Here is a 230,686-nt window from a genome sequence, read left to right on the forward strand (position 1 = left end):
CTTTCTTCATTGAAAAAGGAAGCTTGTACACTCCGTCTTTTAGCTGAACTGTCTCTTGATTCGTTCCGCCGTTCGTTGTGTCTGGTACTGGTTTATTTGGTTTTGGTGTTTCTGGTGTAGCCGGTGTTTCTTCCTCTATTTGACCGTCCTTCAGTGGAACGATGCTTTTTGAATCAAATTGAAAACGAATATCGTACGTTTGATCATAGTGAGCGGCTGCTACCACAATGTGTACTTTTCCGTTAACTGCTTTTTTCAGATCAGACACTTCAAATGAAACCACTCTTGTGTTCTTTGCTTGATCTGTGCTCACGTTTTTCACTTCTTGATAAGAACCGTTTTTCTCTATTTTCAAAGAATCAACTGACGTATGATCCTTCACCGTAAAGGAAACGGTTTGCGTTCCATTTTTAACGGTTAACGATGCTGGATGTGAGAAGTATTGGCTCATCCGAGATGCCTCATCCTCATCGCCCTTCAGCACACTGTAGTTGATACGATACACACCATCTTTTAATTGGTTCTGCGTCGAATCAACTGGTGTTGTGCCGTTTTGATCATCTGGCTTTGTTTCGCTGTCGCCTGGCGTCGTGCCACTTTGATCATCCGGCTTTGTTTCGCTGTCGCCTGGCGTCGTGCCGCTTTGATCATCCGGCTTTGTTTCGCTGTCGCCTGGCGTCGTACCGTTTTGATCATCAGGTGTTGTTTCGCTGTCGCCTGGCGTCGTACCGTTTTGATCATCAGGTGTTGTTTCACTATCGTCTGGCTTCGCAGGCGTGACAAGTGTGAGACTGCTCTCGTCGAAAGCGAGCTGTACGTCATACGCCTCATCATAAATAAAGCCGCCTAAGTCCCAGTAAATTTTGACCCAGCCATTTAATTTGGCTGATACATCGGCTACATCAAATTTGATCACACGCGTATTCGCTGTCTCATCTTCACTGACCGTTTCAGTGGTGACGAGAGAGCCATTTTGTTCGACCTTGAAATCTGTGATTTCTTTGCTTTGCTTCAGCGTAAGATAGGCAGTCGTCTTACCATTTTCGATGACGAGCTTAGCTGGCTTTTCTGTATACGTATCCATCATGGATGCTTCAGTGCTGCCATTTTTTAAAATGGTGAATCCGGCCGTATATTCACCATCAACCAATGATGCCGCCTGAGCCGTTCCTTGAGGCAGCTGAAACGCAGTCAACAAACTGAATAAAACGAGCAGAATAGCTGTCTGTAGATGAAAAAGACGTTTCAAAAGATGACACTTCCTTCCGTTAATGCTTGATGATCCACTTTCTCGCTAAAAACCCGCCTGAACATAAGACAAGTACAAGGAGCCATCCCATCTGGCTTGTATCACCAGTTTGAGGATTTTCTTCTTGTTTTGTTTTGGTGGATGAATCAGTTGTTTTGGTTGTTTCTTTTGATGTTTCTTGATGTTTTGCTGCACCTGCTGTTTCTTTTGAACTGTCAGAAGAAAGTGACTTGATGCTGCTTTCGTCGAATTTCAGCTGGATGGTATAGTCGTGATCATAATCAGCGGATTTGACTGTGACATGGATTTTAGACTTGATTGGTTTAGACAAACTCTGTGCTTGGAATTGGACAAGCCTTGTATTGGCTTTCTTATTCGTTGATAGAACCGTCGTATCGACATAGCCACCATTTCCCGGCACTTTAAATTCCGTTACCCAGCTGCTGTTTTTAATGGTCATTTGCACAGTCAGCTTGCCATTTTTCACGATCACTTTTGCCGGCTTCAGCCAGTAATCATTTGCCATCGAAACGGCAGTCCCTTCGGCCTTCATCACAGTGTAATTGACGGAGTATGTACCATCATTTAATGAGGCAGCCTGTGCATTTGAAAAAGGCAGTATAAGTGCCAGCAATAATGCAGCCATGAAGGCTGGCATCCTAATCCATTTTTTCATCAAACGAATTTCCTCCCTTTTTATTGAACAGTTGCTGCATCAAACTTGACGCGAATGTCGTAATTGCCTGTATATCCAATGACCGGTACAGTCACACTCACTTTAGCTGGTACAACATCTGTCAGGCTGTTGACATTGAACTCTACCGTTCTCTTATTGGCAGCTGTGTTTGTACTGATCACCTTCGCATCTTTGTAAACACCTTGATCCAATGTTTTAAAGCTTGTAATCCAAGAGCTGTTCGTTAACGTGACTTGCGCTTTGATTTTTCCATCCTTCACAACAAGCTTAGCTGGTTTTTCAAAATACGTATTTGCTGTTGACGTTGAATCACTGTCTGCTTTCCATACCACATATTGTGCTGAATATTGACCATCTGCTAAGCCTGCTGCTGAGGCAGAGCTAACCGGGGCTAGAGCAAACAATAGGACAAAGCTAAAGAATAATAAGACGTGTGATGCTGAACGAAGTGATTTCATATATATCCTCCTAATTGATATTGATAATTATTCTCAATAGATAATAAAAAAAATAACCTTTATCAGCGTATGAATCACACTCATAAATGATTATGATAATCATTATCAATTGAGTTTAAAAAATAAATCTTTGCTTTCGACAAGTCAAAGATGTCTGCTGCTACATGATGTAGTGATACACGGTTTAGGTAATCTGTCCCATTCATGATACCATGGCATAACCTCCCCATTCCATTACAGGGAAAAGAACCCTCTTCTCCTTGATATTATATGATGAATGAATTTATTGTCAACATCATTTTTCATACTATTGACTTAGATTTCTGGAAAATCACAAAAAAAAAATCGATCAGGAGCACTGATCGAAATCGATTAAGAAGGGACATGTTCACCCTTTTCACTATTTTTTCGCTCTAAAGACCAAGCATACATTTCCCGTATGACTGGTTCAATTTTCTTTCCTTGTTCTGTTAGTTCATATTCAATCCGCACGGGAATGTCGGGATAAACTTTTTTCTCAACAAGGCCTTCAGCTTCTAAATCTTTCAGCCTTTCTGATAATAACCGTCCGCTGATGTTCATTTCATTTTCAAGCTGACAAAAACGTTTTGGCCCTGTCAAAAGCTGATTGATGATCAGAATCACCCACTTCTTCCCTAAAATCTCCATGGCATCTGTAATTGGGCAGCCATCTACTTGAGCCATACTTTACTCCCTCCTGCTTTTCTCTACTTTTTTTCATTATAACATAATTAATTACTTGAAATAAGTCACTAACTATTATATAGTTTAGTTACTAAAAGTAACAAGGTGATCATTTTTATCAATTTTCAATAAACCATTGAACATGCAGATGCATATAACATGAAGGAGATGACCGAGCTTTGAATACAATAGAGCAGGTAAGATTAGGTGTAACAGAATTACATGTGTCCAGCTTTGAGCGTTCTTTGCCTTTTTATACAGACATTTTAGGTTTTACTTTATTAGAACAGACGGATTCTACTGTCACGCTTGGCAGCAACGCAAAGGAACCAATCCTTGTGCTGAAAGAAGATGTGCAGCTGAAAGAGAAGCCGGATCATGAGCCAGGACTTTATCATTTTGCGGTTTTATTACCTACCAGAAAAAACCTGGGCACATGGCTGGCGCATGTGATCAAAAAAGGCTATCCTTTAATTGGAGCGAGCGATCACTTTTTCAGTGAAGCCATTTATTTAAGTGATCCAGATGGCATCGGCGTTGAGATTTATGCTGATCGTCCTCAGGACATATGGGTAGGTGAGCATGGAGAGCTGAAAGGTGGCGGAAATGCTCCGCTTGATGGAGATGGTCTCCTGCAAGAAGCCGCTGATTCCACCTGGGATGGACTCCCGGCTGGTACAGTCATGGGACACTTGCATTTCCATCTCAACCCAGAAGAAGCCGATTCCTTTTATGTGAACACGCTCGGTTTCCATATCCGAATGGCTCCCCCAGCCAGCTTATTCGTTGCTGGTGGCGTCTATCATCATCACCTTGCCTTTAATGCATGGGGACGCGGGAGAAAAGGAGCCATTGATCCACGTTTTTCAGGAATTAGAAGCTATACACTGGTTTTCCCAAAAGAAAGCGATAGAACGTCCGTCGTCGAACGTCTGACAAAAGCAGGCGTTCACATGAACACGACAGGAAAAAGTAACGAATTTATTGATCCATTTGGCGTTCTCGTTCGTTTACAGATTGAAGAAACAGACAAAAAAGAAGGTGCAGAATATGGACAAACACACAGAGGTTAAAACAGCCATTTTAAAAGATAAAATCAAACGAGTACAGCAAGAAGACGGATTTATATATATCACTGGACCTATTAAACTGCCAGTGAATTTAGACGGTAGAACGGTCATGTTTAACTGGTATTCATGGTTAAAAGACGATGGGAAAGAACCATTATCAGATGAAGCTTTAATCGAAAGCCTTTCCTCCCGTGAACTTGCAGATCACCAGCAATCAAGTGTCCTTGTTTACGGAGATTTCGAACATGCTGATGAAGCGCTGATCCGCATGCATTCCATCTGCCACACCGGCGATATTTTCGGAAGCAAACGCTGCGATTGCGGGTTCCAATTGAAACAGTCTATGCGGATGATTGAGGACAATGGAGCAGGCGCACTGTTTTATTTAGCCAACCATGAAGGACGCGGGATCGGTCTTTTCAGTAAAGCCATGGCCTACATCTTGCAAGAAAACGGCTACGATACAGTAGAAGCAAACGAAGCACTAGGCTTTGAAGATGATACACGTCAATATGAAGAAGCGATTGCTGTTCTTCAAACGTTGCGTACAAAGCCAGTCAGACTTATTACCAATAATCCGAAAAAGACGGATGCTATCAGCCATGCAGGCCTTTCTCTTTCTGGACGGATTCCACTTTGGGGTGATGTCTCTGAGTTCAATGAAAAATACTTGCAGACAAAAATTAACCGCTCAGGCCATATGAAGGCGGATCAAGAGGTGCGTACGATTGCCACATCATGAGCGATATATGAAACTAGCACTTGAAAATGCCGAAGCAATGAAAGGTCAGACATCTCCCAATCCGCTTGTCGGGGCTGTGATTGTGCGAGAAAATGAAATTGTTGGGGTCGGGGCGCATATGAAGGCCGGCGAACCACATGCAGAAATTCATGCACTTAAAATGGCTGGAGACAAGGCAAAAGGTGCCACGATCTATGTGACACTAGAGCCTTGTTCCCACCATGGCCGCACAGGCCCATGCGCTGAAGCACTTGTGAAAGCTGGCGTAGAAAAAGTCGTCGTTGCTGCACTGGATCCGAACCCGCTTGTTGCCGGGCGTGGGATTGCCATTTTACAAGATGCAGGCATTCAAGTCATCACAGGCGTCATGGAGCAGGAATCCATTCTCATGAATGAAGTGTTCAACCACTTTATTACGAAAAAAACGCCTTTCGTGACACTCAAAGCAGGCATTACGTTAGACGGAAAAATTGCATCTGCTACGTCTGACAGCAAGTGGATTACATCAGAGACGTCCCGTTATGATGCACATCACATTCGCAGTATCAACGATGCCATCTTGGTCGGTGCGCAAACCGTCATTCACGACGATCCTTCATTAACAGCACGCATTCCAAACGGTCATCATCCAATTCGAATTGTCTTAGACTCTAAGCTGTCTATCCCGCTGACGGCAAAGGTGGTCACAGATCAAATGGCGCCAACATGGATCTTTACAACAAAACAAGCCGATGAAGAAAAACGAGCCGCTTTAGAAGCAGCTGGCGTCAGCGTCATCATGACGGATAGCGATATCCGGGTGCCCTTACAAGAAGTACTTCAAGTGCTCGGAGAAAGAAATATCTCCTCCCTGATGATTGAAGGCGGCGGACAAATCAATGCCTCATTTTTAGAACAGCAGCTGGTCGATAAACTCGTCATCTACATGGCGCCCAAGCTCATTGGCGGACGACTCTCTCCTTCTTTTTTCGGAGGCGAAGGCATACGCCTCATGAGTGATGCAATTGAACTCGATCAACTCACTCTTGAACCACTCGGAAAAGATATAAAGATAACGGGTTATCCTGTTTATCAATAAACAACAAAGCTTGTAGATTGAGTCTGCAAGCTTTTTTCTCATCATTGAATTTGAGGTGATTAAATTGAACATCAAAGGAATAAACCATTTATTATTTTCTGTTTCTGATTTAGAGACATCTATTGATTTTTACACAAAGGTCTTTAATGCCAAATTGTTAACAAAGGGCAGAACGACAGCTTACTTTGATTTGAACGGCCTGTGGCTTGCCCTCAATGTAGAAAAAGACATTCCTCGTCAAGACATCCATCACTCTTACACACACATCGCTTTTTCTATTGATGAGGAGGATGTAGATCCAATGCATAACAAACTAAAAGATTTGAACGTCAACATCTTACCAAGCCGGCCAAGAGACGAAAGAGATCAGAAGTCGATTTATTTCACAGACCCTGATGGACATAAATTTGAATTTCATACAGGAACCTTGAAAGATCGATTGGATTATTACAAACTAGAGAAAACACATATGGAGTTTTATGAATGAAACGCAAAGAAAAACAGAGAGGAAACAACAAGGTGCTATTCGTCATTAAATAGGAAAGATGGTAAAATATACATAGAAACGTGTTGCAAACGATAGTCCTCCCCCCTTCCATACTAAAGGTGTTTTTATGCCTAGAAAGGAGGGGTCAGTTTGAGAACAAAACTTGTGCGTTCACGCGTTGAGAGACGCAAAAACAAAAAGAAAAAAGCTTGTACCTGTAAGTACAAGCTTTGGTTCCTTATCTTAAATTCAATCCGAACTCTAGTCCAGTTCATCATATGGATTTTAGATAAGAGAACGTTCTGAATGAACCCTTAAGATGATAATGAAAAATAAAGCGGCACCTTCATTACCCCTAGTCAAGGTAATGCTGGTTCTATCTCGTTTCTGTTTTTTGGAGGGCTGCTTTATTTTTTCATATTATTTCAGTTTATTCCTCACATTTTAAATTTATACATAGAAAAAGCACACGGTAGTCAGCCGAGTGCCCAAATTAAATTTCTTTTCAGTTGTATGGTGAACGTTCAAGAAATTCACCTTGAAGCTCTCGTGCTTCAGTTTGAAAACTAGTTCAACTTAGTCCGAGTTGAACAAAAAACTTGTGCAACAATATGTTACCATAAGTAACAATTTGTTACCATAGTTAAGCTTATTTTTTAATCTTACTTATTCATTTCAAATGCAGAATTTTCATTATTTCAAATAAATTATACAGCTTTTTGTTATGCAATGAATCAAATAAACTGAACAACACTCAAAATAACTTTCAAGTATAATAACCTGTACTTTTCTTCTAAGCCCTCCTACTTTCTATTGGCAACTGTAAGACCTTATTTAGTTAAATAAAAAAGAATCAGTATATAAAAACTGATTCTTTCTGCATACATTTATCTCAAACAAATCGTATTTAATCCACGAAACGTGTCGTAAAATGTTTCATGTGAAACATCTGTGATCTAATATTGATCAATTTCCCTCTATCAGTCTGCCAAAGCTTTCGGGTGAAAGTCCCGGTGAAATGCGCAGGCGGTGTAAGGACATCATACCTTGTTCTTTCTTCGCATGTCCTGGTTCAGTGGTTACAGCCATTTCATATCCTGCTTCCTTCGCCAACTTCAGCGTGTCTTCGTTATAGCGACCGACCGGATAGCTGACCATGATCGTTTGTTGAGAAAACCGCTGGTCAAAGAATACCTTCGATCCTTTTAATTCTTCTTCCTGCTGCTTCTGTGTTAAACGATTGAGTTCTAAATGATGAATGGTGTGACTCTCTATTGAAATACCATGCGCCACCATATCATCCATTTGGGCATCGGTTAAATGATGCGGACGGCCGATGGACTGCTCGATCATAAAAATCGTGGCTTTCATTCCATATTCCTTTAAAATCGGAAATGCCTTTGTGTAGTTATCCGTGTATCCATCGTCAAATGTGATAAGAACATACTTTTCACTTGGTGTCGAATTGGTCGAGAGAACTTGATATGCCTCTTTCGGCGACAGCGTGACATAGCCGTTGTCTTTCAGCCATTTCATATGAGCTGCAAATTCGCTCTTTGGCACACGTAAAGAATTACCACTAGAAATGCTGTGATACATCAAGATTGGAAGCGCAACGGGTTCCTTTTGCTGAATCCAGTTTTGTTTGTCTATCTCTGCCGCTTCAATTTGCTGCGTTTCTGTTGTTTCTTTCGTTTGTCCTTGACCCTTTACCTCTTTGATGGCTTGCTGGTTTCCTTCTGTTTGCTGTTTCGTACCCATACAGCCCGAAATGAGCAGCATGACTAAACCAACTGCAAGCCACATACATGTTTTTTTCATTCACCAATCCTGCTTTCTCTTTATCTACCGAATGATTATAACAGAAATTGGTTAATAACTGATATCTATTTTGACAGGGTATACATTTTTTTACACATTTCGATCATTTCAATGGCAAGCAGATGGATGGTCTCTGTTGTGAGCATTTGGTCTTCTGCATGTATGAGCAGTAAAGAAAAGGGAAGCTGTTCCCCTGCCGCCTCTTTTTGTATCAGTGACAAGTGCAGGTCATGGATGCTTCGAAACGCTTCCTCCCCTTTTTCAATCAACTGCTGCGCTGCTTCAAAGTCATCCGCTCTTGCTAGACGAATGGCTTCTACATAATGGCTTCGTGCCTCACCTGCATGGGCAATGATTTGAAAGGCTGCTCCCTGCATTTCCTCTAATACCGTCATCTGCTTCTCCTCCGATTGCTCAAGATTCATTTGCTAGTTTCAGTGCATGTTCTAGAATTTTTTCTCCATTCGCTGTTCCATATAATCTTACATTTACCACATCGACAGGTATATGATAAGGTGCCGCTGTTTTTTCTGCTGCCTTTCTCATAAAGCTAACTTGCGGCCCTAGCAAAATGACCTTTACATCGTCCCCATGCTCTTCTAATTCGTCCGCAATGGCCCCTTCAGGTATCGCATAAATTTCATAATCCAGCCCTTTTCCTTCTGCGGCTGCCTTCATTTTAGATACCACAATCGACGTTGACATTCCTGCTGCACAAGCGAGAATGATTCGCTTCATATCCCATCACTCCTATTGATAAATAAAATCTGGTTCATCCCTTAATTTCCTCGTTTGGATTAATGTCTTGTACCAGTATCCTGACGCTTTCATCTGACGATTCCGTTCATTCTCCAGCTGGATCTCTACTAATCCGTAGCGATTCTTGAATGCATTCATCGGTGAGACATTATCCGTAAAAGCCCACAGCATATATCCCTTGCAGTTTGAACCTTCTTTTTTCGCTTGAAGGGCTTTTTTCAAATGCTGACTGATAAATGAAATTCGGTACTGATCATCAATGATGCCGTCTTCGTTTTTAAACCGTTCTTCCTGCTCGACCCCCATACCGTTTTCAGCCACAAACCACTCGATATTCCCGTATTCCTCTTTTATTCTCATACCCATATCATAGACAATATTCGGATAGATTTCCCAACCTCTGAATGGATTCATTTTTCTCCCTGGGAGCTCAAATAGATCGTAATAATAAGATGGATGAAACGGTGTATTTTCGTTCCAAGCCTTGCTAGGTGCCTTAACGCGATGCGGATAGTATAAATTAAGACCGACCACATCGACTGTATGATCTTTAATGATCTGAAGCTCTTCTTCCGTTGCATCGAAAAGAATGTCATGCTTTTTCAATACATCAAGCAGTTCTTCTGGATACTCGCCTTTAATGGAGGGATCTAAGAACATGCGATTAAAAAACAAGTCATACATGCGGGCAGCTTCTTGATCATGCGAGGCAGTCGATCTCGCATACGTCACTTCTGGATTGAGAATGACCCCGATTTTTGCACCGGCTGATTCCTTCAAGCCCATTTCCTGAAACAGCTTCACCACTTTTGATGTCGCCAAGGCTTTATGATAGTTCCACTGCATCCATTTCTTCGTATTTTGCTCGAAAGGATAACGAATAGCATCTAGATACACACGAGTCTGAACAACAATTGGTTCATTAAAGGTAAACCAATGTTTGACCCGGTCTCCATAGCGTTCAAACACCTTTTCTGCATAGAGAACAAACAGCTCGACAACATGTTTAGATGACCAGCCGCCGTACTTTTCAAGCAAAACGGCAGGAAGCTCATAATGCTCTAAGCAAAACATTGGCTCTACACCTGCTTCAAGTAATTCATTGATGAAATCATCAATATAACGAGCATAGGTCTCATCTACAATTCCATTCTCGTAATCGATGAGAAACCTCGACCAATTGATCGATGTCCGGTAATGAGATAACCCAATTTCCTTCATAAGGGCTACATCTTCAGGATAGCGCTCGTAAAAATTCGTTGCTCCTGCTGGTCCGTATCCTTCGTGCCATACGTGATACCCCTCCTTATACCAAAGGTCTATATACGAATCCTGATGCGGTTTCTTCCCTTTCCAACCCTCCGTCTGCCAAGCAGAAGCCGCAGCACCTAGAATAAAGTCATTGGGTATGTCGATTTTGTTCATGTTGCCACCTGACCTTTCTTCGTGTGAATTTGAAGTCCTTCCCACATCCCTTGTAAATACATAGCTCCAAGTGCTCGGTCGTATAATCCATAGCCAGGTCTGCCCGTCTCACCAAAGATCATTCGTCCATGATCTGGCCGGACATAGCCAGCAAATCCTTCCTTAAACAATGCGTTCACAATCGCTCCCATATCGAGGCTACCTGCTGACGACAGGTGTGCCGACTCTTCAAAATCACCGTTTTCATACAAATTGACATTGCGTAAATGAGCAAAGTGTATACGCCCTTTTTTGGCATACTTTCTCGCAAGTGAAGGAACATCATTTTTCGCATTACAGCCTAGGGAACCGGAACAAAAGGTCAGTCCATGCTGTGAGCGTTCATCGAGCTGAAGGATACGATCTATTTGTTCTTCACAGCTGACAATGCGGGGCAGACCAAATATGTTCCAAGGAGGGTCATCTGGATGCAGTGCCATGTTCATGTTCTCTTCCGCTGCAACTGGAAGGATATTTCCCAAGAAATAGTCTAGGTTCTCAAACAACCCTTCCTCCCCCAATGCCCTGTATGCAGCCATCAACTTTCTCATTTCTTCCTGCGTATAAGACGTATCCCACCCTGGTAAGGAAAGTCGATCTTTTTCTATATCCATCTGTTCAAGCTGATGCTGAAAATAAACAAGAGTCGTCGATTGATCAGCTAGTGGGAAATCGAGCTGTGTTCGTGTCCAATCAAGGACTGGCATGAAGTTATAACAAATGACCTTCACACCATGCCTTGCTAATCTCCGGATATTTTCTTGATAATGCTCGATATAAGCATCCCGGCTAGGCTTTCCCAGCTTAATATCTTCATGGACCGGGAGACTTTCTACGACTTCAAAAGCAAGATCGTGACGTTCGATTTCCGCTTTTAAATGAGCAATACTTTCCTCCGGCCACAGATCACCAGCCGGCACATCATAGACTGCACTGACAATCCCTTTCATGCCGGGAATTTGCCGAATATATGAAAGGGAGACAGGATCTTCTTTGCCATACCATCTAAATTGCATGTTCATTCATGAGCCCTCCTTCTATTCTGAATCAGGTGCTGCTTCTGGCTTCCGGTTGGATAAGAGAACAAAAGGTAAATAGATGAAAACAGCGACAACAATACAGATAAGCTGTGTGATGACAGCCCCCATACTGCCAGCGGTAGACAGCCAAGCATTCACAATCGGAGGTGTCGTCCACGGCACCATCACCACCGCTTTCCCCGCAAAACCTGTAGCGGTTGCGATATAACCAATCGTACCTGTCACGAGTGGTGTAACGATAAACGGAATTGCCATCACAGGGTTCAACATGACAGGTAATCCGAAAATAACTGGTTCATTGATGTTAAACAGTCCAGGTCCTGATGAAAGCTTGGCAATGCTCCGCATCTCTTCTCTTCTTCCTGCTATAAAAATGGCGATCAACAGACCAATCGTCACACCCGAACCACCAATGCTCATATACACATCCCAAAATGGCATCGTGATAATATTTGGAATCTCTTTGCCCTCTTGAAATGCTGTCATATTCACTGCAATTGATCCTAATAACAGCGGCTCGCGAATCGGTTTAATCATTTGGTTGCCATGAATACCGATCACCCAGAAAAATTGAGCCACAAACATTAACGTTAAAATACCAGGCAGTCCCTGCACAACACTTTCAAGCGGACGCTGCACGACGTTATACACCGCTTCATGCAAATAAATGCCTGTCACACGATGAAACGCAAACCCGAATGAACTAATGATTGTAATCGTAATAATTGATGGGAAAAGTGAAGAAAAAGACGTCGCCACATTTGATGGAACAGAATCTGGCATCTTAATTTGCAGCCACTTCACCTCGGTAAGCTTACAAAAGATCTCTACAGAGACGATGGCAATGATCATACCCAAAAATAAGCTTTTTGGATCGGAGAATTGCCTCGCCAGCACATCGACAACCTCACGCATTGATCCATCGACTTCAAGAAGAAGTGTCGTCGGAATAACGGATATAAATGAAATCAATGCCATTAATCCTGGGAACAATGATTTGTGTCCATTGATTTTCCCGAGCTCAATCCCGATAAGGAACACAGCCCCGATCGTTAAAAAGTTCAGCGTGGCATAATTGATTGCCTTCATAATTGGCTGAAGCTCTGCTAAAAACCTGAATATCTCAAAATGGGCAAGCCCCGTTTCCGGGCTCATGATCATATTTGCGACCAGTACAGCAAATGCCCCTGTAATGATGATTGGCATTAATGTGACAAATGCTTGCTTAATCGCCATAATATATTTCTGATTTGTAATACGATAAGCGACATGTCCCATGACGTCAGCCGCTCTCTCTTTATAGCTCATGATCCGTCTCCCCCTTTACAAAAACTCGTGATCATCCTCCTTTTTGATGTTATTTTAAAAGCGCTTTCATTAACATCTAATCTTTTTCCTCACAGATGCGGAAATGGGTGTCCTTTTTTTTCATCTGGCTGTTCCAACACGTGCAGCGCCACCGTCAGTTCTTCAAATGAAGCAGCTTTGATGATTTGCTCCACCACTTCCTTCTGCTCTGTCAAACGCACAAGAAATTGATAAAGTGACTGCAATTCTTTCTGATACGTCTTCTGTATACTTAACAAACAGACGACCTGTACCCGATCGTCGCCCCACAACACTGGTTTTCTCAACGTACAGATCGCACAAAACGTATCATCTGTTGCCGGTTTGATTGGGTGAGGGATTGCGACCAAATGACCGAACGACGTAGGTGACACTTCCTCTCTTTCCAGTAATAGCTGTTCAAAATCATCCGGGATTCGGTTTTGTTCTTGCAATACATTCACGAAAAATTGAAGAACCTCTTCCCTTGTTTGTAGATCTTGCTGAAAAAAAGTCATCTTCGGACTGATATATCGCAAGACACCCATTTCTTGTGACCCCTGCACAAATCGTTTCAGCCTCGACATATCGTCTTCACTGAGGATCGTATGTACATCAATCACTGGCACAGGTAGTGTGTTCTGAAGCGGGATGGTACTAATGATCAAATCGATACTTCTCAAGTCATACGACAAAAGGTCACTGACACTTGCAGTACCAGCAATCTCTAGCCTTTCGCTAAAGGCGGCCTTCAGCTTATGGAGAAGAAGCTGACTGCTCGCGACACCCGTTGCGCACACAATCAAGCATTTTTTTCTCACAGTCTGAGTTTTTGTCCGCTCTATGGCAGCACCAATATGCAGCGCCAAATATCCGATTTCATCTTCATGAATCTCTACATTCTCTTTTTCCTTCAGCCATCTTCCCATATAGACACCTGCTTCAAAAGCAATCGGATAATGCCTTTTTATGTCTGATAAATAGGGGTTACGGATGTTCATATCATATCGGAACCGATGAATCGCTGATCTCAGGTGAAGACTTAGTCCCACAATCAATTCCTTGTCTGTCTGAATATCAAGTGACATGTGCTCTTCGACATAACCAAGTAATTGATGAGTTAAACGGAAATGCTCTTCATCAAGCATGTGAAATAGCGTGTGTCCCGTTTCTCCATACGCCATCATTTTTGCCCCCATTAAATGAATCGCAATATAGGCCATTTCAGATAATGGAAAATCTATACCGAGTACGTGACGCATATCTTCTGCCATTTGCCTCGCCACTTGAAAAGCGGGCTGTGTTTGAATATCTTTGAGTTCTCCTTCCGGCATCATCACCAATTTTTTCTCTTCAATTCGTTTGCACGCAATGGCGATATGTGTCACTAAGTTGCTTAAACCGATCTCTGAGACATGAAGGCCGCTTGCCTTTGTACGTGAACGCACCATATCTTGAATCAATTGATACGTTTCTTCAGGTAAAAGGGCAGGGTTCGGATGCTCTTGCTGAAACACATGCTCAGCTAGACAATACCTTAATTTCATTTCATCTCCACTCAGCCTCAGTCCATATTTAGGTCGGTGTGCAACAGAAAGTCCATGTAAAGAAAATAGATGCTTGACTGCTTTCAGGTCATTTTTCACAGTAGATTCACTCACAAATAATTCCTCGGCCAATTCATCTAATTTCATATAGTCTTCGGACAATAAAAGCCTTCTCAATAAATAAGAGATACGATCCTCCGGCTGATTTGGAATAACTTGATTCTTTTTTTCATTTCTTTCTCTCATTGAGTTTTTCAAAAAAGTACGAAATGCTCCATAATCTTCGACAGTCAATGTATACCCTGCTCCACGTTTCATATGAAGTGTTGCCCCATGTACTTCTAATATTGATTTAAGCGCTTTCATATCTGTTCGAACTGTTCGTGATGTGACGCCTATCAGGCGTGCAATTTCTTCACCTGTCAGCTCCTGCTCTGCCTGCATTAACCGCCTCAACAGCTCCTCCTGACGTAGAGATAACATAGACTCCCCTCCCTTGGTCAATTACTTTTGCCTATCATCATAAACGAAAATAGAACTCTTTGCCCAGTTTTTCTTTCCGACCGGGAACTTTGTTATGGCTCAAACGTATGAATATGAAACAAGAGGAGGGATACATCATGTTTGTTATCATCATCATACTAGCTTCTTTAGGCGCCATTACCGCCCACATGTTTACACCAAAAGATAAGCGTTCATCTTCTAAGCATTCTGCACATCACAGTTCAACAACCAGTAACTATACTGATTCGTATACACATCACGCTTCTGATGCCTCCTGCGGTGGTGATTCAGGTGGTAGCGGCGGATGTGACTAAACCAAAAAAAACAGCCGCTTGTTCAGCCGGCTGTTTCGTTTATTTTATTAAAGAGCTTTCCAGCCCCGTTCAATTAAATGTTTGACATCCTTTGCAAAATCCTCGCCTTTTTCCATCACATCTTGGGCTCTTCCTGCAAAATTACTAGCGACAGCGAGTTCCATTTTTTTTAACTCAAAGTGCATAATTTTTTGGTCTATCTCCGTAATATAGGTTTCATACTCATTGTTCACAATGTCGTGCAGCACGTGATAGGCTTCTTTCCGATGACGGTGAAAGTCCGTTCCTCTCTCACCTTTCCATGACGAATCTAGAGCAGGCTTCTTGATTTCCTTTATGTCAGACTGCGCAAGATCTTGTTCTGTTCGAATATTACTTTTGGCTGTCTTTAACCGAGAGATCATTTCGTCAAATTCTGCACGTTTGTTTTCAATCCCCATATGCAGATGGTGCAGCATCTCGGATAAATTCATGTCATCCACCTCTATTAGACCTCATAAGAAAGCACGGCGTCAGCGTTTTTGAAACCGGGCAGATCATCTGCTTTTTCCAGTCCTGACATTTCTATCGTTCGCTTTCATTAAGTATAGTATAAGGTGAAAAGCCTTAGGCTTAAATAGGGAAAAGGTGTCCTTTTAACATGGTGTTTGGAAGAAAAACGGAATAATCTAAGGTCATAAATCCCGAATTATATATGAGTCTTTACGACTATATTTTACATCGTACTCAGCTACGCTATCAATAAAACGATTGGGGCTTATGATTTTGCCGCAATCGCTTCATCCTGTTCTTTTAGCGTCTTCACATTTGAGCGTGTATCCTGAACGTTTTTGATTAAGGCTTCTTTAAAGCTTGAGACCATTTCGCCCACCTCTGCTTCACGTGCCGTCCATTTGGTTACAAATTCAAGGCTGTTTTCACCAGCTTTATCTGCTGCTTTTTTCATTGTTAAAGCTTCAACTGCTTGGGAGACTTCATCTAGTTTATCCATCACTGTTTGGTAGTTTAACTTAATTTGTCCCATTATGATATCCTCCAGATTGGTTCAGCATGAAGCTCGCTTACAAGCTGCTCCATGCTTTTGAGATCAAGCGTTTTGCGTCTTCTACTGCGTCTTCTCCTTTTTCAGCCAAACGTGCGGCATCTCCAGCTAAAGAGCTGGCAAAGGATAAGGCAGCCTGCTCTGCTTCTAGTGTACTGATTTTGAATTCGATTCGGCTCACGTAGCGTGGATATTTATCGCTTACGATCGTTTGCAACGCATCATGCGCTTCATTTCGTTCTGATTTGAAATCTTGGCTCCGCTCACCTTTCCAAGAGGCCCCAAGCTTTGGCTGCTTGATTTGTTTTAGGTCTGTTTCTGCGGCATCTTGTTCACGTTCAATCTTACTTTTTGCCTTTTTGAGTCGAGCAATTTTCTCTTCGATCTCTGCCTTTTTATTTGAAATGCCACCGTTAAGGGCAGACAGCATATCCGATAAGCTCATATGGGTTCCTCCTCCTGTCAAAAATAAAAACGCTGCTTAGAGTCCCTCTAAACGAGCGTAATGGTGAATCGCACTTTTTCCAATATTGTTATTATAAGGTTCAAAGACTCATGTTTGAATAGGGATTTGTGCCCTTTTTATGGTATAAATATGCTTTCAATCTGCTTCACACCACACCTTAAGCCCTCTTTTATAGGGGGTCAAAATACACAACCACCCTTCTGGAAACACACATAGTCTTACGGTCCTAGGACAAACAAAAGCCGCCCGGGGGAGGGGCGGCTTTTGCAGTGGCTTATGATGCCGATTCTTCTGAGTCTTGTTGATTTTTCACGTACCAAATGAATTTCCCTGTATATCCGTAGATGATGGCAAGACCAATGGCAACAAAGCTCAGCCACATAAATGGTAAATAAGAGAATGTCGAGACGCCTAGAATCCCTGCCATGTAAATTCCGTTATCTGACCATGGAACCATACCAGACGTAAGTGTTCCACCAACCTCAGAGTTTCTAGATAACACACGTCTGTCTAATTTTAATTTGTCATAGCTTTTTTCCATGATTTTTGGTGTAAGAATTAATGAGACATACATTGCACAACCAAAGATATTCGCAAAGAATGCTACTACAAGTGTAGACAGTGTCACATTTCCTGCATTGTGCAATTTTTTCTCGAATGTTGCGACGATCACTTTTAACACGCCTAAGTATTCAAGAACTCCACCAAAACCAAGTCCAAGAATAATGACCACTAGAGATCCTAACATATTGACAATACCGCCACGGTTCAACAGTGTATTTAAGAAATCTACATCTGAATTAATAGAGAAGCCGTTATAAGCTGTACCAAGCGCATCAGCTGGGTTCATTCCTTGGAATGCCATCGCCCAGACTGCCCCAAGCAGTGCACCAATTGCGATAACAGGCATTGACGGTTTTTTCAATACAAGTAATAGGACAACAATGACTGCCGGAATGATCATCCAAATATTAATCGTGAATGTATCCTGCAATGCTTGTTTCAAAAACTCTACTTTATCTTGATCAATATTTCTTCCACCATACATAAATCCAGTAATTGTAAACATAATAGCCGTAATAACAAAGGCCGGTATGGATAAAACCATCATGGCTCTTACATGCGCCAGCACGTCCACTTTTGAAAGAGAGGAAGCGAGCACAGTACTATCAGATAGAGGAGATAATTTATCACCAAAATAAGCGCCAGATAAAACAGCCCCAGCTACGATCGGTAATGGGATACCCAATCCTTCACCAATCGCAATCATCGCAATACCTGCTGTTCCAACTGTACCCCAAGACGTACCAGTAGCAACAGACATAATAGAACAGATAATCAATGTAGCTAATAAGAAGATATTAGGATGAATAAATTCCAGTCCGTAATAAATTAACGTGGGTACAACACCGCCAGCAATCCATGTACCAACAAGTGCACCTACTGCAATTAAGATTAAAACAGCCTCTAATCCATTTGATATCCCTTTTGTAATCGCATTTTGAAGGTCTTTGTACGAATGCCCTAAACGAATTCCTAATGCAATAACCATAAACCATGAGATGAACAATGCTAGCTGAATATCTAATTTGAAGTAAAGAGTGAATGATAAAACAATTGCTAAAAATAAGCCAAGTACAGACACGACTTCTAAAATAGACGGTAGACGTGGTGTTTTCATTTTGTTTCCTCCCTTTGTGCGTGCGTTAAGCGTTTTCAAAATATTGTGAAAAAAGTGTGTCAATTCGAAAGAAAGTGAATTGCCTGTTTTTCTCTTTTTCACAGGCAATTCAACATATTAATAAAATAAAATTTTTGATATTATCATCGCTCTAGGAGCTCTGCACCCGCAATGCCAGGCTTTGTCATCTCGTAAGGATTCAAAATAATATCAAGTTCTTCTTCTGTTAACACATCATTTTGCAGGCAAAGATCTCTGATCGATTGTCCTGTTAAAATGGCTTCCCTTGCGATTCTAGCCGCAGCTTCATAGCCTAAGTGAGGGTTTACCGCTGTAATGACACCTGCACTTTTTTCGACATATTCTTTCAAACGTTTTTCATTTGCTTCGATGTCCGCTAAACAGTGATCTGTGAATGAGCGGAATCCGTTATTCATTATACTAATAGATTGAAGCAAGTTAAAGACCAGAACAGGCTCCATCACATTTAACTCAAGCTGGCCTGCTTCAGAAGCAAGACAGATGGTGTGGTCGTTCCCAATGACCTGGAATGCGATTTGGTTAATGAGCTCTGCCATGACTGGATTGACTTTTCCAGGCATAATGGATGATCCCGGCTGACGGGCTGGCAATGCAATCTCAGCAAGACCTGCACGTGGGCCAGATGCCATTAAGCGAAGGTCATTCGCAATTTTAGACATGTTCATCATGCATACTTTTAAGGCAGCAGATACTTCTGTGTATGCATCTGTATTTTGCGTCGCATCGACGAGGTGCTCTGCGCCTACTAATGGCAGTCCAGAAATATCAGCAAGCTTTTTCACTACGATTTCGATGTAGCGAGGATCTGCATTGAGGCCTGTTCCAACAGCGGTCGCACCCATATTCACTTCATATAAATGCTGTTTTGATTGGTTGATTCGTTTAATATCACGACTGAGCACACGGCTGTATGCTTCAAACTCTTGTCCTAAACGGATCGGAACAGCATCTTGTAAATGAGTACGCCCCATTTTGATCACATGATCGAATTCTTTTGCTTTCTTTCGAAATACGTCATGCATGGCCTGCATCGTCTCAAGTAAAATGTCTAACTGCTTGAGCACTGCAATATGGATCGCCGTTGGGAACGAATCATTTGTCGATTGTGACATGTTCACATGTGTGTTTGGACTTAAATGAATGTATTCGCCCTTTTGATGTCCCATGATCTCGAGGGCTCTGTTTCCAATGACCTCATTGGCATTCATATTCATAGACGTTCCTGCGCCGCCTTGAATCGGGTCTACGATGAAATATTCATGGAATTTGCCTTCAATGACTTCATCTGAAGCTTGAACGATCGCATTTCCAATTCCTTCATATAAACGTCCGACTTCCATGTTGGCTTGAGCTGCTGCTTTTTTGACAATGGCAAATGCTCGAATGAGTTCCTCATGCATGCGATATCCTGTAATCGGAAAATTCTCTTTTGCACGAAGCGTTTGAACACCATAATACACGTCTGCGGGAATTTCTTTTTCACCTAGAAAATCCTTCTCGTAACGATAAGTTGCTTGAACCATCTCGTATGACCTGCTTTCTATAGAATAGTTAAATCACTAAATCTTCTGCGATTGGCGTTTCCATAATCTTTTTCACTTCTCGTGGATCTGTTGTTTTACCTAATGCCCACATGAGCTTTGGCACGATGGCTTCTGTGTTCATGTTTCTTGAACGAGCAACCAGTTCTTGATTGATTTTACGTCCTACTTCATACACACTCATGTCTTCTCCTTCTTCGAGACACTGAGTGGTGATCACAACAGAAATGCCTTCTTCCAGCAATTCGTTGATTTTTTCTAAAAGGTTTCTTCCTTCGAAAGGAATTCCGCCGCTGCCGTAGCTTTCAATGACGACCCCTTTGTACAAACCTTTGATTGAATCTAAAAACTCAGGCTTCAGTCCTGGATGCAGTTTTAATAAACAAACGTCTGTGTTCAAGGATGCATCTAATTTAAGCGGTTTCATTGATGATCTTTTTACTTTGCTATTGTATTCAATTTGATGATTTTCAATCGATGCAATATATGGGTAGTTAATACTTTCAAATGCATCGTAGCTTTTCGTTCTTAGTTTGATTGCGCGAGTTCCTTGAATGACTCTGCCATCAAATACGACGTATACGCCGCCAACACCGTCACATGCAAAACGAATCGCATCTGTAATGTTTTTCTTCGCATCTGTTTTCTTAAACGTAATCGGAATTTGTGACCCTGTAATGACAATTGGCTTATCAGGATTTTGCAGCATATACGATAGTGCTGCTGATGTATAGGCCATTGTGTCTGTTCCATGCGTGACGACAAATCCGTCATATTGGTCATAATTTTCATAAATGGCTGTTGCGATATCAACCCAGTATTCAGGCTGCATATTGGTACTATCTATACTCATTAGGGACTTTGTGTCCATTGTGTAGTCTGCATTAATTTCGTTTAAATAGCTTAAAAGGTCCTCAGCTTTAACACCTGGAGCTAAACCATTTTCACTCTCTACAGATGCAATCGTCCCACCAGTGGTTAAAAGCAATAATTTCTTCAACAGGTCCACCTCTTTCAGTAAAATTACTTCGTTTGTCACACATATTATAAGCCAGCTTGTGCTATTCTATAATATACGCTTTACGCGTACCTTCATTGCCATTATAGTCACATAACGCGAATTAATCAAGAAATTATTACGCATAACGCGTACACTCTTTGTCAAAATATGATATACTGTTGTTGTATATAAAGGAGCGTTCATGTATGATACTCGATCGTTTAACCACCCTTAGAAAAAAGAAAAAATGGTCTCTCCAGCATACGGCAGATCGCCTAGGTATCGCCAAAAGCACCTATGCCGGTTACGAATCTGGGTACCGACGACCTTCGCTTGAAGCAGTGAAACTGCTGGCTGATTTGTATGATACGTCCATTGATTTTTTACTTGGTAGAACGGACGAGCCAGAGATACAACGCAAAATCTCTGATATCAAAGTTGAACTGACGGAAGCAAAAGAAGGAACCATCCATGTAGACGGCGTTCCACTAACAGATGAAGAAATTAAACAGCTTGTTGCCTTTATTCGGGCGAAAAACACTCTGAAAGTATAAACAACACAAAAAAGAGAGGTCCCTGTCATAGAGGTACCTCTCTTTTTCTGCTTACGACAGCTCACTTAATTCCTCTAACCGCCGCTTCGCTTCTTCTTTATTAAAGGAACTATAATAGCGATAATTCTCATCATCTAAGATGCGGTAATGCTGGCTTAGTACATTCTGCTGAAGACGAAACGTACCTTTTTTCACAGACGTCCGCCACCAAACCTTTCCGCCAATCGTACGTTCAACAGATAAATGCAATTCATCGTGTGCGACGACTTCCAAAATCTCAAGCGGATCATCCCCAAGTGTCCCTTTTAAAATGTCACTATCCCTGAATAATGCACATACGGCCGCAGATTGCGTCCAGTTGAGGCGAAGACGATTCTTTTCTACCTGCTGCAAATGCCGTTTGGATAGCCCAAGCACCTCAGCCATGCGGTCCTGTGTATAGTTTTTTTCTTTTCGAATTCGTGCCATTTGTTCTGTGACGAGGTCGATTACCATTTCTTTGTCCATCTCTCATCACCTCTTGATTGTTCAGTCTTTACTGACATCATACACGATTTCTTAAAAAAAGTGGCGTCTCACCTCATGGAATGATGGCGAAAACATCTATTGATTCTACTTTTCACCATGACCATGCTGCTGTTTCCAATTTTCTTGGGCAGTCTCATGTAAATATGGATAAATGTTTTGTTTCACCGTTTGCTCAAATACTTCTTCATCTAAAATACTGTACGCCGGAATCTTGATCAATTTCCCATCCATTTTCCGAATGAGCACATCCATGAACAGAAATCCCCTGATACTGTAACGATGCCTGCGCATATCTATAGATTGAATGTCTTGAAAAGGGATTGTTTGTTGCCGGTATAAAACAGCACCATTCTCTCCACGCTGAATGCGAAAAATCACATTTCCCTTCTTCGTAAAAGCCGGAAGAATCATCAAAAAAGAGATCCACCCATAGACAATGCCTAATAATCCGCCTAAAAATAAAAACAACGTATAATTCGATTCAAATGTAAGAGCTTCTGAAAATAACCAAATACCGATGATGCCAAATCCGCCCGTTGCTAAGAATGCCCATACTCTTAGAAAGGGTCTGCTCCTCACTTCTATTACTTCACTTGGATTCAAGCGTCATTCTCCTTTTCTCCATTAGAATATAGAACGTAATCCGTCTCTATGAGCCGTTTCTATCCGAAATTCATTTTCCTTCATGCCCGACACTAGCCAAGAATGCTTCTGCCCCGGAATAACAAATATCATAGACTCTACATCCGGCGTATTATTTTTATCATAAGTGACCTTCATCAAAGAATCCATTTTTCCTTTTCTAACCCTTACATCAGAAGCAAATGCCCGCACAAGCTCTTGGTTCTCTGCTTTATTTAGAAAAGAAGGGCAATCCTCATTCCCTTGACTGGCTTGTTCTAACAGCAGTTCAAATTCTTCCGCCTGCAAATTGATGACTGGTGTGAGGTGTTCACTCATGTGTATGTTCAAAAAGGTTGTCACTTGCTCCACAGTCTGCTGATCGTCTTTTAGTTTGTGAATCTGATGCACTTGTTGATCATAAAGCGTATGGTGTGAATACACACCTGCCTGAGTCGTATGAAAGGACGTACTGACCTCTTCATCTAATGCACCAAACCTTGAAGCTTTCACGGTATGTGATGCATCGTTCATGGCTTGAATGAAATGTCGGTATTTTTCTTTATAACGGTATTGTCTATTTCGAAATTCCAGCACGTCTTTTGCCAGCAAAGAGCGGCATGCAATTTCAAATAAAAATCCAAGACGTTCATCCTCTACATCTGGATAATAGGCTTCCTTTAAAGACATCCCTTGCTCAAAATAGCCTTCACTGTAAAAACTAAAGATGAGTTCCTCGATACTTAGACTTAGCTGATCCAACTTGATCTCTCCTTATCCAAAAGAAAATGCGCCCTTCAAGAAATCACCTGCACCTTTCAACAGCGAATCTGCGGTTTCTTTTGTTTTTTCTATTCCTTTATGTATCACCTGATTTGCTTGATCAATGGTGTCATTGACTGCTTTAACACCTTGACCTACCAGTTCAAATGCTTTTTTTCCTTTATCGACAACCGCATGAATTGGGTCTTTTAATTTCACTGCGACCTGTTCTGCAAAACCAGAAGTAAGCTTGGCGACTTTTTCACCAATAAAGCCACCTACTGCTGATCCTATCGCACCGCCAACCACTGTTCCAATCGGTCCTGCAAAGCTTCCAAGAGCGCCGCCCACAACAGCACCTGCAACAGATCCGCCTGCAATAAAGACCGTATTATTCACTGCATTTCCAACAGCCTTTGCATTTTCACGCTTGAGAACTTCTGGCTGATCCCCAAATTCCGCATAGTTCTCCGCAATTTTCAGACCGCAGCCAACCGTTTCTGTTGCACCCGTGACGACCGTTGCAATGATGGCATTTCCTTTCGCAAACCTTGCACCATTTTTCAGAACAGACTTGATGCCAGCTGTGTCCTTCCAATTGATACTTCCTTTTGTGAAATCACGTACACTGTTCGTGAACGCAACTGTATCGCTAGGATAAAATTTCGTAAATTTCTTATGGACCAGGTCAGCCATCGACCAATTGGATCGTTTTAATAATTCTTTTTTACTCAGCCAAATCCTTGCCAGCCGGTCAAATCTCGTACCTTCTACCCGTCCGGTCACATCAAGAAGGAGCTTTGAATGCTGCGCAGCATATCGGCCATTTTCTTTAATAAAAGTCGTCATTCCAAGCCCATAGTATTTTGCCTGCATCATCACAATACCAGCTAGGCTCGTGAGTGTACCATATTGATCATACAGACTGTACATTTTCCTTAAAATATCATCAGCTTCGACCATTTTATCCGTTGCATGACGAATGGCAATGTCGTCACTGCTCAATTTGCTCATTAAGGCTTGTCCAGAACCCCATGCATCTCCTACTCCAGAAAAACAGCTTCGATAACGGGGATCACAGCCTAGGATGAGGCCATCCAGTTCACTATGTAAATCGTGGTGCTTTGTTTCGATGGCCGAAAGCTCTCCTACAAAATCATTCGCCAGCCCTGTCAACTGATCTGGATCTACTACAATGTCACGCGCCATCACATCATCTCCCTTCTCGGTTTCTTTCTCTCCGTTCTTCTCGCCTTTTTCGCTCAAGCTCTTCCATTCTGGCGATTTCAGCTTTACGTTCCTCGATTTTGACAGCAGCATCCCGCAGTTCCTGACTTGTTTCAAGCAAGTCCTTTTCAAATTGATCATAGCGTACCGCTGTTTCCTCAAAGCTTTGATCAAATTTATCTCTTGCTTCCCCTTGCCAGCCTGATCCAACTGCCTTCAGCCGATTCTCAAGCAGCTGCTTCGACTGCCGAATGCCATCAGCGGCTTCCTGGAACTTTTGAGCGAGTGCAAGTGTTTGACTAGAATCCAACTTTCGCACCCCTTTCTCCCAAATTAACGTACAAATGGATGATTTTATATGTCCTCATTATAAATAAAAAGACACCCAAAAAAATCACCCTAAAGAACCATTCAGCACATCGCAAAATAAAAGTAGGTCTTTTTCCTCTCTAATTGTCAGAGAAAGCCTTTCTTGTTATGAAGCGCATTCAAGACATGATAAAATGAACATATTCTACAAAAGGAGTGACGTATTGATGAAAGAGGAAATGATCCAGCGATTCACAAGTTATGTAAAAGTGGATACACAGTCTGATGCAGACATAGAGAGCTGCCCATCCACTGAAGGACAGCTGAACTTAGCAAGGCAGCTTGTTGAAGAGATGAAATCCATCGGCATTCAAGAAGTGACAATGGATGAAAACGGTTATGTCATGGGCACGATCCCATCTAACACAGACAAAGAAGTGCCAACCATTGGCTTCCTGGCTCATATCGACACAGCCACTGACTTCACTGGCAAGAACGTGAAACCGCAGATTCATGAGAACTATCAAGGCGGGGACATCACGTTAAACGAAGATCTACATATCGTATTATCTCCAGCACAGTTTCCAAATTTACAAAAATACCAAGGACATACGCTCATCACGACTGATGGCACGACCCTGCTTGGTGCAGATAACAAAGCTGGTATCGCAGAAATTATGACCGCCATGCATTACCTAATTGAGCATCCAGAAATCAAGCATGGAAAAATTCGTGTCGCCTTCACACCAGATGAAGAGATCGGCAGAGGACCTCACAAATTCGATGTTGATGCCTTTGGCGCTTCTTATGCTTATACGATTGACGGCGGCCCGCTAGGAGAGCTTCAATATGAAAGCTTCAACGCCGCAGGTGCAAAAGTATCAATTAAAGGAAACAACGTCCATCCAGGGACAGCAAAAGACAAAATGGTCAGTGCTGCAAAGATCGGCATGCTCTTTCACAACAAACTTCCTTCAGATGAATCTCCAGAATACACAGAAGGATACGAAGGCTTTTTCCATCTCACAAGATTTGTAGGAGAAGTAGAAGAAGCAGAGCTGCAATATATTATTCGTGATTTTGATAAAGAGAAATTCAACAAGCGCAAAGCACTATTTGAAAAAATCGCAAACGACTTAAAAGCAGTCTACGGCGAAAACAGCATCACCCTTAGCATTCAGGATCAATATTACAATATGAGAGAAAAAATTGAGCCAGTCAAACATATCGTAGACATCGCTCATGAAGCCATGGAAAACCGCTCAGTGACACCTGTCATTGAACCAATCCGCGGCGGTACAGATGGCTCACAGCTTTCATATAAAGGACTTCCAACGCCAAACATCTTTACTGGCGGGGAAAACTTCCATGGTAAATATGAATTCATCTCTGTAGAGAACATGCTGAAAGCGTCAGAAGTGATCGTGGAAATTGCACGTTTATTTGAAGAAAAAGCATAAACATGTTTACAACCGTTCCTGTTCGGGAACGGTTTTTTAATAAAAGTTTACAATTTTCTGAAACTTTTATGACACTTAATCGTACTAATAGAGACAACCCCAGAAAAATTCTTCTTGACGAGTGAAATAACTGGAAATATAATAGTTAAAAACAACCAGTATTTTAGACCTAAAAAAGCAGCCAGAATAAACCTTTAGAACTAAACGCTATTTGCTAACTATTTTCAGTTATAAACATCACTCACCCTGTCTACACTTAAAGAATAGGATGAATTGGAGGAATGTCATATGATGATTTTATTGATTATCGCTTCACTTTGCTGCTACTTACTATTCTCTTTCAAAAAAGATAACCGCACCCAAAAACGAAAAAGCGCAGAGCTTTCGGAGTTTGAAATCTTTCGTATGCGCCGCCACTACAACGGCAAACGCCGTCACCCACTAAACGATGCACCCAAACAAGTATAAATGTAAAAAGAAGAGCCTCATCACCAGGGGCTCTTTTTATGTATAAAAAAACGACCAAATTCATGGCCGTTTCTCTTGTTTATTTATACACCTTCGCAGGTACTTGAATCATAGGAATTCCTACATAGTACGGTGAAATTTCATATGGCTGGAAGACAACAGCGATTCCCTTTTTCGTGAAGTAGTACTGCGTGTCGTAGCCGATTTGAATATCGCTTTTTTTCAGATTCGCATAGAATTTACTTTTATTCTTCTTTGTGTAGTTATAGATATAATCTCTTACTTTTGTACGCTTTTTCTTTGTTTTTACCACATCTGTAAAGTACAGTTGCTTTGTTTTTTTCTTTGTTAACACATAGTTCATGCTCGTAACCATCGTATCCCCGTGCGCTCCACCGTTATACATGTAATCATAGTTTAAGATACTCAGTTTCTTACCATTGTTAAATTTCGTTTCATACGTTCTCTCATACGTGACCTTCCCGTAGCCTTCCTTTTTCGCTTCGTCCTTTAAGAACAAGTACGTAGAATAAGAGAATGCAATATCTTCTTTTAAATCACGATTGATGGTTTTCATATGCGCTTTACTAAGGTTTTTCACCTGTGCATATTTAAACGTTTTTTTCTTTTTATAATAGTGTGTACTTACTTTTGCTTTTTTCACTTGTTTGGCATCCGCAGATCCAACTGGCGCAAACAACGAAACAATCAGCGAAAAAATGAGCAGGCTGATCGTTAGGCCTTTTTTCATTGTCATAGTAAAAACCCCCATTTTTGTCTATTACCAATTGAGTATACCATGACAAAAGAACCAAAAGAAGTGTTTTCTTCCATATTATTCTTTATTTTTCATGTGAGGTTTGTTTACCGTTTTCATAAGTTCCTGTATGCTTAAGATAGAATGTTAGATGAAGTGTGGTGTTTATCATAGAAGAGAATATTTTTAGTCATATCCGGACAACATTTCATAGTTTGTCCCCTACCCAGAAAAAGATTGCCAATTACATTTTACAAAACCCTCAGAAAGTTGTGCTTCATTCGATTAGTGCACTCGCTGCTGAATGCAACACAAGTGAAACGACGATCTTTCGTTTTCTGCGAAAAATTGGCTATGAGTCCTATCAAGTGTTTCGTGTCCATGTCGCGCAGGATATTGCGACCAATACGCCTCAATCCATATACGGTGAGATCGAAGCATCTGATAGTGTCGCAGATATTAAACATAAGGTCATAGAGTTAACAACCAACTCTATTCAGGATATGAAACATATTTTAGAAGACCAAGCTGTGACACAATTTATTGAGCAAATGAAACAGGCACATAAAACCGTCTTCTTTGGAGCAGGTGCCTCCAGTTTTATTGCCGGAGATGCCTATCATAAGTTTCTCCAGCTTGGCTTTGAAGTGAGTCTATGCAGCGATCCTCATATGATGAATATGATTGCAACACATGCAACAGAACATGATTTTATCGTCGCGATCTCACATTCAGGGGAAAGTAGAGAAATCCTTGATGCCGTGCAATTTGCAAAGGAAAAAGGTGCAACGGTCGCCTCGATCACGAGCTATCCGAAATCAGAGCTCGCCAAGAAATCCGACTTTCATCTGCTCAGTTCATCGAGAGAAACAACCTATCGTTCTGACTCAATGATTTCTCGTATTAATCAGCTTGTGATTATTGATGTTTTGTATGTCGCAGCTGTTTTAGAATTAGGATCAAATGCGATCGACAACGTCAAACGTTCTCGATTAGCTGTAGCTAAAAATAAAACATAATCGACAATAGACCGGAGCTGTTTCCGGTCTTTTTTTTGTGACTTTTCTCATATTTTCCGTTGACACATTCCTATTTCGTCATGTACATTAAATGAACAATAGTTTATTTCCTACTATTAAATTAGAAAGATAGTATATATACTAACAAAAAGAAAAGAAAGCGCTTTTTGTAAGGGGTTTCTAAATAGGAGGCGGACAAAATGGCAAAGCAAATTGGATTCATTGGATTAGGCATTATGGGGAAACCTATGGCACTCAATCTATTAAAAGCCGGTCATACTGTGACTGTTTTCGATATTCATACAGAAGCTGTTCTAGCATTAAAAGAAGTGGGTGCAAATGCCGCTGCATCAGCTGCTGAGGCAGCATCTGTAAGCGATATCATCATCACGATGCTTCCAAAAGGTGAGCATGTAGAAGCAGTCGTAGCAGGTGAACAAGGCATATTGGCTACAGCAAAACCTGGCACGATCATTATAGATATGAGCTCTATTTCACCTGTTACTTCTAGAGCATTAGCGGCACTGGCAAAACAGCATCAGGTCGAATTTATCGATGCTCCTGTCAGTGGCGGAGAGCCAAAGGCGATAGACGGGACACTTGCGATTATGGCGGGCGGAGAAGAAGAGATCTTTGAACAAGTAAAGGATGTCCTCTATGCCATGGGCACAGATGTCGTATTAGTTGGATCAAATGGAAGCGGGACAACCGCTAAGCTTGCGAATCAAATCATCGTCAACTTAAATATCGCTGCCATGTCCGAGGCACTCGTCCTTGCCGCTAAGTCTGGCATTGCGATTGATAAAATGTATGAAGCCATCCGAGGTGGACTGGCAGGAAGTGCTGTACTCGATGCGAAGGTTCCTCTCATTTTAGAACGAAACTTTGAGCCTGGCGGACGTATTGACATCAACTTAAAGGATTTAACCAATGTCATGGAAACTGCCCACGATATCGGCGTCCCTCTCCCGCTTTCTAGTCAGCTGCTGGAAATCTTCCACGCCCTCAAAGCGGACGGAAAGTCTGGACTTGATCACGGCGGAATCGTTCAATATTACGAAAAAATGGCTCATGTTGAAGTGAAGAAAGGATGAGGTTCTATGAAACAAAGCATTGAGATACTAAATGCCATTCCGAAAGCGGATTCAGACCGCATTCAATCAGCATACGAACAAGCACTAAACCATTTTCACCATAAAGTGATTGTATTAGACGATGACCCAACAGGCATTCAAACCGTGCACGGCGTCTCTGTTTTCACCGATTGGTCAGAGAAAAGCATTGAGGCTGGTTTTCTTGAAGACAGCCGTATGTTCTTTATCTTAACCAACTCTCGCAGTATGACAGAGAAAGAAACGGCGGTTCTTCATGAAACGATCGCATCAACGATTGTGAAAACGGCTGAACGGCTTGATCAAGATTTCATCATTGTCAGCCGGGGGGATTCCACCCTGCGTGGACATTTCCCACTGGAGACTGAAATTCTCAGAACGACCATTGAACAGCAAAGCTCCCGCCAATTTGACGGCGAAATTCTTCTTCCCTTTTTTAAAGAAGGCGGCCGCTTTACGATTGGCAATATTCACTACGTACAGGAAGGTCACAAATTAATTCCTGCTGGTGACACAGAATTTGCATTGGATCGTACATTCGGATTTCAATCTTCTCACCTCGGAGAATGGATCGAAGAGAAATCAAACGGATCGTTCACTAAGGAAAACACTACTTATATTTCTTTAGAAGATATCCGGGCTTTACGTATTGAACAAATAAAGGATCAGCTGATGACCGTGAAGGATTTTCAAAAAGTGGTTGTGAATGCAGTGGACTATGACGATGTCAAAGTCTTTGTCGTTGCCCTCATAGAGGCTATCAAAGCAGGTCAGCACTTTCTATTTAGAAGTGCGGCAGCTCTCACAAAAGTGCTTGGCGGTGTTGAGGATCAAGCACTATTAACTAGACAAGACTTAATACAGGAAGAAAGCAGGCACGGTGGCCTCATCATGGTCGGTTCCCATGTCAAAAAAACAACCGAACAATTGCAAGCGCTGCAGCAAAATGAAGACATCGCATTTATTGAATTTGATACACACCTCGTGTTAGAACCTGAAGCATTTCAAGAGGAAATGGACCGCGTGATTCAACAAACTGAAAGGCTTTTAACAACCGGGCAATCGGTTGCTGTTTATACAAGGAGAGAACGGCTTGATCTTGGGGACGATCGTCAAGAGGAAGAATTGAAGCTGTCTGTTCAGATTAGTGATGCTGTGACAAGCATTGTTCAGCGCCTCTCCATTCGCCCTAAGTACCTCATTGCCAAAGGTGGAATCACCTCAAGTGATATTGGCACAAGAGGACTCAGTGTCAAACGTGCGACTGTCGCAGGTCAAATCAGACCAGGTATTCCCGTTTGGCAAACAGGAGAAGAAAGTAAATTCCCATTCATGTCTTATGTGATTTTCCCGGGAAATGTTGGCTCAAAGGATACGTTAAAAGAAGCAGTAGACATACTTGAAGGATAAAGCAGAGGGAGCGTTCACGCTCCCTTATGCAGCACAAAGGAGGAAAGATCATGTCGTTAGTTTTTATCGGACTTGGCGTTTTGTTATTACTTTTACTCATGGTTGTCTTTAAGTTAAACGCTTTCATTTCGTTGATTATTGTCTCTTTAATCGTTGCCGTTTTAGAAGGCATGTCACCACTTGAAGCGATTGCTTCAGTCGAAAAAGGGCTTGGAAGTACACTCGGCCATCTGGCGTTGGTTCTTGGCTTTGGAGCGATGCTTGGTAAATTGATGGCTGATTCTGGCGGTGCTCAGCGTATTGCCATGACACTCATCGACCGCTTTGGTATCGGGAAAATTCAATGGGCAACGATGCTGACTGGATTTGTTATCGGAATTGCTCTATTTTATGAAACCGGATTCATTATTCTTATTCCATTAGTCTTTACCATTGCTCAAGCCGCAAGACTCCCTGTGTTGTATGTGGGAATGCCGCTCGTCGCTGCACTCATTACAACACATGGCTTTCTCCCTCCTCACCCAGGGCCGACAGCCATTGCCAATGTATTTCAAGCCAACATGGGACAAACCTTATTGGTTGGAATTATTTTAGCCATTCCTGCTGTTTTAGTAGGCGGACTTCTGTTTACGAAACTATTTAAGAAAGATCAACTGCATGCACACATTCCAAAGGACTTGTTTAATCCAAAGGAATTTACAGAAGAGGAAATGCCAAGCTTCGGCATTAGTATTTTCACCGCTATTTTACCTGTATTGCTCATGACATTCAGAGCATGTTTAGAAATTTTCTTCCCGTCCTCTCCACTGCTACCGGCGGCTGAGTTTTTAGGTGAGCCGGCGATTGCCCTATTAATCTCTGTGCTGCTTGCCATCTACACATTTGGTCTTGGCAGAGGAAAGAGCATGCAGGACGTCATGAAGTCGATTACGGATTCAATTGGCTCCATTGCGATGATTCTATTGATCATTGCAGGCGGCGGCGCCTTTAAACAGGTGCTCATTGACAGCGGTGTTGATCAATACATTGCAGGGATTATGCAAGGAAGCACACTGTCTCCTCTGCTCCTCACTTGGCTGATTGCAGCTGTCCTTCGTGTCTCTTTAGGGTCAGCAACTGTCGCGGGTCTCACAGCAGCTGGCATTTCTGCACCGCTAATTGGTTTGACGGGAGTTAGCCCCGAACTAATGGTGATTGCAACAGGCGCCGGCAGTATAACATTCTCTCATGTGAATGATGCAGGTTTCTGGATTTACAAAGAATACTTTAATTTGTCGATGGCTCAAACTTTTAAAACGTGGACATTGATGGTGACTGTTCTATCACTTGTTGGATTAGCCGGTGTTCTCGTCGCTGATTTGTTTATGTAGGAAAATAAATAGGAAAAACCATTGACTTTTTCTCGAAAAGATTGAATAATTGTGTTTATTAAGAAAATTGAATCAAAGGTAACCTTATTAAGAGTGGTGGAGGGACTGGCCCTGTGAAACCCGGCAACCGCTGTTCCTAGGAACAGAATGGTGCTAATTCCTTAAGCAAGCTGATGCTTGTTTGAAGATAAGGCAGAGATCTCACAGTATATGATGCTCTTCCTTATCCAAGGAAGAGCTTTTTTATTTGATTTATAACCTGAAGAAAGAAGGGATTCAGCATGACACAAGTACAAACCATTGGTAAGAAAACAACAAAGCCGCCATTTCGCGCAGATCAAGTAGGGAGTTTACTTCGTTCTGAACGAATCAAAGAAGCCCGTAAGCAAAAGGCAGACGGTACACTGACAGGAGAACAGCTCAGACAAATTGAAAACGAAGAAATCACTCGTATTGTAGAGAAGCAAAAAGAAATTGGATTAGAGGTTGTCACAGATGGAGAATTCAGACGTGCATGGTGGCATTTTGACTTTCTAGAAGGGCTTGATGGGGTCGAAGGATTTGAAGCAGACCAAGGCATTCAATTCCACAATACGACGACAAAAGCGAGAGGCATCAAAGTAACAGGTAAGATTGATTTTACTGATCATCCAATGCTGGAGGATTATCGCTTCCTTCACAGCATCGCGGGTGATCATACGGCTAAAATGACGATTCCAAGTCCGAATATGCTCTTTTTCCGTGGAAAGCTTGAAGAAGGTGTGTACGACAGCTTAGATGATTTTCACCGTGACGTGGCACAAGCTTATAAAAAAGCCATCCGTGCTTTTTATGATGCAGGCTGCCGCTATTTGCAGCTAGATGATACAGCTTGGGCTGTGTTCTTTTCTGAAAAAGGACATGAACAAATCAAAGCTTTTGGCCGCGAGGAAGATGAACTGCGTGAATCGTTTGCGAAAACAATCAATGAAGCGGTTGCCGATCGACCAGAGGATTTGGTGATCACTATGCACATTTGCCGTGGTAATTTTAAATCAACTTGGGCAGCCGAAGGTGGTTATGAGGCAGCGGCAGAAACGATTTTTGCGGGTCTCGATTTGGATGGTCTCTTCTTAGAATTCGACGATGACCGTTCTGGCGGATTTGAACCCCTGCGTTATGTGAAGAATCCAAACCTTCAAATCGTACTAGGTCTTGTCACTTCAAAGTATGGGGAACTTGAACCCGTTGAACAGATCAAAAGACGAATCGAGGAAGCAGCTCAATATGTGGACATCAACCAAATCTGTTTGAGCCCACAATGCGGATTCGCCTCAACAGAGGAAGGCAATTTGTTAACAGAAGAGCAACAATGGGAAAAGCTGCGTCATGTGATTGAGATTGCGGATCAAGTGTGGACATCATAGGCCACTCACAATAAAAAGAGACAAACCGTTTCATCAGCGGTTTGTCTCTCTTTTTTATGCGTCTAAATGCTTTCCATTTGTCGCAATCACTTGTTTATACCAATCAAAGCTTTTCTTTTTCTTTCGATCTAATGTACCGTTGCCTTCATTGTCGCGGTCGACATAAATGAAGCCGTAGCGTTTTTTCATTTCAGCTGTTGATGCACTGACAAGATCAATTGGGCCCCAGCTTGTATAGCCGATCAGATCAACGCCGTCTGCGATCGCTTCTCTTGCCTCAAGCAAATGACTTCTGAGGTAATCAATTCGGTAATCGTCTTGAATGGAGCCGTCTTCTTCTACTTGATCCACAGCACCCAATCCATTTTCCACGATAAACAATGGTTTTTGGTAGCGGTCATATAGTTGGTTTAGTGTTGTACGAAGTCCTTTTGGATCAATTTGCCAGCCCCAATCACTTGCTTCTAGATAAGGGTTTTTCACGCCTTCAAATAGGTTACCACCAGTAACTTGTCCAAGAACCTCTGGATCTGTACTTGTCACAAAACTCATATAATAACTGAAGCCAATATAGTCGACTGTATGGTTTCTTAGAATGTCTTCGTCACCGTCTTGGAATTCAATGTTGATGTTATTTTCCAGGAAATAACGTTTCATGTATCCAGGGTAATAGCCTCTTGACTGTACATCTGAGAAGAACAATGTTTTACGATCTTGATCAATCGCAGCAAACATATCTTCAGGTCTTGAGCTGTACGGATATGTGGTCATCGCTGCAATCATACAACCTATTTTCGCATCTGGAATGATTTCGTGTCCTGCTTTAACAGCTAGAGCACTTGCAACAAACTGATGATGCGCTGCTTGATATTGAATGCTCTTCTCGTCTTCGCCTTCTTCAAATACAAGGCCACCCCCTGTGAAAGGAGCATGTAACACAACGTTGATTTCATTAAAAGTCATCCAATATTTCACTTTATCTTTAAAGCGAGTGAACAATGTTTTAGCATATGTTTCATAAAGACCCACAAGCTTACGGTTTCTCCATCCGCCATAGTTTTTCACAAGTGCAAGCGGCATTTCATAGTGAGAGATCGTGACAACTGGCTCAATTCCATGCTTATGCAGTTCATCAAATACTTTTTCATAGAAAGCGAGGCCTGCTTCATTCGGTTCCGCATCGTCGCCATTTGGGAAAATACGTGGCCAAGAAATGGATAGTCTAAAGCACTTGAATCCCATTTCTGCAAACAGGGCAATATCTTCTTTGTAGCGATGATAGAAGTCGATCGCATCATGATATAAGTTAAGGTCTTTCATTGATTCATCGAATGGGTGCATAATACCATGTGGTGATACATCCGCTGTCGATAAGCCTTTTCCATCTTTGTTATAAGCGCCTTCAATTTGGTTGGCGGCTACTGCGCCGCCCCATAAGAAACCTTTAGGAAATGTTTTTTCTAAATTCGTCATGTTGAATGCCCTCCTCATTTTCTTCTACACTGACTGTAAGCAATGTCTCTTTTACTGTAATCGCCCCATCTGTTTTCGCATCAACTTGTGCAAAATCATTTGTGTTGGTGACGATAATTGGCGTTGTTACATCATAGCCATCTTGCTGAATGCCCTTGATATCAAATTCAACTAGCAGATCTCCTGCTTGAACGAGATCACCTGACTGCACATGACTTGTAAAATGTTTACCGCCAAGTTTTACTGTATCAATCCCCACATGGATGAGAAGTTCTGTGCCTTGATCACTCTTTAAACCAATGGCATGTTTTGTTTGGAAAATGGTTTCAACCCTGCCATTGAAAGGTGCTACTACACGTCCAACTGTTGGGACAATGGCTGTTCCTTTACCCATGATTTCATTAGAGAATGTTGCATCATTTACTTGATTGAGCGGCTTTAGTTGACCTTCAAGCGGGCTTTGTACCACTTCATTTTGAAGCGCTACTGTGTCTTTCTTTTCTTCTGGTTTGTCTGCTTTTGTATCATCTTTCACTGGTACATCTTTGAATCCTAGAACAAGTGTCATGATGGTTGCTACAACAAAGCCGATCACTAATCCAATGATGGAGTAAACAAATGTCGGTCCAATGAACGTTGGGAGACCTGGAAGACCTGCTGATCCAGATATCACATATGACTTTACTTTGAAGATGGACATGAACACGCCGCCTGCTGCTGCACCAATGAGGGCTGCAAGGAACGGTTTTTTCAATCGCATGTTCACACCATACATAGCAGGTTCAGTAATACCCATTAATGCAGTGATACTTGTAGACATCGCCAATGATTTGAATGTTTTGTTTTTTGATCTTAAGAAGACACCGAATGCTGCGCCTGCTTGTGCCATATTCGCTACAAACATCATTGGAAGAATGAAGTCAAAACCGTTTAATGTAATGTTGTTGATCATGATTGGAAGTAGTGCATAGTGCATGCCCGTAATGATCAATGGTGACATAAAGCCACCGATTAAGAGTCCGGCCAAAATACCTGCATGTTTGAACAATAAATCAATTCCACCTGAAAGGCCATTTCCGATAATCCCACCAAGCGGTCCAACCGCGATGAGCATAACTGGTACCACGACAAGAAGTGTAACTGTTGGAACAAGAATGATTTTTAGTGATTTCGGACTGTATTTTTCTGCGAATCTTTCCACATATGAGCCGAGCCAGATAGTGAGTAGAATTGGAATCACCGATGAAGAGTACACAACGGCAACCACTGGCAAGCCTAGAAATTCTGTATTTCCTGCACCTAATAAAGCAGTGAGCTGCGGGTGCAGTGCGGCTGCTGCAATGGCAGCAGCGATATACTGATTTGTGCCAATTTTTTTGGCTACGCTTACAGCGAGCAGAATCGGTAAGAAGTAAAAGGCTCCGTCTCCGATAGCTGTTAAAATCGCATATGTGCTGCTTTTATCTGAGATCCATTGGAACGTCAGCATTAATGCCAAGATTCCTTTGATCATACCAGCTCCAGCGATGGCTGGAAGAATCGGTGTGAAGACACCAGAGATAAAATCGAAAAGCTTTGAAATCACATTTTGTTTTGATGCTTCTTCTGAATCGCCTGACTTTACATCTGTTGATAACCCAGAATCAGCAATCATTGCTTGATAGACGTTTGATACGTCGTTGCCAATAATGACATGGTATTGACCGCCGCTTTGATTCACGCCCATGACGCCGTCTGTTGATTGCAGCTTCTCTTTATCCGCTTTGCTTTCATCGTATAGGTTAAAGCGGAGTCTTGTCATACAGTGCGTGACATGCTTAACATTCTTTTCACCGCCGACAAGCTCTAGAACTTCTTTTGCTGTTTGTTTGTGGTTCATTGTGTTACCCTCCAATCGTTGATTTCATCTTGATATAGAAAAAACCTAAACATCCATTAATGCCCGAAAAATAGCGATTCAGACATTAATCGATATTTAGGTTTTGCCTGCTTAACCAGTAACAATCCTTCATAGCGATTGATCGTTATTCAATTTTATAAGCCTTTAGATACAAAAAAACCTAAATCATGCCTTATCAAAGATAGGGACAATGATTTAGGTTTTGCCTGCTTGACCAGTAACAATCCTAAAAGATTGTGGGTTATTGAGTTTATAGTTATAAATTAGCATGTTAATTTTGATATGTCAACGCTTTCTTTTTGATTTATTTTCTTTTTATGACTCGATCGATGTGCAAAGTTAAGTATAACATCTCATCTTCTATGAGACTTCGGTTGTATTCTTTTTGAACATAGTCATTAATTTTCTCCGCACATTGAAAAGCGGCTGTATTTTTTTCCTTTACCACTTCATACAGAAACTCATTTTGATTTTCCATTTGTGTTTCGTTAAACAGACGCTGTCCAAAAAACTTCAAATGCGTGACAAAACGGAAATAATTTAATGATTCTTCGTCCAAATCAATTTGGAAATGATACTTTACGATGTTCAAAATATCTTGAATCAGTTTTGTAATTTGAATGACATTCGGCATTTCCTCATTCAGTTCTGCATTGACAATATGCATCGCAATAAAGCCTGCTTCATCCTCGGGCAGGTGGATGTTGAGCTTGTCCTGTATGATCCGAATCGCTTCTACACCACACATGAATTCCTCTTTGTACAGCCGTTTGATTTCCCAAAGCAAGGCATTTTTTATGTCCATTCCTTTTTGATGACGTTCAATAGCAAAGGTAATATGATCCGTTAATGTGACATAGATGCTGTCATTTAAATTTTTGTTAAGGGTCGTTCTCGCGTGATCGATAATTGCCTCACACACTTGCATATACTCGATCGGAATATCATAAAGCAGGGTTTTGAATTTTTCTGATATATCTTTATTTTGAATGGAAAATACTTTTTCGATACGTTCTTCGTCAATCGGGTCTCCGCTTTTCTTTTGAAACGCAATCCCTCTACCCATAATGACCAGCTCATGCTGCTCGTCATCATACGCACTGACCACATTATTGTTGATTACTTTCGAAATGATCAATTGATCCCCCCCAGTACATTCCGCTTTTTCGAGCATTTCATTGTTGATTGATATGTCATTTTATTATTATTTTCAAAAAAGAGGACTTTAAGATGATTTTACATTTTTTTTTGATACGGTCAACTAGAAAGAATGACATATTACCTCTCAGAAATGACGATTTAGGGGCAAAAAGGCTAAAAATAGACAAAAAACACTCTTCAAAAAGAGTGTTTTTTACAAAATTAGGAGCAATCCCAGTTATAGACGACATTTTCGAAATGTTTTCGTTTGAGATCTTCTGGTTTGATAAAAAAGTTGGCAATGCCGCAATCTCCCCATAACATGTCCACTTCATCATCTGAGTCAATTTGCAATAATAGCACACTATGTTCTTGGTCTACATAGGTACGCGGGTCTTCTTGTGTAAAACCTGGGTATCCGCCTACTTTGTGGCCAAAGCCACTTGCTGTCTCATAAAATTCATCTAGTAAAGTATCTGCTTCATCACCATCAATACCAACAGCATCTTCGAATAGATCCCAGCTTCGCTTTCCTGTGACTTTTTCAAAGCGGAAATCTTCTACACTGATCGTTTCGCTTGATAATTCACCTGTAATCGCGCCTTCCTTCGTAACTGGAAAATAAAAATCGTCAGGAATTTTCACGAATGAAAAATCAGTCAATAAGTCTTCTTCAGCTAAGAAAGGTTCCTCAATAAATTTGATCCGAAAATCTTTTTGCTCTGTTTTATGGTCAATATTCATCCCATAAAGATCATCATGTACAGAAATAAAAACTTGCAAAAGTCCTGTTTCTGGGTAATCTTTCAACTTTGGCAGCTGGCCGAAATTGATTTGTGCCAGCAGCTTCATAGGATGGCCTTCTCCATCAACGGGATATTCGTCGTTTTTTGGGAAATAAGGATCACCTGATATTTTGCTGTCATATGGTCCTGTTTTTCCTTGTTTTATCTGTAATTGAATCAGTGGTTTTTCAGTTTGATCTAACAATGGACGGTAAGGCGCAAGTACTTCTTGCAGCTTTGCTGATTGTGTCAAGATGGGCTTCCTCCTTATGTATAGGTCTAATGATCAAAACAGGTCTCTCTTTTTCTATCATACAGAAGTGTAACTTCCCTGTCAGTGAAAAACCGGTCAATATCATGACAAAAAACTCACTCCAACACGTTAAAAAACCTCCGATACGGCTGGAGGTTTTGTGATTCGTTTATTTATTTCACTTGATAATTCACTAAGTCTGTTGCCAATGTTTTCATCGTTTCGTTCGTTTCGTGCAGCCCCTCAATAATTTTTGTGAAAGTGCCAACGAGTTCTGCTTGATGTTCAGATGAAGCCACGATTTGTGCTATTTCTTCTTCCATTCCTTTGATAGAGCCTTGCACATCTTTTAGCGCTGTTTCAATATCAGTCGTTGCTTGCTTCGCGTGAGTAGACAGCTTTCTCACTTCCGTAGCAACCACCCCAAAGCCTGCACCTGCTTCACCGACTCTTGCAGCCTCAATGGATGCATTGAGTCCAAGTAAGTTCGTTTGATCAGAGATACCTTTGATGAGATTAGACACTTGATTGATTTTAGAGGAATTTTCGACAGTGGTTTTTGTATTTTGTAGAATTTGTTCACTTGTCGCTTGTAGTTCCTCTGAATGTGCAGCCACTTGCTGTACCATCGCGACCAGTTTTTCGGAAGCATCGTTACTTTCCGTCATAATGTGTTCTAATCGTTGTTGATTCGTTTGGTCATATGCTACACAGAAGGCAGCGATTACTTGACCATTGTCATCTTTAATCGGGACGGCGACGATGTCCATAGGAATTCCGTACACCTCTTTAGGAATCTGGATAAATGATGGCTCTCTCCCATTTTTCAACATCGAAAAGTTTTGGAACCCGGGAGCTACAACGTCCCCTGCTTTAAACCCTAAGTCAATGTTCCCGTGCTGCTGATAATAAAGAACCTTCTCTTTCCCTAATACAGAAAAGGTTAGCTGCTCTCTCATAGCTAGTCCAACGATTGGTAAAGCGTCTATTATGTTATCAATTCTCTGTGACATTCGCTCACGTTCATCCTCTCTTTTTCTCAGTACACTCTCTTTATCGGTTCTTTATATGATCTATTACAGCCTGCAATGTGTACTAATATCAACCAAATGACCTAAGACATATAAAACAGCCACATTCTATCAAGAGAATGTGGCTGTTTTTAAAAAAAGAACATGCATATCAACACACTGATGACGATGAAAAAAAGATACATGCAGTCGATCCATGAAGTGCTGATGACATGATAATATGTTCTCTCCCTCGTCCCTGTGAAGCCTCTTGCTTCCATCGCAATGGCTAGTCGTTCAGATTTCCGTACGCCTTGCGTGAAAAGGGGGAGTGCATAACGTATAAAGGCTTTCCAGCTGTTTTTTTGCTTGTAACCTCTAATTTTATGTGCAGCCTTCATTTGCTTCAATTCACTTTGAAACAACGGGATAAACCGGAAGCCTGCCAGCATCCCATATGCCCATTTGGGTGACATTCGGCATTGATGGATTAAGCTCATCATAAAGGCCGTCAAATCAGTTGTTGATGTAAAAAGGAGACCAAATGTCACAAAGCCAAGCATTCTAAAAGAAATGGTCAGCCCATTTCTTAAACTCTCCTCTGTGATATGAAACCATGCCCACTTCCAAACTGTATGATCTCCCTTGCCAAAGGCCGCCATCATCCAAAACACGAGAATGAAAAAGAGCAGATAAGGTACAAGTCTGGTGATGAGGTATTTCAAATTCCAGCCGCCTAGGACAAGTCCAATTCCTAGTGCAAACAGCCAGATGATGAACGTCGTTTTAGGATCAGAAATCGCCATCAGACAGCACATCGCAAGGAGATGGGCGAGTAATTTCATGACTGGATTTATAGTGGATAGAAAGGAGTGATTACTTTGCAATCGTCATCACTTCCTTTCTTTCAGCCATATAGCGATAATGTAACGGCACTCTCAGCTCACAGGAAGTGACAAGTTCCTGATGAGAAAATAAATCAAAAGGCGTACCATCATAAACATGCTCCCCTTGATGAAAAACAAGCACTTGATCAGCGCACTCATCAACGAGTTCCATATCATGTGTGACCATGATAATAGTGGTGCCTTGTCGTTGACGTTCTTTTAAACGCCGGATTAACTCCCTCGCCGTTTTCTCATCCTGCCCGAAGGTCGGCTCATCTAAAATGAGTACATCCTGATCAAAAAGAAGCATCGTGGCAACACTTAATCTTCTTTTTTGTCCTAAACTTAAGGTGAAAGGATGCACGTCTCTATGCTTCTCTAGGCCGAACTCTGCCAATAGCTGATTCGTTTTTTCTTGCACCACAGGCTCTGGCCAATTTCGCTGTCTCCCACCAAATGCGATTTCATCAAACACTGTGTCCTGAATAAATTGAAGTTCTGGATTTTGAAATACAAAGCCGGCTTTTTCATATAATGTTCGGTCAGACCACTTTTTCAGGTGTTTTCCTTTTAAAAAAATGTGACCTTTCTTTATTGGTTCTAAACGGATGACATGTTTAAGAAACGTACTTTTTCCGCTGCCATTTTCACCGATGATCGCAACCCAATCTCCTGCTTTTATATTAAGGTGCAGGTCATCTATAATGCTTTTTTTCCCGTAGCTTAATTGTAGATGATCTGTGCGAATAATGACCTCTCGATCTGTTGATGACAATTTCTCATGACGTTCTTTTCTCGCCTCAAAGGTTTGCAAGAGTGTTTGACTCAGTGGATGAAACGAATCTTGTACGATAGTGGACCATTTCTCGGGAAATATTTTCGGACGCCAAATGCCGGCTTCTTTCATTTCTCCCTCAAATGTGTTCATCACGTCTTTTGGCGTTCCATCTGCTATGATACGGCCTTGATGATCTAATAAGATCACCCGATCCATCCACTCGATGACACCGTCTAACACATGCTCCACAAAAATCATCGTCTGATTCTGTTCAGCTGAAAGCTGCTGAAGTAATTGAAATATCTCCATTCTTCCTGCTGGATCAAGCTGTGCAGTCGGTTCATCAAAGAACAGGACATCTGGCTCTAATGCTAGTAAACAAGCAAGCGCCAACCGCTGTTTCATTCCGCCTGATAAGGTATGAATATCTGTATTTGGGTCGACATCTAGCTGTACTTTTTTCATGAGATGCTGAATGATATTATCCATTTGTTCACGAGGGACAGATCGATTCTCTAAGCTAAACGCAATTTCTTCATTGACTCGGTGCATACAAAACTGCGAATCTGGGTCTTGAAACATGACACCAGTATGCCTTTGCCGCATCACTTCTCCCTGTACTTCAGCTTCCATATGCTCTGGAATAATGCCAGCAAGCACAGAAATCAGCGTAGATTTCCCGCTTCCACTTGGTCCTAATATCAGCACCTTTTCCCCCTTTTGAATAGAAAGAGATACTTGATGAAGAACGGGATTCGGCTGTTCATAAAAACGGACAGTGAGATTACTGCACGCGAGAAATGAATCCATGCTGGTCACCCTTACTTCGTTTTTCTTTCATGATGGCATATTGATTCAGCACACCCGTTTTAGATAAGGCATCCACCACCACTTTTGCTAAGCAACCACCGAGTAACATCCCGCTGATGACTTGAGTGACAAGTGTCATGAGTAACACTTGAGGCGTGTAATAGCCGAATCCATTGGCAATGAGGCTATATGCCATTGCCCCTACTGCTGCAAAGGCACCAGACAACATGAGTGTCCACATGCGATATCGCTTATAGCCAAATAGAGCGAAGGCGATTTCTGCTCCAAGTCCTTGGCATACACCAATCAAAAGCGCAGAAAGACCGAAGTGGCTGCCTGTCAGTAATTCCACGGCGGCGGCAGCTGTTTCTGCGATGAGGGCAGCTCCTGGCTTTTGGATAATGTAAGCAACGATTGGACTGGCAATGACCCAAATTCCGAACATGATGTTGCCTCCTGCTGGACCGACAAGGGCTGTAATCGGTAAATAAAGCGTCGACCACCCTAAATAGATAACTCCGCATGCCACTGATAAAATGACAGCGAGAACGACTTCTTTCATCTTCCATGTCATGAAGAATGCACCTCCATTTGGACAGGCCACTCTTCGACAGTAAAGGCCATGTCCCAGAATTTATACTCAAGCTGACAGCTTAAGATGAAGTGCTGTTTCATTTTCTCCTTTTCCTTCTCACTTGCTCCTTCCGCCCACTGATCAAGCCGTTTGCAAAGCTCCACTGTAACAGAGTCCGTTAACCCGCCATAAAACGTGATCCACTCATAGAATGGATGGGCAGGATCGGGCTCTACATCTCTGAGCATTCGTTTGCCTATTTCCCAATAGGTCCAAGGGCAAGGGAGCAAAACCGCAATGATTTCTCCTAGCGTCCCTTCCTCGGCGACTTGCAGCATGTGATGAATATAGTGATGAGCACTTGGCGCCAAAGATGCACCTTGCAGTTCATCATAAGCTACACCTGCCACCCGGCAAAGGTTTTGATGAGGATGTGTCTCACTATCAAGGACAAAAGCCATTTGTTGATGGAAAAAGGTAATGTCCTCTCTGTCTGTACATCTGCTAATGGCTGCCGCATAAATTTTAATAAAGGCATTTAAATATTCTGCATCCTGTTTGACATAATGAATGATCTGTTCCTTTTCGAGTTCTCCTGCTGCAAGTCCTCTCACAAACGGATGCTGATAAATCGCTTCAAATAATGGTTCTGCTTCTTGCCTTAATTGCGTTGAAAATGTCATAAAAAAAGCCTCCTCTTTTTCAGTTGAATAAATGAAAAAGCCACCCCAAATGGAGCGGCCTTCTTATCGATTCAATCATGAATAAGACAAGGTCCTGCTCCACTTCCCTCCGCTAGTACAAACTAGATCAGGTTCAAAGGGTCCAAGATTTTCTCTTGTCTCAGTCATACATGACTCCCCTAGTGGACTTTTGTCATTTAATTATCTTTACTCTACACATGTGGCGATTTGATGTCAACCGCCGATCTTAATTCAATGTATTGATCGTTGGCAGCTTCTCGATCCCTGCTGCATAGTAGAAATTAAGGACACTGAAGAAATCAATTGGCTTTCCTGTCTTTATATCAACAGCCAAAATATGATCGCCATAATTGGTCAGATCATCAATGTCTAAACGCCTTGGCGTTGTCTTTCCGAGAGTATCAACAAAGCTGCTATGGTAGTACTGCCCACTAGCAAACGATGATTCATGATACATAAATAATGTCTCCACATCTAAGTAGACAAGAATGGCCTCAGAGGAACTCGCGTATGGAGCAGAGTACGATACTGGTGCCGAAATACTTTTCACTTTTACACTGTCAACAGAATGCGTTCTCTGTTGATATTTTCCATCATATGAGAAATAAAATACACGCTCCCATTTATAATCGGCGGTCTTAGATTGTTTGTTATACACTTTTGTACCATTTGCGAAAACATCCCCATTGGCATACGCAGCAACAAAGTATTGCAATGTTGATGACAGGGATTCAGCACCTGTGAAATTTGGTGGGTTTTTTGCGTTCACCTGTAATGTATATGAGTCTCCAAAGTTTCCACCGCTAGTAATACCAAACGCATAATCCCCCGCTGGTAAATTGCTTAACGCAAGCAGACTGCCTGCCGGTTGAATCAGATCCGTTGGATAAGCTTGTCCTTCTTCATAATCAATAACAAATAACTGAACGAAATAATCAGCATTTGGAGAGGTAATCCGGCTGATGAGCGCCTGAGGAGACGATGTACTTAAGAACCATAAATCAACTGGATCTTCCTCGTTTAAAACTGCCGATTGATTAATGGCTAGTCCATCAATAGAGCGAACGGCAGACGTACGCATCTTTCCATCTGCAGCCGCTTTTCGTTTAATACTTATTCCCTTTTTCTTATCTACTTTAAATGATTTTTTTACTTCCTTCTGTTGAACCGCAGTCCCTTTATCCTGCTTTTCAAACGACTCTTGCACTTGCTGAATGGCTTTTTCAGTCAGTGGCGATACTTTTCCACTTGATTTTGGTGCATCTTCTGCTTTGATTGCTGGTGAAAATAAACCTGTTGTGACCAATAAAATAGACAGTAAGGCGGCGGTGATTTTGACATAAAATGCTCTCACAGGAACATCCCCTTTTCCCTAATTTGGGTTTTTTACCCTGTGATTATTTTACCATTTTTCTAATACTTGTTTTGGACTTTTTTAGGAAATTTTTATAACAAAAAACCAGCCGTATGAGTCACGACTGGTTTATTTGATGATTTATGCAATGGTTTTGACAAATAAGCGTGCTGTTTCTGCACTTGATCCTGGATTTTGTCCAGTAATGATTTGTCCGTCTACAACAGCGAATGGCGCAAATGCATCGCCTTTTTCAAATGCTGCCCCTTGCTCGCGAAGTTTTGTTTCCAATAAAAATGGAACTTTAGATGTCAGCTGAACAGCATCCTCTTCCTCATTTGTGAATCCTGTTATTTTCTTGCCGTCGATAAATGATTTTCCATCACGATCCTTCACATCAACAAAGGCAGAAACGCCATGGCAAACTGCCCCAACGGCTCCATTTTTGTCTGAAATCGCTAAGATCGCATCGGCAACCAGTTGATTGGACGCAAAGTCGATCATTGGCCCATGTCCTCCAGCAAAGAAAATGCCATCATACTCAGCTGGGTTTACATCTGTCAGTGCCTTTGTGTCTTGAAGTAATTCATACACATCTTGATATTGTGCTGGAACTCCTTCAGGAATTGAATTTTTATCGATCGGTACTGTTCCACCTTTTATTGAAACGATTTGCACGTTTAGTCCATTTTCTTTAAAAATATGAAATGGCTCGGCCAATTCTTCTAGCCATAAGCCTGTTGGGTGTCCGTTCATTTCTGAGCTGCTTGTTGATACTAATAAAACGTTCTTGCTCAACTTGATCATCCTTTCTATTTATCATGTGGCTATTTTACATTTTGCACAATTAAATATCAAGCAATCAAACTTAGATACAACTCTTTATGTTATACCCGATTTTTTAAAAATTATAGCCTCACTTCAAATCTAATCATTCTGTCACATTCTATTGACAGGGAATTTCATGTAAAATTGTGATGAAATGATATAATATGAGAAACAATTGACAGACCTCTTGCGCTAGAGGGAATTTAAAAGGAGTGGAAAAAGAGATGAAAACCTATTCGATTGTGATGATTATCATCACGCTCTGTATCATATTGGCTGTCTTTTTAATGAATCTTACGGGCGTTATGTATGGAAAAATCATATTGGCTGTCGCTGTTGCCCTTTGTCTTACGTCCATTATTCGTTTGATGGGAATGCGTAAAAGATAAAAGCCGCCCTCTGGGGCGGCTTTACTGTGTAGACAAACCCTCGCATTCGGTGTCAGTCCTGCGCTTCGGTGCTCACCAATGTCAAATTCGCTCCGCTCCGATGCTCGTCCTTCCTAAACTGCAAAGGTTTTCTATCACGATGATAGGATTATATAGCCAGGATAAGTGCAATTAATGCAAGAAAAGCTGGTAACCCTTGTTTGATGATAATCGATTTATTAGACGTCACACCACCAAATACTGCTGCGATGAACACACAAAGAACGAAAAATAGCTGAATCATATATCCTACGGTATTCGAACCAAGAATGAGCCCCCAAATGAGTCCAGCAGCTAGAAAGCCATTGTATAGCCCTTGATTAGCAAACATCACTTTCACATTTGGATCCTTTTGTAAGTGTTCAGGCAGATTGAAAGATCTTTTCGCCATTTTTGATTCCATAAAAAACATTTCTAGTAACATGATGACAATGTGCTCTAAAGCGACAATTCCTACTAAAATCATTGCTAAAATATTCAATTTAGTGAATTCCTTTCTGATAGACGGTCTCGTATTTGTATTTTGTCCGTGTATAAATCAAAGTCTTGGATTAGCTCTAACGCCTCATGAAAACGACTTTGTGGAATGTCTTTCATTTTTCTTACACCAAATTCCTTTTTAATAAAAGCCATGATGGTATTAATATGAAGCTTACCGTGGCCATCATACTCTAAATGGCTGCAAAAAGTCTGCATCGTCCCTCGAATCACCTTTAATTGCTTGGCAGTGACACAACTCATTGGTAACGCTCATCCTTTCTTGGTTTTTTAACAACTAAAAAGAACATTGAATGAAAGAAAAACCTTCCAATCTCTATTATATAATGGTTTCATTCGGATATCAAAATAAAAAAGAACAAACATTCGATCAAAGACGAGTCATACGCTAAAAATCCATGTCTTAACGTATCAAAAAGCCGGATTCATGGATAGAATCCGGCTTTTTGTTTAGTTGCTTTTAGAAATTAATACCTTTCCAACAGAACGGTCCTTACTTTGTCCGACGACTTTAAAGGATAGGCCGTATGTTGGCACATCACGTCCTGCATCCGGGTTATTTGGATTCACATAGTTCTTTTTATCACTAAATGTACGCGTTGGGCGGATATAGCGATCCTCTAAGGTTAAGCCTGTTGTCGCTGTATAATCAATATTCAGCTTCGTGCTTGGATTCAAAGAGAATGCTGCATCATGTACTTGGAAACCTGTCGCTGCAATAGAGCCGTCACTCCATTTCAACACTTGTTGATCTGCATCTACGACTCCAAGGAAGCCGTTCCCTGGATGTTTTCCAACCCAGTTATCACTGTACGATTGATCGACGTACCACACGACCAAACCGTTATTATAGCTCATCAGACTTGCTCCTCGTTTGATATGCTTTAAGCCTTTATCGACATCAGCATAAGAGCGCCATTCTAGTAAATAATACTGAGCGGCATATTGTTTTCCATTAGATTGAGAGAATCCATTAAAAGTGAACGTGGACGTTCCTTCGGCATCATCTGACCACACTTTTGTTCCATCTGCTGTAATCTTTAGATCATCTACAAATAAACCTGGCAATGAATATCCTGCATCGGTTGTATAGCGGAATTGCAGATCGATCTTCTTCCCTGCATAAGCAGAAAGGTCAAAGGATGCATCTACCCATCCATCTGATTTTCCATCGATGCCATTGCCTTCATTCGCTCCTGCCTCATTTCGATCATTCGTAATATTACCAGCAATGGTTGTCCATTTGTCTGTCCCAGTTTCACGAACTTCTACATACGCATAGTCATAATCTTCTTCGATATCGTACCATGCTTTAAACGTAAGCTCGGCTTTGCTTCCCTTCGACAAATCAATCCCTGATGTCGTCATGGTAGCATTCAAATTGTCACCTGTTCCGCTGAAGTATGAATATTGCCCTTGTGCAGGCTGAGTGACCACAATCTCTTTATCTGGCAAATCGACTCGAACCGCATCATGGTTGGTTCCTTTTGTTGCTGCTTCATCGATTAAAACTGTTTTGCTTTTTGTTAATGTCTTACCATCAATGGTTTTTCCAGAAAGCCAATTGCCGCCATGCAGGTTTTGAAGCATTTCTTTTGCATATGGACTAAAACCTGTTGGTTCCGTACCAGGTACTTTACCTGCCCAGCTTCCGCTTGACATGATAGACCAATAAGAAACGGGCTCTCCTCTGCCTGTGTATTGTGTATCGTATTCATCAGGTAGACCAAGATCATGTCCAAATTCATGTGTGAACACGCCTGCTGCGCCATCTTCAGGCTCAATCGTATAATCTAGAGCGCCTAACTTTCCGCCTTGACCCACTTCTGATTCAGTGTTTGGAATCTCAAATACATCACCAAGTGACCAACGATGCGACCAAATCGCGTCAGAGCCAAGCTGTCCGCCGCCAGCTTCTTCACCTACGCCAGCGTGTACAACCATGAGGTGGTCAATGATACCGTCCGGCTCATTATAAACACCGTCCCCATCCATATCATAGCGGTCCCATTGATCATATTCACCAAGGTCAATGTTTGGATCCTTTGCCGCTGCTTCGAGGGCTTCTTTCACCAATTCGCGCGGTCTGCCGTCACTGCCTGATTCGTCTGGTACGTTCCCGCCATAATATGCTGCTTCATGCTTGGCTGTATACCATCCAGCTACTGTTCCACTAATCGTGTAGCTTCCACCAGACTGCTTTTCATAATATTGTTTCATAGATACTTTTCTTTTACCATCTGGACCGATGTAGCCATTTTTTCCGAAAAGCATATCTTGGTAATGCTGCTGATCGTACTTGTCATAGTACATATCAGTCTCTTCTTTTTTAATACTATTATGCTTATAATCTTTAAAATCTACTAATAATACCAAAACTTTATCATTACGGACGTCGCCTTTATATTTTTCCTTTTTCACCGGCTTTACTTGATTGCCTTCTTTTCCTTTATGCTTCTTTAACTTTTTCTTTTTGGCTAATTTATTATGTACATTTTGTTTGTATTCTTTTAGGAATTCAGGTTCTTCTGTTAAGGTACTTGCGCTTTGTTTCATCGCTGCTTCTTCTTTTTTCTTTAGGTAGTTTTTTAATGCTTTTTGGGTTTCTGCCTCATTGGCATTCTTTTTGATCTTTCCTTGTTTTTTCAAGGCTTTGATGAGGCGGTCTTCATTGACAACACTTGCGTCGAATGGAATACCTGAATAATGACCGCCATCTGAGGATGTTGACTTTTCTGAGGTGTGGGCAGATAGAGGGGTGCTGAAAGCTGTCAATGTGCCTAAACTGAGGACAGCTGTTAGTGCGATGCTCGTCCATTTCCCTTTTTTCATATTGGTTCCTCCCTAATTTGGTAATAAATAATATCTAATTCTAGCATATTCCAATATACTTAAGTCGAAAAACATTTTATTTTCAGAAACTTTGTGGAAAATGCACAATACGAGATTGAAATAGGTGGAACGAATTGTCGAAAATAAAAGAACCCTAGGCTATAAATGCCTAGGGTGTTTGTTGTTTTTCTATGAAAGCTGCTCTCCTTGATATGCAACAACATCAAGTGGAGCGGCTAAAAATTCTTTTGCCTTTGCGACGAAAGCTTGGAAATGTGCACTTGCATTATGGCTTTGAACCGCTGCTTCATCTTTCCACACTTCTACCATTAAAAAGGTGTTTTCTTTCTCTGTATCCTTGAAAAGCTTGTAGGACACATTGCCTTCTTCTTCCTGTGAAGCTTTCATTAAACCGTTGATTTCTTCTAGAAATACGTTTTCTTTCTCTGGATGAATGGTCATCCCTGCATGAATAATAATCATATGATCGTCTCCCTTTTTTTAAAAATTATTTCCACTCTGTGATGCGATCGATCGGTAAACGGTAAGAAGCATACCCTTCGTCAGCTGCTTTCCCAATGGATAGAAGCATAACTGGTACATAGCGCTCTTTATCCCAGCCGAATGTTTCAGCGATGACTTCTTTGTCATATCCGCCAATTGGGTTTGTATCATAGCCATGCGCACGAGCAGCAAGCATCAGCTGCATTGACACAAGTCCACCGTCAATTAAGATCGTTTCACGATTCACTTGCTCTGGAAGAGCTTCAAAATGTGCAGTTAATGCAGCAATTTGTCTTTCTTTTACTTCCTGCGGCATGTAGCCATTTTCTACTGCTTTTGAATAAATTTCTTCTAAGTATTCATTGTTTTTCATATCTGCAAACACAGCGATGACAGCTGATGATGTAGCTACTTGTGTTTGGTTGAATTTTGCGAGTGGTGCAAGCTTTTCTTTTCCTTCTGGGCTGTCAATGACCATGAAGCGCCAAGGCTGTGCATTCACTGATGATGGTGCTGTGGTTGCCTCTTCTAAAATCTCTGTCATTTCTTCTTTGCTAATTTTCACTGCTGGATCATAGTTACGAATGGAGCGGCGCCCTTTCATAATATCCATAAAATCGTTTGTTTTTAAAGTTGTAGCCATGTGTAACACTCCTTTAGGTTGTTTGAATCTTTTCGATGTTTTGTTGTATACGGATGAGCACATCAGTGAGAAGCTTTCGTTCTTCATCACTTACGTTTTCAAGCATTTCTGAGATAAATCGTTCTTTTTCTTTTTTAGAAGCTTCGATTCTTGTTCTGCCTTCATCTGTCAGACGAACAAGCGTGACGCGATTATCTTCCGGCTTTCTTCTGCGCGTGACCATTCCTTTTGTTTCTAACTGTTTTAAGTGACGCGTCACAGCCGCACTATCAATATTTACTTTTTTCTGTAAATCGGATTGGCTGATTTCGTCGGCTTGGAATAACAGTGATAGCAACTCCAGTCTTGATTGGCTGATGCCCGTGCATGCTTCGAACTTCACACCCATCATACGGTTCACACACTGCAAACGATATAATACCTCTGCTTCTTCAGAGCAAAATGCAGTCAATGCCATCCCCTCTTTTCTATTCAGATCAATTAGTTGATATATCAATCATTGACTCGTCAACTAATATACACCCATTGTTTCATGATTGCAAGAGGTTTGTTTCATAAAGTGAAATTTTTTATTTCAATCAAAAAAGACGAGCTTTTGCTCGTCTTAAGAACTTGGTGTTGTTGTTGGTCCCACATAGTAGCTGATAAATCCAATGATCATCAAGACAACAAAAATAAAGAGAATGAGTTTGAGCATTCTCATGGTTTATCCCCTCCCACTCATCTAACTTATCATATCTAGAAGAAGCGCTACCTAAAATTTACATAAAAAAAGACAAAAGCGATTCATCACTTTTGTCTTTTTCTCTTTATTCTGTAATCACTGTATGAATCAAAGTCGGAGCATCGGCATGGTCATCAATGCGGATATTGTCATAAATTTTCTCCATGACATTCGCAACATCTTCACGGTTTGCATGCAGCGTCACGAGAGATTCGCCTTTTTCTACACGATCGCCTACTTTTTTGTTTAGCATAATGCCAACAGATAGGTCGATATCGTCTTCTTTTGTTGCACGTCCTGCTCCAAGAATCATCGCTGCAACACCGATTTCGTCTGCGACGATTTCAGCGATCACACCTGATTCTTTTGCCGGCACTTCGATTTGATATGGTGCTTGCGGCAGTTTTTCCGGTTGATCTACAATCGAGCCGTCTCCACCTTGGTTTTCTAAAAACTCCTTGAATTTCTCAAGTGCTTTGCCGTTTTTCATGACTTCAATTAGCTTTTCTCTTGCTTCATCAAGTGTCTCTGCTTTTTTCGCAAGAACGACCATTTGACTTCCTAATGTGAGCACAAGCTCGTTTAAGTCTTCAGGGCCTTCGCCTTTAAGCGTGTCAATCGCCTCTTTCACTTCAAGGGAATTTCCAATCGCTAATCCTAGCGGCTGAGACATGTCTGAGATGACAGCCATCGTTTGTCTGCCAACATTATTTCCGATACGAACCATTGCTTTTGCAAGCTTCTCAGAGTCTTCAGGTGTTTTCATGAAAGCACCTGCACCTGTTTTCACATCTAATACGATTGCATCTGCGCCAGCAGCGATTTTCTTACTCATAATAGAGCTTGCAATGAGCGGAATTGAGTTAACAGTTCCTGTCACATCACGAAGGGCATACAGTTTTTTATCAGCAGGTGTCAGGTTGCCTGATTGTCCAATGACCGCTACTTTATGACGGTTCACCAGCTCGATGAACTCGTCTTTTGTAATTTCAACGTGGAAGCCTTTGACTGCCTCTAGCTTGTCGACTGTTCCACCCGTATGTCCAAGACCACGCCCAGACATTTTTGCAACAGGTACATCAAGTGCTGCAACAAGAGGAGCGAGTACAAGCGTTGTTGTATCGCCTACACCGCCTGTTGAATGCTTGTCTACTTTAATGCCGTCGATAGCAGACAGGTCAATTGTGTCCCCTGAGTTTGCCATAGCAAGTGTTAAATCTGCACGTTCTTGATCCGTCATATCTTGGAAGAAAATCGCCATCGCCAAGGCACTTGCTTGGTAGTCAGGAATTGTTCCGTCCGTATAACCTTTGACAAAGAAAGAAATTTCCTCTGAAGATAATTCTTTTCCGTCACGTTTTTTCGCAATGATATCTACCATTCTCATTGTTTTCACCATTCCTTCTTTAGTTTAGTAAATCAAACCGACAACGCCTGCTGTTAAGAAGCTGACGAGTGTTGCACCGAATAACAGCTTTAATCCAAAGCGTGCGACAACGTTTCCTTGTTTTTCATTTAAGCCTTTCACTGCTCCAGCAATGATACCGATAGACGAGAAGTTCGCAAATGACACAAGGAATACAGAAATGATCGCTTCTGTACGAGCAGTGAAATGAAGACCGTCGCCAGATAGAGCAAGCATCGCTACAAATTCGTTAGATACCATTTTGGTCGCCATAATACTTCCTGCTTGTACCGCTTCACTCCATGGTACACCAACAAGGAAAGCAAATGGTGCAAACACATATCCAAGTACATCTTGGAAAGAAACACCGATGACAGCTGTGAAAATGCCATTAATCATCGCAATTAATGCAACGAATCCAATCAACATCGCAGCCACAACAATGGCAACTTTGAAACCATCCATAATGTATTCGCCGAGCATTTCGAAGAAAGATTGTCTTTCTTCTTCTACGACTTCAAGCATGTCTTCGTCTTTCGACACTTCATATGGATTGATGATAGACGCAATAATAAATCCACCAAATAGGTTCAGCACAAGTGCTGTAACAACGTACTCAGGTTTAATCATTTGCATATACGCACCGACAATGGACATTGATACAGTCGACATCGCAGATGCACACAATGTATAAAGACGCTGTTGAGGTAATAATCCAAGCTGTTTCTTAATGGAAATGAACACTTCGGATTGACCTAAAATCGCTGACGCTACGGCGTTGTAAGATTCTAGTTTCCCCATTCCATTGACTTTACTAAGCAAATAGCCAATTCCGCGTACGATCAGCGGAAGGATACGCCAATGTTGCAGGATACCAATCAAGGCAGAAATGAAGACGATCGGCAGCAAGACATTGATAAAGAAAGTTGACGCATTATCATTCATTAAACCGCCAAATACGAAGTTGATCCCTTCACCAGCATAGCCTAGAAGCATTTGGAATCCTTTTGCAAAGCCACCGACTAGGAAGTTCCCAACACCTGTATTGAGCAGAATATAACCTAAAATAAATTGCAGTACAATCATGACAATGACTGGACGGAATTTCACTCGCTTTTTCCCGTTACTTGCCAGCCATGCAATGGCGAGAATCACCAGCAAACCGATAATACCAATGACGTATTTCATGTTTTTCCTCCTTGAATGAATTCGTTTACATTAATGTGCTTGTATAGAACAAACCCTATTTCGCAAACAAATTGCGGAAGAAAATCCCAGAAATGAGATCCTTCCGCATATGACTTTTTCATCATCTAATCAGTCATGAATGTTATCCTACCATAGGATCGTATGAATTAATAGTCTTTAGAAGGAGCTGATTGATCCCCTTTAATAATGGAAACGCCTGCACTGGCACCGATGCGGGTTGCGCCTGCAGCTGTCATCGCTTCTACGTCTTCTTTTGTTCTTACGCCGCCTGATGCTTTGACACCGATGTCAGGTCCAACTGTTTTACGCATTAATGCGATGTCCTCAGCTGTTGCACCGCCTGTACTAAATCCAGTCGATGTTTTGACGAAATCAGCGCCAGCTTTTACAGAAAGTTCACAAGCTCGTACTTTCTCTTCATCTGTGAGTAGACAAGTTTCAATGATGACTTTCACTAAGGCTTTGCCTTTTGCTGCGTCTACAACGGCACGAATATCTTGTTCAACTGCATCATATTCGCCATCTTTCAATGCCGCAATATTGATGACCATGTCCACTTCAGTTGCACCGTTTTCAATGGCATCCTTTGTTTCAAATGCTTTCACTGCTGTTGTGTTTGCACCTAACGGGAAACCGATAACTGTACATACATCAACGCCTGTTCCTTCTAGTTCTTTCGCCGCAAGAGATACCCAAGTTGGGTTCACACAAACGGAAGCAAATTGATATGTCTTTGCTTCTTCTAGTAACTGCATGATCGCAGCTTTAGATGTATCTGGTTTTAGTGCTGTATGATCAATGAGCTTTGCTATTGTCATGGTTCACACTTCCTTTTAATTATGATACTTTCATCATAAATGACTGTTGAACAATTGTAAACATAGTTATGAAATTTTGTTCATCTATTTTGTGACATTTAAAAGAGCTCTTGCTGTGTGCTGATCGATCATCAATACGTTCGCATATTTTCCTCTCAGCGCCCCATGGATAGAAGCAACCTTTCGATGTCCACCAGCAACAAGAATGGAGCGCTCTTTTGTTCTCAAATCATCAAGCTCCACCCCGATTGTGCGATTGTTAATCGCTTCACTGCAAATGCGTCCTTCTTGATCATAAAAACGCGAACAGATATCTCCAACACTGGATGTCTTGAGTAGCGCCTTTTCTTCTTCACGGAAATAACCGAGTCTAAACAAAAGCGCCTCATCTCTTACCGTCCCAACAGTAAACACAGCGATATTTGCCTGTTTGCCCATTTCAATAATGCGCTGGATATGTCTGTCCTGTTCGACCATCTCTTTAACGGTGGCACTATCGAACACAACAGGCAGCGGCAAATAGCGTGGTGCCGTTTGAAAAGCTGATGCAAACAGCTGGATCGTTTCCGCAGAATATGTATTCACATGTGAATGGCTGATTCCACCTTTCAGCTGAACAACTTCTACCCCTTTTACCTGTTTAGGTTGCATCTTTTGAGCAATTTGATACATCGTGGTGCCCCAGCTCACTCCAACGATATCGCCGTCTTTCACCGTATTCTGAAGATAATCTGCACCAAACCGGCTCAAGTAATCAGTAATCGTTGGATAATCGTCCTTTGGTGAAAATACCACATGAGCCTCGAGCAGATCATATTTTTCTTTCAGCAATGAGGACAGCTCATTTAAATCCTCAAATGGGTCCATCACTGTAATTTGGACGTACCCTTTTTCCTTCGCATACTGAAGCAGACGAGACACCGTTGGCCTCGACAGGTCAAGCTGCTTGGCGATTTCCTGCTGACTGTAATCAGATAAGTAATAGAGCCTTGCTGCTTCAATACTTAATTGCTGTTTCTCCCGATCCATTTGTACGCCTCCTTTTTTCCTCTATCATAACAAATTGTTCACTTCACCATGCACAAATGTTCATTTAAAGAAAATGGTGTAGGCTGCGTGAAAGGTCTCTTGCTTCTCTAAAGTTTGAATGCCGAATTTCTCCTTATACTGCCCATTCGTCCCTTCCATATCAGCGATCCCATACCAAGGCTCAATACAAACAAAAGGAGCCATTGTTCCCTTTTCTTGATCATATGGAGACCAAATACCAACGAACGGAAAACCACTGAGATCGACCTCAATGCCGTGACCTGCTTGAGAAATCAATGATACTTGATGAATATGACTAAAGATCATTGCATCGTTCTGAAAAAGTTCTGGGCGAAGTTGAATCGGCTCAAACTCAACACCTTTCTCCTTCTCTCTCACAAGTGAATCATGAAGTTCATATTGGACTGGATCATGTTCGGTGGAAGGTGCCAATGTAAGTGAATAATCAGCTGTCTGCTCGCCTTCAACAAGCGGGACATGAAATGCCGGATGCCCGCCAATTGAGAAATACATCGTGCCATCTCCTTCATGAACAATTTCCCAGGAAATCGTTAGTCCATTTTCCGACAGTGCATAACTGATGCGCGCTGTAAATTCATACGGATATTGTGACGTGTGACGGCCATTTGATTGATATTGAAAAACCACCTGATCTTTTGCTTCTTCAAATAGTTCAAAATCAACATCACGCAAAAATCCATGCTGCGAGAGTTGATACGTTTGATCGTCTATCTTGTATTGATCATCCTTCAACCGTCCGATAATCGGAAATAAGACGGGCGACACTCTGCCCCAATAAGCAGGGTCACCAGACCACATATATTGACGTCCACTTTCTTTATGAAGCACCTCTCTCACCTCGGCACCTCTCTCATTGATTTGAACCAATAACAGATCATTTTCAATCGTTCTCATTCAACACATCCCCTTTCCTTCTTCTTTTATTATGACAGGGATTTTCGGTTTGAGTATAAAAATAAGAATCCCTCAAGCCTTAGAAAGTTTCTTCATATAAAAAAATTTTAAAAAAGACAGAAATTCGCCAACAAAATGTAATGCTGATTCGTCTAATCTTATATAAAATAAAAGAATCGTTGTTCTTTTGGAGTGACAACAAAAAAGACGCGTTTGACATTGATGGGGGATTCTTTTTCATGAACAGCAAGGAAAACCGTTTACGTTACATATTAGGATTAGATGGGCTGAGAGCTGTTGCCGTATTGGCGGTCATTGCTTATCACTTACATATTGAACCCGCAAGCGGCGGGTTTCTTGGCGTTGATTTGTTTTTTGTGATTTCTGGTTACTTGATTACAACCATCTTGCTGCATAAGCAGGATTTGGGTTATCAAGAGCTTCTGCCTTTTTGGATGGGCCGCATCAGAAGGCTGCTTCCAGCTGCCTACGTCATGATTTTTTTAATCGTCAGCTGGTGCGCCATTGCTGGTTCAAATGCATTAATGTCCATTCGTGGCGATGCCTTATCGTCCTTTTTTTATGTGAGTAACTGGTGGTACATTTTTCATCAGCTCTCTTACTTTGACAGCTTCAATGCTGTATCTCCACTAAAAAATTTATGGTCTTTGGCGATTGAAGAGCAATTTTATCTCATTTGGCCGGTACTGTTGATTGCTGGACTGAAATGGGTGAAAAATAGATCCCATCTTCCTATGATCACCTTTGGTCTGGTACTTGTATCTGCGTTATGGATGGCCATTCTCTATTCACCGGATACTGACCCGAGCAGGATCTATTATGGAACAGACACACGTGCGTTTGCACTCCTCATCGGGTGCAGTCTTGCATTTGTCTGGCCCATGCACAGACTTTCCAGCAGAAAATTACTTCCTGTCGGCAGACGTATACTACATATAGCCGGATTCGGTTCGATGGTCATTTTCCTCTTATGTGTTTATGCAGTCGACGAATTTGACGGCTTTCTCTACCAAGGCGGTATGCTTTTATTCTGTCTGAATGCAGCGATCTTAATTGCGTGTGTCTGCCATCCTGCCAGTCTTATTGGGAAATGGCTGTCTTTTCAACCACTCGTTTGGCTCGGGAAGCGGTCTTATGGCATCTACCTATGGCATTATCCAATTATCGTGCTGACCACACCGGTCATTGAGATTGGACAGCCTTCTATGGGACGTGTCACATTGCAGCTCATCGCAATTCTACTCATATCAGAGGCTTCCTATCGTTTGATCGAACAGCCGATTCGTAAACTCGGGTTTAGACACTATTTTGCCTCTTGGTCGATTTGGAAAACAGGAATCAAGCAATGGTCTATGTCCAATAAAGTGTTTCTTGGGATTGCCGCAGTCCTTTTGATTTTATTTACCATTGGTATGTCTAGCTCGTCTCATACATCCCCGCATGCACAAGAAGTAACACAAATTAAGACAGCGCCCCAAAAGGCAGGCGGTCAGACAGAATCAAAAGTGAAGAAAAAGAAAGACAAACATGAGAAAAAAGCAGCGGATCAGAAGCAGTTTCGCCAAATTCTTGCTATTGGTGATTCCGTCATGCTAGACATAGCGCCGAATCTTGAAAAAGCATATGCACAAATCACCATCGATGCAAAGGTTGGCAGACAAATGAACGAAGCCGTCAACATCGCTCCTCAGTATGCTTCATTTAATCAATCTAATGCCGCTGTTATTATTGAGCTTGGCACAAATGGTTATTTTACAGAGGGGACTTTGACCTCATTCATTCAACATTTCTCGAAGGCTCATATTTTTCTTGTGAACACTCGCGTTCCAAGATCTTGGGAAAATGATGTGAATGCAGTCATTGAGCGTGTGGCCAATCAACATCACAATGTGAGCTTAGTCGATTGGCATTCAGCCGCTACCGGACAGCCGTCCTATTTTCAGCCAGATGGTGTTCACCTTTCCACAAAAGGCTCTGACACATTGACTCAGCTCATTAAAGCCAGTATCAAGAAAAAAGGAGATGTGTCCTCAGCATCATAAGAAAGCTAGCATCCTGTGAAGACATGTGTGCAGTTGCTCTGCGTATTTTGATAGAAGATTCAAAAAAAGACATGCTTTCCAATGATTGGAGGCATGTCTTTTTTTGTGATGGATGAGCACGGAGCTGCATTATGTTTTACTTTTAAAAGACCAAACGATGACAGGGATGAGAATTAACGATAAAATTTCTCCGCTTAAAGATAATGTAGCATAACTCGTATTCGCTACGACCATTCCTGAAAGGGCACCGCCAGAAGCACCTGCTAACGCAACAAAAACATCGAGTGTTCCTTGGGTTTTTGCCCGGGTTGATGGATCTGTAGAATCCACTATTTGAGCAGTACCACTAATTAAACCAAAGTTCCATCCCAATCCAAGTAAAGACAAAGCAATGATTAATAGAATCATTGAATCACTTGGTGCGAATGCTGCTAATAAACCAGCAAGTAACAATGTGATGCCCGACGCTATGCTCATAGCTGTTCGTCCTAGTTTATCTACAAGTACACCCGTGATAGGTGAAGGAAGATACATGGCCCCTATATGAAAACCAATTACAATGCCCACTTCGGCTAATCCATGACCATGATGCTGCATATGCACCGGTGTCATGGTCATGAGTGCAACCATGACAATTTGAGTTAAGATCATAACCGTGGCACCTACTGTAAGCCCTTTTTTATCTATTTTTTTATCAGCAGCATCTCGTTTATTTCCATGCCCATGTTCTGCTTTGTAAGCTGCTATTCTTCGGGCAATGTCTAACGGATCAGGACGCAGTAGAATAAAAAGGACAAGACCAGCTACAATTAGTGATGCTGCTGATAAAATAAAGGGACCAGCAAGTGCTGGAACACCAATTGATACTGCAAATTTACCCATCACTTCAACTAAATTCGGACCTGCTACTGCTCCAAATGTTGTCATGACCATTGTTGTACTAATTGCAGTTGCACGCTGTTTAGAATTCGCTAAGTCCGTCCCAGCATAACGCGCTTGTAAGTTTGTGGATGTTCCTGCGCCGTAAATGAAGAGCGATGCAAATAATAAAATGACACTATTCATCATAGCTGCCAGCACAACGCCAATTGCTCCGAGCCCTCCAGCAACAAAACCTGTCGATAAACCGATGCGTCGTCCATAACGTTGCGAAAGCTTTCCTACAATGAAAGCTGACCCAGCTGACCCCAAAGTAAATAAAGCGATTGGAACTCCTGCATACGCTTCAGTCCCAAGCATTTGTTGCGCTAAAAGAGCACCTACCGTAATTCCTGCGGCTATTCCAGCCCCTCCAAATATTTGCGATAGACTGACAACGAACAATACTCGTTTATATAATTTTTTCAATTTTTGGGGTGAATCTATATAATTCTTCACTACATCTTGTTCTGTATCTAGCACTTGTAAACACCCACTTGAGATTTATTTTCCAAATATAATCATTATGTCAGTTCAGTCTACAATCCTCGATTTGAATCTCTTTCACCTCTCGGCCATTTACATGGAGAGCAAGCTGTTGTTTTCGGATCATAGACACCTTGTTTTTAAATGGATCATGAATAAAGCGCCCACATGACTGACCTGTTCTTTTGAGCTGACGCGTATCTTTTGTCGTTTTCTTTTATACCGTTAAAAGGCTGGCTCTCAATGCTAATGTGTGTTTTTCCTTCGTTTTTTGATCCACCAACGCAAAATCACCATTCTCATACGCTAATGAAAATAATTCTTCGATATGAAAGACACCTGCCTGAAACTGCCTGCTCAATACATGCAGTGCCGCAGCACTTGCGACTTGAGCCGTTGCTTGAGACTCATCGCGACCTTTTATTCCAAGCGCTGCCTGATGAATTTCGTTACCCTTCATTCCTACCGCTTCCACTTTCACTGCATATTGATCTGTACCCATTTGAGCAGATTGAATCAGTGAAATGGCTCGTTCCTTGATTTTCGGCATCGTGAGAAGGGACGTCATTCCGAGTTTCCTTGTGAGAGCAAATGCACGTGTCGCTACGCCAGAATCAAAACAGAGCCTTGTTGTCACAGAAGGCACATGGAGCGTCGAAGGCAATGTTTGCTGGTCAGAGAAAGGGAACTGATAGGCTTGCCGCTTTCCAAGCGTTTTGCCAAAATCAATGCGTTTCCCTCCAGTAAAACTTTTGACTTTCTTTCGCTGATGATTCTTCGTCAGCTCATAATCCGTATGCACATGATCAAGCGTCCATTCAATAGCTGCTTTTCCATGCTGGTCACCTAGCCCAAGCATGATACTAATATCAATTTGCTCCACAGAGGTCAGAATAGATGCCGCCTTCGCTGCAAGCAAATTGGTGAGACCAGGTGCAAGACCTACGCTCAGCACAGCCGTTGCGTTCAATTGCTGCTGATGGACCTTTGCTAGCTTCTCAATATAGGCTCCTTTTGCCGAGATATCTAGATAATCAATGCCTGATCGTAAGCATGTTTCAGCAAATGACGTGTCATCTTGATCAAGACACATGATCACGAGTTTCGTTTCATCCATCCAGTCCGTATCCACTGGTTGTCTTACGTCTATCTGAAATGGACGTACACGCCCATTCGTTTGGCGTGAAAATTGTTCAGCCTTCTCATAACTTCGGCCAGCCGCAAAGACTTGCCCTGGATACACGTCACTTAATTGAAGACATATTTGCTGCCCCACATGTCCATAGCCGCCTATCACTATCACTTTTGACCTCATTTTCCAACCGCCTTTCTATTGCCTCTTTTACAAACAATCCCTTTGATCATGCCAGCTTGAAAATAAGGTCTGATGTCTTGAAATCCTGCTTCGGTTAATTGTGCTGTCATCTTTTCTTCAGACACGGGATATGTTGTGACACCCAGCCTTTCTCGGAAGGACGTAAACACTTCCTTTTCCAAGCCTTGACGCTTCATGAAGAGAGAAAGCATATGAAGCTCCTGCTGAAATGCAGGCGTTTCTGGGTCTCCTTGAATAAACGCCAGCACGAGCGGTGCCCCTGGCTGAAGCCGGCGGGCGATCTCCTGTAAAAAGGGCAGCTGATCTTTTACAAAATGAATGACAAGCAAACTTACTGCTGCATCGTACGACTTTTCAACCGGCACTTTGTCTAAGGCCATCTCATACCATGTGACGCGATCTTGCATATGAAGCTGTGCCACTCTGCGCTTGGCCATATCAAGCATGGTTGGAGATGGATCAACCCCTATGATATGCCAGTCTTTATTTCTTTGAAGCATGTTGATGATCTCTTCGCCCCCACCTGCTCCGACTGTTAACATGCGAGAAGCCGCTCCCATTAATTCGATTTCTACTCTATCCACTGTCAGCTCATGCAAAAGATGATAGCCCGGTACTTTATGTGCAATTGTCGCCGCATAGGATTCAGCAACAGGATCATGCCAATGTTGATTTACACTCATATGTCTTCTCCTCCAGTTTCCGCTTTGCTTCGTTTCCTTTACACTAACGGTATGTTATCTTCATTGTAAGAAGATAGATGAGAAAAAACGATCCCTAAAAGTGGGGATATTGAGGAGGAGATCAAATGAACAATCCAGCCGCTCATTTTCAGCAGCTGAGAAAAAACATTCGAGATGAACTTGCTGCTATCTGTGATTTTGATGCTGCCTGTATCACAACCATTGATCCAGCTACTCTCCTCTCGACGGGTTCTTTTACAGATGAACCGATTGAAGCCATACATAACGAGCTGTTTCAAAATGAATATTTAAAAAAAGATGTGCACCAGCATGAAGATCTAGCGAAAGGTCCTGTCCACGCTGCCAGTCTCGTCCAAAGCGGAGAATACACCAATAGTGGTCGATACCAGCACATTTTGTTACCTAACGGATGGGCAGATGAATTGCGGGCAGCCCTTGTGATTCAAGGTGAATGCTGGGGAATTGCCAGCCTTTATCGGAAAAAGGAGAAGGAACCTTTTCATGAACAAGACATACAAGCGGTTAGTCGCCAAACACCAGCACTAGCTGCCAAGCTGAGAGATGAACTTTTTAAAAGAAGAGAAACGGAAGAAGATGAAACGGCGGAACACCAAGGCTTCCTCATTCTTTCACACGATTACCATCTTCTTTATGGAAATGAAACCGGACTTCATTGGCTTCACACCTTCCAAACCTTTGAGCAAATTCATGACGGTGCCGTCATGCCCCGTCCGTTTAGAGCATTAGGTGCTAAGCTTTTATATGGCGGCGGTGACCAAACAGCGGTCAGCATCACCAGAATGCCGACAGGGCGTTTTCTCTCTCTTCAAGCATTTCGATTAGCACAGGCAGCCGGGCAGGAAGAGGCTGTCATGATTCATATTAAACGAGCTCAAACAAGTGACATCCTTCCTTATATAGCGAAAACATATCGGCTGACAGAAAGAGAAATGAACGTCCTTGACTGCTTAATCAAAGGACAATCCACAAAGGAAATTGCCAGTACGTTATTTATCTCGCCTCATACGGTGCATGACCATGTAAAGGCGATGCTCGAAAAAACAAATTTGAACAGCAGACGTATGCTCGTTTACTTTTTCTCACACATATAAAAAAGCGGCTACCTCATTGGTAGACCGCTCTTTCTTTATTTTCCGATGACTCGCTCATGCAGAACATGTGCGACTCCTGCTTCGTTATTGGATTTTGTCACAACATCCGCAACTGCTTTGACATCTTCAATGGCATTTCCCATCGCAACGCCACAGCCCGCAAATTCTAGCATCGACACGTCGTTCCCATTGTCACCAATCGCCATCACTTCTTCACGAGAAATCCCCAGTTCATGCGCTAGAAGCTTCACGGCATTCCCTTTGCTCACATCAGGATGAAGAATTTCTAGGAAGAAATCTGTGCTTTTTACCATCATGTACTGATCCTTCACTTCAGATGGAATGGCTTGTATCGTCTTTTCCAAACGTTCCGGCTGATCAATATACATCATCTTCGGAAGTCTCATGGATGGGTCTGCCTCTTCGACAGGTAAATACTTAAGCGGCAATTTCGTTAAGTACGATTCAAGTACCGTGTATTCACTAATATCCCGATTTGGTGTATATAGATGAGCTGAATCGAAATAATGCATAGGTGTATCCAGCTGACGGCTCAGTTCATATAAAGAAGTCAAATCATCATAGGATAAAGTTAATTCTGATACGACTTCATTTGTATGGCTGTTTTGTACAAGCGCTCCATTATAGGCGATGACATAATCCCCCTCTTGATCGAGCTGCAGCTCTTTTAAGTAGCGATGCACCCCGCCAATCGGCCGGCCTGTACATAAGACAATTTTAACGCCTTCTGCCTTCGCCTGTTGAATGGCTTCAAACACCTCATCCGGCACCATATGCTGATCATTTAATAACGTACCATCCATATCAATTGCGACTAATTTATACATTCACTGCTCCCCTTTTCTCAGCAAAACGTGCTGTCACTATTTTGAGTGACCATCTACATGATCACATGCTGTTCATCATACTATGTACCTATTTTAGCCTATCGTTTTTTTCTCACACTGTCTACTTGTTCATATCTGTAACAAAAAATCACTTCATCCTCATCTATTATAACCTATTCTATGAAATCCGCTGTGAATAGGACAGACCTGTCATTTTAACAGTATGAAAAGGAACAAATGTTCATCGGAGAACATTTTGAAACTAGCAAATCTAATTGTATGATGGATAGCAAAGAAAGGAGGTGCAGGGAATGATTACATTTACGAGAGGGAAATTGTCGAAAATGTCTGGTGTACATATTGAAACCATTCGTTTTTATGAAAATGAGGGTGTGCTCCCCGAGCCTAAGAGAGCACATAACGGCTATCGTTTATATGATAAAAAATATGTACTCATGCTATCCTTTATCACTGAAGCAAGAAAGCTAGATTTCTCACTCAAAGAAATTCGAGAAATTATCACGTCACTATTCGAGAAACAGTCGAAAACAGAAGCGGAACAGCTACTCGAACAAAAAGTAGAAGATATTCAAAAATCCATTCAAGAGTTAAAAAAGAGGAAGGCGGCCATTCAATTGTTAACAAAACAAACATTAGCTAACATTAGTTAATTGTAAGGGCTGCCAAAGATGTGCCGGTATTTTTTACTGGCACCCCTCTGCGACTAGCTGTTAAGTACACGTTGTATGAAAACATCAGGTATACTAGAGACAGCTTGACGTGACATCAATCGTATGGAAGGGGTTATGAATAGAATGAGAATAGCAACCATTGGAACAGGTGTGATTGTGGAAGGTTTCCTCCAGGCAATTGAACAGCTTGAAGGTGCTTCTTGCCACGCTGTCTATTCAAGAAAGGAAGCCACGGCAAAGAAACTCGCAGATCAATTTGGGGTGCAAACGACTTATACGGATTTAACCGCTATGTTAGAAGATCCCCACATAGAAGCGGTATATATCGCATCACCCAATCGTTTACATAGCGAGCATGCCACGGCTGCTTTGAAACACGGAAAACATGTGATTTGCGAAAAGCCTTTTACCTCTAATGTGAAAGAGCTAGAAGCCTTAATCGCTCTCGCAAAGGAAAAGCAGCTCTTCCTATTTGAAGCCATTACAACCGTTCATATGCCCAACTATCATTTAATCAAAAAACACCTTCATCAATTAGGCAGAATCAAACTCGTTCAATGCAACTATAGTCAATATTCAAGTAAATATAATCAACTGCTCGCCGGGGAAACGCCGAATGTCTTTAACCCAGAGTTTTCTGGCGGTGCCCTCATGGATATTAACATTTACAATGTTCATTTCATTATGAATCTATTTGGTTCACCGAAAGACGTTCGTTACCAGGCCAACCGCCATCCAAACGGCATCGACACATCTGGTGTTTTAACTTTTACTTACAATGATTTCATCGCCACAAGTGTTGGCAGCAAAGATACAAGCAGTATGAATTTCGCTTTGATTCAAGGGGAAAAAGGGTTCCTGCATGTGAAAAATGGTGCGAATGGCTGTGAGGAAGTGTTGCTGCATATAGGAGACCAAGTCACTTCACTCAATGCACAAACCAATTCAAACCGCCTGTTTTATGAAGCAGAAGCATTTCAGCATATCATTGAAACAGGAAATGTCGAAAAGTGTTATGAATGGCTTGATGACAGTCTTTCTGTCATGAAGGTTCTTGAAGCCGCTAGGAAAGACGCGGGTATTGTTTTCCCAGCGGATCATGCTTAAATAAAAAAACCGCCTTCTGATGAAAAGGCGGTTTTTTGTGACATTAGATACTCTTTGAATATGCCACCAGACGCTGAGACATATGATTCACTTCATCAACTGAAGCGTTCACTTGCTCTGTTAAAGCAGCCTGTGTTTGCGTAAGAGCTGTCATATTGGAGATATTTTCAAGAATTTGATCGATTTGTGTTTTCATTTCAGTTAAACTAGATTCGATATTTTCTGTCGCATTGGCACTATGAAGAGCTAGCTTACGCACTTCATCGGCAACAACTGAGAAACCGCGGCCCTGCTCGCCTGCTCTTGCCGCTTCAATTGCGGCATTCAAACCAAGCAGATTCGTTTGGTTTGCCACTTCTTTGATCAAGTCTGAAATGTTCTTCGTCTCATCTGCACTGTTTTTCGCCAGATTAGCAGCAGACGTTGACTGCTCTTGAGCGACAGCAAGCTCCTGTGCTTGGTTTGTCACAGAGCTGATGCCAGATACCATTTCACTAATAGAACTTGAAAGCTGCTCTACTTGAGAAGCCATTTCATTCGCTGTTTTTTCTTTATTTTTTTCTAACGTAATATCACGAATCGTTCCTGCGACACGTAAAGGGACACCCTTCTCATCACGAATGGTCTCACCGCCCGCATGATACCAGCGGTACTCGCCATTTTTACTCTGCAATCTATAATCAATGTCAAATGGTGTGCGGCCAGAATGGTCATTTAAGTGATCCGCAAAGGCCTGGAGAGCCGATTCTTTATCTTCAGGATGCAAACGATCACTCCAGCTGCTCAACACGTTCGGGAAATCCTTTTCATCTGTAAAACCAAGCGTTTTTCTAAACTGCGGAGACCACCAAAATTCATTGTTTGGATTGACAGGATCACCAGCCTCTACAACCATATCCCAAGGAGCTTCCACAAGCGCACGGTTGATCAAGTCATATCTTGTCACGAATGCTTGCAGCTCTTCTTCTTTCAATTTCTGATCATGAATATCAAAAAGAGCCCCTGCCACACGAAGAGGTACCCCATTTCGATCTCGAATCGTCGTTCCAGTTGCTTTGAACCAGCGATACTCGCCATTTTTCAACTTCAGACGATATTCGATATCATACGGTGTACGGCCAGAATGATCCAATAAATGCGTAGAGAATGCATTCAAAGTGTATTCCTGCTCATCTGGATGAATTCGAGATGCCCAGCTGTCTAAGACATTAGGAAAATCGTTTTCATTTTGAAAACCTAGCATTCTGCGAAAATCATCTGTCCATGTGAATTCGTTTTTTGGATTCACAGGATCTCCTGCTACAACCGTCATATCCCATAGACCCACTTGAATCGCTTTTGTCACTAAATTCATACGCATATGAATATCTTCTTGCGCTTCTTGCATCTTTTGTAACGCTTCATTTATTTGAGCCACAGCTTCTATTGTTTGACTAGAAGAGAATGCAGCAGTATCAATTCTGGCTGAAAAATCTCCCTTCTCAATTCGTTCAACTAATTGACTGCTTTCACTTAGAAGGGCCCCCGACGATGAATCACTTGCTTTTCTCATAAACATCTTCAATAACTCCTTTCATTCTTCCATACTTTTTTGAAATATTTTACAGTTATAAATAATTCTTTATTAGGACTTTAGTAATACAAAAGATATATCGACAAAAACTGAAAATTGTTTATGTCAGAATGAAGGCAAATGATCATTTTTTCACGAAGTTTCAGATTTTGGGGATGGGTCATGGAAAGGATTTATGGAAGAAAACGGCTCATTTGATAGAATCAACCGCCTATTTTGTCTGAAAAATCTCTTTTTTTATATTGACACTGACCGCTCGAAAAAAGAAAATGGAACATAAGCATTTTAAAAAAGGAGAACGTCATGAGCGCGAATCAGGAACAACACGAATTAAAAAAGCTTTTATCGCCGCGTCATATTCGCATGATTGCGATGGGCGGGGTCATTGGTACAGGAATCTTTAAAGGAAGTGCCGATACAATCGGCTTAGCAGGTCCTGGAGTCATCTTTTCCTATGTATTTGCTGGATTGCTTCTTCTCATTGTCATGGCGGCTTTAGCTGAAATGGCCATCGTCTATCCGGGGAATAACCTTCGCGACCTCATACAGATTGCGCTTGGTCAACGTTTTTCATTTGTTGTCGGATGGGTTTACTGTTTTATGTGGCTCACTGTATGTGTCATTGAAATCATTGCAGCGGGGAGTTTGCTTCAATATTGGATGCCAAACGTACCTTTATGGTCTTTATGTTTACTTTGCTCGCTCTTAGTCATCGGAATTAATTTAAATAATGTAAAATACTTTGGTGAAATTGAGTTTTGGTTCGCTGGAATGAAGATTTTCGTTATTATTGTGTTTATTATTCTCGGTGCTGCATTATTATTTGGAATCATTCCGAGCGAACAAAGCACGCCTGTTCTCACCAACTACCAAAACTTTGTCCCGAACGGATGGGGTGCTGTCTTTGCCTCATTATTAGTGGTGATCTTCTCGTATGGAGGCTCTGAATTGATCGGGCTGACCATTACAGAAACAAAGGATGCAGAAAAGGTATTACCTGGTGTTGTCAAAAGTATGATGTGGCGCATCATCTTGTTTTACACACTGCCGATTTTGATTATTTGCGGACTCATTCCTTGGAATCAAATCGATCCGAATAACAGTCCTTTTGTCCAAGTCTTTTCAGCAGCTGGCATGCAGGGTGCCTCTCACTTCATTAATTTCGTCTTAATTACAGCTGTTCTATCTGCCGCCAACTCTGGTATTTACGGCACGACGAGAATGATTCATTCTCTATCTAAATCAGACGGCGGTCCAAAAAAGCTGGCACAGGTCAACAAAAGAGGTGTACCTATTTTAAGTTTATGGGTGACCGTTCTGTTTCTTTTAATCGGAACATTCTTTGCTTACTTGTACCCAGATCAAATTTTCAGCTATATGCTGGCTATCCCTGGTTTTGCGGTTTCTCTTATTTGGATCAGCATCTGTCTGGCACATTTGAAACTGCGTCCAAGATATCCGCAGGAGCCGTATTTCAAAGTTTGGTTATTTCCGTATTTCACTTTATTTGCTGGTCTTGTACTCAGTGTCAGTTTTGTTCTGTTCCTATTCAGACCAGAGAACTTACCTAGCTCGATTATCAGTATCGGTTTCTTAGCAGCCGCCATCATTGCTTCATTCTTAATGAAAAAGAAAGCTTAGAAACGCAAGCAAAAACCCGCCTCAGTGGCGGGTATCAAATTGTTGACAAAGGGCTAAAATGAACTTGATTTTAGCCCTTTGTCTTCTTTTCAGCGTGATAGAAAACCTTTGCAGTCTAGGAAGGACGAGTACTGGCGCGGAGCGAATTTGACATTCGTGAGCACCAGCGCGCAGGACTGACACCGAATGCGAGGGTTTGTCTACACGCTGAAACCCGCCTCAGTGGCGGGTTTTTTCATGAGCAGCTGCTGCGACTTCGAAATCAACAGACGCTTTTGGGATGCCGTTGATGATGATGGTTAATGTATGAATGCCCTCATAGTGCTTTCTCGTTGTCATATTTTGAAACGACTGTGACCGGACAAATTCTCTATGCAGCGTCGATCCTGTTTCAAATTCTGTGATTTTAAATACCTTTTGATTGCGTGTACCACGAGCTTTCACGTAATCAACAGCATACTCTACGCGCAGCTTTAATGGCTTATCTGCCTGAAGAATAAAATGAAAGGTCAGCTTCTCTCCAATACGAACGGGGTCTTGCATCACCTTCAAATCCATTACTTGGATAGACGGATCATCTCCATAGCCAAATAAAGCCATGATATCTGGATCGCCTTTTTTCAATAACGTACGGGATGCATGTTTGACAATCCAGTTTGTATGTTCATTGGTTCCATACCAGCTTTTGACCATTTGCTTCATGAGGTCTGGCTGAATTGCAGAAATATCATTTAAATGATTCGCTACACTTTTTTGCACATACTTGGCCGAATCTGACTTCAAGTTTTCCAAAATGGGCAGCGTGACAGAAGGGTCCTTTTTCAGCGCAGGGACGGATAATCCCCACGGCAAACGAGGCCTGCATCCTTCACTAGCGAGACGGCGAATATGTTCATTTTGATCCTGTGACCACACAAGCATCTGCGCCAGCATTTTCTCTTGATCTTGTATGAGAAAAGGTCGAACGGCAAATTCAGCAGTGGAAAACGGTGTAAAGAATTCAAGTGTTTTGATCGAGATATCCCAATGGTCAACACCATATGTCTCGACGTAGTCTGGAAATACGAGCGCACTGAGCCCTGTAAAATGCGGTGCTGTCTGACGCAGTACATCGATTGCCTTCTCATAATCCTCAGGCAGACAAGCGTGCATCGATTCAGTCACTCTTCTCATTCGTCCTTTTAACTCCAGCTGCTCCCAATCCTCTTGAAACACGAGCTGCTGAAAGTGATCAGCATCAAATACAGTTGACGCTTGCGCAAGTTTTTCTGCTAAATGTTGAATAAATGGTTCATTATATACATGTTTTAAAGGTTCGATCATGTCCGCCTCCCATAGCTCAATATCATTATTTTATCCTAAATTGTCAAAAGCGGCATAACAACAAGCCAAAAACAGCCCAATCCCGAAGAATTGAGCTGTTGTGCCGTTATATAAACATATTAATGATCATAATAAATGCAATGGCGCTAACGGAAATGATGGTCTCCATAGCCGTCCATGTCAAGAACGTCTCTTTAATGGTCATACCAAAATACTCTTTGATCAGCCAAAAACCAGAATCATTGACATGAGACAAAATCAGTGAACCCGCTCCTGTTGCTAAAACAAGCAGCTCTCTGCTCACATCCGGCATGGATGCAGCGATTGGGGCTACAATTCCGGCCGCTGTCATCATGGATACTGTAGCAGATCCTGTTGCCACACGAATAACCGCAGCAATTAGCCAGCTAAGTAAAATCGGTGAGATTGGGGAGTGTTTGGCTAAATCAGCAATATAATCCCCAACACCTGAATCGATCAGTACATTATTGAACGCTCCGCCTGCACCAATCACAAGCAGAATGGAAGCGATCGGTCCCAAACATTCATTACTAAATGACAGCACTCGGTCACGGCTCATCCCTTGTATAAAGCCAAGGCTAAAGAAAGAATACACTGTTGCAATCAATAAAGCTGTTATGGGATCTCCAATGTACTTGAACATCTGATACCACATACTATCCTCTGGCAAAATAATATCCGCCAACGTGGCAAGCAGCATAAGAATGACCGGCACCAAAATGGTAAACATCGTATTCGCAAAACCAGGAAGCTTCCGATCAGCATGTCGTTCCGTGAATTGCTTTCTGAGCATCTCTGGAACTGGTTTATGTATTCGTTTTCCAATCCACTTACCATACAACGGTCCAGCAATAATAGCTGTTGGCAAACCGACGATGATTGAAAAGAAAATCGTTTTCCCCACGTTGGCATGATAGATGCCTACTGCTGCCATTGCAGCTGGATGAGGCGGGACTAGCCCATGCACAACAGACAAGCCTGCGATTAATGAAATCCCAATCGTCACGAGCGAAATGCCCGTTTCAATCGCAATGGTAAAGAGTAAGGGAATGAGAAGAACAAATCCGACCTGGAAAAAGACAGGTATCCCCACGATAAAGGCTACAAACATCATCGCCCAATGCACATTCTTCGTCCCAAAACGACTGATGAGTGTTTGAGCGATCCGCTCAGCGCCCCCTGACTCAGCCATCATTTTCCCAAGCATGGTCCCAAGCGCTAGCACAATCGCCAGTAACGATAACGTGTTCCCTAATCCCGTTTTAATCGATTGAATGATTTCCTGTAAATCCATTCCTGTAGCAAAACCTACTAGCATAGAGGTAATAATCAAACTCACAAACGGATTCAACTTAGCGACTGTAATGAGAATGAGTAAAAGGACAATCGCCGCAATCACAATGAATAAAAGCATGTTCTCCCACCTTTTCCCCGATGTTTAACGATTTTGTTTTAATTGCAACGCACTAATGACATCAAATTCATCCTTCAGTTTGTCATAGAGACGCTCATATAAATAAAATAGCTCTATGTATGTTTCGTTGTTCTCCATATTTGGTTCATGGCGAGCAGAAATACGAATCCATTCCTGTACTTCTTCTATCTCTTCCATATGACCTAAACTATGAAGTGCAAGGACAGCCGCCCCAAGTGCGGAAGCCTCGTAGCTTTCTGGAACGAGAACTTCTCTGCCCATCGTATCCGCCAAAATCTGCCTCCATAGCGGGGATCTCGCAAATCCACCAGAAGCCCGGACATCCTTCGCTGGACCTGTTAAATCTCTTAGTGCCACACCGATCGAGAAAACACTCATAATGACGCCTTCTAACACGGCTCTAATAAAGTGCTCGCGCTTATGCTGAAGACCAATCCCGAAGAACGTGCCTCTTGCGTTTGGATTCCAATAAGGTGCACGCTCACCTGTTAAAAATGGTAGAAACAGCAGTCCTTCTGAGCCAGCTGGAACCTTCTCTGCAATATCAATCATCAGATCGTAAGGGTCTACACCTAGACGCTTCGCTACCTCCACCTCTGACGACCCAAATTCATCCTTCAGCCATCTCAGCATAATCCCGCCGTTATTGGTCGGTCCTCCGACTACCCAGTGCTTGTCCGTCAATGCATAGCAAAATGTTCTTGATTGCTCATCTGTAATCGGCTGATCTACGACTGTACGTACTGCACCACTTGTCCCAATCGTGACTGCTACCTCACCTTTGCCAATCGCACCAACACCAAGATTCGCTAGGACACCGTCATTTGCACCCACAACAAATGGTGTATCTTCTTCAATGCCCATTCGCAGCGCAATTTCTGGCTGAAGCCCACGCAGCTGATGCGTCGTTGGAACAAGTTCAGACAGCTGATTCACCTGAATTCCTGCAATACGTAGTGCCTTCTCGTCCCATTGAAGCGTTTCCAATCGGAACAGTCCTGTTGCTGATGCGATTGAATAATCGACCACATACTGACCGAAGAAATGATAAAGAACATACTCTTTGATGGAAATGAATTTTGCTGCCTGATTGAAGACGTCAGGTGTCACTTCCTTGATCCATCGTATTTTTGAAAGCGGTGACATTGGATGGATCGGTGTTCCGGTTCTTTTATAAATTTGAAAGCCATCTAAGTCCGTTATGATTCGTTTCGCTTGTTCTGCACTTCTGTTATCAGCCCAAATGATACTGTTTGTTAATGCTTTTCCATTCTCATCCATGACGATTAACGAATGCATCGCCGTACTAATTCCCACACCTATGAGGTTTTTTGCATCAAATGCTGCTTTCGTCAATGCGCCTCTTACACTCGCAATCACAGCATCTAAAATATGTTCAGGGTTCTGCTCAACCCATGCTGGCTGGGGGTGAATGAGGTCATAAGGAACAGAATGTTTTGATATGACTTTCCCCTGTGGTCCAAATAGAACCGCCTTTGTACTTGTTGTTCCAATATCCAAACCAATTACCGCCTGGTTTCCCTTCATCTGTATCACGCCCAATCATTGATTTGAAATAAAGTGTCGTGGTGCCGGTGTACCTGATAAATCCCATTATAGGAATATTTTTTTCGACATTCAACGATCAAAAAGAAAATAATTTTTATTTAAAACCTTAGAATCGTTACCACAACAGCATTTTTCACTAATAGAAAAATTTATTTTTGAAACCATTACACTCTTTTTTGAGAAATGGTTTCTCTCATTTGCTTTAAGTTTGTTAATGTTTCCTGCTGCCTTAAATGTGCAAGCGCAAAATATAGCACATCAATCACAGTAAGCTGGGCAAGCCTAGCAGACATCGCTTCCGTTCGGAAAGCCGTTTCTTGCGTTGATGTATACAGCGTGACATCTGCAAGCTGACTCAATGGAGAACGCTGATAGCTTGTAATGCCAATGGTTTTCGCTCCTTTTTCCTTGGCTATTTTCATAGCATCCAGTAAATCCTTATTTCGACCAGAATGAGATATACCAAGCACTGTGCTCTTTTGATCAAGCAGACCTGCCGACATCGCTTGAAAGTGAGAATCTGTATGAACAATACAGTTGATGCCTGTTCTCATAAATTTGTGGAAAGCATCTGTGGCGATGAGGCCAGACCCACCACTTCCATAAAACTCTAAGCGCTCTGCCTCATGGATTAATTGTACAGCTTTTTCTACATCTTCTGGATTCAACAATTGAAAACTATCCTTTAATGCAGTGATGTTTGCCTGAAATACCTTTTGCATAAAAACGGCAGTATCATCGTCAAGACTCATCTCTTCATCTACATAATCAGGCTTCGTTTGGTCTATTTCCTGGGCAATAGCAATCTTCAAATCTTGATACCCCTCAAATCCAAGCCTTTTACAAAGACGAAAAATCGTTGCCTCTGAGCTCGCTGTCTTTTTGGCAAGCTCGACAATCGACAAATGGATGATGTCGCGGGGCTCACTTGTAATGTGCTCAGCAATTGCTTTCAGTTTTGGCGGCAATCCTCTGCTTGCTGCCCTTATCTTATCCATACTACTTAAACTGACAGAAGCCAATTGACTTCACTCCTTCCTCATTCATGTGAGCGCATACATTTCCTCATGTTCCCATCTTATAAAAAAGAAGCCTGTTTGCACAGACTTCTTTTTTAAGAATTCAAGACTTTGATCATTAAATCAAAAAACCCTTCAGCATCTACATCCATACACACTTGAAGATTGCGATCTTTTCCCCATTGATGCTGAAAATCACATATCATTTGACCATCGCAGAACTCACTCTTCGTCTCCACTTCTACATGAAAAGCCTGTGTATTCACAAGTTGTTTATCAATTGCAAGACTTACAGCAAGCGGATCATGCATGGCACATGCCCACACCCCATTCCGCTCAAAATAGCGCTGGCGGTAAATGCTTGTGCTCTCTCTGATATAACTGGCTAACGTTTCATTTTGAATGGCATTAATTCTCTCATCCGTTAACAAGACCTGTCTCGTGACATCCAGCCCTACTTGAGTCAATGAAGGGAAACCAGCCTCCAGCACCAATTTCGCCGCTTCTGGATCTGCATATGTATTAAATTCCGCAACCGGTGTGACATTTCCCTGTCCCTGCACGACACCCCCCATAAAAATGACTTCTTTCACATGATGAATCAGCTCAGGGCATTTTTTTACCGCAAGGGCTAAATTCGTTAACGGCCCTGTCAACACGAGCGTAACCTGCTTCGAATACTTCAGCACTTGGTCAATGATAAAATCAGGCGCAAAACCTTCATCTGCGGTCTTCTTAGGCCGGGCGTCCTTTAAAGCGCCGCCAATTCCATCCTCCCCATGCACCCGATGTTCATAATGAGGGGCTCTCAAAAGAGGCGTCGCTGCACCTTTGATGACAGGGATTTCCTCTGCCTCAACCAGCTCAAGCACTTTACACGTATTCAACGTAGCCGCTTCAACAGACACATTCCCGCACACCGTTGTGATCCCCAACATATCAAATCGCTTACTTTTCACTGCAAGCAAAATACCAATCGCATCATCAATTCCAGTGTCTACATCCAAGATCAATTTCTTTGTATTTGCCATGTTTGAAAACTCTCCCTTGTTTGTAAGTGTTGTTAGGGGAATGATAGCATATTATTTTTGAATTTGATTTAGGGGATCAATCAGCTTTGTCGACTTGTTATTTCTCTTTTTCTCCAATGTCTTTGAGATATTGTTCTCGTTCTTTTTTGGAGAGATTTTTTAAAAAATTCTCTTTTAATTCCGGTTCATCTTTATATTTTTCCCAGTCCCTAAAACGAATTGATAACTCGTATGAATAACTCATTGAACTGATTTCTTTTGTTCTATACTTTAATGAAGCGGAGAACTCGTACTTTTCTGGCTCACCATTTATATATCCTCTAATTACGATGTAGCCCATTGGATCAATAGTTACCCTCTTCTTAAACGTTATGGTCTTAATAAAGTGATGGATGTCTTCTTTGCGTAAACATTCTTCTATTTTAGGCTTCATTTTTTCTGCGAGCTCTTCTGCTTTTTCTTGATCGCTCTTTTCTTTTACCACATCATTTGATTTATTTTGCTTATTGTGCTGAGTGATTAACGAAGTCACTGAGACAATGATGATAACGACCAAAACAGATACAAGTTTTATTGTGTTTTTCATGTCTACCGTTGCCACCTTCTTAATAATGAAAAATAAAAAAGGTAATTTATTAACTTTTTGTTATTTATCCCCAATATCCTTGAGGTACTGTTCACGTTCTTTTTCAGAGAGTCGTTTAAGATAGTTTCCCTTTATTTCAGGCTCTTCTTTATATTTATCCCAGTTTTTAAAGCGATATGATAAATCCGGAGAATGACTCATCGAACCTATTTCATTAGATTTGTATATTAATGATGCAGAAAAATGATATTTTTCTGCATCGTTATTTATATATCCATCAACTGTGACATAACCCATAGGGCTTATAGATACATTTTTTTTAAATGTGATGGTTTTAATAAAATTGTGAATATCTTTTTCATGTAAATATTCTTCAATTTTTGGTTTCATTTTTTCTGCGAATTCTTCGGCCTTTTCTTGATCACTTTTCTCTTGCACTACTTCCTCTGAAAAACTCTGATGAATGTACTCTACAACAAACACAGTTACGGAGATGACGGCGACCACAATTATGATAGAAAATTTCATGATATTTTTCATAAAAAGCAAAACTCCTTGATGAACTTTAATCAGCTGACTATTGAATTTGACAAAATAAAAACAGGTAGGCTAGTACCTGTTTTACTCTTTTTCTCCAATGTCTCTCAGATACTGATCACGTTCCTCCTTAGTAAAACTTTTAAGGTAATTTTCTTTCACTTCCGGCTCATCTTTATATTCTTCCCAATCTATAAAGCGGTCTGATAAATCAGGGTCATAACTCATTGAACCGATTTTTTTAGCTCTATATTGTAAAGAAGCTGAGAAACCGTACTTTTCCGGTTCATCATTTACATAACCATCGATCGTAATATCTCCCATTGGGTTAATGGTCACATCTTTTTCAAACGTGATGGTTTTGATAAAGTTATGAATATCTCTTTTGTGTAAGTGCTCTTCAATCTTGGGTTTCATCTTCTCTGCAAACTCTTCTGCTAATTCTTGATCACTCTTTTCTCTTTCTTCCACGATATTTTTTCCTCCCGCACCGTTTGATTCTTTTTTCTTGTCAAATTCCAGAATAAGTAAAATCACTGAGATAACTATGACGAGAATTAGAACACATATAATTTTAATTGTATTTTTCATTTAAATAATATCCACCTTTTATTGATATAATAGAGATATTTTTTGTATAATAAGCGATAGATCTAAAATAGATATTTATACCACTATATAATATAATTACCAAGTATAAAGATCACAGGAGTGTTAATATTGACCATAAAGTCAACTCGATTTAAGCTTACTGACGAAGACTATAAAGAAATATCAACAAAATCTTATGCTATTAAAAACTATAAGAACTATAAAGAAATAGAAATTAGCAATGGTAGAAAAATGTATGTCATTGACTATAAAGAAACAGAAAAAGGACTTAACGCATTGACTCTCGTTTCAATGGATGACTATATTAGATCCGGTAAAGGAAAAGACCTCACCAAAATCAAAAACGCCGTCATCGCCTACCGCGGCTCAGAACCGATTGGCGCAGGCCAATATAAAGATACCATTAAAAAACATGGAAAAAAAGAGTCAGATGATCTTCTTTCTACCATTTTGACAAAGCTGCCTCCTTTTAGCCAGTCAGAGACGTCAAAGGAAGTGACGACGAAGATGACGACAGGGACAACGACCTATACAAATGAGGTTGTACAAGATTGGTTGATTTCAGATACGAAGTATTTGATTAAAAATATCCCTTTTGAACACGGTGCAGAGAATCAAATGGTGCAAGCGGACCGGTATGCGAAAGAGATCCATAAGAAAATGCCGAATGCGAAGATGTATGTGACAGGGCATTCACTTGGCGGGTCAAATGCTTCTTATGTTCTTGTCAAAAATGATTTTATTCAAGGTGGGGTCACCTTTGAGAATCCGAATATTTACCCAAATCTATCGGATGGTCTGCAAGCCAAAGCATTAAAAGGTGATTACCGTAGTAGATTAACAGAATATATCAATCTCAATGACGGGCTTTCTCTCTTAAATCGTCATACGACAGAAATCGGTCGTGTGAAAGTGATGTATGATGCCGCTTTACCTGAAGGCGTCGATTACACTGAGGACTCCTCAAAAGCCGTCCAATTTATGAAAAATCTCCTCAATCGGGCAATGAGTGTGAATCCTTCACTTGATGCGAATTTATTTCTTGAAGCCCTCGCCGGCAGCCATGGCTTAGACCGGTATTCCTTTTCGTCAGATGGCTCCGTTCAAACCATTGATGATATGTTGAGAAAAAACCCTTCTCTCGCTACCGCCATGTTACATCAATTGAGCCAATCAAATGTTCATCCGCAAAGTGTGGTAGCGATTTTAATCAAGTCGCATGTTCTCATGAACACAGGTCGTAAATTCTCGACATATGCCGAGCACCATATGCAGCAAATCATTCGTAAAATTGAGAAACTCGATGACAAAGTGGATCAATCGGTGGAACGCGTCCGTTCAAGATACAAACAAATTGTCGGTTTTGGTTCGTATGATCAGCTGACGGCTTCAGATGTGGATGCTGTCATTCGCCACTTAAAAACAGAGGGTCTTGAAAATGAGTTCTATTCAGTTAAAAAGTATGATGCAGCGATTGATCATGCGATGAATATGAAAAGGTGGCTGGACTCGGTATCAGATGATATGAGCCAGCTAGGAAAACAATACCACGATGCAGATACGGCCCTAGCCAAGAACATGGGTATTTCTTAAGGAGAACGATAAATGGAATTTTCAAAGAAACAACCAACAGATGCAGATCGTTTTTTGCAAAGAATGACAGATACGCATACATCAAGCTCCATCTTCTCAAAAACAAACTTTGACACGGAAGACATGACACCAGCAGAGCTGGCTGCTTTGAAAGCAAAGATCAAAGAAGAACAGAAAACAGCGCTGATCAGAGCCATCCGGCATCAGCTTCAAAATGAATTTGCAGAGGATCGTCAAGAAGCCAAAAAAATAGTAGATCTGATTGATGACCTTCTGATTAACGTGTACAAACATCAAAGGAACATCCAAACCCATATGTCAGGTGAAGCGATTGACGCCTTAATAGAAAAAATCGAACAAAGACTCACATTTTTTGAGCTGAAAGAGGATGTTCAATCCGCCATCGACTCGATCGGCATTTAAATGAACCTTCCATCCGGTGAATCTTTTCCCCGCCTCACTCGTATATACTAAAAGAGTGATTGATTTGAAAGGAGATCTGTTTGTGGGATATATTTTGTTATTTTCGGTTGTGATCGGTCTTGTCTTGACTCTTTTGCTCACACCACTCAGGTTGATCGTTAGAAAGAAAGGGACCGAACAACAGGTGCCGCTTATGTGGATTGCAGGACTTGCCCTGCTGTTCATCATCGGGATTTTCGGCTTCTACTACATCACCAATTTAGACCGCAACCCATCATCACTGTGGCTCATTGGACTTGTTGTGACAGCAGCAGGTGCCTTTTTATCAGTGGGATTGGAGCGGAAGATCAAGGGCGTTTTATTTCTCATATTATTGCTGCTCGGTGTTTATATGGCAACAGCTTTTCTATTTAATGCAAATGAGAAATTCGACGTTTCTAAGATGGATCAAAAAGTCGAAATCAAAGCGTTTGATGAGACAGAAACACCTGCGAGCGTACCACCGCAATTTGCTCGCAATAAGATGAAGAAATCGTTCGGACAGGTGCCAAACACGAGTTACTACGAGCTGGGCAGCTTGCAAATTCAGAAGGTCAATGGTGAGTATGTGTATATCGCACCCGTCGAGTTCTCCGATTTCTTTAAATGGATTCGTTCTGGTAGCACACCAGGTTACTTTACATTAAGTGCGACCGACTCATCTGCCAATCCAAAGTTTGTGAAAACCGAGATGGTCTATACGCCTTCTTCCTATTTCAATAAAGAAATTGAGCGGCATATCCGTCTTCAGTATCCAGACTTGATTTTCTATGGAGACACGCAGCTAGAGATCAATGATGATGGCAAGCCTTATTACATCCAAACATTTGGAGATTTCATCTCTGCACGAAACGGGTTTAAAGCTTCAGGTGTGGTTGTTGTGGATGCCAAAACGGGTGAAACGAAGAAATACGCCTTAGACAAAGTACCAGCCTTTATTGATGGCGCTGTGTCACCAGAGGCCGTCAGTCTGCAGAATAGTTACTTCGGCAACTATGTACATGGTTTCTGGAACAGCCTCTTTGGAAAATCAGATGTGAAGCTGCCTTCTGATGAGGGGACTGAAGCCAATGTAAGTCCGGTGTTTGATTCAAAAGGGGATATGTATTACTTCACAGATTTCACGAGTCCAAAAGAGGGCGTTGATTCCATGCTCGGGTATGCACTAACAAATGCCCGAACAGGAAAAGCCACGTATTATACGGGTAATCTTGAAGAATCCTACATGGATTCACAAGGAGCTTTGCAAATTATTGAGAAACGATTTATCGAGAAGAAATGGAAGGGCCGCATGCCGATTCTTTATAATTTCTATGGGGAAGCAAGCTGGCTTACACCTGTTCTCGATTCAAATGGGTTCCTGCAAAACTACTTTATTGTTTCGGCAGCCAATCCTGAAATCGCCGCATATGCTTCTACACCAAACGAAGCACTAAGAGCCTATAAAACAGCTCTTCAAAAAGGCGGTGGTACCGTCAATAGTTCATCAAAGCAAGAAAAGAAAGAGTCAACAGGTAAAGTGAAAAGGGTGTATAAGGAAAAGACCGGTGATTATACAACCGTCACCTTCTTACTAGACGATGGGAAAAACTACACGATGTCATCTGAAAAAGAGCCTCTTATTATTTATTTAAAAGAAGGCGATCAAGTCACCATGAAGTACACAGATACAGGTGAGATTTTCCTACCAGTCGATGAAATCAACATCAAAGGATTATAAAAAAAAGACGTTTCTCCTACTGCGGAGAAGCGTCTTTTCTCTCTTTTCTCAACAACTCAACAAGCAATTCTTTATTCTTATTCCCACCTGTCATCGGGGATTCGACATAGGAAAATGTCCGTTTAAAGTCCATTCCCCTCACAGAAATGACAGCCAATTCCCCGCCAATGCTGCCCCGCTGGAGCACATATTTAGATAAAACAGACAGCCCCATTCCATGAATGACAGCTTCTTTAATCGCTTGATTGCTGCTAAATGTCACAAAGGTTCGCGCTTTCAGTCCATTTGATTTCAGGACGTGCTGTAAGTATTCTCCTGTCCCAGATCCTTCTTCTCTTGTGATCCATGTTTCATTTTGCAATTGATCAATGGTGACATCCTTTTTCTTTGCAAACGGATGGTCTAATGGTGCAACGATATACAATTCATCCTCTAGAAACGTTTCCACAGAGAGTTCTTTGTCATTGGTTTGTCCTTCGATCAGTCCGATGTCGACATGGAATAAGCGAACATGTCTGGCAATCGCCTCTGTATTATCAATAACTACCTCAATATCAACATGCGGATAAAGCTGATGAAATTGTGCCAAAATTTGCGGCAGCACATACTCCCCAATGGTAAAACTCGCTCCAATCGTGAGCTTCCCTCGTGCCAGATGATGATGCTCATAAATATCCTGCTTCGCCTGTTCATATAAACGAATGATTTGTTTTGATCGATGGTACAGCATATCCCCAGTTGGCGTCACCGTTAATTGCTTTGGCGAACGATTGAGCAGAACAGTCTGAAATTCCTGCTCCAAGTTCTTAATGTGAAGACTGACACTCGGTTGAGAAATCCGTAGCTTCTGAGCTGCTTTTGTAAAGTTTTTCTCTTCTACCACTGTCACAAATGTCTTCAGTGCATCATAATACATCTGTCCCTCTCCTATCAGAAATCTTAATCCTACATCTTCAATACATATATCTTACTAATTCCTTTCCAACTCGTAAAGAACAGCCTAAACCAATCAATTTAATAAAAATATTTACTAATTTTTTTAAAGACTCTATACTGAAAGGAGATATTTTCTATAGGAGGTGCTGACTTGGCAGCTAAAATAAAGGACATTGCGGAAAAAGCCGGATTATCCATCGCCACCGTGTCTCGCGTACTGAACCAAGATCCCAATCTATCGGTTACGGATCAAACACGTGAGAGAGTATACGCGGCAGCAGAAGCTTTGTCCTATCAAAAAAAGACATTCAAACATTCACTAAAAAAAATTGCCTTTCTCTATTGGATGACCGAAAAAGAAGAGCTTGAAGATATTTATTTTAAATCCATTCGTCTAGGCATTGAGGAACTCACCAATACCAGAAGCTTAAATGTTACCGCTTACAACCCGTCTGATGGTCTTCAATCGATTGATCCTTCTACAGAAGGCATCATCGCCATCGGTCGATTTAAAAAAACTGAGCTTGATCAATTATATACGATCACAAAACACATCGTCTTTATTGATACATCACCAGATGAAGACCGCTTTGATTCTGTGAAACCAAACCTGAAACGAATTGTAGAAAAGATTATTGATTCTTTTATCGAAAAACAGCACACATCCATCGGATTTATTGGCGGGACAGATCTTGATCTCAATACAAATAGGCGTATTCCAGATATTCGTGAAACGACCTTCCGCCAGTACATGACAGCACACAACAAACTGGATGAACAATTGGTCTATATCGGTCACCACTTCTCTGTAGATGAAGGCTATTCATTGATGATGAAGGCGATCGACGAGCTCGGTGATCACCTGCCAACCGCTTTTTGTGTCGCAAGTGATCCTCTTGCGATAGGCTGTTTACAAGCATTAAATGAACGCGGTTTTTCTTTACCAAATCGAGTGAGTGTCTTTAGTATCAACGATATTCACGTCTCTCAATATGTGTCACCACCGCTCACGACTTATCACATCCATACCTCTTTACTTTGCGAGACAGCTGTCGATTTACTTTTAGAAAGACTTGTTGATGGCAGAACATTACCAAAAACCGTGCTGATTGCCTCAGATCCTGTCTTTCGGAAAAGCACGATATAAACAGCTGGAAGCCCTGCCGTATGTGGCGGGCTTCTTTTCTCTTTATTTCGGTAAAAAATTTTACTTAATAAATTTAATAAAATGTGTTTACTTTTTTTACTCAAGTTGATATTCTCACATTAAGAAAGCGTTTTCTTATCATCTGTGAAAAAAGAACGAGAGGGGATTACGAATGAAAAAGGGAAAATGGGCGACATTATCGGCAGTCGTTGGTACTGCTGTGCTGCTGCTGTCAGCATGCGGACCAGGAGATGACAATTCAAGCGGTACACAGCCGGCATCTACAGGTACAAAGACCTTGCTAGTGTGGGAGGATGTCAAAAAGTCGGATGGGATTCAAGACGCCGTCAAAGAATTTGAAAAACAAAACGACGTGAAAGTCAAAGTGGTCGAAAAAGCATATGCCGACCAAATTGAAGCGCTCCGTCTGGATGGCGCAGCCGGCACTGGTCCAGATGTCATCACCATGCCTCACGACCAAATTGGATCAGCTGTCACAGAGGGATTGTTACAAGAAATCAAACCAGATCAAAAAGTGATCAATTCCTTCACAGACGAATCGATTCAATCACAAACGGTAGATGGTAAGCTGTATGGCCTGCCAAAATCCGTTGAAACCACCGTGCTTTTCTATAACAAAGACCTTGTCAAAAAGGCACCCACGACACTCGATGGCTGGTATGACCTTTCGAAAAAGCTGACAAAGGACGGGAAATACGGTTTTGTTGCGAAGTGGGATGAAATTTACTACGCACAAAGTGTATTAGGCGGATCAGGGGGCTATATTTTCAAACAGAAAAACGATGGGTCTTATGACGTCAATGATATTGGTCTTAATAACGATGGTGCCATCGAAGGCGGAAAATACATTCAGACATTCTTTAGCGAAGGACTTTTCCCGAAAGGCATCATTGGTGAGCAAGGAATCAATGTCCTCAACTCCTTATTCACTGAGAAAAAGGCTGCGGCTGTGATTTCTGGTCCATGGTCATTTGGTCCTTATAAAGAAGCGGGTATCGACTATGGCGTGACGGAATTGCCAACACTCCCTAACGGAAAACATATGAGCTCGTTCTTAGGTGTAAAGAGCTACAACGTCTCCTCTTATTCTAAAAATAAAGAACTTGCCGAGAAATTTGTTGAGTTTATCACGAACGAAAAAAATTCAAAAAAGCGCTTTGAAGTAACAGAGGAAATTCCACCAGTGAAAAAGCTGATGAAAGACCCAGTCATTACTGAAAACGCTAATGCGGATGCTATTTCAAAGCAAACGAAATATGCCACACTGACACCGAACAATCCAGAGATGGCAGAGGTGTGGAAGCCGATTGACAGTGCATTAGGACTGATTGCGACCGGCCGTACCGATGTGAAAAAGGCATTTGATGACGCGGTCAAACAAATCGACTCGCAAATTAAAGCGAATCACTCCAAATAAACATCAAGCGCAGGTAGCTGTTCATCTATCATGCTGCCTGCACTTGATCTAATTTCATATGAAGTAGGTGTTAAACGTGACGGGTAACCTTGAACTAGACCGCACACACATAGTGGAATCAAAGACACACCGGAGACGGGCGCTAATGTTCTCTCTTATACCCGGGATGGGGCAAATATACAACAAACAGTATGGCAAAGGGGCACTCTTTTTCCTGTTTGGCGTTTCTTTTCTAGTAGTGTTTTATGATTTATTCAATATTGGCTTCTGGGGGCTGTTCACACTTGGTACGATGCTGCCTCGTGACAACTCTGTTTTCCTTTTAGCAAAAGGAATTATTGCACTTTTAACAGCTGGATTTGGCATCGGTTTTTATGTACTCATGATACGAGATGCATTTATGAACGGAAAGAAACGTGATCAAGGGGTTCCGCTTCATTCCATCCGTGCTCAATACCATCAGCTCATCGATCAAGGCTTTCCTTACTTAATGAGCACTCCTGCTTTCTTTTTACTTCTATTCTCTGTTGTCTTTCCTATTATGTTCAGCTTTGCGCTGGCCTTTACAAACTATGATTTATACCACTCGCCTCCTGCCAATCTCATTGATTGGGTAGGCATTAAAAACTTTCAAAATATCTTTTCAATCGATATTTGGAGAGACACATTCATTGATGTACTGGGCTGGACGGTCGTATGGACGTTGGCTGCATCGACCCTTCAATGTGCTGTCGGCATTTTTCTAGCGGTTCTGCTCAATCAAAAAGATTTAAAAGGAAAACGGTTTTTCAGAACGATTTTAATTCTGCCGTGGGCTGTTCCAGGATTTGTGACCATTTTGGTGTTTGCTGGATTGTTTAACGACACGTTTGGTGCGATCAACAATACCCTTTTTGCATCGATTGGAATTGATCCAAAACCATGGCTGACAGATCCATTTTGGAGCAAAATCGCTCTTATTGCGATGCAGACTTGGCTTGGTTTTCCTTTTGTGTTCATTATGACAACTGGCGTTTTGCAGGCCATTCCTGAAGATTTATACGAGGCTGCAACCATTGATGGGGCAAATTTCTTTCAGAAATTCCGTTCCATTACATTACCGCTTGTCCTCTATTCAATTGCACCAATATTAATCACGCAATATACGTTTAACTTTAACAACTTTAATATCATCTACTTATTTAATGGTGGGGGGCCGCCTGTTGCTGGATCCACAGCGGGGGGCACAGACATCTTAGTGTCTTGGATTTACAAACTGACGATGCAGTCTTCTCAATATGCACTTGCTGCAGCTGTTACGATCTTACTGTCAATCTTCGTCATTGCCATTGCACTTTGGCAGTTTAAGAGAACGAATTCATTCAAAGAGGAGGACATGATGTGATATGGGATCAAAACAAAATAAGCTCATTCGCCTGAGTATCACTTATTTCATCCTTTTCATTGCCTCCGTTTGTATTCTATATCCACTCCTTTGGACGATCGGCGCTTCCTTTAATCCCGGGAACAGCCTGATGAGCACAAGCATGTTTCCGAAGAATCCAACGTTCAGCCACTTTACAGAACTCTTCTTCGGTCAAGGAGCACTTTATGCAAAATGGTATTGGAACTCAATGAAAATCAGTATTGCAACTATGCTCTTAACGTTGATACTTGTCAGCTTTACAGGTTATGCCTTTTCTAGGTTCCGATTCAAAGGACGGAAAAATGGGCTGATGCTCTTTTTGCTACTGCAAATGATTCCTCAATTTTCAGCGCTAATTGCCATTTTTGTATTGGCACAAATGCTTGGACTCATTAACAGCCACCTTGCATTGATTTTGATTTATGCAGGCGGACAAATTCCAATGAATACGTATTTAATGAAAGGCTATCTTGATGCGATTCCAAAGGATCTCGATGAATCAGCCAGAATGGATGGCGCAGGGCATTTCCGGATTTTCATCCAAATTATTATGCCGCTTGCCAAGCCGATTTTAGCCGTTGTTGCCATCAACTCATTTACAGGACCGCTGGGTGATTTCATCATCTCCAGTGTCATTGTCCGCTCACCCGAAATGTATACGCTCCCAATCGGTCTATACAATCTTGTATCAGACAAAATGGGTGCCAGCTACACGACCTTTGCAGCCGGGGCTTTACTCATTGCGATTCCAGTTGCTTTATTGTTTCTTGTTTTACAAAAACAATTTGTATCCGGCCTCACACAAGGCGGGACAAAAGGATAAGGGGAGATTTGATGAAGAAATGGTTGCTTGTCACTGTTGTCGTTTTCTTTCTGATGGGGTTAGGTATTCTGCCTGAAGCAAAGGCTGATACGATTTCGGTGAAACCGATCAATGGATTGCAAGGTGATTTCATCAAAGGAGCCGATATCTCCATGCTCGCAGAAGTGGAGCGAAGCGGCGGCAAATACTACAACCAAAACTGGCAGCAGGTTGATCCGCTCAAGCTATTAAAAGAGAAAGGTGTCAACTATGTGCGCATCAGACTCTGGAACCATCCATACGACAACCAAGGCCGTGCCTATAACGGCGGGACAAACGATTTAAATACCGCCATTGCTCTCTCGAAACGTGCAAAAGCACAAAACATGAAAGTGCTGCTTGATTTTCACTACAGTGATTTCTGGACCGATCCCGGTAAACAGTTCAAACCGAAAGCTTGGACCAATCTCTCGCAAAGCGATTTAGAGAAAGCAGTTGGCACTTACACAAGCGATGTACTTAAAGCGATGAAAGCACAAAATGCCCTACCAAATATGGTGCAGGTCGGGAATGAATTGAATTCAGGTATGCTTTGGCCGAACGGAAAAAGCTGGGGTGAAGGCGGCGGTGAATTTGACCGACTCGCTGCTTTGCTAAAAGCGGGGACAAATGCTGTCCGCTCTGTCGATTCAAACATCAAAGTCATGCTTCACCTTGCACATGGAGGAGACAATGGCGCATCTCGCTGGTGGTTTGATGAAATCACCAAACGAGGCGTTTCGTTCGATACGATCGGTTTATCTTACTACCCGTATTGGGACGGCGGATTTAGCGGTCTTACTAACAATATGAATGATATTAGCGCCCGCTATAACAAAGATGTCATCGTGGTAGAAACCGCCTACGGCTTTACAACAGCAAATGGTGACAACCTCGATAACTCATTTAACCAAGATTCAGTCAATACGGCCGGTTATCCAGCATCACCACAAGGGCAGGCATCTTTTATACGAGATCTATCAGAAAAAATTTCACAAGTAAAAAACAATCGCGGGAAAGGGTTCTTTTATTGGGAGCCGCTTTGGATTCCAGCAAAAGGTGCTCCGTGGTCTAGTCAATACGGGCTCGTTTATATTCAAACAACCGGGACAGTCGGGAATGCTTGGGAAAATCAAGCCATGTTTGATTTCAACGGAAAAGCCCTGCCTTCTCTTGATGTATTTAAACAAATGACACCGTAATTAAACAGATAGGACGTGACAAAATGGGAAAGCGTTACCCACTCGTTCACCCAAATGTGAAAGGCTTTTTGCATGGTGGCGACTATAATCCTGATCAATGGCTCCATATGCCGGAGATCATTGACGAAGATTTTCGATTAATGAAGCTTGCACACTGTCAAACATTCTCTATCAATATTTTCGCTTGGAGCAAGCTCGAGCCAAAAGAAGGGGAATATGATTTTGCCTGGCTGGATGATATCATGGACCGCTTGGCAGCGCAGGGAGCTCACGCCATTCTCGCCACGCCAAGCGGAGCAAGACCTGCTTGGCTCTCGCAAACATATCCAGAAGTCTTACGCGTTGAAGCAAACCGCCAGCGCAACTTACACGGACTTCGCCATAATCATTGCTTCACCTCACCGGTTTATCGAGAAAAAACGAATACACTCAATCGTTTGCTCGCTGAACGCTACAAGGATCATCCAGCGCTGATCATGTGGCACATTTCAAATGAATACGGCGGTGAATGTCATTGTGATCTTTGCCAAGAAGCATTTAGAGACTATTTGAAAGACAAATACAACCATGACCTTGAAGCTTTGAATCAAGCATGGTGGACGGGATTTTGGAGCCACACCTTTACCGATTGGTCGCAAATCGAGTCACCAGCACCTCACGGGGAGCATATGATTCACGGCATGAACCTAGATTGGAAGCGTTTTGTCACAGCGCAAACGATCAATTTTTATCAAAATGAAATTGAACCGCTACGAGAATTAACACCTCATGTGCCAGTAACCACCAATTTTATGGGCGACTATCCGCATATGCGTCCATTCCTTGGACTGGATTATCATCAATTTGCAAAAGAAGTCGACGTGATCTCATGGGATAGCTATCCAGCATGGCATAGCGGCAGAGAAACCACTGCAGAATTAGCGTCAAACGTGGCCTTCGTTCACGATTTATATCGTTCATTAAAGGACGGTCAGCCGTTTCTCGTGATGGAAAGCACACCAAGCCTCGTGAACTGGCATGAAGTGAATAAGGTGAAGCATAAAGGAATGGCACACCTCTCTGCCATGCAGGCGATTGCCCACGGGTCCGACTCCGTCCTTTATTTCCAGTGGAGGCAAGGCCGAGGCGCCTCTGAAAAATTCCATGGCGCCGTTGTGGATCATTCAGGACATGAACACACGCGTGTGTTTCAAGAAGTCGCTGATTTAGGAAAACAGCTGGAGCAGCTTCAGCCGATTGCGGGTACGTCCGTTCAACCAGAAGTCGCCATCATATATGATTGGGAAAACCATTGGGCGATTGATGATGCGCAAGGCTTAAATAATACCAACAAACGCTATGTAGAGGCTTGTCAAACTCATTATCGAAGCTTCTGGAAAAAGGGCATCCCTGTTGATATTGTCGGGATGGAAAAGGATTTCTCATCCTATAAAGTGCTTGTGGGACCAATGCTTTACATGATCAAACCAGGTGTGGCAGAAAAGATCGAAGCATTTGTCAAAGAGGGTGGCATTTTTGTAGCAACGTACTGGAGCGGCATGGTCGATGAAAACGACCTCTGTTTCCTCGGTGGTTTCCCTGGCCCTCTCCGCCATGTACTTGGTATTTGGGCAGAGGAAATCAACACATTGATGCCAGATGAACACGTCTTAATGACCACAGGAAATGGACGCACTTATCATGTCGGCCAATATTGCGAATCCATTCACCCAGAATCAGCCTCTGTGTTAGGGCATTTTGAGAATGGCTGCTATGAAGGACAGCCCGCCCTTACTGTCCGCCCATTTGGCAAAGGGAAAGCATACTATATGGCTTCTGAAAATGAGCAGGCGTTTTATGATGATTTTTATGAAGATCTCATCGCAGGAATAGGGATAAAACCGATCCTATCCTCTTCGATTCCAGAGGGAGTCAGTGTCCAGAAACGAACAGATGGATCGCAGGACTTTGTGTTTATGATGAATTTTACAGATAGTAAAAAGGTAATTTTGTTAGAAGATCAAATCACTTATGAAGATGCATTCCACTCTTCAAATTTAACAGGAAAAATAATACTAGATGCCTATGAATATTTTATATTAAAAAGAAAACAAGAATGTCTTTAAAGACATTCTTGTTTTCTTTTTATGCAAGAACCAACCTTAAATTCAGCTTAAATTCAGCTTATAAACAAAATTCCAACTTGAAATAATATGGCAAAACATGATACATTATTTGTGAGAATTAGCAAAAAAACACTTTTTGAATCAAGGAGCATTTATGGATAATAAACACAACTTTATTACTCTAATACATCATTTCGTCTTTTCTCCTAAGAACTTTCTCTTAATCAAATACTCTAGTGAAAAAAATTATCGTCATTCTTGGTTTGTTTTCCTGGCTGTGTTAAGTCTGTTTTTAGGGTTTTATTTAGCTATTTTCCCCACAATCTCTACATTAATTAATCATTCTTTTAAAACAAATGGGATTGATTATACTGCTGATATGAGCATACTCATTATGATGATTACACTAGCATTAGGGATTGTTCAATTTACAGCAATGGTTCTTGTAAGCTTCTTTATAATACATATCATTGGGATATTATTTGGTGGTGTTGCTACTGCTAAAGAGTTTTTCCCAAGTTTTATTTATTCTATCATACCGGTTGCTATCAAATTTATAATTCTCATTATCTTTTCTTTCTTTTTAGGTAGTGATTTTGCATTTTCAGTTATTTATCCAAATTCTCAAAAGCCAATTGATATTATATTGAATATTATCATCGACCCCTTTTTTTGGTGGTCTACCATTCTAGGGTGTATTGCAATTAAAGAAATACACAAAATTTCCTATATAAAAACTGTCATAATCGTTTGTATAACAATGTCTTTAGGTATTATTTCTCTTTTTTCAACTAGCTTATTTTTGTAAACTGAAAGGAGGTGAATTCAAATATGAAAAATAGCAATCTTTTTAAAATTGCGAGTGTTACAAGTATAGTTTCTCTTTTTGCCATCGCTACTTTCCTTATGGGTTCTTCAGAAGGTATTGCAAGTTTAGCTTCTATTGATTTCAATTCAGGTAATCAATTTGCATTAGACCTTGCAACAAACTTAGGAATTAGTCGCAAGACCGCTTATGCTGCTATAGGTGTTATCATGACTACTGGCGATGTCCTAACAATACTTAGTCTATTAGCTGTTGTTTTGGGTGGAACTGGCCTTGTCACTGCTGCTATGGTAGCTACTGCGAAAAAATTGGCTACAAAACACGGCAAAAAATACGCTGCAGAATGGTAAAAACCAAAGTGAAGAAATTGAGGAGTATAATTATACTCCTCCTTCTTTTCGTCTAGGAGGAATATAATGCTCAACAAAAAAGTTTTTATGGCAAACTTTAAACTTACATATAGACGTACTTTAAACCGTTTGATTTACTTTTTCCCATCAAGCGAAAATTTACTAAAATCAAATAGACTTATTTTTGTTTTTACACCCTTTTTTTTAGTCTACCTTTTTATTCTATATAAGGCTTCAACTACTCTTTTTCCTAATGTACCAGTCCATATCTTATCATTAGGTACAAATTTTATTATTCTTTTTTTTGTTTTGAATATTTTAAAATCATCAACTGATATTTTACATCGATATGTATACCCTGAAGATTTCCTTCTTTTACATACTTTAAAGACAGATCCCAAAAAAGTTCTATTATCGAGATTTTTCACAACAATTTTTCTAAATGTTTTATTCAAATTAACAATAATAGTATTCCCTGTACTTTTTTTCATAAATTTTTATACAAGTAATAAATTATACCTTTTTTTATCATTTGTACCACTATTTATATTTATCTTTGGCCTTACATGCATTTACTCATTACTCACATATATCACTTATTCTAAATTTTTATACAAAATCTTGAATTCTAGGTTAATTAGTCTGTTATCTTTTATAGGAATTGCACTCTTATCTGCTCTTTCAACTACTTTTTTTGGTTGGATCGGACTTAACTACTTTTATGAAAAAGATCTTCTTGAAGCTATTGAAAATTTCATATCTGTATTTAGATTAGAGACGATATTAACAAACACATGGCTTCCTACTAACTGGTACCTACTTTCAACAAAAAGTGATATCTATTTATTTATCATATGTTCTTTAGGTTTAATTGCACTAGGATTTCTTTTACTCTCTATTTCCTATCTAATAGTTTTGAAAGTGTTGCTTATAAAGGAAGCAACACCTAATAATCTTTTGCCGAGAATAAAACCAATCAAATTACCTTTTTTAAATTATTTAATAAATTTCTTTCCCCGGCAAAATATCGCAATTTTAAAAAAGGATCTTACTGCTCTATTAAGAGCTAATTTTACTATCAAGAGACGCTTAGTGCTATCTGTAAATATGATTGCAATAGAATTAGGTGTATTGGTAGGAATTAGTTTAAATCAAAAGTGGTTTGACTTCTCGGAACTTTTTGTTATTTATCCAATTTTATTTGCCGTAACTTACAACACTTCTTTATTAGGAGAAGGCTTGCTTGGGATAACTTCAGCAGATGCAGAGCGCGAAAATCTATATATTTATAAGAATTCAGGCGCTTCTATCTTCAAGTTGATTGCAGGAAAATCAATACTGCATTTATCTATAATTCTTATTATAATGAATTCATTATTTTTAGTTATATTATTATTATTCAACTTAGATACTATGACTCAAATTATTTTGTATATCATGATTAATTCAATTAGTCTTATTATAGGTTCTGGCCAAGTGATAGGTACTTTCCTCTATCCTCGTTTAGACTGGGAAAATTTAGAGGATATTGGTTCGTCTGTTAAAGCCTCATTTTTTGAACATACTATTCTTGGGGTACTACTAGCATTTTACCTTCAATTGTATGGGGTCTCAGGTGCTCTCGTTACTTTTGAAATTATTGATAGGAGTATATTCTTTTTACTTATTGTGACTGGAACATGTCTATTTTTCATTGGAATTTCTCTATTTTATTATTTTTGGATTAAAAGAATAGGAACGAAACATTGGGAGATGAAAACATGAAAATTGAGAATCTATCTTTCAAATATAAAGATAAACAAATTTTAAAATCTATAAATTTAAAAATAGAGCAAGGTAAGGTATATGGATTACTAGGACCGAATGGTGCTGGAAAATCAACACTTTTAAAATGTATTCTCGGGATTATGAAACCATACGAAGGTAATATTACTATCAAGGAGAAAACTATATATTCTGAGAGATCTTCCTATCTTAAGTATATAGGTTATGTTCCTGATTCTCCTTTTATCTATCATTATTTAACCCCTAGAGAGTACCTGGAATTTATTGCTGACTTACAAGACGTACCCACTGAAATGAAGGATAATAGAATTGAAGTTTTGTTAGATCAATTTAACTTAAAACAAAATGAGAATGATATGATTTCTACATTTTCATTTGGTATGAAACATAAATTATCTGTTGCTGGAGCCATAATTCATGAACCTGAAGTTTTAATATTAGACGAACCATTAGGTGCGTTCGATCCTCCCACTACAAAGATGATGAAAAACTTTCTTAAACGTTATGCTGAACAAGGTAATACTGTGATCATGTCTACACACCTTGTTAATATCGCTCAACAACTATGTGATAGAGTTGGTATTTTAATTAACGGTGCTCTTGTTAAAGAATATGATCACCTTACAAACATTCAGCACTTTGAAGATTTAATTATAAAAGATATGGATACTTTACTAAAATGACAGGAATAATAATCAGAAATAAACGTATACTTTATATAGCAAGTATTTTATACATAGCAGGTATAGTTCTTGGGGTTATTTTTAACAATATTCTACCTAGTCTTAGTCCAGAAACTGTTGATGAAGTTACAGTTCTGGGATATTTCAAACATAACTTTGCTGCAAATTTATTTCTCATTTTCTCAATGTTTACATTTGGTATTTTGACATCTATCTTATTATTATTAAATGGATTTTTAGTAGGCTTATCCTCTTTACAAAGTATTACCGATCATGGTAACAATTTGTTATATATATTAACTGCTTTAATTCCTCATGGTATCTTTGAAATTCCTGCCATGATATTATCAGGTTCACTTGGTTTCAAATTGTTAGACTTTGTCTACTTAAAAATAAGAGGGCTACATTCCCCAAAGAAACATTTCTTTTCGGATATTTTATTTTTTACTATGGTGATATGTCTGTTGACATTACTTGCTGCTTTAACAGAAGCATTATTAACGCCCTTTTTACTAAAAAAAATTCAATAGGAGGTCCTTATGTTTATTAATAAAAAAAAGATAGATAAATTACTAGATGATCATTTAGAGGAAAACAAGGGAGATTCTAAAAACACAATTAATAGTTCTTTTATATTTGTATTTTATTTTTCAATACTCTTATCAATCTGTACTTTCTTTTTTGATTATAGATTTTTTTTAATCACTTTGTTTGGTCCAACCATTTTAGTGACTTTTATATCTCCTCCCCTACAATTTAATAAAGGAATTTATAGAGGTTGCTCTGCATTATATTTATTACTATTAATTATAGTGACATTTTTCTGGATCAAGTAAATTATCAACTGTTAATAAAAAACGTCCGAAACAGACGTTTTTTATTTTACCATTTTAAGTGGATTTTTTCTAAATTTTTTGACATGTTGAACACCGCGCCATGATTGGATTCACCATCCTTTTTTACCATTGTATAGGTATGAAAGCGGTTGCCTAATACTCATATTTTTGATACTCTTTTTTTCAATGCAGATGTGGGACTGCATTGGTATAAAAACAAACAAATGTAAACGGTTTATTGTAGGGGGAGGGGCTTATGTTAACGTTTGTTGGATTGTTGATTATTTTAACGATTGTTGTTTTGCTGATTTGGGGGAAAGCGAGTCCAATTGTCGCCATGGTCATGGTGCCTTTAATAGGGGCGCTCATCGCGGGGTTTGGTATCAATGACATTCAAACTTTCTTTGAACAAGGGATTATCAAAGTATTGCCAGTGGCGACCATGTTTATCTTCGCCATTTTATTTTTTGGCATTTTACAAGATACAGGGTTCTTTGAACCTGTAATTAAAGCATTAATCAAGCTGACAAAAGGAAATGTTGTCACAGTTGCGATGGGAACTGCCTTGATTGGGGTCATCGCACACTTAGACGGAGCAGGAGCTACCACCTTTTTATTAACTGTACCTGCACTGCTTCCGCTTTATAAAAAATTACATATGAGTCCTTATTTATTGCTTTTGTTAATCGGGACGAGTGCTGGATTAACCAATATGATTCCATGGGCTGGACCCACAGGACGGGCAGCAAGTGTTCTAAATATGGACCCATCTGAACTGTGGGTACCGCTTATTCCCATTCAGCTGATCGGGGTCGTGCTCGTATTAGGAATGGCATTCATTTTAGGAAAAAGAGAAGAAAAACGAATTCGGGTGAAAATCGCCGCAAATGAAGTAGCCGCTGTCCAATTAGAAGGCGCCGATTGGGATCGTGCCATTCAATCGATCAGCGAAACAGGCGATGCGTCTTTAAAGCGTTATCACTTAATGTGGGTCAACCTCATTCTATTTTTAGCTGTTGTTGTCCTTCTTGTGCTGAACGTGATTCCTGCTAGCTATATGTTTATGATTGGTCTTTCACTAGCACTTCTGATTAACTTTCCAAATGTGAATTTACAAATGGAGCGAATAAAGGCACATGCCCCAAGTGCACTAATGATGGCAGCTGTAATTTTCTCCGCAGGTTCTTTTTTAGGAATTCTTGAAGGAACGGGCATGCTAAAGGCGATTGCAGTGGACAGTATTCACATTTTGCCAGCTTTCTTACTGCCATTTTTACATATCATTGTGGGGATATTTGGGGTTCCTCTTGATATGCTGACAAGTACAGATGCCTATTATTATGCACTCTTGCCGATTGTCGAATCGATTACATCAGAGGTTGGTGTGTCAGGGACATCTGCAGCATACGCCATGATGATTGGAAATATCATCGGCACCTTTGTCAGCCCCCTTGCACCTGCTGTATGGCTTGCCATCGGTCTTGCAGGGGTCGATATGGGGAAACATATCCGCTACTCCTTCTTTTGGATGTGGGGGTTCAGTATCGTTTTACTCATCATCGCCAAACTGATTGGCATCATATAAAAAAGAAAGACATGCGCAAACCAGCGCATGTCTTTTTCATTGAATTATGAAGGATATTCACTCGTGTGAATGTCTGTTTTCGGTTTTCTAATCAGTGACATCAATCCAACGATTAGCAACAAGATCATCGGAACGAAAGCAAGACCAACAGTTCCAATTAAAAGAGTCACAGCTGAAACCAAGAAAAGAATACCAGAAAGCACGGCACGGCGGTCTGTTTTCAAGACAATCACACCAACAAGGGCTAAAACAGCCGCAATTGCGGAAACAACCATAAACTGAACGCCAAAGGCATGAACCGAAGCTTCAAGTGTTTCAACTGGCAAGGCGCTGCCTTCCTCTTGTAAAATTTCATTCATTTCTTCATAAAATGCTGGGTCCACAGAGAGCATCAATGCCCCAAAACCAACACCAATTACGTTGAGGACAATACTGATAATCCCCATAATTTTTTCACCTTTACGCTTAATCATTGATAGAAACCTCCTAAAAAGTTAAATTAACCTGTTTTTACTTCTCGCTTTTGGAAGACGATTAAAGCAACCGCCAAGAAGATGGCCCAATAAATGACTAGGACCGTTAGTGAGAAACCTAGGGACATGCCTTCGATATAAGTAGGTGTTTCTGCGAAATACTGTACAGGATCGTTGGCAAACAATAAGTATTTCGCCCAATCAAAGAAGAACATCAAAATGCTTGTGATGGATGCTCCGACAACATAGGCTAATACACTAATCGCTATGGAAATGGCCTCGCTTCTAAACACCGTTGAGATAGCAAAAGAAAGTGTCCCTAATACAACAAACATAGCACAATGCGCCAAATAATAAGAGACCATATTTGCAAACTGAGACCGTTCAATGACTTCACCATTTTGATAAGCCAAATACACATAATCATTGTTTAGTCCAAAGAATATCGCACCTAAGATAAAGGATAAGATAAATAGGACAGCGATTAGGAAAAGTGAATATAGTTGGACGGTAAAGTATTTAGACAAAAGAACCTTCAACCTGGATGGCGGACGAATCAGTAATAATTTAATTGTACCATGCTTATATTCAGCCGAGACAATTGTGGCTGCAATAATAATCACAAATACACCGACTAGCTGAAGCAAATTAGCATTTGTTTTCACATAAGTCCATGCATTTTTACCGAATTGATCGGCTGGAGGTAAATCATGTTTGATTCGATACTCATTGATCGCTATATCGGTTTCAAGGGATCTCTTATAAAATCTTATATTATCCTCTTTCAATTCTTGCTTCTTTGCTTTATTGATTTCTTGCAACTCAGTTTTCCAATCACCGGATGCTTGATCTCCGTCATTTGTCTTAACAGCAAAAATCAACGTCGCAATCATACCTAAAACAAGAAGCCCAACCATAATCCAAGTACCCACACGATAACTGATTTTCATCCACTCGTTTTGAATGAGGCGAATCATACGTCTGCCTCCTTTTTACCTGTTAAGCTTAAGAACTTATCTTCTAAGGTTTGTTTTTCTACTTTGATTTCGTACAAATGAATAGAAGCCTCGCTCAAATGACGAATCAATTGTGGCATTTTCTCTTCTAGGATGGAGAAGAATAAGTACTGCTCCTCTTCTCTAACTGTGATGCCTTCCTCGAATGCCTCAATGAGCTTTTGGGCTTCTACTAGCTCGCTTGATGCTACTTTCATTCGATAATTGACCAAATCATCCTGCTTCGTCTCCGCACGCTGATCCTCAATCGCAATCAGCTTTCCTTTTTGGATAATGGCGAAACGATCACACATCAATTCCATTTCTGACATGAGATGACTTGAAACAATGACAGCAAGCCCTTCTTCCTTTGCCAGCCTTCTCAAGTAATCTCGTATCATACGAATTCCCTCTGGATCTAGTCCATTGGTCGGCTCATCTAAGATTAGCAGTTTCGGTTTATGTATCAATGCCTGAGCAATCCCCAAACGCTGCTTCATTCCTAATGAAAACGTACGGACACGCTTATGTTTCACATGCTGCAAACTAACTAGTTCTAGCAGTTCATCAATTCGACCTTCATCCACTTTTCCATTCATTCTGGCAAAATGAACAAGGTTTTGTCTTGCCGTTAAATGATTATACATTTCTGGGTTTTCAATAATCGCACCGACATCTTGGATGGCATGCTGATATGAGGCTTGAATACTATGACCATTAATCAGAATGTCACCGGATGTAATGGGAGAAAGACCGACCATCATGCGAATGGTTGTCGTTTTTCCTGCGCCATTCGGCCCTAAGAAGCCAAAGACTTCGCCCGCTTGGACAGAGAAACTCAAGTCTTGAACAATCTTTTTCCCGCGAATATGCCTAGATACATTTTGCAGTTCTAAAACGTTCGTCACGTTACCTCTCCTTCTTTGTCTAAGTATCATCTATCATCTATTTCCTGATAAACACCATGATCCGTCAAAAATAGAAGAACACTTCCATATGGTACAGCAATGCCCAAAAGTTGTGAAGGGGATTAGGCAAAATTTAGAGAATCATCTGCCTTTTTTAAGGTAGGGTTAAGAAAAGCGTGAATTTTTATAAGAAAAGAGGCTTGATTTTTTAAAAAAAGAATCATTTTCAACAGGTACATATGTATGAAATGATGTTTAAGATTATACCTTTCACCTATAAATATCGAAATAAAAAAGAGGCTGATGGTCGACAGCCTCTTTTCATACATTATACTTTCTTCACAAACTCCGATTTTAACTTCATTGCGCCAAAACTAGGAATTTTACAATCAATGTTATGATCGCCTTCGACTAAACGAATCCCTTTGACCTTCGTCCCTATTTTTAAAACCGAAGAAGAACCTTTGACTTTTAAATCTTTAATCACAGTGACCGTGTCACCATCACTTAATAGATTTCCATTCGCATCTTTGACAACAAGCTGTTCCTCTGCCGCTTGTTCTTGTTCTAGCGACCACTCATGCGCACATTCTGGACAAATAAGCATGCTGCCATCCTCGTATGTATAGGTTGAACTGCACGATGGACAATTCGGTAGATTAGACATTTGTGTTTCCTCCAACTTTCTTTTTCATTTAGAACCATTTTACCACATTTCTATAGAAAGAAATGTGATAGAAAAGGAAACATTTTTCATCATTTACTTATCTCTTCCAAATGTCATGACGGCCGCAATATTCCGCGCTGTTCTCTCTACATGCACACTAGCATCATGCATGGCTTCAGCCAGAGTCGTGACGCCAGGGACAATACTAAAAAGTGCATCAATGCCATGATCATGTACGACTGCACTGTCTTTTGAGAGGGACCCAGCGATGCCAATCACAGGGAGTCGATATTGTTTCGCAGCTTTGGCTACACCGATCGGCGTTTTGCCGTAAATGGTCTGCTGATCAATCCGGCCTTCCCCTGTAATGACTAGGTCAGCGTCCTTTAGTACGTCAGCAAAATGTACGGCTTTCAGTACAATATCGATTCCCTTTTGCAGATCAGCCTGTAAAAAGCCTAATAAACTCGCGCCCATTCCTCCTGCCGCTCCTGCACCTGCCGCCTCACCAAAGGAGACATGAAAATGCTGCTTAGCCACTTGTGCAAAATGAGATAAATTCTTGTCCAACAGTTGAACCATTTCTGTATCTGCTCCCTTTTGAGGACCGAACACAGCAGACGCTCCTCTTTCACCCGTTAAAGGATTATCCACATCACACGCCACTTCCAGACGGACTGATCGCAATCTTGGATCCAGTCGAGATAGATCAATAGAAGCTAATTGATTCAGTGATCCACCGCCCGGCGTGAGGTCTTGGCCTGCTTTATCGAGAAAAGAAGCACCTAAACCTTGCATCATGCCAACGCCGCCATCATTTGTTGCGCTTCCGCCAAGCCCAATGATTAAATGCTTCGCTCCTTTATCCAGCGCTGCAAGCATTAATTCTCCTGTCCCTCTAGACGTCGTGAATAAGGGGTTCCGTTTTTCTGGCGGGACAAGATGTAATCCTGATGCTGCTGCCATCTCTATGACAGCTGTCTGACCATCTCCCAACATACCAAAAAAGGCATCCACAGGTTTGCCAAGCGGGCCCGTGACCACTTGCTGGACAATCTTCCCGCCTGTCGCATCCACTAACGATTGAACTGTGCCTTCTCCTCCATCTGCCATTGGGATTTTCATATATTCTGCGTGTGGCAAAATAGAACGAAATCCTCGTTCAATGGCACATGCTGTCTCATAAGCAGATAAACTTTCTTTAAATGAATCTGGTGCGATCACAATCTTCATCCAAAAACCCCTCGTTTCTCATTAAATCCTCAGCCGAACAGCTGGAAAATACCAAAGATAATGGTCGATACAACGGTTAATGTCAAACCAATTAACGATTCAAAGGGCATTAATTTCAACCGTTCTTTTATATCCATTTGAACACTTCCTGCCGTTGCATGGAAAAAGCTTCCGTGCGGCATATGGTCGAGCACAGTTGCGCCAGCGTGAATCATAGCTGCGCCTGAAAGGGCAGATACACCAAGACCAATAAGAGTTCCGCTAAATACACCACTTGCAACTGCCGTCCCTGCAGTTGTCGAAGCTGTGGCAGCCGACATAAAAATTCCAGACGTTGGTGCAAGCAAGTAAGGAGGTAATCCCGAAGCGTCAAGCGCCTGAATAAATACCTCTTTCATGGAAGAATTCGATACAATTCCAGCTAATGTACCTGTCCCTAGTAACATGATCGCTACACCTGACATTTTATGCAGCCCTGACATCGCATAATCATTGAGAAACTTCCCTTTTTTCATGAAAAGAGCGCCAACAATTCCTCCTATTGGTAAGGCAATCATTGGATCAATATTTATTTGAAACAATGGTCTCAAGGCTAACAAGAGAATGGTCACAAGCGGTCCTACAAGCGCTTGTAGAAAACCAGGCACTTGAACCTGGCCTTGGTCAGCTCCCTCTTCCAGAACAGGTGTCCCTTTATTCGCAAGCTTTTTGGCTAATACATATGTGACGGCTATCCCGAAAATAGCCGGTATGACACCTGCCGCCATCAGGGAAGTAAGCGGTACACCAAAGGCATCAGAGGCTGCAATGGCATTCGGATTCGGTGACATGATATTCCCCGCCTTCCCTCCTCCAATCATCGCAAGTAAAATCCCCGTTTTAGAAAGTTTTGCACGCTTGGCAATGGCAAGTGCGATTGGTGCTACTGTAATGACTGCTACATCTACAAAAACACCCACCGTTGTTAAAATCATTGTTGCAAGTGCGAGTGCTAAAAGTGCCCTCGCCTCTCCAAGCTTTTTGACGATGGCCTCCGCAATAGATAGCGCTGCTCCCGACTCAATTAAAACCCCTGCCAGTACACCTGCCGCCATGATTCGAAGGACAGCCGGAATCATGTCCTTTGCGCCTTCCATCATGACGTTCACGGTCTGCACAACATCTACACCGCCAACCAAACCGCCAATAAATGCACCTGCCAGCATGCCATAAGCAGGTGATACTTTTTTTAAAATGAGAACAATAGCGATCACAAGCGCAGTCAATGCGCCCAATGTACTTACTGTCACATCTCCACCCATTCTCCATCCCTCCTGATTGTCTTTTATTAATTGTAAGCGTTTACTCATTGGGATCGAGTTGTGAATCTAAATGAACTTCTTTTATTTATTACTTCATCCAGTTGTGCAAATGCACAATTAAGACAGTTGATGGTCCAATTGTGCTATGTACAGCTCCATCAACTGTTTCACATGACGAGGGTCTTTTCCGGTCAATGCCTGGATTTTATCTAAACGATATCGCAGTGTATTACGGTGAATAAATAGACGATCAACGATTCTTTGTAAATCCCCGCCCTCTTCAATGTAAACCTTTAACGTTTGAACGAGCTCCATTTCTTGTATCAGCGGATGATAAAAATCACTCCACCGTTTGCCCTCTTTGGCGGCTCTCGCTTTTATAAACAAGCTTTCAAGCTGATAAGATTCAAAGACATATATGCTTTCCTCTGGATGGAGCACCTTTCCTAACCGCAGGGCCTCTCTCGCATGCTGAAAGGACAACGGTAATTGACTCATGTCCTCAGCGACAGTTCCTACACCCACTAGCACTTGTCCATCAACTGCACCTGCCATTGTTTGTTGCAGCTGTTCGATCACATGCTTGAATTGATGGTCACATATCGGCTGTCTTAACAGGATCAATTCATGACGGAAGGTCATGCCTAGTAAATCATCCGCATTCTTATCGTATTGAATGGCATGCATCATTTTGTGTACAGTGTCCTCAGACGATGGAATCGGCTGAAAAACAATAGCCATTCGCCGCTTGTCTAAAACCATTCCAAGCCAGTCAGCACGGTGTTTCAGCTGGTGATCACCCATGTCAGACTCGGAGATGAGCTGATTCACAATTTCACTCTCTATTCGCTGCCGCCACTGGAAGCGTTCAAGCAGAAAAGATTGCTCTAATACGAGCTCAGCTGCCATTTTCACCAGCTCGGCATGATGACGAATGTCCTCTGGCTCACCCGTAATCCCAATGACACCAACTACTTGTTCCCGAAAGCAAATAGGCAGATTGATTCCAGGTCTCACGCCTTTTAAGCGGCGGGACGTCTCCTGATCAATCTCCACACTATCTCCGCTTGACAGCACTAAACGTGCTCCATCATGTTTTTGTCCAATCCTTTTTCGTTCACCAGACCCAATAATGACACCATCTGCATTCATGACATTGATGTTTTGATGTAAAATATGCATCGTACGTTCAACCATCTCTTGAGCCAATTCACTGGTTAAAAATTGCATTCAGCATCTCTCCTGAAGGGGTTTTCATTCAATGTATCATAGTGTCATTGCACAATAAATGCAAAGCTTAAAAAAACAGCCGTTGACAAAGATACGCCAAAAAGTGTTTAATCAAATCAAGGGACCGACCGACAGTCTAGTCAAAAGAAAGGATGACTTTATGAGAACCGTTAAACATCCTGAGGAACGCAAAAATGACATCTTGAATGCAGCAGAGAAGCTTTTTTCAACCAAAGGCTATCAGCAAACCACAATTATTGACATCCTCAAAGCCGTTGGCATTGCAAAAGGCACATTCTATTATTACTTTACTTCCAAAGAAGAAGTGATGGATGCAATCATTGACCGGATCATAAAAGCAGATATCATCGAGGCAAAGCGTATTGCCGCTGATCCAGATATCTCAGTGGTTGATAAATTATTTCGCATCATCATGGCACAATCTCCTAAACAGGGCAGCCATAAAGAAGGCATGATCGAACAATTTCATCAGCCTGCTAATGCAGAGATGCATCAAAAAAGCTTGATCAAAGCCATTACAGAGCTATCACCCGTTTTAGCAGAAGTCATTCAGCAAGGGGTAGAAGAAGGGATATTTCAAACGGATTATCCGCAAGAGACGGTCGAATTTCTTCTCGCTTCTGCACAGGTTATCTTTGATGAGGGACTTTTCCAATGGACCACAGCGGAAAGCATACAACGGGCGCTAGCATTTATCGCAATCCTTGAAGCCTCTTTACATGCAGAAAAGGGAAGTTTCTCCTTCCTTCTCCAACGTTTAACTGGAGAACCGGAAGACAATAATCAGTGATTGGTCACTTCAATACCAATCCTGCATACATTATAGACTGACGGTCGGTCTAAAAGGAGAGTGATTTTCATGTCGTTATCAGCCAAAAATGGCTCCACCCATTTTATTTATCTCGTTCTCGGGCAAATTATTTCCGTTTTCGGGTCTTCCTTGATTCGTTTTGTTCTATCTTTACACGTCTTGGATATGACACATCGTGTTGATTTATATGCTCTGCTTTTCGCTTTATCCAATATCCCGCTCCTCCTTTCGCCATTAGCAGGAGCAATGGCTGACCGGTTTAACAGAAGAAATTTGATGATTTTATTTGATGTTCTTACTGGCATTATGATTCTGGCTTTTTATTTCTGGTTATTTTCAGGTCATGATTCACTTTATATGATTGGAGCCGTCATGATTCTCCTTGGTGTCATGAGTACGTTTTATGCTCCTGCTGTGATGTCCAGTATTCCTCAGCTAGTGAAAGAAGAAAAATTAGAACAAGCGAATGGCATCGTGAATGGCGTGCAGGCCCTTTCAGGTGTTGTCGCTCCTATCATTGGCGGCGTTTTATACGGACTCATTGGGAGCCAGGTCATCATAGGCGCTAGCAGCATTGTATTTTTTCTATCAGCGTGCATGCTTTTACGGTTAAATATCTCTTTCTCACCTAGCCCACTCGCAGAACCGATGACCAAAGTACTCTTGAAAGATATGAAACAAGGATTTTCCTATATCGGAAGCCAGCCATTTTTAAAAAGAGCCATGCTGCTTGCAGCGTTGCTAAATTTCATCCTCACACCATTTTTTATCGTTGGAGGTCCCATTATTTTAAGGGTCACAATGAAAAGCAGTGACATCATGTATGGAATAGGAATGGGCATCATTGAGTTTGCCGTCATCGCAGGCGCCCTGCTAGTTGGGCTTGTAGCGAAACATTGGCGCATTCCTACTTTGTATCGCTGGCTGCTCGTCATCGCAGTCATTTTGCTACCTGTTGCTTTTTCAACATCCAAGGTGGCTCTTCAATTTGGGACATTTCCAGCCTATTTTCTCTTTTTAGCAGGGTGTCTCCCAATTGCCATGCTGCTCACCATGATTTCGATCGTTGTCATCTCACATGTGCAAAAGAAAACACCCAATGCTCAATTAGGAAAAGTCATGGCCAATCTGACAATGGTCTCTCAATGTGCTGCACCGCTCGGTCAAATGATGTACGGGTTCTTGTTCAACACTTTTTCCGCCAGCATGTATGTGACCGTGTTAATCGTCAGTGCCTTGATGTTTGCACTTGCCTTCCTTACAAAAAATATGCTTCGACATGAAGGAGAATCAGCCTCATGAGATTGACGTTTATCAAGAAAGACCTAACCCGCCACCGTCTCATTTCAATCGGCTTAACCCTTTGCATCATGATGACATCATTTTTAGCAACAAGCGCTGCGCAAATGACAGTCCAGTTGAATGGTTCCATTTCTGATTTACTCCAATCAGCCAAAGCACCAGACTTTGTCCAAATGCACGATGGGAGCTTAGATGAAAAAGCGGTCGATACATTTTCAAGTAAACAGTCGATGGTGAAGGCACATCAAATTGTTCCAATGATTCCGATCGAACATGTCAGCATCAAGTTCGGGCAGGAGCCTGCTCAAGCGGGTGTGATGGATCATTTATTTGTAAAGCAAAATCGCTATTTTGATTTCCTTTTAAACGAACGAAATGAAAAGCTCACTGTAAATAAAGGAGAAGTAGCAGTCCCTATTTATTTTCAACAAAAATACCACTTAAAGATTGGCGAAAGGTTACTCATTACAAAAGGCTCTCATCAATTCTCTTTTCAAATCAAAACGTTCTTACGAGATGCCCAAATGAATCCAAGTCTTGTCAGTTCAAAGAGATTTCTTCTGCATGATGCGGACTGGGCGGCACTGAATCAAGTGTTTCAAAAAAAGGAGTACTTAATTGAATTTTTATTGCATGATGCTGGTCAAGCAGATGTTTTTCAATCACTCTATCAATCATCTGAGCTGCCACAACAGGGGCCTGCTGTCACATTACCCCTGCTTCGCATGCTGAATGCCCTAACAGATGGTATGGTGATCGCCATTCTCCTTCTTGTCTGCTTTCTGCTCATTAGCATTTCTCTCCTCTCTCTTCGTCTCGCTATGACCGCCGCTATAGAAGAGGATGAACGTGAAATTGGAATCTTAAAAGTACTAGGAATCCCTTTATCAAAAATCAAACAATTATACGTTGGGAAATATGCTGTGCTTGCCTGTATAGGGTGTATAGCAGGATATTTAATGACGCTCATGTTTGGTGATTTGTTTACAGCCAATATTCAGCAATATATGGGGAATCGCCTCTCTTTTATTCATCAGGTGATCCCGCTTTTGGTGTCAATTTTGACGGCAATGATCGTCATCTCATTCAGCTATGCTGTCCTAAGGAGATTTGGACAAATATCAGCCGCTCAAGCCATTCAAGGTGGCATAAGCTCACCAAGCCATAAAAAACAAATTCCTATGCACCTCCAGAAAAACAGATTCCTCCCAGTGAATTTTTGGTTTGGTTTGAAAGATCTGTTCTCGCGAATAAAGATGTATTCAACAATTACTTGTATTATCGCGCTTTGTACATTTTTAATGTTGATGCCGATTCAGTTATGGTACACATTACAATCACCAGATTTCATCACATATCTTGGCTCTGGAAAAAGTGACCTTCGAATTGATATTCGGCAGGGAAATCATTTAGAGAAAAGTACAAATAAAATAGAGTCTATGATTAGCGAAGACCAAGACATTCAAACATCTGCCGTCTATGAAACAACTTCTCTACAAGCCAAAACAATGGAGAATACATTAGAAACGCTCTATTTAGAAACAGGTGATCTATCAGCATTCCCTCTCACCTATTTACAAGGAAGGGAACCGTTGAAGGAGGAAGAGATTGCTTTATCGGTGTTGAGTGCTGACTCACTTCAGAAAAAGATAGGCGAAAAAGTCACTCTCGCCACAAATGGACAGCAAGTTCAAAAAATGGTTACCGGCATTTATCAAGACGTCACCAACGGAGGGAAAACTGCTAAAGCATTATCTCAGCCTTTTCCTCAATCATCCCTTTGGAAAACCGTTCAAATACAATTAAAACAAGGAATAGATATGGCAGGAAAAAAAGCAGCACTTGAAACAAATATGTCTCCTGCAAAAGTGACAGATATGAAAGAATATGTGCATCAAACAATAGGAAGCACCGCATCTCTAGTAAAAGTGATTGCATTATTTTCAACCATCGCAGCTTTTGGAACAGCCAGCCTCATGTTAATGATGTTTCTGCACATGTTAAGGGCGAAAGATTTAAATCGTACTCACTTGTTAAGGACGATTGGTTTTTCTCAAAAAGATTTAACCTATCAATACTTAACAAGTTTTATCGTCGTTCTCTCTATTGGTGCCTTCATTGGAGCAATCGCTGTTCATACTATTGGTCCGGCGTTGATGAGTGCAGGCGGCGCATCATTAGGAGCATCCAGCCTTCAGTGGTTAGCCCCGAAATGGGTTTGGATCGTGTATCCTCTCCTGATGTTTATGGTGAATTTAACTGTCATCTCGTGGTTATTGAAGTCCTTTTTTTCTAGTAAAATCAGCCGTCATACACTTTCATAAGGAGATGTTTCACATGGAACAATTAATTGAAGCGAAACAATTGTCTTTACAAATTGATTCATTAAAAGGACAAAAACAGACCATTCTTAGAAATATTCACTTATCAATTAAACGTGGAGAATTTGTCACCATTATGGGACCTTCAGGGTGTGGAAAAACCTCTTTGCTTTATCAACTTAGCGGTATAGAGACATCCTCCAGAGGGGAAATCAAATATAAAGGTCAACTGCTATCAGAAATGACAGACAAACAGTTAACAGCTTTGCGCTTATCAGAGATGGGATTCGTCTTTCAACACAGCCACTTACTAAAAAACCTCAATCTATTTGATAACATAATTGCTGCAGCTTACTTAGCGAAGAAAATGCCGAGAAAAGAAGTCAATGAACGAGCAAAATATCTAATGGAGAAACTTGATATTGATCATTTAGCTGATAGATATTTATCAGAAGTATCAGGAGGACAGCTCCAAAGAGCCTCTATCTGTCGAGCTCTTATGAATGAACCAAACATTCTTTTTGCCGATGAGCCCACAGGTGCTCTTAATTCAAGCACCACAAAGGAAGTCATGGATATTTTTTCACAAATCAATTCTGAAGGAACAACTTTGCTTCTCGTCACCCATGATCCAAAAGTGGCCCTTTGCTCTGAAAGAATTTTGTTTATGAATGATGGTGAAATTTCGGCTCATTTAAATTTAGGAAAATACGATCGCTTCACCGCTGAGAAACGAGAGGCCTTGTTAAACAAGTGGTTACAAAACTTAGGGTTTTAATTGGTGTAAAACAGGCAGAAAGCTGCCTGTTTTATTTTTTCTTACACTCAAAGGAGTAATCCATAGTCAAACTATTTGTTTCTAGTATGATTTTGCCGTCTTCTTGTTGACAAGATTCTGTCAGCAACTCAATTTCTTTGCTATAAAAGTATCTCTTTGAGATATAAAGAGTGACTAAAACAAGTAAAAGCGTCGTAATCACAATTGTCATTTGCCAGTTTAACATTTGAAATCTTTTTTTCATTTCAACATCCTTTCTGAAAGGTCAACACTTGTCTCGGATTTTCACCTTTCTCAGTAACTACCAGTTTCTTTCCCAAAATCATCTAGCAACATCATAACTGATTTCCCCTTCTAGATCGACCTTTCATTGTTCTTCTCTCATAGCTAAAATAGATTTATTTCATATATTCGGATGGTATTTTCGACCATAAATTTAAAACTAATAGTATCTATCACGTTTTTAGACTTCCAAAAAAAGATTTTAGTCATTTGAATAAACAATCAATCATCGTTACAATATCGTACATCTCATGACATAAGGTCCTTTTTATTACCTCCTGTCAATCACCTCTCTGAAACGATTATATTTTACCAAAAATTGTGATATCGTTTTTTATTGAAACAGGCGAAAGGATGTTAAAGAGGTGAAATTTCCATGACGATCATTTCAGCTGAACAGGTGGGGAACCGTTTAAATGATTGGCGAATTGCCATTCGTAAGCATGATGTACACAATGCAAAGACAATCTACACAGAATTAAAGGAATTACTTCAAGAGATGGAAGAGAATCAGGAGGTCTTGACCTACTATTCATTGCTAGAAGGCAAGTTTAAGCTCATGTTATATGAACGAAGGGGTAAAAAACTGAATGAACCGACAGTGCTAGAATACCCTTCTAAAACAAACGACTTAATTGAATACTATTTTTACCTATATAAAGCCCTTTACGCTTCATATAACAGAGATTATGCATCAGCCATCGGACTGTTTAAAATTGCTGAGAAAAAACTACAAAACATTCCTGATGAAATAGAAGTAGCAGAATTCCATACGAAGGTCGCAAACCTATATATGATGCTTCGCCAAAGCCTGATTTCACTTCATTATATTCAGAATGCCATCGATATTTTCAAAGGTCATGATGGCTATGAAAGAAGACTGGCAGCAGCTTTTGTGATCGCAGCCACCAACTTCATGGATATTAGCGATTTCAAAAGAGCTGAGAATTACTACACAAAAGCATTACACATCTCAAATCAATTAAACGATCATTTTCTAGCATCACAGCTTTATCACAATATCAGTATTCTATATGCCGAAGCTGGAGAATCAAAAAAATGTATTGATGCCCTAGAAAAGGCTCTTAGTGATGATAACTACCTTTCATCTTGTTATTTCGAACACTCCATGTTTATGTTACTAAAAGAGCTGCTCTCCATTGATGAAAAGTCGCAAGCTCTCTATTATTTTGAATTAGTCAAACAAAAACAAGAAATAGACAGAAACCCCATCTATACAGCAAAAATGAATTTTCTCTATCACCTATATTTCACTGAAGACATATCCAAAAAAGCTCAAACCTGTTTCGATGACATCAGTATTCTGAAAGAATTAAAGGATGTTGAAGGTGCCCGTGAATTAAGTGCACTAGCTGCCAAACACTTTGAAGAGCTGGGTTCAATTCACCAAGCATATCTCTTTTTGAAGGATGCCTATCAATTGGAACACACTACACTTAACTGGAGGAATTATGATGAAAAAAGTGAGTTTACTCATTTTCGCTTTAGCCATCGTTGTTTTCGGACAAACGGTGTCTTACAATTCGTTAAATGATACAAATCTTAGCCCAACAGAACGACCTATCGGAACATAAACCGATACAATACAAATAACCACTTGCCTCATTACAAGGCAAGTGGTCCACATTTATTTTAGTTCTTGATAAGAAATGAGGCGGTGAATATGTACCGCCAGATACGTAAGTTCGTCATTTGGAATAACAATACTGTGCACCTGTTTAATATAATCTTTGATTTTGAAAGCCACATCCATCGCTTGAGGATACAAGTGTGCAATTTGTTCAAACAACTCATTTTCTTGATCTGATAATAATTTATTTGCGTAAAATCTTTCAACAAAGAATTTCACATGTGTAATAAATCGGCTGTAATGAATATTCTCTTGATCCATTTTCATATTCAACGTATAGCGGACGAGATTCACAATACTTCCGATCATCTTGGCATACTTCATGCCATCTTTGGAATCGGACTCTTCACCTAACGCATTAATTAAATGGAAGGCGATATTGGCCGCTTCTTCCTTTGGTAATTGTATGCCCAATGTATTGTTGACTAACTCAAGCGCATAATTACCTACTTCAAATTCTTCGGTATAGTAGTTTTTGATTTCCCAGTATACTCGATTTGTAATATTAATATTCTTCTTGTGCCGTTCTACTGCAAAATTCAAATGGTCCATCAAGGTAAAATAGACACCAGAATTCAGACTTGAGTTTAAGCGTTTTTCAGCATATTGAACAATATGCTGAGTTAAATCGATAAACTCTTGTGGCATTGAATCTAATAGTTGGAGAAATTCCTTCGCTCTCATGTTATCGACAGACATAAACACTTGATCTGCCTTCTTTTCTTCAATCATTTGACCTGGTTTTTGTCCATAACCAATCCCCCGGCCGAATAGAACCATCTCCTGTTGGTTCTGATCTTCAGCCAGAACCACACTCGAGTTTAAAACTTTTTTGATTTTAAACATCGTCATCACCTGTTTTCATGATTGTGGTTTTTCAATCAAGCGATTCACCATTTGTTTCAATGACCTTTTTGTACCAATAAAATGAGTCTTTACGAGAACGTTTTAATGTACCGTTTCCATCGTCATCTTGATCTACATGAATAAACCCGTATCGTTTTGACATCTGTGATGTACCTGCACTAATAATATCAATTGAGCCCCAGCTCGTATATCCGAAGAGGTCAACGCCTTCTTCCACCGCTTCTCTCATTTGGCGGAAATGCTCTTTGAAATAGTTAATACGATAATCATCGTGAATTGATCCATCACTTTCAACAACATCTTTTGCACCCATGCCGTTTTCTACAATGATCAGTGGTTTTTGATAACGATCATATAATTCTATTAAAGAAATTTTCAGACCAACCGGATCAATTTGCCATCCCCAATCAGTAGATGGAAGGTAAGGATTTTTAACTCCACGGATGGTATTTCCATCCGTTTTTTCTAATCCTTCATCAGCTGATTCAGTTAAAGACATATAGTAGCTGAACGAGATAAAATCTACTGTATTTTCTTTTAAAATAGAAAGATCATCTGATTCCATTTGGATATGAATGTTTTTTCTCTCAAGCATGCGCTTGATAAGCGGCGGGTATTCACCAAATACCTGAACATCTGCATAGAAATAGTTTTCTAAGTTTTGTTTCAATGCCCGCTCCACATCATTCGGATGACAAGTGTGCGGATACGTTGTTAATTTTGTCAGCATACACCCTACTTGACTGCCTGGTATGATGCGATGACAATCTGCTGTTACGAGTGCAGAGGCAATGAATTGATGATGGAGTGCTTGATAAACCGTCTCTTCCTCTTTCCCTTCTGGGCAGCGATCAGGAATAATTCCTGCTGTAATAAAAGAGTGGCGGTGAATACTATCTATTTCATTAAAGGTCAGCCAATATTTCACATCATGTTTATAGCGTTCAAAACATACATTGGCAAACTTAACAAAGAGATCAACGACTTTTCTTTCAACCCAGCCATTATATTTCACGCTCAGTGCTAACGGCATTTCATAGTGTGACAACGTCACAATCGGTTCTATGTTGTGTTTTTTCATTTCTGCAAATAAACGATCGTAAAATTGGAGTCCTTTTTCATTTGGTTCGTTCTCTTCTCCAGTTGGGAAGATACGGCTCCATGCAATAGAGATGCGAAGAGTTTTAAAACCCATTTCAGCAAATAGAGCCAAATCCTCTTTATAGTGATGATAGAAATCAACACCTCTGCGTTTTGGATACTTTTTATCATCTGGGTCTTTCATCGCTCGATCTATATTTTCAGAAGTAACAGCTAGATGCCCTTCATAATCTTCTACACTCAAATTAGACCTGTACATCGCAATATCAGCAACAGATGGGCCCTTTCCATCTACATTCCAAGCGCCTTCTGCTTGGTTGGCGGCAATGGCGCCGCCCCATAAAAATCCTTTTGGAAAACCTTTTATTGTCGTCATATGTTTAGCCTCCTAATTGGGTGATAACCATCAATGTATCTTGGCGATTGACCTCTTGTAATGGCTGTACCTTAATATCATATTGATCTGTATTCGTGATGACAGCAAGCGTAACTGGATCGTATCCTGCTTCCATGATTTTTTCTACATCAAATTCAATGAGTAAATCCCCTGCTTGTACACGATCTCCTGCCTGCACTTTTGGATAAAAATACTGTCCTTCCAACTGTACAGTATCAATGCCAATATGGAATAATACTTCAACCCCTTTGTCCGTTTTCATACCAAGTGCATGGTTTGTTTCGAACAGCAAGGTGACCTCACCATCTACTGGTGCATATAACGCTCCTTCTGAAGGAACAATGGCAATTCCGTCTCCCATGACCTTTGAAGAGAAAATATCATCTTTTACTTCAGATAGAGAGATCATTTGACCAATCACAGGGCTTTTGAAAGTTTCCCCTGCTCCAATTTGTTCAGCAAATGCTTCTTGATCATTTGTCTTTTCTTCTACTTTTTTATCCTTACCTAATACAAAAGCAGCGATAAAAGCAACAACGAAGGAAATGACAGCTCCAATGACAGCAAACATTAGATTTCGTGGAAGCTCATCTGATATAAACATCGACATACTTGCTAATCCAGGACCAACTAGTACAAAGGCTTGTATACCAACTAATCCAATGAAGATCCCGCCAACAAACGAACCAATCATGACACTTCCAAGTACGCGTTTATTTTGAAGTGTCACACCATACAAAGCAGGCTCTGTGATGCCAAAAAATGCTGAAATTCCTGCCGAAATGGCTGTTGATCTGAGTACCTTGTCTTTCGTGCGTAGTGCCACTGCGAAACAAGCTCCACTTTCCGCAATATTATGCGCAAGGGATGCTGGTAAATAAAGTGCTTCTTTCCCGAGGTTCCCCATCGTTGTCACTGCATAAGGGACCATTGCTTTGTGCATGCCTGATGCAACCATAAACGGGAGTACCGCTGCTAAAATTGCGACAGCTACCCAGCCTACTGTATTAAACATCGCAAGAATAACGGATGAAAACCCTTGTCCTGCTGTAAAACCAAGTGGTCCTAATAGCAGTAACGTAACTGGTACAGTAATGACTAATGACATCATTGGGACAAAGAAAATCCGAATTGGTTTTGGTGAAAATCGTGTGAAGAATTTTTCCATTTGAGCGTAAAGCAATACAGAAAGGATTGCGGGAAACACTTGATACGCATAAGCTATATTTTTCACGTCGAATGACATTAATTGCGCACCTTCAGTAAGCATGGCTGTCATGTTCGGAAGAAGGAGTGCACCCACTGCTGATAATGCGACCAGTGGGTTTACCTTTAGTTTATTTGCCGTTGTGACAGCGACTAGTAATGGCAGGAAGTATAGTGGTGCGTCACCCACCATGTTCAGTATTTGATAGGTTTGGCCTTTTGCATCCACCCAGCCTAATAAAGAGAAAAGGAGAAGAAATGATTTTAAAATCCCTCCGCCTGCGATAGCCGGAACAAGCGGCTGGAAGACACCCACAATGAAATCTAATAGAACTGTGCCTGCTTTTCTTTTTTCTTTTGGCTGATTGGATGGCACGCCTTGCCCAGACGAGCTGCCGCCCATTAAATTTGTTACCTGTTGATACACTTCAATCACGTCATTCCCAATGACCACTTGGCATTGTCCTGACATTCTAACTGCTATGACACCTGGTGTTTTTTCTAATGCTGGTACATCTGCTTTTTTCTGATCAATTAGTGTGAAGCGAAGTCTTGTTGAGCAGTGCTCAAGGTGCGCAATATTTTCTTTACCACCTACATGCTGCAAAACATCTTTGGCGACTTGTGTGTAATCCATTTTTTCTCCTCCTTTTCTCATACATGGGACCTATATTTCGGCAATAAAAAAAGGACCTAAAACGACAAATTAAAGAAATTCATCGTTTTTAGATCCTGCCTGCATGACCAGTCACATGTCTAATTTATTTATATTGGATTTGTTTTTAGTATATATTGATTATATGAAAGCGTCAACATTTATTTTTCTAAAAATAATTAAGGTCTATATACCTAAAATACTTTTCTCTATTTACTTAAAGCAACTCTTTTGTTCCTTCTATCATCAATCAACAAAATGTTTCTCCATAAAAAACCAGATAAGTTGATTCACTCATCTGGTTTAAGGTCACCTATTTTCTCTTTTCTTCTGCTTTCTTTTTAAATGCTTTCGCTTGTTTTTCATATTCCTTTTTCGTGACCGCTTTTAACTCTACTGAATCGCCTGTCATGATATATGGTCTAGGGAGTTTTTTAAATTCCTGATACGTGAAAGCTTTTATCTCTATAGTACCGTTAGTCTTTTTAATTGGCAGTTTGATTGATTTTGCATCTCGATCAGTCGAACCTATAATGACACCTCGTTCAATTATAGGATCATAGCTCATGTCTAAATAGTCTCCACCATCAGTTTCGCCCCCGACCTCTAATTTCATTTCTTTATAGGGCTTACACCCTTCTTCAGAAACAGTTGTTATTAGAAAAGAGCCGAGCCATCCATTCTCAATATGCATGCTTTCCACTTGTAAAAATAGTTGTTTGTCCTCTGCCGTATATAGAAAACCATATACCTTCGCCACTTTATCCCTGAAGTGTCTCATATTGTCATAAAATCTAGTTTCTGATGTATCAACTAGATGTTGATGTCGATCTTGAATTTTTTTGTGATACGAATCTAGCTTTTTTCGATTGATTGCTTTATATATCCTGCTTTTCTTATCACCTTGTTTTTTTACAGATAGGTCTTTCCCAGACATTTGAACTTCGTATATGATTGTTTCTTTGCCTTGTTTGACTCGAAATTCATAACCGTTTTCCTTTGAACTCCCGGACACTACATATTGTTTTTTATATATTTTGGGATCCCACCATATTTCTTCTATATACTTTTCATTCAAATGCCCCGTTACTTTGCCTTTATTCTCAGATATCTCAAACCAGCTCATTTTATCCTTCGTTTTATAAACAAATGCATAGGCATGATTCAATGAATTCTTTTGTGCGATTGCTTGATATGCTGTCCAGCCGCCTCCACCTAAGACGAGTACTGCCAGGATAGACACGACCCACATTTTCAATTTACTCATAGGTACCTCCACTAATATATGATTTAAAAAATCTTCATGATCCCTATTTATTCAACTAAATTCTGATCGTCCTGAAATGCCATTCACAACAATCATCTGTTCCAACACGATCTACTTTTGCAATTCTTTCGCCTTCTTTTTAAATGCTTCCGTTTGTTCTTGATATTCCTCTTTCGTGACCGCTTTAAATTCTATGATCCCGCCTGCCATTTTAAAAGGAAATTTAATGTATGTGGCGTCTCGGTCAGTTTCACCTAAAATAAAACCCTTTTCAATTGCAGGATAAGTACTCAAATCAAACATCATCCCATCTGAGACTCCACCGGCTGTATGTTTCGTTTCTTTATAAGGTTCACCACCATCTCCTGGAACCTTTCTCATTAGAAAAGAACCTGCCCATTCAGACTGCATATACATTCGTTTTACTTTTAGAAATAGTTGGTACGAACCATCCTCTGCCGTATACAGATAACCATAAGCGCCTGTTACTTTCTTAATGAAGTTTCGTACATAATCATGAAATCTATTTTCCGTGTCATCCATCAGTTTCTCATATCGAGTATGAATGTCCTGTTGAACAGCACGTAGGTTTTTTCGATCAACTGCTTTGTATGTGATGCTGTGCTTTTCACCTTGTTTTTTCACAGAAAGATCTTTTTCGGCAAGGTGAACTTCATATGTGACCGTTTCTTTCCCTTGCTTCACATAAAATTCGTAACCGTTTTCAATTGATTTCCCAGTTAATTGATATTTGTTGATAAATAGATTGGGATCATAATGCCTTTTCGGGTTTTCCTCTAAAATGGTTTCATTCAGATGACCTGTTACTTTTCCGTTTCTCTCCGTTACCTTGAACCAGTTCACACGATCATGAGTCTTATATGCAAAGGCGTAGGGATGATTCAATACACTCTTTTTTGCGATTGCTTGATAGGCTATCCAGCCGCCTCCACCAATCAGTAGTACCGCCAGAATAGTCATGATCCAGATTTTCGATTTACTCATATGTCCCCTCCAAACTATGATCGTTCAATCTATATGAAGGATTCCTCTCATTGATTAACAAATCAGTGATCTCTTCACCTCCTTTCTAGCATTTATTTTTTTCTCATACCTCTTGTATCTGCAGTTATACATCGTTTATTATATATCTAAATGATATATCTTTTAGATAGGTTTGTTGATCAATGAAAAAATACAATGATACGACGTATGCGATTTTGGGGATTTTAACGACAGATTGTAAGTCTGGGTATGAAGTGAAGCAATTAATTGATAGGAGCTTGCATCACTTTTGGAAAATTAGTTATGGACAAATTTATCCAGCTTTAAAGTTAATAGTCGAGGAAGGGCTTGCGAAGGTTTCACCCACTTCTACAACTGGGCGCTCAGACAAGCGGGAGTATCATCTGACTGAAAAAGGGCTGGACACGTTAAGGCAATGGCTGGCGCAGCCGCTCGATCAAGTACCATCAGAACGAAATGAAGTGTTATTAAAGTTATTTTTTGGTCAATATCTTTCGTTTGAGAAAAAATTGGTGCTTTTACAGGATTATGAGAGGCAGCTCCGTATCCGTTATGAGACATATGTTGCGATTGAACAAAACATTCAAGAGCTGTATCCAGATGAAGCTGATGCGAAGTATTGGCTGTATACGTTAGATTACGGAAAGAAAGTGGCGCAGGCTGGAATTGATTGGTGCGTGGAGACCTGTGAATCGATGAAGAAAGAAGGGTGAACAAATGAAAAAAAATATACGTGCTGGCAGGTATACAACAGACAATTCTGAGCCGATTGTTGTGTTCATTATCGGAATGAGAATCAATAAACGCTTTGCTGTCCATCAATGGCTGCCAGTATTTAAGGCGATGCCGGGGATGATCAAAGAACTTTATACACATCAAGAAGAACTTGGTTTTCTCGGGACAGAAAATTACTTCGGTTTACGCACTACCACCATGATCCAATATTGGAAATCAACAGAGGACCTCCTTGCCTACGCCAAGATGGAGAAGCATTTGACTGCTTGGAAAGGATTTAACCAAAGAGCACGAAATAATGACGCGGTCGGAATTTATCATGAAACGTATCAAATTCAAGCCGGCTCATATGAATCTATCTACGTGAACATGCCTTCATATGGATTGAGCCAAGCTAAAGCGCCCATCCTAATTGGAAAAGGGAAAGGAAAAGAAACCGCAAAAGAACGCCTTTCTACAACAAATTCCTAGAGCTGATTCTCTAGGAATTTCTTTTTGCAACCATCACAAAATGTTTTAATATGCGGGCAGTTAATCCCCAAATGGTGTAACGATTGTAATCATAAAACCACTCTTCAATCGAACGACTCCCCCAGCTGTATTTTTCACCATTCATGATTTTTTCATAAGGAAAGTCCTCTCCTGGTGTTGGCTGCACCGATACATGGTGTAAGTACGGTTCGTATTGGCTGAGCCATGATAGAGGCACAGTAAAGGTCTCCTCTACTTCTTCTTGATTAAAGGAATGTTTGACCTGCTGTTCATCAATGATCCCGACAAATGGATATACCACAAAGGATGGTGAGGCAATATAAGGGCTGAGCTGTCCTAAAACCTTGACGGATTCGGGCGGAATCCCTAGTTCTTCATATGTTTCCCGCAGTGCAGCTTCTTGTGCGGTTTCGCCGCCGTCGAGTTTGCCTCCTGGGAAGCTAATATCGCCAGGCTGTTTTCTCATCGTCAGTGATCGCACTTCAAATAAAACATGCCATTCCCCGTTTACTTGCACCAAAGGGACAAGGACTGCCGCTTTGAACGCTGTCTCTTCTCCGATAAATAGCGGCTGTGATTGATGTAAGTCACTTTTTAATTGATCAATGAACATGGGCATCACCTATTTTCTGTTTCTCTTTTCTTTAGCGTATCATTGATTCTCTTTTGAATAAAGGCGATCTTTCTGACAATTATTTTTATCATTTTGACAAATATACTTGTCAAAATGAATATAATACTTTACAATCAAGATAACATTTTGATCAGAGTTGAGGTGACAGAATGAAAAATCGGCTAAAAGAGCTGCGGGCACGTGATGGTTTAAACCAAACGGAGCTTGCGAAACTGGCAAAGGTTTCCCGCCAGACGATCAGCTTAATGGAACGAGATGAATTAATGCCGTCTCTCTTACTTGCTATGAGGCTTTCACGTATTTTTCAAGAACCCATTGAACATATTTTTCTATTCGAGGAGGATGAACTCACATGAAAACTGTATACAAAATGCTCTTAGGTGCTCTCCTTGGTTTTCTCGGTGCTTACTGTTTGCTGGCAGCCGAATTTGAGCTGACACTTCTGCAAGCTGCATTTGAAACGACCCTTGTCATCACTGGCTTGACAGTTCTATTCATCATTTATTGTTTTTCAGGCATTTCACGCATGAAGAAAAGAGTCTCTCTTTCAGTATCTGGTGATGAGGAGGATGAACTAGAGGTAAAACAGTACCGAACTTTTACTGATGTAACGTTAGCTAATACGGTGAGTACCATTTTATCGATTATTGCAATTGGTATTTCCATCGTAACTGAGCAGCCACTCTGGCTGATTCTCGCAAATGCTGCCTTATTTTTGATCACCGTCATTCTTTCTTATGCATCGATCTCTGTCCTAAAACTCGTCTATCCTAATCGTCATCTACCTAGTCCATCCGATAAAGATTATGGCAAAAAACTGCTCGCCATTTCTGATGAAGGCGAAAAGCATGTGATGCTCGATGGGCTTTTTCACACTTATCAAATGATGAATATTTTATTGACCGGTGCCATGTTTATTTTGATTGTCTATTCTCTTGGCGCCAATCACTCTCAACTCTTCTCCATCATCGTCATTGGACTTGTTCTAATCATTCTTAATGCATACTATATGTTGAAGATTAGAAATCGTTAAATAAGCAAAAGCACAGCCATTTAAAAAGGCTGTGCTTTTTTCGTTCATTATGCTGAACGGCGTTTCTTTCGTGCATAAATCAAAAATAGGAACCCAAACCATACGGGTGTCAATAACAGTGCTGGCCGTGTTGCATCAGCGAAAAGCATGATGACAAGAATGGCAGCAAAGAGCACAAGAACCGCTATATTCACAAAAGGTGTAAATGGCGCTTTAAAGGTAGACGCCTTATGCAGTTCAGGACGTGTCTTCTTATATTTCAGATGGCATATTAAAATAATACTCCATACCCAAATGAAACAAATGGCACTGATCGTTGTCACAATACCAAAGGCTTGTTCAGGAATCAGCTTGCTTAAAAGAGCCCCTACTGACACCACAATCGTCGACACAAACAGGGCATTACTTGGAACAGCATGCTTATTTAGACGGCCAAAAGATGCCGGTCCTTGTTTTTGATGACTGAGATTATACAAAATTCGGCTCGTTGAGAACATACCGCTATTACAAGCAGAAGCCGCAGATGTCAGGACGACAAAGTTGATGAGTCCCGCCGCTACTGGTATGCCAATGAGCCCAAAGGTTTTCACAAAAGGACTTTCTGATGCACTGAGTTCTGTCCATGGGTTGATGCATAGTAATACAAAAATCGCACCTACATAGAAAAATAGAATTCTTAATGGAATTTTATTAATCGCAGACGGGATATTTTTTTGCGGATTCGCTGTTTCTGCTGCTGACACACCGACAAGTTCCACGCCCACATACGCAAAAATCACCATCTGGAATGACAATAAGAAGCCTGTCACACCATTTGGAAATAATCCTCCGTGTGACCACAGATTCGTTACCGTCACGGGCCCTGCATCTGTTTGGAAACCAATGATTAACAGGACAATTCCAACGCCAATCAACAGTAATATCGTAATCACTTTAATAAGTGCAAACCAAAATTCCATTTCTCCAAAAAGCTTCACCGTTAATAAATTAAATCCTAGCAAAATCAATAAACAAATAATAGCAGGAATCCACTGCGGAATATCAAACCAGTACTGCACATACACCCCGACCGCAATAACATCCGCCATCGCTGTCATAATCCAGCAAAACCAATACGTCCATCCTGTCACAAAGGAAGCCCATGGTCCAAGATAATCCTCTGCTATATCCGTTAAAGACTGATAGCCCGCCTTAGATAAGAGCAATTCTCCAAGTGCCCTCATGACAAAAAAGATGGCCATTCCGACAATCAAGTACGCAAAAATGATCGATGGTCCTGCCAATTGAATGGCCTTTCCAGACCCTAAAAATAGCCCAGTTCCAATCGTTCCGCCAATGGCAATTAATTGAACATGACGGTTTGATAAATCTCGCTTTAACTCTTGTTGTGCCAATTTCAACACCCTCCTACGACACGATCCTATACTGAAATAATGAACTCTCAAAAAGTCCATAAAAAAAGAGATTGGATGCGCTCCAATCTCACGGTCATAAAAGAATAGCAAAATAGAGAAAAGCAATACACAGTATGATCCATGCATCACAAATACAATATTTCGTACTCTTCTGTCCTTTTGCCTGAGATTGTGAACCCTTCGGCGCCGCACATACATGCGGTCTCTCCAGAAGCTGCTCCTGCCATAGTGTGACCCACAGCAATCATAGCCTTCGATATTTACTTTAAATGTTGCTATTTCTGAATAATTTTATATTTTACGCCTCTAAAAGAAAGCTGTCAATGGTAATCTTTTAAGATGTTGTTTCCTCCTTATCTGAAGCTGATATGACATCACTTCATCAACACCCCTTGATTAAGGTATAATGAAACAAAGAATGTTCGGCTCGTTTGGTGGAGACATCCATCTTGATGATGAACCATAGTTAGGCAATCCAATGAAGTTGGTGAAGACAAATGAAAAAAATGAACAAACAGCGTGTGACATTACAAGAAGTCGCCCGGCATGCAGGTGTATCGACTTCAACGGCCTCACTCGTTGTTCGCAACAACCCTAGAATCTCTGAAGCCACCCGGAAAAAAGTGCTGCAATCTATGGAGGATTTGGGATACGTGTACGATCGCGTCGCTGCCAACATGCGGTCGAAAAGTTCAAATATTGTGGGTGTGATCGTCACGGATATTTCAAACACCTTTATTTCTGAATTTTTAATCGGTGTGCAAACCACACTTGAGTCACTTGGCTATACCGTTTTACTTGGGACAACCTTTGATAGTGTGGATAAGCAGGAGCGGCTCATTTCCACAATGGTAGAGCACCGAGTGGGTGGAATCATCTTAAATCCAGCATCGAAAAGTTCGACACGAACGGTGAAACAATTAAACAACATTCGCACGCCAAAAGTATTGGCAAATCGTGAATTAGCAGATGTCCATTGTGATTATGTCGGCGTTGATTATGAACAAGGCACTTGGATGGCGGTTCGTCATCTTCTTCAAAAAGGGCATCGCCGCATCGCTTTCTTAGGCGGAGTCAAATCCTCCTCGACTTGGATTGAACGGATGAAAGGGTTCAAAAGAGCCCATGATGATGAGGACAAGGCGATGGATGAATCTCTTATTATCGATATGGTGCCTACCCGTGAAGGCGGGAAAGAAGCCCTTGCCCAAGTGATTGACCTTCCCGAACCACCTACTGCTATTTTTTGCTTCAGTGATTTAGTGGCGTTTGGGGTGATTCAAGAATTGGCAGCGCGTGACATCAAGCCTGGTGAAGACATTGATGTAGTTGGGTTCGATAACATCCCTGAAGCGGAGATGTATCACCCGCCGCTCACCACAGTCTCATCTTTTCCACGATCCATTGGAGTCAAAGCAGCCAACCTTTTGTATCATAAAATGAACGAGCAGGATGAAGAACTGCAGCGATTGATATTAAAGCCTCAACTTCATATTCGAGAAACCTCGACATGATCATGAAAAGGAGAATTGCAAAGCGATTCTCCTTTTTTTATTGAGCAAGTCAACTATTTCTTTATTACATTTTTCTTTTTTTAAATCGCAAAGTCATAAACTTGACACATTTTAAACGCAGGAGTATATTTATCTCGTTGCTTCTTTTAGTATATCGTTATACCTTTTGTGAACATATCGTTATTTATGATATCAACTACAGTTAAAGATGGATCTTTTGATTCTGATCAAATCGAGGAAGTCCATCAACTTATGATAACTGTTATTATTTTTAATTATTTAGTAGAACGATGTACTTATTTGAAGAACAGATGAATATTCATTATTTTTTCATCAATCACACAAGGGGTGTTGTGATGGACTTAATATTATTTACGTTTAAGGAAATAACAAAGGGTAACAAGAATTTGGCCCGAACAGGGTTTCAAATATAGGAGTGGGAACATGAAAAATCCATACATTAAATCATCACTTGGCATGTACTTAAACTATTTCATGCTAGGCATGATCAATATTATTGTGGCATCAAACATGGAAAGCTTATCTGAACGCTACCATGTAGATATTCCAAAAATCAGCTTGCTTGTATCAGCAATCGGTATCGGTAAATTAATTGCTCTCTTTTTCTCTGGCCGGCTGGCAGACAGCTGGGGGCGAAAACCTGTCATTATTACAGGTAACTTTCTTTACTTATTATTCTTAATTGGGATTCCAACGACGACCAATTATACATTGGCTTTCATTTTTGCCATTTCCGCAGGGATTGCAAACTCATTGCTTGATTCAGGGACATATCCTGCTTTGACAGAGTCATTTCCTAAAAAAGCAAGTTCAGCTTCTGTATTAGTGAAGGCGTCTGTATCAATTGGTGCGACTGTTCTTCCATTTATCTTGGCATTCCTTATTGCACATGACATCTTCTGGGGCTTGGCATTCTTTGGTCTAGGACTTCTTTATTTACTTGTAGGCATTTACTTGATCTTTATGCCGTTCCCAAATCATAAGCAAACAGCTTCTCAAAACGATCTTCCCGTTCAAGAGCAAATGAAGGAAGAACCGAAAATGTTTGGTGAAGGTTTAGCTGTTGTACTTATGGGATTCACGTCTACTGCATTATTTGTCGTATGGCAAACTTGGCTTCCACAGCTCGGGTTGAAATTGATTGGGCTTGGCTCAGGACAAGCGACACAGCTTCTTTCTTATTTTAGTATTGGTGCACTCGTATCTGTTCTATTGCTTTCAATCGTATTAGATAAATTCATTTCACCAATTATGGTCGCTATTATTTACCCAATCGGGGCATTCCTTGCCATGCTTTCACTATTTCAAATCGAAACATACGGCATTGTCATTGTTAGTACCTTTTTCTTAGGATTATTTACAGCCGGCATTTTCCAGTTGGCGATGAGTATTATGATGAAATTATTCCCTACAAACAAAGCAACGGCTTCATCATATGTCAACATTGCGGCAAGCTCAGCGTTTATCCTTGTTCCGCTGATTACAAGCGGACTCGTTAGCACGTACGATATTAAAATGACTTTATTCTTCGATATGATCATTGCGGTCATCAGCGTATTGTTAGCAGTCTTTGTTTTACGACGCATGAAAAAATTGTTTAGATAATTAAAGGAGATGTCAATCATGACAAACATACATGAACGTAATATTGATGGAAAAACAAAATTAGTCGGTCTTCTTGCAACACCAATCGGGCACAGCCTGTCACCACGGATGCACAACCTTGGCTATACACTGACAGGAATCAACTATGCTTACCTTGCTTTTGAGGTAGGAAATGATGAACTAGAAGCAGCAGTAAACGGGATGAAAGCGATGGGTGCAGCTGGATTTAACGTATCCATGCCGAACAAAATGAAAGTGCTCGATTACTTAGATGAACTAGATGATTCTGCAAAATATACTCGCGCAAGCAACACAGTTGTGAACAAAGATGGCAAGCTGGTTGGCTACAACACAGATGGTCTTGGTTACGTAAGAAACTTAATTGAACATGGCGTTGAATTAGCTGGACAAAAGGTCACACTCGTTGGATCTGGCGGCGCTGCAACTCCGATTGCCATTCAGCTTGCACAATCAGGTATTCGTGAAATTAGTATTTTTGCTCGTAATGACCAATACTTTGTTCAAGCAGAAGAAAATGTAAATTACATCAACAACGAAATGAAATCATTCGGTGTCAAAGCAAACATTTTCCCACTTGAAGACAAAGACGCTTTCCGTCGTGAAGTAGCTGAAAGTGCGATCTTAGCAAACGGGACAAGCCTTGGTATGAAACCTTTAGATGAGCTCAGCATTATTGACGATACACTTGATGTATTACGCAAAGACTTAATCGTGACAGATGTCGTCTACAACCCGCAAAAAACAAAACTTCTTGCTCAAGCACAAGAAGCTGGTGCCAAAACGATTAACGGTCTTGGCATGATGCTATGGCAAGGTGCCCTTGCGTACAAACTCTTTACTGGCGAGGATATGCCGGTTGAACAAGTGAAACAAATTCTATTTGAAAATGACCGTTTCTAAACGAAACACAGAAAAAAGACGACCTCCGCTTTGGAAGTCGTCTTTTTTTATTCGTGTATCATAATCCGGCGATATCGATTGAGGATATACATCGCGCCGATGATCGCAACAACAGCGACACCCGCATCAAATATAAAGATTTGCAAAATCGTCGAGTGGGTTTCGATCAAACCAGTGACGACCGGAATCACAATGGCGGACACTCCGCCTGCTGTTGAGATAATTCCTGTCATCGTCCCTTTATTTTTCCAGAAGAACTCAGCCATTACGGTTAATGTCAGCTGAAAGACTCCCGCTGTTGAAAAGCCCAATACAAATGCATTGACGGTACCGATGACTGGAGACTTCACAACCAATAGCACACAGATAGAGGCTAATGTAATGATCGGATAGACAAGCAGCACGGTGACCGGACGGACAATGCGGCGCAAAAGAAATGCGAGCAATAAGACAGACAGCAAACCGCCCATGCTATAGTAACTAAGCAGCTTCACAGCACTGCCAGAAGCCATCCCCAAAATTTCCTCACCGTACGTAGGCAGCCAAATTTGCGGCAAGGCGTACAGACCATTTGATGTAAAACTGATCACAATCAGTGCGACCCCTTCTCTCCAAAACGTAGGCTCTGATGAGAAGCGTGGAAGTCCATCATGCTCCGTCACCTGAACTTGCTCCACCTTGCGATGATTCGGAAATGGCAATGTCCACAGCATTATCACATTCACTAAATAAATAAAAGCAGGTAAATAAAACGCAAATCCATAAAACAGATCATGCTCTGCTAAAAAGAAAATAGCGAGCGGCAGAATGGTCGCCCCAATCGAAATAAACGCCTTCACCATCACATTTGCAGATCCCGAGTTTTGAGGAAAGGCTTCCATTAAAGCCGGATACGTCCCTGCATCCATCGCCGAATTCGCCACCCCTGCCAAAATCGCAAACGCAAACGCGATTTGATAATTCGGAGACAATGGGATTCCAATGAGGAACACTGCCATCAGCACCCCCGAAACCAAAATGACCGGCTTTCGTCCAAAACGATCTGACAGTACACCCGATAGACCATACGTGAGCACCCTGCCAATACCGAGTGCAGATATCATATAACTAATCCCCGCACTATTTGTATCTAATTGTTTGATCAAAAATGGCATATTAGAAGCCAAAATAATATTGACCATACCTAATAAAAAATAATTGATATAAAGACTAGAAGCCGTTCTCAAATACGGATTCCTCATGCTGACACACCCCTCAACACATTGCAATGAAGTGACAAATAATGGTTACGCTTACAAGATTCATGCGTGAGGAGAAACAGCTTTGCAACCTTCACGTACTTGAAACATCTCATCATTTCATGCGGCTCACAGCTTACATGCCCTTCATTTATCAAGCATCTCTTCAAATTTTCACTAGCTCTTATTTTATATGAATGTGAAAGGTAATGATAGTGAATTGCTTAAATTTGAGGGAAATGGTTATAGAGAAAAATCCCTGTCATTTTTTGAAATGAAGCTTGATCTAAACTCACATTCCCCAAAAACTAAACTCATAAAAATATTCTGTACGCTCTATGCATAATCCAAAATGAAAATCCTCTGCTATTAAAATGAAATCTCCGTATCCACTTAAAAATTTGGTTTGCTCAAGAAGTTGATTTAAATGATGAAACACTTCATCCACATTCACTAAAAGCGCTTCAATTTCATGATCTCGGAAAAAAAGCAATCTCCCTTGTTCAGGAGTCTCTTTTATCCTCCCGACCATTTCATTTAACATTTGTGTAGACTTTTCAATATGCTCTAGATAGTTGTCTCCATGTATTTGACTTTTATGTTCTCTCGATTGCAGGAAAGTAAATACCTTCTGACAAAAAAATTGATTCTCTTCGACCTCCAAAAAAGGGGGTTCTGGAAGTGTCATATAGCTTAATTCGTTTATTAAGTGCTTTCTTCTGCTTTTTCTTTTTAAGGTTTCGATTTTTGTTTTTTGGTTTTTATTCATATTAGCCAGTTCAACATCTCCTTTCCATTTTGTATTTATCCTTACGATAAATACCTTATTAGATAATCAATTAATTTGTTAATATGCATCTTCATTCATAGATGTGAACAACTCACAACAGACTTGCAGCTAACCTTCCATTATAAGCTAGGAATTAAGAATATTACACATTATGGGGAGCATCATCGCTTTCATAAACAAGTTGCCCACATCGAAACCTTCCACTCCAATTTAAAATCAGAAGGGTTCTATCATCTTCACCACCTGACAATCACTACGCTGCGATTTTATAAAATACATATACCAATATTCGAGTTCAATGGAAATGAAACAACCAGTCACCGAAAGAGTTTCGACAACTGGCTGTTTCATACGGTGTTTTGCTCCCAGTCTCACAAAAACGGGAGGGCAAGTCCCAAATGTGGGGATTGTTCTCTTTTAGAGATACTATGAATGGCTTTGTATTCGCTCCTGTATTTTCTGGGTATGATCTTGATTTAAAATCATTGCCAATTCGGCCTCATTTAGGACAGATCCCCATCTAAAGATAATTTCACTATTCAAACCATACTTCAAAAAAAGCGCTTGATAATCTACTTCATGACTATTCTGATCCAATCCTGAGTAAAACAAATCTTTTATAGATTCCTCTGAGAGCATAGAATCCCTTCTACTGGCAATCATGAAACTAGATTGATACTGATCCATTATTCGCAATGCCTTATCTAAATCAGGTTGAGGTACTTTGGCCATACTGACATAAAATTGATTTTCTTGTTCATCTAAAAGTAATTCTGGCCCCTTTTCAAAACCTGAAGTATTTATTTCCGAATCAATCGATTTCCATACTTTTCGGAATCTCTCTATTCGCGAATGTACATCAGTTACTTTCTTACTCAGAAAGATATAAAAATGGTAATTAGTTAATTGACCGCTAAAAATTTCGATTAGTTCATTTTGACAATAACTTTGAAAAGCCTCTATTCCACCATCATTTAAAAAGTGATATCCGTTTATACTATATACACTTAACTGTTTAAGTTCATTTATTTTCTGATTTAACCACTTATAGTAGTTTGTCACACCTTGTTCGAATTCAAGTTTTATTTTCATTAGTCACCTTTAATCAGTAATTAAAATTGCTCGAATTGGACAACTGCTTTTTCTTTTTGTAAAAACTCTTCAAAAAAAGATACTAATCTATTTATATTCTCTTCTTTTGAATATAGTAACGGATTATAACCATCTGAAGGAGGCATATAATGAATAAATGGTTCCATATCCTCAGGGTAACCAAAATCAGCGTATACTTCACACAATTCATCCAATAACTCTTCAGGTGACTTCTTATTTTTTTCTTTTAAGTGAGACGTTATACCATATCTCCATTTCCTTTTTTCAATGTCCCATTGGCTAGATTCTTCTTCTACCAAATCATTGTATAATTCTACTAATATCATTTGGAGTTTTCTATAATCCTCATCTGGGTGGCCAGCTCCCCAAGCTATTTCTAGAATTAAAGAATTTTCACATTCTGTATGATTAGATAAATATTCTACTGCATACTTGCTTATTTCTTTGTATGAGAACAAATTTAACCTAATTCCTACATATATAGTCTTCCAATCAACTTTTATTTTGTGATGTTTTAAATGCTCTAATGAAAAATACATAATTTAATACATTCCTTTTGTGATTAGACAAACTCTATTGTCTCCTCCAAGCTTTATCCAATTAACATTACACATTTTGATTTTATTAATTGAAATAAATGTTTTTAAAGATTTTTATCTCTCCTCTACACTTCGAAATATTGCTCCTTAAATACATTTGAATACCTCATATAAGTTAATCAACCTTCGTATTAAAGGTTTACTCAGTTAGGTTTAATTTTCACAAATTTAAAGTAGTCTTTACCTTGTCCAAAAGTAAATAAACTTGTGCCTTCTGTTCTGGAGTTTCAGCAACATACTCCATACAAATTTCTTCCAAGCAACTATAGAAATCTAGATTATCCATCACAATTTCATGATAAGATGCTGTGTCCATAAATATCATTACTCCATTATTAAATTCAACGTCCTCTGAATGCTCTGGAAGTTCGTATCCCATCATATGATCTTGCCAAGGTTCTCTGTGGGACAAACACTCTAACACCTCAACTAAATCATTCTTCAAAAAAGAAAAAAAGTCTTGAACAATCGGCTGCATATTTTTCAACATCAAGATCCTCCTAATTACTATATTTTTTCCATTCTAATACTGGATACAAACTTTCAATTTCCCCTGTTTTTGGATTTTTCCATCCTTCAAATTTTAAACCATTTGATGTACCTTGTATTACATGTTGACCGCCTCTAGTTACATACTCAGTACCATTTTCCATTGCCTCTTGTCCATATTGGTAAATTTGTTCATCAGTAAATACATTATCATCATAAACAGTCTTCTTATGAGTAGAGGCTTTAAATTCTTTTGTATACATACCACGCTCTTGTTTTGCTATTTTATAGTACACATCATTTATTCCATGGACCGAAGGATGGCGTTCCTTTCTCTCCAATTTATAGGGAATTTCTTTTTCATTTAAATAATTGAAAAATTCCTTTTCATTATGACCACCACTTACACCTGTTTTACTAACACCTTCTGGTCGTATTAGATGATTTTTGCTGTTGTCAGAATACTTATGTTTAAATCCACCTTTACCAGCACTATCCTTCACACCCATCTTCCCATGAAACCCTTTTGCCCCAAACGGCAAAAGCATCCCCAGCGCCGCATTCATACTCGCTTCCTGCTGTTCTTTCGAGATCTTATTTCCAAACATATCTCGACCCGTAATCGCTTCGCTGAAGCCGTTAGTTGCGGTGAGTCCATATAAGCCTTTTTGTGATGTTTTCAACGCATCGAAAGACTTCTGTGATGTCTTGTAAATGTCGACTGCTCTGACTGCGGCGGACGTGGCTTGAGTCGTTTTATAGACAGCCTTTCCGCCTTTGAAAATACGTCCTGCCCATCCGACGATCGGGATGTAGCCTGCTGCTGCCATGCCGCCTGCGGCGACTCGCTGTCCTGCGGTGAGTTCTTCACCTGTGATCGGATCGACACCTGTTGCGGCACGTTTTGCATCGTTCACGCCTGTCAGTTCATTGACGATATTTCCTCCGTAATCAAGAGCTTTTTCATACCACGGACGGTTGGCGAGTGCTTCTTGTTCCTTTGCGATCTTGCGAGCTTCTTCTTGATCATTTTTGATTTTCAGATATTCAGACGTTTGCTTCTCAATATCGCTTTTTGCCTTGTAGATTTCGCTATTTTGATACGCTTTCTTGTCAAAATTCATAGGCGAAATGGATTTTCCGTCATTTGTGGCATTGATCATTTCTGCGTACAATGCCATTGTAGCCTTCTCCTCAGTCTCTGACAAAGCATATTCATCTTTTAGATTTTGATCAAGTTCTATTAAATCTTTTACCGTTTTCTTCCGTTCATCTTCCGCATCTGCAATCTTTTCGTCAAAGGTTTTACTATCAAATACCTCCAGAGAAATGAGATCATCAATATCTTGAAAAATCGTTTTGAGTGCCTTTTTTTGATCCTTCACGATGCTTTTGGCATTCTTGATTCCCATATGTACAGCGTTGTCTAAAAAGTGTTCTTCTACAAAGGTGTCGCCGCCAAAGTTTGTATCATCAAGTGTCCCAGATACACCTTCATGAAAGGCTTTTTGTTTATCAATGAAGCTAATAAACATGTCCACATTTCCGGCGAGTTCTTTGTAGAAGCTTTTAATGTTATCGGCACCTTTTCCAGTAAAGTCGTCACCGAGATTGGCAACACCTTGTAATGCCTTTTTTAAATCTATCATTTGTTCGCGGAGTTCCTGATAGTGTTTTGCCCTTGTATCCATGGCACTGGTTAGTGCTTTTGCATCAAGTATCTTGCCCAGAAGAAGCCACTCCCTCCATTATTGATCATAAAGTCTATTTTACCGTGACCTTCAAAACGGAAAAATAGGCTAAATGACATAAAATATGGAATGAACTCTCTATCCAATTTACCCGCTAATTCGGATAAACGAGTTTATTAATTGTAGGATATAGAAAAAGCCAGACAGTTCATTATACTCTGTCTAGCCACATGTTCACGTTACTTATAGTCATTGATTGGTCCTTTATCCATCAAAACATCAATTTCATTTGAAGACTTCATTTTTAATTTAGGTCTGCGCTCGGAATTCGGTTTGCTGTAAAGCTCTAACGGACGGATGATCACACCATCATTCGTGTTTTGAAGAATACCTGGGACACAAGAATAAATTCGATCATTGTCATTTGCATGTTTCGCGTGAATCGTGACAGACGTTCCTTGATGATTATCGATACTCATAGACACTCTATATCTATAGAAAGAACCTGTTCCATTTGATTGAGCAGAGTAAACAACGGGTACCACCGCAAGGATATCATCATTTAACCTTAGTTTAATGACTTCCGTTTTCATTGATTCACGATCTCTACCGACATCTCCCATATGCTCAACAGCCCCGTTACCGTAACTTTTGAGAGCGGGAACACCTTTTGCGCCAAACATGGCCACATCTATTTGTTTTCCTGACTTCGTATAGACCAATGCGTAGATATCATAATCGGTTCCAGACTCCCAAGATACTGTAGCCGTAATCTCTGGTGTTTTTTCAATGATGATCGGTTTATGACCTTTGTCTAGACTAATTTTACCTTGAACCTTCTCTAAGCTAATAGGTGCAGAGACTTTCTCTTTAGCGGCTGTGTTCATTGGAGCAGGCTCATTAATTTGTTTTTCAGAAACCATTGGAGGAGGTGTAGAAACATCCTGTTCATCAGGTTCAACCTCCACCCCATAAAGCTTGCATAGCCCTTCCAATCCAGAATCGAAGCCACGCCAGATGGATCGTGCTTTCGTTTCACTATTTCTTATGTATAGCTCTACTACGACAATACCCTTTTCATTTGTAAAGCTTACTGGTGTTAAGTATAGCACCTCATCACCTGTTCGAATTTCTGCTTGCAGATTCTTCACATGAGAAAAGCCGATTCCTCGATCCTCTGTTAGTGTAATAGCCATCTTTGTGATTCCGACGGGCACTTTGCTCATATCAAAATTCAATTGATGTCTTTTCAACTGATCTGATATCTCTGCTGGTAAAAGTGTCGCGACACCCGTAGCACTCTCCGGCTGATTGTAAAAAATAATGCCATTATCTCCTTGAACTAGATCTGAATCTGTTAAGAGAAACGCCGTTAAAGAAATATCAATTGCAGATGACACTTCATAACTGATGAATAATTGCCCCTTTGGAAAGTTTAGTACGGTATTGGCACCCATTTGCAGAGTTTGATTCATTTCAACAACTCCTATTCTTTATCTACCATTTATCGTTTTTATAGACCAATTATACCGAATTATGTGATAGAACCTATTAAAACCTTTACCTCTTTTCAACCTCTACAATGATATGAGACAATGCCAACTAAAACCGCACTACTCTAGAAGGGAGAACCATTGTGTATAAATTAATTATTCCTGCTGTTATGGTGGTATTCAGTCTGTGAATTCTTCTTCAATTATCAATGAACATCAATATCTTTCAGAATCCAATGAACTATTTTACCGTCATTACCCTCTTTTTTCTTTGTATTCAGGAGTTATTGAAACATAGACAATAAAAAGATCACTCAGGTACATACACTTTTTTCAGAGGTAATAAGGATCTTGTCTCAGCTGGCATATGTTCATACCAATGTACAATAAGATTTACGAGTTCTTCTAAGTCCACTAGATGAACCTCATTATGCTTCGCAACAGCTTTTGCATGAGAAGTAAACCCACCAGTAGAAACAAATAAACTGTTAGCATTCATTGGATTAGCACCTAATAATTGCTGCACCTCTGGCGAACTGGCTGAATTTTTCCGATGCTTTACTTGTACTTTAATAATAGGCTTTTCAAATCCAAATGCATCTTTATAAGCTAATACATCCACACCGCCATCTGGCCCTTTTGGACTCACGCGAACATTGTATGACATTGCTTGCAGTAAGCCTCCGACTAAGTCTTGCATTTGCCACGGGTCCAATTTATCTACTTTATCTTCAATCATGACAGTAGCTTTGCTGACTAAATCTTCGATAATTTCATCTTCTTCGGTTTCATCTTCAGGTGCTGATATAGATGTAGGGTTTTTGAGTAAATGTTCAATCTCTTTCCCCCAATCATCTACACGAAAAACAGTTGATATAGAACCGAGGCTGTTCTTAGCTGATTGACTGAGAGAATCTCGTTTAACTGCTATTGGTTCCCAATTTACCTGAATATGATTTGGATACATTTTATCTCCAACTGCTTCATCAAAAAAATGCGGAGCAATCACCGTACCTACTCGATATTCACGGCTTTCTTTTATGTACGTAATGATTCGATCTCCCTTTTTGATTTCTCTACTAAACCTCCATACCTGACTGACCCAGCTTCTTCTCGTAAAAGGTTTGTTCTCAGCGAATATGACATCAGCTCGAGCATTCATCTCTTGCTTTGTTTGATATTGTTTTGGATTACCTAATTTAGGCCACCCTATCGATGCAATGCCTTTCTCTTCCCAAATTGTAATTAATTCGTTTTGGTCACCCGCACGAACCATCCACCATTTCGTCATTTACTACCTCTCCCATTCCATCTATCTTCTCTTATTTTCATCATCAAATATTCTATCTAAATTATAAGACTTATTTCTTGTTAACAAAAGGATATGCGCACCATTTTTGTCGAAAGAAACACAAAAACCCGAACAAGCGTATACCACACTCATCCGGGTCTGCATTTTCCTTTGTTACACTTCTTCGCCATTCGTTGCAATGACGTTTTGATACCAAGTAAACGAATCTTTTTTGAGACGCTTCATCGAGCCGTTGCCTTCGTTATCGCGGTCAACATAGATCATGCCGTAGCGTTTTTTCATTTCACCGGTTGTGAATGACACGATATCAATGATGCCCCAAGGTGTGTAGCCGATGAGGTCCACACCGTCATATTCAACCGCTTTTTTCAGTGCTTGAATATGAGAAGCGAGATATTGAATTCGCTCTGGGTCATGAATAGAGCCGTCTTCTTCCACTTGATCAATGGCACCAAAGCCATTTTCCACAATGAATAGCGGGATTTGATAGCGATCGTAAAAACGATTCAATGTATACCTTAAACCTGTCGGATCAATGGACCAACCCCAGTCACTTGATTTGATATACGGATTTTCTACACCATGCGGCAGTGCTCCATTGACAATGTCTCCGTTGTGATCAGATACCACATCGCTTTTGACCGTTGTTGACATGTAGTAGCTAAAGCCAAGGTAATCTACTTTTCCTTTTCTTAAACTTTCTTCATCCCCTTCTTCAAAAGGAATGTGATAGCCTTCGCGTTCAAATTCTTTTAACGCGTAGCTTGGATAGTAGCCACGCACCTGGACATCTGGGAAGAAATAGCGCTGTCTCATATATTCTTCTGCCAGCATGACATCCTCTGGGTTCGAGGAATATGGATAAATTGGCACGTGGGACACCATCGCTCCAATTTGAAAGGACGGATTGATCTCTTTTCCTTTTGCGACTGCCCATGCACTTGCAAGCAATTCATGATGTCCCGCTTGATACATGACTTCTTTGGCATTTTCGCCTTCTTTGACAGATACCCCTGAATTTGTCCAAAGGAACAACGGGTTGTTGACGTCCATTTTGTTATTGATTTCATTAAATGTCATCCAGTACGTGACCTTGTCCTTGTAACGATTGAAGCATACTTCCGCAAATTTTACGAAATATTCAGCGACTTTTCTGCTTCGGAATCCGCCGTATTCTCTTGCCAAATGGAGGGGCATTTCAAAGTGAGACAGCGTAATGACAGGCTCGATGCCATGTTTAATCAGTTCATCAAACACATCATCATAAAACTGTAAGCCTGCTTCATTCGGCTCGTCTTCATCCCCTTTAGGGAAAATTCGGCTCCAGCCGATCGATGTTCGTAAGCATTTTAATCCCATTTCAGCAAACATGGCGATATCTTCTTTGTAACGATGGTAGAAATCAATGGCTTCATGGTTTGGATAAAAAGTTCCTTCTTCTATCGTTTCCGTGATCTGTCTTGGAACACCATGAGCACCTGCTGTCATGACATCTACAACACTCGGCCCTTTGCCAGCTGCATTCCATCCACCTTCGAATTGATGAGCGGCTAATGCCCCGCCCCATAAAAAATCTTTTGGTAAAGTCATTATCTATTCCTCCTATTTCACAATTGTCATCATGACGTCAGTTGGCTGACATGTCGAACGTTTCTCTACAATCACATCTTCGTATGCTTGGGTATTGGTAATGATAACAGGTGTGATTGTTTGTAATCCTTTGCTTTCAATTGCTTCCTGATCAAATGTCATCAACAAGTCACCCTTTTTCACCTTGTCGCCTTCTTTGATATTGAGTGTAAATGCCGATCCATCTAGAGAAACCGTATCAATTCCTACATGAACAAGTAACTCTACACCAAATTCAGAACGCAAACCAATCGCATGTTTTGTTGGTGCAAGCATGACGACACTGCCATCAAACGGTGCAAACAGTTTGTTATCGGTCGGATGAACGGCAAAGCCTTTCCCCATCGCACCAGAGCTAAATACGGCATCTGGTACTTCAGATAACGAAAGCACCTTTCCTGTAAGTGGAGCCGTGATCATTTCTTCATTGTTCATAGAAGCTTGTGTCGTTTCTCCGTCTTGATCTTTAACAGGTGTTTCACCAGCTGACTGTTCTACCGTATCTTCTCCATATCCGAACATTTGAATAAGCACAACTGGTAAAATCAGCGCAATGGCCACACCAATCAAAATACCAATGATAGACGTTGGATAATCTGCATTGATTCCGTTCACAATGGTCAGCGGGCCAGGCAGCCCTGCATATGCAAAGTAATAGGGCGTAAAGAAACTGGCCACAATGGCACCGACCGCTCCAGAAATACACCCGAAAATAAACGGCTTTTTAAAACGTAAGGTGACACCGTAAATCGCAGGTTCCGTAATACCGAAGAGTCCTGTGATTCCAGCTGAAACCCCAACTTTCCGTGTTTCCCGATTTCTTGCTTTTAAAATAACTCCCAGCACCGCACCGACTTGAGCGATAACAGCGATGGTTTGATATGCCTGAAAGGAATCACGTCCATATTGTTCAAAGTTCGCAAGCACCATTGGCGTGATGCCCCAGTGAACACCGAAAATCACGAGTACTTGCCAGAAACCACCGATAATGGCACCTGCCAGAGCTGGTACATTTTCAGCTAAGATATTGTATCCGTTTGCAATTCCATTTGCACCTGCTGTCGAAAGAGGACCGATTAATAGAATGGTTAACGGAACCATGACGACCATACATAGAAATGGAACAAATAGCGGTTTGACGACCTCATGAATTCGTTTGTTTAAGAATTTTTCTACATAGGAAAGAATCCATACTAAGAAAAGCGGCGGCAAGACGGATGATGTATAAACTGTTTCAGATAACGCAATTCCTAAAAAGGTCACACCTTCCCCTGATGCCACACGTCCGGCAATCTCTGTCCAAGCTGGACTGACAAGCGCTGCTGTACAAGCAACCGCGATATACATATTCGTTTTAAAATGCTTGGCTGCAGTTATCGCAATAAAGATGGGCAAGAACGTAAACGGTGCCCAAGAAATAAAGCTAAACACTTCATAAGTTCCTGTTTTCGAGAAGCTTGGAAATATCAAATTTATTAAGATAAGTGCTCCTTGCAAAATACCAGCTGCGGCTAAAATATACACAAATGGCGCAAACACAGCGGACATGGTCGCAATGACCCGATTCAGTATCGTTCCTTTGTGTTCATTCGGCTGGTCATCATCCGACGTTTGAAGCTGAACAAGATTGGAAAAATGCTCATATACCTCACCTACATGCTGACCGATCACAACCTGAAACTGACCACCGTTTTCCACCACTGTAATGACGCCAGGCATGGCGTTGATTGCTTCTTTTGCCTTTGGATTAGAACGCTTCAGCACCAAACGCAGCCTCGTGGCGCATCTTGCGGCACTCAGCACATTTTCCTCTCCGCCAACTGCTTCTAAGATGTCTTCTGCAAGCTTTTGATAATCCCTCACTTTTGACATATAAACCCCCCTTTATCACCACTAGTATATGTACATTATAATTATACCGGTACAATTTATCAATACCTATATAATTTCAGTTTGCATATCAAAAAGAAATCGGGATGTGCTATAATACAAAGACAATAAATCGTGAAAACAAAGAGGAATGGCTATGTTAAAGTATCAACAAATTGCGAGCGATATTGAAAAATATATTGTCACACATGAGCTACAGCAAGGAGACAAACTTCCTGTGCTTGAGACTCTTATGAATCAATTTGCTGTGAGCAAAAGTACAATTATCAAATCATTAGATTTACTCGAAAGAAAAGGGATTGTCTATCAGGTGAGGGGCAGCGGCATCTTTGTGAGAAGGCACAGGCGCAAAGGCTATATCAGCCTTTTATCCAACCAAGGATTTAAAAAAGATTTAGAGGAATTTCAACTGACATCAGAAGTTCTCACGTTAGATACCGTCAAACCGCCAGAAGAAGCTGCGCTGAATTTAAACATTGAACCAGATGAGGATGTTTTCTACCTTAAACGCATTCGTTACATCAATGGACAAACTTTATGTTTAGAAGAGTCCTATTACCGGAAAACCATTGTTCCTTACCTCAACACAGAAATTGCAGCCGATTCTGTATTTAAATTCATTAGTGAAGGCCTTGGTCTTAAAGTGGGCTTTTCTGACATGTACCTGCAAGTTGGCAAACTAAACGAAACTGAAGCGAAGCACCTCGGACTTAAGCAAAATGATCCTGCTCTTCGCGTCGAAACCGTCTTTCATCTCACAAACGGCCAGCCTTTCGACTTCTCGAAAATCACATATAACTACATGCAATCCCAATTTTTTATTCAGGCGAATAATTATTATGGGTGATGAAAGGAAAAAGCCCCTCATTTTTGAGGAGCTTTTTTTAATGCTGGTATCATTTGTAGTAGTTATAGTCATTGAATGTTGCGATCATATCTTCTTGTGTCCCTTTTTTCCCACGATTCGTATTAAAATATAACGTTCCGTCATCGAAATCAACAGCTTCTATCTCAAAAAGAGTAAATGCACTGCTCGTTATTCGGAAAGATAGGTCATTTCTAGTAAACAACTCTTTTGAAAAATCTATTGTTGTTGTTCCCTTTTGCTCTTTGATCATTTGGTTGATATTTAACGGATACGTGAGAATAACACTCGCATTAGAAGCCCCTCCGTTGGGATCTGGCTTAGATAAAGGGACATATAATGTTCCTTGGTAAAAAGAAATTCCTTGAAGAATGTACTTCGAAACATCTACCACTGATTGATTTATCACTGCTTTTGTATAATTTAATGTAAATGTGGCCTCATACTCAAATTTTCCTGTTTGATCATTAAAATCTCCAATGAAAAAGCGATTGCCAGACCTCACAATAAATTTGTCTGCTCCAACAGAATACGTGATGCCGCTAACTGATAAATTCGTTCCCTGGTACTGAAGGACATAGGCTTTAGCCACTTTGTATGTACTTTTTTTCGTGTTCACTTGTAGCTTCACGATCTTTTTTACATACTTGACACCATCGGTCATAGGGGCTACATAAATACTAACTTGCTCATCTCCTTTTTGGGCTTTGACAGCTAAGTCATTGGCATGTCCTAAATCATAGCTAGTACTATTCGTGTCAGAGTTTTTAAGAAGCTTCACTGTTCTATTGCTTGACGAGCTGTTCATTTTAATAGAGTACAATTGTGTCAGCTGGGTTGAAGTATTTATTTTTGCAGCATAAATCATGTTATTGTTACGGTCGACACACATTCCTTGCATAGAGGTGTAGAATCCAGAGCCTGACATTCCAGTATACGTTGTATATGTGTTGAAATAACCGGATTGAGCTTGAACACTTGAAGACCACATACTGCAACAAAAGATAATAGCCGTTAGGACAACATATTTTATTTTTTTCAAGATTGGCACCATCCTATGATTGGAGTTATTTTGAAAATACGATCTGAACATAAAATCGTCACCCTTAAAATGAATGACGATTGTTATAGAAATTAAGTGTGATCATTTATTAGGAAAATCTACTTTTCAGCCTTAAACGTCTTTACTATCTTACTACTCTCTGACATTCCTTTTCCTGTAACGGTAACGTAGATCTTTCCGCCCTTAGCGCCTAGTTGTTTGATGGTCACCTTTACAACCTTACCTTTAGAGACCGTTGACTGACCAATTAATTTTCCTGATTGGTTATAGATTTTAACAAGGTCCTGTTTCGCTAATTTACTGACGGTGATCACGTCATTTTTCTTCTTGTTGTTGACGATGTTGATTTGGCTGCCTTTTAATGCAGAGGATGGCTCACCTTTAAAAGAAACAGCCTGTTTTCCGCTTTCCAACATCTTGTCACTGCTTCGTGTAACAAATACTTTTCCGCTCTTAGCCCCAACTTGTTTGACGTACAATTTGATGGATGAACTGTTAGCCGGTTTTGATGCGGCTAGTAGTTTGCCGTTTGTTGAATAAACTTTGATGACGTCTTTTTTCTTAAGCTTACTCACTGTAATGACGTCATTTTTATTTTTAAGATTATTGATTTTGATCTGGTTGACTTTTAGAGCGTCTGATTTTTCACCCTGATAGCGAATTGGTACTCGATTTCCCTCTTTTAGACCAGGTTCTTTCATGCTGATATAAAGCGTTCCACTTGTTTGACCCAATTGTTTCATGGAAATCGTCATGTTCGAGCTCGATGCAGTTTGCTGGGCAATCGCTGTTCCACCAGAAGCTTGTTTAAAGATTTTGATGACGGATTGTTTTTTGATTCCTTTTATCGTCACCGTATCGTTGTTACCTTTATTGTTCGTCACCTTCACTTGGGATGCTGCAAGCGGAGATGTGACGATTTTTTTGACGGTTACAGCAGGCAGGGAGACCTGTCTATTTCCACTTAGCAACGTGATCGTCACTTTAGATCCCTGTCTTAATTTTCCCGTTTTTAATTTGAAGTTTTTTCCTGGCGTAATGGCAAATGGTCCATATTTCTTTATCGTGGAACTTGTGCTGAGCTTGGACATCGCTTTAATTGTATTATTCGATGAATCAGATTGCACTTCTACAACAGCTTTATCCCCAAAAGTACTGATTCCATTAATGGTATCACTTGAGTCATCGATTTCTTCCACAAATACTTTCTGTACATCTTCTTGAGATTGATTTGCTTCAGTCGGGTTATCAGCCATGAACGACTTTACGGTCATTAAGTCGCCACCGATTAGCTTTGAAACAGGAACTTCATAAAACCCTTTAGCGTCTGTCTGACCTTCTCCAATGATTTGGTCCTCTCCATTTAGAATATGGATGATACTTTCTGGAGTTGCGGTTCCACTAATTGATGTTGATAGCTGGGTAAATGGGTTGATTGTTGGAGCCGTCGATCTGATACGAAAAAATCTTTCATTCAAAACATTGTCATATGCTGGTTCCATGACTTGTAATTTATTTTGGTCTAAGAGCTTTAGGGTATCTTTGTCTACACTAAATTCAAAATTTCCATCTCCATCTGCTGTCACCGATTGATTGATGACACCAGATTTCTCGTTTTTAAAGACGATCTTTGCATATGGAATTCCCGTTTGGCCTTTCACTGATTTAGACCATTTTGTCGTAGGAATAAGTGAGATTTTATTAGGATTAACAATTTTTTTGTAAACGTCGATATTGCTGCCAGTCGTCATTTTCACTGTTAGGAATGTGCCTGCATTTAGGACAGGAAGCTTTAAATGAATGGCATCATTAAATGTTCCTGAGGCAATCACTTCACCATCTTTCATGACCTCTACTTTTGTGTTCTTCACAGTTTTCCCAGTTAGCTCCTGAGAAGTATCATATATCGGATCTAATGAGGTAAACGATTCCTTGAAAACATACACTTTGTTTGAAGAAAGCTTTGTCCCATTTTGGTCATACGTATCTAGCTCTATCGTTTGGCCTGAACTAAAATTTGAAGAGAACAACTTAAAGTTTCCGTTACTATCTGCTGTTGCGTAGTGCATATATTTAGATTTCCAATTAGCAGGAACACCCCAATCTGCAAATGCGACAATCGCATTTGGCGTTGTTTTACCCGTCAAATAGTTATCACCATATTGATAACGATCAACCGTTGTTTTCGTTCCACCCTCTGCGGCACTTACATTTTCTTGTATATTCAAACTCAACATCATCATACAAAGAATAGAAGCTACTACTTTCAGGACTATTTTCATAAAGATATCCTCTCTTTTCCTATTAATGTTTTTATATACAAATATTATACATTTTAACCAATATAGGTACAAGGTTTAATGTTGAGTCTAAAGACTTGTATAAAATCCATATTCATAGATATAGAGGGTGATATCGAACGATTTTTCATTTTGCATTAATCATACAAATTCATCACATCAAAAAGATTCATTTTACGAATGCATCATACAAACTTATGATGAACATAACAACATGTTTAGGAGAATTCGTCAGATGAAAGATATTAGAGTGTATCATGTCGATGCGTTTACAACTGAGAAGTTTGGAGGTAATGCCGCTGGGGTGGTGTTGGATGGGGAATGGTTAACGGAGGATGAGATGCAAAATATCGCCAAGGAGTTGAACTTACCCGAGTCCGTTTTCTTACTGCCGGCACATGATGAGAAAGCCGATTATCGAGTGAAATATTTCACTCCAACGGAAGAGGTCAATTTCTGCGGGCATGCGACGGTTGGATTGACTTGGCTTTTAGCGACGGAGCTAGGGATGGCTAAAGAAAAATCAGGGGTTGTGTTAGAAACAAAGATCGGCCATGTTCCCGTTATATGGCACGAGGAAAATGGCAAAGTTGTGGATGTGGAGATGACACAGGTCACGCCAAAGACGCGAGATTTTATCATCGATGTAGAAGAGCTTAGTGACATGCTCGGTATAAGCAGTGACAGGATTGATCCATCCTATCCTATAAAATTAGCAAACACCGGAAACTGGCATCTCCTGGTTCCGCTGAAACATCAGGATGACATTGATCAAGCGGCACCAAACTTAGCAGCTTTAGGGAAAATGAATAAAGCGCAGGGTATCACAACGACTCATCTTTATACGTTTCAATCCACAAAAGACTGTGATCTTTATACAAGGGATTTTGCACCTGGCATTGGTATACCCGAAGATCCTGTAACGGGAGCAGCAAACGGAGCATTAGCCGGATATCTGTATTTGGAAGGGATCATTCCTCAGCAAGAAATCACTCATCTGCGCATTGCTCAAGGTGATGCCATCGGCAGACCAGGATTGCTTCGTATCACGGTCATTCCGAATGAAGCAAAGCCGGTGATTAAAGTTGCAGGTGCAGCGGTTATTACCATTCGCGGGGTAATCACGCTATAAATTGATCAGCTTGAATAGAGACTCTCGTTCAAGCTGAATCTATTTAAAATGATCTTTGACCACTTCAATCCATCTTTTAGTAGAGGGAGAGGCTGCGTTAAAAGATTTAAACGCCATATTGATTTCGCGATAAACACTGGTCTCAAGTGGAATTACGTTCGCATGAGGCACCTGAGGCGGCAAAATCAACTTCGGAATGATCGTGAGCCCAAGGCCTTCCTGAACCATAGAGATGAGCGTATTGTTGTCCCCAATCTCAAATAAAACATGGGGTTTTACGCCTCTTTCTTTTAATATTTTCTTAATGAGTTGATCACAGCCCGCTTTTGGCATAATAAATGGTTCATCTTGGAACGAAGCGACTTCCATCACCTTCTTTGTATGGAAACGATGACTCTCTTGCATGAGCACTACCAATTCATCTTGAAACAATGGAACAGTTTCCAAATCTCTAGATGGCTGTGTTAAAAACCCAAGATCAACTGTGCCAGACGCGATCCACTCTTCAATCTCTTCATAGCCGCCTTCGTATAACTCCAATTGGATATTGGGATAACTTTTCGTAAATCGATGTATCAGCTGCGGAAGCATTTTTGAAGAAAAACTAGAAAACGTGCCGATCTTAATACTCCCCACTTCCATCCCTTGAATCAACGCCGCCTCCTGCTCAAGCAATGACGCATGATGAATGATTTGGCGAATATGCGGCATCACCCGCTCACCTGCATCTGTCAGCGACAGCCCGTTTCGATTCCGATGAAGCAGCACAATCCCAAGCTCTGACTCAAGCTTCGCCATATTATGACTCACCCCAGACTGCGTCAGCCCAAGCTTCTCACCAGCTTTTGTAAAGCTGCCGCATTCAACAACTGTTTGAAATACTTTGTATGGGAATGTCATTCGTTTGCTCACCTCACTTTAGATCTTGGCAAAACCTACTGTTAGACATGTCTGTGATTTTTCGATTTAATTGTTGTTCGACCAATTGAAAACATGCCTGCTGAATCCATAAACGTTTAAATGTATAGAGTTGTTCTTTTTCATCGCCATGCATCTCTTCATCTTTTTCTAACTGAAAATCTGTCAATTCGATTTTGTCATGAACATGCATGTGAATAAAAACATGCGCATTGTGAAAATCATGCATATGCTCTACTAAAGCTGAGATATTGGTGATAAAGTCATCAAATATATCTTCTTCTAGCGTTTTCTTGAGATCTAGATGGCTGTGCACATCCATTGATATGTAATTATCTCTTTCATCCAGTTCTTCTTGAGTGGCCAGAGGATTATCATGAATCGTTGCTTTTCTATTTAAATCTTTAATCGAGAAATAGACGATGATGTCTTTATTATCGAGAAATTCATACTCCCATATCTCTGCATCTCTTAATCTTAAAATGCGGGTGAGGTTGTCCAACTTTTTAAACCCTCCAATTAATTATTCATCGTCGTCGATGAAGACCTCGACGCCGCTTCATCCGCCTTCACACAATCAATCGCAACAACCAATGCAATCATCACAGGCTCCATCTCTTCTTTCAAAATATCCACCTTATAGCTATCCCCCCAAGTAAACCATTCCTTCTTCACTTGACCGATCACTTCGCCGCTTTGCAGCACTTGGAAATTCATATCCCACCAGTTCCCTTGTACTTCGATTCCAGCAGCATCAATTGAATATTTGGCTTTGAAGAACGTAAACTCTTTTTTGATCGTCAATACCTCTTGCCCTCCGACTTCTACTAAAAACTTTGGTAAAAAGCTAAACATTTTCTTTGTAATCACAGCGATTTCTTCTCGTTCTGTATTCAAAATGGTAAACGTCTTTGGCACCTTCATAAAGCTGCCTTCGACTACATATACATCATTCTCCTGTTGGTCCTTTACCGTAAACCTTCCGCTCAGACTAAATACCTTCTGCTTCATATACAGCTGCTTCATATGTACCTCCGATTCAGTTCAAAAAATTTATCCGTTCTTACATTACCTCTGATTATACCAAAAAATAGAATGTGCAAAAAACCACCTGATAGCAGGTGGTTTTCGATTACTGATCCATTTTCAGAGATTCTTTTTCATATGTTTGAAAAGCATTTTCCATTCCCATGATGATCTCTTTAATTTTGACATAACCACTTGTGTAAGGAATAGAATCTCTAATCTCTTCCCACATAAAATGATAGAACTTCAGGTCATCCGTTTCACACATCACAAAATCTGTGTAATCCTTACCTGGAAGAGCTTCAGCATCAAAAAAGCGCACCGTCACATGTTCCTCATATTTCTGCATCAACTCTTGCAGCGAAGCCGCATGGGTTCTCCGCTCCTCTCGTGGTAAAGCAAGCCAAGATGGATAGAACTCTAATAAAACAACCATCATATATTTCATCATCATGCCCCTCGATTCTTCTATGATGTGATGATTGTACGCCAGATCTAGAGAATGTGCATTAACATAGGTTAATGTTCAGCAGGATGTAGCAGCCTGCTCAGCGAAACCGGAGAAATACCGATATATGAGGCAATATGATATTGAGCGATACGTTGATGTAACCCGGGATATTTCAATAAAAACGCCTGATATCGCTCAATTGCTGGCAAATATAGCAGTTCCCTCTCACGCTCTTCCTTTCTCGTATACAGCCTTTCAACACTCACCCGAACAAACCGCTCCCACATATGACTTCTGTCCATCAACATTTGAAGCAGATCATACGGAATTTCAATCACGATAGAATCCTCCATCGCTTCAATCGAATAAGGAGAAGGCTGCCCGTTGATCATACTTGCATAAGAAGTAGCAAAATCATCTTCCAACGTAAAAGCCACGTTGTATTCCCTTCCATCCGGTAACAAATAGAAGAGACGGAAGAGCCCCGTTAGACAGAAATAAGCATGCTTCACTGGATCGCCAGCCTTGATCATGCATGTACCCGCTTTTAATTGTTTAATCGCTGTTCCATCTTTGAAGGCTTGCCAATGATTTTGTTCAATTGGATATTTCGATATTTTGGTTTTGAAAGTGTCGTATGGGTCAGTTATTTTGTCCATCTGTAAGTAACCTCTCGATTAATAGAAGAATTGATAAAAAATGGTGTCAGAAAACACTCAGGTTATAATGGAAATATAAGCGAAGATGAGGGGAGAAACAATGAAAAAAATCACTTTTTTTGAGTGGACCATCCATTTACAAGCAGACTTAACAGCGATTACAGATCATCATGAAAAGAAAAGTCTCATTTGACACACACAGACGAGACTTTTCTCAAATACTATTCCTTTGGAAAAACCGTCGTAAAGGTCGTTCCTTCTTTTTCATTTCTTTCTACTTCAATAGAAGCATTGTGATACGACAGGACTTCTTGCACAATGGATAATCCAAGACCCATTCCCTCTTTATTTCGTGCCTGATCTACCCGGTAAAAACGTTCAAATATTTTTTCTAATGTGTGCGGTTCTATGCCAATCCCCGTATCTCTAATTGTCACGACCGCTTCCGATTCATTTTCATTACAATGAATACTGATTTCCCCAAACTCTTTGTTGTATTTAATGGCATTGCCAATTAAATTCTCCCAAACATTGATCAACAAAGTCCGATCCGCATATACCGAAACAGGCTGTAGATCCAACTTAATTTCTAGACCTTTCTCTTCTATCCGCCATAGCATCGAATGGACCACTTGATGAAGCTGCTCATCCACCCTGACGATTTGTTTATTCGTTGGATATGTCCCTTGATCAATAGAGGTTAAAATGAGAAGTTGTTTCGTTAAGTTAGATAATCGCTTTGCTTCTGTTTGAATAATGTGGTTGTATTTTTTCCCTTCGCTTGATGAAATCTCCTCATTTAGTAATTCAGAATACCCTCGTATATTTAATAGTGGTGACTGAAAATCGTGCGAGACGTTATTCACAAATTTCTTCCTTGCTTGATCGGTATTCTCTAATTTCTGCTGCATCATCCGAAAACGATCAGCGAGCTGACCAATTTCATCTTTTCGATTGATCATTAATGGATACTGAAAATTATGGTTTGCCATCTCTTGCGTCGCACTCGTCAATTCTGAAAGAGATTGGGTTACCTTTCGAGACATGAATAAAATGCCAATGATACTGCTCACAAAAACGGCGAAGATAAATCCAAAAATAATCAAATGGAACTCTGTAAAGAAACTGATATTATTCGGACGTAGAAATAAGCCCCATTCTTCCCCTTCAATTTCTATCTTCGTCCCTACCGTATTTTTTATATCATTTGCGAAATGACTCATGATTAAGTATGAATTTCTAAAGGATCTGATCCCGTTGTACGCTTTTTCGCCTTCAAATAAGGCGTGCATTTGGTCATTCCATTTTTTCGTTTTAAATGGTTCACCAAACATCTTCATCTCCCCATCTTCTTTAACCAAAGCGATTTGGTACCCTAGATCGCTCATGGTTTGCAAAAAGTCAGAAGATGCCCGCAAGGTAATTTCGTGTTCTTTGATTTGTTTAGATAACTGCTCGGCAATGACTAAATATCGATCATTCATTTGCTCTTTGACAACATGATTGTAAATCAAGTTAGAACAAATAAATCCAATGAAGATGCTAATCAAAACAATCAAACACGTATATAGCATAAAACGTTGTTGTAGTTTCATTCTTTTACCTCAAGTTGATAGCCGAAACCACGTATTGTGACAATCTCAATCGTCGCTTCCGCTCTTTTTAAACGTTCTCGTATGCGGTTAATATGCGTGTTTAATGTGAATTCGGGTTGATCTAACGTATCCCCCCAAATGTCATCAATTAAGTCCCAGCGGCTTACATTGCGGTTTGCCCGCTGCAGTAGATAATACAGAATTTCTAATTCACGCATGGGCCAGATATATTGCTGATTGGCAATCGTTAATTCCCAACGGTTCGTATCAATTTGAACATTTCCCGCAGTCTTTATAGCTTCTATGGATTTACGATATCGTCGTAAAATCGCATTTACACGGAATAGCAGTTCTTTCGTTTCAAATGGTTTGACGATATAATCATCAATCCCCTGTTCAAATCCTTGTTGCTTATCTTCAATCTGCCCTTTCGCTGTCAGCATAATGACAGGCAGTTCATATTGTTTCGTCACAATGTTCGCCAGCTGAAAGCCATCCATCCCAGGCATCATCACATCAATAATCATAAGATCAAATGACTGATGTTGCAAAAAAGCAAGCGCTGCCTCAGCATTGCTTGCTTTTGTCACTTGGTATCCCGCCTGCTCTAAATGGATGGACACTAATTGCAAAATGGCTTCATCATCATCCACAACCAATACATGCAATTATCCTTCCTCCTTTATTTCCTTAGCTTTGTCTTTTTCAAAGAATAATATGAGTGACGGCAGCAACATTCCTCGCACGAAGAATGTATCGATGATAATCCCAATAGCGACAATAAAACCAAAGATAAATAAATCGGTAATCGGCATGGTCATTAATGCGGCAAACGTTGCAGCAAGAATGATCCCCGCTGAAGAAATCACCCTGCCTGTGTTTCGTATCGCTACTTCTAATGCAGCTTTGACGTGTAACGTTTGACGTTCTTCTAAGAAACGGCTCACAAGGATGATGTTATAATCAATCCCTAATGCCACGAGAAAGATAAAGGCATACACAGGGGCACGAGTTGAAATCGCATCATATCCAAATAACACATCGACTAAGAAAATACCTAAGCCTAATGCAGACACAAATGAGATTAAAATCGTCGCCATCATATAAATCGACATTTTCATGGAACGAGTCAAAGCAAGTAACAAGACAAGAATGAGTAATGTTTCCAGTAAAACGATCTTTTTAATATCGGATTGATTCACTTGTTGCTCATCCACTAATTTAGCCGTTGTGCCTGCAAAAGATAACTGAACCTTTTGACCATCTGATAATCGATAGGTGGCTTGATCTGTACGTAAATCTCCTAAAAATTCAATGGCCTCTATACTGTATGGATTCACTTTTAATGATATCGTCATTTTGCCGTGCTCTCCATCTTTGGTTACCCCCGAAGGGCGAACCGATCCTATCTCTTCATTTTCTGAGAATTGGGCGGAGATTTCTTGTAAATGTTCCTGAGTTAGCTTTTGACCAGTCACAAGTACTGTTGTCTGGGCTAGATCACCTTTATTAAATTTTTCCTCGACGATTTCAAATGCAACACGAGAAGGTAAATCTTTCGGGAAATTTTTCACCGAGTTAAATTCATAATGTAAATTGAAAATATTCGCACCTGTCACAAGTAAAAACAGTAAGACCGCACCACCAATTAATCCTGGTTTTCGAACCACGAATTTGGCAAGAGGTCCCCATATGCCATGTTTTGCTTCTTCTGCTTCACCATATGTCGGCACTTTCGGCCAAAATGCTTTGCGGCCAAATAATGCAAACAAGGCTGGAATCAGTGTGACAGAAGCCATCATAATGACCACCATCGCAGCACCAAAGATTGGCGCAAAGTTTTGATAATCACGGAAATCCGCCACAAATAATATGATCATAGCCGCAAATACTGTACCGCCTGCAAATAAGACCGGTTTGGCTGTTGAACGCATCGCCACTTTCATCGCTTCAAATTGATTTTCATAGAGTTGTAACTCCTCACGATAACGCGAGAAAACAAACAATGAATAATCAATCACAGCAGCAAATAATAAAATACTCATAATCGAAGTGGTCGAGTTATTGATATCAAGTCCACCAACGCCAAGTAAAGCCACAACTTGATTCACCACTTGATAGACAATGACCGTTGCGAACAATGGAATGATCGCTAATAACGGAGAACGGTAAATGACAATCAATAAAACCAAAATGATTGCAACAGTAGCTAATAGCAGTTTCAAGTCGGCAGATTCAAACAGCTTAACCGTATCCCCCGCTATACCTGCTGGGCCCGTAATATAAAAATCAGCATCTAGCCCTTTCGCTATGTTTGTACCGACATCCGTTGTCTCATCATTAATCTTTGCATAATCAGCATTGCCTAATCCCGCTTTCAAGTTCATTGGCACAATCATCGTCGTTTCATCTTCTGATAAAAAAGCGGATAACGCTTGAGGAGGCAATGCGGACACATCGACAATATCTTCAATCCCCTCAATCTTTGCCTCTTTGATTCCTTGAATGATCGTTTTTACATCTTGAATAGCCAGCTTTCCATTAGGGTGATGGAACACATATAATCCCGGAGTTCCTTTATCATTTGGGAAATACTGATCTAACTTCTTTTGTGTCACGATGGACTGAGCATCACTAGGTAAAGATTGAAAATTGCTCACTGTATGATCGCCCAATTTAGGACCAGCACTCAACCCGATCATGAGAACAAGCCAAATGATAACAGTCAGCCAAGCCCCTTTTTTTGTCGACATTTTATCCATAAATGATCTGAATACTTTCATTAATCGTTCTCCTCCTTTTCTCACCGGTACGAGTATATCGCTCGTATATAAACTTGAAATAAACTCTGGGAAAAGGAAGAGCCATGAAAATAAAAAAAGCAGAGGTTTATCCCTCTGCTAATCCTTCATAACCATTTACAAAATAAGCGATCGTCTCTAACTCATCTTCTTTTAGCTCTCTGTTCACATGTGTTTGATATTCACTCTTGATTCTCTCCTGATCTCCACCACAAAGATCCGTGTATTTCGCAATCATCCGAAGCTTGTCTCTTTCCTGACGAAACTCCTCTTTTGTCCATGGTCTTTGGTGTGAAGGAATATACGTTTCAGCATCAAATGCATCTAACTCATCTAAAAGACGCAAGATTTCTTTTACCGTATAATGTACTTTTTCTGCATACATTTTCGGATAAATGCAATCAGCAAGAAACAGGATTTTTTCCTCTTTCACATACACGATCACTGAATCTGCGGCATGATCGCCTCCAACATGCTGCACAACACAAGTCACCCCGCCAAGATCAATCTCCATCCGACGATCAAACGTCACATCCGGTAAAACGACCTGAATCTCTCGATGATTCTTAAATTCTTCTTTTATCGCCTTCGCGCAAAACTCAATCTCCGTTCCTTCCTTCACCCGCTCATCAATCGCCTCATCTGACCAAGAAAACGGAAGAAGCTTCTCCATTTCCTTTCTGGTTTTTGCAGAAGCAATTGAAACCGCATGAGGCAACGCCGGTAGACCAAAGATATGATCCCAATGCCAATGCGTGAGGACAACGAGATCAGGCTTGGCGTTCTCGTGTTCTAAGGTTTTTTGGATGAAATATTTCGCATGATCTTCTGAGTTTCCGGCATCGATCATTAATGTTTTGTTATTGCCTTCGACCATGCCTAGGATGGGGCGGTCGGTGAGTGATACTGGTGTGATGTAGGAGAAGGTTTTGCCTATTTTTTTGATTGTGTGCATGGTGTGCCTGCTTTCTAATATTTAGATTTTATTCTCGTAGTGCGAAGATAACCCAATCCTATTTCTTTAATAAGTATTTGGCTAACTTTCGATCTTCCTTCTCCTTTGTCTTCACGGCAATATGTTCAATCAATTCTCTTGTGGCCGCTTGCTGAGAATACGAAGGAGACCATTCTTTTAATACACTTAAAGCATGATACTGTAAATTTCCATCATTTGATCTAAGTGCAGCTTGAATCAATGGCAATCCTACACCGTCGTGTTCATATAAATCTTGCACAATATATTGTAGACAAGCCACTTCATCATCTGAGAGGTTTGATAACGATAAATGTGTTTCTGCAAATGTGCAAAGCTCTCTAATATGCGGGTGTTGACTTGTGTCCATCACAGCAAAGTATATTTCACTATTTGTCGGATCTTTCTCAAGCAAAGCAAATAGATGCTCAATCACATCTAAACGATAAAAGAGAGCGATTTCAAGTGCTTGGGAGCTAAAACCCTGTTGTAACGAATCGATCGCAAGCTTTGGCCATCTACTGTTATTGATAAACGGTTGAACAGCTTCCTGGATAGCCTTATAATCGTCCTGTTCCCATGAAGCATTCAATCGGTCTTCCCAAATCTCTTGTTCATCATTTAAAAACTCATTTATTTTCAATATTGGATAAAAGTCCTCAATTGATTGACAGTGCTTATGAGCATGGTGAATAAAACGGCAGAGAACTAAGCTTGCATTTGGATACTCATCGATTCCGTAGATAGAAACCTCATCTTCTAATAATGCTTGAATGATGAGACTCGCTCCATCGTATAATTCTTTGGAAATTTCATCTTCTGATAAAGCTGTTTCCAGATCACCATTAAGAGCACAAGTATAAGCTAAGTATTCATTCATGATTGTATTTTCGCAGCCCTTTGTTAGGAGCCATCGTTTTATTTCTGGCGTCGATGCTTCCAATTGCTCAACAGCCGAAATCTTCCCCCATCCATCGACGGACTTTGCAAGACGCCAAACATGTTCGTTTCCTTGAATTGTGCCATTCTTCAATGCAAACACGACATAAGAAGTAAATTCTTCATGCATACCTATTGTGAATAAAAGCTCTTTGTATTTTTCACAGTTCGTACATCCCAGTATCATAACTGCAAATTTGACGACCTCCCGATGTGCCGCATGCTCAAGAAGCCATAACGCTTCTTGCTGTACACGGGATTCATCCCATTGTGTTTGCTGAAATCGGTCAATTAGCTCACTGCTGCGGCTCGCCATATTGTTAGAAATGATTTTTTCATATGTTTTTTTTCTAGTTTCGTTTGTAGGATGATTCAGTTGTATTTCAAAAAGCTTCAATAGTTTCTTCACATAAAAAGGAGCAGGTCGTTCATCTACATAATAACCAGATAAACCGGAAGCCAATCGTGGTTCATTTTCGTCAAATAAAAAGTCTTCATCTGGTAAACGGTCGTCTACTATTTTATGATGTGTTTGAATTTGTTGTTGAATAAAGGGAACGATTCTCTCTTTATGATCCCAAGGTAGAAAGTCTATCTTCATTGAATCATCTAAAACCGTTTCATGATCTACTTTCACCATACAACGAAATCGTACATACCCACCCAGTTTAACGGACACTTTGTGTTTTGTACCATCTTGAAGTTCCAATATCCCCGATAATGTTGAATATGGAATTATATGAGACAATACACTTTTTCGTTGCTTTTTATCAACTGTCACACCATCAATGATCAGTTGTTCTTCTTTTATTTGATTTATAATTTCTATAGAATGCCCTTTATAATCAATTTTCCACGTTTTATTTATTTCTTTTTCTACGTCTTTTATTACGTTACGCATTTCACGTTTAAAGTCAGCTTTAAAACTCATGGAAGTCTCCTTTAACTTTAAATAGTTATGGATTGAATATATATTGAATCTTCTAACGTAAATAAAGGTATAGGAGATAATTAGATTCCCGTACCTTTTGATTTAAAAAGTGAATTATGATCCAATTACCTTACATAGTGCAACAGCAGTTTTCTAAGAGCAATAAATTTCAACCATCTATACAAATGTAGTTTTATCTTCCACTGAACAAAGAATTATTTGGTTAAAAAGTTTAATTACTTAATAATAAAAGTGAATTCACTTGAGATATTATCATTTTTTAAATATAAGGATTTTTCATTTCAGTCTTAAGTAATTTGAGGTTAATCTAATTATAAAACCTAACTCTTCTTCCTCACGTTCACTTAGTACAGTTAAATCAAAGGAGAGTTCATATGATTGATCAAAAAAAGTGACTATCTTATCCAAATCAATTAAAAGTTGATTAGAAAAATCTTTGTAAACTAGCAATAAATCTATATCATTTGGGGATCTATTCTCATTGAGAATTGACCCAAATAAATACACACTTTTAAATGATTTAAACAATTCTATATGATATAGAATTTTCTCTACGACAAAATCTTTTGTATTAAATTCCATTAATGTATTTATAAAATTTATCCATTGTTAGTAATGTTACTTTCATTTCTTTTGCTAGTTCGTATGCTTCCACTGAAATACAACACTCACCATTCCAATTATGTAAGTTTAAAACCACACATTTTTCCTTTGGACATAGTTGTTGTAATTTAACTTTACTTAAGCAATACTCATAAATAAAAACTATATTTACACCATTTACTGTAATTTCTTTTAGATTGTCTACCTCTAAAAAATCAAAATTTAAACCTCTTGATTTTATAACTTTTAAAGCATAATTTAAACTTTTGAATCGTACATTAACTTCCCTAAAACAATTACTATCATAGTATAATTGTCTTAACATTGGAGTGTCATTTAGATAAATCTTTTCAGAAAAACTGTCTTTTTTAACCTGTATATATGGATTATTAATGCCTAAAACAATAGATTCAAATTCCCCCTTATTCAGTAATACTGATATTAAACTCTCAATAGACTCTACAGATGGCATAAAGTTTTCATGTACAGGTTTTATTCCAAACAAGGAGTTAATCTCAGCCGGAAATAATACATGTCTTATTTTTTCTTTACTTATTCGAGTAGCTTCAAATTCATCAATATGAAGCATAAATCTTTGTACTAATGCTAAGTTTGAGTAACTTTCCTGAGAATGATTTTGAATCAACTTAGTATTATTTTTCAAAATTTTTCTTATTTTTCTATTATTTGATATAATTTCGCCTTCAAAAATGTCCCATAATTCCCTTTGGTTCTCTGAATAATAGTTTTCAAAAATTTCTTGATTACGTAATAATAATATAACTACTTCACTTTTTAATTCCTCAAATGTATCATACTCTTTACTAAAAAAACGCTCAAATTCAACCTTACGTATTTGTTTCCATTTTTCAACATCATCAGCACTGAATGCACTGTTTTTATCAAAATTTGTATGACAATTTGGACATAAAATAATTAAATTTTCATACGAGTTGTCTTTAGTATCACAATAAGGACTTATATGAGCCTTTTCCATTATGTCGCCACTATCTTTAAATAAATCTACTTTACACTCTGGGTTCATACATCGCCCCATAGATTCAGCATATATCCTTCTTTCAACCTGAGTACTTATCTTTCTGCTCACCTCGTTCATCTCCTTTAAACTCACTGCTTTAGTCTCTCTCTTTACTGCATTAAAGATTCACGTTACTCTAGCCTTACTATACTTAATAATTTCTTTAAGTTTTAAAACACTAATATATTTTATAGGATTCACAATTAATATATCTACTGTTATAAACACCTACAAATAAAAATCAAAATTAATTTAATTATAGCAAATAATAACAAATTCAACATCATAGCCATTTAATAAGTTAATTCATAAACTTATTAATAATTCAAATAAAAAGAACCTCCTAAAACGCTGGAAAATCAACGTTCTTGATGGTTCTTTTAAAAACCCCACCTACTTATGATAAGGCTCCCCCCGCACAATCCGAAACGCCCGATAAATCTGCTCCACCAACACCAACCTCATCAACTGATGCGGGAACGTCATTTTCGAAAACGACAGTTTCTCATTCGCCCGCTGCATGACAGCGTCGCTTAATCCAAGGGATCCACCTATGACAAAACATACCTTACTTTTCCCGTATGTTGCCAGCTTATCTATTGTATCGGCTAATTCTTCGGAACTTTTCATTTTTCCTTCGATGGCGAGGGCGATGACGTGAGCGTCTCGGTTGATTTTGCTTAGGATGCGTTCGCCTTCTTTGTCTTTGATGATTTTCATGTCTTGCTCGCTGAGATTCTCGGGTGCTTTTTCGTCTGCGAGCTCAATGATCTCGATTTTTGCGTATGCTTGTAATCGTTTTGTGTATTCGGCTATGCCTTGCTTTAAATATTTCTCTTTTAATTTTCCTACTGTGATAATTGATATATTCACAGGTCATCCCCACCTTAAGAACAAGTTATTCATATGAGTTATCAACAATTGTGGATAAAATTTGTGTATTTTGTGTCCGATCATTCGTTCCCCACTATATATATTGCAGGTTCATCGCACAATTCACAGGTTGTGGATAAGCTGTGTGTATGTTCGATTTTTCTGAATTCTGGCGGTGTTTCGTGATCATCTATGTACATGTCTAGTACGGTTTCTATATGTTCTGCACAAGCATAAAGTGATTTGTTCATAAGTTTCTAATTCCTCCAATATGTTGTTTGGTTATTCACAAGTGTTTCGCTCATTGTTCAATATAACCGATTTATTCACATGTTAATAGTCTTTTACCATTTTCCACACCTTTTATCCACAAACCAAATAAAAAAGCCTCCACTCCTGTGAAGGCTTCCTTCTATCAAAACGGATTATAAAATCTCGTTCCTCTAACAAATGTAATCACTAGCGATACGATCAGTACCACACCAACAAACAATAACGCCGCATAATCTGCTTTTTGAAAGTTTTTCGCCGTAAACCATGTGCGCTTTTTATGTTTCCCAAACCCGCGCAGCTCCATCGCATTGCTGATCGTTTCAATCCGCTCTAGGCTGGAGAAAATCAGCGGCATTACAATCGACAGCGCATTTTTAATTCGTTTTCCCAGTTTTTCATTCTTCGATAAATCAATGCCTCTTGCTTGCTGAGAAATGGCAATCGTTCGAAAATCACGCTGAATATCTGGAATATAGCGCAAAGCAATCGCTACCGCATACGAAATCCGGTAGCTGACCCCAATTCTGCTGAGTGATGAGGCGAATTCACTTGGATTTGTTGTCACGATAAATAAAAGCGCCGCTGGCATCACAGTCACGTATTTCAGTGTGATGTTCAATTGATAGAAAAGCTGTTCAAGCGTGACATTGTACCAACCTGCAATATGAAACAACTCATGCTTCGCTCCATAGATGGCGACACCTTGCTGAGGAGCAAAGACGTAAATGGCGATGTTATTGATCACAAGGAATATCGCCAGGACGATCACCACGAAGGAGATATCACGAAATCGCACATTCGACAGTTGAAAGAACACGATACTGGCTACTAACATAAACACTAATACGCCTGTATCATATGTGAGCATCGCTGCGGATGACCAGAGGATAAAGCAAATGAGTTTGGTGGCACCTGTCAGCCGGTGAATCGGCGACGGGCGATCGATATAGGACAGCATGTCTACAGCCATGTCATTCGTTCCTTTCTGTCAACCTCAATGAAGCGATCCACGAGTTCATTTGGATTTGGCCAGTCTGCTTTTAGCGCCAGTTCATAGAGCGACGTTTCCTTTAAGCTCGCCTTTTGGACTAGAAGCTGATCTGTCAGCACTTTGGCTGGTGTATCATCTGCGATTTTTTCTCCATCTGAAATGACAATGGTTCTTGTTGTGTATTCGAGCATCAAATGCATATCATGGGTGATCATCAAAATCGTGACTCCCTGCTGATTTAATTGCTCTAAAAACGTCATCATCTCTGTGTAATGTCTAAAATCTTGACCGGCCGTTGGCTCATCTAAAATGATGATTTCTGGCTCTAACACAAGAATGGATGCAATGGTGACGCGTTTTTTCTGTCCAAAACTGAGTGCTGAGATCGGCCAATTTCGAAATGGATACAGCCCGCACACTTTTAAAACCCGCTCTACACGATCCTTGATGTCGTCTTCCTTTACGCCCCTTAAAACGAGACCTAGTGCGACTTCATCAAAAATCATTTGTTTAGAAATCATTTGATTTGGGTTTTGCATGACGACACCGATTCGTTCGGAGCGCTGTTTGATGGTGTCTGCGGTGATGTCATCGCCATTTAAAAGGATTGTCCCTTTTGTTGGCTTTTCAAATGCGCAGAGCACCTTGGATAGTGTCGTCTTGCCTGCGCCATTGGCACCGGCGATGCTGATCATTTCTCCTTTTTTGACGGTAAAAGAGATGTTGTTCAGTGTGTTAGGTCTTGTTGGATAATCAAAACTCAGCTCGCGCACTTCTAGTAAATCCGGCGCTTCATTCTGCTCGACTGATGGCTCAGATGCTTCCATCCATTGCTCGATTTTCTCTTTTGCCTCGTCGTTTAAGGTGAGATGCTGTAAATTAGCGATCTGATCTCCTGCTGCAATCGGAATACCTGCATATTTCATCGCTCTCACATATAAAGGCTCACGTAAATACGCCGCTTCTAATACATTCGAGGCGAGCAATTCATCTGGTGTCATATCCGCTGCAATCGTGCCGTCATTGACAACGATGATGCGGTCGACATGGCGGAAGAGGACGTCTTCCAATCGATGTTCCACCATCACGACCGTTTTTTTCGTTTCTTTTTGCAGACGGTCAATGAGATCGATCACTTCTTTGCCTGTTGCGGGATCAAGGCTTGCAAGTGGCTCATCGAATAGCAAAATATCAACATCGTTGACAAGTACGCCTGCGATGGCGACACGTTGTTTTTGACCGCCTGACAGCTCATGTACGGACGATGCGAGTTTGCTGTCTACCTCTGTTAATTTTGCCGCTTTTTCGACACGTGTTTTCATTTCTTCGCGTGTGACTTGATCATTTTCAAGTGTAAATGCGATGTCTTCTCCTACGGTTAGCCCGATAAATTGTCCATCAGGGTCTTGCAGCACCGTCCCAACGAGCTGTGAGAGGGAGAAAATGTTCTCTTTCTCTGCATTTTTTCCGCCGATGTGGAGACTTCCTTCCATAGAACCTTTATAAGACGCAGGAACTAGCCCATTGATACAATGGGCTAGTGTGCTTTTTCCCGATCCAGACGGGCCTGCGATGAGGACTTTTTCTCCTTCATAGATGGTCAGGTTGATATCTTTCAATGTTGGTTCTGCCTGACTGCGATACTTGAATCCGAAATGTTCGAATTGAATCATCGGTTTCTTCATTTATGTGTTCCACCTTGCTTCATGATGTTTCTTTCGATAGACTGCCGCTTTTGCTTCTTGTTTTCGCATAAGCCGCAATGATGATGGTGCCTAGTACACCGACTGTGACGATGTTTGAGATTCCTGCTACGATGCCTTGAACAAACACTTTATTTGCAGGTTCTGCATAGATCACAATGTCGAGTACCGGCGCAATGACAAACCAGCCTAATGCTTGTGCGCCGGCTTGGACGGCGTTGAAGAACGCAATTTTTTTCCAGCCAAAGTCGCCCTCTTCTACTTTTAAACGGTTAGAAATGAAGCCGATCAATAAACCAACAACACCCGAAACGATAATCCAGCTCCACCAAGGTCCAAATGTGGTGGCATCTTTAATCAGATGACCAATAAATCCAATCAATGCGCCTGCAATAGGACCAAATAGCACGGCCATTAATGCAAGGAACGCGTACGATGTTTCAATTTGTGTATTCGGAATCCCAGTTGGAATGGAGACGAAGCGTCCTAAAATGACAAAGACGGCTGCGCCAATCCCGATGGCAACGACAGTTTTCGTTGAAAGTTGTTTACCTGCCATGATGTTTCCTCCTCTTATTCGTATATAATGCGCGGAGCTTTGCGAATCGAAAGGCGCCAGCCTGTGCCTGTACCGATGTTATAAGCCTTTGCAAATGACCCTTGATTGATCGCCACGCCTAAATGATCGAGTGAATTGACATATACGAGTGGTTCGCCTACCTTTAAATCGGCAAAAGATCGTCCATAGGTCATGATATTTTTATACACATTTTTTGGCCCGTTGGCAATGGTAACTTCTATTGCATCCCCATAATTGATTGAAAGCTGTTCAAATAACGTATGATGAATGTTTGTCCATAGGTTTCCGAACCGCACATCTAAAATATCAATCGTCCCTGTGATCACTTCTTCTTCCGCATAAGCTTGTACGACTGGAAGGTGAATAATGTCCTCTATATTCGCCTTTGGCCCGACCTCTTCAAAAGAAATCACACCTGAAGCAATTCTCGCGCCTGTATAGGCGTAAATGTCTCTACCATGAAATGTATGTGATTTGCCTGACTTCGGCAGACGGTTGATGGTTTCATCTAGATAACGGGCTTCCACGATGCCAATATCCTGCGCAACATGCGTAAGTGTCCCATTATCAGGTGTGATGATATAATGTGAGCTTGTTGTTTTGACGACAAGGCTCTTTCGCTCTGATCCAACGCCTGGATCAACAACGGAGACAAATACCGTTTCTTCCGGCCAATATGTAACCGTCTGAAGCAAGCGATAAGACGCTTCCCAAATGTCATATTGGGGAATGTTGTGAGTTAAATCAAAAATGCGGATGCCACTGCTCACTGTATTGGCTACGCCGTACATTGCGCTGACCGCTCCATCATCAATACCGAAATCTGATTGTAAAACCAATGCATGTTCACTCATGTTAATCTCCCTTTCATTTGAAAAAATGGTTGTGGTGTTTCACGTGGAACATTTGAACATTTGTATGAAAAAAAGTGGACAATAAAAAATACCCCATCCTTATCTATGAATCATAAGGACGAGGTATTTGTCTCGTGGTACCACCTTTATTTACTGTTTGCTCGCGCTAAACAGCCTCTACAAGTACAAAGCTCCAATTTGGCTCATATACTGTGGTTTTGATAACGAGTACCAACTCTCGTCGTCACCTACTAATATCATGGATATGTTCAGCACGAGGCTCAGAGACCATTTTTCGAATCATTATTTTTGCTTCTTTTCAGCTGCCGAAGCTCTCTGTGGAAAAATTGATGATTGTACTTTCTCTCGTCATTGCCTGTTTAACTATCTTGAATTAAAGCTATCATACATGATGTTTTTTGATAAATCAAGATATTTTTCTGAACATTTTTAAAAATGAGTTAACTGTTCTGGAAGAGTCTTCTTTTTTATAAAATTTAAGCAAATGTTAAAGAGCGAGATATGGTGTCTTTCTTTTCTAGGGGTATAATAAAGATGAAGGGAGGTACAGTGTGTGTGGACCATCTGTATGAATGAATTTAAGCAGCTCTTCAAAAGCAAAAAATCCATCTTAACAATTGTTATTATTTTCATTTTATCTACTTTTGTATCAAGTCTTCCATTTATAGCTGCTTATCAAGGGAAGTGGGAACAGGCAAAGGACCCTTATTCCATTGGGAATGAACTAGTGATTTCGTTATTTGGTTTCTTCCTTATTTTTTTATTATCTCATGATATTTTGAGCCGCGAAATTCATTTGAAAACCATTCGTTTTCTCGTCAGCAAAACGACCCGTTTAAACATTGTCATCGGGAAATATCTTGGGCTGATGCTGTTTTGGCTCAGTTGCATTATGACCACATATATTTTAAATATGGTGATTTCACATCGTTTTCTGTTCTCAGATGCCTTAAAAATATTAACGTTTATCAGTGTCGGCATCTCCTGTGCTTTGTTTTTGTCCATGCTCTTTCCAACACCACAGAAATCGATGTTTGTTGGCATGTTGTTTTCCTTTCTATTTCCAATCATGAGCATGATGTCTGTTCTTTCTTCAGAACGGTTGATTCACTGGTTTCAATACGTGACGCCTTATTATTATGCGCGCTGGAGTGAACCGCTAACCTATGTACTGATGAATGCCGCATTGACAGTTGTCTTACTCGTTGGAACTGCACTACTGTTTCAGAGGAGGGATGTCTAAGTGCTTCACACAAAAGGGCTGACAAAAAAATATCGGACAAAAGTCGCGATAGATCATATTGACCTTGATATCCATCCAGGGGATATCTTCGGCCTCATTGGACCGAAGGGTGCTGGTAAGACAACCTTTTTTAATATCATTACAGGGATCTCCCGCCCCACCTCTGGCACGTTTATCATGATGAACATGACGTCGTTAAAAAAAGTACGTCATCATATCGGTGTTCTGCCTGAATATACAGATTTATATGAAGGGCTGACTGCTATTGAGCATATTGCCTATTTATCGAAAATTACGGGTACTCGCCAAAAAACGAGCTATTATGAAGAATTACTCGAATTTGTTGGCTTACATCGTTATCATCAAGAGAAAGTCGGTGCCTTTACACCTGGGATGAAGAAGCGGCTCGGAATGGCTCAGGCCATCGCTCATCAGCCTGACTTTATTTTACTTGATGAGCCTTTTGCGGATATTGATGCAGATTCTATCTTACATATCCAGCGGGTGATTGAATCGTTAAAATTCGAAGGAAAAACCGTCTTTTTAACAGCAGACGAGCCAAGGTTCACCCAGCCTATTTGTACCAAAACAGCTTTCATATCTGAAGGAAAAATCGTGTCCTCAAGTACTCATCCTCAAGAGAAAACCATCACGTCCTCAACCATTCGTGCCACCTTCAAGCATGCATGGATTGATGATGAGGTGAAGCCTGTTCTCACGCAGTACTTACAAAGTGTGGGATCAGACCTTGTGATCAGAGATGACGAGACCTCATTGTTGATTCGTTCAGAAGCTCAAGTCCCAGCCATCATCCGTGCGTTTGTGAAATGCAAAGTCGACCTATACCGAGTCACGGCGCAAGATGTCATGATGTCCACATAAAAAAGTACCGTACGCTCTCCGCACGGTACTTCTCTTTTTTTATAAAGGCTTGCTCATGTAAATTCCAGTCTCAGCAAATCCCGTTTTCTCATAAAGTGAGCGGGCGATTTGATTATGGGCAAAAACATGTAGCGATAGTTTTTTCACACCTAATGACTTTGCCTGCTCTTCTAATGCCGACATGGCCTGTTTTGCCAAGCCTTTTCCCCGATACGCTTCAAACAAAATAAAATTATAAATAAAGCCTTCATGCTGAGGATGATCTCGGTCATAGCAAAGCCATACCCACCCAATGGATTCGTCTCCATGCATGAATGTCCACAGCTCATGATCCTCTGTCTGAAGGCCTTCAGGAAGTAGCCGGTCAAATTGTTCCTCTGCGTTCTTTTGCGCTTCTTCCTGACCCCACGTCCCTGCGAGTATCTTTTCTTCTGCGTACCTCTTAATGGATGCCTCTATCAAGACGTCATAATCCGTTTGTGACATCGGCTGTAATGTGACCAAACGTATCTCCCCCTTTCCTTTATCATATGCCGGGCATGTAAAAAAAGCCAGTCCCCTATAGGAACTGGCTAGCCTCCGAACCGATCGGTTTGGGAGAGTTTGACCTCGACTGATTTTTTCTTTCCGCTTCGGTAAAATTGCACCTTTACCTTGTCGCCGACTTTCTTTTGATAAAGATATTTACGCAGATCAACGATATTTTGTACTTCCTTGCCGTCAAACGACGTCACGACATCCAGCTCTTTTAACCCTGCTTTTCCTGCTGGAGATAAAGGCTCGACACTCATCACGACGACTCCGGTTGTGACCTTTGATGGTAGTTTTAACGTTTCCTGCCAATGATAGCTCGCAATATCTGCTAGTGATTTCATCCCAACACCAAGGTACGGACGCTTCACCTCTCCATAGCGCTCTAAATCCTCTATGACAGGGATCACCAGATTCGCAGGAATAGACAGCCCAATCCCTTCCACCTCTGACTCAGCAATCTTCATTGAATTGATGCCGATCACTTTGCCGTCCATATTAATCAAGGCTCCGCCGCTGTTCCCAGGATTAATGGCGGCATCCGTTTGCAAAACTTCCGCATTCCAATCCGTCTGTCCATCACCATTAGAATCAACAGGGATCGCACGCTCTGTTCCAGAAATCACACCTTGTGTGACGGAGCCAGCAAATTCAAGGCCCAATGGATTTCCAATGGCGATGACAGGCTCACCTGGTTTGACATGGTCTGAATTGCCGAAAGCGGCGGTTTTCTTGATCTTATCACTTTTGACCGTGAGTACCGCTAAATCCATCAGCTGATCACTGCCGACAAGATTTGCCCCGATCCTTTTCCCGTCCTGAAGGCTCACTTCAAGCTGATTTGCGCCTTTGATGACATGATGGTTGGTCACGATATAAAAGGTGTCACCCCTTTTTTTATAAATCACACCTGACCCGCTGCCTGCTTCACCGCCTTCTTCCCAAAAGCTCGACTTTTGAATGTTAATGACGCCGACAACTGTATCCGACATACTCGATACCACTTTTGTGACCGCATCATTCACGTTCACATTGACGGTCTTTAAAGGGCCATCTGATGCCTGCTGATCTCCAGCTGACTGCCAGCCAAAGGGGCTGCCACTCTGTCCAGACACATAGGGGAAAAAGAATCCCATTAAAAAAGCTCCTACCAATACACCGATCAGACCAGATAGGAAATATCCTTTTCTGCTTCGTCTCGGCTTCCACTCTACATCGCGATAATCCACTATGTTTCCTTCCTTTCAGTGAATAGATGATGTATATAGTGTTGGTAAGAAGCTCTTATCTTAATCATACGATTGTAAAAATCATACGGCGCAAAGCGGGGTTGCTTTTTTAGGGTCCGTATCATATAAATCAAAGCCGTCCCCTACAACAAAGCCCTTCATTTCAAGCGTCTGCTGGACCGCCATACGGGCTAAGTCCTTCATGTTGTTGTCTTGACTCAAGTGAGCCAAATAAATGCGTGAGGTGGCATCTCCAATCACGTCTGTCATAGCAAGAGCCGCATCTTCATTGGATACGTGTCCGACATCGCTCAAAATTCTGCGTTTAATGCTCCATGGGTAGCGCCCCATTTGCAGCATGCCGACATCATGGTTGCTCTCAAATACGAACGTATTGGCTGATTTAATAATTCCTTTCATTCGATCACTCACATAGCCTGTATCCGTCATGAGGGCAAGTTTACGCCCGCCATAATGGAATACATAAAACATGGGCTCTGCCGCATCATGTGATACGCCAAATGATTCAACATCGAGACCGCCAAATGATTGAACCGTCTCCATATCAAAGTGGAATTTCTGCTCCGTATCCACTTTCCCAATATGTGACTCCATCGCCTTCCATGTTTTCGCATTTGCATAGACAGGAAGCTTGTACTTTCTTGCCATCACACCGAGTCCTTTAATATGATCTGAGTGCTCGTGTGTGACAAAAATTCCGTCCAAGTCTTCTGGCTTTCGGTCGATTTGACCAAGCAGCTCTACCATCTGTTTGCCGCTTAAGCCCGCATCTACTAAAAAAGCATGCTCGTCTGTTTCTAAATAAAAAGCGTTCCCCGTACTTCCGCTCGCTAGTACACTGAACTGCAAGCTCATGTTCTCTCACTCCAATGAAGATTTGTCTTCTTTCTCTATATGATCAAGTGTTGAGCCATCAATGGCATTGATCAAATATTCTTCTTCTGTCTTTTTCTTTGAACCAGCTGCCACGCCTTCAATCTCTACTCGCCATACAGGAACCATGACTTGAGTGCTTGCACCTGGGTATTGCGTGTAGTAGCCAAGCTCCACTTTTTTCACTGTCGTGTTTTGGCTCAGCATATTTTGTGTATATAGGTCCTTCACCGTTTCAAGCGCCGGGACAAGGGTTTCTTTTCTCACTTCATTAATCGATGTCACCATCGACTGCCGATACGAGACGACCTCGTTTTGATCGTTCACATCCAATGTGATCTTCCCGATGGTTTCGGTGTCATCAAGACCTTCTTGGAAGATGTATTTTCCTTTATACGTTTGGAAAAAGACGATTTCACCTGTTTCTTCATCGATGCTCCAGAGCTTATAATTCTTGCCATCCAGCAAACGCTGGCTCACAAGATTGGTCGCTGCTGTTTTCATATCTTTTTTCGGCAATGCAACTGGTTTATTGAAGGTCATTTCAAGCAGGGTGACAGGATCATCTTTCTCGGTTTTTGGGAATGTGCTTTTCGTCTTTTGATCAGCTAATCCGTCGACATCCTTTTTCGTATATTGCTTTTTCTCAGCTGTAATGCGGTATCCAATCTTCGCTTCATCTGATAGATTGCCATATTTGATTCCGTCTGCCTTCATTTCTTCCAGCGTATCTGTTTTTTCGATAATCGCAAAATGATCGGTCGATCGCTTTTCAAAGTATTGAAAACCTAGAAAGATATCGAGAACGAGAAAGGCTAGGATAAAGATCGTTTTAGTCTTATTCCACTCCATGATTCTCGCTCCCCTCTGTCAGCAAATCATTCGATAAAATGACGGTTTTTCCGTTATATTTCATACACCATACCGGCTCTAGCCAGACAAACATCGCTTGATCCTGATCTGATGCCGTGGATGTCGCTTGATAGGCAGGGAAAATCTGTTCAATTTTCTCTAAATCATCATACTTCGTCTGCTTGATGATCAAGTTTTTCAGCTCTGTCCCATTCATCAGTTTGACCTGTTCACTCTGACTCGCTTTGTTGCCGAGAATGTAGTTTGGACGCTTATAACTCAAAATGTCATCATTCGCCCATTGCACTTCAAGTGATGTCATACCAAATGGATGCTTTGTGCTGTTGACGATCGGCAGTCCATCCATAAACATATTAAAGGACAGCTGCTGGTTGCTGTTGATGCCGAAGTATTGATAATTATCGGTAAAACTTCCGTTATCATTGAAATATTTCACGCTTCGCTTGATCAAATCTCCCGTTTGGAATACGGTACTAGAATTGATATTACGATGCTGATATTGGATGCGGTGGTCTTTTTGATTTGCTTCAAGACGACTCGTTCCATCTGTATACACCGTCCGGTTTAAATTAGACTCCTCCCCAACTAGACTTGGGTCTGTAAACAAAGCGTCCTTGAATTTGCTTGTCTTAATCGTTTCGATAAAGAACATTTTCGCTTCAAGCTGCTTTTGCTTCTGCGGCAGAAGGAAATCTCGTTTTGAATTTGTAGAGAAAGTATATAGATCATAGCGCGGCATCTCGTTTTGAGCGGCGGCAATGCTATCCATCAGATTACGATAGTTGGCTGATTCAATCGTCAGCTCAAGCACCGATTCCTTGCTGTATGAGATCAAATAGACTTTCTTATTGGCCTTATCCGGCTGAGCGAACGGCACAATCATCCGGTCAAACGAGTTGTATTCAATGGATTTATTCGGCCATTTAAACAGCGCTTGGAAAATATCAATCGGAATCGGATCATTGAACACAAGATCCAATGTTTTACCTTGCCCCTCGCGTCCATAGAAGAAATTCTTAAATTTCTGCTCGGAATATTGGTCCGACACATCGGCAATCTCTTTGACATCCCACAGGCTCACATCATTCCAAAAGTTTTGGAAGAGTTCCTTTTGATCCACTTTGAAATGCTCTCCATTGGAATGGATGAACATCTCACGCGGCTTCACGACATCAATGAGACTCCGAGGCTCGTCGCTTGAAATCTTCTTCGTTTCCACGACCTGTGTGCCGGCATCCGCCTGATCCTGCATGACGGGCTGGAACATCCAAATATTCCACGTAAACACAAGACTGATCGCAATTAGGATTGTCAATATAATGGTTTTAAAGGTCTCACGCTTCATCCCAATCATCCTCTTGTTCTTCATTGTACGGAAGGGTAAAGGTTACCGTTGTGCCTTTTCCTTCGATGCTGTCAGCCCAAATATCTCCGCCATGAGCCTGAACCATTTCTTTTGCAATCGCAAGGCCTAGGCCGGTTCCGCCAAGCTTTCTTGTTCTTGCCTTATCCACTCGATAAAAACGTTCAAAGATTTTATCCATATCCTTCTTCGGAATACCGATTCCTTCATCTTTGACACTGAATAACACAAGACCTTTCTCCTCATCCAAATCGACAGTGAACGTAATGTGTCCACCCTCTGGCGAGTATTTCATGGCATTGGAAATGATATTATCGAGCACCTGGGTGATTTTATCTTGATCAATTTCCACATATATTTCACGCTGCGGCAGGTTCCGGATGAAATCGACATGCTGCTCCTTCGTCATTTCAAAACGATCAATGACGAGCGAGATAAACCTGATAAAATTCGTCCACTCACGATTGAATTGATAATCCTTGCTGTCGAACTTAGACAGCTGGAGTAGGTCATTCACAAGTCTAATCATGCGCTCTGTTTCATTTTGCGTGACACTGAGGAACCTTGGCGCAAGCTCTTTATCACCAATCGCACCTTCAGCGAGTGCCTCAAGATAGCTTCGCATCGTCGTTAGCGGTGTACGCAGTTCATGCGATACGTTCGCCACGAATTCGCGGCGTTCAGCATCAATTTTCTCTTGCTCTGTCACGTCATAAATGACCGCGATCAAGCCATCAATTTTCCCATGCTCTTTCTGGATGACTGAGAAATTGACACGCAAAACAGACAACTGATCTTCGCGTTCAATTTCTAGTAGCATGGAGTCTTGATTTTCGACTAAATCTTCAAATGTATGAGTTTCCTCTAAGCCGAGCAAGGACGTGATCGGCATCTCTAGAGCTGTTTCACGTGAAACATTCAAAAGCTCTAGTGCCGGGCTGTTTAATAGAATAATGGCCCCGTTTTGATTCGTGGCAATGACGCCATCTGTCATATAAGCGATCACAGAAGAAAGCTTTTTCCTCTCGCCCTCTGTCATCAGCTGCGCTTCCTCCAGCTCTCTCGTCAGATGGTTAAATGTCGTCGCTAGCTGACCAATCTCATCATGTCCATACTTTCGGACCTTTCTGGAAAAGTTCCCTTTGGCGAGCTCTATCGCTTGCTTTCTCATATCCGAAATTGGGTGTGTAATGGTTCTGAATATGAATATACCAAGTAGAGCGGTTATCACAAGGGCAAGCAGCGTTCCCGTTGCCAAAATCGTATTAATGGTTCGCATTTGGTTAAAAACACTTTCCATGGATGAGACCACATAAATGACACCAACGGTTTCTTGGTTCTCATTTTTCACGGCTGTCGCTGATATGCGGACTCGTTTATTCGATTCTGGGTCATAGAATTTTTTCTCGTAGTCTTTGCCAACCGCGAAAATACGGCTAATGATTTGATCTGTGATTTTCTTCCCGGCAATCTCTTGACTGCCGTTATTCACAGAGGCAATGACCTCTCTGCTTTCGTCAATATAGCTGACTTCAGAAATTTCATTAGACTCATCTTTGTTGTTAAAATCGTTTAATATCTTTTGAGCATCCTCTTTTAATTCTGCCTTGCTTTTCGATGAATCTTGTTCTAGGTAATACGATAACGAGTAGATTCGCTGATTCAAGGAATTATCATATGAATTAATTAAGGACTGCTCTAGCTGCTTCACAAAGTACACGCCAATAATCTGCATGGCGACAATGATCAGCAGCACATAAATCAAGGTCAATTTAAAGTGAATCGAGCGAAAAAAACCTACTTTACTCATAAGAATCTTAGTCCTGCTCTGGGTTTCTTAAATAGTAGCCGACGCCTCGTCTTGTTACGATCCAGCTCGGGTGGCTAGGGTTGTCTTCAATTTTTTCACGAAGACGGCGGACTGTCACGTCTACTGTACGGACATCTCCGAAGTAATCGTAGCCCCAAACCGTTTGCAGTAAGTGCTCACGTGTCATGACTTGTCCAATATGTTTCGCTAAGTAATGAAGCAATTCGAACTCACGATGCGTTAACTCAATCGTTTCGTCACGCTTAGACACGACATACGCATCTGGGTAGATCACAAGTGAACCAATCTCGATATCATTTGATTCAGATTCTTCCTCTGATTGCGGAGCAGCCGTCTGTCTTCTTAAATTTGCTTTTACACGTGCAAGCAGCTCGCGTGTACTGAATGGCTTTGTGACATAATCGTCCGCGCCAAGCTCAAGACCAATGACTTTATCGATTTCAGAGTCTTTTGCTGTCAGCATGATAATCGGCATATCATATTTCTTTCTCACTTCACGGCATACTTCAACGCCATCTTTGTTCGGCAGCATAATGTCGAGCAAAATAATGTCTGGCTTAATTTCTTCTACCATTTCAAGGGCTTCATTTCCGTCATACGCACAATGAACCTCGTAGCCCTCTTTTCTTAAGTTAAATTCCAATATATCCGCAATCGGCTTTTCATCATCTACGACAAGAATCTTTTTTTCCATTGTGATTTCCTCCTGCATTTTTAGCATCTATGTCATTCCATTTTGCATGTCACATTACGCCTTTTTCATTTACGAAAAAAAGGCTCACTGTCTATTATAACGTTTTACGAGGCAAAGATAAAAATAATAACGGCTTTCTTTGCTAGTAAACGTTGAATAGAAGAACTCCGCCCAAAAAATTTGATGACTTTTTCCTTTTTTATTGAAACTTTTCCAGTCACTAAACGTCTATATACATGTAACGTCTTCTTCTTATGGAGCCGGGCCCTACCTAGGTCCGGCTTCTCCCTTTTTATGCCTTCTTTTCATAATAAAAACGCACCTGCGATTGCAGATGCGTTTGGAAGTGGCTCGGGACGGAATCGAACCGCCGACACACGGATTTTCAGTCCGTTGCTCTACCAACTGAGCTACCGAGCCATCATCAAAAGATGAATATGTATAAATGGCGGTCCGGACGGGACTCGAACCCGCGACCTCCTGCGTGACAGGCAGGCATTCTAACCAACTGAACTACCGGACCTCAGTAACTTGCCCGAAAAAGCAATCGTGGTGCTCCTTCAAGCAAGTGAGGAAAAATTAGCTTAACGCTAAAGTAAATCAATGACCCGTACGGGATTCGAACCCGTGTTACCGCCGTGAAAGGGCGGTGTCTTAACCGCTTGACCAACGGGCCAAAACATGGTGAGCCATGAAGGACTCGAACCTTCGACCCTCTGATTAAAAGTCAGATGCTCTACCAACTGAGCTAATGGCTCTCGGTTTGTGAAAAGTGAATCTGAAGAAGCTGTATTGCGTCAAACCAATCGCTTTAAAAGCTGGAAAATCGCATCTTAACAAGTTTCAGAGACCTTTGCAACAACGAGATTTATAATATCATAGAGTAATTACATATGGCAATACGTTTTTCGACATTTTTTTATTTTTTTTAATCCTATTATTAACCTCAATTTTTCAAATGAATATTTCATCAGATTTTAAACTAGATTAATGTTAGGTAATTTTTTGTTCTATTTGCACAAATATACAGTGGATCTGATAAAATCTAAACTATAGGGACTTATAAAAAAATGTATGAAGGTGAATTTTATGTCTAATTTCAATTTAAACAATAGAGTCTTAATGTTTACTATCTGCACTTCAATTGAATATGATCTCCGAAAATATTTAGTTACCAATAATGAATCAATAAGATTGAGTGATAAGTTATCTGATAAAGCGATAAGTAGAAATAATTCACTCTTAACAGGTGATGGATTAAGTTGTAATGAAGCCTTTTTAAACGAACTTGATATGGGAGACCTGATAGATATAATTCAAGTTGGTTCGGCTACTTTTAATATCAGTAGTAAACATAAAAAAGCGATTAATGAAGTTTTTTCAAAAATAATTCCAATACGAAATAAAGTTATGCATACTAGACCGATTGAGTTCTCCGACAGAGGAACCTTAGAAGAAACATTACACACTCTAGATAGAAAACTTTCATTTATTAAATGGAATGAACTAGTTAAAACTAGAGATCAACTAAGAAACAATCCACAAAAGTTAATAGTTGAGACAACTTTTACACCTGAAGTAGATGATACAACATCAATTTACCATAATTTACCAGTCCCTGAATTTGACGATACTGGTTATATTGGCAGAAAGAAAGAAATCAAAGAATTAACTAAACTATTAGAATCCGATAAGAATCAAATAATAACAGTTATTGGAAATGGTGGAATTGGTAAGACAGCAATTGTTGTCAAATGTTTGTACGAGCTTTTAGATAGTTCCAACTCTAGAGGTTTTGAAGCAATTATTTGGGTTTCTCTAAAAACAAAGACTCTATCTAAAGGGGAATTTGTAAATATTCGCTCCAGTATTGGTGAAATAAATAAGATGTATTCTGTATTGCAAAAATACATGGTGGAAGAAACTAGCAATTCTGAAAATGATATTTTAACATTTATGGAAGAATTCTCGACCTTATTAGTGATTGATAACTTAGAAACTGTTCCAACAGAAGCAATTATAGACTTCTTGAAGAAAATACCGTCAAAATCTAAAGTCTTAATAACTTCAAGAAGTGGATTAGGTGAGTTGGAAAATAGATATGTGTTAGCGGAATTAAATAAAAAGGATGCAAGGATGTACTTTATATCTTTATCGAGATATTATCAGTTAAATATACATGAACAAGAAATTCAAATAATTGATGATTTAATTGAAAAACATCTTTACTCAAGCCCTTTATCTATAAAATGGTATATAACGAGCTTATTTTTTGGAGCTGATACCAATACGTTACTTTCAAACAAAAGTGATTTAGTTGAATTTTCAATGTCTAATATTATTGAAAAACTGACTGAAAACGAGATCAAAGTTTTGTGGCTTCTATTAGTAGAGGGAAAATCTCTAAGTTACGGTGAGATTGACTATTACATTGTTCCTGAACACAGCCAATTGTTGATATCCAGTATAAATAAATTACTATCAACTAGCATGTTAAGAAATTCTATTGGCGGAAAGTATGAAATTAATAATATGGCAAAAGACTATTTGAAGGTTTATAGATCACCAGATAGTTCATTCATAAGAGACATTAGTCAGAAAAGAACAATTTTAAACAGAATGATGCAGGAGATTAAAACGAAAAATGAAGCAGATCCATTTAGCCCAAGATCACTATTTAATAATTTAAAAAATGAAAATACAAAAATCGCCTCATATTATTTAATAATGGCATTAGAGTCTAGTAGCAAGAAGCACTGGAAAGAGTCTAGCGAACTTATAAAAAAGGCGGAGAATGTAGCACCTGATTATTTTGAAATTTATAAAGTTAAAGCCTTCATTAATGCTGAAAATAATAATTTAATGGACGCGATTGATTCGTATAGAATAGCTATTGAAAATGCTCATGAAGACACTGAAAAGGCATCAGTATACTATCTATTTAGTGTCTTTTATACAATTAAATTGCAGGACTATATTCAAGCACGAGAATGTATAGAAGAAGCAGAAAAATATATATCGGATGAGCCTAGGATTACTTTAGAAAAAGGCAGAATATACATGTATTTAGGTGAATTCGAAGAAGCTTTAAATATATTTAAAAGTATCGATACATCAAAAAACCGCACTGATAAATTTGCAAATCAGTATGTCAGTAAGATATCTGACTTATATAGGAGAATGGCAGAAAACTACGGGATAAGAGATTCGAATATAAAATTTGAATACTTAGAAAAATCTATTAAAGAAATAGATAAACTAAACAATATTGATCAAATGACATGTGCAACCTTAATCAGATCTTTAGCAGATTTATCTTTTATATTGTCATTAAATAAGGCATTAGATTTATTTGTTATAACCTTCAGAAAACATATAGGAATTATCCAAAATAACAGTAGTGGTTACTTAAAAAAACTTAGACAAAGCATAATCTATAATGAAAGTATACTCCCTGATGATATTATTGAAAAATCTAAGAATTTAGGGCTTAATTTTAATGATAAAGTACCACTAGAAACAGAGGAAGGTAAAGGTATAATTGTTAAACTAACAGAGTACTATGGCTTTATAAAAAACTCATATCATGATTATTATTTTAAAGTTCATAACATCAACTATACAAATCCAAAAGTTGGTGACAGGGTTAATTTTGTAGAAAGAGATACTCCAAAAGGGAAAATTGCTATGAAAATCTTAAAAATAGGAGAAATAAAGCTATAATTATTTTATTCATAACTTTTTTCCTTACTTGCAATATAAAAAGTTTTACCTCCTTTGAAAATGGTTATACAAGAAACAAACAGCATGGTGATTGAAAAAGGAGGAAGCATAGGATGAGTTCATTTAAATTAGGAGATAAAATGCCCGATTTTTCACTGCCAACAGTGCAGGGCGATCACATTGATTTTTACAAACATTTAGAGGAGCATCAAAGCTGGCACCTTATCGTTTTCTTTAGAGGATCATGGTGCCCAGTATGTGTCGAGGAATTAAAAGAGCTGGAAAAACAGCAATCCTATTTTCAAGACAAGGATATTCACTTAATGACGATTTCAACAGATAACCCTGAAGACTTGAAAGAATTTGCAGACAAAGAGGGACTATCTTTCCCCATCATGTCTGACCAAGACCTCACATCATTGAAAGCCTATGAAGTCTTCTATCACGGGGAAGATGCCCCATACGAAGATCATGGGGTGCACGGAGAACCTGCTTATTTCTTATTAAATGAAAAAGGCCAAGTCCTCTATCAGCAAAGACAAACAAGTCCATTTGGCAGACCGCATGCCAACGAACTGCGCAAAATCATTCAATACATTCGCAAAAATTTAAAAGGCCAATATAAAAGCCTAAAATAAAAAAGAAGCTCTCGTCAGAGGGCTTCTTCAATTGAAGACAAAGGGATAAAATGAACTTTATTTTATCCCTTTGTCTTCTTTTCAGCGTAGTTGAAAACCTTTGAAGTCTAGGAAAGACGAGTACCGGCGCGGAGCGAATTTGACATTCGTGAGCACCGGCACGCAGGACTGACAACGAATGCGAGGGTTTGTCTACACGCTGAGAAGCTCTCGTCAGAGGGCTTCTTTTTTTATGAATGTTTTTTATTGTATAGCCAATCTGCGGTGAAAAACACAAGGAGACCTGTCATTAAAATCACAAAAGTGACGGGTGGTCTGTCATCTTGGAAAAACGCATACAACGCGTGTCCTCCTAATGCTAGAAGATAAAAGACAAACGCCGATCCTGCTGCTTTTTGTGCATTGGCTTGTTCTCTTTTCGTCGTTTTTTTGAAAAACATTGAATCTATTCCCCTTTAAGATGCTTTCTTCATTGTCACACGGCGAAGTGCCTGTGATCGGATATACTCCATTGGTCCAATCCGCCAGACGTTTAAGCAAAGGGCTGAAATGGCAATTTGCAGAAGTGAAATGAACAGCCATGACAAGACGATAAGGGGGGCGTTGATTTGCCCGCCAAGACCCAATCCCCAGCTATAAAAAAGAAGCGAGCAGATGACATTTTGCAGGATATAGCAGCTAAGCGCCATTTTTCCTACATATTCAAACCAAGTCCACATGAACCATGATTCCGTCCGTTCTAAAAGCTTCGCCACAACAGCAATATAGAATATAGAGAGGAATGGTGAAAACACATAGCGCACCACAAATTCTACTATTTCATTTGGTACGAAGACGAGCGCATTCAGCGGCAGTCCAATCCACAAACCCATTCTAAATAATGTTTTCCGCAGAGTTTGCCCACGCTCATTTGCATAAAATACACCGGCTCTCATCATCCGCACACCTAATAAAAACAAAAAGGTATTCATTGGGATAATAAAGATCGCTTCTTCTCGGTACATCAAAAAGTGCTGTAATCGGTCTTGAACTTGAGATATCCATGTCTCCGGCAGTTGTTCTTCGTACGCTGGTTCACTGCTCCCGTCATAGGATTCAGTTTCCAATTCAGAGAAAGAAAATACAACGAGAAAAGCCGTCACCAACAAATGAATGACACCCGAGACAATCATGCCTTTTTTGATGCGCCGACTTCCTCCACGGACAATAAACGCCACAAGCAAACCCGTGACGGCGTAACTCATGAGCACATCATATTCCATCACTAGCGCAAAATGGACAAAGCCTTCAATCAATAAGAATAAAAGAATCCATAAATATGTACCCGGCCAAGTCGTATTTTTTCTTTTCGCCTGCTGGTATTTCAGCTCTAGCCCTACACCAAACATGATCGTGAGCAGCGATAGCATTTTGCCATAAACGAACATAGAGACAAAACTTTCAAGAAAACTGCCATTTTCATATTCATCCGCAATCTGATCTGTCGCAAAGGTATCCCCTGCGTACGCAAAAAACCAGACGTTTGTACCCAATGTGCCTAATATCGCAAAACCTCGTAAAATATCTAATAATCGTATTCTTTCTTTCACTAGAACGCTCCTTCCCTTTTATACAGTTATCACATTTTGGTAATGACAGGAAGAGCGTTCCGTAGAAATTAAGGAATATTTAAACAAAAAAACACCAGTAAAATGTGTGATTTTACTGGTGTCTGATCAGTCTATAATGATGGACGGTACACGCTGCGGACAACGTTCGTTTGGGAACGGTCTGGTCCGACTGAGAAAATAGAAAGTGGAATACCTGTTAATTGTGAAATGCGCTCTAAGTAATGACGGGCATTTGCAGGCAGTTCACTTAAATTCTTCACGCCTGTAATATCCTCTGTCCAACCTGGCATTTCTTCGTAGACAGGTTCACATTTCGCTAATTCATTTAGACTTGCTGGGAATTCTTCAGTGATTTCTCCGTTCAATTTATAAGCAACACAGATTTTCAATTTCTCAATCCCTGTCAGTACATCAATGGAGTTAAGAGATAAATCTGTAATTCCACTCACACGGCGTGCATGACGGACAACAACACTGTCAAACCAACCAACACGGCGCGGGCGGCCAGTTGTCGTACCGTATTCACGGCCAACTTCACGGATTTGATCGCCAATTTCATCATGGAGTTCTGTCGGGAATGGGCCATCACCTACACGAGTTGTGTAAGCTTTTGATACGCCGACCACATGTTGAATTTTCGTAGGACCTACACCAGAACCAATCGTCACGCCTCCAGCCACTGGGTTAGATGACGTCACGAACGGATATGTCCCTTGATCGATATCAAGCATAACGCCTTGTGCCCCTTCAAAAAGAACACGGCGGCCTTCATCTAGAGCATCGTTCAATACAACAGATGTGTCCACGACATATTTTTTCACTTGCTGACCATATTCATAATACTCATCTAAAATATCTTCAATTTTGAAGCCTTCTGTGTCGTACATTTTCTCTAAAAGACGATTTTTCTCTTCTAGATTACGTGCAAGCTTCTCTTCAAATACTTCACGATCTAATAAATCTGCGATACGGATTCCGACGCGGGCAGCTTTGTCCATATAAGCTGGTCCGATTCCTTTTTTCGTCGTACCAATCTTGTTAGCCCCTTTCCGCTCTTCTTCTACCTCGTCCAATTTTAAGTGATAAGGCAGAATGACATGGGCTCTATTGCTGATTCTGAGGTTATCTGTACTCACATTCCGTTCGTGAAGATACGCAAGCTCAGTGACCAACGCTTTAGGATCAACCACCATTCCATTACCGATGACACAAGTTTTCTCTTTGTAAAAAATACCGGACGGAATGAGGTGTAGCTTGTAAGTCACTCCATCAAATTTGATTGTGTGACCTGCATTGTTTCCCCCTTGATAACGGGCAATCACCTCTGCATTTTCTGAAAGGAAATCGGTAATTTTCCCTTTCCCTTCGTCACCCCACTGCGTACCTACTACGACTACTGAAGACATATCGTGCACCTCCGTTAACCTTTCAAAACGTTATCTCTTTCAAACACATTTATTTTATCAATGCACAATGAAAAAGTCAACGTGAAATCCGAACATTAATATCTCGAAATCAAATTTTGTTCGTTTTACATGTGAGGAAAAGCGCTTTAATTGCTCATTCTACGCTTAAACAAGAAGATTTCGATCAAAATTACTGTTTTTCTCATTTCCGTTTGTTCAGTGATTTTCAATCAATTGAATCATCGAACTTGCCATAAAGTCGGGTGAGTATGGTCTGCCTTTTCTCAGCCACCACTCAGCTGTTCCAACATAAGCAGAAATGACAAATTGCTTCTGCATCTCGAGAGGAACGTGTTGTGGATCAGGTGTTGAACCTGTGACTTCTTCTAGCCCCAAAGTAAAGCTTTCTTCAAAAAAAGCACTGGCCGTCTGATGAATATTAAGCTCTCTTCCCCTTTTCAAGAGAATCTGATACTCCTCTTCATGTTCCTGCAAATGCTGATAAAAGCGGTAAATATACACATATGCTGCATGATCGCTCTTCCACTCACTTTCATGTACAGGAGCAAAAATAGCGGTTTTCATGACATCAAACATCTCATCCATGACCTGCTGAGCTAGGTCAAACTTATCCTCATAATGCTGATAAAAGGTGGTGCGATGGATTCCTGCCTTGTTCGTCAAATCTTGTACAGAAATCTTCCCCCATTCCTTCTCCTTTAATAACTGAAATAACGCTTTTCTTAATTGTTGCTTTGATTCAGTTGCGCGCTTATCCCCTCTGTAGCAGTCCGCCACAAGCCGCTCTCCCCTTCCCATTTTCTTCAACAGATTTCGCCTTTCTGTTGGTTGAATCCTTTCTACTGATGAATTACCTTTAAATCTAACACAGTGAAAAAAAGGAATCATCTGACAACCCATAAGGAGTGATGATCATGGAAACAACAACACCTAGTGCCGTTCAGAAAGCGTTATTAAGAGGGAAAAATAAGCAGGACCCGTATCACCCATTTGATTGGTACGCCAAAATGCGTCAAGAATCCCCTGTTCATTTTGATGAACACAGCCAAACATGGAGTGTCTTCACCTATGAAGAAGCAAAGCGAGTCACCATCGATAAAGATACCTTTTCTAGTCAACCTCCTCAAGACCACCGGAAACATTCACTGATGAAAACAATGGTCATGATGGACCCGCCAAAACATACACGAATCCGTTCCATTGTGAGCAAAGCCTTTACACCCCGGGTGATGAAATTGTGGGAACCACGCATTCAAGAGTTAATGGATGATCTCATTGCACAAATAGAAGGTAAGGAAGAGATTGATCTTGTTCAAGACATCTCCTATCCGCTTCCTGTCATAGTCATTGCAGAGCTTTTAGGTGTGCCAACAGAACATAAACAATCCTTTAAAGAATGGTCCGATATTCTCGTCAGCATGCCTATAAGTGAACATGAAAAAGATGTCGTTGAATGGCAGAAAACACGGGATCAAAGCGAAGCGGACATGATGGCGTTTTTTGCTGACATCATTGAAGAGAAGCGGCAGAACCTTAGTGATGATTTGATTTCTCTTTTAATTCAAGCGGAGGAAGATGGAGACAAGCTGTCCGCAGACGAATTAATTCCTTTCTGCAATCTTCTCCTGTTAGCAGGCAACGAAACGACCACCAACCTGATCTCCAATATGATCTTTAGTTTGTTAGAAAATCCGGGGTCGTATGAAGCGCTCGCTCAATCACCTGACCTCATTCCTCGTGCTGTGGAGGAGGCAGTCCGTTTTCGTGCCCCTGCGCCTACCATCGTCCGGTATGTCACAGAAGACACCGAACTTGGAGGAAAAGTCTTGAAAAAGGGAGACAGTGTGATTGTCTTTCTTGCTTCTGCGAACCGGGATGAGCGTCAATTTCCAAACGCACATGAGTACGATATACACCGGCACCCTAATCCTCATATTGGCTTTGGCCACGGCATTCATTTCTGCCTAGGCGCACCACTTGCTCGCCTGGAAGCATGCACTGCCATCAAAGCCATACAGTCACGATATGAATCACTAGAGCTTCTCTCCTACGTCCCAATGACAAGCAGCGGTATGTATGGACTAAAAGAACTGAAGCTCCGTGTCACGCCTCGTTCCTAACAATCTGAGACTCTCACAAGATGGGAGTCTCAGATTGTTGACAAAGGGCTAAAATGAACTTTATTTTAGCCCTTTGTCTTCTTTTCAGCGTGATAGAAAACCTTTGCAGCCCGAGGAAGGACGAGTACTGGCGCGGAGCGAATTTTTCATTCGTGAGCACCAGCACGCAGGACTGACACCGAATGCGAGGGTTTGTCTACACGCTGGGACTCCCACTAGATGGGAGTCTTTCTTAATCAGGTGTAATTCCTTCTGTATTCATGAGCACCACTCGATATCCATCTGGATCTTCAATCGTCACGCCTCCTCGATCCCAGTACGGGTTCGTAGAGGTGACATGCCGTCCGCCAAATGCGATCAGTCTCTTTTTCATCTGCTGAAATTCCTCTTCATCCGGAATATAGAATACAAGCAGCTGCTCTGGGTGGGGAACAGGCAAGCTTTCGTCTTCTTCATGTTTGGTGATTTCCAGATGAACATGCTGGTGAGGAAGCCCAAGCATGACACCATCATACCCTTCATGCTGATCAAATGAGCCTATTCGTTTAAGCCCTAAACCTTCTTCATAAAAAGAAACAACCTCTTTCATGTTGACGGTCGGACGTGCGATGCGTAATTGAGCGGCTTCGAATTGTTGAAACTTCATCAGTCATCACTCCTTTTCTCTCCCTTTAGTATACGCTCTCTTTTTCTCCCACTCCTCCTCATTTCGACTGTTTTTCAGTCATTCTTTCGATGTAGATGGATCAAAAAAAAGCCCAGCTTCTTGAGCTGGGCTTTAAGCACCGGGCGGAACACCCGCATCATCAAATCTTCTTTCTAAGTTGACGAATTTGTTATATTCTTTCACGAAAGCCAGTGACACCGTTCCAACTGGACCGTTACGCTGTTTTGCAATAATAATTTCAATAATGTTCTTATTCTCTGATTCTTTGTCATAGTAATCATCACGATAAAGGAACGCCACAATATCGGCATCCTGCTCAATACTTCCTGATTCACGAATATCAGACATCATCGGACGTTTGTCCTGACGCTGCTCTACCCCACGAGAAAGCTGTGATAAGGCAATGACCGGCACTTCAAGTTCTCTTGCTAGTGACTTTAAAGCCCTAGAAATTTCAGATACCTCTTGCTGACGGTTATCGCTTGATCGTCCACTCCCTTGGATGAGCTGTAAGTAGTCAATCAGGATCATACCAAGCCCATTTTCTTGCTTCAAACGGCGGCATTTCGAGCGAATTTCACTGACTCTAATGCCAGGTGTATCATCAATGAAAATCCCACTGTTTGATAGCGAACCCATCGCCATTGTCAGCTTACCCCAGTCCTCTTCTGTGAGATTACCGGTTCTTAGGTTTTGTGCATTGATATTTCCCTCGGCACAAAGCATACGCATGACCAGCTGCTCAGCACCCATCTCTAAACTAAAGATGGCGACACTTTCATCCGTCTTGGTCGCGACGTTTTGGGCAATATTTAACGCGAAGGCTGTTTTCCCTACGGACGGACGAGCGGCTACAATAATCAAGTCATTTCGCTGGAAGCCAGCTGTCATCCGGTCAAGCTCTGAGAAACCCGTTGGAATCCCAGTGATATCACCTTTTCGATTATGAAGCTGTTCAATATTATCATATGTCTGAACAAGAACGTCTTTAATGTTTTGGAAAGCTCCTGAGTTTTTACGCTGAGCCACTTCCATAATGGTTTTTTCAGCATCACTCAATAGATCTTCTACTTCATCCTCACGCGTATATCCATCTTGTGCAATGGTTGTCGCTGTACGGATCAGACGTCTTAAAATGGATTTTTCTTCCACGATTTTTGCATAATATTCAATGTTTGCGGCAGTTGGGACAGAGTTCGCAATATCGGTTAAATACGAAATCCCGCCTACCTCTTCTAGTAAGTCTGTATTGGCAAGTTCTGATGTCACCGTGACAAGGTCAACCGGTTCCCCTCTATCACCAAGTACAAGCATCGCATTGTAAATCTTTTGATGCGACATTCTATAGAAATCCTCTGGAATTAATACTTCAGAAGCGAGCGTTAGCGCAGATGGTTCTAAAAAAACAGCACCTAATACGGCCTGCTCGGCTTCTATATTTTGCGGCGGCAGCCGGTCATCGAGAAGTTCCGTCATGCCAAGCACCGTCCTTTCATAAAAAAATACGCTACTCATCATTTTAACATTTTCATCAATAAAAAAGTGAAAAACATCAACTATAGTCAAAATTACCATGTCGATGTTTTGTTGAACAGCGAAACAACACACTTCAAATAGAAAAGACTCTGTAACATAAATTGTTATAGAGTCCTTTGTATCGCTAATGGAATTTGTAGCTGTTGTTCACACATGTGATCGATACTCCAACATGGCATGAACACGCACATGATCAAATATTGAAAATATCAGGTGCGTTTTTTAATCTATCGTTTTCTTAACTCCGTAATTCACCTTTTGTCCAATGTCATATAAAGACCCGTTTTCATACCCAATAGATAACACCAAATCGGGAATAGAATCATATCCGTTTTTGGCTAAGTCAAAGAGCTGTGCACCATAATGTGATGCAGCAATACGGGCATTTTCTGCTGTGTATGGGTTTTTCAGAAGTTCTTCTTTGTAGATATCAAAAATATTCGCTCCGGTATCCGTTACAAATTGACCGTTTACAATGCTTAAATCTTTTAAATTGTAGCCTGTCACCGTTTTGATTTGATTGACAAGGTGGAACTTTGCAAGTGAATCCGGCGTGAATTGAGTCGAATCATCATTTCTACTTTTCATAATATGAAAAAATAGTTCTCTTGTATTGTTGCTCGTATTCAATATGTCCTCTATTTGTTTGACCAGGGTTTCGTCTGTTGATCCACTCACCACTAATTTAAAATGATTGGGGTCAATGGTAAAAGTTAAATTAGCATTTTTAGGAATGTTCAAACCATTGGTAGAAAACAAAGCTTGCAGTTGTTCGTTCACCTTTTGACGATTCAATAGTTTCTTTTCTACACTTTCTTGGGTAGGGTCGTACCGATTTTCATTACGGAAGGCGGCATCATTAAAATTATAATACCCTCCTCTCCCATGGTTAGCCCAACCAATTTCCATAGAGTAAGCAGCATCTCTTTCTGGTTTGGTTAGGTCACTTCTGAAATAAGGAGAGTATGGATTTCGATACTTATCAAATATATGACCATGAGGATCTTTGAATCGTTTGTTTTGTTCATTTATTTTTTCGTATTTTTCATCTAATATTTTCATCCGTCTATCAGATTCGGTCATCACTTCATTTGTACTTTTAATAGCTGATTGACCTTTAGAATCTATTTGGTTCAGATTGTTCGAAGAACTGGCTGTATATGACGTATTAATATTCATTTTGATTCTCCTTTTTTAAGAAAATAGTGATTATTAAATATATCGGCAATTCAGTTAAAATTTGTTAGTTTAATGTCGATATAGTAATTATTACAAGGAGGGTTAATATATGACAAATACTATCTTTAAACGTTTATTATTACCAGCATTATTATTGGCGCTTGTTACTAGTTTTTTTGCACCTAAGTCAGCGGAAGCAGTAATTACGGGGAATAACAGTCCTAACACTGCAAGTTCAATGGGATATTGGAAAAATAGTCGTTCAGACACGACAATCTTACCTGAAGGTGAAAATGAAGCGTATTATCAATTTACGATCAATAAAGGTGAAAGAGTTTATGTCAGAAGTTCGTATAATAAGCAATATACTGGGATGAAAATCGAGGTTTATAACTCAAAATATTCTGATGCGAAAACAGAAGTAATTAATCCTGATTCAGTCACACCCTTTATTTTTGCAAATACTGGTGACGTGACTTCAACTTCAGAAACTTATTTTGTGAAAGTAACCCGTGGTACATATACCGGAGACATGTATTTTTCTGTTTCCATTCAAGATCGTATCAAATCTGGAAATGGGACATTCAATTTTACGGGGACGGCTACAAACTTGGGGAATTCTTCTTTAAATTTTTTAGGGGTTGATTCTTCTGTCATTACAATGGATTTAACGAACAATTCTTCTATTCCTAAAAGTGCAATTGTCAAATCGATTACGACAACTAGCACTCAAACACCCAACCAAGGGAATGTCACACACAAACTAATGGCTAGTGATAGTAACATTTGGTATCAATCACTTTTCTCCTCTGCAACAAGTGGTTCTTATCGTATATCTCTGGATGATCAATTAAGAGTCGCTCAAAAATGGAGCTTTAAGTACAACGCAAAAGCTACGGCGAGATCTACTATGAGCAATGTCAAAGCCGATATCCGTTACGAATATGATGTCACAGATGGATTTTAAGTGAATGATGTTAACAGATATGTACACCAATTGATCAAAAAGTAAGGGCATATCCCTTACTTTTTTTATTGCCTCATTTTTGATGATATATGTTATTTCGTCACTCTACAGTGCTTGTCATGATTGCTTCACTGCATGATATTCTTCCACTGTAAACGTATTTTTCAGCTTGGGCTGATTTACAAGCAGATTTACCCTCAGTTTTCCTAATGGGGGTTTCATTCTACCTACATTCCCTGCGATCTTGCCTTCCATAGAAAATTGTCTATGAATTTAAGCATGATATTGAATAAGTTGTGAATTAAGAACACTAACTTTCCCCAAAATCCACCTCTTTTTTTCTAAAAATACAAGAAGGTCTATAGACTTATTTTACTCAAAATTATTTCAAGAAGAAAAACCTATATTTAATCATGATTCAAACAGAAGAAAATGGTAAATGTTTTGAGACTGTCAAGGTTTTTTGGCATTTCTACTCTGTTTTAATGACACAATCCGGCATTCTCTATTTCCAATCATTTGGTAGTTAGTTAGTCCTTTATTTTCTGAATATTTAGATCAAATTATCGATTATACAACTTTATGAACATTTGACTTCCTAATTGATAAACATTATCATTTGATTTGCTTGCGCGATAATTGAGAATCATTTTCATTTAAATTTTTATTACTACACTCATCCAATATCCGCAAGCCTGCTTTTATCATCTTATGAGGTCAATTTGAGAAAGGGGATTTTTCACATATGGCCAAACGCACTGAAGGAATGGGTACTGACGATTCACTTTTTGGAGAAAGCCGTCCTTTTTTTATACATGGGACGGAGCAACTAGATATCACAACACACCCATACAGACTTTTTATATTTAAACCGAATACCACTCCTCCCGAAACTGGTTTTCCAGTCATGTATGTGCTTGATGGGAATTCACTTTTTGGCACAATGGTCGAAGCCATCCGTTTACAGTCAAGAAGACCTGAAAAAACAGGTGTCGTACCTGCTATTATTGTTGGAATTGGCTATCAGACAGAAGCGCCCTATCATCCGCTTAGGCATTATGATCTCACTCTTACCGGCCCTGACGTTTCCATTGGGGGTAAAAGAAAGGACTTCTCCATCCATACATATGGCGGCGCCTCTGCTTTCTTTTCTTTTTTAGAAAAGACGGTTAAGCCATACATTGAACAGCGCTTTCCAATTAATCAGAGTCGTCAAACACTATTTGGCCATTCTCTTGGCGGGCTTTTTGTATTACACACACTATTTGAGCACCCTGACGCTTATCAGACATATATTGCGGGCAGTCCATCTATCCACTGGAACAAAGAATTATTTCTAGAAAAAGAACACCAATTTACCAACCGCATCCGTCAAGTGCCTATGGATGTAAGGCTACTTGTAGGTGTAGGTGAGTTAGAAAAACATCATCCATGTCAAATGAATGCTCATGCAAAGTCTCTAGCCAATCGTATGCTGCCTTTATCCTCGTATGGCTTGCATACGACCTATCACGAATTTCCTGAAGAAGGACATACGTCTGTTTTACCGGTGCTGATGAATGACGCTTTTCGTTTTGCATTTTATCATCAAGATCCTTTAACAACTACAGACTTGAAAGAAAGGTAGTGAACACATGAAACAGAGTGGTCTGTCTCATAAAATTGCCCTTATTACAGGCGCAGGACAAGGTATTGGACAAGCAGTCGCCAAAAGACTAGCCGATGAAGGTGCGATCATTGCAGCAGTTGACACAAATGAAGATCAGCTGCAAAGCACCGTGCAGAAGTTGAATGATAAAGGCATACGTGCCTTTGCCTATCCAAGTGACATTACCGATCAAGCATCTGTTCAGCACATTGTCGATCAAATTGAAAAGCAGCTTGGCCCTATTTATTTACTGGTCAATGTAGCAGGCATTCTTCGGATCAGTTCGATTGATCAGATTAGTACAGATGACTGGCACCAAACCTTCGCAGTCAATACACATGGTCTCTTTTACATATCCCAAGCTGTCTCCAAATACATGATGAAAAGATCAGAAGGGGTCATTGTGACTGTCAGTTCTAACGCAGGTGCCATTCCTAGAATGAATATGGCTGCCTATGCCGCTTCAAAAGCAGCAGCTACTTCTTTTACAAAAACGCTTGGATTAGAGCTGGCTACCTATGGCATCAGATGCAACGTCGTCTCTCCCGGCTCTACCGCAACACCTATGCAATGGGCTTTATGGACTGATGAGCAAGGAGCAGATCAGGTGATTAAAGGTTCATTAGAGACGTATAAAACCGGTATTCCTTTACAAAAAATCGCTGACCCTCAACAGATTGCTGATGCAGTCATCTTCTTTGCATCTGAGCAATCCAGCCATATTACGATGCAGAATCTCACAATTGATGGTGGTGCAACACTCGGAATTTAGCATTTTATTAAAAAGGAGGCCTTTTCATGAAACATTCATTATTGTCGACAGAAGAAAAAGTACAGTTGATCCAAGACTATCAGCCAGGCGCATTTTTCCTTGCTTCTCCTAAACGAGCATTACTTGCAGAGGGAATATTCCAGCATATTAAAACCAATCAACTCGATGAACTATCCATAAAGGTAGCCCATGTTTTTGAGACTGCCAAACAAGCTGGTATGCAAGCACCGATTGTTGCTGGTGCTGTTCCGTTTGATCCGGCGCAACCCGTTCGTTTAAATGTGCCAGTCCATGTACAGTTTAGCGATCCACTCGAATTTCATCAAGGTGATGAGGATTCAGAAGTGACATCACAATCCTATGAGGTGACACCTGTCCCTTCTCCTGAAGTCTACATGAATGGTGTGAACGAAGGGTTAGCTAAAATTGAAAAAGGAGAGCTTAGCAAAATCGTCATTTCTCGATCTCTCCATCTCAAATCAAATCAAGACATTCATACGAAAACAATACTCGAACGACTGGCTCGTCATAATACGAATGGCTATACATTTGCTGCAAATGTAGCTGATCCGAAATCTTCCCAAAAGCGCACACTTCTTGGGGCAAGCCCTGAGCTGCTTCTTTCAAAAACTGGTTCATCTGTGATTTCCAATCCACTCGCTGGTTCTCGGCCACGCAGTTCAGACCCCGTAGAAGACCAGCGTCGTCACGATGAACTTCTTACTTCTGCAAAGGATTTACACGAGCATGCAGTAGTTGTCGATGCTGTCACTAAAGCGCTTGCTCCTTACTGTCATACGTTAGATGTACCTGCATCACCATCCGTCATACAGACAGAAACGATGTGGCATTTATCTACTGTGGTCAAAGGTGAATTAACAGATTCCAATGTGTCCTCCATTGATTTAGCGCTTAGCCTCCATCCAACACCCGCAGTATGCGGAACACCTACAGCAGATGCACGTGAAGCCATTCAAGCGATTGAACCCTTCGATCGAGGATTTTTCACAGGAATGGTCGGTTGGGCAGATGCAAATGGTGATGGAGATTGGATTGTCACCATTCGCTGTGCAGAAGCTGAAGGTCACTCCCTTCGCCTCTTTGCTGGTGCAGGAGTGGTCAAAGGATCAAAGGCAGAAGAAGAGCTAGCCGAAACATCTGCAAAATTCAACACGATGCTTCATGCGATGGGCATCCATCAGCTATAAAAATACATAGGAGATGACAAAAGACATGTTTGTTCAACCACCTACATGGCCAGAAGAATTTGCAAAACGCTACCGTGAAAACGGCTGTTGGCGTGGAGAAACCTTTAGCGGGATGCTTCGTGAACGCGCCGTATCGTTAGGGAATAAAACAGCGATTACATACGCCGATACACACATGAGCTATCAAGAACTTGATGAGCGCGTCAGCAGTCTTGCCGCCGGTTTTCATCAGCTTGGAATCCAAAAGGGAAGTCGAGTTGTCGTGCAGCTTCCTAACATTCCTGCTTTTTTTGAAGTCGTTTTCGCTTTATTTCGAATCGGTGCTTTACCCGTCTTCTCACTGCCATCTCATAGAAGCAGTGAAATCACTTATTTTATTGAGTTTGCCGAAGCAGACGCATATGTCATACCAGATGTCGATGGCGGCTTTGATTATCGATCACTCGCACGTCAAGTGAAAGAAAAGCTTCCCTCATTACCTCATGTCATTGTTGCAGGAGAAGCTGAGGAATTCCTAGACTTGGATGATTTGCGCAAGGACCCAGCGCTCGATCCACAAATACATGTAGAGGCAAGCGACATTGCGTTTCTTCAGTTATCTGGAGGAAGCACAGGCCTTTCTAAGCTCATACCTCGTACACATGATGACTATATTTATAGTCTTTGGAAAAGCAATGAGGTGTGCGAGCTCACACAACATAGTGTGTATCTAGCTACACTTCCGGTTGCGCACAACTATCCATTAAGCTCGCCTGGCGTCCTTGGGACGTTATACGCAGGCGGAAGAGTCGTTCTTGCACCAGGATCAAGCCCTGATGTCGTCTTTCCACTCATTGAAAAAGAACGAGCGACCATTACCGCTGTCGTTCCACCAATTGCATTGATTTGGCTCGAAGCCGCTCCTCATCGATCAGATGACTTATCGAGTCTTGAGGTCTTACAAGTCGGTGGTGCTAAATTAAGTGCTGAGGCAGCAAAACGAGTGATGCCTGCCCTTGGGTGTAAGTTACAGCAAGTTTTTGGCATGGCAGAAGGTCTGGTCAACTATACCAGATTGGATGACCCTGAACATGTCATTATTCATACACAAGGACGCCCGATGTCTGAATATGATGAGGTACTAGTGGTAGACGATGAGGACAAGCCCGTCCCAAATGAAGTGGCTGGACACCTTTTAACAAGAGGACCTTATACGATTCGCGGCTACTATAAAGCCGATGAACAAAACAAAAAAGCATTTACACCAGATGGCTTCTACAGAACAGGTGACATCGTGCGATTAACCAAAGAAGGAAATGTTGTTGTAGAAGGCAGAGACAAGGATCAAATCAATCGTGGTGGCGAAAAGGTTGCTGCTGAAGAAGTTGAAAACCATTTACTTGCGCATCCTGACATTCATGATGCCGCCATGGTGTCCATGCCAGATCCATTTCTTGGCGAACGCTCATGTGCCTTTGTTATTGCGAAAGGAAACAACAAACCAGCACCGCATGTCTTAAAGTTATTTCTAAGAGAACGCGGGCTCGCTGCCTATAAAATTCCTGACCGCATTGAATGGATTGATGCGTTCCCACAAACAGGTGTAGGCAAAATCAGTAAAAAAGCATTAAGAGAATTAGCTGCAATCCATACTGCCAACGTATAAAAAAGAGGAGTGAAAACCATGGCAATCCCTACTATTCCTGCGTATCCAATGCCAAGCATACAAGATTTACCTGAAAATAAAGTGAATTGGATCCCTGATCCGAAACGTGCTGTCCTGCTGATACATGACATGCAGCAATATTTTTTAAATGCATTTCAACAAGATACTTCACCGATTACAGAGTTAGTGCAGCATATTGAACAATTACGTGATACATGCAAAGATCTCGGCATTCCAGTCGTCTATACAGCTCAACCTGGTGATCAAGACCCGAAGGATCGTGCCTTATTAACAGATTTTTGGGGACCTGGTCTTGGTGATGATGAAGCATTGACAAAAATCATTGATCAGCTTGCTCCATCTGAATCAGATACAATGCTGACAAAATGGCGTTATAGCGCATTCAAAAAATCCAACTTTTTAGATCTTCTTCACGAAGGCGGACGTGATCAACTGATCATTACTGGCGTATATGCACATATTGGATGTATGCTGACAGCCGCAGAAGCATTCATGCTCGATATTGAAACCTTTTTTGTCGCCGATGCCGTCGCTGACTTTTCACTTAAGCATCACAAAATGGCAATGACCTATGCAGCTGAACGCTGTGCGGTCACCACTACGACCAATCAAATCATTCGTCGTTTAACAGGACAGGAAGCAGCTGATGACCTATCCTTTGATGCTATCGTTCACCAAGTAGCTGAATATCTCCAAATCGAGCCGAATGAAATACCGCTTGACGAGAATCTTGTCTACCTTGGACTTGATTCTATCAGAATGATGAGTCTAGCGGAAAAGTGGAGACAGCAAGGAGCGACCATCAATTTCGTTGAGCTTGCAGCAAATCCAACGCTCATGTGTTGGCGGACTCTTCTTTTCCCAGAAAAACAGCCATCTATCCCAAATATCGATTACTTGTAAAGGAGGTTTAGGCCCTTGTCGATCCAGTCCGTCGATTCATTCCCACTAACCGGTGCCCAATCAGGCATTTGGTATGCACAGCAGCTTGATCCATCTAACCCTATTTTCAATACAGCTGAGTATATAGAGATTAAAGGTTCTATTGATCCCATACACTTTGAAGCAGCCATTCGAAAGACTGTCTTAGAAGCAGATTCCTTGTATATGCAATTCGTTGAGGATACTGACGGTCCAAAGCAATGGAAAACATCTAAGAAAGAGATCCCATTTCAATATGTCAATTTACAAAATGAAAAACAGCCGTTTGATGCGGCTAAAGCATGGATGAAAGCCGATCTTTCCACACCAGTCTCTTTAGAGAAAGATGTATTATTCCGTGAAGTGCTTTTTCAACTTGCTGACGACCGATTTATTTGGTATCAGCGCATTCATCATATTGCCATTGATGGATTCGCCTTTTCGCTCATTGCACGTCGTGTTGCTGAGGTCTATTCAGCCCTATCGCAAGGGACACCTGTGCCTCCTCAAACATTTGGAGCTTTACATGATGTAGTCCAAGAAGAGATCGCTTATCAACAGTCCAATCGATTTGAAGATGATCGAGCATTTTGGAAAAATCGTTTTGCTGATCAACCGGAAATTGTCAGCCTTGCTGAGCTTGCCCCAAGAACGTCGGATCATTTTATCCGGAAAACGGCTAGATACGATGTCGAAAAGGTAAGCAAAATGAAAAAAAACGCCCAAGCCTTCGGTAGTACGTGGCATGAAATGATTCTTGCCGCATCCGCACTCTATATGCATCGTATGACGGGTGCACATGATATTGTTTTAGGATTACCTGTGATGATGCGCCTTGGATCGTGCGCCTTGCAAACACCTGGAATGGTCATGAACCTGGTACCGCTTCGTTTAACATGCAAACCAGATATGACGCTCTCAGCACTTGTTCGTCAAGTATCTGATGAACTGAAAGCCATTCGTCCTCATCAACGATATCGTCATGAAGACATGCGGAGAGACTTTAAGCTCATCGGAAGAAATCAACGATTATTCGGTCCACAGATCAATATCATGCCATTTGATTATGATCTCAAGTTCGATCAGAGCATTGGTCGAGCACACAATCTTTCAGCAGGACCGGTAGATGATTTATCGATCAACATATACGACCGTGCGGATGGAAACGGATTTCAAATCGACTTTGATGCAAACCCTGCCGTTTACAAAGAGACAGCCGTTGACGCTCATCAACATCGTTTTCTTCAATTGCTGGAGGAAATAACCGGACTAGAGCAAGATCAGACAATCAGTCAATTCAACCTTCTTTTGTCTGAAGAAAAAGAGAACATTCTCAAGCACTGGAATGATACAAAACGAGAATTACCAAAAGAATCATTACGGGAACTATTTGAAAAACAAGTGAGCAAAACGCCGCAAGCAAAAGCATTACAGTTTGAAGGAATCATTTTGACCTATGAAGAGTTGAATCAGCGGGCAAATCAATTAGCTCATTATTTGAAAAATCGTGGCATTGGACCAGAACAATTCGTCGCAATCGCTCTGCCTCGATCCATCGATATGGTCGTAAGTCTATTAGCCGTCGTCAAAACGGGAGCCGCATATCTACCACTAGACCCTGATTATCCTAACGATCGTGTCGCCTATATGCTAGAAGATGCTAAACCGGCGTGCTTGCTCACAATCAAGGAGACAGCAGATGGTTTGGACTATCCGCACATCGTTCAACTGGATGATGCAACTGTTCATCAGGAGATAGCAGGCAGTCCGCATCTCAATCCGACCTGGAGCGAGGGCTCTCCACATCACCCCGCCTATATCCTCTACACGTCAGGATCGACAGGCAAACCAAAGGGTGTTGTTGTAACAAAGCGAAATGTAATTAACTTTATATTGTCCATGCAAGACGCATTTTTATTAGATCAAGGAGACCAGCTTTTAGCGGTAACGACCATAGCCTTTGATATTTCCGGGCTAGAAATGTTCCTCCCACTCTTACATGGGGCAGCTATTTTATTGGCAAAAAAAGAAACGATACAAGAACCAGCAAAGCTTTCAAACATGATTCGTTCTCATCAGGTCACAATCATGCAGGCAACACCAACGTTGTGGCATGCATTGGCAGATGAATACCCTGACGCGATCACAGGTATGCGTGTTCTTGTTGGAGGAGAAGCACTTCCTGCCTCCCTTTTGCACACACTGCAATCTCTTCAATGCGACATTACCAATTTGTACGGACCTACAGAAACGACGATCTGGTCTACGATGGAAAATGTCACAGCACACCGGGAGAATAACGGGCCGGCAATTGGTAAACCCATTTGGAATACGAGCATTTACATTTTAGATGAAGGACTAAACCCAGTCCCAGCAGGATCAATTGGTGAACTTTATATTGCAGGTGAAGGAGTATCAAGAGGATATCTTGGACGATACGACTTAACGGCAGAACGATTTGTCGCTGATCCGTTCGGCACAAAAGGCACGAGAATGTATCGCACTGGTGATTTAGCCAGATGGCGTGAAGATGGTTCGATTGATTATATTAGCCGCGCCGATCATCAAATTAAAATTCGCGGCTTCCGTATTGAACTGGGTGAAATTGAAACCGTGATTATGCAGCATCAAGCTATAAAGCATACATCTGTGATCGTTCGTGAAGATCAACCTGGGCAACAGTTGCTTTGTGCGTATGTTGTGCTGACAGACGACTCAGCTCTTCACCCTTCAGAGCTCAGGCAATTTGTGGCTGCATTACTTCCAGACTACATGGTGCCTTCTGCTGTTGTCTTTTTGCCGGAACTACCACTTACACCAAACGGCAAAATCGATCGCAAAGCATTGCCGGTGCCAAATATGTCTTTAGTTAGTTCCGAGCGTACACCTAGAACACCCCAAGAAGACATGTTATGTAGTTTATTTGCAGAAACACTTGACCTATCTCAAATTGGCATAGATGATAGTTTCTTTGACTTAGGTGGACATTCTTTACTTGCCGCTCGTCTGCTTCGACGTATACGAGATACATTCGGTGCAGACCTAAGCATGAGCACCATTTTTGAATCACCTCGGGTTGCTGAACTTGCGCAGCACTTGGACAAAGCGAAGGACATTCGGCCGCCGCTTCAGGTAGAAAACAAGCCAGATGAGATACCGTTATCCTTTGCCCAAAAACGGCTCTGGTTCCTTCATTGCCTTGAAGGGCCAAGTCCAACTTACAATATTCCACTTGTCATTCAGCTGACAGGTACACTAGATCAACAAGCTCTAACTGGTGCTTTGGCAGATATCACTGAAAAACATGAAACCCTTAGAACCATTTTTCCAAATAAGAATGGCATGCCAAGACAGGTTATTTTACACCCAAAAAGTGTTCAGCCTGAACTCCACGTCACAGCTTCGAGTGATCAACAAATTGAGAATCAATTAAATGAAGCCATTCGCTATAGCTTTCAGGTTGAAGAAGAACCTGCACTGCGAGCTGAATTATTCATGCTTGATGCCAATCGGTCTGTCCTGCTTCTATTGCTGCATCATATCGCTGGTGACGGCTGGTCGCTTGCACCATTGACACGAGACTTAGCGGCTGCTTATGAAGCCCGTATACAAGGGAAATCCCTCTCCTTGCCAGCGGAACCTGTTCAATATGCTGACTATGCTATTTGGCAGCAGAAGCTGTTGGGTAGTGAAGAAGAGACGGATAGTCTATTTGCCAAGCAGCTCAGCTATTGGAAAGGTGCCTTACATGACCTGCCAGAAGAACTTGAGCTTCCCTATGACTTCCCACGTCCACAGGAAGGAAGCTTCAACGGTGCGACGATAGACTTTACGATCGAACCGGCTTTACATCAAAACCTTCTTGAGCTTGCGAAACAGCATCAAGTGAGTTTGTTCATGGTGCTTCAAGCATCACTTGCAGCATTACTGACACGTCTTGGGGCAGGGACAGATATCCCAATCGGCAGTCCAATTGCTGGACGGAATGACGATGCACTTGACGATATTGTCGGATTGTTTGTAAACACACTAGTATTACGTACAAATACAGCTGGTAATCCAACCTTCAGTGAGCTATTGAAGCGAGTGCGAAACGTTGACTTAGCAGCCTATGAGCATCAGGATCTGCCATTTGAACGGCTAGTGGAAATCCTAAATCCAACCCGCTCCAGATCACGGAATCCATTATTCCAAGTCATGCTTGCCTTCCAAAATACACCGAAGGCGGAAATGAAGCTGACACAACTTGATTCGGATCTCTACGTGAAACCAGTGGGATCAGCTAAATTTGATCTGACCATCGAATTGACAGAACAAAGAACTGAAACTGGATCAGCAGCAGGATTAACAGGATTGTTTGAATTCAGCACAGATGTATTTAAACAAAGTACCGTTCGAGCAATCGCTGACAGAATGAAGCGCTTTTTAACAGAGATAGCTGAGCGCCCACATCTGCCGATTGGTCAAGTGAACATTTTATCAGATCAAGAACGACAAACATTTCTCCCTGACAAACAGACATTCGCTCAGTCAGACCAAGCACCTAATCTCCCAGCCTTATTGGAAAAAACGGTGCAGCAATTCCCTGATCGAGTGGCTGTAACGGATGGCAAGAGGCAGCTTACTTATCAAGAGTTAAACAACAAAGCCAATCGTCTGGCTCATTTATTAATAGAAAAAGACGTTGGACCAGAACAGTTCGTTGCACTTGCTCTGCCTAGATCAATTGATATGCTCGTCAGTTTATTAGCCGTTCATAAAGCAGGCGCAGCCTATGTTCCGCTTGATCCTGATTATCCAGCAGACAGACTGGCATACATGATACAAGATGCCAAACCAGTTTGCAGCATCACAACAAAAGCAGCTGCATTACATCTCCCTGCTGATTGCGATTTGATTTTGTTAGACGAAAAAGAAACAATTGATCAATTGCTGACTACGCCAAATCACAACCCGGCTGATATAGACAGAATTGAGTCGCTATCTTCTCTTCATCCGGCCTATATTATTTATACGTCCGGCTCTACAGGGAAACCAAAAGGAGTGGTCATTCCACACCAAAATATCATCCGTCTTCTGACATCTACTGAACATTGGTTCCATTTCGATGAAGAGGATGTTTGGACAATGTTCCATTCATATGCCTTTGACTTTTCAGTTTGGGAAATATGGGGACCCCTTTTATATGGCGGGCGACTTGTCATTGTTCCTCATACCATCTCTCGTTCTCCAGAAGAGATGATGCAGCTTCTAGTCGATGAAGGTGTGACTGTACTTAATCAAACACCTTCCGCCTTCTATCAACTCATGCAGATAGACAAGGAACAACAAACACTTGGTCAAGCATTATCACTCCGCTATGTCATCTTTGGCGGTGAAGCATTAGAGCTTAGCAGATTAGAAGATTGGTACAGCCGTCACTCAGACTGCAAGCCAAAATTAATTAACATGTATGGCATTACAGAAACCACCGTTCACGTTACGTACAATGTACTCAATCGAGACATGATCGCAAAGAAATCCAGCAGTTTAATAGGCGAACCAATTCCTGATTTACACGTGTACGTACTAGATGAATACCTACAACCTGTTCCACCTGGGACAACAGGTGAAATGTATGTAGCTGGAGCTGGTTTGGCTAGAGGTTATCTAGGCAGGCCTGACCTGACATCAGATCGATTCCCTGCTGATCCTTATGGAGCACCTGGCACAAGGATGTATCGTACAGGCGACCTCGCTCGCTGGACAGAAGAAGGGGCACTTGATTACATTGGTAGAGCTGATCATCAAATTAAAATACGCGGGTTTAGGATTGAACTTGGAGAAATCGAAGCCGTTCTATCACGCCACGACGCAGTTGCACAAGTTGCCGTCATTTTGCGAGAGGATCAGCCTGGTGACAAACGCTTAGTCGCATACATCGTAACAACTGAAGAAGACCATTTCGATACAGAGACTCTTCGCCATTTTGCGGCGGCCAGTCTTCCTGATTACATGGTGCCTGCGGCTTATGTACAGATTGATACGATGCCACTTACAGCAAACGGGAAGCTTGATCAAAAATCACTACCGGCACCTCAATTGCATATACAGCAAACGGATGGCCGCGGACCAAGAAACCCGAAAGAGGAAGTTCTATGCCACCTCTTTGAAGAGGTGCTTGATTTGCCAAAAATCAGCATTGACGATCGCTTTTTTGACATTGGCGGGCATTCCTTACTTGCGGTTCGTTTAATCAGCCGCATTCGTGATGCACTTGGTGTGAAACTGAGCATCGGAACGTTGTTTGAAGCACCGAACGTTGCCAGCTTGGCAGAGAAACTAGAAACAGGAAGCGATGAAAACGCACTAGAAATCTTACTGCCGCTACGAACAAATGGAGAAAGACACCCTCTCTTCTGTGTTCACCCAGCAGGTGGTCTTAGCTGGTGCTATGCAGGCCTCTTGAATACATTAGAGAAAGACATCCCTATTTATGGATTACAGGCACGAGGAATCGCAAGAAAAGATGACTATCCGCATACACTCGATGATATGGCTGCCGATTATATTAAGCACATCCAAACGATTCAGCCAAAAGGCCCTTATCATCTACTTGGCTGGTCACTTGGCGGAAACGTTGTACAAGCAATGGCTACTCAACTCCAGCAGCAAGGTGAAGAAATCGCTCTCGTTGCGATGCTGGATGCCTATCCGAACCATTTCTTACCGATTAAAGAAGCACCTGATGAAGAAGAAGCACTCATCGCTCTTCTTGCACTCGGCGGTTATGATCCAGATACCTTAACAGGTGAACCGCTCACGATGAAAAGTGCTGTCGACATCTTGAAAAAAGACGGCAGTGCACTAGCAAGCTTAAGTGAGGATGCCATTAGAAATCTAAAAGAAACCTATGTCAACTCAGTGCGATTGCTCGGGGAATATCAGCCAAAAACTTATCAAGGGGACATATTATTCTTTAGATCTACCATTATCCCAGACTGGTTTACACCAATTGATCCCGAAGCATGGGCACCTTATATCAATGGAACCATTGAACAGCACGACATTCATTGCCGGCACAAAGACATGTGCCAGCCTAAACCCCTAGCAGAAATTGGTGTCATCTTAGACAACGCTCTGCACCGGGTCAAACAAAAGCACTAAGAATAAAGGAGAGATGACAAATGACAAATCCCTTTGATCGTGAAGACGGTGTATTTCTTGTGCTTGTCAATGAACAAGGACAACATTCACTTTGGCCATCATTTGCACCAATACCAGATGGATGGGAAAAGGTCTTTGGTGAAGACACTAGAAATGCCTGCATTGATTATATCCAGACACACTGGCAGGACTTACGGCCATTAAGCTTAACAAAAGAACCTGCGTTAGCACATGGAAAAACGGAATAAATCATCGCACCCTGATCTCCATCAGGGTGCTTTTTTGACAGAATAAACACACCATTTTCCAGCTCTTTCTGATACAATTCAATTGAGAATATTTATCAATTAATAAGAGATCAGGTGGTTTTATGGGAAACAATCATCAATTATGTACAAAGGTAAATGCTGAACAATGCATTTATCGATTAACATATACTGAAAAAATAAATAATGCAGATCTTCCACATACGGAGCAGCAGTTGTCAGATACTTTCTGCCTCCTTTTTAGCATAAGCGGCAGCGGTTTACTTACATTGAACGATCAAAGATGGCGATTGAAACATCTGACACTCTATACGATGATGCCTGGGGAAACATTTATGTTGAAAACAGAGCCTTATCAAAAACACGAGCTCTATCTGTTTCGCTTTCAGATGTACACGCCGCAAGGTCAAAACATAGAAGAAGTATCAACTGAACATGCCCGCTCTTTACTGAATGTATGGCAATTTATCGATATTAGCTCGATTGAACACATTCATTCTTTACTGTCCGACATGACAGCAGAATGGCAAAAACCTGAATCCATTAGCTTTTTTAGAAGCCAAACCCTTTTTCAACAGCTCATGATGCAGCTTTTCACACTGCATAAAGAAGACATTTGTGACACAACACACGCCCTTTTTAAAACAAAACAATATATCGATCAACATTCCGAAGAACCTCTCAGCCTTACAAGTCTATCTCATATGGCTGGTATCAGCGCCAATCATTACAGCGAGCTATTTAAAAAGCATTTTGATGTGAGTGTCACTGATTATATCACCAAGAAAAGACTGGCTAGAGCCAAACAGTTCATGGCGAAAGGTCATGCAAAGCTTAAAGACATTGCACAGGACATCGGCTATCAAGACCCCTATTACTTTAGCCGCATCTTTAAGAAAAAAACGGGTATCACTCCTTCTGCTTATATGAAAAGCCGTCAACGGAAAATGGCTGCCTATGGCCATTCCATACTCGGTCAGCTCACACCCATTCATATCATCCCATATGCTGCCCCTCTTCACCCTAAATGGACTGCACATGATTTTGAGCATTATGCAGAAGAAATTCCGATTCATCTGAGTGCACATCGTATCAACGAACACGCTGAAGCCAATTTACAGCAATTGAAGGAAGCACAACCTGAGCTGATCATTGCCAATGATCATGTGACAGAGGAAGAAAAACAAGCGTTGAAAACCATCTGTCCTGTTCACTTTGTTCCATTCACACAATTGGATTGGCGCGCTCAATTCAGACAAACAGCTCTGTTCTTAAACGAAACGAGGGAAGCAGAAGAATGGCTGCTTCATTACGAAGAACTCGTCATTCAAGCGAAAAAGGCATGCCTTATTGATCATCCACCAAGAACCGTCCTGCCTCTTCGTATCTTTCAAGATCAGCTCTACTTATCTGTCAATCGCACCATGTCAGAAGTAATTTTTCATGACATTGGCCTTCTGCCAGCTTTTCAGAATGATGGCCAGCTCATCGAAAAAAAAATCAGCATTCACTCTATACAGCAGTTAGACCCAGATGCCATCTTCCTTTTGTTGCATAAAGAACCAAAAACCATTGCTTTTTATCAAAAATTAAAGCAACAGGAGGCTTGGCAAAATCTCAAGGCTGTGACGCAACAAGCCGTCTATCCACTCGCTTCTGACCCTTGGCGTGAATACACAGCAGCCAGTCATCAACGAGTCATTCAGGACCTTTTATCTTTTTTTCCGTAAAAAGTCCATCACTAGACAGATCATTGTCTATGGATAAAAGGACGAATGACTACTACAATCTTTAATTGAGAACAATTATCAGTTAAAGGAGAAAACAAATGAAAAAATGGTTCGCATTGCTTATCCTTTGTATCATGACGATCACCGCAGCAGCCTGTGGTGCTGCAGAAAATAAACCGGCTTCAAACACAACCAAAAGCAAGTCAGCTGAAGCAGCAGAAACAAACATCAAATATTTAGATCAAACGTACAAACTCAAAACACCAGTGAAAAGAGTCGTCATTGCTGGAAGCCTAGAATCGATGGAAGATGCAAAACTACTTGGTATCGAGCCTATTGGTGCTTCTACTGTCGGCGGCACTTTCCCTGAATTATTTAAAGACATTACAGCAAAAACAGAAGGCATTGGGGAAAAAACAGAACCGAACCTAGAAAAAATCTTAAAACTAAAACCAGACGTGATACTCGGATCAACCAAGTTTCCGCCTGCAACAATTAAAAAACTAGATAAAGTTCAAACGACGATCCCAGTATCACATGTCTCTTCCGACTGGGAAAGCAACCTTTTATTACTCGGTGAACTGACTGGAAAAAGTGAAGAAGCGAAAAGCATCATTTCTGATTATCAGAAAGATCTCAAACAAGCGAAAGAAACCCTGAAAGACAAAAGCAACAACAAAACAGCTGTCATTTTACGCATTAGACAGGGCGACCTGTACGTGTACCCTGAAGACGTATACTTCAACTCTACTTTATATGGGGACTTAGGATTTACAGCACCAAGTGATATCAAAAAAGCCAAAGCACAAGCAATGATTTCATTGGAACGCCTAGGTGAACTCAATCCTGATTATATCTTTGTTCAATTCTCCCAAGAGGAAAACTCATCGAATCCAAATGCATTGAAGGACTTAGAGGGAAATAAAATTTGGAACAGCCTAAAAGCTGTGAAAAATGGACACATCAATGAAAATGTCGTTGATCCTATGCTTCAGGGAGGAACAGCACTAAGCAAAACCACCTTCCTTGATCAGGCTGTCAAATGGCTAGATCAAACCAACTAAAAAGATGCGCATCTTGACAAAGGGCTAAACATTTTAGTCCTTTGTTCTTCTTTTCAGCGGAGCTTGAAAACTTGAAGGAGAGAATACACATGAACGGAACGTTTCTATATGACGAATTGAACGGGCGGCAGCTTGATATTTACCTTCCATCGGACACCTCTATTGATGTTCCAGCTGTCTTTGTACAAGATGGCTCTTCTTTGTTTAGAACCCACCTGCTAGAGATCGAAAGCATGATTGAAGCCAAAACCATCTCGCCAATCATCATCGTCGGTATACACCCCTTCAATCGACTTGACGAATATACACCATGGAAAGCATCATCACTGCATTCTGGATTCCCTGACTTTAAAGGTGAGGCACAGACATATGTGTCATTTTTAGCAAATGACTTGCTTCCATATATCAAAAGAGAATACCCAGTTAAACAGACCGGTCATGAACATAGCCACGTAGGTGCTTCATTAGGTGGACTCTTTGCTATTTATACCTTATTCATGTACCCTGACCTTTTTAAAAACATCGCATCTATCTCTGGGTCATTTTGGTATCAAGATTTTCTACCGTTTGCTAAACAACAAAGCATTCAGTCTGTGAACCACCTTGTCTATTTGTCTGTAGGCAGTGAAGAAGGGAAAGGCAAAACATCTGCCCAACAGCACATGCCTTTATTCAACAAACAACTCCATGATCTTTTATTACAGAAAGGGATGCAGGAACGAAAGCTTCACTTTCACATTGAACAAGGAGAGGGTCACCATCTGAAACAATTTCAAAAAAATTTCTTATCGGCCATCAAGTGGTTTTATAAAAGAAAACCCAAATTTTTTATCAGCAAGTCACAAAGTCGATATGGTATATTGGAACGTATAGATTGAAAGAGGAGGGATTTGCGCATGAGACCTTTACAAATCTCAGCCGATACCGCACAAAAGCTTGCTGCATCACTCAATGTACCGTTAGAGCAAATCATGCATATGCCGCAGCACATCTTATTAGCTAAATTAGCGGAGCTTGAACAGAAGAAAGATCGTTCTTAAAGAAATAAAGGAGTTTACATTCATGGAACAACAACTAGAAAAATCAACATTTCATCCTCGCAGTACAGGGCAAACCATTTTGCTGATTGCTGGGATTTTACTCATTGCCTTTAACCTGAGGCCAGCCATTACGTCTGTTGGTCCTGTGATCGGTGCCATTCGTTCTGATTTACAGCTTTCAAATGGACTTGCTGGTTTCCTCACGACATTACCACTGCTCTCATTCGCATTGCTATCTCCCATTGCACCTAAAATCGGAAAACGTCTTGGGAATGAACGAACACTTTGGCTTGGGCTTGCTGTCCTGCTCTTTGGGATTGTCATTCGTTCATTTGGTAGCATCACCTTTTTAATGATGGGAACGGCGCTAGTCGGCGTCGGGATTGCGATTTGTAATGTGCTTTTACCTGGACTTGTGAAACATAAATTCCCTGCACATGCTGGATTAATGACAAGCGTGTATACGACATCGATGTCCGTTTTTGCTGCACTTGCATCTGGTGTTAGCGTTCCGCTCAGTCATGCAATGCCTGGCGGCTGGAATACATCATTCCTTGTCTGGGCCGGACTTGCCCTTCTTGCGATGATGGTGTGGGCGCCGCAGCTTCTTCATCAGAACACAGCGGCTGTCAAAAGCATTTCACTCAAAGAGCAGCCAATATGGCGTTCACGTGTCGCATGGCAGGTGACCTTTTTTATGGGCTTGCAATCATTCCTTTTCTACAGCAGTATCGCATGGTTTCCTGATATTTTGACATCACATGGCATGAACCTGGCGACAGCGGGATGGATGCTTTCTATTATGCAGTTCACTGGTCTGCCATCCACCTTCTTAACGCCCGTTTTTGCAGAAAAATTAAAAACGCAAAGACCGCTTGTCGTCGGCCTTGTCCTTGTGTATTTACTCGGCATGATTGGTCTCCTTCTCGGAGGGTCGACGCCTATTCTTGTCATCTCTGTGCTATTCATCGGCGTCGGACAAGGGGCCAGTATCAGTCTTGCCCTCACATTTATCGGATTACGAACAACCAATATGGAACAAGCAGCTGCCCTTTCTGGAATGGCGCAGTCACTCGGTTATTTATTAGCCGCTGTTGGTCCATTCATGATCGGTATCCTTTTTGATGTGACACATACATGGACGCCAGCCATTATCATCTTTATCATCGTCCTATTTTTCATGTTTATATCCGGTATGCGTGCTGGACGAAGCGTCTATATTTCAGATCCATCATAAACAAAGAACCCGCCTCACGAGGAGACGGGTTCTTTTCTATTTATGCTTGTTCTGTGACGTGCACTTTTAATGTTGCTTGTACTTCTGGGTGAAGCTTCACCGGTACATTTGTGTATCCTAACGCACGGATGGCATCATTCAACTCGATTTTACGCTTATCGAGTTTGATTTGATGTTCTTTTTGCAATTTATCAGCGATTTGTTTGCTTGTAATCGATCCAAATAGACGACCGCCTTCACCTGATTTAGCAGTGAGTTCCACTGTCAGCGCCTCAAGTGTTTCTTTTAATTGTTTCGCTTGCTCAAGCTCTTGGATGGCATTCTTTTTCTCTTTGTTTTTCTGCCCTTCCAATGCACTTAGGTTCGTTGGAGTTGCTTCAACAGCTAACCCTTGTTTGATGAGAAAGTTGTGAGCGTATCCGTCTGCTACATTTTTGACTTCGCCTTTTTTCCCTTTGCCTTTTACGTCTTTTAGAAAGATGACTTTCATCTTTGAACCCCTCCTTCGAAATATTCGTCTATGGCAGCTTTTAACTTCTCTACCGCTTCTTCAATGGTTATACCATAAATCTGGGTCGCAGCGTTAGTCAAATGACCGCCGCCATCTAATGCTTCCATAATGATTTGAACGTTGATATCCCCTAACGATCTTGCACTAATACAGACCGTATCGTCATCTCGCCTTGCGACAGCAAATGATGCTTCAACCTCACTCATCGACAAGAGAGAATCAGCTGTCTGTGCAATCGTAATTTGATCATAATACTCAGATCTGTCAGACGGCAAGGAAGCAATCGCTACCTGATTTTGATACAGCTCTGTATGCTGAATGAGCTTTGCCCGTTTGATGTAATGATCGACTGTCTCTTTCAAAAACTTTTGCACAAGGACAGGATCTGCCCCTTTTGCACGAAGGTAGGATGCTGCATCGAACGTTCTTGACCCCGTTCTGAGGGAGAAACTCTTCGTATCCACGATGATCCCAGCAAGAAGTGCTGTGGCTTCAATCATGTTAATCCGCAATTTCTTCGGCTGATACTCTAACAGCTCTGTCACAAGTTCTGCTGTAGATGAAGCATACGGCTCCATATAGACAAGTAAAGGATCACGAATAAATTCCTCACCACGTCTATGGTGGTCAATGACAACGACGTTTTCAATCTTATTTAGCAGTCGTTCTTCCATCACAAGGGACGGTTTATGTGTATCTACGACCACAAGCAATGTGTCATCCTTTGCAAGCTCCATCGCTTCCTCAGGCGTGATAAAACGGGACCAAAGTTCTTCATAATTCTTAATTTCACTAATTAAGCGTTGAACGCTGTCCCCAATCTGGTTGGCATCAATGACGATGTAACCTTCTTTTCCATTCGCCTGAGCAACCTTTAAAATCCCGATCGAGGCACCGATAGAATCCATGTCGGGGAACTTATGCCCCATGATCATGACATTACCGCTTTCAGATACAATTTCTTTTAAAGCATGTGAAATGACCCGTGCGCGTACTCGTGTCCGTTTTTCCATTGGATTGGTTTTCCCACCGTAGAATTTCACTTTCCCATTCGGCTGTTTAATCGCTACCTGATCCCCGCCTCGTCCAAGGGCAAGATCAAGACTCGACTGCGCAAGTGCACCAAGTTCTTTTAAAGAAGGAACAGACGCACCGATTCCAATACTAAGGGTAAGCGTGGCGCTATGTGCCCCTGTTTTCTCACGAACTTCGTCTAAAATAGAGAACTTCGACGCTTCAAGCTCTGCTAAGATGCTCTCGTTTAATACCGCCATAAATCGTTCAGATGAAATTCTTTTTAGGAAAATGCCGTATTCTTGTGCCCAATTGTTTAACAGCGATGTGACTTCACTATTTATCGCGCTGCGCACCTGATCATCGAGACCTTGTGTGACATCATCATAATTGTCTAAAAAGATATAAGATAACACCGTTCGTTCATTTTCATACTGTCTTTCAATCTGCACTTGTTCCGTGACATCAAAGAAATATAAAAGGCGCTCTGACCGTTTAATAATGACTTTGAATTTCCGGTCATTCAGCGTCACATTTTCTGTCTCAACCTCTTGTTTAATAAGAGGCACAATGGATTCAAATGTATCATACAAGGATCTGCCGACAAGTGTGCTTTCATGGAAGCACGAAGCGAGAAATGGATTGGTCCATTCGATATAATACTGGTCATTAAACAGCATAATACCAATTGGCATCTCCATTAATGCTTCTTCTCCAACCTTTTTGACTCGATAGGATAATGTTGAAATATATGAATCAATCTCTTTTTGTACCTGCGTATCTGCCCACTTTAAAAAGTAGAGCACACCCGCAAGGACTAAAAGACCAACCGCTCCTATGATCCAATTAAAATAAAGGTTGAGGAGGACTGTGATCACCGCAAGAACAATTAACGCGAAGATCGGATACTTGATGACAGGTTTTCGATAGAAGCTTGGCACTGATATCAACTCCTCAACATTCAGAGTGAATTATTTGTTTTTACTTTTTCTCTTAAATCAAAGCCTATGTCAGCAATCCCTATAATACGCACAATCACACCGATTGGCGGAAAGAGAATCGTCAATACGACGGCAAAAATGGGTACCACTTTTGAGATGTTTTTTTCGTGGCAATAATAGAAGATAAAAGAAAAGCCCTGAATAAGCACCAGTATAAATAAAATTTGAAAAGCACTCGTTTGCACGAGCGATAAAAAGCTGCCTTTCTCCGGCTGAATCAGCATCAAAAGCAGTGTGAGTAAATAATACCATACCATGCTTTTTGGCAGTCGCATATCCTTAAATTTCTTAAGAGCTGGCATGTCTGGAACGAACCGTTTGATCAACGGCCGAACAAACCAATGATTGACGAAAGACATCAGCGTGACAAAAATCAAAAGCGCTACAGGTAAAGAATTTAATGCCGTATCCTGCAATTCTCTAAACTGCTTGAGTTGTTTTGCTATGTCCTGGTCAGAAGCGCCAGATTGTTTTAAGGTACTCTCTACCATCGGCATGATTTGGTCAATTGATTCCTTTGCGACACCCAGTATATCTACTTGAAACAGCTGGACACTGACAACAAAGTAAATGAGAAAACTGAATAAATAGATCAGCGCACCCGTAATAATAGCCTGACCTGGCTGCCTCCTGCTGTAGAAAACACCCATACCTATTCCAACAGCGATCAGCATCGGCGCACTTAACAGCCCATTAATAGACCCAATTAAAAAGCTGATCACTATGCCAATAGCGCCAGCCGCAATTCCTTTTTTCAAGCCATGCCTGATTGTATAGAGAATGATCGGAATCGGAGCAGCCATGAAGAAAATAATGGATAAAAGTGGCACATACAAATAGAACAGCGTCATTACCGCAAAAATACTGATCATGATAGCGCCTTCTACTAACGCTTTTGTTTGTTTCACACCTTCACCTCAATCCAATCATTTTTCTATATCTTGCTCAATTTGTACTTCTATGTATACGTACGATGTACGCTCCGTCATCTCTTGCCCCAACCTTTATTTTACCATAGCCGCAAATCGCAAGTAAAATGCAGGCTATCTCAAGAGCGTTTCACGTGGAACAACTTAGATCGTCTTGTACATGCAACTTTTCAGACAGCATGTTACAATTTTTTAGATTATTCTTAGCTATAAACCCTGAATTCAAGGTCAAAAGCTGTTAGAATAGAAACATCATCAATAAAAGTAAGAAGGAGAATTCACATGGGAAAAACACTCGTATTCGGACACAAAAACCCTGACACAGACACGATTTGCTCTGCTATCGCTTACGCTGATCTGAAAAACAAAATTGGCGTTCAAGCAGAAGCTGTCAGACTTGGAGAAATCAATGGAGAAACACAATACGCATTAGATTTCTTTAAACAAGAAGCACCTCGTTTCATTGAAACGGCTGCAAACGAAACAAAACAAGTCATTCTTGTCGATCATAACGAATTCCAACAAAGTGTAAGCGATATTGATCAAGTACAAGTGACAGAGGTCATTGACCATCACCGTATTGCCAACTTTGAAACAAGTGAACCTCTTTACTATCGTGCTGAGCCAGTTGGCTGCACAGCAACGATCTTAAACAAAATGTACAAAGAGCACCAAGTCACAATTGAAAAAGAAATCGCTGGTTTGCTTTTGTCTGCGATCATTTCTGATTCCTTGCTATTCAAATCCCCAACATGCACACAGCAGGATGTTGATGCTGCGCATGAGCTGGCAAAAATCGCAGGAGTAGACCCTGAAGTATATGGTTTAGATATGCTGAAAGCAGGAGCTGACCTAAGCCAAAAAACAGTTCAAGAATTAATCACACTGGATGCAAAAGAATTTGCACTAGGTAACAGCAAAGTCGAAATTGCACAAGTTAATACAGTTGATATTGCTGAAGTAACAGCAAGACAAGCTGACATCGAAGCAAAAATCAATGAAGTCATCGCAGCGAAAGGTCTTGATCTATTTGTTTTAGTGATCACAGACATTCTAGAAAATGACTCTCTTGCGCTTGCACTTGGTGCTGAAGCAGCAAAAGTAGAAAAAGCATTTAATGTCACACTTGAAAACAACACTGCTTTACTCAAAGGTGTTGTATCAAGAAAGAAACAAGTCGTGCCTGCACTAACAGACGCACTTTCTTCATAAACTCAAAAAGACTGCTGACATCTTCAGCAGTCTTTTTTCTTCTTTTAGTGAATGTACATATCGCTGACAAGAACATCCTTTAGCACACTTGTTGGAATCGTGAATTCAACTACACCCATGTAACCAGGCGCCACATCATATTCGTTGAAGGAAATCACCAGTTTGCCTTTTGAATTGATATAGAAGCTTTGATCTGGCTGAATCTTCTTAAACGGGTCAACCGTATCTTGCTTCGTCATCCAGTAAATCTTATTTGAATCCTCTTTCATCTGTTTCTTCATTTGTTCTTTAATATTTTCACTAATCACATCAATATAACGGTCATCTTTAAACAGACTTGGTAATGTAATGAGTACATGGTTTTTCTTATCCACCGTATCATATGTCATTTCCTCTGCCGCAGAAGCCTGAGTCGTCACCTTGTATCGACCTAGTGAAAGAATTTGATCATTATTTGTTCTTACTTCATATCCGCTCTCTACACTCAAATGACCATTTTTATAACCCTTTGTTTCCTTTTCAAAATCTTGATACAGCTTTTTGTTTTCAGCTAAATATTTTTGATTCAGGCTGTCTTGTAATTTTCCGTCCCCAAGCCCTGAAACGTGTGGTGTTTTGAGATCAATATTTGTTCCCTGATCGCTCTTTTTAAATTCTGTGAACGTCACGACTTTCACAAGCTCTCCAATGACGGGTACTTCTGAAATCGCTCTTGCTGCCTGCGGACTGACATTTACAGTGGTGACAAATAAAGCAGCCGCAGCAACAAGTCCGATCGTCCATTTCTGAAAATGAGGTTTCTTGTTTTTTCGTTTTAATGTCCGTTCAACCATAGCATCGTATTCCGGGGGAATAGGGATTTCTAAATATTCCTCTTTTAACTGTTCCAAATGCTTATCCATTTATATTTCCTCCTGCGATAATTCTACTTTTAAAAGCCGCAACGCCTTATATAATCTTGTTTTAATGGTGTTTTCATTTTCTCCAAGAATATGAGCAATGTCCTCTAGCTTTAAATCCTCAAAGAATCTTAATATAATGATGACCCGATACATCTCCGGCAAATCTTCTATCGCCCGTCTGACATCTTGATCCTCATAGACATCCGATTCACCCTGTGATAAAAATTCCAGCGTGTCATCGTCTGTCACTTGCACACGCTTCTTCTTTCGTAAAAAGTCGAGGGCAGCGTTTACGACGATTTTATAAAACCAGCTATGCATCTTGGTCGCATCCTCTAATCGGTGAACAGATTTGAGTGCTTTATGAATCGCCTCTTGAACGACATCCATCGCATCTTCTGGGTTTTTGACATAGCTATAGGACAATCGATAAAAACTGTGTTTATGCTCCATTACGTAATCCGCAAATTGATCATCAATCTTTCGTTTCTTCATTTTACAAAGAGCTCCTTTATCTTAAATGCGCATCTGTTATTTCTTACATTGGATAGACGCACACCTGTTAAAAATAGTTTGCGCTCCATTATTTTTTTAACATGTCATCCCATTTACGTTTCTATACAAAAAGAGCGAACCTGACGGGTTCACTCTTTTAAAGCCGTTATTTTTTGATAAACAAATGGTTTGAGTGGTGATAGCGGATGAATGATGGACACTCCTGTTTCCTGCTCCACCTGCTTTGCAGCGTGAACCATCGAGAGCTGCATCACACAAATATCTCCATGCTGCTGCTTCACAGATTGCCTTAACTGTTCCATGATTCGCTCATGGTAGGCTTGTATATCACCGTTCAAGCAAAGATGAAAGACATCCTCTAGCACAACCACTTCTGCCTTCAACTGCTTTCCCCGCTCTTTTACATATGAAGACAGTCGCTTCATCGTTCCTTCTACTGTATCTGGGTTTGAAAACACCAGCTGAAGCGGACCCTCTCGCTCACAAATCTGCTCAAATAACGGCTCATCTATCGGAACAATTGGTTGTTTGAACAGGTGCTGCTGCTCCCCCAAAGCCGCAATGTATTGTGTACACGTTAATAAAACAAGATCAGCCTCTCCTTCTTGCATGAGTCTGTTGATGGCATAGGTTTGCTGCTGCTCAAGATCAAATGCGGGATCTTGTTTGGCTCGTTCCATAAAGGTTGAATCGACGATGTGATGCAGATCAAATCCTGTGTCATAGAAAGCGTCGTCAATGTAAGAAATATTAGATGGATGTGCGTGAAGGCAGTGTAATCGAATCATTAGGTCCGCTCCTCATAAAAGTTTTCACTCATTATATCAATCCTTGTATGAAATAGGGAGCAACATGACCATATTGTTAGGGAGATATTGAAGGAGGGATTCTACCTTGAAAGAAGATCAACAGCCTACATCATCTTCAGAGTCAGAAGAAACCTTGACGAATCGACAAGGTCACCCGGTAACAGATAATCAAAACATAAGAACCGTTGGGAATCGAGGACCGACTACACTTGAAAACTACGATTTCCTAGAGAAAATCAGTCATTTTGATCGTGAACGCATCCCTGAACGTGTCGTTCACGCACGAGGTGCCGGCGCACACGGATACTTTGAAGCCTACGGTACATTCGGTGACGAACCCATTTCCACTTATACAAGAGCCAAATTATTTCAGGAGAAAGGAAAAAAGACCCCTGTCTTCGTTCGATTCTCTTCTGTTATTCACGGCGGACATTCACCAGAAACTTTACGCGATCCGCGGGGATTTGCGATCAAATTTTATACAGAAGACGGCAACTGGGATCTCGTTGGGAACAACCTCAAAATTTTCTTTATTCGAGATGCTTTGAAATTCCCTGATTTGGTTCATGCCTTTAAGCCTGATCCTGTCACCAATCGTCAGGATGGCGAGCGCATTTTTGATTTCGTTTCACAATCACCTGAAGCAACACATATGGTGACATTTCTCTTCTCACCATGGGGCATTCCCGCCACATACCGGCACATGCAAGGCTCTGGCGTCCATGCCTATAAATGGGTGAATCATGAAGGAAAAGCAGTACTGGTCAAATATCACTTTGAACCGAAGCAAGGGATTCGCAACCTGACACAAGAACAAGCCCAAGCCATTCAAGGGGAAAACTTTAATCATGCCACACAGGATTTATATGAAGCCATTGAACAAGGGGATCATCCTGAATGGGAAGTATACGCTCAAATCATGGAAGATGACACCCACCCCCATCTAGACTTTGATCCACTCGATCCGACAAAGCTCTGGTACAAGGATGACTATCCATGGAAACCGATCGGACGAATGGTGCTAAACAAAAATCCAGAAAATTATTTTGCAGAAGTGGAACAGGTTGCCTTTGGGACGGGGGTTCTTGTAGACGGATTAGATTTCTCAGATGATAAATTGCTGCAAGGACGTACCTTCTCATACTCTGATACGCAGCGATATCGAGTCGGGCCAAATTATTTACAGCTGCCGATCAATGCACCGAAAAAGCATGTTGCCACCAATCAGCGAGATGGGCAAATGGAATATCATGTGGATCAAGGAAAAGGACAAAACCCCCATGTGAATTATGAACCGTCCATTCTAGGGGGATTAAAAGAAGCGCAGCAAGATGGAAAGGATCATACGCCTTTTGTAGAGGGTGAAGTCAAACGAGAAGCCATTGACCGCCCGAACAATTTCGGACAAGCGGGAGAAACCTATCGCCGCTTCAATGATTGGGAACGTGAGGAACTGATTAAAAACTTAGTCAACACCTTAGCTACCTGCCAAAAAGACATCCAAGACCAAATGATCGAAAACTTTACAAAAGCTGATCCTGACTATGGAAAACGTGTGGCCGATGGCTTAAAAGCCTTCAAACAAGAGGAGCCAAGCGGACCAATTGGATCAACAGGCGCGGCACAGGCTGTCAACGATGCGATCAACAACAGCACCCCTTCAGATCCTTATTAATGAAAAAAGAATGCAGCGGAGTGGCTGCATTCTTTTTGTATACATCTATTAAGCGTTTTGACCTTTTTTGATCCATTCTGCTACATTCACTGTACGTTTCGCCTGATGTTTTGCGGCTGCTTCTGCATCCTCTTGGATCTTTCCATTTTGGTCAACAGTCACACTCACACCATAAGGGTTACCCCCTGCGCCGTATAGGGAATCATCCGTGTAGCCAGGAGCGGCAATAATGGCTCCCCAGTGGAACATCGTTGTATACAGGCTCAGAACCGTCTGCTCCTGTCCGCCATTTGGGTTTTGTGCAGATGTCATCGCACTCACTGCTTTGTTTGCTAGTTTCCCTTGGAACCATAAACCGCCTGTTGTGTCTAAGAATTGTTTCATTTGAGCCGGTAAGTTACCGAAACGTGTCGGCATGCTGAAAATAATGGCATCCGCCCACTCTAAGTCACTTAACTGAACCTCAGGGACATCTTTTGTTTCATCTAAATGTGCTTTCCATGCTGGATTTGATGCAACAACTGCTTCTGGTGCCAATTCAGGAACCTTTAAAATTTTGACTTCAGCACCAGCTTCTTTCGCTCCAGCCTCCGCCCATTTCGCCATCTGATAGTTTGTACCTGTTGAACTATAATAAATAATCGCTAGTTTTACGTTTTCCACTTGTTCCATCTCCTTTTGTTTGGTTTGCCCAAAAAGCTTTTGTAAAAATCCCACCTGTATTCCCCACCTTATTTAAATTGACGACGATACCACAATGCCGCAGCATCGACTTCTTCTCTTGTTAGCTGATGTCCACGATTTTCCCAATGAAGCGTTACGGATGCTCCCGCCTCCTGAAGCAGTTGCTCCAGTTCCTGAGATTCCTCAGGACGGCACATTGGATCATTTTCACCAGCTGCTATAAAGACTTGTTTCCCCGCTAATGAAGGTAATGAAACCCCTCGTCTTGGGACCATTGGATGATGCAGGATCGCTCCTTTCAGCGCATCTCCGTAATGGAATAACAGACTTCCAGCAATATTCGCCCCGTTTGAATAGCCGATGGCTACAACATTGTGACGATCAAATCCATACTTATCTGCTGCTTCCCCGATAAATGTATATAATTCCTCTGTACGCTCAATTAAATCTTGCTCATCAAAAACACCCTCTGCCAAACGCCTGAAAAAACGCGGCATGCCGTTTTCTGATACATTTCCTCTCACACTAAGAACAGATGCTTCAGGGTCTACCACTTCTGCAAGCGGCAATAAGTCTTGCTCTGTCCCGCCAGTTCCATGCAGCATGAGAAGGACAGGTTTTTGTTCATTCTTTCCTTTTTGAAAAAGATGCTTCATCATGAATCTCCTTTCCCTTTGATTTCTCTTACCTCAATCGGCAGCACGATTTGTTCAATTTGACTACGCTGCGCCTCATATTGCGGCGGCAGTTTCAACGCTTCACCCATCGTTTCCACAGATTCATCGTGTGCAAACCCTGGAGGATCGGTCGCAATCTCAAATAATATGCCGCCAAGCTCTCTAAAATAAATGGCATTGAAATAATTTCGATCTTGCACAGGCGTCACTTGATATCCGCTTTGCGCAACATGTCTTTGCCAATCTAATTGATCCTGATCATCTGTTGCTCTCCACGCAATATGATGTACAACACCCACGCCCATACGTCCTCGTGCAACAGGTGTCTTGTTCACATCAATGACATTGCCGATTTCTCCAAACGAACGGAATCTCACATAATCTCCTTCCGTGCCGACTTTTTCAAGTCCCATCGTTTGCTCTAGCAACTGCATCGTTTGCTCAGGCTGTGAAGTTAATAAAACAGCTCCGCCAAACCCTTTAATCGCTACTTCTGGTGTCACTCCATTAAATGTCCAGTCATTCTGTTTTCCTTCTTCACGTTCTACAAGTTCTATCAATAAACCGTGCGGATCTTCAAATGAGAGAAAGGCCTCACCAAAGCGTTCAATCATTTCATAAGAAACGTCAAACTGCTCAAGGCGTTCCTTCCAAAAAGAGAAAGCACCGGTCGGTACGACATATGTTGTCACACCTACTTGACCTGCTCCAATTTGTCCCTTTTGTGCACCTGGCCAAGGAAAAAACGTAATTATGGTACCTGGAGAACCTCCTTCATTTCCAAAATATAAATGATATGTGCCTGGATCATCAAAATTGACGGTCTTTTTCACGAGACGCAGACCTAAAACACCTGCATAAAAATCAACGTTCTCCTGAGGATGACCAACAATTGCTGTGATATGGTGAATTCCTTCTGTTTTCTTCACTTCTAATGACCTCCTCTTCATGACGTAACATGTCCCTACTCATTATGTCTTGACTGACGCTTTTATATTATCTCGAATTCGAGATATATGACCAAAAAATATATTTATCTCGAATTAAGGATATTCTTTTTTGAAATAGATGTCAATGATTTTTGTTTTTTTCTTTTCAAAAGCAGGCCGCTTTGTTATAGCAGACCTGCTTTCCCTTGATTATTGAAGCAATTTTTTCTTTTTTAAATAGGCTTCGGCTACTTGAAATGCATCTTTCCCCTTCACATTGACTTCGTAATTCATTTCTCTCATCTCATCATCTGTGATTTGACCAGCGAGCTTGTTGAGAGAGGCCTCAATCTCAGGATACTCTTTTAATGTCTCCTGTCTTAGCAAGGGCGCTCCTTGATAGGGCGGGAAAACATGCTTGTCATCATCAAGCACCTTCAACTTGTATTGTCTCAATTCACTGTCTGTCGAATACGCATCGACCAACTGAATATTCCCTTTTTGAATGGCTCGATATCGAAGTTTCGGTTCCATCGTGACCACATCGTCGAAAGAAAACTGATAAGCTTTTTGAATGCCTAAATATCCATCCTGACGATCAGAAAACTCTAAAGTAAAGCCAGCACGTATACGATTCTTGATTTGACCCAGATCTGAAATCTTTGATAAATCATATTGATCCGCTAGTGATTGAGGCACGGCTAAAGCATATGTATTGTTATAAGCCATCGGCTGAAGAAGCTGAAGCTGAAAGGATGACGCCAAACCTTGGCGCGCTTGCTCATACACTTTTTCCTTATCCGTGCTTTTCGCTGTTTCTTTCAGAAATTCAGAAATCGCTGTCCCTGTAAATTCAGGATAGATGTCAATATCACCAGACCGCAGTGCCTGAAAAACAAAGGACGTCTTACCAAGACCAGGCTTAAGATTGACTTGGATATCTGTATCCTGCTCAATTAAAAGCTTATACATAGAGATCAAAATTTCAGGCTCTGACCCCAGCTTCCCTCCAATGGTGATCTCTTTTTTTTCTTGTTGAAACAGCAATGGGGCAGCGACAACTGCTCCTGCTATTACAGCAAAGACCGTCACAGAGATCACGGTTTTTTTAAAGGAGATTTTCTCAAGTGTCCGCAAAACCACATCAAATAAGAGCGCAAGTAATGCAGCTGGAATAGCACCAATGATGATCAACGACATATCATTCCGATCAATTCCAAGCAGAATCAGACTCCCTAATCCGCCTGCCCCAATAAGAGCTGCAAGAGTGGCTGTCCCTACAATAAGAACCATCCCTGTTCGGATACCTGCCATGATCACAGGCATAGCAAGAGGGAGTTCTACTTTTAATAAGCGTTTGCGGTGATTCATCCCCATAGCGAGCGCCGCTTCTCGGAGCGACGGATCGACCTCACGAATGCCTGTATATGTGTTTCTTAAAATAGGAAGAAGAGCATAGACGACAAGAGCGATAATTGCGGGCACTTGACCAATCCCAACGAGAGGAATCAGCAGTCCAAGCAGCGCCAAAGACGGAATTGTCTGCAAGACAGCCGTCACCCCAATGATCCACTCTGCTATCTTAGGGACTCTCGTTAAATAAATCCCTAAAGGAATGGCAATCAAAATCGCTAGAAATAACGCAATGAAGGAAATTTGAATATGCTCAAGTAAGGCGTGTCCGAGCTGATCTTTTCGAGCCCATAGCACACTGGTCCATTCATTCATGTGTCTCGCCCCTCTCAGCAGAAGTACCGGCTAAATACTGAATCACCGCTTGACGAGTGATGAGTCCGATCCGTTCCCCATCCTTCTCAACAACAAGTTCTTCATGCTCTGCCAGCCGAGATAGAACCTCTTCCAGCGTCGCATGGATGGAGACCGCCTCATCGCCTAACAGATCATCTTGAGGCATGGGCTGAGAAATAGTTGTCAGCTCAAATGCTTGATGGTCTACATGACGGGCAGCTCCTGAAACAAACTCCCGCACAAATGGATTCACTGGATGCTGAATCAATTCCTCTGGGCGTCCAACCTGCACCACTTTTCCTTCATTCATCACACATATCCGATCTCCAAGCTTCATGGCTTCCTGCATATCATGTGTCACAAAAACGATGGTCTTTTGAATACGGCGCTGTAACTCAAGCAGATCATCTTGTAATTTCTCTCTCGTCAGTGGATCTAACGCACTAAAAGGTTCATCCATCAGGACAATCTCAGGATCAGCAGCAAGTGCCCGTGCTACGCCGACTCGCTGCTGCTGTCCTCCTGAAAGCTCTGCTGGCTTTCGATGTCGATAGGTAGTAGGCTCAAGCCCCACCATGAACATCAACTCATCAACACGCTGATTCGTCTCAGTCCGCTTCCATTGTTTCAGCTCTGGCACTATAGCAATATTCTCTTCTATGGTCATATGAGGGAACAGCGCTATTTGCTGAAGCACATAACCAATATCCCAGCGCAGCTCATAAATATCATAATCGCTGATGGTTCGACCCTTTATGTAAATCTCACCTTCTGTAGAAGAGATGAGACGATTGATCATTTTCAAAGTCGTCGTTTTCCCGCTTCCACTAGGTCCAATCAATACAAAAAATTCACCTTTCTGAATCTCCAAATCAACAGATTGAACGGCATAGCGGTCATCAGAAAACTGCATCGATACATTCTTAAATTCAATCATCTTCCCACGCCCTGACTGCAAGTATATTTTAAAATACCAATATGACAGATTAACCTAGTATTTGTATAGAACAAACTGTCACGTTGACTCTCTTTTTACATACTTCCCCTAGTTAGACTGCCAGAAACGGCTTTCTCATAAAAGTGAGACAAATAAAAAAAGCGAAGAGCTCAAGGCCCTTCGCTTTTAAGTCAACGACTTACTCACCAGTAACGTATGGAAGTAATGCCATTTGACGTGATTTTTTAATCGCTAATGTCAATTTACGTTGATACTTAGCGCTAGTTCCTGTTACACGACGAGGTAAAATTTTACCACGCTCAGAAACAAACTTTCTAAGAAGATCAACATCTTTGTAATCGATGTGCGTGATTCCGTTAGAAGTAAAGAAACATACTTTACGACGTTTCGCACGACCGCCTCTGCGTCCACCTGCCATTTGTTTTCACACCTTTCCTTTGGTCATTTTTTTCAGATCAATTAGAATGGCAAATCATCATCGGAGATGTCAATCGGTTTACCATCATTCGCAAATGGGTCATCATTGAAGCTATTTCCCTGATTACGATTTTGGTTGTTTTGATTGCCATATGGATTTTGACTTGGTTCATTTCCAAATGGATTCTGATCATTTTGGCTACCGCCATAATACTGGCCTCCGCTATTGCCACCGCCGCTGTATCCACCTGAACCAGCACCGCCGCTTTTAGGCTCAAGAAATTGAACACTTTCAGCTTGAACTTCTGTCACGAAGACACGCTGTCCTTGCTGGTTTTCATAGTTTCTTGTCTGCAAGCGACCGTCTACACCGGCAAGACTTCCTTTTTTCAAGAAATTAGCCACGTTCTCGGCTTGTCTTCTCCAAGTAACACAGTTAATGAAATCGGCTTCACGCTCTCCAGATTGATTCGTAAACGTACGATTCACAGCTAGAGTAAACGTGGCTACAGCCGCACCATTAGGCGTGTAGCGAAGCTCAGGGTCTTTTGTTAGTCTTCCGACCAATACAACACGGTTTAGCATATTGAAAGACCACCTTTAAATATATATTTCAATGATTTATTCTTCTTCTTTAACAACAATGTGGCGAATGATATCGTCACTGATCTTAGCTAAGCGGTCAAATTCTTGAACTGCTGCAGCGTCAGATTGAACGTTTACGATTTGGTAGAAGCCTTCACGGAAATCGTTGATTTCGTATGCAAGACGACGTTTACCCCAATCCTTTGTTCCAGTGATCTCCGCACCGTTAGAAGTTAACACGTTATTAAAACGGTCGATAACTGCTTTTTTAGCCTCATCGTCAACTGTTGGGCGGATGATGTACATAACTTCGTACTTTCTCATCTGATTGCACCTCCTTTTGGTCTAAGCGGCCCTATACGGGCAAGGAGCAATAAATTATATTACTCACAATTGTATATTATAACAAATTACTTGGCCTATGACAAGAACCTATACGTTAAAACGGAAATGAATGACGTCTCCATCTTTCACTATATATTCTTTACCTTCTAAACGAACTTTACCTGCTTCTTTTGCAGCAGACATACTTCCGCCAGCTAGTAAATCTTCATAAGCAACCGTTTCAGCACGAATAAATCCACGCTCGAAGTCCGTATGAATGATTCCAGCACATTCTGGTGCCTTCATTCCTTTTTTAAATGTCCAAGCGCGCACTTCTTGCTCACCTGCTGTGAAATACGTAGCTAAACCTAGAAGTGAATAAGACGCTTTAATCAGCTGATCTAGACCTGATTCTTTAATGCCAAGCTCTTCAAGGAACATTTGCTTTTCTTCTCCTTCAAGCTCTGCAATTTCAGACTCAATCTTCGCACAAACGACGATGACTTCAGCGTTTTCGCCAGATGCAAACTCACGAATTTGCTGTACATATTCGTTTCCGTCCTGATCTGCTACTTCGTCCTCACTCACATTTGCTACATACAGAATAGGTTTTGACGTGAGTAAATGAAGCTGCTTCACAAGCTTCTGCTGCTCATCTGTAAATTCAACCGATCTTGCAGATTTTCCAGCTTCAAATGCGTCCTTCAGCTTTTCCAAAATATCAAATTCAGCTACCGCTTCCTTATCTTTTTGTTTCGCAAGCTTACTCACACGAGTTAAACGCTTTTCAACCGTTTCTAGATCAGCCAAAATCAATTCTAAATTAATCGTTTCAATATCTGACACTGGGTCAACCTTACCTGACACATGTGTAATGTTATCATCAGCAAAAGCTCTCACCACGTGACAGATCGCATCTACTTGACGAATGTGAGAAAGGAATTTATTTCCTAAACCTTCTCCTTTAGATGCACCTTTCACAATACCAGCAATATCAGTGAATTCGAAAGCAGTCGGAACTGTCTTTTTTGGCTGCACTAATTCTGTCAGTTTTTGCAAACGCTCGTCTGGAACTTCTACAATTCCGACGTTTGGATCAATGGTACAGAACGGATAGTTAGCAGACTCCGCTCCAGCCTGTGTAATTGCATTAAATAGCGTTGACTTCCCGACGTTAGGTAAGCCAACAATACCAGCTGTTAAAGCCATTCTTTCATCTCCTCTATATGAAACGTGCTCGTTATACTGCGTAATATGAACCTAGAGCAATTATAAGTAGGTTTACATGAAAAGACAAGCTAACCATCATGCATTTTCAATAGAAGAAACATTACCAAAAAGACTAAATCGGAGCTTTAAAATGAGAAATTGCATCTGTTTCTCTGAACAAAAGACAAATTTCATCAAAAAAGCATGAGGCCTACTTAAGCAGTTGGCTCCTCATGCTTGACGAGAATTTTCTTCATTTTTCGTTCAAAATCTCTTCTTGGGATCATCACGCTGTGCCCACACCCTTCGCATTTAATACGAATATCCATGCCCAAACGAATGACTTTCCACCGATTGGCGCCACATGGATGGGGTTTTTTCATTTCAACGACGTCATGTAACCCAAATGCTTTGTCTGCCATCAGCATTCACCTCTCTTGCTCACTTCATTAAATCTATTGTACAAAAAAACGACGATAGAGAGCAATGCACAAAATAAAGAGCCGCTGTCATGTATCAATCCCGTTCTTTTTTATAGAAAAAACCCTTCTTTTAGATCATTTTATTTGTGACCAATAGTTACTTAAACTCCGCTTTTTTTCAATATTGTCACAAACACTGTAGGTCAAAAGGTTTTTATTGGTAGAACGCTGTGGTTTTTCCATATTTTTTGATTTATGATATCTGCATAAATGTTATGTGAGGGAGCAGGTACGATGGTCAATCGAAAGGATAGATTAACCGACAAAGATTATAAAATCATATCCGATCACGCTGGAAACGCAGAGAATTACCAGCAGAACCATACGATAGAAGTAGGTCAGCATACGCTCACTGTCAACGATTTTCTAAAAATAGATCATCAATTATATGGTTTAACGATGCAGCAGGAACAGTCAGATGAGTTCATTGTCGCGTTTCACTGTCCTCTGCCAAAACAAATGACGGTGACATCGGCACAAGATGTTCAAACGGCTACCCAATCATTGTTAAAAACGGATTATGCCTACCCCATTGAAAGAAAATCCTTAGCCGGAAAGCAAGAACATGTCTTTTTTAAAGGGAAGGAATACATCGAGGACATCTGTCAGAAGCACCCAAATGCAGCCATCTATCTCACTGGACAAGCCCTTGCCGGTGCTGTTTGTGCTTATATTGCGACAGAACAACCAGCTGTCAAAAAAGCCATCACATTCGATAGCCCAAATATATGGAGCAGCTTGGCACCTTCCAATCAGCAAAAAGCAGTAGAAGGAAAATATACCCATGTTCTCACAGAATATATTCAACCCAATCATTATGTAGGTTTACTCAATCGCCATGATCATGGAGTTGGACAAGTCAAGTACACCGTACCGCCCCGGGAGCAGGGATCGGTCCAAGAATCCATAAAATATAAACCAAGAGAAATTGACACCTTTTTAAGATCAGCTTTTGCATCAATGAATATAGAGTGGAACGAATCATTTGATACAAATGCATTTTTAGCTCTCGTTTCAGGAGAGTTTAAAGTAAATGGGTATTCATTCCATTCGAATGGAACCGCTCGTATTTTGGATGAACAGCTTGATCACAATACAAGTTTTACAGCGATGCTTTTACAAGACATCCATTCAGGCCGTGCATATGCACAAAACGGGCTTGAAATTATCATAAAATCCCATTTACTAAAAAATTCATCTTATGATCTACAAAGTATTATTGAACATGAAGTACACACTGTATTTGAGAAAATAGATGGAATTGATGATAGTGTAAAAGATGCCGTCCATCATGTAAAACAAGAACTGAAAGGACTTGTCGGCTTCGGTCACTATGATTTATTAACCCATAGCGATGTAGAAGCACTGTTAGAGGAAGTACGGATGGAGCAGCCGCAATCATCCTTTTATTCTCATGAAAAACAACTGAATGCCTTGTACACCTTGAGAGACTACGAACAAGAACTTTCCACCCTTTCAAGACATATGTACACAATGGGTGATGACTATGCCAAGGCAGATAGACGCCTTGCGATGCAAATGGGTATTCGTTAAGAAAGGAGTCGCCATATGATCAATCAAAATAAACCTCCTAGTGACGCCCAGCGTTTCTTGCAAAATGTGAGTGCCCGCCGCTCCATGTCTGTATTCGAAAGTCAATCTGCACCACAAACACAATCGCAATCACCTGAAGAAATTGCCGCTATTCAGGCCATGCGCAGAGAAGGACAACGAAAAGATTTAAAGCGATTGCTGAAAATGCGGCTTCACGACGAATTGGCAAATACACGCATGCACTTGGAGTACCAATTGTCCAAAACAGAAGACATGATGAACCAGACAACCATTGTCAAACAGCATGTATCCCAGCATTTAAAGGGACAAGCCATCTCAGAAATAGAGGAACGCATGCAGCGTCTCCAGCACATGCCTGTATATGACGATATCAAGGATGCGATTGATTCCATTCTGATAAAATAAACACTTCTCTTTGAAAGAGAGGTGTTTATTTTATTTTATCAGTATAATTTTTAGACCGGAAAAATATCTTTTTACTTAAAATCGGATACAGCATTAAACAGACAAGCAAATAAAGATTGAGCAAGCTGTAAATCGGATACAAGAAAGCAATCAAATCAGCAAATCCAAGAGAGGTTAAAGGTGCCATCAAAAGAAGCATGATGAATACAATGAACCAGCGGGGCAGTCGTACAAAAGAGAGCATGCGGCTGGATAAACCAAATAATCCTGCAGCGGTTGTTGTATAAATCGCTAAACAAAGAACAATGGTCATAAACACAAACAATGATGTTGGTGCCCCCTCTAATACTGTAAACAAAGGAATCCCCTCTGCTGAAAGACTCCCAGAAATATCAACTAGTATTTCGTTATACACATAAGAAATGACACCAAAAATCAAACCGCTTAATATACTCGCAACCTTGGCCTCTCCAAGCCCTTTCATTTCTTTCCCCACTGAAGACAGCACCGCCACAACAGATAATATATTCAAAGAAGCAAAGACGATACTGGCAGGCCAATTGTATTGCTGGCCAAAATCAATTCTCCACATATGATCATGATTCATATAATAAAAAACAAACGCATAGATGAGCCCCGCCACCAAAATTGGTATAATGAAAGCATTCACAGATAAGAGCCCTTTCACATCCCAGAAAAAAATCATAAATGAGAATAAACAAAATGCACCGATTCCAACCCAAAATGGCACATGATACATCTCAAGTGTCACCCCGCCACCGGCAATCATGACTGTTGTTGTCGTGAATAGATAAAGAACAATTAAAATATCATACACCTTGGCCAGCCAAGGACCTACAAGACGCTCTAACACGGGCACAAAATGATCGGCACGCACCTCATAACTGATTTTTAACACCACATAGGTAGACAGCATAAACATGAGCGTAAACAGTAGAATGGCTAGTCCGCTATCAAGGCCAAAAAACTGCCAAATTTCTTGACCGGAGGCATATCCCGCTCCTATCAAGCTTCCTAAAATTAAAAGCGTCCACCTTGAACCAGCCTTCCACACAATCATCACCTCATAGGTATAGAATTAAGCTTGTTTCCGTATACTGTTACTAACTACTATGACAAGGAAGTGAGACCTATGAATAGCAAGAACGGTCTTTTTTTAAGAAATAGGGTGAAAGAATACGTGTCCCATACGGATACAAATGCCATTCAGCAGCTTAAAAGTATTTTATTCTCGCATCTTCAGAAAGCAGGAAAAAGACCCGTTGCCATCGTCTGCATAGGAACAGACCGCTCAACCGGTGACTCTCTAGGTCCACTTGTAGGAACAAAGCTTTCAGGTCTGGATTTAAAAAAGCTGCATGTATACGGTACTCTCTCTGACCCAGTGCATGCGGTCAATTTAAAGGAAAAGCTCGCTGAAATTGAACAAGCTCATAAACATCCATTTATCGTAGCCGTTGATGCCTGTTTAGGGAGAGTAAAAAGTGTAGGATCGTTTCAAATTGGAGAAGGACCGTTAAAGCCCGGTGCAGGTGTGCAAAAAGAGCTGCCAGAAGTAGGTAATATTCATATTAATGGAATCGTCAACGTGAGCGGTTTTATGGAATACTTCGTTCTTCAAAACACACGTCTTCATCTTGTGATGTCTATGGCCAATACACTTTCTGAAAGTCTATCCCACATTGATCAAATGGATTGGACGAGAGAAAAAAGCCGTTCTCTCTTCACCCCTATTCAAAATATCACGGGAAGAATATAAAAAAGACCATCTCATATCAAGATGGTCATTCCGATGATTCTCTCGTAGAAAGCAATTCAAGGATTCTTTCTAAATCTTCATTTGAGAGAAATTCAATCTCAATTTTCCCTTTTTTCTTCTGTTTCTTGATCGTCACTGAAGTACCAAAGTAATTTTGTAAGAAAGATTCTCTTTCTTTCAACATGCGATCCTTTGGTGCTTCTTTTTTCTTTGTTTCACGTGGAACATTTTCATTTAATTGCTGAACAAGTTTCTCAACCTGACGGACATTTAATCCTTCGTCCACGACCTTCTTTACCAATGGCGCCAGCTTCTTTTTGTTTTTCAAACTAAGCAGCGTGCGTCCATGTCCCATGGATAATGTTCCATCTGCAATCAGCTTCTGTACTTCATCCGGTAATGTTAATAAACGAAGGTGGTTCGCAATATGCGGTCTGCTTTTGCCTAATCGCTTGGCTAATTCCTCCTGAGTCACACTTAAGTGATCTAGTAAGGAGGCATAGGCTTCCGCTTCCTCTAATGGAGATAAATCCTCGCGCTGTAAGTTTTCTAAAAGAGCGATCTCCCTCATCAGTGTTTCTGAAAATTCCCTGACGATCGCAGGAATCGTTGTCAAACCAGCTTGTTGTGCTGCACGGAAACGGCGTTCTCCTGCGACAATGTCATATCCTTTAATCGATTTACGAACAATAATCGGCTGTAAAACACCATGCTGCTGAATCGATTCTTTGAGATCAGACAATGCATCATCATCAAACGTTTTCCTTGGCTGATAAGGGTTCGGGCGCAAATCCTTCAACTTAATTTCTTCGACAGTTTCTTCATTGGAATCCACATTGTTAAATAGTGCATTAATACCCTTTCCAAGACCTTTAGCCATTCGCATCCACTTCCTTTGCTAAGTCTAAATAGACATCTGCACCTCTTGAACGTGGATCATACAAGATAATAGGTTTCCCATGACTAGGCGCTTCACTTAGTCTCACATTTCTCGGAATCACGGTCTGATAGACTTTATCTCTAAAGTATTTTTTTACTTCTTCGATGACTTGGATTCCAAGATTTGTTCTTGCATCAAGCATTGTCAGTAAGACACCTTCAATGGCAAGGTCGGTATTTAGATGTTTCTGCACAAGACGAACCGTATTCAACAATTGACTCAATCCTTCAAGCGCATAATATTCACACTGAACCGGTATTAAAACAGAATCGGATGCAGTTAACGCATTAATCGTCAGTAATCCAAGCGATGGCGGGCAGTCAATAATCATATAATCATAATTTTGCTTCACAGATTCAAGTGCTCTTTTCAGCCTCACTTCACGTGAGATCGTAGGCACAAGCTCAATTTCCGCCCCTGCAAGCTGTATCGTCGCAGGAATGACATCAAGATTTTCGACCTCTGTCGTCTTAATCACATCAAGTACATCTGCATCGTCTACTAAAATATCGTACACGCACTTCTCTACATCGGCCTTCTCAATCCCAATACCACTCGTGGCATTTCCCTGCGGATCAATATCAACTAACAACACTCGTTTTCCTATGTATGCTAAACACGCACCCAAATTAACAGAAGTTGTCGTCTTCCCAACGCCGCCCTTCTGGTTGGTAATCGCTATGATTTTCCCCACGATGTCACCCACTTTCAACTTAACAAGTTTCTCATTCATTCATACTTCCTATTCTATCAAAAAAAGTATGAAACGTTTGCTTTTTTTGTTTCTCCACTATAAATTCGTGAATGAATCTGTGTTTCCGTACATGGATAGATGCATAAAAATACGTTTTAAAAGTATATTAATATATCTTTTTGAAGAAAATAACGAGACAAAAAACCCCCACTTTTATAAAAGTGAGGGAGATACAATCAAAAGTTTAGCCCGCCAATTTTTCGGCCTTCACTTACAATGACTTTAGGTGTCACTGTTTTATAGTTCTTCTTTTTCAAAAAACCATAGGGTGCTTTAATGGTAAATGTGGCATGTCCAACAGCGTCCCCGGTTTTCGCGTAAGCCTGCCATACAATCTTTGAACAATAAGTAGGGTCCAAGGATTGAATAGACATAGTGATCGAATATCGAGCCTTCGGATGGTCTTTCACGTAATCATGCGCCCAATCCCCTGCTAAATCTGCCTTTTCCTGATGATTAATCCGAATCACCTTTGTATTGGCACTATAGCGAAACCAGCTTTGAATGGAATCAATATTTGGATGCTGCCGGAACCCAGGAATGGATGCATAGCTTTTCTCATTAATGACGATGCCTGCATGACCAATTAAACCATTCAAAGCACCAGTGCTCGTCACCAATATATCCCCTTTTTGAGGCATAATATCGGTTCCAGGATACGGTTTACCAAAAAGATGGCGAATGGTATTCGGCCTTTCATCTGTTACCATTTCATCCTGTTTGTTTTGCCTTAAACCATAGTTCTCCAAATCATCATCAGCTGTGATCACATCGATCGCATCATCCTGAGACGCTTGCTCTTGATTTAATTGTTGAACCGTTACATCTGTCGAAACCACACCTTGTTTCTTCAGAGTACTCAGTTCTTCTTTCGTAATCGTTTCTTCCGCTGAATGAGTATCATGATTCGTTGACGTGCTCACAGCAAACACAGTCGTTTCATTTGAAAAAAGAGAAAAAGAGATTAGTAAATAACAGATAATAGCAAAAATAGTCTTTTTCATTTTCATCGGTTATATGTCACCTCCCTTCTACTATGAAAATCATATTTTACCAATTAATTAATAATAAGTAAATATCATGAATTGAAGGGAGAGAAAGACAAAAAAGCTGACGAGTAATGCTCATCAGCTTCTTTCTATTTAGGAATTCGAATCGTTAATTGGATATATTCCTCAAATTCTTCTTCCTCGGTATTTATTTTAAGTCCGCTGTCTTCTACCATATGGAGAGACTGACGAATGGTATTCATCGCAATTCGCGTATCTCGGCTAAACGCCTTACGTTTCGGCTTCGGTTTGCGATCTGTTTTTTGTTCAAGCATCTTCACTACACGCTCTTCAGTCTGTTTCACATTCAGCTGCTTTTCGATGATTTCCTGCAACAGCGTGATCTGTAATTCTGGCAACTTTAGAGGTACAAGTGAACGGGCATGCCTCTCAGAGATTTTTTTCTCCAAAATGGCTTGCTGTACCTCTTCAGGCAACTTTAAAAGTCTTAGTTTGTTTGCAACAGTCGATTGTCCCTTACCTAAACGCTGAGCAAGCGCTTCTTGCGTTAAATCATGAAGCTCTAAAAGACGTGCATAAGCATGAGCCTCTTCAATTGAAGACAGCTCTTCTCTTTGCAAATTTTCAATCAATGCCACAGATGCCGTTTCCGTATCAGTAAAATCTTTTATAATAGCGGGGATTTTCTCCCATTGAAGAGTTTGTACCGCTCTCCAACGTCTTTCGCCGGCGATCAGTTCATATTTTCCTTCTTCTTCTGTTGGTCTAACAACAATCGGTTGAATAATGCCATGGGTATGAATGGTTGTGGCCAGCTCTTGTATCTTTTCTTCTGAAAAAATGGTGCGTGGCTGAAAACGGTTAGGCATAATTGTGTCGACCGGGAGCTCCTGTATCTCTTCCTTTAATGTTTCATGCTCAGCAATCTCTGCCTCTATTTCGGTATCACGCTCAGGATGTTCTTTGTCACCAAGCCCGAAGAAGCGTGAGAGTGAATGCTTCATGAACCTACACCACCTTTAAAAACTACCTTTTTATAATTCTATTTTCTCATGTTTTTTCCTTCTGTAAAATCATAAATATTGAAGAAAAACCGACCTTTTACATGATCAACCCTCTATTGGTGATTTATTAGGTGTTCCTGGTTTTCTAGGATATTTTTTTGGTGTTTGTTTTTTCTTTTCAATGACAATGATGTTCCGTTCGCTTTCTTCTAAAGGAAGAACAAAGGAATGCTTTTCAACAACCTCTCCTCCGAGGACAGTGACGGCTTTTTTTCCTGCTTGCATCTCTTCATCTGCAGCAGATGCTTTTAATGCAACAAACAAACCTTCCTTTTTCACAAGCGGCAGGCATAGTTCGCTTAAGACAGATAAGCGCGCAACTGCTCTAGCGGTGACAAGGTCATAGCTTTCACGTTGATCTTTACGTTGTCCAAAGGTCTCCGCACGATCATGATAAAAAGTAGTATCTTGTAAGTTTAACCCTTTTGCTAACTCATTGAGAAACGTAATGCGTTTCTGGAGAGAATCAACAATGGTCACATGTAGATGAGGGAAACAAATTTTAAGAGGAATGCTTGGAAAACCAGCACCAGCTCCAATATCACAAATTGTTGTCACATTGTGAAAATCAATAAAAAATGCTGCTGATATCGAGTCATAAAAATGCTTTAAATATACTTCTTCCTTTTCTGTAATGGACGTTAAATTCATCTTCTCGTTCCATTCTACAAGCATATGGAAGTAAGTTTCAAATTGTTCAAGCTGCACTGGAGAAAGAGTGATCCCTTTCTCCTCTAGTGCTACTGTAAATTGTTCAATGTTCATGCCGACATCCTTTCTACTCTGCTATCTTCGCAATACGTCCCTGCTCCAAATACACTAAAAGGATAGAAATATCAGCAGGGTTAACGCCTGAAATACGAGAAGCCTGTGCAACAGAAAGCGGTCGGACTTCTTTTAGCTTTTGCTTCGCTTCAGTTGCAATCCCTTTGATGGCATCATAATCGATTCGATCCGGAATCTTTTTGTTTTCCATCTTTTTCAGCTTTTCAACTTGTTGGAGCGACTTTTCGATATAACCTTCATATTTAATTTGAATCTCTACCTGTTCACACACATCAGCAGGAAGCGGTGTGTCAGCAGGAGCTAGTTTCACAACAGATTCATAGTTCATCTCTGGGCGCTTCATCAGATCACTAGCGCGAATACCGTCCTTCAATTCACTTCCACCAAGTGAACGAATATATTCCTGTGTCTCTACTGTAGGTTTAATAATGACAGAATATAAACGTTTTTTCTCTGCTTCAATGGCCTCTTTTTTCTGTGTGAATGCTTGGAATCTCTCTTCAGAAATTAAACCAATGTTATATCCAAGTTCCGTTAATCTTAAATCAGCATTGTCATGACGCAGAAGTAAGCGGTACTCTGCACGAGAAGTTAAGAGACGGTAAGGTTCATTTGTACCCTTCGTGACAAGATCATCAATGAGAACACCGATATATGCATCAGATCGGCTTAAAATGACTTCTTCTTTACCCAATGCTTTTCTTCCTGCATTGATACCTGCCATAATTCCTTGACCTGCTGCTTCCTCATAACCAGAGGTACCATTAATTTGGCCAGCTGTATATAATCCAGAAATTTTCTTCGTCTCAAGTGTCGGCCACAATTGTGTAGGCACAATCGCATCATACTCAATGGCATAACCCGCTCGCATCATTTGTACATTTTCAAGCCCTGGAATGGTTGACAGCATTCGCTGCTGTACATCCTCTGGCAGACTTGTAGATAAACCTTGAACATACACTTCTTGCGTATTACGGCCTTCTGGCTCTAAGAAAATTTGATGTCTCGGTTTATCATTAAAACGAACCACCTTATCCTCAATAGACGGGCAGTATCTAGGACCTGTTCCTTTAATCATACCTGAATACATAGGAGAACGGTGAAGATTCTCATCAATAATTTGATGAGTCTCTAAACTAGTGTATGTTAACCAGCATGGTAATTGATCTGTAATATATTCCACAGTTTCATAAGAAAACGCACGTGGTACATCATCACCTGGTTGAATTTCTGTCTTACTATAATCAATCGAGTGACTGTTTACTCGAGGTGGTGTCCCAGTTTTAAAGCGAACCAAATCGAATCCTAATTCTGCTAGATGATCCGATAATTTAATGGAAGGCTGCTGATTATTAGGACCGCTTGAATAAGAAAGATCACCTAAAATAATGCGGCCTTTTAAGAAAGTACCAGTCGTTAGAACAACAGACTTCGCGCGATAATTTGCACCTGTTTGAGTCACGACACCTTTACATTCATCATCTTCTACAATTAAATGATCTACCATCCCTTGCAGCATTGTTAGGTTTGGTTCATTTTCCATTGTTTTTTTCATTTCGTGCTGATATTGAAACTTATCTGCTTGCGCTCTTAACGCACGGACAGCAGGTCCTTTCCCAGTATTCAGCATACGCATTTGAATATGCGTCTTATCTATATTTCGTGCCATTTCTCCGCCTAGCGCATCAATTTCTCTGACGACAATCCCTTTAGCGGGACCCCCTACGGACGGATTACATGGCATAAAAGCAACCATATCTAGATTGATGGTCAATACAAGTGTTTTGGCGCCCTGTCTTGCAGAAGCAAGAGCAGCCTCAACACCAGCATGACCGGCACCGACGACGATTACATCATATTGGCCAGCTTCATAACCCATTTCTTTTGTTCCTCCCTTTACTTTCCTAAACAGAATTGAGAGAATAACTGATCGATTAAGCTTTCATGAACAGCATCCCCAATAATTTCACCTAGCTGCTCCCAGCAGCGTGTTAAATCTATTTGAACGATGTCGATCGGTACATCCATTTCAATTCCTTCTAGAGCATCCTCAATCGATTGTTTTGCTTCTTGAAGGAGCGCAATATGCCTAGTATTGCTCACATACGTTAAATCTCCACTTTCAATTGAGCCAGTGAAGAATAAAGATTGAATGGCCAATTCAAGCTCATCAATCCCTTTTTCTTGTAATAAAGATGTTGTCACGACTGGACGATCTTTCGCTAACTCTTTTACTTTTTCTACATCAAGTTTAGGCTCAAGATCAGTCTTATTGACAATCACAATAATATCCATACCTGAGACAGCCTCAAATAGCTTAATATCTTCCTCAGATAACTCTTCACTATAATTGAGCACAAGTAAAATCAGGTCAGCTTCTTTTAAGACCTGTCTTGATCGTTCGACCCCAATACGCTCAACAATGTCTTCAGTCTCACGTATACCCGCAGTATCTACTAAACGGAGCGGTACTCCTCTTACATTCACATATTCCTCGATGACATCTCTGGTTGTTCCAGGAATATCGGTCACAATCGCCTTTGTTTCCTGAACAAGACTATTTAATAAGGAAGACTTCCCAACATTTGGCCTTCCAATAATAACAGTAGATAAGCCCTCACGTAGGATTTTCCCCTGCTGTGAAGTCGTTAGAAGCGATTCAATTTCCTTTTTCACAGATGTCGCCTTCTCAACTAAGACTCGATGTGTCATTTCTTCAACATCGTCATACTCTGGATAATCAATATTCACTTCTACATGGGCAAGTGTCTCCAATATCTCACCACGAAGACGTTTAATCAAACCGGAGAGACGTCCCTCCATTTGAGTAATTGCGACATTCATCGCACGGTCAGTCTTTGCACGAATCAAGTCCATTACGG

211 protein-coding genes, 4 tRNA genes, 2 pseudogenes, 3 riboswitches and 1 other annotated feature (2 of these 221 cut by a window edge) are annotated in these 230,686 nt (G+C 40.9%); of the genes and pseudogenes, 73 read left to right on the plus strand and 144 right to left on the minus strand.

The annotated features are described in order from the left end of the window. The 4 genes from MHI41_RS18090 to MHI41_RS18105 all read right to left on the minus strand — a co-directional run. Positions 1 to 1,249 carry the 5' portion of an NEAT domain-containing protein gene (locus tag MHI41_RS18090; RefSeq protein ID WP_342494382.1) on the minus strand. The gene continues 605 nt to the left of window position 1, outside the view, so the window shows 1,249 of its 1,854 coding nt (coding positions 1–1,249); its start codon is at positions 1,247 to 1,249; its stop codon lies off the left edge, out of view. Positions 1,250 to 1,268: 19 nt separating this feature from the next. Then, positions 1,269 to 1,925: a heme uptake protein IsdC gene (gene isdC, locus MHI41_RS18095; RefSeq protein ID WP_024719526.1), complete on the minus strand. Its 657-nt coding sequence runs from the start codon at positions 1,923 to 1,925 to the stop codon at positions 1,269 to 1,271. 20 nt (positions 1,926 to 1,945) lie between these two features. Further along, the gene (locus tag MHI41_RS18100; RefSeq protein ID WP_007497924.1) at positions 1,946 to 2,404 is read right to left on the minus strand and encodes an NEAT domain-containing protein; all 459 of its coding nucleotides are present in this window, start codon (positions 2,402 to 2,404) and stop codon (positions 1,946 to 1,948) included. Between the two features lie 372 nt (positions 2,405 to 2,776). Next, positions 2,777 to 3,109, minus strand: a complete 333-nt coding sequence (locus MHI41_RS18105) for a helix-turn-helix domain-containing protein (protein ID WP_007497926.1) — start codon at positions 3,107 to 3,109, stop codon at positions 2,777 to 2,779. Positions 3,110 to 3,288: 179 nt separating this feature from the next. Between MHI41_RS18105 and MHI41_RS18110 the strand changes: the two genes are divergently transcribed. The 4 genes from MHI41_RS18110 to fosM all read left to right on the plus strand — a co-directional run bounded on the left by MHI41_RS18110 (position 3,289) and on the right by fosM (position 6,486). Further along, on the plus strand, positions 3,289 to 4,182 hold the full coding sequence (locus MHI41_RS18110) for a VOC family protein (RefSeq protein WP_057078870.1): 894 nt from the start codon (positions 3,289 to 3,291) through the stop codon (positions 4,180 to 4,182). Beyond that, a complete protein-coding gene (locus tag MHI41_RS18115) occupies positions 4,160 to 4,921 on the plus strand; it encodes a GTP cyclohydrolase II (protein ID WP_008345606.1) in 762 nt (253 codons plus the stop codon). Before MHI41_RS18110 ends, MHI41_RS18115 begins: the two co-directional genes overlap by 23 nt. Next, positions 4,908 to 5,999 carry a bifunctional diaminohydroxyphosphoribosylaminopyrimidine deaminase/5-amino-6-(5-phosphoribosylamino)uracil reductase RibD gene (gene ribD, locus MHI41_RS18120; RefSeq protein WP_017358675.1) on the plus strand — a complete coding sequence of 364 codons (1,092 nt, stop codon included), beginning with the start codon at positions 4,908 to 4,910 and terminating at the stop codon, positions 5,997 to 5,999. Before MHI41_RS18115 ends, ribD begins: the two co-directional genes overlap by 14 nt. A 64-nt stretch (positions 6,000 to 6,063) precedes the next feature. Then, complete coding sequence (gene fosM / locus MHI41_RS18125; protein WP_035389942.1) at positions 6,064 to 6,486, plus strand: FosM family fosfomycin resistance protein; 423 nt, start codon at positions 6,064 to 6,066, stop codon at positions 6,484 to 6,486. Positions 6,487 to 7,452: 966 nt separating this feature from the next. On the opposite strand, the gene MHI41_RS18130 is transcribed toward fosM, so the two are convergent. The 7 genes from MHI41_RS18130 to MHI41_RS18160 all read right to left on the minus strand — a co-directional run bounded on the left by MHI41_RS18130 (position 7,453) and on the right by MHI41_RS18160 (position 14,926). After that, a complete protein-coding gene (locus MHI41_RS18130) occupies positions 7,453 to 8,307 on the minus strand; it encodes a polysaccharide deacetylase family protein (protein WP_035389944.1) in 855 nt (284 codons plus the stop codon). Positions 8,308 to 8,372: 65 nt separating this feature from the next. Continuing rightward, positions 8,373 to 8,702: a PTS lactose/cellobiose transporter subunit IIA gene (locus MHI41_RS18135; protein WP_035389946.1), complete on the minus strand. Its 330-nt coding sequence runs from the start codon at positions 8,700 to 8,702 to the stop codon at positions 8,373 to 8,375. Positions 8,703 to 8,721: 19 nt separating this feature from the next. Beyond that, a complete protein-coding gene (locus MHI41_RS18140; protein WP_008345616.1) occupies positions 8,722 to 9,045 on the minus strand; it encodes a PTS sugar transporter subunit IIB in 324 nt (107 codons plus the stop codon). Positions 9,046 to 9,057: 12 nt separating this feature from the next. Then, positions 9,058 to 10,491 (minus strand): glycoside hydrolase family 1 protein, encoded by a 1,434-nt coding sequence (locus MHI41_RS18145; protein WP_224558831.1) that lies wholly within the window; start codon positions 10,489 to 10,491, stop codon positions 9,058 to 9,060. Next, positions 10,488 to 11,552 (minus strand): mannonate dehydratase, encoded by a 1,065-nt coding sequence (gene uxuA / locus MHI41_RS18150; protein ID WP_255835663.1) that lies wholly within the window; start codon positions 11,550 to 11,552, stop codon positions 10,488 to 10,490. The genes MHI41_RS18145 and uxuA overlap by 4 nt, the downstream gene beginning before the upstream one ends. Positions 11,553 to 11,567: 15 nt before the next feature. After that, positions 11,568 to 12,878: a PTS transporter subunit EIIC gene (locus MHI41_RS18155; protein WP_342494383.1), complete on the minus strand. Its 1,311-nt coding sequence runs from the start codon at positions 12,876 to 12,878 to the stop codon at positions 11,568 to 11,570. An 89-nt stretch (positions 12,879 to 12,967) separates the two neighbouring features. After that, a complete protein-coding gene (locus tag MHI41_RS18160) occupies positions 12,968 to 14,926 on the minus strand; it encodes a BglG family transcription antiterminator (protein WP_224558832.1) in 1,959 nt (652 codons plus the stop codon). 137 nt (positions 14,927 to 15,063) lie between these two features. Here MHI41_RS18160 and MHI41_RS18165 point away from each other — a divergent pair, with 137 nt between their 5' ends. After that, positions 15,064 to 15,261, plus strand: coding sequence for a hypothetical protein (locus MHI41_RS18165; protein WP_017358669.1), 198 nt, complete (start codon positions 15,064 to 15,066; stop codon positions 15,259 to 15,261). 47 nt (positions 15,262 to 15,308) lie between these two features. Here MHI41_RS18165 and MHI41_RS18170 read toward each other — a convergent pair whose 3' ends face one another. The 6 genes from MHI41_RS18170 to MHI41_RS18195 all read right to left on the minus strand — a co-directional run bounded on the left by MHI41_RS18170 (position 15,309) and on the right by MHI41_RS18195 (position 21,033). After that, positions 15,309 to 15,734, minus strand: a complete 426-nt coding sequence (locus MHI41_RS18170) for a DUF5082 family protein (RefSeq protein ID WP_224558833.1) — start codon at positions 15,732 to 15,734, stop codon at positions 15,309 to 15,311. Between the two features lie 284 nt (positions 15,735 to 16,018). Next, positions 16,019 to 16,285 (minus strand): YwqI/YxiC family protein, encoded by a 267-nt coding sequence (locus MHI41_RS18175; RefSeq protein ID WP_008345634.1) that lies wholly within the window; start codon positions 16,283 to 16,285, stop codon positions 16,019 to 16,021. Between the two features lie 37 nt (positions 16,286 to 16,322). Beyond that, positions 16,323 to 16,748, minus strand: coding sequence for a DUF5082 family protein (locus MHI41_RS18180; protein ID WP_017358667.1), 426 nt, complete (start codon positions 16,746 to 16,748; stop codon positions 16,323 to 16,325). A 295-nt stretch (positions 16,749 to 17,043) separates the two neighbouring features. Further along, positions 17,044 to 18,450: a Na+/H+ antiporter NhaC gene (nhaC, locus tag MHI41_RS18185; protein ID WP_017358666.1), complete on the minus strand. Its 1,407-nt coding sequence runs from the start codon at positions 18,448 to 18,450 to the stop codon at positions 17,044 to 17,046. 143 nt (positions 18,451 to 18,593) lie between these two features. Further along, a complete protein-coding gene (gene aspA / locus MHI41_RS18190; protein ID WP_025208223.1) occupies positions 18,594 to 20,015 on the minus strand; it encodes an aspartate ammonia-lyase in 1,422 nt (473 codons plus the stop codon). A gap of 28 nt (positions 20,016 to 20,043) precedes the next feature. Then, a complete protein-coding gene (locus MHI41_RS18195; RefSeq protein WP_017358664.1) occupies positions 20,044 to 21,033 on the minus strand; it encodes an asparaginase in 990 nt (329 codons plus the stop codon). A gap of 206 nt (positions 21,034 to 21,239) precedes the next feature. On the opposite strand from MHI41_RS18195, the gene MHI41_RS18200 reads away from it, so the two are divergent. Next, positions 21,240 to 21,587, plus strand: a complete 348-nt coding sequence (locus tag MHI41_RS18200) for a helix-turn-helix transcriptional regulator (protein WP_008345648.1) — start codon at positions 21,240 to 21,242, stop codon at positions 21,585 to 21,587. Positions 21,588 to 21,638: 51 nt separating this feature from the next. Here MHI41_RS18200 and MHI41_RS18205 read toward each other — a convergent pair whose 3' ends face one another. From MHI41_RS18205 to MHI41_RS18225, 5 genes are all read right to left on the minus strand, one after another. Beyond that, positions 21,639 to 22,094 carry a helix-turn-helix transcriptional regulator gene (locus tag MHI41_RS18205; protein ID WP_007497964.1) on the minus strand — a complete coding sequence of 152 codons (456 nt, stop codon included), beginning with the start codon at positions 22,092 to 22,094 and terminating at the stop codon, positions 21,639 to 21,641. Positions 22,095 to 22,199: 105 nt separating this feature from the next. Further along, positions 22,200 to 22,718 (minus strand): YfjD family protein, encoded by a 519-nt coding sequence (locus MHI41_RS18210; RefSeq protein WP_035389953.1) that lies wholly within the window; start codon positions 22,716 to 22,718, stop codon positions 22,200 to 22,202. A 21-nt stretch (positions 22,719 to 22,739) separates the two neighbouring features. Further along, positions 22,740 to 23,498 (minus strand): hypothetical protein, encoded by a 759-nt coding sequence (locus tag MHI41_RS18215; protein ID WP_144609967.1) that lies wholly within the window; start codon positions 23,496 to 23,498, stop codon positions 22,740 to 22,742. A 12-nt stretch (positions 23,499 to 23,510) separates the two neighbouring features. After that, entirely contained in the window at positions 23,511 to 24,707 is a 1,197-nt protein-coding gene (locus tag MHI41_RS18220; protein WP_317328286.1) for a glycine zipper domain-containing protein, read from the minus strand. Between the two features lie 4 nt (positions 24,708 to 24,711). Beyond that, positions 24,712 to 25,035, minus strand: a complete 324-nt coding sequence (locus MHI41_RS18225) for a WXG100 family type VII secretion target (protein WP_019743650.1) — start codon at positions 25,033 to 25,035, stop codon at positions 24,712 to 24,714. Between the two features lie 226 nt (positions 25,036 to 25,261). Here MHI41_RS18225 and pepT point away from each other — a divergent pair, with 226 nt between their 5' ends. Together pepT and MHI41_RS18235 are read left to right on the plus strand one after the other, a co-directional pair. Continuing rightward, entirely contained in the window at positions 25,262 to 26,494 is a 1,233-nt protein-coding gene (gene pepT, locus MHI41_RS18230; RefSeq protein WP_008345662.1) for a peptidase T, read from the plus strand. Between the two features lie 288 nt (positions 26,495 to 26,782). Then, the gene (locus MHI41_RS18235; RefSeq protein WP_008345664.1) at positions 26,783 to 26,962 is read left to right on the plus strand and encodes a hypothetical protein; all 180 of its coding nucleotides are present in this window, start codon (positions 26,783 to 26,785) and stop codon (positions 26,960 to 26,962) included. A gap of 79 nt (positions 26,963 to 27,041) precedes the next feature. Here MHI41_RS18235 and MHI41_RS18240 read toward each other — a convergent pair whose 3' ends face one another. After that, on the minus strand, positions 27,042 to 27,719 hold the full coding sequence (locus tag MHI41_RS18240; RefSeq protein WP_182488995.1) for a DUF3298 and DUF4163 domain-containing protein: 678 nt from the start codon (positions 27,717 to 27,719) through the stop codon (positions 27,042 to 27,044). Positions 27,720 to 27,880: 161 nt separating this feature from the next. On the opposite strand from MHI41_RS18240, the gene MHI41_RS18245 reads away from it, so the two are divergent. The 5 genes from MHI41_RS18245 (at position 27,881) to MHI41_RS18265 (ending at position 34,036) form a co-directional block, all read left to right on the plus strand. Further along, on the plus strand, positions 27,881 to 28,738 hold the full coding sequence (locus MHI41_RS18245; RefSeq protein WP_017368342.1) for a MurR/RpiR family transcriptional regulator: 858 nt from the start codon (positions 27,881 to 27,883) through the stop codon (positions 28,736 to 28,738). Positions 28,739 to 28,938: 200 nt separating this feature from the next. Continuing rightward, complete coding sequence (garR, locus tag MHI41_RS18250) at positions 28,939 to 29,832, plus strand: 2-hydroxy-3-oxopropionate reductase (RefSeq protein WP_035389960.1); 894 nt, start codon at positions 28,939 to 28,941, stop codon at positions 29,830 to 29,832. A gap of 6 nt (positions 29,833 to 29,838) precedes the next feature. Next, positions 29,839 to 31,260: a four-carbon acid sugar kinase family protein gene (locus MHI41_RS18255; protein WP_019743652.1), complete on the plus strand. Its 1,422-nt coding sequence runs from the start codon at positions 29,839 to 29,841 to the stop codon at positions 31,258 to 31,260. A 50-nt stretch (positions 31,261 to 31,310) separates the two neighbouring features. Further along, positions 31,311 to 32,630 carry a gluconate:H+ symporter gene (locus MHI41_RS18260; RefSeq protein WP_008345676.1) on the plus strand — a complete coding sequence of 440 codons (1,320 nt, stop codon included), beginning with the start codon at positions 31,311 to 31,313 and terminating at the stop codon, positions 32,628 to 32,630. 81 nt (positions 32,631 to 32,711) lie between these two features. Then, positions 32,712 to 32,824, plus strand: a riboswitch (SAM riboswitch). Between the two features lie 87 nt (positions 32,825 to 32,911). Continuing rightward, entirely contained in the window at positions 32,912 to 34,036 is a 1,125-nt protein-coding gene (locus MHI41_RS18265) for a 5-methyltetrahydropteroyltriglutamate--homocysteine S-methyltransferase (RefSeq protein WP_342494384.1), read from the plus strand. A 54-nt stretch (positions 34,037 to 34,090) separates the two neighbouring features. Here the strand turns inward: MHI41_RS18265 and MHI41_RS18270 are convergent, their stop codons facing one another. The 11 genes from MHI41_RS18270 to MHI41_RS18320 all read right to left on the minus strand — a co-directional run bounded on the left by MHI41_RS18270 (position 34,091) and on the right by MHI41_RS18320 (position 46,502). Then, positions 34,091 to 35,509, minus strand: coding sequence for a glycoside hydrolase family 1 protein (locus MHI41_RS18270; RefSeq protein ID WP_060781566.1), 1,419 nt, complete (start codon positions 35,507 to 35,509; stop codon positions 34,091 to 34,093). Then, on the minus strand, positions 35,481 to 37,388 hold the full coding sequence (locus MHI41_RS18275; protein ID WP_165379206.1) for a beta-glucoside-specific PTS transporter subunit IIABC: 1,908 nt from the start codon (positions 37,386 to 37,388) through the stop codon (positions 35,481 to 35,483). Before MHI41_RS18275 ends, MHI41_RS18270 begins: the two co-directional genes overlap by 29 nt. A gap of 325 nt (positions 37,389 to 37,713) precedes the next feature. Then, on the minus strand, positions 37,714 to 38,547 hold the full coding sequence (locus tag MHI41_RS18280; protein WP_017368351.1) for a PRD domain-containing protein: 834 nt from the start codon (positions 38,545 to 38,547) through the stop codon (positions 37,714 to 37,716). A gap of 224 nt (positions 38,548 to 38,771) precedes the next feature. Beyond that, the gene (locus MHI41_RS18285) at positions 38,772 to 39,587 is read right to left on the minus strand and encodes a YwqG family protein (RefSeq protein ID WP_019743663.1); all 816 of its coding nucleotides are present in this window, start codon (positions 39,585 to 39,587) and stop codon (positions 38,772 to 38,774) included. A gap of 173 nt (positions 39,588 to 39,760) precedes the next feature. Next, positions 39,761 to 40,600, minus strand: a complete 840-nt coding sequence (locus MHI41_RS18290; protein ID WP_008345693.1) for a methyl-accepting chemotaxis protein — start codon at positions 40,598 to 40,600, stop codon at positions 39,761 to 39,763. Positions 40,601 to 40,749: 149 nt separating this feature from the next. After that, positions 40,750 to 41,484, minus strand: coding sequence for an energy-coupling factor transporter transmembrane component T (locus MHI41_RS18295; protein WP_342494385.1), 735 nt, complete (start codon positions 41,482 to 41,484; stop codon positions 40,750 to 40,752). Beyond that, the gene (locus tag MHI41_RS18300; protein WP_342494386.1) at positions 41,474 to 43,072 is read right to left on the minus strand and encodes an energy-coupling factor transporter ATPase; all 1,599 of its coding nucleotides are present in this window, start codon (positions 43,070 to 43,072) and stop codon (positions 41,474 to 41,476) included. Before MHI41_RS18300 ends, MHI41_RS18295 begins: the two co-directional genes overlap by 11 nt. Continuing rightward, positions 43,047 to 43,646: an ECF transporter S component gene (locus MHI41_RS18305; protein ID WP_019743666.1), complete on the minus strand. Its 600-nt coding sequence runs from the start codon at positions 43,644 to 43,646 to the stop codon at positions 43,047 to 43,049. The genes MHI41_RS18300 and MHI41_RS18305 overlap by 26 nt, the downstream gene beginning before the upstream one ends. Continuing rightward, on the minus strand, positions 43,643 to 44,329 hold the full coding sequence (gene tenA / locus MHI41_RS18310) for a thiaminase II (RefSeq protein WP_017368356.1): 687 nt from the start codon (positions 44,327 to 44,329) through the stop codon (positions 43,643 to 43,645). Before tenA ends, MHI41_RS18305 begins: the two co-directional genes overlap by 4 nt. A gap of 87 nt (positions 44,330 to 44,416) precedes the next feature. After that, positions 44,417 to 44,520: riboswitch (TPP riboswitch) on the minus strand. A gap of 56 nt (positions 44,521 to 44,576) precedes the next feature. Further along, positions 44,577 to 45,704 carry a hypothetical protein gene (locus MHI41_RS18315; RefSeq protein WP_342494387.1) on the minus strand — a complete coding sequence of 376 codons (1,128 nt, stop codon included), beginning with the start codon at positions 45,702 to 45,704 and terminating at the stop codon, positions 44,577 to 44,579. Positions 45,705 to 45,845: 141 nt separating this feature from the next. Continuing rightward, positions 45,846 to 46,502: a type 1 glutamine amidotransferase domain-containing protein gene (locus MHI41_RS18320; RefSeq protein WP_017358640.1), complete on the minus strand. Its 657-nt coding sequence runs from the start codon at positions 46,500 to 46,502 to the stop codon at positions 45,846 to 45,848. Between the two features lie 224 nt (positions 46,503 to 46,726). Between MHI41_RS18320 and MHI41_RS18325 the strand changes: the two are divergent. Continuing rightward, positions 46,727 to 46,921: pseudogene (locus MHI41_RS18325) on the plus strand (hypothetical protein); the annotation flags it as partial. A 148-nt stretch (positions 46,922 to 47,069) separates the two neighbouring features. On the opposite strand, the gene MHI41_RS18330 reads toward MHI41_RS18325, so the two are convergent. The 11 genes from MHI41_RS18330 to MHI41_RS18380 all read right to left on the minus strand — a co-directional run bounded on the left by MHI41_RS18330 (position 47,070) and on the right by MHI41_RS18380 (position 57,558). After that, positions 47,070 to 47,441, minus strand: a complete 372-nt coding sequence (locus MHI41_RS18330; protein ID WP_007498006.1) for a DUF1304 domain-containing protein — start codon at positions 47,439 to 47,441, stop codon at positions 47,070 to 47,072. Next, positions 47,438 to 47,701, minus strand: coding sequence for an ORF6C domain-containing protein (locus MHI41_RS18335; RefSeq protein WP_008345710.1), 264 nt, complete (start codon positions 47,699 to 47,701; stop codon positions 47,438 to 47,440). Before MHI41_RS18335 ends, MHI41_RS18330 begins: the two co-directional genes overlap by 4 nt. 207 nt (positions 47,702 to 47,908) lie before the next feature. Further along, positions 47,909 to 50,290, minus strand: coding sequence for an immune inhibitor A domain-containing protein (locus MHI41_RS18340; protein WP_058213438.1), 2,382 nt, complete (start codon positions 50,288 to 50,290; stop codon positions 47,909 to 47,911). 189 nt (positions 50,291 to 50,479) lie between these two features. Next, the gene (locus tag MHI41_RS18345; RefSeq protein ID WP_017368359.1) at positions 50,480 to 50,773 is read right to left on the minus strand and encodes a putative quinol monooxygenase; all 294 of its coding nucleotides are present in this window, start codon (positions 50,771 to 50,773) and stop codon (positions 50,480 to 50,482) included. A gap of 25 nt (positions 50,774 to 50,798) precedes the next feature. Then, positions 50,799 to 51,437, minus strand: a complete 639-nt coding sequence (locus MHI41_RS18350; protein WP_017368360.1) for a nitroreductase family protein — start codon at positions 51,435 to 51,437, stop codon at positions 50,799 to 50,801. A gap of 13 nt (positions 51,438 to 51,450) precedes the next feature. Then, complete coding sequence (locus tag MHI41_RS18355; RefSeq protein WP_045033720.1) at positions 51,451 to 51,894, minus strand: MarR family transcriptional regulator; 444 nt, start codon at positions 51,892 to 51,894, stop codon at positions 51,451 to 51,453. A 352-nt stretch (positions 51,895 to 52,246) separates the two neighbouring features. Continuing rightward, positions 52,247 to 53,548, minus strand: a complete 1,302-nt coding sequence (locus MHI41_RS18360) for a pyrimidine-nucleoside phosphorylase (protein WP_035702607.1) — start codon at positions 53,546 to 53,548, stop codon at positions 52,247 to 52,249. A 24-nt stretch (positions 53,549 to 53,572) separates the two neighbouring features. Further along, entirely contained in the window at positions 53,573 to 54,754 is a 1,182-nt protein-coding gene (locus MHI41_RS18365; RefSeq protein ID WP_017368363.1) for a NupC/NupG family nucleoside CNT transporter, read from the minus strand. A gap of 167 nt (positions 54,755 to 54,921) precedes the next feature. Continuing rightward, positions 54,922 to 55,593 (minus strand): deoxyribose-phosphate aldolase, encoded by a 672-nt coding sequence (deoC, locus tag MHI41_RS18370; RefSeq protein WP_007498018.1) that lies wholly within the window; start codon positions 55,591 to 55,593, stop codon positions 54,922 to 54,924. 84 nt (positions 55,594 to 55,677) lie between these two features. Continuing rightward, positions 55,678 to 56,622, minus strand: coding sequence for a sugar-binding transcriptional regulator (locus MHI41_RS18375; protein ID WP_008345726.1), 945 nt, complete (start codon positions 56,620 to 56,622; stop codon positions 55,678 to 55,680). Between the two features lie 60 nt (positions 56,623 to 56,682). Beyond that, positions 56,683 to 57,558, minus strand: a complete 876-nt coding sequence (locus tag MHI41_RS18380) for an aldose 1-epimerase family protein (RefSeq protein WP_342494388.1) — start codon at positions 57,556 to 57,558, stop codon at positions 56,683 to 56,685. 239 nt (positions 57,559 to 57,797) lie between these two features. Between MHI41_RS18380 and MHI41_RS18385 the strand changes: the two genes are divergently transcribed. Continuing rightward, complete coding sequence (locus MHI41_RS18385; protein ID WP_342494389.1) at positions 57,798 to 59,621, plus strand: acyltransferase family protein; 1,824 nt, start codon at positions 57,798 to 57,800, stop codon at positions 59,619 to 59,621. Between the two features lie 129 nt (positions 59,622 to 59,750). Here MHI41_RS18385 and MHI41_RS18390 read toward each other — a convergent pair whose 3' ends face one another. From MHI41_RS18390 to MHI41_RS18400, 3 genes are all read right to left on the minus strand, one after another. Next, positions 59,751 to 61,022, minus strand: coding sequence for an MFS transporter (locus MHI41_RS18390; RefSeq protein ID WP_342494390.1), 1,272 nt, complete (start codon positions 61,020 to 61,022; stop codon positions 59,751 to 59,753). Between the two features lie 220 nt (positions 61,023 to 61,242). Further along, positions 61,243 to 62,340: a saccharopine dehydrogenase NADP-binding domain-containing protein gene (locus MHI41_RS18395; protein WP_019743597.1), complete on the minus strand. Its 1,098-nt coding sequence runs from the start codon at positions 62,338 to 62,340 to the stop codon at positions 61,243 to 61,245. Next, positions 62,337 to 63,044, minus strand: coding sequence for a class I SAM-dependent methyltransferase (locus MHI41_RS18400; protein ID WP_342494391.1), 708 nt, complete (start codon positions 63,042 to 63,044; stop codon positions 62,337 to 62,339). The genes MHI41_RS18395 and MHI41_RS18400 overlap by 4 nt, the downstream gene beginning before the upstream one ends. Positions 63,045 to 63,169: 125 nt before the next feature. Between MHI41_RS18400 and MHI41_RS18405 the strand changes: the two genes are divergently transcribed. Beyond that, the gene (locus tag MHI41_RS18405; protein WP_272511262.1) at positions 63,170 to 64,177 is read left to right on the plus strand and encodes a LuxR C-terminal-related transcriptional regulator; all 1,008 of its coding nucleotides are present in this window, start codon (positions 63,170 to 63,172) and stop codon (positions 64,175 to 64,177) included. A gap of 35 nt (positions 64,178 to 64,212) precedes the next feature. Here the strand turns inward: MHI41_RS18405 and yidA are convergent, their stop codons facing one another. After that, positions 64,213 to 65,025 carry a sugar-phosphatase gene (yidA, locus tag MHI41_RS18410; protein WP_008345739.1) on the minus strand — a complete coding sequence of 271 codons (813 nt, stop codon included), beginning with the start codon at positions 65,023 to 65,025 and terminating at the stop codon, positions 64,213 to 64,215. Positions 65,026 to 65,336: 311 nt separating this feature from the next. On the opposite strand from yidA, the gene MHI41_RS18415 reads away from it, so the two are divergent. Both MHI41_RS18415 and MHI41_RS18420 read left to right on the plus strand, forming a co-directional pair. Further along, complete coding sequence (locus tag MHI41_RS18415; protein ID WP_007498034.1) at positions 65,337 to 65,696, plus strand: MerR family transcriptional regulator; 360 nt, start codon at positions 65,337 to 65,339, stop codon at positions 65,694 to 65,696. Between the two features lie 144 nt (positions 65,697 to 65,840). Then, a complete protein-coding gene (locus MHI41_RS18420; RefSeq protein WP_046344808.1) occupies positions 65,841 to 66,824 on the plus strand; it encodes a Gfo/Idh/MocA family oxidoreductase in 984 nt (327 codons plus the stop codon). Positions 66,825 to 66,867: 43 nt separating this feature from the next. On the opposite strand, the gene MHI41_RS18425 is transcribed toward MHI41_RS18420, so the two are convergent. Next, a complete protein-coding gene (locus tag MHI41_RS18425; protein WP_050826765.1) occupies positions 66,868 to 68,382 on the minus strand; it encodes a PAS domain-containing protein in 1,515 nt (504 codons plus the stop codon). A 318-nt stretch (positions 68,383 to 68,700) separates the two neighbouring features. On the opposite strand from MHI41_RS18425, the gene MHI41_RS18430 reads away from it, so the two are divergent. Then, positions 68,701 to 70,038 carry an amino acid permease gene (locus MHI41_RS18430; RefSeq protein WP_007498042.1) on the plus strand — a complete coding sequence of 446 codons (1,338 nt, stop codon included), beginning with the start codon at positions 68,701 to 68,703 and terminating at the stop codon, positions 70,036 to 70,038. Between the two features lie 219 nt (positions 70,039 to 70,257). Here MHI41_RS18430 and MHI41_RS18435 read toward each other — a convergent pair whose 3' ends face one another. The 8 genes from MHI41_RS18435 to MHI41_RS18470 all read right to left on the minus strand — a co-directional run bounded on the left by MHI41_RS18435 (position 70,258) and on the right by MHI41_RS18470 (position 78,150). Further along, the gene (locus tag MHI41_RS18435; protein ID WP_224564394.1) at positions 70,258 to 71,361 is read right to left on the minus strand and encodes a DNA alkylation repair protein; all 1,104 of its coding nucleotides are present in this window, start codon (positions 71,359 to 71,361) and stop codon (positions 70,258 to 70,260) included. 106 nt (positions 71,362 to 71,467) lie between these two features. Beyond that, positions 71,468 to 72,796, minus strand: coding sequence for a GntP family permease (locus MHI41_RS18440; RefSeq protein WP_048002495.1), 1,329 nt, complete (start codon positions 72,794 to 72,796; stop codon positions 71,468 to 71,470). A gap of 24 nt (positions 72,797 to 72,820) precedes the next feature. After that, the gene (gene gntK, locus MHI41_RS18445; RefSeq protein WP_206115869.1) at positions 72,821 to 74,365 is read right to left on the minus strand and encodes a gluconokinase; all 1,545 of its coding nucleotides are present in this window, start codon (positions 74,363 to 74,365) and stop codon (positions 72,821 to 72,823) included. A gap of 185 nt (positions 74,366 to 74,550) precedes the next feature. Continuing rightward, positions 74,551 to 75,384 (minus strand): MurR/RpiR family transcriptional regulator, encoded by an 834-nt coding sequence (locus MHI41_RS18450; RefSeq protein WP_272511328.1) that lies wholly within the window; start codon positions 75,382 to 75,384, stop codon positions 74,551 to 74,553. Between the two features lie 116 nt (positions 75,385 to 75,500). Continuing rightward, positions 75,501 to 76,436 carry a nucleoside hydrolase gene (locus tag MHI41_RS18455; RefSeq protein WP_272511265.1) on the minus strand — a complete coding sequence of 312 codons (936 nt, stop codon included), beginning with the start codon at positions 76,434 to 76,436 and terminating at the stop codon, positions 75,501 to 75,503. Between the two features lie 97 nt (positions 76,437 to 76,533). After that, positions 76,534 to 77,022: a DUF1433 domain-containing protein gene (locus tag MHI41_RS18460; RefSeq protein WP_272511266.1), complete on the minus strand. Its 489-nt coding sequence runs from the start codon at positions 77,020 to 77,022 to the stop codon at positions 76,534 to 76,536. A gap of 60 nt (positions 77,023 to 77,082) precedes the next feature. Further along, positions 77,083 to 77,562 carry a DUF1433 domain-containing protein gene (locus MHI41_RS18465; protein WP_272511267.1) on the minus strand — a complete coding sequence of 160 codons (480 nt, stop codon included), beginning with the start codon at positions 77,560 to 77,562 and terminating at the stop codon, positions 77,083 to 77,085. A gap of 81 nt (positions 77,563 to 77,643) precedes the next feature. Further along, positions 77,644 to 78,150, minus strand: a complete 507-nt coding sequence (locus MHI41_RS18470) for a DUF1433 domain-containing protein (RefSeq protein WP_317328316.1) — start codon at positions 78,148 to 78,150, stop codon at positions 77,644 to 77,646. 129 nt (positions 78,151 to 78,279) lie between these two features. Between MHI41_RS18470 and MHI41_RS18475 the strand changes: the two genes are divergently transcribed. From MHI41_RS18475 to MHI41_RS18485, 3 genes are all read left to right on the plus strand, one after another. Next, positions 78,280 to 79,764, plus strand: coding sequence for a lipase (locus MHI41_RS18475; RefSeq protein WP_342494392.1), 1,485 nt, complete (start codon positions 78,280 to 78,282; stop codon positions 79,762 to 79,764). Positions 79,765 to 79,776: 12 nt separating this feature from the next. Then, positions 79,777 to 80,187 carry a hypothetical protein gene (locus MHI41_RS18480; protein WP_282833264.1) on the plus strand — a complete coding sequence of 137 codons (411 nt, stop codon included), beginning with the start codon at positions 79,777 to 79,779 and terminating at the stop codon, positions 80,185 to 80,187. Between the two features lie 82 nt (positions 80,188 to 80,269). Beyond that, positions 80,270 to 81,946: a hypothetical protein gene (locus MHI41_RS18485; RefSeq protein ID WP_058213424.1), complete on the plus strand. Its 1,677-nt coding sequence runs from the start codon at positions 80,270 to 80,272 to the stop codon at positions 81,944 to 81,946. A gap of 16 nt (positions 81,947 to 81,962) precedes the next feature. Here the strand turns inward: MHI41_RS18485 and MHI41_RS18490 are convergent, their stop codons facing one another. Beyond that, positions 81,963 to 82,862, minus strand: coding sequence for a LysR family transcriptional regulator (locus MHI41_RS18490; protein WP_017359912.1), 900 nt, complete (start codon positions 82,860 to 82,862; stop codon positions 81,963 to 81,965). A 171-nt stretch (positions 82,863 to 83,033) separates the two neighbouring features. On the opposite strand from MHI41_RS18490, the gene MHI41_RS18495 reads away from it, so the two are divergent. The 13 genes from MHI41_RS18495 to MHI41_RS18555 all read left to right on the plus strand — a co-directional run bounded on the left by MHI41_RS18495 (position 83,034) and on the right by MHI41_RS18555 (position 97,085). Beyond that, positions 83,034 to 84,029 carry a LacI family DNA-binding transcriptional regulator gene (locus MHI41_RS18495; RefSeq protein WP_342494393.1) on the plus strand — a complete coding sequence of 332 codons (996 nt, stop codon included), beginning with the start codon at positions 83,034 to 83,036 and terminating at the stop codon, positions 84,027 to 84,029. 172 nt (positions 84,030 to 84,201) lie between these two features. Next, entirely contained in the window at positions 84,202 to 85,467 is a 1,266-nt protein-coding gene (locus MHI41_RS18500; RefSeq protein WP_342494394.1) for an extracellular solute-binding protein, read from the plus strand. 145 nt (positions 85,468 to 85,612) lie between these two features. Beyond that, the gene (locus MHI41_RS18505; RefSeq protein WP_007497272.1) at positions 85,613 to 86,851 is read left to right on the plus strand and encodes a sugar ABC transporter permease; all 1,239 of its coding nucleotides are present in this window, start codon (positions 85,613 to 85,615) and stop codon (positions 86,849 to 86,851) included. A 1-nt stretch (position 86,852) separates the two neighbouring features. After that, entirely contained in the window at positions 86,853 to 87,695 is an 843-nt protein-coding gene (locus MHI41_RS18510) for a sugar ABC transporter permease (protein WP_007497274.1), read from the plus strand. A gap of 11 nt (positions 87,696 to 87,706) precedes the next feature. Further along, on the plus strand, positions 87,707 to 88,915 hold the full coding sequence (locus tag MHI41_RS18515; RefSeq protein ID WP_342494395.1) for a glycosyl hydrolase 53 family protein: 1,209 nt from the start codon (positions 87,707 to 87,709) through the stop codon (positions 88,913 to 88,915). Positions 88,916 to 88,938: 23 nt separating this feature from the next. Beyond that, complete coding sequence (locus MHI41_RS18520; protein ID WP_342494396.1) at positions 88,939 to 91,020, plus strand: beta-galactosidase; 2,082 nt, start codon at positions 88,939 to 88,941, stop codon at positions 91,018 to 91,020. 154 nt (positions 91,021 to 91,174) lie between these two features. Next, positions 91,175 to 91,828, plus strand: a complete 654-nt coding sequence (locus tag MHI41_RS18525; RefSeq protein WP_025208265.1) for a YIP1 family protein — start codon at positions 91,175 to 91,177, stop codon at positions 91,826 to 91,828. 23 nt (positions 91,829 to 91,851) lie between these two features. Beyond that, positions 91,852 to 92,196: an uberolysin/carnocyclin family circular bacteriocin gene (locus MHI41_RS18530; protein WP_025208266.1), complete on the plus strand. Its 345-nt coding sequence runs from the start codon at positions 91,852 to 91,854 to the stop codon at positions 92,194 to 92,196. Positions 92,197 to 92,262: 66 nt separating this feature from the next. Further along, the gene (locus MHI41_RS18535) at positions 92,263 to 93,960 is read left to right on the plus strand and encodes a hypothetical protein (protein ID WP_098680416.1); all 1,698 of its coding nucleotides are present in this window, start codon (positions 92,263 to 92,265) and stop codon (positions 93,958 to 93,960) included. Beyond that, the gene (locus MHI41_RS18540; RefSeq protein ID WP_025208268.1) at positions 93,957 to 94,664 is read left to right on the plus strand and encodes an ABC transporter ATP-binding protein; all 708 of its coding nucleotides are present in this window, start codon (positions 93,957 to 93,959) and stop codon (positions 94,662 to 94,664) included. The genes MHI41_RS18535 and MHI41_RS18540 overlap by 4 nt, the downstream gene beginning before the upstream one ends. After that, positions 94,661 to 95,194 (plus strand): stage II sporulation protein M, encoded by a 534-nt coding sequence (locus MHI41_RS18545; protein WP_025208269.1) that lies wholly within the window; start codon positions 94,661 to 94,663, stop codon positions 95,192 to 95,194. Before MHI41_RS18540 ends, MHI41_RS18545 begins: the two co-directional genes overlap by 4 nt. Positions 95,195 to 95,203: 9 nt before the next feature. Continuing rightward, entirely contained in the window at positions 95,204 to 95,500 is a 297-nt protein-coding gene (locus MHI41_RS18550) for a hypothetical protein (protein WP_025208270.1), read from the plus strand. Positions 95,501 to 95,756: 256 nt separating this feature from the next. Further along, positions 95,757 to 97,085, plus strand: coding sequence for a citrate:proton symporter (locus MHI41_RS18555; RefSeq protein ID WP_035390026.1), 1,329 nt, complete (start codon positions 95,757 to 95,759; stop codon positions 97,083 to 97,085). Positions 97,086 to 97,129: 44 nt separating this feature from the next. Here MHI41_RS18555 and MHI41_RS18560 read toward each other — a convergent pair whose 3' ends face one another. From MHI41_RS18560 to MHI41_RS18590, 7 genes are all read right to left on the minus strand, one after another. Further along, entirely contained in the window at positions 97,130 to 97,558 is a 429-nt protein-coding gene (locus tag MHI41_RS18560; RefSeq protein ID WP_007497283.1) for a DUF4064 domain-containing protein, read from the minus strand. 26 nt (positions 97,559 to 97,584) lie between these two features. Further along, positions 97,585 to 98,535: an ABC transporter permease subunit gene (locus MHI41_RS18565; RefSeq protein ID WP_008347358.1), complete on the minus strand. Its 951-nt coding sequence runs from the start codon at positions 98,533 to 98,535 to the stop codon at positions 97,585 to 97,587. Beyond that, positions 98,532 to 99,461 (minus strand): ABC transporter ATP-binding protein, encoded by a 930-nt coding sequence (locus MHI41_RS18570; protein WP_242731319.1) that lies wholly within the window; start codon positions 99,459 to 99,461, stop codon positions 98,532 to 98,534. Before MHI41_RS18570 ends, MHI41_RS18565 begins: the two co-directional genes overlap by 4 nt. A 328-nt stretch (positions 99,462 to 99,789) precedes the next feature. Beyond that, a complete protein-coding gene (locus MHI41_RS18575; protein WP_017359922.1) occupies positions 99,790 to 100,128 on the minus strand; it encodes a zinc ribbon domain-containing protein YjdM in 339 nt (112 codons plus the stop codon). Positions 100,129 to 100,221: 93 nt separating this feature from the next. After that, on the minus strand, positions 100,222 to 101,361 hold the full coding sequence (locus MHI41_RS18580) for a glycerate kinase (RefSeq protein WP_116306539.1): 1,140 nt from the start codon (positions 101,359 to 101,361) through the stop codon (positions 100,222 to 100,224). A 29-nt stretch (positions 101,362 to 101,390) separates the two neighbouring features. Next, positions 101,391 to 102,662, minus strand: a complete 1,272-nt coding sequence (locus tag MHI41_RS18585) for a GntP family permease (protein ID WP_076821426.1) — start codon at positions 102,660 to 102,662, stop codon at positions 101,391 to 101,393. A gap of 117 nt (positions 102,663 to 102,779) precedes the next feature. Beyond that, a complete protein-coding gene (locus tag MHI41_RS18590) occupies positions 102,780 to 103,892 on the minus strand; it encodes a sugar diacid recognition domain-containing protein (RefSeq protein WP_243824735.1) in 1,113 nt (370 codons plus the stop codon). A 160-nt stretch (positions 103,893 to 104,052) separates the two neighbouring features. Here MHI41_RS18590 and MHI41_RS18595 point away from each other — a divergent pair, with 160 nt between their 5' ends. From MHI41_RS18595 to MHI41_RS18615, 5 genes are all read left to right on the plus strand, one after another. After that, positions 104,053 to 104,703 (plus strand): TetR/AcrR family transcriptional regulator, encoded by a 651-nt coding sequence (locus tag MHI41_RS18595; RefSeq protein ID WP_008347371.1) that lies wholly within the window; start codon positions 104,053 to 104,055, stop codon positions 104,701 to 104,703. A gap of 69 nt (positions 104,704 to 104,772) precedes the next feature. Continuing rightward, positions 104,773 to 106,026 (plus strand): MFS transporter, encoded by a 1,254-nt coding sequence (locus MHI41_RS18600; protein WP_099496975.1) that lies wholly within the window; start codon positions 104,773 to 104,775, stop codon positions 106,024 to 106,026. Continuing rightward, the gene (locus MHI41_RS18605; RefSeq protein ID WP_342494397.1) at positions 106,023 to 108,350 is read left to right on the plus strand and encodes an ABC transporter permease; all 2,328 of its coding nucleotides are present in this window, start codon (positions 106,023 to 106,025) and stop codon (positions 108,348 to 108,350) included. The genes MHI41_RS18600 and MHI41_RS18605 overlap by 4 nt, the downstream gene beginning before the upstream one ends. A 13-nt stretch (positions 108,351 to 108,363) precedes the next feature. Further along, positions 108,364 to 109,125, plus strand: a complete 762-nt coding sequence (locus MHI41_RS18610; RefSeq protein ID WP_017359928.1) for an ABC transporter ATP-binding protein — start codon at positions 108,364 to 108,366, stop codon at positions 109,123 to 109,125. 658 nt (positions 109,126 to 109,783) lie between these two features. Beyond that, positions 109,784 to 110,962, plus strand: a complete 1,179-nt coding sequence (locus tag MHI41_RS18615) for a tetratricopeptide repeat protein (protein ID WP_342494398.1) — start codon at positions 109,784 to 109,786, stop codon at positions 110,960 to 110,962. Positions 110,963 to 111,055: 93 nt separating this feature from the next. Here MHI41_RS18615 and MHI41_RS18620 read toward each other — a convergent pair whose 3' ends face one another. The 5 genes from MHI41_RS18620 to MHI41_RS18640 all read right to left on the minus strand — a co-directional run bounded on the left by MHI41_RS18620 (position 111,056) and on the right by MHI41_RS18640 (position 117,556). Beyond that, a complete protein-coding gene (locus MHI41_RS18620) occupies positions 111,056 to 111,904 on the minus strand; it encodes a PRD domain-containing protein (RefSeq protein WP_008347382.1) in 849 nt (282 codons plus the stop codon). Between the two features lie 31 nt (positions 111,905 to 111,935). After that, the gene (locus MHI41_RS18625) at positions 111,936 to 113,402 is read right to left on the minus strand and encodes a glycoside hydrolase family 1 protein (protein ID WP_008347383.1); all 1,467 of its coding nucleotides are present in this window, start codon (positions 113,400 to 113,402) and stop codon (positions 111,936 to 111,938) included. A gap of 4 nt (positions 113,403 to 113,406) precedes the next feature. Further along, the gene (locus MHI41_RS18630; protein WP_039164904.1) at positions 113,407 to 115,266 is read right to left on the minus strand and encodes a beta-glucoside-specific PTS transporter subunit IIABC; all 1,860 of its coding nucleotides are present in this window, start codon (positions 115,264 to 115,266) and stop codon (positions 113,407 to 113,409) included. Positions 115,267 to 115,597: 331 nt separating this feature from the next. Continuing rightward, entirely contained in the window at positions 115,598 to 116,551 is a 954-nt protein-coding gene (locus tag MHI41_RS18635) for a hypothetical protein (protein WP_342494399.1), read from the minus strand. A gap of 111 nt (positions 116,552 to 116,662) precedes the next feature. Next, positions 116,663 to 117,556, minus strand: coding sequence for a hypothetical protein (locus MHI41_RS18640; RefSeq protein ID WP_342494400.1), 894 nt, complete (start codon positions 117,554 to 117,556; stop codon positions 116,663 to 116,665). Positions 117,557 to 117,738: 182 nt separating this feature from the next. Here MHI41_RS18640 and MHI41_RS18645 point away from each other — a divergent pair, with 182 nt between their 5' ends. Beyond that, complete coding sequence (locus MHI41_RS18645) at positions 117,739 to 118,290, plus strand: PadR family transcriptional regulator (RefSeq protein WP_060832788.1); 552 nt, start codon at positions 117,739 to 117,741, stop codon at positions 118,288 to 118,290. Positions 118,291 to 118,294: 4 nt separating this feature from the next. Further along, positions 118,295 to 118,783: a DUF4188 domain-containing protein gene (locus MHI41_RS18650; protein ID WP_342494401.1), complete on the plus strand. Its 489-nt coding sequence runs from the start codon at positions 118,295 to 118,297 to the stop codon at positions 118,781 to 118,783. A 10-nt stretch (positions 118,784 to 118,793) separates the two neighbouring features. Here MHI41_RS18650 and MHI41_RS18655 read toward each other — a convergent pair whose 3' ends face one another. Continuing rightward, on the minus strand, positions 118,794 to 119,417 hold the full coding sequence (locus MHI41_RS18655) for a CoA pyrophosphatase (protein WP_017368402.1): 624 nt from the start codon (positions 119,415 to 119,417) through the stop codon (positions 118,794 to 118,796). 170 nt (positions 119,418 to 119,587) lie between these two features. On the opposite strand from MHI41_RS18655, the gene MHI41_RS18660 reads away from it, so the two are divergent. Both MHI41_RS18660 and MHI41_RS18665 read left to right on the plus strand, forming a co-directional pair. Continuing rightward, positions 119,588 to 119,794, plus strand: coding sequence for a helix-turn-helix transcriptional regulator (locus MHI41_RS18660; RefSeq protein ID WP_249669926.1), 207 nt, complete (start codon positions 119,588 to 119,590; stop codon positions 119,792 to 119,794). Beyond that, a complete protein-coding gene (locus tag MHI41_RS18665; RefSeq protein WP_342494402.1) occupies positions 119,791 to 120,471 on the plus strand; it encodes a DUF3169 family protein in 681 nt (226 codons plus the stop codon). The genes MHI41_RS18660 and MHI41_RS18665 overlap by 4 nt, the downstream gene beginning before the upstream one ends. A 47-nt stretch (positions 120,472 to 120,518) precedes the next feature. Here the strand turns inward: MHI41_RS18665 and MHI41_RS18670 are convergent, their stop codons facing one another. After that, entirely contained in the window at positions 120,519 to 121,865 is a 1,347-nt protein-coding gene (locus MHI41_RS18670) for an amino acid permease (RefSeq protein ID WP_008347408.1), read from the minus strand. Between the two features lie 162 nt (positions 121,866 to 122,027). After that, a riboswitch (glycine riboswitch) is annotated at positions 122,028 to 122,107 on the minus strand. A 276-nt stretch (positions 122,108 to 122,383) separates the two neighbouring features. On the opposite strand from MHI41_RS18670, the gene MHI41_RS18675 reads away from it, so the two are divergent. The 3 genes from MHI41_RS18675 (at position 122,384) to MHI41_RS18685 (ending at position 125,947) form a co-directional block, all read left to right on the plus strand. Further along, entirely contained in the window at positions 122,384 to 123,400 is a 1,017-nt protein-coding gene (locus MHI41_RS18675; protein ID WP_272511283.1) for a LacI family DNA-binding transcriptional regulator, read from the plus strand. 444 nt (positions 123,401 to 123,844) lie between these two features. Continuing rightward, a complete protein-coding gene (locus MHI41_RS18680) occupies positions 123,845 to 125,026 on the plus strand; it encodes an MFS transporter (RefSeq protein WP_342494403.1) in 1,182 nt (393 codons plus the stop codon). Between the two features lie 18 nt (positions 125,027 to 125,044). Further along, a complete protein-coding gene (locus MHI41_RS18685) occupies positions 125,045 to 125,947 on the plus strand; it encodes a shikimate 5-dehydrogenase (RefSeq protein WP_008344408.1) in 903 nt (300 codons plus the stop codon). 47 nt (positions 125,948 to 125,994) lie between these two features. Here MHI41_RS18685 and MHI41_RS18690 read toward each other — a convergent pair whose 3' ends face one another. From MHI41_RS18690 to MHI41_RS18720, 7 genes are all read right to left on the minus strand, one after another. Continuing rightward, on the minus strand, positions 125,995 to 127,188 hold the full coding sequence (locus MHI41_RS18690; protein ID WP_272511285.1) for an MFS transporter: 1,194 nt from the start codon (positions 127,186 to 127,188) through the stop codon (positions 125,995 to 125,997). Positions 127,189 to 127,477: 289 nt separating this feature from the next. Then, positions 127,478 to 127,729: a hypothetical protein gene (locus tag MHI41_RS18695; RefSeq protein ID WP_342494404.1), complete on the minus strand. Its 252-nt coding sequence runs from the start codon at positions 127,727 to 127,729 to the stop codon at positions 127,478 to 127,480. Between the two features lie 672 nt (positions 127,730 to 128,401). Then, a complete protein-coding gene (locus MHI41_RS18700; RefSeq protein ID WP_017368410.1) occupies positions 128,402 to 129,067 on the minus strand; it encodes a hypothetical protein in 666 nt (221 codons plus the stop codon). Between the two features lie 20 nt (positions 129,068 to 129,087). Beyond that, positions 129,088 to 129,627, minus strand: coding sequence for a DUF2247 family protein (locus MHI41_RS18705; protein ID WP_017368411.1), 540 nt, complete (start codon positions 129,625 to 129,627; stop codon positions 129,088 to 129,090). 220 nt (positions 129,628 to 129,847) lie between these two features. Beyond that, the gene (locus MHI41_RS18710) at positions 129,848 to 130,177 is read right to left on the minus strand and encodes a hypothetical protein (protein ID WP_017368412.1); all 330 of its coding nucleotides are present in this window, start codon (positions 130,175 to 130,177) and stop codon (positions 129,848 to 129,850) included. Between the two features lie 10 nt (positions 130,178 to 130,187). Continuing rightward, entirely contained in the window at positions 130,188 to 131,906 is a 1,719-nt protein-coding gene (locus tag MHI41_RS18715) for a T7SS effector LXG polymorphic toxin (RefSeq protein ID WP_342494775.1), read from the minus strand. 200 nt (positions 131,907 to 132,106) lie between these two features. After that, positions 132,107 to 133,342: a TerD family protein gene (locus MHI41_RS18720; protein WP_342494405.1), complete on the minus strand. Its 1,236-nt coding sequence runs from the start codon at positions 133,340 to 133,342 to the stop codon at positions 132,107 to 132,109. A 161-nt stretch (positions 133,343 to 133,503) separates the two neighbouring features. Between MHI41_RS18720 and MHI41_RS18725 the strand changes: the two are divergent. Then, a pseudogene (locus MHI41_RS18725) lies at positions 133,504 to 133,665 on the plus strand (hypothetical protein). A gap of 5 nt (positions 133,666 to 133,670) precedes the next feature. Here MHI41_RS18725 and MHI41_RS18730 read toward each other — a convergent pair. From MHI41_RS18730 to MHI41_RS18740, 3 genes are all read right to left on the minus strand, one after another. Continuing rightward, complete coding sequence (locus MHI41_RS18730; protein ID WP_046527586.1) at positions 133,671 to 134,651, minus strand: restriction endonuclease; 981 nt, start codon at positions 134,649 to 134,651, stop codon at positions 133,671 to 133,673. A gap of 174 nt (positions 134,652 to 134,825) precedes the next feature. Further along, positions 134,826 to 136,265 (minus strand): 6-phospho-beta-glucosidase BglA, encoded by a 1,440-nt coding sequence (gene bglA / locus MHI41_RS18735; protein ID WP_342494776.1) that lies wholly within the window; start codon positions 136,263 to 136,265, stop codon positions 134,826 to 134,828. 9 nt (positions 136,266 to 136,274) lie between these two features. Further along, a complete protein-coding gene (locus tag MHI41_RS18740; protein WP_342494406.1) occupies positions 136,275 to 138,173 on the minus strand; it encodes a beta-glucoside-specific PTS transporter subunit IIABC in 1,899 nt (632 codons plus the stop codon). A gap of 154 nt (positions 138,174 to 138,327) precedes the next feature. Here MHI41_RS18740 and MHI41_RS18745 point away from each other — a divergent pair, with 154 nt between their 5' ends. Further along, the gene (locus tag MHI41_RS18745; protein ID WP_342494407.1) at positions 138,328 to 139,038 is read left to right on the plus strand and encodes a GntR family transcriptional regulator; all 711 of its coding nucleotides are present in this window, start codon (positions 138,328 to 138,330) and stop codon (positions 139,036 to 139,038) included. Between the two features lie 49 nt (positions 139,039 to 139,087). Here MHI41_RS18745 and MHI41_RS18750 read toward each other — a convergent pair whose 3' ends face one another. Further along, entirely contained in the window at positions 139,088 to 140,098 is a 1,011-nt protein-coding gene (locus tag MHI41_RS18750; RefSeq protein WP_186366145.1) for a hypothetical protein, read from the minus strand. A gap of 119 nt (positions 140,099 to 140,217) precedes the next feature. Beyond that, positions 140,218 to 142,401, minus strand: coding sequence for a hypothetical protein (locus MHI41_RS18755; RefSeq protein WP_342494408.1), 2,184 nt, complete (start codon positions 142,399 to 142,401; stop codon positions 140,218 to 140,220). 253 nt (positions 142,402 to 142,654) lie between these two features. Here MHI41_RS18755 and MHI41_RS18760 point away from each other — a divergent pair, with 253 nt between their 5' ends. Then, positions 142,655 to 143,551 (plus strand): PhzF family phenazine biosynthesis protein, encoded by an 897-nt coding sequence (locus MHI41_RS18760; protein WP_342494409.1) that lies wholly within the window; start codon positions 142,655 to 142,657, stop codon positions 143,549 to 143,551. 39 nt (positions 143,552 to 143,590) lie between these two features. Here the strand turns inward: MHI41_RS18760 and MHI41_RS18765 are convergent, their stop codons facing one another. From MHI41_RS18765 to MHI41_RS18845, 17 genes are all read right to left on the minus strand, one after another. After that, positions 143,591 to 144,451 carry a LysR family transcriptional regulator gene (locus tag MHI41_RS18765; RefSeq protein ID WP_046527580.1) on the minus strand — a complete coding sequence of 287 codons (861 nt, stop codon included), beginning with the start codon at positions 144,449 to 144,451 and terminating at the stop codon, positions 143,591 to 143,593. 13 nt (positions 144,452 to 144,464) lie between these two features. After that, the gene (locus tag MHI41_RS18770; RefSeq protein ID WP_048002014.1) at positions 144,465 to 144,971 is read right to left on the minus strand and encodes a hypothetical protein; all 507 of its coding nucleotides are present in this window, start codon (positions 144,969 to 144,971) and stop codon (positions 144,465 to 144,467) included. Between the two features lie 17 nt (positions 144,972 to 144,988). Continuing rightward, complete coding sequence (locus tag MHI41_RS18775; RefSeq protein ID WP_041508058.1) at positions 144,989 to 145,495, minus strand: LURP-one-related family protein; 507 nt, start codon at positions 145,493 to 145,495, stop codon at positions 144,989 to 144,991. 106 nt (positions 145,496 to 145,601) lie between these two features. Next, positions 145,602 to 145,943 (minus strand): darcynin family protein, encoded by a 342-nt coding sequence (locus MHI41_RS18780; RefSeq protein ID WP_342494410.1) that lies wholly within the window; start codon positions 145,941 to 145,943, stop codon positions 145,602 to 145,604. A gap of 71 nt (positions 145,944 to 146,014) precedes the next feature. Beyond that, entirely contained in the window at positions 146,015 to 146,605 is a 591-nt protein-coding gene (locus MHI41_RS18785) for a Crp/Fnr family transcriptional regulator (RefSeq protein WP_342494411.1), read from the minus strand. 221 nt (positions 146,606 to 146,826) lie between these two features. Beyond that, positions 146,827 to 148,200: an ATP-binding protein gene (locus tag MHI41_RS18790; protein ID WP_342494412.1), complete on the minus strand. Its 1,374-nt coding sequence runs from the start codon at positions 148,198 to 148,200 to the stop codon at positions 146,827 to 146,829. Then, positions 148,197 to 148,868, minus strand: coding sequence for a response regulator transcription factor (locus MHI41_RS18795; protein ID WP_342494413.1), 672 nt, complete (start codon positions 148,866 to 148,868; stop codon positions 148,197 to 148,199). The genes MHI41_RS18790 and MHI41_RS18795 overlap by 4 nt, the downstream gene beginning before the upstream one ends. Next, positions 148,869 to 150,983 (minus strand): MMPL family transporter, encoded by a 2,115-nt coding sequence (locus MHI41_RS18800; RefSeq protein ID WP_317328362.1) that lies wholly within the window; start codon positions 150,981 to 150,983, stop codon positions 148,869 to 148,871. 106 nt (positions 150,984 to 151,089) lie between these two features. Beyond that, positions 151,090 to 151,956 carry an MBL fold metallo-hydrolase gene (locus MHI41_RS18805; protein WP_342494414.1) on the minus strand — a complete coding sequence of 289 codons (867 nt, stop codon included), beginning with the start codon at positions 151,954 to 151,956 and terminating at the stop codon, positions 151,090 to 151,092. A 58-nt stretch (positions 151,957 to 152,014) separates the two neighbouring features. Beyond that, entirely contained in the window at positions 152,015 to 153,844 is a 1,830-nt protein-coding gene (locus tag MHI41_RS18810) for a hypothetical protein (protein ID WP_342494415.1), read from the minus strand. Positions 153,845 to 154,436: 592 nt separating this feature from the next. After that, positions 154,437 to 155,585 carry an HNH endonuclease signature motif containing protein gene (locus MHI41_RS18815; protein ID WP_234823382.1) on the minus strand — a complete coding sequence of 383 codons (1,149 nt, stop codon included), beginning with the start codon at positions 155,583 to 155,585 and terminating at the stop codon, positions 154,437 to 154,439. 315 nt (positions 155,586 to 155,900) lie between these two features. Beyond that, positions 155,901 to 156,380 (minus strand): 23S rRNA (pseudouridine(1915)-N(3))-methyltransferase RlmH, encoded by a 480-nt coding sequence (gene rlmH, locus MHI41_RS18820; protein ID WP_342494416.1) that lies wholly within the window; start codon positions 156,378 to 156,380, stop codon positions 155,901 to 155,903. Positions 156,381 to 156,460: 80 nt separating this feature from the next. Then, positions 156,461 to 156,631: a CxxH/CxxC protein gene (locus MHI41_RS18825; RefSeq protein WP_008360116.1), complete on the minus strand. Its 171-nt coding sequence runs from the start codon at positions 156,629 to 156,631 to the stop codon at positions 156,461 to 156,463. A gap of 164 nt (positions 156,632 to 156,795) precedes the next feature. After that, the gene (locus MHI41_RS18830; RefSeq protein ID WP_342494417.1) at positions 156,796 to 157,623 is read right to left on the minus strand and encodes an energy-coupling factor transporter transmembrane component T; all 828 of its coding nucleotides are present in this window, start codon (positions 157,621 to 157,623) and stop codon (positions 156,796 to 156,798) included. Continuing rightward, positions 157,614 to 159,329 carry an ABC transporter ATP-binding protein gene (locus MHI41_RS18835; protein ID WP_342494418.1) on the minus strand — a complete coding sequence of 572 codons (1,716 nt, stop codon included), beginning with the start codon at positions 159,327 to 159,329 and terminating at the stop codon, positions 157,614 to 157,616. Before MHI41_RS18835 ends, MHI41_RS18830 begins: the two co-directional genes overlap by 10 nt. Before the next feature lie 19 nt (positions 159,330 to 159,348). Beyond that, positions 159,349 to 159,906, minus strand: a complete 558-nt coding sequence (locus MHI41_RS18840) for an ECF-type riboflavin transporter substrate-binding protein (protein ID WP_317328379.1) — start codon at positions 159,904 to 159,906, stop codon at positions 159,349 to 159,351. A 14-nt stretch (positions 159,907 to 159,920) separates the two neighbouring features. Beyond that, a complete protein-coding gene (locus MHI41_RS18845; RefSeq protein ID WP_007497378.1) occupies positions 159,921 to 160,781 on the minus strand; it encodes an S-adenosyl-l-methionine hydroxide adenosyltransferase family protein in 861 nt (286 codons plus the stop codon). A gap of 111 nt (positions 160,782 to 160,892) precedes the next feature. Next, positions 160,893 to 161,163: a binding site (T-box leader), on the minus strand. Between the two features lie 192 nt (positions 161,164 to 161,355). Here MHI41_RS18845 and MHI41_RS18850 point away from each other — a divergent pair. Both MHI41_RS18850 and MHI41_RS18855 read left to right on the plus strand, forming a co-directional pair. Beyond that, on the plus strand, positions 161,356 to 162,045 hold the full coding sequence (locus MHI41_RS18850) for an ABC transporter permease subunit (RefSeq protein ID WP_046527570.1): 690 nt from the start codon (positions 161,356 to 161,358) through the stop codon (positions 162,043 to 162,045). Continuing rightward, positions 162,046 to 162,927, plus strand: a complete 882-nt coding sequence (locus MHI41_RS18855; protein ID WP_342494419.1) for an ABC transporter ATP-binding protein — start codon at positions 162,046 to 162,048, stop codon at positions 162,925 to 162,927. It abuts the gene before it with no gap. Between the two features lie 39 nt (positions 162,928 to 162,966). On the opposite strand, the gene MHI41_RS18860 is transcribed toward MHI41_RS18855, so the two are convergent. From MHI41_RS18860 to MHI41_RS18910, 11 genes are all read right to left on the minus strand, one after another. Beyond that, entirely contained in the window at positions 162,967 to 163,431 is a 465-nt protein-coding gene (locus MHI41_RS18860; protein WP_272511305.1) for a GNAT family N-acetyltransferase, read from the minus strand. Positions 163,432 to 163,499: 68 nt separating this feature from the next. Continuing rightward, a complete protein-coding gene (locus MHI41_RS18865; RefSeq protein ID WP_342494420.1) occupies positions 163,500 to 164,687 on the minus strand; it encodes a S1C family serine protease in 1,188 nt (395 codons plus the stop codon). Between the two features lie 81 nt (positions 164,688 to 164,768). Next, complete coding sequence (locus MHI41_RS18870) at positions 164,769 to 165,563, minus strand: MBL fold metallo-hydrolase (RefSeq protein WP_007497388.1); 795 nt, start codon at positions 165,561 to 165,563, stop codon at positions 164,769 to 164,771. A 6-nt stretch (positions 165,564 to 165,569) separates the two neighbouring features. After that, entirely contained in the window at positions 165,570 to 166,433 is an 864-nt protein-coding gene (yycI, locus tag MHI41_RS18875) for a two-component system regulatory protein YycI (protein ID WP_017368442.1), read from the minus strand. After that, the gene (yycH, locus tag MHI41_RS18880; RefSeq protein ID WP_342494421.1) at positions 166,420 to 167,799 is read right to left on the minus strand and encodes a two-component system activity regulator YycH; all 1,380 of its coding nucleotides are present in this window, start codon (positions 167,797 to 167,799) and stop codon (positions 166,420 to 166,422) included. The genes yycI and yycH overlap by 14 nt, the downstream gene beginning before the upstream one ends. Next, the gene (walK, locus tag MHI41_RS18885) at positions 167,789 to 169,627 is read right to left on the minus strand and encodes a cell wall metabolism sensor histidine kinase WalK (RefSeq protein ID WP_255234183.1); all 1,839 of its coding nucleotides are present in this window, start codon (positions 169,625 to 169,627) and stop codon (positions 167,789 to 167,791) included. The genes yycH and walK overlap by 11 nt, the downstream gene beginning before the upstream one ends. Before the next feature lie 7 nt (positions 169,628 to 169,634). Further along, positions 169,635 to 170,342, minus strand: a complete 708-nt coding sequence (yycF, locus tag MHI41_RS18890) for a response regulator YycF (protein WP_017359978.1) — start codon at positions 170,340 to 170,342, stop codon at positions 169,635 to 169,637. Between the two features lie 347 nt (positions 170,343 to 170,689). After that, a tRNA-Phe gene (locus tag MHI41_RS18895) sits at positions 170,690 to 170,762 on the minus strand. Between the two features lie 26 nt (positions 170,763 to 170,788). Continuing rightward, positions 170,789 to 170,865 (minus strand) — tRNA-Asp (locus MHI41_RS18900). A gap of 81 nt (positions 170,866 to 170,946) precedes the next feature. After that, positions 170,947 to 171,018 (minus strand) — tRNA-Glu (locus MHI41_RS18905). A gap of 6 nt (positions 171,019 to 171,024) precedes the next feature. Beyond that, positions 171,025 to 171,100 (minus strand) — tRNA-Lys (locus MHI41_RS18910). A 436-nt stretch (positions 171,101 to 171,536) separates the two neighbouring features. On the opposite strand from MHI41_RS18910, the gene MHI41_RS18915 reads away from it, so the two are divergent. Both MHI41_RS18915 and MHI41_RS18920 read left to right on the plus strand, forming a co-directional pair. Beyond that, positions 171,537 to 174,065, plus strand: a complete 2,529-nt coding sequence (locus MHI41_RS18915; RefSeq protein ID WP_342494422.1) for an NB-ARC domain-containing protein — start codon at positions 171,537 to 171,539, stop codon at positions 174,063 to 174,065. A gap of 113 nt (positions 174,066 to 174,178) precedes the next feature. Beyond that, the gene (locus MHI41_RS18920) at positions 174,179 to 174,703 is read left to right on the plus strand and encodes a redoxin domain-containing protein (protein WP_226650533.1); all 525 of its coding nucleotides are present in this window, start codon (positions 174,179 to 174,181) and stop codon (positions 174,701 to 174,703) included. Positions 174,704 to 174,933: 230 nt separating this feature from the next. Here the strand turns inward: MHI41_RS18920 and MHI41_RS18925 are convergent, their stop codons facing one another. The 4 genes from MHI41_RS18925 to MHI41_RS18940 form a co-directional block, all read right to left on the minus strand. Next, a complete protein-coding gene (locus MHI41_RS18925) occupies positions 174,934 to 175,143 on the minus strand; it encodes a hypothetical protein (RefSeq protein ID WP_035390108.1) in 210 nt (69 codons plus the stop codon). Between the two features lie 15 nt (positions 175,144 to 175,158). Beyond that, positions 175,159 to 176,292 carry a DUF418 domain-containing protein gene (locus tag MHI41_RS18930; RefSeq protein WP_342494423.1) on the minus strand — a complete coding sequence of 378 codons (1,134 nt, stop codon included), beginning with the start codon at positions 176,290 to 176,292 and terminating at the stop codon, positions 175,159 to 175,161. 131 nt (positions 176,293 to 176,423) lie between these two features. Then, positions 176,424 to 177,719 (minus strand): adenylosuccinate synthase, encoded by a 1,296-nt coding sequence (locus MHI41_RS18935; RefSeq protein WP_007497400.1) that lies wholly within the window; start codon positions 177,717 to 177,719, stop codon positions 176,424 to 176,426. Positions 177,720 to 177,935: 216 nt separating this feature from the next. Next, entirely contained in the window at positions 177,936 to 178,538 is a 603-nt protein-coding gene (locus MHI41_RS18940; RefSeq protein ID WP_282833467.1) for a TetR/AcrR family transcriptional regulator, read from the minus strand. A gap of 116 nt (positions 178,539 to 178,654) precedes the next feature. Between MHI41_RS18940 and MHI41_RS18945 the strand changes: the two genes are divergently transcribed. Then, positions 178,655 to 179,860, plus strand: coding sequence for a cytochrome P450 (locus MHI41_RS18945; protein ID WP_342494424.1), 1,206 nt, complete (start codon positions 178,655 to 178,657; stop codon positions 179,858 to 179,860). A gap of 232 nt (positions 179,861 to 180,092) precedes the next feature. Here the strand turns inward: MHI41_RS18945 and MHI41_RS18950 are convergent, their stop codons facing one another. The 3 genes from MHI41_RS18950 to MHI41_RS18960 form a co-directional block, all read right to left on the minus strand. Further along, the gene (locus MHI41_RS18950; RefSeq protein ID WP_017359894.1) at positions 180,093 to 180,506 is read right to left on the minus strand and encodes a VOC family protein; all 414 of its coding nucleotides are present in this window, start codon (positions 180,504 to 180,506) and stop codon (positions 180,093 to 180,095) included. A 132-nt stretch (positions 180,507 to 180,638) separates the two neighbouring features. Next, the gene (dnaB, locus tag MHI41_RS18955) at positions 180,639 to 182,003 is read right to left on the minus strand and encodes a replicative DNA helicase (RefSeq protein ID WP_003214779.1); all 1,365 of its coding nucleotides are present in this window, start codon (positions 182,001 to 182,003) and stop codon (positions 180,639 to 180,641) included. 282 nt (positions 182,004 to 182,285) lie between these two features. Continuing rightward, positions 182,286 to 183,242 (minus strand): DUF4885 family protein, encoded by a 957-nt coding sequence (locus MHI41_RS18960; RefSeq protein ID WP_046526885.1) that lies wholly within the window; start codon positions 183,240 to 183,242, stop codon positions 182,286 to 182,288. Positions 183,243 to 183,351: 109 nt separating this feature from the next. On the opposite strand from MHI41_RS18960, the gene MHI41_RS18965 reads away from it, so the two are divergent. From MHI41_RS18965 to MHI41_RS19025, 13 genes are all read left to right on the plus strand, one after another. Further along, positions 183,352 to 184,209 carry a hypothetical protein gene (locus MHI41_RS18965; protein WP_317328389.1) on the plus strand — a complete coding sequence of 286 codons (858 nt, stop codon included), beginning with the start codon at positions 183,352 to 183,354 and terminating at the stop codon, positions 184,207 to 184,209. Positions 184,210 to 184,954: 745 nt separating this feature from the next. Next, positions 184,955 to 185,836 (plus strand): alpha/beta hydrolase-fold protein, encoded by an 882-nt coding sequence (locus tag MHI41_RS18970; protein ID WP_281201124.1) that lies wholly within the window; start codon positions 184,955 to 184,957, stop codon positions 185,834 to 185,836. Positions 185,837 to 185,843: 7 nt separating this feature from the next. Beyond that, positions 185,844 to 186,629 (plus strand): 2,3-dihydro-2,3-dihydroxybenzoate dehydrogenase, encoded by a 786-nt coding sequence (locus MHI41_RS18975; protein WP_243824602.1) that lies wholly within the window; start codon positions 185,844 to 185,846, stop codon positions 186,627 to 186,629. 26 nt (positions 186,630 to 186,655) lie between these two features. Next, a complete protein-coding gene (dhbC, locus tag MHI41_RS18980) occupies positions 186,656 to 187,837 on the plus strand; it encodes an isochorismate synthase DhbC (protein WP_342494425.1) in 1,182 nt (393 codons plus the stop codon). A 25-nt stretch (positions 187,838 to 187,862) separates the two neighbouring features. After that, entirely contained in the window at positions 187,863 to 189,482 is a 1,620-nt protein-coding gene (locus tag MHI41_RS18985) for a (2,3-dihydroxybenzoyl)adenylate synthase (protein WP_079919790.1), read from the plus strand. An 18-nt stretch (positions 189,483 to 189,500) separates the two neighbouring features. Further along, entirely contained in the window at positions 189,501 to 190,406 is a 906-nt protein-coding gene (locus MHI41_RS18990; RefSeq protein ID WP_317328392.1) for an isochorismatase family protein, read from the plus strand. A 15-nt stretch (positions 190,407 to 190,421) separates the two neighbouring features. Then, entirely contained in the window at positions 190,422 to 197,570 is a 7,149-nt protein-coding gene (locus MHI41_RS18995; protein ID WP_342494426.1) for an amino acid adenylation domain-containing protein, read from the plus strand. Positions 197,571 to 197,590: 20 nt separating this feature from the next. Continuing rightward, entirely contained in the window at positions 197,591 to 197,818 is a 228-nt protein-coding gene (locus MHI41_RS19000) for an MbtH family protein (RefSeq protein ID WP_024718451.1), read from the plus strand. Between the two features lie 122 nt (positions 197,819 to 197,940). Next, positions 197,941 to 199,566: an AraC family transcriptional regulator gene (locus MHI41_RS19005; protein WP_342494427.1), complete on the plus strand. Its 1,626-nt coding sequence runs from the start codon at positions 197,941 to 197,943 to the stop codon at positions 199,564 to 199,566. A 98-nt stretch (positions 199,567 to 199,664) separates the two neighbouring features. Then, on the plus strand, positions 199,665 to 200,630 hold the full coding sequence (locus tag MHI41_RS19010; protein WP_017359887.1) for an iron-hydroxamate ABC transporter substrate-binding protein: 966 nt from the start codon (positions 199,665 to 199,667) through the stop codon (positions 200,628 to 200,630). 89 nt (positions 200,631 to 200,719) lie between these two features. Further along, a complete protein-coding gene (locus MHI41_RS19015; RefSeq protein ID WP_019743426.1) occupies positions 200,720 to 201,508 on the plus strand; it encodes an alpha/beta hydrolase-fold protein in 789 nt (262 codons plus the stop codon). Positions 201,509 to 201,526: 18 nt separating this feature from the next. Further along, positions 201,527 to 201,670: a YycC family protein gene (locus MHI41_RS19020; RefSeq protein ID WP_008347524.1), complete on the plus strand. Its 144-nt coding sequence runs from the start codon at positions 201,527 to 201,529 to the stop codon at positions 201,668 to 201,670. Between the two features lie 22 nt (positions 201,671 to 201,692). Next, a complete protein-coding gene (locus tag MHI41_RS19025; protein WP_017368453.1) occupies positions 201,693 to 202,907 on the plus strand; it encodes an MFS transporter in 1,215 nt (404 codons plus the stop codon). Positions 202,908 to 202,947: 40 nt separating this feature from the next. Here the strand turns inward: MHI41_RS19025 and rplI are convergent, their stop codons facing one another. The 3 genes from rplI to MHI41_RS19040 are packed head-to-tail and all read right to left on the minus strand — an operon-like array spanning position 202,948 to position 206,341. After that, positions 202,948 to 203,397 (minus strand): 50S ribosomal protein L9, encoded by a 450-nt coding sequence (gene rplI, locus MHI41_RS19030; protein WP_007497423.1) that lies wholly within the window; start codon positions 203,395 to 203,397, stop codon positions 202,948 to 202,950. Further along, positions 203,394 to 205,373 carry a DHH family phosphoesterase gene (locus tag MHI41_RS19035; protein ID WP_017359884.1) on the minus strand — a complete coding sequence of 660 codons (1,980 nt, stop codon included), beginning with the start codon at positions 205,371 to 205,373 and terminating at the stop codon, positions 203,394 to 203,396. The genes rplI and MHI41_RS19035 overlap by 4 nt, the downstream gene beginning before the upstream one ends. Before the next feature lie 20 nt (positions 205,374 to 205,393). Continuing rightward, positions 205,394 to 206,341, minus strand: a complete 948-nt coding sequence (locus MHI41_RS19040; protein ID WP_073415024.1) for a YybS family protein — start codon at positions 206,339 to 206,341, stop codon at positions 205,394 to 205,396. 303 nt (positions 206,342 to 206,644) lie between these two features. On the opposite strand from MHI41_RS19040, the gene MHI41_RS19045 reads away from it, so the two are divergent. Further along, positions 206,645 to 207,574 carry a manganese-dependent inorganic pyrophosphatase gene (locus MHI41_RS19045; protein WP_008347534.1) on the plus strand — a complete coding sequence of 310 codons (930 nt, stop codon included), beginning with the start codon at positions 206,645 to 206,647 and terminating at the stop codon, positions 207,572 to 207,574. 44 nt (positions 207,575 to 207,618) lie between these two features. On the opposite strand, the gene MHI41_RS19050 is transcribed toward MHI41_RS19045, so the two are convergent. The 3 genes from MHI41_RS19050 to MHI41_RS19060 form a co-directional block, all read right to left on the minus strand. After that, on the minus strand, positions 207,619 to 208,476 hold the full coding sequence (locus tag MHI41_RS19050; RefSeq protein ID WP_048001995.1) for a DUF3298 and DUF4163 domain-containing protein: 858 nt from the start codon (positions 208,474 to 208,476) through the stop codon (positions 207,619 to 207,621). Continuing rightward, positions 208,477 to 208,971, minus strand: a complete 495-nt coding sequence (locus tag MHI41_RS19055) for an RNA polymerase sigma factor (protein WP_007497431.1) — start codon at positions 208,969 to 208,971, stop codon at positions 208,477 to 208,479. It abuts the gene before it with no gap. Positions 208,972 to 209,120: 149 nt separating this feature from the next. Then, positions 209,121 to 209,780, minus strand: a complete 660-nt coding sequence (locus tag MHI41_RS19060) for a hypothetical protein (protein ID WP_148779916.1) — start codon at positions 209,778 to 209,780, stop codon at positions 209,121 to 209,123. Positions 209,781 to 209,886: 106 nt separating this feature from the next. On the opposite strand from MHI41_RS19060, the gene katX reads away from it, so the two are divergent. Next, positions 209,887 to 211,476, plus strand: a complete 1,590-nt coding sequence (katX, locus tag MHI41_RS19065) for a catalase KatX (RefSeq protein WP_148779917.1) — start codon at positions 209,887 to 209,889, stop codon at positions 211,474 to 211,476. Positions 211,477 to 211,524: 48 nt separating this feature from the next. On the opposite strand, the gene wrbA is transcribed toward katX, so the two are convergent. The 10 genes from wrbA to MHI41_RS19115 form a co-directional block, all read right to left on the minus strand. Next, positions 211,525 to 212,148 (minus strand): NAD(P)H:quinone oxidoreductase, encoded by a 624-nt coding sequence (gene wrbA / locus MHI41_RS19070; RefSeq protein ID WP_045034926.1) that lies wholly within the window; start codon positions 212,146 to 212,148, stop codon positions 211,525 to 211,527. Between the two features lie 59 nt (positions 212,149 to 212,207). Beyond that, positions 212,208 to 212,819 (minus strand): alpha/beta hydrolase, encoded by a 612-nt coding sequence (locus MHI41_RS19075; protein WP_024718443.1) that lies wholly within the window; start codon positions 212,817 to 212,819, stop codon positions 212,208 to 212,210. Beyond that, entirely contained in the window at positions 212,816 to 213,766 is a 951-nt protein-coding gene (locus MHI41_RS19080; RefSeq protein WP_017359878.1) for a ring-cleaving dioxygenase, read from the minus strand. The genes MHI41_RS19075 and MHI41_RS19080 overlap by 4 nt, the downstream gene beginning before the upstream one ends. Positions 213,767 to 213,976: 210 nt before the next feature. After that, positions 213,977 to 215,494, minus strand: a complete 1,518-nt coding sequence (locus MHI41_RS19085) for an ABC transporter permease/substrate-binding protein (RefSeq protein ID WP_008347552.1) — start codon at positions 215,492 to 215,494, stop codon at positions 213,977 to 213,979. Further along, the gene (locus MHI41_RS19090; RefSeq protein ID WP_035390142.1) at positions 215,487 to 216,452 is read right to left on the minus strand and encodes an ABC transporter ATP-binding protein; all 966 of its coding nucleotides are present in this window, start codon (positions 216,450 to 216,452) and stop codon (positions 215,487 to 215,489) included. The genes MHI41_RS19085 and MHI41_RS19090 overlap by 8 nt, the downstream gene beginning before the upstream one ends. Positions 216,453 to 216,651: 199 nt before the next feature. After that, positions 216,652 to 216,891 (minus strand): 30S ribosomal protein S18, encoded by a 240-nt coding sequence (rpsR, locus tag MHI41_RS19095; RefSeq protein WP_008347556.1) that lies wholly within the window; start codon positions 216,889 to 216,891, stop codon positions 216,652 to 216,654. Between the two features lie 41 nt (positions 216,892 to 216,932). Next, entirely contained in the window at positions 216,933 to 217,475 is a 543-nt protein-coding gene (ssbA, locus tag MHI41_RS19100; RefSeq protein WP_007497456.1) for a single-stranded DNA-binding protein SsbA, read from the minus strand. 36 nt (positions 217,476 to 217,511) lie between these two features. Beyond that, positions 217,512 to 217,799, minus strand: coding sequence for a 30S ribosomal protein S6 (rpsF, locus tag MHI41_RS19105; protein ID WP_008347557.1), 288 nt, complete (start codon positions 217,797 to 217,799; stop codon positions 217,512 to 217,514). 108 nt (positions 217,800 to 217,907) lie between these two features. Beyond that, a complete protein-coding gene (ychF, locus tag MHI41_RS19110; RefSeq protein ID WP_007497458.1) occupies positions 217,908 to 219,008 on the minus strand; it encodes a redox-regulated ATPase YchF in 1,101 nt (366 codons plus the stop codon). 215 nt (positions 219,009 to 219,223) lie between these two features. Next, positions 219,224 to 219,430, minus strand: coding sequence for a DUF951 domain-containing protein (locus tag MHI41_RS19115; protein ID WP_008347561.1), 207 nt, complete (start codon positions 219,428 to 219,430; stop codon positions 219,224 to 219,226). A gap of 294 nt (positions 219,431 to 219,724) precedes the next feature. Between MHI41_RS19115 and MHI41_RS19120 the strand changes: the two genes are divergently transcribed. Both MHI41_RS19120 and MHI41_RS19125 read left to right on the plus strand, forming a co-directional pair. Further along, entirely contained in the window at positions 219,725 to 221,044 is a 1,320-nt protein-coding gene (locus MHI41_RS19120; RefSeq protein ID WP_342494428.1) for a hydrolase, read from the plus strand. 15 nt (positions 221,045 to 221,059) lie between these two features. Further along, complete coding sequence (locus MHI41_RS19125) at positions 221,060 to 221,470, plus strand: hypothetical protein (RefSeq protein WP_342494429.1); 411 nt, start codon at positions 221,060 to 221,062, stop codon at positions 221,468 to 221,470. Positions 221,471 to 221,495: 25 nt separating this feature from the next. On the opposite strand, the gene MHI41_RS19130 is transcribed toward MHI41_RS19125, so the two are convergent. Continuing rightward, the gene (locus MHI41_RS19130) at positions 221,496 to 222,551 is read right to left on the minus strand and encodes a hypothetical protein (RefSeq protein ID WP_206114141.1); all 1,056 of its coding nucleotides are present in this window, start codon (positions 222,549 to 222,551) and stop codon (positions 221,496 to 221,498) included. A 72-nt stretch (positions 222,552 to 222,623) separates the two neighbouring features. Between MHI41_RS19130 and yyaC the strand changes: the two genes are divergently transcribed. Beyond that, complete coding sequence (gene yyaC, locus MHI41_RS19135) at positions 222,624 to 223,250, plus strand: spore protease YyaC (RefSeq protein ID WP_008347570.1); 627 nt, start codon at positions 222,624 to 222,626, stop codon at positions 223,248 to 223,250. A gap of 25 nt (positions 223,251 to 223,275) precedes the next feature. Here the strand turns inward: yyaC and MHI41_RS19140 are convergent, their stop codons facing one another. From MHI41_RS19140 to mnmE, 7 genes are all read right to left on the minus strand, one after another. Continuing rightward, a complete protein-coding gene (locus MHI41_RS19140; protein ID WP_017359871.1) occupies positions 223,276 to 224,130 on the minus strand; it encodes a ParB/RepB/Spo0J family partition protein in 855 nt (284 codons plus the stop codon). Further along, positions 224,123 to 224,884: a sporulation initiation inhibitor protein Soj gene (soj, locus tag MHI41_RS19145; RefSeq protein WP_008360890.1), complete on the minus strand. Its 762-nt coding sequence runs from the start codon at positions 224,882 to 224,884 to the stop codon at positions 224,123 to 224,125. The genes MHI41_RS19140 and soj overlap by 8 nt, the downstream gene beginning before the upstream one ends. Positions 224,885 to 225,120: 236 nt before the next feature. Next, positions 225,121 to 225,954, minus strand: a complete 834-nt coding sequence (locus MHI41_RS19150; RefSeq protein WP_041508097.1) for a YiiX/YebB-like N1pC/P60 family cysteine hydrolase — start codon at positions 225,952 to 225,954, stop codon at positions 225,121 to 225,123. Between the two features lie 128 nt (positions 225,955 to 226,082). Continuing rightward, complete coding sequence (gene noc / locus MHI41_RS19155; protein WP_025208345.1) at positions 226,083 to 226,958, minus strand: nucleoid occlusion protein; 876 nt, start codon at positions 226,956 to 226,958, stop codon at positions 226,083 to 226,085. Between the two features lie 105 nt (positions 226,959 to 227,063). Further along, the gene (gene rsmG, locus MHI41_RS19160) at positions 227,064 to 227,783 is read right to left on the minus strand and encodes a 16S rRNA (guanine(527)-N(7))-methyltransferase RsmG (protein WP_065461489.1); all 720 of its coding nucleotides are present in this window, start codon (positions 227,781 to 227,783) and stop codon (positions 227,064 to 227,066) included. Positions 227,784 to 227,796: 13 nt separating this feature from the next. Continuing rightward, positions 227,797 to 229,683, minus strand: coding sequence for a tRNA uridine-5-carboxymethylaminomethyl(34) synthesis enzyme MnmG (gene mnmG / locus MHI41_RS19165; protein ID WP_008347584.1), 1,887 nt, complete (start codon positions 229,681 to 229,683; stop codon positions 227,797 to 227,799). 17 nt (positions 229,684 to 229,700) lie between these two features. After that, positions 229,701 to 230,686, minus strand: partial view of a tRNA uridine-5-carboxymethylaminomethyl(34) synthesis GTPase MnmE gene (mnmE, locus tag MHI41_RS19170; protein ID WP_081298184.1) — the 3' portion only. 394 nt of this gene lie beyond the right edge of the window; 986 of the gene's 1,380 nt are visible here — the last part of the coding sequence; its start codon lies off the right edge, out of view; it ends in the stop codon at positions 229,701 to 229,703.

The organism is Bacillus sp. FSL M7-0307 (assembly GCF_038627835.1).
GTDB lineage: Bacteria > Bacillota > Bacilli > Bacillales > Bacillaceae > Bacillus > Bacillus altitudinis.

Coding starts and splice junctions, on each gene's coding strand:
- isdC (WP_024719526.1), bottom strand. CDS start 1,925: ATGAAAAAATGGATTAGGATGCCAGCCTTCATGGCTGCATTATTGCTG.
- MHI41_RS18100 (WP_007497924.1), bottom strand. CDS start 2,404: ATGAAATCACTTCGTTCAGCATCACACGTCTTATTATTCTTTAGCTTT.
- MHI41_RS18105 (WP_007497926.1), bottom strand. CDS start 3,109: ATGGCTCAAGTAGATGGCTGCCCAATTACAGATGCCATGGAGATTTTA.
- MHI41_RS18115 (WP_008345606.1), top strand. CDS start 4,160: ATGGACAAACACACAGAGGTTAAAACAGCCATTTTAAAAGATAAAATC.
- MHI41_RS18130 (WP_035389944.1), bottom strand. CDS start 8,307: ATGAAAAAAACATGTATGTGGCTTGCAGTTGGTTTAGTCATGCTGCTC.
- MHI41_RS18135 (WP_035389946.1), bottom strand. CDS start 8,702: ATGACGGTATTAGAGGAAATGCAGGGAGCAGCCTTTCAAATCATTGCC.
- MHI41_RS18140 (WP_008345616.1), bottom strand. CDS start 9,045: ATGAAGCGAATCATTCTCGCTTGTGCAGCAGGAATGTCAACGTCGATT.
- MHI41_RS18145 (WP_224558831.1), bottom strand. CDS start 10,491: ATGAACAAAATCGACATACCCAATGACTTTATTCTAGGTGCTGCGGCT.
- uxuA (WP_255835663.1), bottom strand. CDS start 11,552: ATGAACATGCAATTTAGATGGTATGGCAAAGAAGATCCTGTCTCCCTT.
- MHI41_RS18155 (WP_342494383.1), bottom strand. CDS start 12,878: ATGAGCTATAAAGAGAGAGCGGCTGACGTCATGGGACATGTCGCTTAT.
- MHI41_RS18160 (WP_224558832.1), bottom strand. CDS start 14,926: ATGTTATCTCTACGTCAGGAGGAGCTGTTGAGGCGGTTAATGCAGGCA.
- MHI41_RS18165 (WP_017358669.1), top strand. CDS start 15,064: ATGTTTGTTATCATCATCATACTAGCTTCTTTAGGCGCCATTACCGCC.
- MHI41_RS18170 (WP_224558833.1), bottom strand. CDS start 15,734: ATGAATTTATCCGAGATGCTGCACCATCTGCATATGGGGATTGAAAAC.
- MHI41_RS18175 (WP_008345634.1), bottom strand. CDS start 16,285: ATGGGACAAATTAAGTTAAACTACCAAACAGTGATGGATAAACTAGAT.
- MHI41_RS18180 (WP_017358667.1), bottom strand. CDS start 16,748: ATGAGCTTATCGGATATGCTGTCTGCCCTTAACGGTGGCATTTCAAAT.
- nhaC (WP_017358666.1), bottom strand. CDS start 18,450: ATGAAAACACCACGTCTACCGTCTATTTTAGAAGTCGTGTCTGTACTT.
- aspA (WP_025208223.1), bottom strand. CDS start 20,015: ATGGTTCAAGCAACTTATCGTTACGAGAAGGATTTTCTAGGTGAAAAA.
- MHI41_RS18200 (WP_008345648.1), top strand. CDS start 21,240: ATGATACTCGATCGTTTAACCACCCTTAGAAAAAAGAAAAAATGGTCT.
- MHI41_RS18205 (WP_007497964.1), bottom strand. CDS start 22,094: ATGGACAAAGAAATGGTAATCGACCTCGTCACAGAACAAATGGCACGA.
- MHI41_RS18220 (WP_317328286.1), bottom strand. CDS start 24,707: ATGGCGCGTGACATTGTAGTAGATCCAGATCAGTTGACAGGGCTGGCG.
- pepT (WP_008345662.1), top strand. CDS start 25,262: ATGAAAGAGGAAATGATCCAGCGATTCACAAGTTATGTAAAAGTGGAT.
- MHI41_RS18235 (WP_008345664.1), top strand. CDS start 26,783: ATGATGATTTTATTGATTATCGCTTCACTTTGCTGCTACTTACTATTC.
- MHI41_RS18240 (WP_182488995.1), bottom strand. CDS start 27,719: ATGACAATGAAAAAAGGCCTAACGATCAGCCTGCTCATTTTTTCGCTG.
- garR (WP_035389960.1), top strand. CDS start 28,939: ATGGCAAAGCAAATTGGATTCATTGGATTAGGCATTATGGGGAAACCT.
- MHI41_RS18255 (WP_019743652.1), top strand. CDS start 29,839: ATGAAACAAAGCATTGAGATACTAAATGCCATTCCGAAAGCGGATTCA.
- MHI41_RS18260 (WP_008345676.1), top strand. CDS start 31,311: ATGTCGTTAGTTTTTATCGGACTTGGCGTTTTGTTATTACTTTTACTC.
- MHI41_RS18265 (WP_342494384.1), top strand. CDS start 32,912: ATGACACAAGTACAAACCATTGGTAAGAAAACAACAAAGCCGCCATTT.
- MHI41_RS18270 (WP_060781566.1), bottom strand. CDS start 35,509: ATGACGAATTTAGAAAAAACATTTCCTAAAGGTTTCTTATGGGGCGGC.
- MHI41_RS18275 (WP_165379206.1), bottom strand. CDS start 37,388: ATGAACCACAAACAAACAGCAAAAGAAGTTCTAGAGCTTGTCGGCGGT.
- MHI41_RS18290 (WP_008345693.1), bottom strand. CDS start 40,600: ATGTCACAGAGAATTGATAACATAATAGACGCTTTACCAATCGTTGGA.
- MHI41_RS18300 (WP_342494386.1), bottom strand. CDS start 43,072: ATGGATTCATTTCTCGCGTGCAGTAATCTCACTGTCCGTTTTTATGAA.
- MHI41_RS18305 (WP_019743666.1), bottom strand. CDS start 43,646: ATGACATGGAAGATGAAAGAAGTCGTTCTCGCTGTCATTTTATCAGTG.
- tenA (WP_017368356.1), bottom strand. CDS start 44,329: ATGACATTTTCAACGCAATTAAGGCAAGAAGCAGAACCATTATTTGAA.
- MHI41_RS18335 (WP_008345710.1), bottom strand. CDS start 47,701: ATGAGTTGTGTCACTGCCAAGCAATTAAAGGTGATTCGAGGGACGATG.
- MHI41_RS18340 (WP_058213438.1), bottom strand. CDS start 50,290: ATGAAAAAAGGGAAATGGACGAGCATCGCACTAACAGCTGTCCTCAGT.
- MHI41_RS18345 (WP_017368359.1), bottom strand. CDS start 50,773: ATGATTATTATTCATGCAGGGATGACCATTCATCCAGAGAAAGAAAAC.
- MHI41_RS18350 (WP_017368360.1), bottom strand. CDS start 51,437: ATGGCTACAACTTTAAAAACAAACGATTTTATGGATATTATGAAAGGG.
- MHI41_RS18355 (WP_045033720.1), bottom strand. CDS start 51,894: ATGGCATTGACTGCATTTTGCTCTGAAGAAGCAGAGGTATTATATCGT.
- MHI41_RS18360 (WP_035702607.1), bottom strand. CDS start 53,548: ATGAGAATGGTAGATATCATTGCGAAAAAACGTGACGGAAAAGAATTA.
- MHI41_RS18365 (WP_017368363.1), bottom strand. CDS start 54,754: ATGAAATACGTCATTGGTATTATCGGTTTGCTGGTGATTCTCGCCATT.
- deoC (WP_007498018.1), bottom strand. CDS start 55,593: ATGACAATAGCAAAGCTCATTGATCATACAGCACTAAAACCAGATACA.
- MHI41_RS18375 (WP_008345726.1), bottom strand. CDS start 56,622: ATGGATCGGGAGAAACAGCAATTAAGTATTGAAGCAGCAAGGCTCTAT.
- MHI41_RS18380 (WP_342494388.1), bottom strand. CDS start 57,558: ATGAGAACGATTGAAAATGATCTGTTATTGGTTCAAATCAATGAGAGA.
- MHI41_RS18385 (WP_342494389.1), top strand. CDS start 57,798: ATGAACAGCAAGGAAAACCGTTTACGTTACATATTAGGATTAGATGGG.
- MHI41_RS18395 (WP_019743597.1), bottom strand. CDS start 62,340: ATGAGGTCAAAAGTGATAGTGATAGGCGGCTATGGACATGTGGGGCAG.
- MHI41_RS18400 (WP_342494391.1), bottom strand. CDS start 63,044: ATGAGTGTAAATCAACATTGGCATGATCCTGTTGCTGAATCCTATGCG.
- MHI41_RS18405 (WP_272511262.1), top strand. CDS start 63,170: ATGAACAATCCAGCCGCTCATTTTCAGCAGCTGAGAAAAAACATTCGA.
- yidA (WP_008345739.1), bottom strand. CDS start 65,025: ATGTATAAATTAGTCGCAATTGATATGGATGGTACGTTATTAAATGAT.
- MHI41_RS18415 (WP_007498034.1), top strand. CDS start 65,337: ATGATTACATTTACGAGAGGGAAATTGTCGAAAATGTCTGGTGTACAT.
- MHI41_RS18420 (WP_046344808.1), top strand. CDS start 65,841: ATGAGAATAGCAACCATTGGAACAGGTGTGATTGTGGAAGGTTTCCTC.
- MHI41_RS18425 (WP_050826765.1), bottom strand. CDS start 68,382: ATGTTTATGAGAAAAGCAAGTGATTCATCGTCGGGGGCCCTTCTAAGT.
- MHI41_RS18430 (WP_007498042.1), top strand. CDS start 68,701: ATGAGCGCGAATCAGGAACAACACGAATTAAAAAAGCTTTTATCGCCG.
- MHI41_RS18435 (WP_224564394.1), bottom strand. CDS start 71,361: ATGATCGAACCTTTAAAACATGTATATAATGAACCATTTATTCAACAT.
- MHI41_RS18440 (WP_048002495.1), bottom strand. CDS start 72,796: ATGCTTTTATTCATTGTGATTGCGGCGATTGTCCTTTTACTCATTCTC.
- gntK (WP_206115869.1), bottom strand. CDS start 74,365: ATGAAGGGAAACCAGGCGGTAATTGGTTTGGATATTGGAACAACAAGT.
- MHI41_RS18450 (WP_272511328.1), bottom strand. CDS start 75,384: ATGGATAAGATAAGGGCAGCAAGCAGAGGATTGCCGCCAAAACTGAAA.
- MHI41_RS18455 (WP_272511265.1), bottom strand. CDS start 76,436: ATGGCAAATACAAAGAAATTGATCTTGGATGTAGACACTGGAATTGAT.
- MHI41_RS18460 (WP_272511266.1), bottom strand. CDS start 77,022: ATGAAAAACACAATAAAACTTGTATCTGTTTTGGTCGTTATCATCATT.
- MHI41_RS18465 (WP_272511267.1), bottom strand. CDS start 77,562: ATGAAAAATATCATGAAATTTTCTATCATAATTGTGGTCGCCGTCATC.
- MHI41_RS18470 (WP_317328316.1), bottom strand. CDS start 78,150: ATGAAAAATACAATTAAAATTATATGTGTTCTAATTCTCGTCATAGTT.
- MHI41_RS18480 (WP_282833264.1), top strand. CDS start 79,777: ATGGAATTTTCAAAGAAACAACCAACAGATGCAGATCGTTTTTTGCAA.
- MHI41_RS18490 (WP_017359912.1), bottom strand. CDS start 82,862: ATGTATTATGATGCACTGAAGACATTTGTGACAGTGGTAGAAGAGAAA.
- MHI41_RS18500 (WP_342494394.1), top strand. CDS start 84,202: ATGAAAAAGGGAAAATGGGCGACATTATCGGCAGTCGTTGGTACTGCT.
- MHI41_RS18505 (WP_007497272.1), top strand. CDS start 85,613: ATGTTCTCTCTTATACCCGGGATGGGGCAAATATACAACAAACAGTAT.
- MHI41_RS18510 (WP_007497274.1), top strand. CDS start 86,853: ATGGGATCAAAACAAAATAAGCTCATTCGCCTGAGTATCACTTATTTC.
- MHI41_RS18515 (WP_342494395.1), top strand. CDS start 87,707: ATGAAGAAATGGTTGCTTGTCACTGTTGTCGTTTTCTTTCTGATGGGG.
- MHI41_RS18520 (WP_342494396.1), top strand. CDS start 88,939: ATGGGAAAGCGTTACCCACTCGTTCACCCAAATGTGAAAGGCTTTTTG.
- MHI41_RS18525 (WP_025208265.1), top strand. CDS start 91,175: ATGGATAATAAACACAACTTTATTACTCTAATACATCATTTCGTCTTT.
- MHI41_RS18530 (WP_025208266.1), top strand. CDS start 91,852: ATGAAAAATAGCAATCTTTTTAAAATTGCGAGTGTTACAAGTATAGTT.
- MHI41_RS18535 (WP_098680416.1), top strand. CDS start 92,263: ATGCTCAACAAAAAAGTTTTTATGGCAAACTTTAAACTTACATATAGA.
- MHI41_RS18540 (WP_025208268.1), top strand. CDS start 93,957: ATGAAAATTGAGAATCTATCTTTCAAATATAAAGATAAACAAATTTTA.
- MHI41_RS18545 (WP_025208269.1), top strand. CDS start 94,661: ATGACAGGAATAATAATCAGAAATAAACGTATACTTTATATAGCAAGT.
- MHI41_RS18550 (WP_025208270.1), top strand. CDS start 95,204: ATGTTTATTAATAAAAAAAAGATAGATAAATTACTAGATGATCATTTA.
- MHI41_RS18555 (WP_035390026.1), top strand. CDS start 95,757: ATGTTAACGTTTGTTGGATTGTTGATTATTTTAACGATTGTTGTTTTG.
- MHI41_RS18560 (WP_007497283.1), bottom strand. CDS start 97,558: ATGATTAAGCGTAAAGGTGAAAAAATTATGGGGATTATCAGTATTGTC.
- MHI41_RS18565 (WP_008347358.1), bottom strand. CDS start 98,535: ATGATTCGCCTCATTCAAAACGAGTGGATGAAAATCAGTTATCGTGTG.
- MHI41_RS18575 (WP_017359922.1), bottom strand. CDS start 100,128: ATGTCTAATCTACCGAATTGTCCATCGTGCAGTTCAACCTATACATAC.
- MHI41_RS18580 (WP_116306539.1), bottom strand. CDS start 101,361: ATGAAGATTGTGATCGCACCAGATTCATTTAAAGAAAGTTTATCTGCT.
- MHI41_RS18585 (WP_076821426.1), bottom strand. CDS start 102,662: ATGGGTGGAGATGTGACAGTAAGTACATTGGGCGCATTGACTGCGCTT.
- MHI41_RS18590 (WP_243824735.1), bottom strand. CDS start 103,892: ATGCAATTTTTAACCAGTGAATTGGCTCAAGAGATGGTTGAACGTACG.
- MHI41_RS18595 (WP_008347371.1), top strand. CDS start 104,053: ATGAGAACCGTTAAACATCCTGAGGAACGCAAAAATGACATCTTGAAT.
- MHI41_RS18600 (WP_099496975.1), top strand. CDS start 104,773: ATGTCGTTATCAGCCAAAAATGGCTCCACCCATTTTATTTATCTCGTT.
- MHI41_RS18605 (WP_342494397.1), top strand. CDS start 106,023: ATGAGATTGACGTTTATCAAGAAAGACCTAACCCGCCACCGTCTCATT.
- MHI41_RS18610 (WP_017359928.1), top strand. CDS start 108,364: ATGGAACAATTAATTGAAGCGAAACAATTGTCTTTACAAATTGATTCA.
- MHI41_RS18615 (WP_342494398.1), top strand. CDS start 109,784: ATGACGATCATTTCAGCTGAACAGGTGGGGAACCGTTTAAATGATTGG.
- MHI41_RS18620 (WP_008347382.1), bottom strand. CDS start 111,904: ATGTTTAAAATCAAAAAAGTTTTAAACTCGAGTGTGGTTCTGGCTGAA.
- MHI41_RS18625 (WP_008347383.1), bottom strand. CDS start 113,402: ATGACGACAATAAAAGGTTTTCCAAAAGGATTTTTATGGGGCGGCGCC.
- MHI41_RS18630 (WP_039164904.1), bottom strand. CDS start 115,266: ATGGATTACACACAAGTCGCCAAAGATGTTTTGCAGCATGTAGGTGGT.
- MHI41_RS18635 (WP_342494399.1), bottom strand. CDS start 116,551: ATGAGTAAATTGAAAATGTGGGTCGTGTCTATCCTGGCAGTACTCGTC.
- MHI41_RS18640 (WP_342494400.1), bottom strand. CDS start 117,556: ATGAGTAAATCGAAAATCTGGATCATGACTATTCTGGCGGTACTACTG.
- MHI41_RS18645 (WP_060832788.1), top strand. CDS start 117,739: ATGAAAAAATACAATGATACGACGTATGCGATTTTGGGGATTTTAACG.
- MHI41_RS18650 (WP_342494401.1), top strand. CDS start 118,295: ATGAAAAAAAATATACGTGCTGGCAGGTATACAACAGACAATTCTGAG.
- MHI41_RS18655 (WP_017368402.1), bottom strand. CDS start 119,417: ATGTTCATTGATCAATTAAAAAGTGACTTACATCAATCACAGCCGCTA.
- MHI41_RS18660 (WP_249669926.1), top strand. CDS start 119,588: ATGAAAAATCGGCTAAAAGAGCTGCGGGCACGTGATGGTTTAAACCAA.
- MHI41_RS18665 (WP_342494402.1), top strand. CDS start 119,791: ATGAAAACTGTATACAAAATGCTCTTAGGTGCTCTCCTTGGTTTTCTC.
- MHI41_RS18675 (WP_272511283.1), top strand. CDS start 122,384: ATGAAAAAAATGAACAAACAGCGTGTGACATTACAAGAAGTCGCCCGG.
- MHI41_RS18680 (WP_342494403.1), top strand. CDS start 123,845: ATGAAAAATCCATACATTAAATCATCACTTGGCATGTACTTAAACTAT.
- MHI41_RS18685 (WP_008344408.1), top strand. CDS start 125,045: ATGACAAACATACATGAACGTAATATTGATGGAAAAACAAAATTAGTC.
- MHI41_RS18690 (WP_272511285.1), bottom strand. CDS start 127,188: ATGAGGAATCCGTATTTGAGAACGGCTTCTAGTCTTTATATCAATTAT.
- MHI41_RS18695 (WP_342494404.1), bottom strand. CDS start 127,729: ATGTTAAATGAAATGGTCGGGAGGATAAAAGAGACTCCTGAACAAGGG.
- MHI41_RS18700 (WP_017368410.1), bottom strand. CDS start 129,067: ATGAAAATAAAACTTGAATTCGAACAAGGTGTGACAAACTACTATAAG.
- MHI41_RS18705 (WP_017368411.1), bottom strand. CDS start 129,627: ATGTATTTTTCATTAGAGCATTTAAAACATCACAAAATAAAAGTTGAT.
- MHI41_RS18710 (WP_017368412.1), bottom strand. CDS start 130,177: ATGTTGAAAAATATGCAGCCGATTGTTCAAGACTTTTTTTCTTTTTTG.
- MHI41_RS18720 (WP_342494405.1), bottom strand. CDS start 133,342: ATGAATCAAACTCTGCAAATGGGTGCCAATACCGTACTAAACTTTCCA.
- MHI41_RS18730 (WP_046527586.1), bottom strand. CDS start 134,651: ATGACGAAATGGTGGATGGTTCGTGCGGGTGACCAAAACGAATTAATT.
- MHI41_RS18740 (WP_342494406.1), bottom strand. CDS start 138,173: ATGTCAAAAGTGAGGGATTATCAAAAGCTTGCAGAAGACATCTTAGAA.
- MHI41_RS18745 (WP_342494407.1), top strand. CDS start 138,328: ATGTTAAAGTATCAACAAATTGCGAGCGATATTGAAAAATATATTGTC.
- MHI41_RS18755 (WP_342494408.1), bottom strand. CDS start 142,401: ATGAAAATAGTCCTGAAAGTAGTAGCTTCTATTCTTTGTATGATGATG.
- MHI41_RS18760 (WP_342494409.1), top strand. CDS start 142,655: ATGAAAGATATTAGAGTGTATCATGTCGATGCGTTTACAACTGAGAAG.
- MHI41_RS18765 (WP_046527580.1), bottom strand. CDS start 144,451: ATGACATTCCCATACAAAGTATTTCAAACAGTTGTTGAATGCGGCAGC.
- MHI41_RS18775 (WP_041508058.1), bottom strand. CDS start 145,495: ATGAAGCAGCTGTATATGAAGCAGAAGGTATTTAGTCTGAGCGGAAGG.
- MHI41_RS18780 (WP_342494410.1), bottom strand. CDS start 145,943: ATGAAATATATGATGGTTGTTTTATTAGAGTTCTATCCATCTTGGCTT.
- MHI41_RS18785 (WP_342494411.1), bottom strand. CDS start 146,605: ATGGACAAAATAACTGACCCATACGACACTTTCAAAACCAAAATATCG.
- MHI41_RS18790 (WP_342494412.1), bottom strand. CDS start 148,200: ATGAAACTACAACAACGTTTTATGCTATATACGTGTTTGATTGTTTTG.
- MHI41_RS18800 (WP_317328362.1), bottom strand. CDS start 150,983: ATGAAAGTATTCAGATCATTTATGGATAAAATGTCGACAAAAAAAGGG.
- MHI41_RS18805 (WP_342494414.1), bottom strand. CDS start 151,956: ATGCACACAATCAAAAAAATAGGCAAAACCTTCTCCTACATCACACCA.
- MHI41_RS18810 (WP_342494415.1), bottom strand. CDS start 153,844: ATGAGTTTTAAAGCTGACTTTAAACGTGAAATGCGTAACGTAATAAAA.
- MHI41_RS18815 (WP_234823382.1), bottom strand. CDS start 155,585: ATGAACGAGGTGAGCAGAAAGATAAGTACTCAGGTTGAAAGAAGGATA.
- MHI41_RS18825 (WP_008360116.1), bottom strand. CDS start 156,631: ATGAACAAATCACTTTATGCTTGTGCAGAACATATAGAAACCGTACTA.
- MHI41_RS18830 (WP_342494417.1), bottom strand. CDS start 157,623: ATGGCTGTAGACATGCTGTCCTATATCGATCGCCCGTCGCCGATTCAC.
- MHI41_RS18835 (WP_342494418.1), bottom strand. CDS start 159,329: ATGAAGAAACCGATGATTCAATTCGAACATTTCGGATTCAAGTATCGC.
- MHI41_RS18840 (WP_317328379.1), bottom strand. CDS start 159,906: ATGGCAGGTAAACAACTTTCAACGAAAACTGTCGTTGCCATCGGGATT.
- MHI41_RS18845 (WP_007497378.1), bottom strand. CDS start 160,781: ATGAGTGAACATGCATTGGTTTTACAATCAGATTTCGGTATTGATGAT.
- MHI41_RS18870 (WP_007497388.1), bottom strand. CDS start 165,563: ATGAGCTTGCAGTTCAGTGTACTAGCGAGCGGAAGTACGGGGAACGCT.
- yycI (WP_017368442.1), bottom strand. CDS start 166,433: ATGGAGTGGAATAAGACTAAAACGATCTTTATCCTAGCCTTTCTCGTT.
- yycH (WP_342494421.1), bottom strand. CDS start 167,799: ATGAAGCGTGAGACCTTTAAAACCATTATATTGACAATCCTAATTGCG.
- walK (WP_255234183.1), bottom strand. CDS start 169,627: ATGAGTAAAGTAGGTTTTTTTCGCTCGATTCACTTTAAATTGACCTTG.
- yycF (WP_017359978.1), bottom strand. CDS start 170,342: ATGGAAAAAAAGATTCTTGTCGTAGATGATGAAAAGCCGATTGCGGAT.
- MHI41_RS18920 (WP_226650533.1), top strand. CDS start 174,179: ATGAGTTCATTTAAATTAGGAGATAAAATGCCCGATTTTTCACTGCCA.
- MHI41_RS18925 (WP_035390108.1), bottom strand. CDS start 175,143: ATGTTTTTCAAAAAAACGACGAAAAGAGAACAAGCCAATGCACAAAAA.
- MHI41_RS18935 (WP_007497400.1), bottom strand. CDS start 177,719: ATGTCTTCAGTAGTCGTAGTAGGTACGCAGTGGGGTGACGAAGGGAAA.
- MHI41_RS18940 (WP_282833467.1), bottom strand. CDS start 178,538: ATGGGAAGGGGAGAGCGGCTTGTGGCGGACTGCTACAGAGGGGATAAG.
- MHI41_RS18945 (WP_342494424.1), top strand. CDS start 178,655: ATGGAAACAACAACACCTAGTGCCGTTCAGAAAGCGTTATTAAGAGGG.
- MHI41_RS18950 (WP_017359894.1), bottom strand. CDS start 180,506: ATGAAGTTTCAACAATTCGAAGCCGCTCAATTACGCATCGCACGTCCG.
- dnaB (WP_003214779.1), bottom strand. CDS start 182,003: ATGACGGAACTTCTCGATGACCGGCTGCCGCCGCAAAATATAGAAGCC.
- MHI41_RS18960 (WP_046526885.1), bottom strand. CDS start 183,242: ATGAATATTAATACGTCATATACAGCCAGTTCTTCGAACAATCTGAAC.
- MHI41_RS18965 (WP_317328389.1), top strand. CDS start 183,352: ATGACAAATACTATCTTTAAACGTTTATTATTACCAGCATTATTATTG.
- MHI41_RS18970 (WP_281201124.1), top strand. CDS start 184,955: ATGGCCAAACGCACTGAAGGAATGGGTACTGACGATTCACTTTTTGGA.
- MHI41_RS18975 (WP_243824602.1), top strand. CDS start 185,844: ATGAAACAGAGTGGTCTGTCTCATAAAATTGCCCTTATTACAGGCGCA.
- dhbC (WP_342494425.1), top strand. CDS start 186,656: ATGAAACATTCATTATTGTCGACAGAAGAAAAAGTACAGTTGATCCAA.
- MHI41_RS18985 (WP_079919790.1), top strand. CDS start 187,863: ATGTTTGTTCAACCACCTACATGGCCAGAAGAATTTGCAAAACGCTAC.
- MHI41_RS18990 (WP_317328392.1), top strand. CDS start 189,501: ATGGCAATCCCTACTATTCCTGCGTATCCAATGCCAAGCATACAAGAT.
- MHI41_RS19000 (WP_024718451.1), top strand. CDS start 197,591: ATGACAAATCCCTTTGATCGTGAAGACGGTGTATTTCTTGTGCTTGTC.
- MHI41_RS19005 (WP_342494427.1), top strand. CDS start 197,941: ATGGGAAACAATCATCAATTATGTACAAAGGTAAATGCTGAACAATGC.
- MHI41_RS19010 (WP_017359887.1), top strand. CDS start 199,665: ATGAAAAAATGGTTCGCATTGCTTATCCTTTGTATCATGACGATCACC.
- MHI41_RS19015 (WP_019743426.1), top strand. CDS start 200,720: ATGAACGGAACGTTTCTATATGACGAATTGAACGGGCGGCAGCTTGAT.
- MHI41_RS19020 (WP_008347524.1), top strand. CDS start 201,527: ATGAGACCTTTACAAATCTCAGCCGATACCGCACAAAAGCTTGCTGCA.
- MHI41_RS19025 (WP_017368453.1), top strand. CDS start 201,693: ATGGAACAACAACTAGAAAAATCAACATTTCATCCTCGCAGTACAGGG.
- rplI (WP_007497423.1), bottom strand. CDS start 203,397: ATGAAAGTCATCTTTCTAAAAGACGTAAAAGGCAAAGGGAAAAAAGGC.
- MHI41_RS19045 (WP_008347534.1), top strand. CDS start 206,645: ATGGGAAAAACACTCGTATTCGGACACAAAAACCCTGACACAGACACG.
- MHI41_RS19050 (WP_048001995.1), bottom strand. CDS start 208,476: ATGGATAAGCATTTGGAACAGTTAAAAGAGGAATATTTAGAAATCCCT.
- MHI41_RS19055 (WP_007497431.1), bottom strand. CDS start 208,971: ATGAAGAAACGAAAGATTGATGATCAATTTGCGGATTACGTAATGGAG.
- MHI41_RS19060 (WP_148779916.1), bottom strand. CDS start 209,780: ATGATTCGATTACACTGCCTTCACGCACATCCATCTAATATTTCTTAC.
- wrbA (WP_045034926.1), bottom strand. CDS start 212,148: ATGGAACAAGTGGAAAACGTAAAACTAGCGATTATTTATTATAGTTCA.
- MHI41_RS19075 (WP_024718443.1), bottom strand. CDS start 212,819: ATGATGAAGCATCTTTTTCAAAAAGGAAAGAATGAACAAAAACCTGTC.
- MHI41_RS19085 (WP_008347552.1), bottom strand. CDS start 215,494: ATGAATGAATGGACCAGTGTGCTATGGGCTCGAAAAGATCAGCTCGGA.
- MHI41_RS19090 (WP_035390142.1), bottom strand. CDS start 216,452: ATGATTGAATTTAAGAATGTATCGATGCAGTTTTCTGATGACCGCTAT.
- rpsR (WP_008347556.1), bottom strand. CDS start 216,891: ATGGCAGGTGGACGCAGAGGCGGTCGTGCGAAACGTCGTAAAGTATGT.
- ssbA (WP_007497456.1), bottom strand. CDS start 217,475: ATGCTAAACCGTGTTGTATTGGTCGGAAGACTAACAAAAGACCCTGAG.
- rpsF (WP_008347557.1), bottom strand. CDS start 217,799: ATGAGAAAGTACGAAGTTATGTACATCATCCGCCCAACAGTTGACGAT.
- ychF (WP_007497458.1), bottom strand. CDS start 219,008: ATGGCTTTAACAGCTGGTATTGTTGGCTTACCTAACGTCGGGAAGTCA.
- MHI41_RS19115 (WP_008347561.1), bottom strand. CDS start 219,430: ATGGCAGACAAAGCATTTGGGTTACATGACGTCGTTGAAATGAAAAAA.
- MHI41_RS19120 (WP_342494428.1), top strand. CDS start 219,725: ATGGTCAATCGAAAGGATAGATTAACCGACAAAGATTATAAAATCATA.
- MHI41_RS19125 (WP_342494429.1), top strand. CDS start 221,060: ATGATCAATCAAAATAAACCTCCTAGTGACGCCCAGCGTTTCTTGCAA.
- MHI41_RS19130 (WP_206114141.1), bottom strand. CDS start 222,551: ATGATTGTGTGGAAGGCTGGTTCAAGGTGGACGCTTTTAATTTTAGGA.
- yyaC (WP_008347570.1), top strand. CDS start 222,624: ATGAATAGCAAGAACGGTCTTTTTTTAAGAAATAGGGTGAAAGAATAC.
- MHI41_RS19140 (WP_017359871.1), bottom strand. CDS start 224,130: ATGGCTAAAGGTCTTGGAAAGGGTATTAATGCACTATTTAACAATGTG.
- MHI41_RS19150 (WP_041508097.1), bottom strand. CDS start 225,954: ATGAAAATGAAAAAGACTATTTTTGCTATTATCTGTTATTTACTAATC.
- noc (WP_025208345.1), bottom strand. CDS start 226,958: ATGAAGCATTCACTCTCACGCTTCTTCGGGCTTGGTGACAAAGAACAT.
- rsmG (WP_065461489.1), bottom strand. CDS start 227,783: ATGAACATTGAACAATTTACAGTAGCACTAGAGGAGAAAGGGATCACT.
- mnmG (WP_008347584.1), bottom strand. CDS start 229,683: ATGGGTTATGAAGCTGGCCAATATGATGTAATCGTCGTCGGTGCCGGT.